This window comes from Nonomuraea aurantiaca, assembly GCF_020215705.1.
GTDB lineage: Bacteria > Actinomycetota > Actinomycetes > Streptosporangiales > Streptosporangiaceae > Nonomuraea > Nonomuraea aurantiaca.
The window spans coordinates 1-228,500 of sequence record NZ_JAIWNB010000016.1; the positions used below are offsets into that span (position 1 = coordinate 1).

The window sequence follows — 228,500 nt, forward strand, 5'->3', positions numbered from 1 at the left end:
GAGCCATCGTGAGCGTGTCCTTCCGGGAAGAATGAGCGCTTCCCTTCGACCGTCACACGATGGCTCACCTTCTGCCAGACCTCGGTGACTGATCGTCACGAACTACACCACTCGATGGGACGCCATCCATGCCCGAGGGTGCCGTAAGGGTGAAGCCGGCCAGGCTGGATGACCAGCAGCGGATAGATCGTGCTGTGGTGGCGGACTCGGCTGGAGGTGAACCAGTCCGGCTCCCGCCCGGCGGCCACCCGGTCACCGTCCAGCACCCGGTCAGCCAGGGCCTCCTGACAAGCGCGGCACCCGTCCATCACCGCGCCGACCAACTGCCCGACAGCGTCCATGCGCACCAACCCCGGCCGTCCGAACGCGCTGGCGTCGATCGGCGGCACGACAGGACCGCGATGCTGATGCAGCGTCCCGGCGGCAGCGCTGGCATGGCCACGTCCGGTGCGTTCCCGAGCCTTGCTGGCGCGCTGCTTGCGACCGTGATTCCTGACCATCGCGAACCCCCCGTTGTCACTGTCAACCCCCCCTTGCCGTGGGTGAAGTTTCGCTTTCGGCGCTGTACGCACGTCGGCGTCGCAGTGCTGCGGGTGCAGTGCCCGGCCGATCACCGGCCTGCTGCCCTGCGGACGCAGACCAGCCGGGGCCGCGCACATGAGCACGGTCATGCATCAGGTCGGCCGCGCCAGCGAACCGCGGTTGACCTGCGATTTTGCGGAAGCGGCGGGTGTGGTTCCCGCGCATTGTTAGAGGTTTGTCAAATCTTCAGGGGAAGTGATCTTCCCCAACCTAGGATCCCTCCCATGCTGATTCACCGAACCTTACGGACGATCACAGTCCTCGCCGCGACGTTCACCGTCGCGCTGTCCGGGGCGGTCACCGGCGGTGCGAGCGCGGCCACAGCCGACGAGACCCAGCCCAAGCCCGACCGTCAGCTGCTCTTCTACAACCACGCCTACAGCGTCGTCGACAAGGAGACCGCCGACGCGGTCGAGAACTCCGACTACCTCCGGAAGTTCGCCAACTTCGAGGTCCGCACCACGACCGGTGGCGGGCTGACCTGGAAAGGCCGCTACCTGAAGGGCCGCGAGACCTACCTGGAGCTGTTCTCGGTGGGCGACCTGCCCGGCCAGGACGCCGAGTTCGGCTCCGCCGGGCTCGGGACCTCGGTCGAGCGCGCCGGGGACCTCGCCACGGTGACCGAGCGCCTGAAGGCCGCGGGGATCGCCAATCCGTTCCCGTACCGCCAGACACGTGACTTCGGCGACGGCGTCAAGGTGCCGTGGTTCGACACCATCCGTACCACCGGCGACCAGTACGACGCCTTCGACCCGTGGGCGATGGAATACCTGCCGGAGTACTTCGCCGACCCGCGCAGCAAGACCGAGCCCGCGAGCTTCCCCGGCGACGTCGGCCGCGAGCGCTACCTGCCCGACGACTACCGCGACCACCTGATGCGTGACGTGACCTCCATCCGCATCGGGGTGCCCGCCCGCGACCTCGCCAACACGGTGCCGCTGCTGCGCGCCGGCGGCTTCACCATCCGGACGCTTCCCGGCGGTGGCGTCGTCGCCGAGGGCGGCGGCACCCGGATCCAGCTGGACTCCGTTCCGCGCGAGCAGGCCGGCCTCAAGCAGATCCAGATGTCGCTCAACAAGCCCCTGCTGTCCATGACCGAGGAGCGGATCGGCCGGTCCACTCTCGCCGTCGGCCCCGGCGCGCGCGCCGTGTGGACCTTCGACCCGCCGGCCGCCCAGTAGGCGTCGCTCCACCCGGATAAGCGTCGCTCCGCGTCTACCTGCGGGTACAGCGAAGCGGTTACCTGCGGATGCGGCGAAGCGGTGCCAGTGAGGAAACGCCTCGCCGGCACCGACGGCGGCGTGACGGTCCCTCAGGCCCGGTGTGGCGCGATGGATCCGGTCAGTGCGGAAGCTCGACCGACAGGTGCGGACTCAGCGCCCGGAGGAAGTCCGCCGCGTCGAACATCGCGCCCGCCGAGGCCAGGCCCGTTGTCCGGGTGTACCCGGCGAGGATCCGCTGGACGGCCTCCACCGCCAGAGGTGAGGTGATCGCGTAGATGTCCTGGCCACGGGCCGTGGCGCGGCGCTCGACACCGCCCGCGCGTACCAGGACGTCGACGACGAAAGTCTGGTTCGACCGTCCCAGGGCGTCGACCGGCTCCGGCGCCGGCGTGTCCTCCTGGGCCAGGTCCCTCGCGGCTTCGACGGTCATGTAGGTGCGGACTTCGGGCACGGCCAGGTGACTAGGAACGGTGACGACATCGGCCATGGTGAGCTCCGCGATCACCGCCCGCCGGCCCAGCGGCTCTGGAAAGAGCCAATCCTGCTCCACCGCCTTGTCGTCGTGGTACTGCAACGCGCCGTCCGTGAACCGCACCCGCCGGCCCGCGCGACGCTCATGGACACCTGTCCGGCCGCCCGCGTGCCCGCGGTGGGATGCCAGCTGCTCAGCCCGTACGCGACGTGCACCTCGTCCGCGGCGGTCCACTCTCCCATCGCCGCGGTCACCAACAGGTCGCCCAGTCCACCGTAGAAGGCCATCGCCGGCACCACGGGTCGGGCGGCCGCCGCATGGTCGGCGAACATCGCGGCGTTCGCCTCGATCTCGGCCGCGACGTCGACGTACGGGATCCCCGCGCGCAAGGCCGCCTCGACGACCGGGCCGCCCGTCACCGCGAACGGTCCCGCGCAGTTGATGACGGCCGCCGCGCCGGCGAGGGCTCGGTCCAGTGAGCTCGCGTCGTCCACAGTGGCCGGCCGCACGACGACGTCGGTCCACTCGGCCGCCAACGCCGCCAGCCGGGCCGCGTCACGGCCGGAGATGACCGTGGCGATGCCACGCCTTCGTAGCTCGGCGACGATGAAGCGGCCGGTGTGCCCTGTCGCCCCGTAGACCACCACTGCGGCCGTCGTGCTCATGCAATCCATGGCAGCAGCGGCGACAGCGGCATCGGCATCGTCGAGGCGCCGATGACGTCGGTGGCGTTCAGCCCGGACGGCAAGACGTTGGCCAGCGGCAGCTTCGACAAGACGATCGTGCTGACGGATGTCGCCACCACGCGCCCGCTCGACACACTGACCGGCCACAGCGGTCAGATCGCCGCCCTGGCCTTCAGCCCGGACGGCAGGTCCTTGGTGAGCGGCTCCTACGACGGTACGGCGCGCCTCTGGGATATCGCGACCCGTCGCTCCCTCGTCATGATGGCCGTCTCTCCCGCCCCGACCAGCTCCAGAAGCTGAACGCGAGTATTACGCCTTGGGCGCCTGCTGGATCCGCACCAGGTTGCCCGAGGGGTCGCGGAACGCGCTGTCGCGCGGCCCCCAGGGCTGCTCGATGGGCTCCTGCAGCACCTCGGCACCGCTTGCCCGGACCCGCTCGAAGGTCGCGTCGAGATCGTCGGTGCTGAAGATGATCATTGACAGGACGCCCTTGGTGAGCAGTTCCTGCAGGGCGTCGCCGTCGGCCTGGGAACGGCCGGCGTGGGGCTCGGAGAGCACGATCTCGAGGTCCGGCTGGGTCGCGCTGCCGAGCGTGACCCAGCGGAACCCGCCGGAGGCGACGTCGTTGCGTACCTCAAGGCCGAGCGCGTCGCGGTAAAACGTGAGCGACTCGTCCACGTCGTTGACGGTGATGTGGCAGTAGCGCAGTGCGATGGTCATGCCGCCAACGTTAGGCCGCGGCGGCGCGCTCCGCTTCTCCGATCCTGCTCGGCGGGTTTCGTGTCGGCCGCGTGCGCACCTTCGCCACGCAGGCGGGCATCGCCGCCTCGGCGCGGTGCTCCCGGCCGCGGTACGCGCTCGGCGTCTCCCCCACCACCTCGGTGAACCGCGAGCTGAACGAGCCGAGCGACGTACAGCCGACCGCCATGCACGCGTCGGTCACGCTCATCCCCTCGCGCAGCAGCGCCATCGCCCGCTCGATCCGGCGGGTCATGAGATAGGTGTACGGCGTCTCGCCATAGGCCGCCCGGAACCGGCGCGAGAAGTGCCCCGGCGACATGAGCGCGTGGCGGGCCATTGCCGGCACGTCGAGCGGCTGTGCGTACTCCCGGTCGATCAGATCGCGCGCTCGGCGCAGATGCGCGAGATTGGCGAGGTCTTCCGGACTCATGCGACGAAGATACCACCCCCAAATGGCCGCTTACCTGCACGAACGCGACTTATAGCTGGACAGGACGCGTGAGTGCGCTCAGCTCCGGCCGAGCATTTCAGCGGTGAGGATGTTCCCGCCGAGCCCCCAGCCGCCGTCGGGGACTTCGTCGATGAGGACCAGGGTGTTCGCCCGGGCCCGCTCGCCGTACACGGCCGCGTAGGCGTCGGTGACGGCGTCGATGAGCTTCTTCTTGGATTCGGGGGTCAGGGTGTCGGCGGGCACCTTGAGGTTGGCGAACGGCATGGTGAGTTCCCTTTCGTGTGGATGATTCAGAGGTGGGCCATCGGCGGACGTCAGATGATGCCGCCGTTCGCGCGCACGACCTGCCCGTTGACCCAGTGCCCCGCGGGTCCGGCCAGGAAGGCGACGACCCGGGCGATGTCCTCCGGGGTGCCGAGCCGCGCGAGCGGGGGCTGGTTGGCGAGCCGCTCGATCGTGGCCTCGTCCTTGCCCTCGAGGAACAGGTCGGTGGCGGTCGGCCCCGGCGCGACCGCGTTGACCGTTATGTCCCGTCCCCGCAGCTCGCGGGCCAGGATGAGCGTCATCGCCTCGACGGCACCCTTGCTGGCGGCGTACGCCCCATAGTTCGGGAGTTGCAGGCCGACCACAGAGGTGGACAGGGTGACGATCGCGCCTCCGGCGCGCACGCGGCGCGCGGCCTCCCGCGCCATGACGAAGGTGCCGCGGATGTTGGTGCGGTGCAGGGCGTCCAGGTCGGCGAGGTCGAGGTCGGCGATCGGGGACAGTGACAGCCGTCCCGCGGAGTTCACGACGACGTCGACCCCGCCGAAGACCTTCTCCGCCTCGTCGAACATCGCCGCGACCGCGGTCTCGTCCGCCACGTCGGCCTGCACCGGGATGGCTCGGCCGCCGGCCGCGGTGATCTCCTGGACCACCTCGGCCGCGGCCGCGGCCGATCCTTGATAGCCCACGACGACCGCGGAGCCCTGTGCCGCCAGAGTCGTCGCGATCGCCCGGCCGATCCCCCGGGAGCCGCCGCTGACCACGGCTATGCGTTGCTCGTTCATGGAAACCTCTATTCGTCGTATCGGCGATACGCATCAGCGATATCGCCGCTAAGGCATGACAGTAGCACGGCCTTCGTATCATCGCTAGCGCCAAGGCGTATCATTGGTCGCATGACAGGAACGGACTCCCTTCGCACGGCGATGATCGAAGCCGCAGAGCGTCAGCTGGCGACCTCCTCGGACAACGAGATCGCCACGCGGGCGGTCTGTGAGGCGGTCGGTGTGAGCCAGCCCGTGCTCTACCGGCTCTTCGGCGACAAAAGAGGGCTCCTCGACGCCATCGCCGACCATGGATATGAGAGGTATGCCACGCTCAAGGCCGCGCAGGAGCAGACGGCCGATCCGGTGGCCGATCTGCGCGCCGGCTGGGACGGCCACCTGGCGTTCGCGAGGGAGAATCCGGCCCTCTACCAGCTGATGTTCACTCCCCGACCGTGGTCTCACTCTACTGCTCGGGGTCGCGTGTTCGACTTGCTGGTGGCGACGCTCGTACGGTGCGCGGCGGCGGGCGCGTTGCACGTGGAGCCGCGGACCGCCGCCCAGCTGATCCTGTCGGCGAGCATCGGCAACGCCCTCCACCACATCTCCGGCCCGGCCCTGTTCGACGACCCCGCGCTGTCCCACCGCATGCGCGACGCCGTGTTCTCGCACGTGCTCACCGAGCCAACGGCTCAGGAGGACGCCGACCCGCTGCGTACCGCCGCGCTGCGCCTCCACGCGCAACTCGGCCTCGGGGGCACCGACGCCCTCGAACCGGCCGAGGTCGCCCTGCTACTGCGCTGGCTCGAACGCATCACGCGACCCTCCACGCCCTGACCATCCCGATCGGCTGTCAGCCATCGACCTCTTCATCGCTCATCTACTCCGATTTCCTGATGCGTCTACGCTGGCTTCCTGCCGTGCTCGTCGTCGTGCACCCACGTCACCCTGGAGAAGCCGTCATGACCATGCCCGCACACATCCCCACCTGGCGCCACGCTCGCTACGACATGCCTGTCAGTCAGCAGCTGGCGCGCTACGACGAGTTGGCCGCCAAGCACGCGTCGGCCCGCGCCAGGATCGAGCTGGTGACCCGGGGGATCTACGACCCCGTCCGGCACGGCGCCGATGACCGTCCTCCCCTTACCGTGGCCGAGCACATCGAGCTGCTGGCGCTGGCGGAGTGCATCGCGCGTACCGTGCGGCATCCCGCCAACGTCCACCACGCGTTGATGGCCGGAGTCACCTGGGCCGCCATCGCCCGCATCGTCGACTCCGACGAGCTCACCGTACGGCGGGACTACCAGCGATGGGCCGACGACCAGTACGACCTCAACCGGCAGGACCCGGGCCTCGGCATGACCGCCGACGAGCACGCCGCCGCGACCGCCAGAGCTTCGGAAGGGGTCTGAGACACCTTCCGGCACCGGCCTGCGTACAGAGTGTCGTCGCGCAGGATGCCGGGCGGGGGCACCCCTACGGAGCCGGCTTGACGTTCTTGAGCGTGAAGTGCGAGGTGATGCCCCGGACCCGCGGGATGGTCATGACGTACTGGCTCAGGAACGCCTCGTAGGCGGCCAGGTCGGCCACGGCCACCCGGACGAAGTAGTCGGGACTGCCGAACAACCGCCGCAGCTCGACGACCTCCTCGGCCCGCGCGAGGGTCTGCTCGAAATGCGCGACCGTCTCCGCGTCCTGGGCGTCGAGCGTCAGGTCGACCAGGACCTCGAAGGACCGGCCCACGGCCATCGCGTCGCCGACGCCGCGCCAGGCCGCAGCCGTCGGCAAAGGTAGCGGCTTGTCGGGCAAGAGCGGGTGGCGCGTCGCTCGCGAAGCTTCGTCCGTACTCAGGAGGAGACGGCGACCGCGGTCCGATGGGTGCGAGGGTCGTCGATCGCGGCCAGGGCGAAGGCGGCCAGATCGGCGCGGGAGGTCTGGGAGCCGACCTTGGCGGTGGCGCCGATGGAGACGCGGGGGTGGCCGGTGGGCGGCCGGTCGGTGAGCCTGGTGGGGCGTAGGGCGGTCCAGGTCAGACTGCTGGTGGAGAGCAGGTCCTCCATGCGGGCCATGTCCGTGTAGGTATGCCGCATGAGGTGGTGCAGGAGGCGGGCGGCCAGGCGGGTGCCGGGGCCGGCGCCGGTGGGGACGCCGAGCCCGGCGGAGGAGATCACGATCAGCCGGGCACCGGGCTTGAGCGCGGAAATGATCTCGGCGGTGCCGGTGGAGTAGACGGCGGTGGGTCCGCGGCCGGCGGCGCCGAGCGCGGAGATCACCGCGTCATGATCGTCCAGCAGCCCCTGAAGCGAGCCGGGGGCCAGGATGTCGGCGGTATGGATGGTGAGCCCTGGTCCGGCCGCGTGGAGGTCCTGGGACTGGCTGGTGGTCGCGGCTGCGCGGAGCGCCTGAGGGCGGCGGGCGATCGCGGTGACTCGGTGTCCGGCGGCCAGGGACCGCTCGACGATGAGCCGTCCGGTACGACCGGCCGCACCGATGACGGCGATGGAGCTCATGGCGGTGTTCCTCCCAAAGGACCGGCGGGTCAGACGGCGGCGGGCTTGGTGGCGGGCTGGAACTTGAAGGAGACGGCCTCCATGAGCCCCTTGTGCTTGGTCTTCTGGACGGCGGCGATGCGCCACTGGCCGTCGGCCTCGCGGACGAGGGTGTAGGTGGCGAGCTTGCCGAGCTTCTTGGGCGTGCCCTTGGCGACCTCGCCACGGGTGACCACGACGGCGGTGTCGGCGCCGTAGCGGCGGATCTCGAGGATCTCCATGACCAGTTGGGTGCCCTTGAGGAAGCTGTCGAACAGGGCCTGGTGGGCCCGGCCGATCTCGGCGGCGCCGTGGTAGACGGTGCCGACGAAGGTGACGTCGGTGGCGTCGTCACTGAAGCAGGCGCCGTAGGCCGCGCCGTCTCCACGGTTCCAGGCGTCCTGGCTGCGCTGGAGGACGGTACGGATGGCGGCGAGGTCGATCGTGGTGGTCATGGCGATACCCTCTCGTGATAGCTTCGAAGAAGAAGTTACTTCCTTGAAGATTTATCTTCTCTGAAGAAGAGAATATGAAGCGGAGGATCGCGTGTCAACCACACCGGGACGATCGGACGCCGGCCTGCTCTACCGCCGCTACCTCAGCGCGGTGATGCTGCACGGCCACGCCAGCGCCAAAGCGTGCGACCTGGGCGCCACGGATCTGTACGCGCTGAACATCCTGGAGCTGACCGGCCCGATGACCCCCGGCGAGCTGGGCACGCGCACGGGGCTGACCACCGGGCCGACCACCCGGCTCATCGATCGGCTGGAGCAGGCCGGTTACGTACGCCGCGTTCCGGCACCCGACGACCGCCGCAAGGTGATCGTCGAGCCCATCGGCAAACCGGCCGAGCTCGACCAGGTCATGGCCCCCGCCCGGCAGAAGGTCGGCGCGATCCTCGCCGGCTACTCGGCCGAGCAGCTCGACGTCCTCTTCGACTACTTCGACCGCGCCGCGCATGCCTACCAGGAGGCCGCCGAGCTCCTGCGCTCCGACTCCGGAGCCGTCTGCCCCTGATGACGTCCGTCGTGAGCTCGCCGGCCGGCAGGAGGCCCGCTTGTCAACGGGACGGGAACACCAGGCCCGCGTCGTAGGCCATGATGACCAGCTGTATTCGGTCGCGGGCGCCCAGCTTGGCAAGCAGGCTGGCCACGTGCGCCTTGGCGGTCCCAGGGCTGATGTGCAGCCGGGTGGCGATCTCGGCGTTGGACAGGCCGCCCCCGACCAGGGCCAGCACCTCGCGTTCCCGTTCGGTGACGCCCGGGAGCCGCCGCGCCTGGGGAGAGGGGGTGCGGGCCGGACCGCGGGTGAAGTCCTCGATGAGGCGGCGGGTGACGCCGGGAGCGATCAGGGCGTCTCCGGCGGCGACGACGTGGACGGCGGACAGGATGTCTTCCAGCGCCATGTCCTTGACCAGGAATCCGCTCGCTCCGGCGCGCAGGGAGGCGTAGACGTTGTCGTCGTCGTCGAACGTGGTCAGCATGATCACGCGGGTGGCCGGGGACTCGGCGAGGATGGTCTGGGTGGCCTCGATGCCGTCCATGCCCGGCATGCGGATGTCCATGACCACGACGTCGGGGTGCAGCCGGCGGACGAGCTGGACGGCCTGGGCTCCGGTTCCGGCCTCTCCGGCGACCTCGACATCGGGGGCGGCGTCGATGACCATGCGCAGGCCCGCGCGGATCAGCGGCTGGTCGTCGGCGAGGAGGACACGGATCGTCACTGGGCCTCCACCAGGGCGATGTCCGTTCCCTGACCGAGACCGCCCGGCGCGAGCGGCAGGCGTGCGGTGACGCGGAAGCCGCCCTCGGGCCGGGGGCCCGCGCTGAAGCCGCCGTTCAGCAGGGCGACCCGTTCGCGCATACCGACGATCCCGTGCCCGCCCCCCTCAGAGGCGGCGGCGCGCCCGTCGCCCTCACAGGCGATCCCGTGCCCGTCCCCCTCACAGAGGGTGGCGTGCCCGTCGCCCTCGCGGGCAGCGGCGTGTCCGTCGTCGATGACGTCGATGCGTAGTTCCTCGTTCCCGTAGTGGATCACGACCCGGCAGTGGTCCGTGCGCGCATGGCGGAGCACGTTGGTGACCGATTCCTGGATGATGCGGAAGGCGGACCGATCGACGGCGGCGGGCAGCGGGCGTGGCTCTCCGTGCCGGCGCACGTCTACGCGGACGCCGGCGGCCGTGGTCGTCTGGGCCAGCCGGTCGATGTCGGCCAGCCTCGCGGGAGCAGCCGGCTCAGCCGAACCGGGACGTCCGCGCTCAGCCCAGCCGGGACGCCCGCCCTCGGTCGTGCCAGGACGTCCGCGCTCAGCCGAGCCGGGACGCCCGCCCTCGGTCGTGCGGAGCACGCCGAGCAGGTGCCGAAGTCCCTTCAACGTCTGCCTGCTGGTGGCCTCGATCGCGCCCAGCGCCTGGCGCGCCTGCTCTGGCCGGCTGTCGATCACGCGGGCGCCCGCGCCGGCCTGGATGGCGATGACCCCGATGCTGTGCGCGACCATGTCGTGCAACTCTCGCGCGATGCGCAGCCGCTCGTCGGTGACCGCCCGAGCCTCGGCGTGCGCGCGCAGCGCCCGGTCGTACTCGCGCCGCTGCCGGAGGAACATCCCGGCCAGCCAGGCGACCAAGACGGCCAAGCCGAGCAGGAGCGACAGCGCGAGGAAGCCCGGCGCCGAGGCACGCAGGCCGTCGCGCAGCAGGTCGAGCTGCCAGGCCGGCTGCTGCACCAGCAACGCGGCGACCGCCGCCGCCAGGCCCGCGCGGCGCGACTGGGTGGCGGCGATTAGGCAGACCAGCACGTCGGCCGCCGGGAAGAGCGGCCAGGCTCCCTGGGCCGGGTAACCCAGGGCGGTCGCCGCGACGATCTCGGCCAGCAGCACCGCGAGCACCAGGGCCGGCCGCTGCCGCGCCCAGGCCAAGGGGACGGCCATGGCGACGGCGAATCCCGCATGCGCCGAGCCCACCGGGAGCAGGTCTTCGCCGTCGGTCAGCGTCATGGCGTACAGCAGTGGCATCAGGGCCGCAACGCCGCCCCAGACGAGCAGCGCCCGCACGCCAGGGGGCAACCGCGACCAAAGGGGTGGTCTGGGCGTTTTGTCGCGCACCCGGCCGATCGTAGTCACCCGCTTCCGGCCGGGCATCGGCCTGCGGGCGTATGCCCGCAGGCCACCCCCGCGCCGCGGAAACCGGCCCACGGCCAGATGCGGCGCCTCAGGCGGCTGCGACAGCGTTGACCGGGTGATCGAAGTCAACGGACTGACCAAGCGCTACGGCGCGGTGACGGCGGTGCAGGACCTCACGTTCGCCGTACGACCGGGGCACGTCACGGGGTTCCTCGGCCCGAACGGCGCCGGCAAGAGCACCACCTTGCGCATGATCCTCGGCCTGAACCGCCCCACCTCGGGCACCGCCACCATCGACGGCCGCCCCTCGCCCGCCATCACGCCGGGCTGCGTCATGTCGGCGCGCTGTTGGACGCGGGCGACGTCCATGGCGGCCGCACCGCCGCCGCTCACCTGCGCGCGCTGGCGGCCGGCAACGGACTGCCCCGCCGCCGGGTGGCCGAGGTGCTGGAGGAGGTGGGCCTGGCCGGAGCGGCGCGCCGCCGGATCGGCGGGTTCTCGCTCGGCATGCGCCAGCGGCTCGGCATCGCCGCCGCGCTGCTGGGCGACCCGCCCGTGCTGCTGTTCGACGAGCCGATCAACGGCCTGGACCCCGAAGGCGTGCGCTGGGTACGGGGCCTGTTCCGGCGCCTGGCCGCCGAGAAGCGCACCGTGCTGGTCTCCAGCCACCTGATGAGCGAGATGGAGAACACCGCCGACCACCTGGTCGTCATCGGGCGGGGCGAGTTGATCGCCGAGGAGAGCCTGGCCGAGTTCGCCGCCCGCGGCACCCGCGCGTCCATCGCCGTGCGTACTCCCGACCCTGCCGAGCTGGCGGCGGTCCTCACCCTGGAGGGCGCCGCCGTCCGGCCGGACGGCGGCGAGGCTCTGACCGTGACCGGGCTGAGCGCCGCCCGCGTCGGCGAGCTGGCCCATCAGCGGCGGATCATGCTGTACGAGCTCACCCCGCGTACCGCCTCGCTGGAGCAGGCGTTCATGGAGCTGACCGCCGACTGCGCCGACTACCGAGCCGGGGACCCGCGATGACCCACGGCCGATTCCGCGACCTCCTGGCCGCCGAGTGGATCAAACTCTGGTCCCTGCGCTCGACCTCCTGGCTGGTCGGCCTGGGCACGCTGGCCATCGTCGCGTTCGCTCTCCAGAACAGCCTGGACGCCTACAACGGCTGGCCCGGATTCACCGCGATGGAGAAGGCCAGGTTCAACCCCCTGACCGAGGCGTTCAGCGGCCTGTCCGCCTCCATGCTCATGATCGGCGCGGGCAGCCTGGGCGCCTTGACGATCGTCGGCGAGTACGCCACCGGCCTGATCCGCACCACCCTGGTCGCCGTCCCGGCCCGCCACCGCGTCGTGACCGCCAAGCTCACCGTCGTCGCCACGGTCACGCTCGTGACCGGCACGGTCGTGTCGCTGGGCACGTTCGGGGTCAGCCAGGCCATCCTGTCCGGCCATGGCGTCGCCGTCTCGCTCTGCGACCCCGCCGTCCTGCGCGTCGTGGCCGCCAACGCCCTGCTGGCACCGGTGTCGGCGCTGACCGGCCTGGGGATCGGCGCGCTGCTGCGGCACACCGCCGCCGCCGTCGTCACCGTCTGCGCCGCGCTGGTCATCGTGCCCACCTTCTTCCAGCCGAACGTCCACCAGTGGCTCAACGACCTGTACGCCCTGGTCCCCTTCTATGTCTGGCGCACCTGCCTGGGCCTCCCCCAGCTCCGTGACCCCGCTTTGCCGACGGTGGCCGGCTCGTGGGCCGCCTTCGCGCTCTGGCCGCTGGCCGCCGCCGTCGTGACCTTGATCGTCGTACGTCGTCGTGACGTATGAGCACCCTGAAGAGGAGAGATCGCATGACAGTGCAGTCGATTCGGGCCCGCACCGGCGCTCCCGCCAAGCACGGCCGGTATCCACTCGTCGTCCTCTCCCCCGGGCTCGGCCTCCCGCGCGCCGGCCTCACCTTCCTGGCCGAAGACCTGGCCAGCCGCGCCTACGTCCGCGCCTTCTTCGACCTGCACCTGAAGGGCAAGAAGCAACCGCTGCTCAACGGGCCGTCACTGGTCAGCCCCGAGGTCACGTTCCCCAATCCCTGACTCAGTCAGCGTCGGTCTCGGCGGCGCGGGGCCGGGCCTCAGCTCAGCAGGGCGTGCGCGATGCCGATGGCGGCGCCGCCGGCGATGAACCAGGCGTTGTTGAGCCGGGTCTTCCACAACAGCACGAGCGTGATTACGGCGATGCCCGCGGTGAGCGGGTCGATGATCGCGGTCCGGCCCAGTTCGTAGGAGACCCCGGCCATGAGGGCGAAGGCGGCGGCGTTGAGGCCGTCGAGCAGGGCGGAGGTCCACTCGCTGGAGCGGAGCCTGTCGGTGAGTTTGGTGAGCAGGCCGACGAAGAGGAACGAGGGCAGGAAGATGGCCACGGTGGCCAGGAAGGCGCCCAGCGGCCCGGCGATCATGTAGCCGACGAAGGTGGCGGTGGTGAACACCGGGCCGGGGGTGACCTGGCCGATCGACACGGCGTCGATGAGCTGCTGGTTGGTGATCCAGCCGAGCCGGTCGACGAAGTCGCCGCGCAGGAAGGCCAGCAGCACGTAGCCGCTGCCGTACAGCACCGAACCGATCTTCAGCATGGTGGCGAACAGCTGGAGCAGTTGGCCGCCGGTGGGGTCGGCGAACACCGGGAACGCGCCGAACACCGGGAACCGGCCGAACACCGGGAACCCGCCGAACACCGAAGACCCGCCGGCCATCGGGGGCCCGCCGAATGCCAGCAGTGGCGCGGCGAGCACCCCGTGGGCCGCGCCCCGGCCGGGCGGGCGGCGCAGGACTCGGGCCGCGGCGGCCAGCATCGCCCCGGCCGCCAGCACCAGCAGTTCGTTGACGCCCAGCAGGTAGGCGGCCAGCGCGGCGACCGCCAGCGCGCCCAGCCAGATGCTCTTGACCACGGTGCGCAGCAGGCCGAAAAGCGCGTGCGCGATGATCGCGATCACCGTCGGGACGATTCCGTACAGCAGGCCCTCGGCCGCCGGTGTGCTGCCGTAGGTGACGTACGCCCAGGCCAGGGCCGTGACCATGAGCGCGGCCGGGAGGATGAAGCACACCCCGGCGGCGATCAGGCCGCGCCACCGGGCCCGGTCGTAACCGAGGTGGATGGCCAGTTCGGTGGAGTTGGGGCCGGGGATGAGGTTGGTGGCGCCCATCAGGTCCACGAACCGCTGGTCGGTGACCCAACCGCGGCGGCGTACCAGCTCATCGCGCATCATCGCGGTGTGTGCGGCCGGGCCGCCGAAGGCGATGACGCCCAGCTTGAGGAACAGCAGCGTCACCTCACGCAGACGGCGCCGGTCCGCCACCGGGTCCGGCTCGTTCGCGTCGTCGTGCGCTCCGTGCTCGTCCTGGCTCACGTGGACCCGGCCGGATCTTCCGCGCCCGGCTGCCCGACGCCGAGACGATTGTCGACCAGCAGGCCGGCCGATCCGATCGCCCCGCAGATCACGGTGACGACGACCAGCGCGGGATCGGTACGTCCGGTGAGCGCGTCACCGAGAAGGACGACCGCGACCGTGCCGGGAGCCACACCGACGGCCGTGGCGATCAGGAAGGGCACGAGCCGGACCGACGACACGCCCGCGCAGTAGTTGACCAGCGGAAAGGGAACCGGCCCGATCAGCCGCAGCGACCCGACGGCGAGCCAGCCACGACGGGCGAGGCGCCGGTTGACCGCCGCGACCGCCGGGTGGGTCAACCGCGCGGCGACCGCGTCGCGACCGATCGCGCGGACGAGCAGAAAGGCCAGCGCCGCGCTCACCGTGGTCGCGGAGATCGCGATGGCGATGCCGGTGACCGGCTCGAACAGGAGTCCGGCGCCGAAGGTGAACGGGGACCGCGGGAAGGCGATGGTCACCAGTGCATGCGTGACGAAGAACATGAGGGGAAACCACGGACCGGCGGCCCGTGCCCAGTCGCGGATCTGTTCGGCGTCCGGATAGGGGACGAACAGCGCGATCGTCACAAACGCCGCGAGAAGCACGACGACCCCGATCAGCTTCGGGGTACGGAGCCATCGCGCACGGCGGCGTATCAGCATGGAAGGTGCTTTCAGTTCTACGCAGGACTCGCGGCGGGCTGGAACAGTTCGATGAGGTTACCAGCGGGGTCGGCGAGCAGGATCTGGCGTCCGCCGGGGCCGGAGACCGGCTCGCTTCGGAAGGTCACTCCAGCGGCGCGCAGCCGGTCGATCTCGGCGTCGAGGTCGTCGACGATGAGGTGGATGCGGTTGTGGCCGGCGGTGGCGGCGTCATCGGGCGTGGCGCGGGCGCCGGAGGTGGTCGGGCCGGACAGGAGCAGCCGCAGCGGGCCGCGTCTGACGTCGGCGAAGGCGGGCGCGGCGTCGAAGGCGACGCTGAAGCCGAGGTGGGTGGTGTAGAAGTCGACAGCCGCCCGGACGTCGTCGTTGAGGTAGCGGACGCTGGCCAGTTCCGCCGGTGAAGTCGGTGAGGTCGTCATGGTCGGATCTCCTTGTCGTGTTCACGGAAGGCATTGCGTTTCACGGAGGCAGGAAGCTGATCCGGGTATCGAGTTCCTTGGCGACACGCCGGAATTCCGGATAGGTCGCGCTGTCGGTGTCCGCGGTGTCGGACGGATTGGGCAGGCTCCAATGCGTCGTGGCGGCCGATCCATGGTCGCGAGGGACCTCGCGGATCTTGTCGCACAACGTGATCACGTAGTCGAAGCGCCGCCCCGCGACCGCGTCCAGCGACTGCGGCTGCCGGGGTTCGAGGTCGATGTCGTAGTCCTCACGCAGCACCCGCAAGGTGTTCGGATGGAGCCGCGGTGCGGGCTGGCTGCCCGCGCTCGTAACCTGGATGCCGTCGATGCGGCGCCGCAGCAGCGCCTCGGCCATCGGGGAACGCGCGCTGTTGCCGGTGCACAGGAACAGCACCGAGCTGCCCCGCGGCCACCCACGAGCCGCGGGGGCCAGCGCCGGATGCAGAGCGGTGGCGGCGTCGCCGAACGCGGTGACGCAGCCGGCCAGGTCGAGATGGTAGTAGCTGTCGCGGCCGTCGAAGCTGCTGCGGCGCGCGACGACCAGCCCCGCCGTGCGCAGCAGCCCGAGGTGGTAGGACACCAGGTTCTGCGGCTCGTCGACGGCGGCGACCAGCTCCCGTACGCGGCGGTCACTGGATGCCAGTTCGGTCATCAGCGCCCAGCGCAGTGGGTGCGCCGCCATCCGCATCAGCAGCGGAACCGGCACTCGATCGGACGTCGTCACGTACTCCAAAATACATCAAACTGGTTTGATGTTAATGCTCCAGGCGCTCGACCAGGGTCACGGTTCGCACCAGGTCGGGGGGCAGCGGGGCGCGTAGCGCCTGGTGCAGCTCCGCTCGTTCGATCATGGCGGGCATCCCGACCTCCTGCTGCGCCTGGGCCAGGTCGGTGACCAGCAGCGGCCGTCCTCGCCGGTCCCGCAATCCGCCGTGGGTCGCGTGCATGACGTGCCCGCGAACCTCTTCGGCCAGCCCCAGCGCGTCCAGCGCACGGAGCCCGTTGGGCATGACCCACCGCGCGGTGGAGAAGCAAGCGGACCTTCCCCCCGGGAACGGCGTCGAACTACTTCCGCAGCCGGGAAGCCCTGCTGGTGGCCGCCGCCGAACGCATCGTCGAACTGCATCACGCCGACACCGGCCAGGCCATCGACCGGGCCACCGAGCAGCCTGCGACGCTGGTCGACCTGTTGACGGAATCGCTGCTCACAGCCGCGACCACCCTGCGCAACCGCTATCTGGCGATCTTCGAACTGCAGATGGAGGCCGCACGCCGTCCGGTGCTCGCCTCAGTGCTCGCGAGCCTTCAGGACACGGCGTCGCCGGTCACCGCCGGGCACCACGACAAGCTCGGCCTCACCATCCCGCGCGAGAGGATCCCCGCCCTGATCGCGCTCTATGGGGGCGCGCTGTTCGTCCTGGCCACCGCGCCGCCGGGGAGCGTCAACAGGGAGGCCGTCCAGCACGTGGTCGAGGTCATAGTGCACGGTTGTGCCGTGCCCGAGGACCATCCCGTGCTCCGGCACGCTCAGCGTGGTGACGATCCGGTCGGCGGACGCCTCGGCGCCGACGGCCCAGCCGCCTGAAGAGGCTGCTGGGCGCGCCGGAACCGGCGATGAGGCGGTCACTCCCGCGGTCGCTCCCGCGGGAGTGAATGTGGCGGTCGCTCTCGCGGCCGGGTCGGTCAGTGGGGAGACGCGTCGATCTGTACGCGGTCGCTCTCGTTGTCGGAGAGGAACGCCGCCAGCGCCTGCCCCTGCTCGGCGACTTCGGCGCGGTCGGCTCGGGAGAAGCCGGCCAGCGGGGTGACGATCACGGTGCCCGCCTGGACGCTCCAGGTCGCGGCGACCCGGCCGTCGACCAGGACGACGCGGGCGCCGGCGACCGACAGGCCGCGGTGGGCGTCGTCGATGATCCGGCCGCGGTCGTGGTAGCCGAGGAGCGCGTTGTCGAACGCCGGCAGGAACCGTACCGGGGCGGGTGTGTCCGGGTCGGGGCGGGGCGCGTCCGGGAGGTCCAGCAGGACCCGGCCGCGCTCGTCGCGGAAGGTGACCAGCTCCTCTCGTATCGCGGCCACCGCCACCGGCAGTCCGGCCAGGCCGCACCAGGCGCGCAGGTCCGCCGAGGCGGCGGGGCCGAAGGCGGCCAGATAGCGCCGTACCAGCGCTTCACCGACCGGATCGGAGCCGTTCCGCTCGGAGCCGACCAGACCGGAACCAACCGGACCCGAGCCGTTCCGATCGGCCCCGTTCGAGGCCGCGGGGTCGAGCTCGTGCCCCAGCCAGGAGGAGAGCAGGACGTTGCGTACTCCCGCTCTCGTGCGCCACACCCCGCGCGGCGGCAGCTGCGCCATCGGGAGGAGCGCGGCGATGAGCATTTCGCCCAGCGCCCGCGGTCCCGCCGCCGGCCAGCGATCGGCCAGCGCCCCTGCGAGCTCGCTCATCGAGCGGGGCTCGCCGTCGGCCATCACCGCCCGACCCGCCGCGGCGAGCTCGTCGAGATCCACCCCGGCGAGCTCGTTGCGATAGGTCCCGAGTACGCGTTGGCGCAGCATCGCGTCGTGGCGGCCCCGCCAGGCCAGCACGTCGTCGGCGGTGACGAGGTGGACGGTGCGGCGCATGAGGTGGGTACGCACCACGCCCCGCCGGATGAGCAGGTCCGAGAGCGCCGCCGGGTCGAACCCGCGCAGCCGCGACCAGAGCCCGACGAACGGTTCCTGCGGCTCCTGCGCCTGCAGGCCGCACAGGTGCGCGACGGCGTCGAGGACCGGCAGGTCGGCGCGATCGAGCAGCAGTTGCCGGGCGAGCGTCGCGCGGTTGAGCGCCCGGGTGTCCAGAACGGTCATCGCCGCTCAGGTCGACTTCTGGCCGTCGAGCGTTTCACGCAGGATGTCGGCGTGCCCGGCGTGCTGGGATGTCTCGGCGATGACGTGCATCAGCACCGCGCGCGCACTGCGTACCGCTCCCGGCTGGTGCCAGGGCGCCTCCGGCAACGGGTGCGTCACCGACAGGTCGGGGACGGCGGCGACGATCTCCGCCGTGCGGGCGGCGACCTTCTCGTAACGCGCCAGGATCCCGGCCAGCGTGTCGCCGGGCAGCATCTGGAAGTCGTTCTGGTGGTCGATCATCCACTGCGGGAACTCACTTGCGGTGCCGGACGCGATGTCGGCCCAGGTGACGCCCTCGGGCAGGGCGTAGGTCATCGCCGACGGACCGTCGACCACGAAGCGCAGCCACGCGTCCTCCATGGAGGCGACGTGCTTGATCAGCCCGCCCAGGCACAGCGCGCTGACCGTCGGGCGCTCGCCGAGTTGCTCGTCGCTGAGCCCGCGGACGGTGTTGGTCAGGGCGGATCGCGCGCTCGCGAGCGCGGCGAGCAGGGCGTCCCGCTCGGCGTCGAGGGTTGCGGGGGGCGTGGTGGTGGTCACGGCGTTCGGACCCTTCGCGTCGTTGTCGTTGTCTGGCACACGACAACAGTCGCAGAGGAAGAGGACAGGGAGTGACCTCTTCTCGGGGCAAAATGAGGTCATGCCGAAGACTTCCGCGCGACTGCTGTCGTTGCTCTCGCTGCTTCAGACGCGCCGGGACTGGCCGGGGGCGCTGCTGGCCGAGCGGCTGGACATCAGCCCGCGCACCGTACGCCGCGACGTCGGCCGCCTGCGTGAGCTCGGCTATCCCATCCTGGCCTTCAAGGGGCCCGAGGGCGGCTACCGGCTCGACGCCGGCGCGGAGCTGCCCCCGTTGCTGTTCGACGACGAGCAGGCCGTCGCTCTGGCCATCGCGCTCCAGATCGCCGCCACCTCCAGCGGGGCGGGCATCCAGGAGGCCGCGGCGCGCGCGCTGAACACCGTCCGGCAGGTGATGCCCGCGCGGCTGCGCCACCGGATCGACACCCTCCAGGTCACCGCCGTCGAGCGGCCCACGAGCCGACCGGCCCCGCAGGTCGACAGCGGCGTCCTCATGGCACTCAGCGCCGCCGTCCACGCCCGGGAGATACTGCGTTTCGACTACCCACCCGGGGTGGACGCCGACGGCGTGCCGACCCCGCCGCGCCGGGCGCAGCCCCATCACCTCGTCACGTGGGGCGGGCGCTGGTACCTCGTCGCGTGGGACCTCGACCGCGAGGACTGGCGCACCTTCCGTGCCGATCGGATCACCCCGCGCACCCCTACCGGACCCCGCTTCACCCCGCGCGAGCTGCCAGGAGGCGACCTGGTCGCCTTCGTGACCAGCAAGTTCCGGGGCGTCGACGGCGCCGGCGACTGGCCCTGTCGCGGCGAGGTGATCCTCGACCTACCCGCCGCCGCCGTCTCCCGCTTCACCCGCGACGGAGTCGTCGAGGAGCTCGGCCCGAACCGCTGCCGGCTCGTGCTGGGCTCCTGGTCCTGGCCCGGCCTGGCCGCCACCCTCGGCCGGTTCGACACCGGCATCGAGGTCGTCGGCCCAGCCGAGCTCAAGGACGCCTTCGCGCGCCTGGCCCGCCGCTACGCCGCCGCGGCGGCCTCCTCGCCGGGTTCGGAGTGATCGAACAGGAGCCGTCCGCGAAGTGTTCACCTTCCCCTTGGCATTCTTTGCCTTGATTTGACCAGAGACGACCGGCGAACATGACCATGTCTGTTACCCCCCGAAGGAGGCCTCGTGCACACCCAGCCGCGCCCCCGCCCTCCCTGGCACGTACGACTGACCGTCGTCCTCGCCGCCCTCACCTCCCTCATCGGCCTGGTCGGCATCACCCCGGCCAACGCCACGGTCTACAACTCCTGCACCATCTCCCGCTGCGCCGACGCACGCTCGGCCGACTCGATCTGGGCCGCCAAGAACTACCCCACCAGCAGCGGCTGGTACGCCTGGACCGACGGCAGGTACAACTACACCGGCGGGCGCTTCTACAACCGGGAGGGCCAGCTCCCCAGCGGCGCCACCTACTATGAGTACGACGTGTACTCCCGGGCGCGGGGCGCCGCGCGTGACGCGTACCGGATCGTCGTCAACCGCAGCAGCGGTGTGACGTGGTTCTCCCCCAACCACTACACCGACTTCTACCGTCTCTAGGACCGCCATGACCGCCGCGCATCCGCTGCCGCACTGGCTGACAGTGTCCACCGACCCTGCGCCGGCGCTGGTGGATGGGCGGGCCTGCCGGACGCGTGCCGCCTTCTTCGAGGAGGTGGCACGCGCCCTGCGTCTCCCCGGCCACTTCGGCCGCAACTGGGACGCGCTCACCGACTCCTTGCGCGATGTCGGCGCCGTCACCCTGACCGTCGGGCACGCCGAGGAACTGCTCGGCGCCGAGCCTCCCGGGCAGCTCACGACCCTGCTGGCCGTCCTCGCCGACGCGGCCGGGACGGGGCTCACCGTGACCCTGTGCACCGACCCCGGCCAGGAGGCCCTGCTCCGGCAGCGAGTCGCCGCCGCGCTGGCCTGAAACCCCGGATCGGGTCAGCGTGCGCTGATGGCGCTGTTCGGCCTCGGGTCGTTCGCCGGCGTGACCATCGGCGGGCGCCTGTCCGACACGCGGCCGACGCCGGTCCTGATCGCGGGTGGGATCGCCCTGCTCGCCGGGTGGGCGCTGTTCGCCGCCACAGCCGGCGGCCCGGTCGCCACGCTCCTGCTCGTCTTCGTCCAGGGGACCCTGTCGTTCGCCGTCGGCTCGACCCTGATCGCCCAGGTTCTGTACGCGGCCACCCAGGCGCCCTCGCTCGGCGGCTCCTTCGCGACCGCGGCCCTCAACGTGGGCGCGGCGGCCGGTCCCGCCATCGGCGGCGCCACCATCGCCGCCGGGCTCGGCTACACCTCGCCCCTATGGGTCAGCGCCGCGCTGGTGGCGGCGGCGTTCGCCACGGCGGGCCTCGCCCAGGCCGTACGGCGCCGGCGGAGCGCGCCGCGCGAGGAACTGCCGGCCTCGCACAGGACCGGGTGACCGCACACCGAGCGGGCGCATCACGCTGTGGTGGCCGCACGGTAACCTAGGGCCACCTGGCACGCCCGCGCACGCGTGCTTTTGGTCGTTCCCTACAACTGTGGAGCCTTGGCGTGCTCCCTCTGCGACATTCCCCTACGAGCCGGCAGAGGCAAGGCTGTACAGGTGCGAGGGGGTGCCGCAGGGAAGGCGCGCACAGTCAACAGGAGGGCTCGGTCGGTGTTCAGTCGTGTCGCCATCGTCAACCGTGGTGAGGCCGCGATGCGGCTCATCCACGCAGTCCGGGAGCTGGCCGCGGAGACCGCGACACCGATCCAAACCGTCGCGCTGCACACCGACGTCGACCGCACCGCCACGTTCGTGCGCGAGGCCGACATCGCCTACGATCTCGGTCCGGCGTCCGCGCGCCCGTACCTCGACCTGAAGGCGCTGGAGCGCGCGCTGGTGGAGACCGGGGCCGACGCCGCGTGGGTCGGCTGGGGCTTCGTCGCCGAGGACCCGGCGTTCGCGGAGCTGTGCGAGAAGATCGGCGTCACCTTCGTCGGGCCGAGCGCGGAGGCCATGCGCCGGCTCGGCGACAAGATCGGCGCGAAGCTGCTCGCCGAGGAGGTCGGCGTGCCGGTCGCGCCGTGGAGCCGCGGCGCGGTCGAGACTCTGGACGCCGCCCTCGCGGCGGCGGCCGAGATCGGCTACCCGCTGATGCTGAAGGCGACCGCGGGTGGCGGCGGGCGCGGCATCCGGGTGGTCACGAACGAGGCCGAGCTCACCGACGCCTACGAGCGCACCAGTCAGGAGGCCGCGCGGGCGTTCGGCAGCGGCGTGGTGTTCCTGGAGCGCCTGGTCACCGGCGCCCGGCACGTCGAGGTCCAGGTGATCGCCGACGGCCAGGGCACCGCGTGGGCGCTCGGCGTCCGCGACTGCTCGGTGCAGCGGCGCAACCAGAAGGTCATCGAGGAGTCGGCGTCGCCGGTGCTCAGCCCCGCGCAGACGGCCGAGCTCAAGGCGTCGGCCGAGCGGCTGGCCGTCGCGGTCGACTACCGGGGCGCGGCGACCGTCGAGTTCCTCTACCACCCCGGCGACCAGCTGTTCGCCTTCCTGGAGGTCAACACCCGGCTGCAGGTCGAGCACCCGATCACCGAGTCCACCACCGGGTTCGACCTGGTCAAGGCGCAGCTGCGGGTGGCGTCCGGCGGCCGGCTCGTAGGCGCGCCGCCGGTCGAGCGCGGGCACGCCGTCGAGGCCCGGCTCAACGCCGAAGACCCCGACCGCGACTTCGCGCCCTCCCCCGGCCGCATCGCGCGGCTGGACCTGCCGGCCGGGCCGGGCATCCGCGTGGACACCGGCGTCAGCGAGGGCGACACCATCCCGGCCGACTTCGACTCGATGATCGCGAAGATCATCGCGTACGGCGTCGACCGCGACGAGGCGCTCGGCAGGCTGCGCCGGGCCATGGCGCAGACCACGGTGATCATCGAGGGCGGCGCGACGAACAAGAGCTTCGTCCTCGACCTGCTCGACCAACCCGAGGTGATCGACGCCAGCGCGGACACCGGCTGGATCGACCGCGTCCGCGGCCAGGGCAGGCTCATCTCCCACCGGCACTCCGCCGTCGCGCTGGCGGCCGCCGCCATCGAGGCGTACGAGGAGGAGGAACGCGCCGAGCGGCAGCGGTTGCTGTCCACGGCGTTCGGCGGCCGCCCGCAGGTGCAGCACGAGAGCGGCCGGCCGCTGGACCTCAAGCTGCGCGGCGCCGGCTACCGCGTGCGCGTCGCGCGGGTCGGCGCGCACCGCTTCCGCGTCGGCGTTCAGGCAGGTGACGACGTCCGCACCGCCGACGTCGAGCTCGAGCGCTTCGACCGGCACTCCGGGCGGATCATCGTCAACGGCACCCCCTACCGCCTGCTCACCGGCGCGCACGGGCCGATCCACCTGGTCGAGGTCGACGGCGTGACGCACCGGGTCAGCCGCGACGAGGGCGGCGTCGTCCGCTCGCCCGCGCCCGCGCTGGTCGTCGCCACGCCGCTGAAGGTCGGCGCCGAGGTCGAGGCGGGCGCTCCGGTGCTGGTGCTGGAGAGCATGAAGATGGAGACGGTCCTGCGGGCGCCGTTCAGGGCGCGGCTGAAGGAGTGCGTCGTCTCTGTGGGCAGCCAGGTCGAGACCGGTGCGCCGCTGCTGCGGCTGGAGCCGCTCGCCGACGACGCCGAAGCCGCGAGCACCTCGGCCGCCGAGTCCGTCGAGCTGGACCTGCCCGCCGCGCCGGGGCGGATCCCGGCGCGGGAGCGCGCCGCGCGCGGCCAGGAGGACCTGCGCAGCCTGCTGCTGGGCTTCGACGTCGACCCGCACGACGAAGGCGGGGTGCTCGAGGACTACCTCGCCGCCCGCCGGGCGGCCACCGAGGACGGCCATCGGCCGCTGGCCGAGGAGCTCGCCCTCGTGGAGGTGTTCGCCGACCTGGCCGAGCTGAGCCGCAACCGGCCGGCGGGCGAGGACTTCGGCGCCGGCCACGTCTACAGCGCTCGCGAGTACTTCCACACCTACCTGCAGAGCCTCGACGTCGAGCGGGCCGGGCTGCCGGCCGCCTTCCAGGCCAAGCTCGCCAAGGCGCTCGGCCACTACGGCGTCACCGACCTGGAGCGCTCTCCCGAGCTCGAGGCCGCGGTGTTCCGGATCTTCCTCGCCCAGCAGCGCGCGGCCGCCGACGCCGCAGTCGTCACGACGTTGCTGCGCGCCTGGCTGCGGGAGTCGCCGCCGGACGAGACGCTGCGCGAGCCCGCCGGTCTCACGCTGGAGCGGCTGCTGGCCGCGACCCAGGTCCGCTTCCCCGTGGTCTCCGACCTGGCGCGCGGTGTGGTGTTCGCCTGGTTCGGCCAGCCGCTGCTGCGCCGCAACCGCGCCCGCGTCTACGCCGACGTCCGCAAGCACCTGCGTCACCTGGACGCGCACCCGGACGCGCCGGACCGCGCCGAGCGCATCGCCGAGATGGTACGCACCACCGAGCCGCTGGTACGCCTGCTCGGCCAGCGGCTCACCCGCGACGACCTGGACAACGCGGTCATGCTGGAGGTGCTGACCCGGCGCTACTACGGCAACAAGGGTCTCACCGGCGTCCGCACCAGCCAGGCCGGAGGCTGCACGTTCGTGGTCGCCGAGCGCGCGGGTTCCCGCGTGGTCTCCTCCGCGGTCGCCTTCGAAGACCTGGGCGGCGCGCTGCGCGGGCTCGCGGAGCTGGTGAGCGGCGAGGACGCCATCGACGCCGACATCTATCTCGCCTGGGAGAACCAGCCGGAGGACTCCGAGGCGATGGCGGCCGCGCTGCACGAGGTCGTCAGCGCGCACCCGCTGCCGAGCCAGGTCCGCAGGGTCACCGCCACCGTCGCGGGCAGCGGCGGCACGGTGATGCACCACCACTTCACCTTCCGCCCGTCGGCCACCGGGATGACCGAGCAGCGGCTGATCCGCGGCCTGCACCCGTACATCGCGCAGCGGATGCAGCTGGAGCGGCTGAGCAAGTTCGACCTCACCCGGTTGCCGTCGTCGGATGAGGAGGTCTACCTCTTCCGGTGCGTGGCGCGGGAGAACCCCTCCGACGACCGCCTCGTCGCGTTCGCGCAGGTGCGCGACCTGACCGAGCTGCGTGAGCACGACGGCCGGCTGGTCGCGCTGCCGACGGCCGAGGACACCATCGCCACCTGCCTCGACTCGATCCGCCGCGCGCAGTCGCGGCGGCCGTCGGAGAAGCGCTTCAACACCAACCGGATCGTGGTCTACGTCTGGCCGCCGAGCGGCATCACCCGCGCCGAGATCGAGATGATCGCCGCGCGCGTGCGGCCGACGACCGCGGGCGCCGGTCTGGAGGAGATCCTGTTCATCGCGCGGCAGCGCGACCGGACGACCGGCGAGCTGACGAAGATGGCCGTGCGCATCACCTTCGACGCCACCGGCGGCACCGACCTGACCATCGGCGAGCCGTCGGACGAGCCGGTCGAGCCGCTCGACGACTACCGGCAGAAGGTGCTGCGGGCCAGCAGCCGCAACACGGTCTACCCGTACGAGCTGACCGGCCGGCTCGGCGACTTCGCCGAGTACGACCTCGACGACGACCACGCGCTGGTGCCGGTCGACCGGCCGAAGGGGCGCAACACCGCGGCGATCGTCGCGGGCGTGGTCACCACGCCGACCCGTCGGCACCCGCAGGGCGTCACCAGGGTCCTGCTGCTCGGCGACCCGACGAAGTCGCTGGGCGCGCTGTCGGAGGCGGAGTGCCGCCGTGTGATCGCCGCGCTCGACCTGGCCGAGCGGATGCGGGTGCCGCTGGAGTGGTACGCGCTGTCAGCCGGTGCCCGGATCTCCATGAAGTCCGGCACGGAGAACATGGACTGGGTGGCCGCGGCGCTCAAGCGGATCGTCGAGTTCACCCAGGACGGCGGCGAGATCAACATCGTGGTCGCGGGCATCAACGTCGGCGCGCAGCCCTACTGGAACGCCGAGGCGACGATGCTCATGCACACCAAGGGCATCCTGGTGATGACGCCGGACTCGGCGATGGTGCTGACCGGCAAGCAGTCGCTCGACTTCTCCGGTGGCGTGTCGGCCGAGGACAACTTCGGCATCGGCGGCTATGACCGCGTGATGGGCCCGAACGGGCAGGCACAGTACTGGGCGCCCAACCTGGCCGCCGCGCGGGACGTGCTGATGTCGTACTACGACCACACCTACGTCGCGCCCGGCGAACAGGGGCCGCGGCGGGCGACGACCACCGACCCCGTCGACCGCGACATCTCCGACTTCCCGCACTCCTTGCCGGACAGTGACTTCACCACCGTCGGCGAGATCTTCTCCGCCGAGGCCAACCCCGACCGCAAGAAGCCGTTCGACATCCGGACCGTGATGCGGGCGCTCTCCGACCAGGACCACCCGGTGCTGGAACGCTGGGCGGGCATGGCCGACGCGGAGACCGCGGCGGTGCAGGACGTCCATCTCGGCGGCATCCCGGTGTGCCTGCTCGGCATCGAGTCACGGGCGGTGCCGCGGCGCGGGTTCCCGCCCACCGACGGCCCGGACACCTACACCGCGGGCACGCTGTTCCCGCGGTCGTCGAAGAAGGCCGCGCGGGCGATCAACGCGGCCAGCGGCAACCGGCCGCTGGTGGTGCTGGCGAACCTGTCGGGCTTCGACGGCTCGCCGGAGTCGATGCGGAAGCTGCAGCTGGAGTACGGCGCCGAGATCGGCCGCGCGATCGTGAACTTCCGCGGGCCCATCGTGTTCTGCGTGATCTCGCGCTACCACGGCGGCGCGTTCGTGGTGTTCTCGAAAGCGCTGAACCCGAACATGACCGTGCTCGCGCTGGAGGGCTCGTTCGCCTCGGTGCTCGGTGGCGCCCCCGCCGCCGCGGTGGTGTTCTCCGGCGACGTCAACGTCCGCACCGCGGCCGACCCGCGCGTGCGGGAGCTGGAGGCGCGCACCGCGGCCGCCGCCGGCACCGAGCGCGCCGCGTTGACCGCGGAGCTCGACGAGCTCCGCGCGTCGGTCCGCGCGGAGAAGCTCGGCGAGGTGGCCACGGAGTTCGACCGGGTGCACAACATCCAGCGCGCGGTGGAGGTCGGGTCTGTGGACGCCGTCATCCGCGCCGCCGAACTCCGCCCGCGCATCATCGAGGCCATCGAGTCGCGTCTGCGTTAGCCCGCGTCAGACCAGGTTGACCCGCGCCGGTCCTCCGTAGCCGCGTCAGCCCAGCGTTGGCCCGCGTCACTCTGTGAGGGCCGCTTTCATGACGTCCCGCAGGGGCGTCGGCGGGTGGCCGATCAGGTCAGCCAGCGCCGGGTCGACCTGGGCGAACTCGCCCTGCCTGCTGGCGGCGAACATTCCGGCGAGCATCCGGGCCTGCGGCTCCGGCACGCCATGGGCGAGCAGGTTCGCCACGTACTGCTCGTCGGTGATGACGACGCGCCTGATCGGGCGCCCGGTGAGTTCGGCGGCGATCGCGGCGACGTCGGCGAGGTCGAGGGCCGCGGAGCCGGTCAGCGGCGGGGTCGGGCCGTCGAAGCGGCCCTCGTCGGCCAGGATGACCGCTGCGGCCTCGGCCAGGTCGGCGTGGGCCGTCCAGGAGACCGGTCCGTCCTGCGGCGCGACCAGTTCGCCGGTCCGCAGGGCGTCGCCCAACAGCATCAGTGTCGTCGCGGCGTAGAAGCCGTTGCGCAGTGAGGTGCGGGCGACGCCGGACTCCTCCAGAGCCGCCTCGGTGGCGGCGTGGTCGGGGATGGGCGCGAAGAGCGAGGACGGGTTCGCGCCCATGTGGCTGGTGTAGAGGATCCGGCGCGCGCCGGCCTCCTTGGCCGCCGTGATCGCGGTGCGGTGCCGGCTGACCGCCGTGTCGCCGATGGCGTCGGCGGAGACGATCAGGACCTGTGAGGCGTCCTCGAAGGCGTGGGCGAGGCTCGCGGGCTCGGCGTAGTCACCCCGGCGGACGCGGACGCCCCGTTCCCGCAGCCACTGGGCCTTCTCCGGGTCGCGGACGCTCACCGCGACCTTCTCGGCGGGGACGCGTTCGAGCAGTTCCTCCACGATCGCCCGGCCGAGCCGGCCGCCGGCTCCGGTGACGATGATCATTATGGCCTCCCTAGCCAAGCAATGCAATCAGTGCTAACGACATAGACAGTATCACTGATAAATAGTGATGCTAACGCGAATCTGTTATCGTTGCCACCATGGATGCCGATGACGTCGACGCCGGGGGCGGCCCCCGCGCACGCATCCTCGCCGCCACGGCCAAGCTGCTCGCCGAGGGCGGCCGGGAGGCCGTGTCGACGCGTGCGGTGGGCGTCGCGGCAGGAGTGCAGGCTCCGACCATCTACCGGCTCTTCGGCGACATGCGGGGCCTGCTCGACGCGGTCGCGGCCGAGGGCTTCGCCGCCTACCTGAGCAGCAAGACCGGCCGGGAGCACATCGCCGACCCGGTCGAGGACCTCCGCGCCGGCTGGGACCTGCATATCGGGTTCGGCCTGGCCAACCCGGCCCTGTACCTGCTCATGAACGAGCCGCGCCTCGGGGCCGCAGGTGCCCCGCCCGCCGCCGCCCCGCCCGCCGCCGTCGCCGGCGAGAAGGTCCTCACCGCGCACATCCGCCGGATCGCCGAGGCGGGCCGGCTGCGCGTCAGCGAGGAACGCGCCGCCCACCTCGTCCAGGCGGCCGGTCTCGGCACGACGGTCAGCCTGATCACCATGCCCGCGGACCGCCGCGATCCGGAGCTGTCCATCCTCGCCCGCGAGGCGGTCATCGCCGCGATCACCACCGACGCCCCGGCGGCCGCGGCCCCCGGGCCGGTGACCGCCGCGGTCACCCTGCGCGCCGTCCTCCCACAGACCACCGCCCTCACCGACCCGGAGCAGCGCCTCCTGGAAGAGTGGCTCGACCGCATCGCCGACCCGGCCGGCTGACGGCTCCCAGGGGGTTCGTCACACGACCGTCGCGGCCCCTGTGACGGTCCGTGGTGGCTGGCGTCCCTTGAGGGGATATCCCCTGCGGGGGAGGAAGACGATGGTCCGTCGTGGCCGGCGTCCCTCGGGAGGGACCCTGCGGGGGGAAGAAGACGGCTAGGCGCAGGTCTTCTTGGCCGGAGTGCAGAGGTCGACCTCCGGGTAGCGGGGCGAGGGTTCGTCCAGCAGGGGTTGCCGCTCGCCACGCAGGTGCAGGTCCAAGAAGGCTCGGACGTACGTACGGGTGATCTCCACGGAGCGGGCCGCGGACAGGTCGCCCGGCAGGCCGAGGCCGAGAGGGCCGGCCAGGAGCGGCACGTCGGTGAAGGACTGGTGATCGGCGCCGGGCAGCTGGAGCCAGCGTTTCCAGCCGGTGAGGAGCTTCCAGTCGCGGTCCCACGAATGGTCGCGGCCTCCGGGTGGGTGGCCGGACGAGCCCATGAACAGGAACGGCCGCGACAGCCCGCTCTTGGGGATCCGGGCGTAGGTGGTGCCGTCCATGTCGATCCCGGCGCGTACCCGGGAGTCCTTCAGCATGGCCGCCAGCGCGCCGGCGCCGCCGATCGACTGGCCGGCCATCGCGATCTTGGACGGGTCGATCAGCGAGGAACCCTTCCAAGTCGCGTCCGCCCCGGTCAGCCGGTCGAGCACGAAGGAGACGTCGGCCGCCCGAACCCCGGCCACCTTCGTGCCGAAGCCGACGTCCGAGTCGCTGTCGCAGGCGACGCATTCGGCGACCCGACCGTCCGGGAAGGTCGTCGCGTAGTTCTCATACGTGTGGTCGATGCCGGCCACCACGTACCCTCTGCTGGCCAGCTCCTCGCCCAGGGCCGTGAGCGTGGTCCGGGGCATGGTGAAGCCGGGCGAGAGCACCACCAGGGGCAGAGCGCGCTTGCGCCCCGCCGGTTGGGCGTCGCTGAAGGCGTTGGTGCGCGTCCTGCTCAGCAGGTCGTACGGCGCGCCGGTCACCTTCTTGCCCTTCAGGGTGAGCTCCGACTCCTTCGGCGTCATGTACGGCGCCCGCCGCCCCTCACGCGCCCGCGTCGGGTACCACAGGGTGACCATGAGCTCCCTGGCCTTCGCTTCGGGCACCCATGGGTCGGGGCGGGAGGTGTCCTTCAGATACAGGGCGGTGGTGCCGACCGGCTGCGTGCCGGTGGGCGCGGGCAGGACCGGGGGGCCGGTGGGTCTGGGGGAGGGGCCGGTGCCGGCGCCGGACCTGGGCGGGGTGGGCGCGGAGCAGGCCGCCGCGGCGAGGAGGACCAGCCCGGTGACGGCTGCCAGACCACCGCGCAGGAGGGGCTTCGGGGTGATGGCATGAGGCATGAAGAGGTCCGTCCTTTCGGCGGGACGACCTGGTGGGGGGGGTGGCAGGGTCGTCACTTGTGCAGCAGGGTCAGGGCCCTGGCCAGAGCGGGGTCGCGGCCGGCGGCGGCGTCCGTCGGGGTCAGCGGCACGTAGTCGTCGGGTGCCACGCCGACCCGGTCGATCACCTCGCGGCCGGGCGCCAGGTGGTGCTTGGACGGGAAGCCCAGCATGGTGTTGTTGCCGAGGAGGTACGGCTGCGCCGGGCCCGAGATGACGCCCGCGGTCCGCGTCCCGACCAGCCGGCCGAGACGCAGGTCCTTGACGGCGGAGCTGAAGTGCTCGCACGCCGAGGCGCAGGCGCGGTCGGTGAGCACCACCAGCGGCAGGTTGAGCAGCGCGACGCTGTCGTCGGTCCGCGTGGTCTCGCACGTGCCGTCCACGGCGCACTGGTAGGCGGTGACCTTGCCGTGGGCGAACCCGCTCAGCAGGCGGGTCGCCTCCACGGGGCTGCCGCCGCCGTTGCCGCGCAGGTCCAGCACGACGCCGGTGAGCGTCCTGCCGGTGCGCAGCCTGGCTATCGCCTTGAAGACCCGGTTCGCGGCGTCGGGCGCGAAGCCGCGCAGCCGTACGTAGGCGATGTCGTCGCGCGGCAGCTTGGCCGTCACCAGTTGCGTGGTCTCCGGATCAGGCTGGTACAGGCCGGGCTTCAGGGTCACGCTCCAGCGGCGGCCGGTGTCCTGCCGCAGCAGCCGGAGCCGGACCGCGGCGGCTTCCGGGTACTGCGGGTAGAGCCTGGCGATCGCGGCCGGGGTGACCTCTCCCTTGATGAAGGGCGCCGAATCGTTGATCGATTCGATGACGTCACCGGGGCGCAGCCCGGCCTTCTTCGCCGGTCCGCCGAGGACGGAGGTGACGAACAGCGGGGGCAGGGCGGCCCCGGGGTTGCCGGCCACCTGGGGGCCGATGTTGGCTCTGAGGCCCAGGCCGTACTGGTCGTCGTCGTAGGAGTCGGGCGGCCGCTGAACGCCGGACGTCCAGCGGGCGTGGTTGTCGCCCAGGGCGGCCACGATGGCGCGCAGGGTGGCGGCGGCCAGCTTCGCGCGGAGCCCGGCGTCCGGCGGCAGCCGGTCCGTGACCCGCCGGTAGGCCGCCTCGAACGCGGCCCAGTCGGCTTCGCGATCCCCGGCGAAGGCCGGCAAGGTGGCCTCGGCCAGGTCGCGCCCGCTGCGGTTGAGCTCCTGGGTGAAGGCGACGAATCCCGCGCTCAGCAGCGAGCGGGCGTCCAGCGTGGTGCCGCTGTAGTAGTTGGCGAGGATGCACCGGTAGGCCTGCTCGATGACGTCGATCGTGGCGGGTGTCTCCGCCGCGATACCGGGACCCCGCTGAGGCGGCGCGCACGCGGGCGTTCCGCCGGCCGCCGCCTTGCCGGGCTGGGTGCGCGGCGGTGTCTGCCCCGTGCAGGCCACCGCCAGGAGGAGGACGAGTCCGGCCGTCACGGTCTTGCCGATCATGACAGGCGCCTTCGGATCCACCAGAAGCACAAGCCTGTCAGGCCGAGGGTGAGAAGGGCGTAGATTCCGGTCTCGATCCACTGGAAGGGCCAGAAACGCTCGAAGGGCTGGTACGTCGCCTGTTGCCGGTAGCCCACCCGATTGATCTCACCGAGGCATCCGCTCTGGCCGCTTGGGTCCGGCTTCTGCTCCTCGGATGGTGAGCAGGGTCCCGATGTCGTGGAGACCTGGACGAGGCCGTCGGCGCCGACCGGGCGGCCGGCCGGATCGACGAGCCGGCTGGACAGGACCCAGGCGCCGGTGTGGCCGGGTATCGCCGAGTCCAGGATCACGCGCGGATTCGCGCCGCCGCGGGGCAGGCCGATGTTGTCCACGTTCTCGCTGCTGAGCGTGAAGGCCGAGCTGACCGGCGGGAGCAGGTGGGGCCGGACCAGCAGCGGCAGGGCGATCTGGAGGGCGGCGAAGACGACCAGGGTGACGGCCATGGCGGTCAGGGTGCGGCGCAGGAACATCCCCATGGCCACACCGAGGACGAAGGCGAAGGCCGCGTACCCCATGGGGGCGATCCCGCGCGCGCCGAACACCAGCGGATCCATCAGCGCGAAGCCCGGGGCGGCCGACTTGTCCAGGGGGCCGGACCACCAGGTCACCGCGAGGCCGCACAGACCGGCGGCGGCCATGGCGGCCAGAGCGGTGAAGGTGAGCTTGACGGCCAGCCAGCGGGTGCGGGTGATGCTCTGGTTCCACACCAGCAGGTGCGTGCCGGCCTCCAGCTCCCGGCTGATCAGCGGCGCCCCCCAGAAGAGCCCGACCAGGCCCGGCAGGATCAGCACGATGACGGTGACGATCAGGAAGGGGCCCTGATAGTCGTCGAAGAACCGGTCGAAGAAGCGCGCGCAGTCGCCGTTCCGTGCGCAGGCGGTGATCCCGCTGGAATAGGCGTCGGCCAGGGACGGGCCGGTCAGCGCCAGGGCGGCGGCGAGCACGACGAGGACCGCGGCCATCATCGCGGCGGCCCCGCGGAACTGACGCCAGGTCAGCCAGATCATCGCTGCACCTCCAGGGCGACGCGCCGGTCGGGGGCGGTCTTCTCCATGTAGGCCAGGACGAGGTCTTCCAGGTTGAGCCGGCTGACCGTCCAGGCGGGATCGAGGATGGGGGCGTCGGTACGGACGACGAAGGTGCTCTGCCGCTCGGTGTGCCGCGCGGAGACGACGTGCTGGTCGCCGGGGAGCCGGTCGGGGTCACGGCGCGGGCCGGTGAGCCGGTGATGTGTGGCCAGGAGCCCCTCGACCTCGCCCGCCACCTGGACGCGCGAGTCGGCCAGCACGATCAGGTAGTCACACGTCCGTTCCAGGTCGGCGACCAGATGGGAGGAGAGCACCACGCTGAGCTCGTGCTCGACCACGGCCTCCATCAGGCCCTGCAGGAACTCGCGGCGGGCGAGCGGGTCGAGCGCGGCGACCGGCTCGTCGAGGATCAGCAGCTCGGGCCGCTTGGCCAGGCCCAGGGTCAGGGCGAGCTGGGCCCGTTGGCCACCCGACAGCTTTCCCGCCCGGTGCGCGGGATCGAGCCCGAGTCGCCGGATGCGTTCGCCGGCCACAGTGGTGTCCCAGCCGGGATTGAGCCGGGCGCCCAACCGCAGATGGTCGGCGACGCTCAGCCCGGCGTAGACGGGGGTCTCCTGGGCGACGAATCCGATCTTGGCCAGCGACGCCGGGCTGCCGGCGGCATGGTCGCCGAGCACGGTGATGCCGCCCGCCGTCGGCGCCAGCTGGCCGGTGGCCAGCTTCAGCAGCGTGGTCTTGCCGGCTCCGTTGGGGCCCACCAGCCCGACGACGTGCCCGGCGGGGATGTCGAGGGTGCAGTCTCTCAGCGCCCATCGCCTGCCGTACTTCTTGCCCAGCCCCTGGGCGCGCAGGACAGCGGCGCTGCCCTGGCTCGGCTCGGTCATGCTATGTCCTCCTGAGAGGCGGTCCGAAAGGTGGTCATGAACAGGGCCTCGATGCTTTCGTCGTCGAGGCCGGCCAGGCGGGCCTTGGCCAGCCAGCGCCGCAGGTCCTGGCGCAGCCGGCCGTGCGCGGCCAGCGAGGCGTCGGTCAGCGTCTTCGTCACGAACGTCCCGACTCCCGGCCTGGCCGCCGCAAGGCCCTCGTGCTCGAGCTCCCGGTAGGCCTTGAGCACCGTGTTGGGGTTGATCGCCAGCCGCGCCACCACCTCCTTGACCGTCGGCAGCTGGTCCCCCTCTTGCAGCAGGCCCAGCCGCAGCGCGTGCCGTACCTGCTGCACCAGCTGCAGGTAGGGCGAGACGCCGGACCGGCCGTCCAGATGGAACTCGATCACGATCACTCCATTTATCTAGACTCCTAGTACTTTAGATTACTAGGTCTAAGGAGGCGGTAAGGAGCTGGTGCCCCCGGCGTGGTCCCTCAGGCCGGACTCTTGCCATGACCAGCGGGATAGGTGATGCTTACTGACCTCTTGTGTGAATCGGCCGAAAGCTCCCAGAGCGCATCACTCGTGCTGTTACCTCTGCACCGACGTGGCGACGGGAGCAAGCAGAGAGGTAGTTCGTCCCCGTGACCCATGGCCCGTGGCCCCAGCAGCCCGCGCAAACACCACCGTCGACATCCATAGAACCGCTGCTGACCAGGGAATACGACGCCGATCCCGGCCTCGTGCACGAACGCCTGCGCGCCACGTACGGACCGGTCGCCCCGGTCGACCTCCTCGGGGTGCCGGTCTGGTTCGTCCTGGGCTATGAGGAGGTGCTGCGCGTCCTGCAGAACACGGGCGGCATCTGGAGCAAGCACGTCGACAGGTGGCAGGCCAACATCGAGGGGCGGCTACCGGCGGACTGGCCGCTGCTGCCCGTCTTCCAGATCAACAACTCGGCGTTTCAGGAAGGTACGGCGCAGCGCGAGTTGCGGGGCGCGTGGACCAGCGCACTCATGCCGTTCCAGAACCCCGGCCACATCCAGGCGCAGCAATTGGAACGTTCGATCGTGCGCTACGCCGACGACCTTCTCGACGTGCTGGCGGAAGGCGGCTCCACGGGATGGGCGGACCTGGCGGCGCAGTACGCGCGGCCACTCCCCCTGATGGTCGCCAACCGCATGCTCGGCTTCACCGCCGCACGCGGCGAGGACGTCGTGATGGACATCTGGCGGATGGTCGACGCCGGGCCGGACGCGCCCGCGGCGTTCGAGCGGCTGTACGCCGCCATGACGGAGCTCGCGGCGAGCAAGCGCGACCATCCCGGGGACGACCTGCCCTCCTACCTGATCGAGGCGAAGCCGGACTTCACGCTGGACGAGCTGGCCCGCGAGCTCCTCATGCTGCCCGGCCTGCTGGACTTCACCGCCAGCCTCGTCTGCAACGTGGTCGTCGAGGTCATCTCCAATCCGGATGTCCGGGAGAGCCTGTCGGCGGGTTCGATCGACGAGACGGTCAATCGGGTCGCCCTGCTCAATCCGCCGATGGCCAACCTGACCTTCCGGTTTCCGATGACGGACGTGAAGCTGGGCAACTACACGATCACCGCCGGGGATCCGGTCATGCTCTCCGTCGCGGCCGCGCACGCCGACCCGCGCTTCGCCGGGGCGATCGACCGGCAGGCCATCCGCAGCACCCGCGCCCACCTCGCCTGGGGAGCGGGGCCGCACAGCTGCCTGGGCCAGCGGCTCGCGACCCAGATCGCCACGATCGCCGTACGCCGGCTCTTCAGCCGGTTCTCCAAGATGAAGCTGGCGCTCCCGGCCGACCAGCTGCCCTGGCGCCCCTCCCCCTTCATGCGAGCGCTGCGGTCCCTGCCCGTCCAGTACGAACTCGCCAGCCCCCACGTCCCCGTGACCGCCCCCGCTCCCGCTCCCGTGGACACGCAGCCGTCCCCCGAGGGCGAGGCCGCCACCGGGCAGGCATCACCCCGGTCCGCGCTGTGGAACTTCCTGCGCGGGCTGCGTCGCGGACGATAGGTCCCGGCCAACCGGATGGGGCGCTCCATTTACCGTGCTACGGTGGCCGGTAACTGGAGACTCCCCTCCAGTTACCGGGATGGAGGATCCGTGCCCTACAGAAAACGCCTTCCGAAGCGAGTGGTCAGCCGGGTCAACGCCTGCGCGAGCGCGCTGCGCGCCTCCCCTCGCTGGGGTCGGCTGGTGCGGAAACACCTCACGATCGTCACCTACACGGGCCGGCGCTCGGGACGTGTCTTCAGCACACCCGTCGCCTACCGGCGGGCGGGCGACGTCATCACCATCGGCGTGCAGATGCCGGACGCCAAGGAGTGGTGGCGCAACTTCCTGGACGAGGGCGGCCCGATATCGCTGGATCTGGACGGCGCCGACCGCACCGGGCACGCGGTCGCCCGACGTGACGAAGCGGGCCGCGTCACCGTCACCGTGCGCCTCGACGCCTGAGCTGAGCCGTCACCCTCCCACCGTGGAGGTCCTCAGCTGCGGGGCGGCGGCGATCTCGGCCTCGGTGAAGCGCTCGGTGACCCACTGGCCACGCGAGAACAGGACCGTCTGGTCGGTGTGGTGGGGCGAGGCGGGGTTGGCGGACAGGGAGTAGGTCAGGACGGTACGCGTACGCGGCCCGTCAGGGGTGAGCTCGACGGCCATCATGAAGCTGGAGCCGGTGTCCACCTCCGGGTAGCGCCCGTCGGCGCCGAGCAGGCCCCTCATGCGCACCCGGTCGAAGCAGCCCTCCCCCTCGGTGCAGCCGGGAAGCGGGATCGAGGCGTAGCGCTGCGCCTGGCCCGGAGTCAGCGTCAGGGGGACGCGGTTGGTTTGGAAGAACGACACGGCATCGGCCAGGGCCTGCCGCACCGTCGGATCCTCGCTCTTGAGCCCCCGAGGGGTGGTCAGCGGACGCGCGGGATCGAACGGCACCCGCCAAGGGCTGATCACGGGCTCGCCCGGCCTGGTGGGGCGCCCGAGCCGGGTGAAGAACTCCCGCCACAGGATGGCCCCCTGGCCGTCCAGGGTGGCGCGCCCGTCCCAGTCGCGCAGCGTCCGGCAGGCCGCGCGCACGCTCACCCGCTTGCCTTCGGAGGTGGTCGGCTCGGGGTCGGCACGGCACAGCCGGAGCAGGTCCGGGCGCATGAGCTCGAAGGTGTAGTTGCGCTTGCCGTACACGGTGGCCTGGAGGGTTTTCAGGGTGAAGCCGGGCGCGCCGAGGCCGTCGGCGCCGGACCGCCGCTGGGCGATCATGTCCAGGCTGACCCGGGGGCGCGGCTCCAGCTCGGTGCGCGCCTGGCCCCACGCGCGCGGGTAGCCGGTCAGCGGTGCCGACGGGTTCGTCAGCCAGAAGGTGTTGTTGGAGTTGGCCACGTAGTCGGCGCGGGTCAGCCTGGGCTGGTTGGCCGGTCCGAAGATGCCGGGCACCACGGCGTCGCCGTCCTTGCCCCACCGGCACGCGGAGGCCGAGCCGTCCAGGACGTACGCCTCCAGCCCCGGAATGGGCGAGGGCTTGGCGCAGCGGCGCGCCTTGGCGTCGGTGACGTGAGGAACCACCGAGGTGTCGGCGAAGTAGGCGGTCCCGCCGGCGTCGGTGGCCAGCGTGTGGACGAACGCCATGCCCTGGTAGGTGGTCTGGGCCGCGCGTAGCTCGGCGAGGTTCCGCGCCCGGCCCATCGCCAGCCACTCGTCGGTGGCGCGCAGGTTGGCGGCGCCGGCGTCGGCCAGCGCGTACGCGACCTTGTCGGTCTGCCCGACGGCGAGCACCGGGCCGTAGCGCGAGGTGTAGAGCGTGTGGCCGCTGGTGGTGCCGTCCTGCAGGGTGACCTCCACCTCCTGGCGGCCCACGGGCTCCGCGTGGCCGTCCACCAGGTAGCTGCTCCGGTCGCCCGCGAGCGTCAGCTGGTAGACGGTGAAGCGCTGGGCGTGGGAGACGGTGTGGGTCCAGGCCACGCTCGCGTTGTGGCCGATCTGGACGACCGGCGTGCCGTACAGGCTGCCGCCGGAGACGTCGAGCACCCCGGGAATGGTGAGCTGCACCTGGTAGAAGCGGCGGATCCCGTTCCACGGGAAGTGCGGGTCGGCCAGCAGCATGCCGTGGCCGTCGCGCGTCGCCTGCCGGCCCAGCGCCCAGGCGTTGCTGCCCGCGGCCGGTCTCCTGTCCGGGCCGTCGGCCTCGGGCCCGCGCACTCCGGTGATGGCGTCCTTGAGCCCGGAGTTGCCCACCATCCGGTTGAGGTCGAGCAGGTTGTTCCAGATGTCCGTGGCGGTGATGGGGCCGACCCAGGCCTTGCCCCGGCAGGTGGGATCGGGCAGCTTGGCCACCCCGGTGTCGGCCAGGTAGCGGTTGTACCCCGCGACGTAGCCGTCGACCAGGCGGCGCACCTCGTCGCCCGGCCCCACCGGCGCGGGCCGGGCCAGCAGCCGTCCCACGACGCCGGAGCCCGCGACGCTCTTGTAGTAGACGTCGCTGGACAGGTTGGTGACCGGGCGGACCGGGTCGTCGGACATGGCCGTGGCGCCGAAGTAGCGGGAGCGCTCGCCCCGCATGGTCACCACCCACGAGGCCAGCACGCACAGGTTGTCCTGCGCGAAGGCGTAGCCGTACCCGAACCCGAGGCCGCCGTAGTCCTGGGCGGAGATGTGCGGGATGCCGTACTCGGTGCGCCGGATCGTGGCGGAGTAGCGCTCGTCGGCGGCAGCGGCGACGGACGGCGCGGTGGCGCGCACCACCACCACGGAGGCGAGCACGACCAGCGCGAACAGCGCGGCCAGTCGCGGTATGAGCTTCATGTGGCTCCTATTCGAAACGGGCGTCGTCGGGCGCGGTCAGGCGCCTGAGCAGCGGCAGGCCGGCCAGAATCACCAGCAGGGAGGCGGTCAGGCCGCCGCCGACGGTCGCGAAGTAGACGGGGCCGGGCAGCGCCAGAGCGGTCTTCTTCATGGCGAGCTGGTCGATGAGCGGCTCGGCCACGCCGAAACCGGCGCCGGCGGCGAGCACGGCGGCCAGGACGAGCGGCAGCGCGGACTCCAGCAGCACCACCCCGGCCAGGGTGCGGGTGGGGGTGCCGGCCAGCCGCAGCAGGGTGAACGGCTGCCTGCGTTCGACCAGCCCGCCGCCGACCGCCACCACGAGGCTGCAGCCGCCGACGATGAGGGTCAGGGCGACGACGGCCAGCGCGATGTTCTGGCCCTGGGTGTACAGGGTCGCTCTGACCTGGGCGACCTCGGCGAAGGTCATCGGGGCCTCGACGGTGTGCTCGGCCAGCAGCGTGCGGATCCGCTCCACCGCCGCCGGGTCGGCCGTGGAGATCAGGATCGCCTCCATGGCGAGGCCGGTGGTGGTGGAGACGGACCGGCTGCCGGGTCCCGCGACGGGAAGGATCTTGTCGATGGTGAGCGGGTTGTCGGCCCCGGCCACGCGGTTGAAGACTCCCGCCACGGCGTACGCGGCCGCCGGGCACCGCCCGAGCACGGGGAAGCGGGCCAGGCGCGCGCATTCGACGACGGTCCTCGGGGGCGGTGGGCCGTCCGTGGGCATGGGGGCGCTCGGCTGCTCCGCCATGGCGTAGATCGGCAGTACGTCCACGCCCGGGAAGTCGCGCAGCCGGGCGAGCAGGTCCTTCTGCGCCTGCTGGGCCAGCCCCGCGGTGCCGGGCCGGTCGAACTGGGCGCGCAGTACGTGGTTCAGCGCTCCCCCGGCCACGGCCTGCTGGCCGGACAGCACCGCGGGGACGACGCCGGCGATCGCCGTGCCGACGAACACCGCCAGCACGAGCCCGCTCACCGCGCGGAAGGCGGCCTTGGGGTCGGCGGCCATCCGCTGCGCGGCCAGCAGCGTCGCCGCGCTCCGGGTCCGCCGGGCGGCCAGGCGGGCGGCCCGCATCGTCAGCCAGGGGCCGGCCAGGATCAACCCGACCATGATCAGGGCGAGCCCCGCCACGGCCAGCACGGCATCCGGGTCGTTACCGCCGCGGAACACCGGTCCCGCGAACAGCCCCAGCCCGGCCAGCACCGGGATCACCCGCCACGCCCTCGGCGGGGGCGCCGCGCCCTTCCTGGCCACGCCGAGGGGTGAGATCCGCACCCGGCGTAGCGACCACAGGGCGGCGCCCGCCGCGGCGACCGGCACGCAGGCGAGCACGGCCGCGTACTGCCAGGGACGGGGGGCGATCAGCTCGGGGAAGAAGCGGGCACCCGTGATCCGCACCCCGGCCAGGGCGGGCCGTACCACCTGGAAGAGCGCCAGACCGGCCAGCGCGCCGAGCAGCGCGCCCAATGCGGCGTCCACCGCGGCCAGCACGTTGATCTGCCGGGAGGTGGCGCCTACCAGCCGGATCGCCGCCAGGCGGCTCTCACGGCGGGCGGCCGCCAGCCGGGTGGCGGTGCCCACGAGCGCCAGCAGCGGGACGACCAGCGCGATGGCGCCGACGCCGAAGCCGAAGCGGTAGATGTCGGCGTTGCCGTCGGTCGCGGGCTCGGTGGCGACCGTGTCGACCTGCGTGGCGCCGGGCATGGCGGCGACCTGCCCCGGCGTCCGTCCCACCACGATGGCCAGCTCGTCGGGCCCGGACAGTCCGGCCTGGCCGATCAGCCCGGCACGGGTGCCGGGGAAGCGATCGGCGAGTCGCTCGCGCGGCGCCGAGTCCAGCAGCGTGGCCAGCGCGGGCGAGGCGTAGTACTGGCCGGGAGCGGGCATGCGGGACAGGCCGGGGATGACCGGCGCCCGGGCGCCGAGGGCGGCGGCGTCCAGCCTCGTGATCGTCCGGCCGGCGTAGTAGTCCTCGTGGAGGTTCCACAGCGCGCCGTCGGCGGTGGCGTCCAGGGCCCAGCCGTTGGGGGCGGTGCCGCGCGTGCACTCCCAGCACCGGCGGTCGTTGGTGGCCTGGTAGGCGTTGAAGAGCGACAGCGTGCCCAGCAGCACCGCGACGCCGGCCGCCACCCCGGCGACGATCAGCGCCAGCCGGGCCGCCGCCTCCCTGCCGCTGCTCAGCGACAGCCGCAGGCCCAGCCGGATCATCGGACGATCCCGCCGGCGTACGGGTCGGTGACCCGGCCGTCGCGGACGACGACCTCCCGGTCGGCACAGGCGGCCACCCGGGCGTCGTGGGTCACCACGATCACGGTGGTGCCCTCCTGGCGGGCCAGGCCCACCAGCAGCTCCATCACGTGCTCGCCGGTGAGCGAGTCGAGCGCGCCGGTCGGCTCGTCGGCGAAGACGACCCGCGGGCCGGTCACCAGCGCTCTGGCGATGGCCACCCGCTGCGTCTGCCCGCCGGACAGCTCCCCCGTACGCCGGCCGCCCAGCTCGGCCAGCTCCAGCCGCTCCAGCCAGGCGGCGGCCCGCGCGTAGGCACGACGGCGCCGGGTACGGCCGAGCAGCAGCGGCAGCGCCACGTTGTCGGCCACGGTCAGCTCCGGCACGAGCTGGCCGAACTGGAAGACGAAGCCGAAGGCGGTGCGCCGTAACTCGCTGCGGCGGCCGTCGTTCAGCGTGTCCAGGCGCCGTCCGTCGAACCACACCTCGCCGCTGTCCGGGGTGAAGATCCCGGCCAGGCAGTGCAGCAGCGTCGACTTGCCGGAACCGCTGGGTCCCATGACGGCCAGGACCTCGCCCGCGCTCACCGACAGGCCGGCCTCGCGCAGCGCGGGCGTGTTGCCGAAGGAGCGGCTGATCCCCTCCGCCCGCAGTACGGGGTTGACGATCATCGCTCGCGCACCGCCGCCGTCAGCGCGTCCAGCCGGGCCTGGGTGACGTCGATCCACCGCAGGTCGGCCTCGAGGCGGAACAGCCCGTGATCGGCCAGCAGCGCGTCGACGAGATTGCCGCCGCGCTTGACCTCGGTCAGCTCACGCATGCGCCGCAGATGCGTCGCACGCTGGGCGTCGAGGTAACCCGCCGCGTCACGGCCCAGCATCAGGGCCAGCACGACCTTGGTGAACAGCACGGTCTGCAGGTACGGCTCGGCCGCCACCGGCTCGGCCAGCCACTCCTCGACCTCGCCCGTGCCCACCGGGGTGATGGCGTAGCGCTTACGGTCGGGCCCGTCGCCCGGCTCGCTCGGCCCGGCGGTGATCTTGCCGTCTCTGGCCAGCCGGCCGAGCGTGGAATAGACCTGGCCGAAGGGCAGGGGCTTACCGCGGCCGAAGAAGGTGTCGTAGTCGCGTTTCAGGTCGTAGCCGTGACTCGGCTCCCGTTCCAGCAGGCCGAGCAAGGCGAGGGGGACGCTCATGAGGCGCCACTATACCCCGAGGGTATATACGCCGGTGATAAGCCACGGCGATCTCCCGGCCCGGACCGTCGCGCCATGAGATCCAGTGTCAGGCGAGAGGGGGATTGCCCGCGATCCCGGACCGGGCCTCAAGGTGAGAGAGACTGAGCCCATGACGAGGGAAACCCGCGGACACGGACCCGCCATCGACGGAGAGGACGCTGAGTCTGCCGGGACAGACGGCTTCACCGTCGGCCGCGCGGCCGCGCTCGTCGGAATCAGCGTACGAACGCTGCACCACTGGGACGACGTCGGCCTCGTCCGCCCGAGCGGCCGCACCTGGGCCGGATACCGGGTGTACTCGACCGAGGACGTCACCAGGATCCACCGGGTGCTCGTCTACAAGGAGCTCGGATTCTCGCTCGCCGAAATCGGCCGGGTGCTCGACGACCCGGCCACCGACGCGCGCGAGCACCTACGCCGGCAGCGGTCACTTCTGGTCGAGCGCATCACCCGCCTCCAGGCGATGGTCCGCGCGGTCGATCGCGTGACGGAGGCCGCCGACTCAGGCATGCGGCTGACCCCGGAAGAGCAGGTCGAGATCTTCGGCAGCCACTGGAAGCCCACTTGGACCGAGGAGGCGGCGAACCGCTGGGGCGAGAGCGCGCAGTGGGCCCAGTACCTCGAGCGAGCCGCCGACAGGACACCGCAGGACTGGAAGCGGATGGCGGCAGAGGCGGACGCGCTGAACACCGACCTCGCCGCCGCCAAGCGCACCGGGGTCGCGCCCGGCACCGACGAGGCGAACACGCTCGCCGAGCGGCACCGCGCGTCGATCTCACAGCACTTCGACTGTACGCGGGCGATGCAGGTGTGCATCCTGCGGATGCACGCCGGGGACCCGCGCTTCGCGGAGTACTACGACACCCTTGAGCCGGGACTGGCCGTCTGGCTGCGCGACGTGATCTTCGCGAGCGCGGCCGCCCACGGCGTGGACCCGGACTCCGCGACCTGGGAGTGATCGCGCCCCGGTGCGGAGACGGTTACCCTGATCATGTGACGGACGCGATCCAGGTCGAGCGCATGCCGGCCACCATGCGAGCCGCCAGGTTCGTCATGACCCTCGAGGTGGCCTTCAGCCTCGTGGGGCTCGCCATCATGATCGGCACGATCGCTTTCGCCTTCAGTGGGCCGTTCCTCCTGCTGCTGCTCTACACCGCGGTGATCACCGCGTTCATGTGCTGGCTGCTCTCCCGCTGGTCTTCGCGACGTAAACGCGTGCGCTGGGGTGCCATCGCCGTCGAAGTGGTCTCGGTCGGTGGTTTCCTCCTCATGAACGCGATCGACGGCGGTTTCGGCTGGGTCAGGCTGGTCTCGCCCGGCACGCTCATACCGCTGGCGCTAGTCATCATGCTGCTCACGCCATCGGCGGCTCGCTGGTTCGACCGCTGATGACATAGCGACCGCACAGGCCCTCTCCAGCACGCTCAGCGGACGCCCGCTTGGCGATTGGGCGCCCAGAGCTGGTCGGCGTCATGGCCGCGTGTTGGCAAGCTGTGACCCCCGGCACGGTACGAAGCGATCGCTCCGGGCAGAGGAGGCCCCGTGCCGGAACCCTCTGATCACTCCACCGCGCAGGCCCCGGGCGAGGCCCGGACCGTTCGAGAGGAACACCCGTCGCTGCCGTTCGGCCGCCCCGGCCGTCCCTTCGGCAGCAACCCCTTCCTCTTCGGCTTCACCGCCGCCCTCGGCGTGCTGGCCGCCTGGCTGCTGGTCCAGGCGATGACGGCCGCCGTCTCGATACTGATCTTGATCGTGACGTCGCTGTTCCTCGCCGTGGGGCTCAACCCCATGGTGGAATGGCTGGAAGAGCGGCACCTGCCGCGCTGGCTGGCGATCACCCTGGTGTTCGTCGCGGTGATCGCGTTTTTCGCGGTCTTCGTCATCGCGGTCGTGCCCGCCGTCTCCCAGCAGAGCGGCCAGTTCGTCGAGCAGTTACCCACCTACATCAGCCAGTTGCAGAACAACCCGCAGGTGCGCGAGCTCGATCAGCGCTTCGGCCTGCTGGAGCAGGCTCAGGCCTACCTCACCGGCGGCCAGGTCGGACAGCAGTTGTTCGGCGGGCTGCTCGGTGCGGCCAGCGTCGTGGTCAGCGCGGTCTTCTCCGCCATCACGGGACTGATCCTGACGCTGTACTTCCTCGCCGCGCTGCCCTCCATCATCCGGGTCGGCTACCGGCTGGTCCCCAGGAGCCGGCGGCCGCGCGTACAGATGCTGGGCGATCAGATCTTCAAGAGTGTCGGCGGGTACGTGGCCGGGAACCTGCTCATCTCCCTGATCGCCGGGGTGACCTCGTTCATGTTCCTGTCGATCGCCGGCGTGCCCTACGCGCTGGCGTTGTCCATCATCGTGGCGGTCACCGACCTGATACCGCTGATCGGCGCCGGGATCGGGGCGACCATGGCCATTTTGGTGGCCCTGTTCGTGTCGTTTCCGGTGGCCATCGCCACGCTGGTGTTCTTCATCATCTACCAGCAGATCGAGAACTACCTGATCGCGCCGCGGGTGATGAAGTCCTCCGTCGACGTACCCCCTGCCACCACCATCGTTGCCGCGCTGATCGGCGGTGCGCTGCTCGGCGTGGTGGGCGCGCTGCTGGCCATCCCGGCCGCCGCCGCCCTCCAGCTGATCACGGCCGAGGTGGTGCTGCCGCGCCAGGAACGCCACTGACCCTGGCGGCCGTGGTTCTCAGTGAGGGCCTTGGGCGGGCGCGACCATGGTCGGGTCGTGTCCGTCGGCCAGGAGGATCATGATGCGGTGGGCGTCGGTGAGCAGGCTGCCGCTGACGGCCCACCCCTGGGGGTGGTCGACCTGACCGGTCTGGATCTCGGCGCTCATCTCCTCGTGGATCCCCGTGGCCTGGGCGTGCGCGCGGGCCAGCTGGTCCCGGATGGGGGCGGGGTCGTCGGCGTGCCGGACCTGAAGAGTCATGATGTCGGCGAGCTGGTCCAGCAGGTCGGCGTAGTCGCGGGCGAACGCGTCGCTGACGTCGGTCGCGCTGGACGGCGGGGTGTGGCGGTGGTCGAGGTGGGCCAGCGCCTGGATGATGGCGCTGGTGTGGGTGCTGACCGCGGCCATGGTCCGCAGTTGCGGGGTGTGGTCGCGGCCGGGTGGCACGGTAAGGCGGCGCAGGTTGTAGCGACGGCTCTCGGCGTCGGCCGCCACGGCGGCCTCGGCGGCGGCCAGGCGCTCCGTCAACCGGGTGGCCTGGGCCTGCCACTCGGCCAGGCCGGACAGGTCCCAGCCTTTGCGCAGCCCCTCGGCCACGTCGCCGAGCAGCTCAGCGCCCTGCTCGGCCAGGCGCCGGACGGCCGCGTCGGGGCGGCGGTGATACAGCGGCGGCCACAGCAAGGTGTTGATGGCGGCCCCGCACACCGCGCCCATGGCGGTGGCGATGGTGTAGGCCAGCAGGTAGCGCTCCTGAGAGGTGGCGCCAAAGGAGAGCATGAGGACGGCGGTGGTGGCCACGTCGGTGCCGTGCCTGCCCATCCGGCGCCAGCGCGCGGCCAGCAGCGCGGGCGGGATGACCAGCACGAGGCTGAGCGCGGTCAGCCCGATCAGGGAGCCGATGCTGCCGGCCAGGATGACGCCGGTGGCCACCGCGGCGACCCGGCGTAACCCGTTGGTCAGGGTCTGGTACACCGTGGCGTGCACCATGATCACGGCCGTGGCGGGCGCGATCCAGATGCTCTCGTGCGGCAGCAGCCGGCTGGCCAGGAACCAGGCCAGCACGGCGGCCAGGGTGGCTTTGCCGATCTGGCGGACCTGCAGCCGTTGGTGGGAGCCCTTGGTGGCCAGCCCCCGCAGGCTGGTGCGGATGTAGGCGAGCTCACCTCGCACCGTACGCGCTAGTCGGCCACGCCAGGAACGGATCACGACATGTCATGATATGTCCCGCGAGGACGGCGACCTGCACCGATGGTTCACAGGCCGTGGCGGCTGTCGCCCATCGCCAGTTCGCACAGACGCGCTTCCGCCTCGGCCGAGAACGGGTCCCGGTAGGCGGCCACCGCCTCTCGGGTCTCCTCGGCGATCAGGTCGGCGTTGATCTGGGCCCCCGCGGTGGCGCCCGCCGCCGCGGCGGTGCCCACCTGGGCGACCAGATCGCTGACATTGCCCGCGGCCCAGACCCCCGGCACGCCTGTACGGCCGGTCGCGTCGGCGGGGATGTACTCGCCGGCTCCCGTGGCATGTTCGACCGGCCGCAGCCCGAGCGCCGCCAGGAAACCGGCGCGCGCCACCATACGCGCGGAGACCGCCATCACCTCGCGCCGGACCAGCGTGCCGTCGCCCAGCCGTACTCCCACGATGCGGTCCTCGACGATCTCCAGGGACGCCACCTCGCCGTCCACCACGGGGATGCCGCGAGCGGCCAGCCGCTCGGCCTCCTCGCCGTCCGGCGGCGGCATGGTGTGGGAGAAGAGCGTGACGTCGGCGCTCCATTGACGCAGCAGCAGCGCCTGGTGCACCGCCGTCGGCCCACTGGCCAGCACGCCGATGGCCCGGTCTCGAACCTCCCAGCCGTGGCAGTACGGACAATGGATCACATCCCTCCCCCACCGAGCCCGCAGCCCCGGCACGTCCGGCAGTTCGTCGACCAGCCCGGCGGCCACCAGGAGCCGGCGCGCCCGGACGGACCTGCCGTCGGCCAGCGCCACGGTGAACCCCTTGGCGTCCCGGACCGCCGTGGCGACCTCCCCGGCCACCACGTGACCGCCGTAGCCGCGGACCTCGGCCCGGCCACGCTCCAGCAACTCGACCGGGCGGATTCCTTCCCGGCCCAGCAGCCCGTGTACGCCCTCCGCCGGGGCGTTGCGCGGGGCCCCCGCGTCGATCACCGCCACCGACCGCCGCGCCCGAGCGAGCATCAGCGCCCCGCTCAACCCCGCGGCGCCACCGCCGACCACCACCACGTCATAGCCGTCCCTCAGCTGATCGGTCACCTTGACCACCTCCGCGACGAACTATGCGACCCCAGCGACCGCTTGCGCAAACATTGTTGCTGATACAGCAAAGCGTGGCCGGATCCGTGGCGACTTCCCTCCGGCACCGCCGGGCACCGCGACGCCCCCCCGGACATCCCCACGTCCGGCGTCACCGCCGTGGACTGCCTGCGGATGTACACCAGGCCACAGTCAGATGATGCATGCATCCGAATGTTCTTAGTATCCTGTGACCATGTTGGGGACGAAGAGGTGGCGATGGTCAGGCTGACCCGGGCGCAGCAGCAGGAACGCACCAGAGCGGCCGTCCTGGCCGCCGCGCGGGAGGAGTTCGGCGAGCGCGGATACGCCGACGCCAAGGTCGACCGGATCGCGGAGCGAGCGGAGCTCACCCGGGGCGCGGTCTACTCGAACTTCCCGAGCAAGCGCGCGCTCTACCTGGCGGTCCTGGTCGACTCGATCGAGGGCTCGGACCTCCCTGAGGCGCCGTCGCCGCCCGGGCTGGGTGGCGCGTTGGGCGCGTTCGCCCGTAGCTGGCTCGACCGCCTGCCGCTGACCGGCGACACGCCCGCCGACGGAAGCCTGCGACTGCGCTCGCTGGCCGGGGTGTTCGACGACGGGCCGGGCCGCACCGCGCTGGCGCAGGTCACCAGGCTGGAGGCGCTGCTGCTCGCGCTCGCTCTGGAGTCACGCCCGCCGCGCCACCCGCGCCGCGTACGGCTGGCCGAACTGGTCCTCACGCTGCTGAACGGGGCCGGCCACCTGGCCGATACGGCGCCCGGAGTCGCCGACCCCTTCGACGTGGCACGGGCCTGCGAGCACCTGGCCGGCCTCGACCTCGCCGACACGTGGGACCCGCCGCATCTGCCCTTCGTCGCCCCCGCCCAGTCTGTCCAGGACCCCTGGGAGCCGCCCGCCGAGATGCCGGATCAGATCACCGGCCGGCGGGTCGGGTTCGACGCCGACGGCGTGATCGCGGTCCTCGGCGCCGGCCGGTTGGAGGCGGCGGAGGAAGCCGTCCGCGCCGCCCGGCCGGGCGACCGGATCACCGTGGCCGTGGTGGCGGGCGATCCCGCCGAGATCGGACGTCTCGTGCGGCTCAGGGTCGGCGACATCAGCGGGTGCCTGCGGCGGGTGTTCGCACCGGAGGCCCGGCCGGGCCTCCGGCTCGTCCTCGACGACCACGCCACCATCGCCTCCGCCGTCGGCCTCGCGGACCCCGGCGACGCCACCGAGGCCGCGGTACGCGTACAGGCGGGCAGGATCGTCGCCCGAGCCCGCGGACGCGGCGCGGCCCACGCCGTCGCGACCGCGGGAAGATGACGCCGCGCGGCTCATGAGAAGATCCCCTCACTGTTTGGGCTGGTTTCGACCGTTGAGGTGGTCTATGTACGCGATCCCCCTGGGTGACGACGGCGCGGAGCTGCGCCCGCTTGAGCCGTGGCGGGCCGCGGAGTTCCTCGCCCACATGGACCGGGGGCGGGAGTTCATCGGGCAGCACATCGCGCTGCCGGACGTCGTGACGGACCTGGAGTCGAGCCGCTCGTACCTGCGGGCGTACGCCGAGAAGGCCGCGGCCGACGTGGGCCGGATCTACGGCATCTGGACGGACGGCGAACTGGTCGGCGGGGTGCTCTTCCGGACGATGGACGTCGAGCAGGGCAACGCCGAGGTGGGCTGCTGGCTGGAGCCCGCCGCGGCGGGCAAGGGCCTGGTGACCAGGGCCGCGCGGGTGATCATCGATTGGGCCGTCGAGGAGCGGGGCGTCCACCGCGTGGAGTGGGTGGTCTCGGCGGAGAACGCGGCCAGCATCGCGGTGGCCCAGCGCCTCGGGATGACGAAGGACGGCGTGCTGCGCGAGAGCTACTCCTATCGGGGGAAGCGGCTCGACATGGAGGTCTGGTCGGTGCTCGCGCCGGAGTGGCGGGCGGGCGGGCAGGCGCATTAGAGCGATGCGCGCCGCTCCCCCGCCCGGCCGCTGATCTCACTGGACTCCCACGAGCACCGGCCATCCGCCCTGTGGTGTGAAGGTGGCGGCGGACGGCATGCGCAGTTCGAGCCGCTCGCGGCGCGCCCTGGCCAGCAGGCGGAAGTCGCCGAGGAGGCGATCGCCCACCGTCACCGAGCGGTCGACCCGCAACGACTCCAGCACCCACATGTGGGCGTCGAAGATCTGCTGGACGGTGAACTCCGCCTCCCGCCCGTTCGGTATCAGCTCGGTGAGCAGGCGGGTCTTGAGGGTGTGCACATAGGCGATGGTCTTTCCCGGCATCTTCGCCGCCACCGCCGGGTTCTTGGGGATCACCATGGCCATGCCCTCGCCCTTCTCGTCGAACGCCGTGCTCACCCGCGGATCGTTGCGCCAGAAACGCTGCTCGAGAATGTGGTCGACCTCGTACAGGTCGCCGCGCCCGCGGTTGAGCTTGGCCAGCGAGCGGAAGTCCTCCACCCGTCCGGCGAGCCTGTCGTAGTGCTCGATGTCGGCGGTGCTGAGCTGCCTGAGGCGGCTGTCGGTCCGCTTGGCGTTCTTGAGCACCTCGGCCCAATCCTTGCCCAGCTCGCTCTCCAGCTCCTGGATGAAGCGGGACCTGCCGCGCTGGCTCAGCGCCCACGAGATCGGGTCGAGCGAGCGGGCGATCCCCCGGGTCAGCTTCTTGGCGGAGAAGGCGTTGAACCCGGCCGCCAGGCGGGGGTTGCGGAAGGTCTTGAAGTTGGCCGTCAGGAGCCGCTCCACGACGCGCCGGTCCAGCTCCCGTAGGTAGGCGTTGCCCACGAGGTCGTGGAAGCGCCTGAGCACCTGGTCCATCGACAGCCTGCCCGTGGCGAAGCGGGTCAGCATCCGGGCCAGGTCGGTCGCGCCCTTGACGTCCATGCTGCCCACGGCCTCGAGGAACTCCCGCTCCGCGACGCGGCCCACCTCGCTGATCACGTCCTCTTCGAGGACCCGCGCCAGCTTGGTCGTCTTCAGCTCGGTCCGTACGGACTGCAGGACCGAGCGCGGCAGCGCCTTGGCGAACGGCAGCACCGACGTGATCCCGTAGACCAGGATCTGCCCCCCGCTCACCTCGTTGCCCCAGAAGTCGCGTCCCGTGGCCAGCTCGAAGGTCAGCTGCGAGAGGTCGTAGAGAACGTTGACGTACGGCACGAACTGGATCGCGAGCTCGAAAAGGAAGATCAGCGTCGGATGCTCGGGCGCGAAGTGGACCTCGACCTCCTGCGGCTGGAAGGTCGTGTTGTCGAGCACGGTCCCCTGCGGCGGGAAAGACGGAATGAACGAATCATCCAGCCGCAGGGTCTGCACATCGATGAATCCAGCCATGTCCTGCGACGCGGTGGCGCGCACGGTCACGTTGTGAGTGTGCACGACGCGTACCGTGACGTGGTCGCCGAAGATGTTGCCCTCGTCCTCGCGCGAATCGACGACGATGTCGTAGACGAAGGCCGCCGGTCTCCCGTCCTTCCTGTTGTCGATGTCGATGGTGACCGCGTAGCCGTTGAGCACGTTCCGGATGACCACGCCGAGCGGCTTCGTCGTGACGTTGACCGTGGCGGCCTGGGAGAAGAAGTCGTCGCGGCGCCCGCGCTCGTCGTCGGTGAAGGGCCCGACCGTGAAGGGTTGGGGCAGCAACCGCCACATCTCGATGACCGACGCGTCGGGCTGCGGGATCAGGTCGTCGTCCTGAGGACGGACGATTTCGATCAAGGGGTTGCGCGGGCCGAGCGCCAGGAGATCGGCCCCGCTCCGCCGGCCCGTGCGCCGGGTGGTCACCATGACCTGCCGGCCGACCGCGAGCCAGATCTTGGGGAAGGCCCGTTCCGCCGTGGGCGGCAGGTACCTCCAGGTGAAGGGCTGGTGGCCGGTCGTGTTCCAGGGGGGCGCCGTGAGCGTGATCTCCATAGTGGCCCCGAGGACCGGGTCGGCGATGTCGGAGAAGAAGGTCAGCACCCCCCGTCCCACCCCCGGTTCGACGTACCCGGTCAGCAGCGGGCCGGTCGCGATGGCCGGCACGACTGGATCTGCCATGTCCGCAATCCTCCATTCATGTGAGCGGACGATCAGGCCGAGGACCGGCGGCGACAGGCCGCCGCCGGTCCATGGGGGGCCGCTAGACCTCCACCCACTCCCCGTCGGCGTCCTGCTCCCAGTGGGGCAGCCGGTCGTCGTCACGCAGCTTCACCAGCGACGTGGGCACGCGCACGATCCACGGGTCGCCCTGCGGCACCTCCGTGCCGGGCCGGTCCAGCCGCTCGGCGATCTCGTCGGCGATGGGCAGGTACAGGGGGTTGGAGATGGTCGGCAGCGGGCCACCGTTCCAGATCTCGCCGAAGGTGAGGAAGTGGTCGATCGCGCCCTCGAATCCCGGCCGGGCGGGCACCGAGACCCGGCAGAACCCGGCCCGGAGGAAGTCGGCGAACGCCGGATCCGGGTCGTCGAAGCCGAGCCGCTCCTCCCACTGGTTCTTGCGCCCCCAGAAGTAGGGGTACGTCACGAAGGTCACGTGCTCCCACTCGAAGGCCTGCTCGAAGAAGCGCACGTACGGGCCCTCACCGGCGGCCTCGAACACGTTGATCTCCGGCAGCCCGTTGGCCGGGGAGGTCTCGATGGAGTCGAACAGGTCATAGTGCTGGTCGGTCAGGATGCTGACGCAGTTCTTCTTCAGCTCCGTCTGCATGAGGGCGAGATTGGCGGCCGGGTTGCGGCCCTGGATGTCCACCCCGGCCCGTAACTGCAGCGCCGCCAGTTTCTCCTCGTAGTCGGCCACCGCCGCCTTGTGCGCCGTCTCCAGCTTGGCGTGCGTCTCCAGCCGCCACTTGTCCATCGCCCGGTCCGTACGCTGGACCTTGACCTCCACGGCCACCGCGACCTGCGCGACGTGGAAGGTGTCGATGGCCACGGCCACCGTGTCGCGCTCGTCGTCCAGCGTCGTGGTCCACAGCCGGTCGCCGCCGGGCATCCGCTGCGTACGCCGTCCGACCACCACCTCCACCGTGTTGTCGCCCTCCCAGATGTTGCGCACCACGCCCACCGAGGCGTAGACGGCCCGGTAGCCCTCCTCGATGCTGATCTGGGCCGAGTGGTTGTAGTTGGTGTCGCTGTCGCCGCCACCGGCCTTGAAGTCCAGGGACTTCGTCTTGAACAGCTCGGGCGGCGGCTGGACGTCGGTCGCGCCGGTCTGCTTGACCCAGTACGCGAAGTTGATCTCGTTGATCTGGGCCGGGTTGAGGGGGAAGTCCGGAGGCTTGATCAGGTTCCGGGCGGCGGCGCTGGTCTGCTGCATGGAGGCGATGAGGAAGGCGGCCGGCTCGGGCACCATGAAGTCGAACATCGCCCGCAGCCCGTAGTTGAACAACTGGGCCTGGTACACCTTGTTGACCCACTGGTAGACGCCCGAGATGTTCTCGTTGCCGTGGGTGTTGTCGAGCTCGTGGGTGTTCTTCTCGATCGTCTCGGTCGTGGTCGTCAGCTGGGTGCGGGTCAGCACCCGTTCGGCGATCTTGCGTGAGGTCCGCTCGGTGACGTCCTGCGAGAACCTGGCGGCCGACTTGGTGGCCTCCTGCTTGCTGCGCGCGAAGGAGCCCTCGGCGCTGGCGGCGAACTCCACGACCGGGCCGTACCTGCCCGAGACGTTCAGCCCGGCCTTCAGCGCGACGTCCTCCTTGACCGTCTGCTCGGTCTCCCGGGTCATCTCGAACCGGTCGGTGGTCTGCAGGTCGCGGTCCTCGCTGGTGTTGGTCTCCTGCTCGTTGATCGTGATCAGCTCGGTGGTGTCGCGGCGGCTGTGGTCGCGTAGCTTGCGCTCGCCACGCAGCACGTTCTCGATGTGCGCGACGTCGGCCGACTCGTATCCGGTCAGCTGCTGCTTGACCACAAGCAGGTCGGCGATGCCGGCCGGGGCCACCTCGCCCTTGGTGTGCGGGACGCGCCCGTCCAGCGGGAGCGTCGGCAGGGGTACGGAGCCGCCGGTCCCGAGCGTTCCCCAGCCGGTGGTCACGGGCGTCTGGACCGTCACGAGGGCGTCGCCGACCCGCAGGAGCGACTGGCGTACCGGGTGTCCCGCCACCGCCTCCAGCCGGGCCGCCGTCGCCGCCAGGTCGGTCTCCAGCCGGTGGGTGAGCCGGTCGAGCGGCACCGCGGTCAGGTCGAGGCCACGGTCGGTGAGCAGCGTGCGGGTGGCCGCGGACAGCTGCTCGTTGGCCGTCGGCAGCAGGACGAAGCCGACCTCGGTCAGCGGCGTCGGCTGGAAGTCCGTACGGCCGCGCAGCACCGGGGCGGCCGTCTGCAGCAGCGCCTGGGCCACCGGCGCGTTGATCTCATCGGTGGCCTCGGCGGCCGTGGAGGTGGTCTCGGTGGCCGGAGAGGTCGCGTCGGTTGCCGGGGAGGCCGCGTCGGGTTCCTCCGCACCTGCGATGGGGATGACCGAGGTCGGGGCGACCCGCTCGCGCAGGTTGCCGTGGAAGGCGCTCAGGGCCGTGGCCACGTTCGTCAGCCGCAGCTGCTCCGGCGGTTGCACCGACCCGCTGCCCGACTGGGAGGTCACGTGGAAGTGCTCGGAGTTCAGGCCGCCCAGCTCCTCCAGCCCGGCCCGCAGGTTCGCGTGCTGGGCCAGCAGCCCGTCGACCTCCTCCTGGCGCGCGGCCACCGCCGCCGCGTACTGCTGCCGCTGCGCCTGCTCCGCCTCCCGGGTCGACAGCCTGGAGGTCAGGCCGAGGTCGAAGGGCAGGCGGAGCGAACGCCGCAGCCACCGCCGCAGCTCGTCCAGGTCCTTGGGAAACTTGTCGTCGGCCGCGTGGCGGGCGATCACCTCGGCGGTACGCAGCAGCCGGGCGAGCTGCTCGATGGGCCGCGAGTGCTCCTCCTGGAGCACCTTGATCGCCACCAGGCTGTCCCGCAGCCTCCTGACCGCGTTCTTGAAGTCCGCCAGCTCGATCACGTCGTTCGGGTCCGTCCCGAACACGTCGACGATGGCCTCGCGCACCATTTCCGGTGAGGCGCTCCCGTCGACGGTCTCCATCTCGTCCAGCCGCCCGGCCAGTTCGTCGAGCTCGGCGCCCAGCGGGGTGTCCGCCGGGTCGCCGATGAACTCCGGTCCCGCCACGAACGCCGTGGCGGCCTCCTCTATGGCAGTACGTCGCTGGGGTGCCTCGACGGCCTCCCGCAGCGACTGTTGAAACGGCGTGTCCTGGCTCAGCGGGATGCTGGGATTATCCGGATCCTGCGCCACGGCCGGCCGTGTGAGCATCAATCGAAAAAGACTCTCCATGGGGTTTTTCCTCCGCCCCGTCCTGAACGTGCCGCCCCCTTGCGACACCTCTCTGTGCTCTTTGGGGCGTTCCACCACGTTCCATCTGGCGTGCGGGCGGGTGTTGCTCAAGCGTCGATCAGGCGTCGCGCAGCCGTAGCGACAGCCCGCCGCCCAGGAGGGCCGCGGCGGACCAGAGGGCCAGGACGCCGAGTCCCGCCCATGGGCTGAGGGGCAGGGTGGACAGATGGGTGGTGGCCTGGATGGCGAGCCCGGCGTTCATCGGGGAGAGCTGCCAGAGGAGTTTCTGCCAGCCCGGGTCGGCGATCATGAAGGGCAGGATCGAGAGGACGTAGAGCAGGCCGAGCACGACCCCGATGGCCGTGGCCGAGTCCCGTACGGCGGCGGCGATGCCGAGGCTGAGCAGGGCGATCAGCGCGAGGTACAGGACCGAGCCGAACGCCGCGCGCAGCATCGGCCCCTCGAACAGGGACAGCATCAGGGTGCCGGGACCGCGGGTGAAGCCGTTCTCGAGCAGGATGCGCCGCCCGACCAGCAGGGACGCGAGCACCGCGACGGTCCCGGCGGCCAGCGTCAGCCCGGTGACGACGGCCGCCTTGGCGGCCAGCACGGTGGCCCGGCGCGGCATCGCCACCAGGGTGGTGCGGATCATGCCGGTGCTGTACTCGCCGCTGATCGCCAGCACGGCCAGGATGGCGGCCATCGCCTGGCCTACCTGGACCCCGAACAGGCTGATCTTGGCCGGGTCGTAGGCGCAGCCCGCCGACGTGCAGGACACGGCGGCGGCCGCCACGACGCTCACGGCGACGGTCAGCGCGACGAGCCCGAGCAGCAGCCAGCCCGTGCCGGCCACGGTACGGAGCTTCGTCCACTCCGCCTGCAGGTGTCGTCTCATGCGTCCCTCCGACGTAGCTGGAAGACGGCCAGGCCGAGCGCGAGCACGGCGTACCCGCAGAGCACGGCGAGCCCGGCCCAGGGTGCCAGCGGGTAGTAGCCACCCGATGGGGTGTAGTTGCCGAGCACGTGCGCGTACGCCGGAATGCTCTGCTGGATCGCGAAGCCGGCGGCCGGGGTGAGCCGCATCAGCCACTGCGCCGCGCCGGCGGGCAGGACCGAGGCGGTCGCGAGGATGTAGGGGACGACGATCAGCACGATGGCGGTGATGACCGCCGCGACGCTGCGCCGGAACAACGTGCCCACGGCGAGGGCGAGGACCGCGGCGGCGGCGAGCAGCGCCGCCGTGCCGGCGATGACGCGCAGTTCGGTGAACGGCGCCACCGGCAGGACGTAGTTGCCGTTGGCGACCAGGATCCCCTTGCCGAGCGTGACCGCCGCCGTGGCCGCGGCCAGTCCGGTGACGAAGGTGACCGCGCCGATGGCCAGGGCCTTGGCCACGAGCGTCCGGCCGCGCCGCGGGCCGGCGAGCAGGGTGGTGCGGATCAGGCCGCGCCGGTATTCGGTGGTGATGAACATGACCGCCACCACGATCACCACGATCAGTCCGGTCAGCAGGCCGGTGAGGGTGTTCTCGATCTGCGGGCCGTCCGAGAGCGGCGCGATGTCGCCGACGCCGGCCACCGTGTACGTGTCGCCGGACTCCTTGAAGCCGCCCGGATGATGGGCCGACCCGTCGGGGTCCAGGGTGACGCCCACGTCGTCGGGGCGCCACACGCCGTCGGCGACCGAGCCCTCCAGGCTGACCTGGTCGAACACGGCGGTGGCCTCGGCGAATCGAGAGGCCGCGCTGGACCCGCCGAAATCGCCCGGCGTCACCGTCAGGTCCCCTGGCGAGGCGGCGAAGAGCCCGACCTGCACCGCGTCCGGCAGTCCGGCCAGGTGCGCGGTGCCGACGCGGGTCCACTGCCTGCCGTCGGTGGACTCGTAGCCGGTGAGGTCCTCGCCGGAGCGGGTCAGCCGCAGCCAGCGTGGGGACCGCTGGGAGACGCCGCCGGGCCGGCCGGCCACGTCCTGGGTGAAGTCGTGCTGCATCCGCACGCCGTGCGCGCCGGTGACCATCACCGCCGCGTACGTGGAGCCCTGCTTCATGCTCTCCTTGATCATGACTCCGGCCTTCGCCCAGGGCACGAGACCGGAGACGACGCGCCGGGTGCCCGGGGTGGGGGTGGGGGTGAGGTCGGGCAGGCGGATCTGGCCGGTCATCGAGGTCACCCGGACGGTGATGCTGCCGTCTCCGTTCAGCGGCCGGTGGACGAAGTAGAACTTGTCCTCCACCGCCTCGCCGCCCGGACCCACCGGTACGGCGGGACAGGCGCCGCCGCACGACGTGTGGCTGCCGGAGGCGGACAGCAGCCCCAGCAGCACGGTGACCAGCGCCGCGGCCGCCATGGCGAGCACCCAGCCGCGGACTGTACGGAACTTGGTCCATTCGGCGCGCAGCAACCGCGCGAAGCCGGAGCGGTGGGCGACAGTGGTGCTCAGTCCGGGCGCGTCGCCCCGACGCCGATCGCTCATCGCGCCGCCTCCTGCCCTGCGGCACGGAACTCGACGGCGTCGCGGGTCAGCTCCATGTACGCCTCCTCCAGCGTCGCGCGATGCGCCGACACCTCCGAGAACGGCACCGCGGACCGGTTGAGTACCGCCACGACGTGCTCGGCCGCCAGCCCGGTCACCGTGAGGGTGTCGCGGCCGGTGGCGGCCACGGCGGCGCCGGCGTGGGCCAGCGCCGCCATCGCCTCCGCCGGCGCCGTGGTGCGCAACGCGACCCGGCCGGTGGAGGCGGCGGCGATCAGGCCGGCCACGCTGGTGTCGGCGACGACCCGGCCGCGCCCCACCACCACGAGATGGTCGGCGGTGTCCTCCAGCTCGCTCATCAGGTGGCTGGAGACCAGCACGGCCCGGCCCTGGGCGGCCAGCGCCCGCAGGAAGCCGCGCATCCACACGATGCCCTCGGGGTCGAGGCCGTTGGACGGTTCGTCGAGCATGAGCACGGGCGGGTCGCCGAGCAGCGCGGCGGCGATGCCGAGCCGCTGCCGCATGCCCAGGGAGAAGCCGCCCGCCCGGCGCCCGGCCGCCGGCCCGAGCCCCACCCGCTCGATCACCTCATCGACCCGCCGGGCGCCCAATCCCTGGGAGTGGGCCAGCCACAGCAGGTGGTTGCGGCCGGTGCGGCTCGGCTGCAGGGCCGCGGCGTCCAGCAGCGCGCCGACGTGACGCAGCGGGTCGCGCAGGCCCGTGTACGGCCGCCCGCCCACCAGCGCGGTGCCCTCGTCGGCCGCGTCCAGGCCGAGGATCACCCGCATCGTGGTGGACTTACCCGCTCCGTTGGGGCCGACGAAGCCCGTGACCTGCCCCGGCTCCACGGTGAAGGACATCCCGTCCAACGCCATGGTCTGGCCGAACCGCTTACGCAGCCCGGCGACCTCGATGGTTGCTCGCATGGGTTCGGTTCTACGCACCACGCCATAACGTGGGCCGAACGGAGGCTGTCACGTCGTTGTTAGGTCCCGGACGGCATCCTGGAACTCATGAGGAAGCCACGGAACCGCACCGTACGGCTGCGCTTCACCGCCCTGTACGGCGCCCTGTTCCTGCTGTCCGGCGTCGGGCTGCTGGCCATCACCAACCTGGTGAGCCTGGGGACGCGGGTCTCCTCCCCCATGGAGACACCGCCGGCCGAGCAGCTCACGCCCGGCGCCGCCCAGGAGCTCATCGGCCGGCTCCAGAGCCGGCTGGCGGAGATCCAGGCGCTCCAATCACGCCAGCTCCTCATCGGCTCGGCGGTCGCGCTGGCCGTCATGGCCGTGGTGTCGCTCGTGCTGGGCCGGGTGGTCGCGGGCCGGGTGCTGCGCCCGTTGCGGACGATCACCGCGGCCACCCGGCGGATCTCCGCCGACAACCTGCACGAGCGGCTGGCCGTGCCGGGCCCGGCCGACGAGGTGAAGGACCTCGCCGACACCATCGACGGGCTGCTGGAACGCTTGGAGGGCTCCTTCGACGCGCAGCGCCGGTTCGTCGCCAACGCCTCCCACGAGCTGCGCACCCCGCTGGCGACCATGCGGGCCTCCCTGGACGTGGCCCTGGCCAAGCCGGAACCCGTACCCGCGCAGACGGTCGCGCTGGCCGACCGGCTGCGCACCGAGCTCGACCGGGTCGACCGGCTTCTGGAAGGCTTCCTCATGCTCGCCCGCACCCAGCACGGCGCCCTGGCCGACCGGGCGGAGATCTCACTCGGCCGTACGGTGTCCGCGGCCCTGGCCGACCGAGCCGCCGACATCACCGCCAAGAACCTCACCGTCCACGACGGCGACGTCCACGACAGCGCGTGGACGCGGGGCAGCCGGACGCTCCTGTCCCGCCTGGCCGAGAACGTGATCGACAACGCGATCACCCACAACCACGACGGCGGCTGGATCCGCCTCGCCGCCACGGCCGACGGCGCGACCGCGCTGCTCGTCGTGGAGACGGGCGGGCCGGTCCTCGATCAGGAGCAGGTCGCGCGGCTGGCCCAGCCGTTCGAGCGGCTCGGCACCGACCGGACCGGCTCCGGCGACGGTGCCGGGCTCGGCCTGTCGATCGTCGCCGCCATCGCGACCGCGCACGGCGGCGGCCTGGAGCTGCGGGCGCGGCCGGAGGGCGGCCTGCGGGTCACCGTCTCGCTGCCGTCGACGTCCGCGCGGGTGGAGGCCCCGGCGTGAAAGTGCAGGTGGCCGGGGGCGGAGGCCCCCGTGTGAAGGGTTGGTGGTCGGGGCGGAGGTCCCGGCGTGAGGCTCAAGAGCCCGCACTGGCCCGGACGCGGCGCGGCGGGCCGCTTCCCTGGATCTACTTTCTGGATCCGAGGAGGCGGCCCGCCCGCCCATTGGTCGGGCGGTTCGGTCAGGGGGTAATGATGGCCAGCTGCGAGATGTTGTCCTCGGTGACCCAGAGATTGTCGTCGGGCCCGGCGGCGATGTCGATCGGTCCGGAGGAGACGGTCGGTAGCTCGTATTCGTTGATCGTCCCGGAAGTGGTGACACTGGCGACCTGGTTGACCTCTTGTTCGGTGAACCACAGATTGTTGTCCGACCCGACGGTGATGCCCCACGGGAAGCTGTTGGAGTCGGAGAGCGTGTACTCGGTGAAGGTGCCCGTGGTGGTGGTCTTGCCGACCTTGCCGTTGGCGTCGGTGTACCACAGGTTGCCGTCCGGCCCCGTGGTGATTCCGATGGGCATCGCACCGGAGGACGGTGCGGCGAACTCGGTGATCGTGCCGCCGGTGGTGATCTGCCCGACGCTTCCGATGAGCGGTTCGCTGAACCAGAGGTTGTCGTCCGGACCCGCGGTGATGCGCATCGGGTAGGTTTCGCCGGACGGCAGCTCGTACTCGGTGATCGTCCCGGAGGTGGTGATCTGGCCGATCTTGTTGCCCATCGTCTCGACGAACCACAGAGCGCCGTCCGACCCCGCGGTTATGCCCCACGGGTAGGCGTCGCTGGTCGGCAGCTCATATTCGGTGATCGTCCCGGAGGTGGTGATCCGGCCGATCTTGTTGCCGATCGCCTCGGTGAACCACACCGCGCCGTCCGGCCCGGTGGTGATGTGCGCCGGCTCGGCGTTCTCGGTGGGAAGGGAGTACTCGGTGAACAGGCCCTCTGGCGTTACTTTCCCGATCTTGTTGGCGTAGTTCTCGGTGAACCACACGTTGCCGTCAGGGCCGGCTGTGATCCCGACGGGAGTGGCGGGGTAGGTCGGTATCGACAGCTCGCTGATCGACGGCGTCCGCCTGCCGGCTTCCGCCGCGAGCCTGGCAGCCCGAGGGCTGCGGGGTGCGGGCGGGAAGTGGCACTTGATCCGCCGATGCTGCGGCATCTGTCTGAGCTTGAGGCAGAGCTTCACCCAGGGGCGGGGCGGGTGGGGCGGGCGGGGCGGGGAACCGGACGCGGATACGGCCATGGGCGCGCTTGCCGCCATGGCCAGGGCCATGACCACGAGCGGATACCCCAGGCGTCGAGCCAAGTGAGACATGACATCCCTTCCAGAAGACGAAAAAGGACCGCGAGCCGGGCGCCATTCGGTGAATCGAGGCTCGCGGTGGCGGGCCGCCGTCAGCGGGATCCGCGGCATCGGCGCAAATACCCGTGGGCCGAGCCGGACAATGGCGTTCGATGTCCGCTTCGGCGCTCTCAATATCTCCCGCGGTCGTGGCTCGCCTTCGGCCATCCGCGTTCGTGGCTGGTCACGGAAGTGCCAACTCATCGGCAGCCACCGCTGCGGGCCGTCGAGCCGTGTCGGCAGGCTGGCCCTTCAGGCACGCGCGCCGTGTCGGCAGGCGCGCCGTTCAGACAGGCTCGCGCAACGGAGTTACCCGCACGGCTCGTCCGCATTCCCGCATCCAACGCCGTTCTGGACCAGAGTGAAGTGGCACATCGGCATAATCACCGTTATTCCTCACACATGGCTCCCCGCGGTGAATCGCCAATTTCTGATAGTCGTCATCTGATCACCAAAAGTGTTCCAGGTACCCTCTGGAATGGTTCCCACAATCTGATCACTGAGGAGAATGTGCTGAGAACGGCCCAGAGAGGGCGGGAAATGCTATGAAGGAGACAGCAGTGTTCAAAAGCCGCTTGGGCCTTCCCCTGATAGGCATCGCCGGCATGATGGCGGGCGTGGCTGTGGCCCCGCCCGCACAGGCCGGCACCTGTGCCGCGTCCACCACCTGTTCAACCACGGTGACCTTCACCGTGACCGCCGAGGGCGGGCTGCAGATCACCGTACCCGACACGGCGAGCCTCGGTAGCGGCGCCTCGGGCGGCCAGATCAGCGCGCAGCTCGGCCCGGTCACGGTGTCCGACCAGCGTGCCGCGCTCACCGCCACCTGGGTGGCGTCCGTGGTCGCCGCGGCGGGGGCCTTCACCACGGGCGGCGGCACCGCCGCCGAGACCGTTCCCAACACGGCCGTCCTGTACTGGTCCGGCCCGGCGACCGCCACCACAGGGACCGGCACCTTCGTTCCCGGTCAGGTGGACGCAGCCGCCGCGCAGTCGCTGAGCACTTCACGCACTGCCTTCAGCAAGACGACCGGCTCCGGCGACAACTCCGCCACCTGGAACCCGACCATCGTGGTCAACGTCCCCGACGAAGCGGTGGCGGGCGTCTACACCGGTACGGTGAACCACTCCGTCGCCTAGCCCACATGTCCATTTCACTGTTGCCCCGGCTCGTCTCCGTGACGCTGCTCGCGTACGCGATGCTCAGCGCACCGGCGATCGCAGACTCGAGCCGGGGCGCGGCGCGCCCCTCCGGCGAGGACAGCATCGGCATCCGGTTGCTGGAGATCCCCGCCAACCGGATGGACGACCCCCGCGCGCACGCCTTCATCGTCGACCACGTCAATCCCGCCACCACGTTCACCCGGCGCTTCGAGGTGTACAACATCTCGGACAAGCCCCAGCACGTGCAGCTGTACACCGCAGGTGCCGGTATCAGCCACGGCCGCTTCACCTTCGAGCCCGAGCGCACGTCGAACGAACTGAGCTCCTGGATCAAGCTCAACCAGGCCGCCACCGACCTGCCGCCGCATGGCCGGACGTCGGTGAAGGCCACCGTCGGCATTCCCGCATGGGCTCCCAAAGGCGAGCGATACGCCGTCATCTGGGCACAGATCTCCTCGCCCGGCGCGGGGCGGCAGAAGGGCATCACCCTCGTCAACCGCGTAGGGCTCCGCGCCTACCTCGACGTCGGTCCGGGCGGTGAACCACCCTCGGACTTCACGATCGCCGAGATCCTGCCCCAGCGGACCGAGGATGGGCAGCCGAAGATCGTGGCCACCATCGCCAACACCGGCGAACGCGCCATCGACCTCGAAGGGCAGCTGTCGCTCACGGACGGGCCGAGCTCTCTGAGCGCGGGCCCCTTCCCGATCGATCGGGGCACGACCCTGGCCCCCGGCCAGCAGGGGGAAGTCTCCGTACATCTGGGAGAGGATCTTCCCGACGGGCCGTGGAAGTTCAGCCTCACGCTCAGGAGCGGTCGGGTCGACCGGACGGAGACCGGAACGCTCACCTTTCCGCGCAAGGCGGGGTCGTGGGGCCTGGCCGCCGTGTCGGACTCCCCGCTGATGCTGATCCTCATCCTCCCATGCCTCGCGGCCCTCGCCGCCGGGACAGTCCTGATCATCACTTTTCGCCGTTTGCGCGCACGCCGTAAGAGCGCCACCGGAGCCGATGCGAGCCGCTGAGCGGCGATCGGCTCCGCTGCGGCCGTCGGCGTCTGGTCACCGGATCAGGCGACCGAGTGGCTGATAGTGCCGGTATAGGTACCGGCCACCGCCTGGTCGGGGACATCGATCACGATGGTCGGGTTCCAGCTGGCGGAGTTGTTGCCGGCACCGTTGATCTTGCTGAAGGCCGTGTACACCTCTTCGAGCACCTCCGCGTCGCCGGCGGTGGGCTGGCCGGGTACGAAGGTCCCGGCGCCGGTGGTGGCCGTCGCGGGCCCCGACCAGTAGCTGAGCGCGCTCAGCGGCACGGTCTCGGCGCTCGTGCCGCCGCCGGTCGTGAGGGGAGTGCCGTACACGTTCGCCGTCCAGGTGGCGTTCAGCGCGGCCCGCTGGTCCATGACCGTGACGACGTGGAGCTGGCCGCTGACCTGGCTGCCGGGCTGACCGCTGCCGAGGCTGACCGGCCCGTCGGGCACGCTGATCTCCAGGCCCTCGCCCGCGTTGACGGTGAACGTCACCGTCGTGGAGCAGGTGGTCGACGCCGGGCACGTGTCCGCCTGGACGGATGCCGCCCAGGCCAGCGCCGTGGCGACCATCGCAGCGGCTGTACCCGCCCGTAGCGCATCAAATCGGCTCATTCCCATGGCCGGCCCCCATCGAATTCGCCCCGCCCCCAGGGCGCCAACATGTCGATCACATCCTTCTCTGCACGAAACGTCCGGAAACACGTCCTACGCGCAACTGGTTACACCTTTGTCATGATCTATTGGCGCTTGGTGGTTACGCTCTACTTACTCGATAAACAGAATCCGGCAGCCTGCCCTCCATCCGCGAAATGTCGCTATCAGCACGTCCTTAGCGATATGCCTCTTATCGACATGTCTTTATAGTTATGCCTTTTATCGGCGCTCGGATGCAGACCCTGGAGAACGGTCGCCGGGCCGCTCTGGGCAGCCGTCGCCTGGCAGGCAGTCCAGCCAAGCGACCAGGCGGGCGCCTTGCCGCGTCATGACGTCGGGCTCGCGCAGGGCGTTGGCCAGCAGCGACATGCCCTGATAGGCGCCCACCAGGGTGAGGGCGAGCCCTTCGGGATCAGGCAGCCCGAGCTCGCGGAACTGGCGTTCGACCCAGTCCAGCAGCAGCCGGATGGCCTTGCCCGCCTCCACGTCCAGGCCGCCCTCGTCACGTTTGTCCAGCTCGACGGCCAGCGTTCCGGTCGGGCAGCCGTAGCGGGCCGCGAGCTCGCGCTGGCTGACCCACGCCTCCACCAGGCCCTTGAGCCGCTCCAGCGGGCCGCCGAGACTCTCCAGGTGTTCGGTGAGCATCCCCAACTGCCGGACGTGCTCGCTGAGCGCGGCCGAGACCAGCTCGTCCTTGGTCTTGAAGTAGTAGTACACGTTGCCCACGGGCACGTCGGCGGCGCGGGCGATGTCGGCGATGGTGGTACGTTCCGCGCCCTGCTGGTGGACGACCCGGGCGGCGGCGATCATCAGCCGCTGCCGCTTGGCGGTCGCCGTCTTCACCCGGGAGCCTTTCGAGTCAGTCACCTAACTAACTATATGCGCCCGGTCAACCGCCTGGCGAGACGGTGTCACTGATCTGTCCTTGGGGCGGCGTAGTGCCACTGTCTGCGCCTGGGGCGGCGTAGCGCCATTCGTGGCCACCGCACTTGATGCTCGTCGCCGTCCGATCCGAGTGGAGGTCGGTGCCAGCGGCGTGGATCCCTTCGGCGGCCCGGCTCTGGCTGGTCGTTCAGCGGGTGAGCAGGTCTCGGAGGGTCTTGGCGATGTCGGCAGGCGCTTCCTCGGCCATGAAGTGGCCGCAGGTGACGGTTTCATGCCGCAGGTCCGGCGCCCAAGCGCGCCACAGGGCGGCCGCGTCGAAGCCGAGGGCGGCGCCCCAGTCCTGCTGGAGGACCGTGACCGGCATCCGCAGCCGGTTGCCGGCGTCCCGGTCGGCTTGGTCATGGACGACGTCGATACCGGCCGAGGCGCGGTAGTCCGCGACGATCGAGGGCACCGCGCCACGGCAGGCGTCCAGGTAGGCGGTGCGGACATCGGCGGGGATCGCCTGCGGATCGTTGGTCCAGATGTCGAGGAAGTGGCCGAAGAAGGCGTCCGGGCTCGCGGCGATCATCTGCTCGGGCAGTCCCGGCGGCTGGGCCATCAGGTAGAGGTGGAAACCGACGGCAGCGCTGGTGCCGCGCATCACCTGCCACATGTCCAGGGTCGGCAGTACGTCCAGGACGGCCAGGTGGCTGATCGTCTCAGGGTGATCGAGTGCGGCGCGGAAGGCGACCAGGGCACCGCGGTCATGCCCGGCCAGCGCGAAGCGCTCGTGACCCAGCGCGCGGGCCAGGGCGACGATGTCGGCGGCCATGGTGCGCTTGGCGTACACGGCGTGGTCGGTCCCGTTAGGAGCGGTTCCGGCGTGGTCGGTCCCGGTGTGGTCGGTCCCGGCGTGGTCGGTCCCGGTGTGATCGGTCCCGGCGTGGTCGGTCCCGGTGTGATCGGTCCCGGTGTGGTCGCTGCCGATCCGGTCGGTCCCGGCATGGCCGTTTTCGGTGGGCTTGTCGCTGGCGCCGTAGCCGCGCAGGTCGGGGCAGATCACGGTGTGGTCGGCCGCGAGGTCGGCGGCGACGTGCCGCCACATCAGGTGGGTCTGCGGGAAGCCGTGCAGCAGCACGATGGGTGTGCCTGAGCCCGCGACGGCCGCGTTCAGGGACACGCCGTCGGCGACGGGCACGCGCTGGTAATCGAAGCCGGCGATGGCAGGCGTCATGGTTCGGTCCTTTCCGATGGGGTGCCTCCAGCCTGCCGGGCGCGGATGAGCATCGGATGAGCGCGCTATAGCGTGAGGCCCAGGGCGACGATGACGCGGAAGAGTGGGGTAGTGGCGCGGAAGACGTTCGGGGTGCCGGGGCCGGTGGCACAAAGGATGTTCGGGGTGCTGGGGCCGGTGGCGGCCTGGGACGCTGACGGGGGCGCGGTCGCTCTGAAGGGGCCGCGGCACCGCGCCGTGCTGGCCCGGCTGATCGTCGCCCGCCGCCGTGTCGTCCCAGTTTCCCGCCTGGTCGAGGACCTCTGGATCGATCCCCCTGCAGGCGCGGTGGGCGCCGTACGTACCTTCGTGGCCGCCCTGCGCCGCGCGCTGGAGCCCGAGCGCCCGCCCCGCGCCGCGGCCCGGCTGCTGGTCACCGAGGGGCCGGGGTACGCGCTGCGCGCGGAGCCGGACGCGGTGGACGCCTGGCGTTTCGAGCAGGCGGTGGCCGCGACGCTGCCACCCGAGGGGGTACTCACGCGACTGGAGGAGGCGCTGAATTGGTGGCGCGGGCCCGCCTACGCCGAGTTCGCGGACGAGGACTGGGCCCGTGCGGAGCGCTCCCGCCTGGCGGAGCTGCGGCTTCATGCGGTGGAACGTCGGGCCGAGGCACGCCTGACCCTGGGCCTCGCGGCCGAGGCCGTACCGGATCTGGACGCGCACGTGGCCGAGCATCCCTGGCGCGAGGACGCGTGGCGGCTGCTGGCCCTGGCGCTGTATCGGACCGGCCGTCAGGGCGACGCGCTCGCGGTGCTGCGCCGGGCGCGTACGCTCCTGGTCGAGCAGCTGGGAGTCGATCCGGGTCCGGGATTGCGCCGCCTGGAGACGGACATCCTCCACCAAGCCGGCCACCTCGACACGGCTGAGACCACGGGCCGGGTAGAGGCAAAGACGGCCAAGGCCACGGGCCAGGGGTGGGCGGAGACGGCCGAGGCTGCGGGCCGGGTAAGGGCGGAGACGGCCGAGGCTGCGGGCCGAGTGTGGACGGAGACGGCCGCCGCGTATGACCGTACCGTGGCGTCCGGCGCGCGGGCGCGGCTGGAGTCGACGGTGGGCCTGCTGCGCAACCTGGCGGTGACCGGGGGCGGCGGCCTGGAGGAGGCCCGCCGTTACCGTGGGGCGGCCGTCGCGGCGGCGGAGGAGCTGGGCGACGCGGAGCTGACCGCCCGCGTGATCGGTACGTACGACGTACCAGCGATCTGGACCCGCTCGGACGATCCGGCACAGGCGGCCCAGATCGTGGCGGCAGCCGAACGCACCCTGACCGCTCTCCCACCCGGCACACACGAGGCGGCGCGGGCGCGGCTCCTGGCCACGATCGCCCTGGAGTCGCGCGGCACCCGCGCGGCGCGCGGACCCCAGGCCGCCCGGCAGGCCGAGGAGATCGCCCGCCGGCTGGACGATCCCGCGTTGCTGGCGTTCGCCCTCAACGGCGTGTTCATGCAGACCTTCCACCGGGCGGGTCTGGCGCCGCGCCGTGACGAGATCGGCGCCGAGCTGGTCGCCCTGTCCGCCCGGCACGGCCTGGTCACCTACGAGGTGCTCGGGCACCTCATCCGCCTCCAGGCCCGCAGCGCGCTCGCGGACTTCCCCGGCGCCGACGGGCACGCGACCGCCGCCGAGCTGCTGGCCCGGCGGCATGAATTGCCGTTGGTGGGGGTGTTCGTCCAGTGGTACCGGACGCTACGGCTCGCCGCCACCGGGCAGCCATTCGCCGCGGCCGGACAAGGGTCCTGGGCGGAGGCGGCCTCTGCGCCGGCATCCTTGGTGGAGGCGGCTTATCGGGATGCCGCCGCGCGGCTGGATGGCGCTGGTATGCCCGGACTGCGGTCCGGCCTACTGCCGCTCGCGCTGCTGTGCCTGCGCCTGCAGTACGCGCTGCCCGGCGAGCACTGGCCGCTGGACCTGGCCGACGAGCACGCCGACTGGGGACCCTACGAGCCATGGGCGCGCCCCTGTGTGCTGCTGGCCCAGGACCGTCGCCACGCGGCCGCGGCTGCGCTGCGTCTGATCCCGGACCCGCCTCGCGACCTGCTGTACGAGGCCCTGTGGTGCCTGGCCGCGCGGGCGGCCATCGCCGTCGGTGACCGGGAGACGATGGAACGCGCCCACACCGAGCTCACTCCGGCGGCGGCGGAGCTGGCCGGAGCGGGCAGTGGGCTGCTCACCCTGGGCCCGGTCGCCACGCACCTCGACGACCTCGCCATCGCCCTGCGACGTCCTCACTGACCTCGTACCGCACGATTGACGGACGAGCAGCCGCCGCCGTCAAGGCCGCGAGGCGCGTCACAGCTCGGCGAGGCGACGGCTGAGGAAACGACGCTCGGCCTCGGTGGTGGCGAGGTCGAGTGCTCCGAGGTACGCCGCCCGCGCCGCCGCCGTGTCGCCGAGACGCCGCAGGAGTTCGGCCCGAGTGGAGTGGAAGTAGCGGTAGTCGTCGAGGTGGAGCGCGTCGACGATCGCCAGAGCCGCCCGCGGCCCTTCGACCTCGGCGATCGCCACGGCCCGGTTGAGCTCGACGACCGCCGAGCCCGTCAGTTGCCGCAGGCGGTCATAGAGCGCGGCGACGGCCGGCCAGTCGATGCGCTCCTCGGTCTGCAGCTCGGCGATGGCGGCCTGCACCGTATAGGTGCCGGAAGCACCCGACCTGACGGCGCGGTCGAGCAGCGCCCGTCCTTCCTCGAGCTGGGCGGTGTTCCACAGGCGGCGATCCTGATCCTGGAGCAGGATCATCTCGCCGTCGCAGACACGGGCCGCGCGCCGCGAGTCGTGCAGCAGCATCAGGGCCAGCAGCGCCGCCGCCTCGGGCTCATCGGGCATGAGGTCGAGGAGTGTCCGGCCCAGCCGGATCGCCTCCGCCGCGAGGTCGGCCCGGCTATCGCCGTACCCCTGGTTGAAGACCAGGTAGAGCACCGCGAGGACGGCGCTCAGGCGGGAGGGCAGCAGGTGCTCGTCCGGAATCGCGAAGGGGATCGCCGCCGCCCGGATCTTGTTGCGCGCGCGGGAGAGCCGGCGCTTCATCGTCTCGTCGTTCACCAGGAACGCGCGGGCGATCTCCGGAGTCGACAGGCCGCCCAGCGCGCGCAGCGTGAGCGCGACCTGCGCCTCGGTCGCCAGGGCGGGGTGACAGCACATGAAGAAGAGTTCGAGGCGCTCGTCGGGGATCGTCGTCTCGTCCATCGTGATCTCTTCAGGCAGGGGGCGGTCCAGCAGCCGGGTCTTCTCCGCCCGTGTACGGTCGCGGCGCAGGCGGTCGATCGCCCGGTTGCGGCCGGTCACCACGAGCCAGGCCCCCGGATTGTCCGGGAGCCCGTCGCGGGCCCAGCGCTCTGCGGCGATGACGAACGCCTCCTGTGCCGCTTCCTCGGCGAGGCCGACGTCGCCGAGGAAGCTCACCAGGGCCGCGAACACGCGTCCCCACTGGTCGCGGAAGACCTCCTCGAGCACGGCCTACAGCTCCACCAGCGGCCGCACTTCGACCGAGCCGCCGAAGCGGGCGGCCGGGATCCGGGCGGCGAGCTCCAGCGCGGAGTCGAGATCGCTCGCCTCGACGATGTAGAAACCGCCGAAGATCTCCTTGGTGTCGGCGAACGGCCCGTCGGTCAGCAGCGGCTCGCCGTTCTGGACGCGGACGGTGGTCGCGGTGTCGGCCGGCTGCAGCCGCTCGCCGCCGAGCATGCGCTCGTCCTTCATGAGCGCAATGTACTCGGCGCTGATGGCGGCGCGCTGGTCCTCGCTGAGGCCCTCATACGCCCCGGGACGCTCGTTGATCAGCAGGGCGTATCTCACTGGTGATCTCCTTTGGCGGACGTGCGGTCGTAGACGAGGCGGACGGCTTGGCCGACCTTTTCTGCGGACGTGAGGTCCAAGCCGAGGGGCTGGTCGAACAGGCGCCGGCCCGCGCCGAGCACCGTCGGGAAGACCAGCAGGCGGTATTGGTCGATCAGGTCGTGGGTCCGCAGCGCATCGACGATGCTAGCGCTGCCGGCGACCACGACATCCTGGCTCTGCCTGCGCTCGGCCACCTCCTCGGCCAGGTCCCCCCGCAGAAGGGTGGAGTTGCGCCACCCGTCGACGCTCTCCAGCGAGCGTGAGGCGACGAGCTTGGGGATGGCGTTCATCTTCTGGGAGAACTCGTCCTCCCTGGGGGCCCAGATGCCCGAGAACAGCTGCCAGGTGACCCGGCCCAGCAGCATGACTCCGGTGTCCAGAACCTCCCCCAGGTCGAACTTGTCGCCGGCCACGCTTTCGGGTCCGTAGCGGAACGCCCACCCTCCCTGCGCCGAACCGGCCGACCCGTCCGGGTCCTCCATGACCCCGTCAAGGGAGACGAACTCGATGACGATCACCTGACTCATGACCTTGAACCTCCTCGTAACCGGTTTGTCGGGCACAGGACGAACAGGCCCCGCTTCAGGGGACAGTTGAAAAATGTGATGCCGGTCACAGTCGTGCACTGGGGGCTCAGGGCTGAGCGGGCGTCAGGTCTCTGCCGGGCCGGTGGCCCGGGGACGGGCGGGCCCGGCGCCGAAGGCGTCCGCGCACAATTGGGCGAACCACCCCACGCCCGGCAGCAGGAGCACCCAGCCGAGGAGCGCCCAGCCGAGATGGAGGTGCTGGGCCGCGTGGGCGAAGGCCGCCACGCCCTGGGTGCGCAGCCCGTCGGCACGTTCGTAGGTCATCCGGCGCAAGCCCCCCGGATGTCTCTCCGCGGGCTGGATCCGCAGCGAGACGGGCCGCCGACGGACGAACCAGCGGCCGACCGCGTCGCACCGCTCGCAGGTCGCCGCCACGTGGAGGTCGGCAGGCGGCAGGCCGGGGTAGGGGCGGATGCGGGGTAGCCAGGCGCGTACCTGGTCACGGTAGTCCGTCCACTCCCGGCCGTACCGCGACAGGAGCTGGGTCCCCTCGTGCCAGGCGGCCAGCCCAGCGCCGTAGGCGACGCAGCTCGCCGCGGCGGCGGCGAACCGGAAGTCGAGCTGGGTCGCACCCCGCGCGCGGCTGCTCACCATGCGCCTGCCCGGCCGCCGTGGCACCGACAAGCCCAAAAAATAGCTCACGTCGAGATGGGCAGGGTGAGCCCTCCCTCAGAGGTCTCCTCCGGTACGAGGGCGGCCGCCCATGGCCTCGGCCGGCCCTCGGGAGAGCGCGAGGCCGAGCACGCCGGCCCGCAGGCGGCTGTCGGGTCAGTCGGGGAGTCTCATCTCCAGCCCGTAGCGCAGCCCGACCTGCGTCACGGCCTTCAGGCTGGGCAACGGATGGTCCGCCGGCGGGGCCTGCCGGGTCGGCGCCAGCTCTCCTATCTCGGTGAAGAATCCTTCGATCCCGCCGGGCGAATAGACCACGAGAATGCGCGCGTCCGTGAGGGGCTCGAAGCGCTCCCACGTCCGCTCGGGGATGTAGAAGAACGAACCCGGGCCGCCTTCCACCACCTCGTCGTCAATGTGCAGGCGGACCGTCCCCTCCAGGATGTAGAGCATCTCCGTTCCCGGATGCGTGTGCGGCGGGGGACCCATTCCGGCCGGGACGGTCATCTCGATGACCGTGACGCCGCCGCCCGTCTCGTCGCTCGCGGCCTTGACCTCGTAGAGACCGCCGAGCACCCAGAACGCGTCGCCTTCCCCAGGCTTGCGCGCGATCACGTTGTCCGCCATGTCGCCCCCCTCCGCTCCGTAATCACCACCTGACCAGGAGTGATCCAGACAGGTCAATCGAAGCCAGGACAAGAGTCTCCAGAAGCAGGTAAACAAGACCGGCCGTCTCCCACCCCTCAACGATCATGTTTGCGCCTCTCCATCGGGGTAGCGCGTGCCATGGCGCCGAAGGAAAGGAGTGATGAGATGACGAAGTTCGGCTATTTCCTGGGGTGCGAGGAACACGATCCCAAGGAACTCGTACGGCAGGCGGTGCTGGCCGAGCGGGCCGGCTTCGAGAGCCTGTGGATCTCCGATCATTACCATCCGTGGCTGGACGAGCAGGGACAGAGCGCGTTCGTCTGGTCGGTGATCGGCGCGATCAGCCAGGCCGTGTCGCTGCCGATCACCACGGCGGTCACCTGCCCGCTCGTCCGGATCCATCCCGCCGTCGTCGCCCAGGCCGCCGCCACCAGCGCGGTGCTGACCGGCGGCCGTTTCCAGCTCGGCGTGGGCACCGGCGAAGCGCTGAACGAGCACATCATCGACTCGCGCTGGCCGCCGGCCGACGAACGCCTGGAGATGCTGAAGGAGGCGGTCGAGCTGATGCGCGAGCTGTGGAGCGGCAAGCTGGTCACCCACCGCGGCACGCATTACCGGCTCGACACCGCCCGTCTCTATACGCTTCCCGACACCCCGCCGCCCGTTTACGTCTCCGGGTTCGGCGAGAAGTCGGTCACCCTGGCCGGCCGGATCGGCGACGGCTACATCTCCACCGGGCCCACGGCCGAGTTGGTGGACCTCTTCCGCAAGTCCGGCGGTGCGGGCAAACCCGCTCAGGGCGGCCTGAAGGTCTGCCATGCCGCCGACGAGGCGAGCGCCCGCCGTACCGTGCACCGGCTCTGGCCGACGCAGGGCATCCAGGGTGAGGCGTCGCAGTTGCTACCGCTCCCCCGGCACTTCGAAGAGCTCGCCGGCATGGTGAGCGAGGAGGAGGCCACCGCCTCGACCCCGTGCGGCCCCAATCCGGAGACGCACCTGAAGTCGATCCGTGAGTACGTCGACGCCGGGTTCGACGAGATCTACATCAACCAGATCGGCCCCCAGCAGGACGCCTTCTTCGAGTTCTACGCCCGAGATGTCCTGCCCCGGCTGCGATAGAACGGCGGTGGTGCGGATCAGCGCGTCTCCTGGGGGACGAACCTCTTGAGCGCCTCCTTGCCGAACCGCACCGCCGCGTTTCCGCGGTCGAGCAGGTCGTTCTGGTACTCCTCCAGCGCCGAGGTCAGGTCCCGCTCGCCTCGGTGGACCTCGGCCAGCCGGGCGCTCAGCCGTACGGCGTCCTGCATGGCGGTGCTCGCGCCGTTCCCGCCGCTGGCCAGGGTCAGGTGCGCGGAGTCACCGAGCAACGTGACCCGGCCCACCGGCCAGGGCGGCATCGGCCGGTCATAGACCTTGGCCCGGCCCACGGCGCTCATGTAGGCGGAGGCCACCAGATCCCGCAGGTCGGGATGCCAGCCCTCGATGAGCTCCAGCACCAGCTCGCGCGCGTCCTCCCCGGCGGAGCCCGGATTGGTGGCCGCCGGGTGCTCCGGCGGCACCAGCAGCACCCACCGTACGTAGCCGTCCCGGTACGGCATGTCCAGCCCGGGGGCGAGCTCGGCGGCGGCCGCGGACGGCTCCCTGTCGAACTGCATCCGCCCCAGCATCAGCGTGATCCCGGGCCCCTTCACCATCGTGCCGCGTCCCGGCACCAGCCGCAGGAAGCGGTCGGTGATCGTGGTGAGCCCCATGGCGCCGCACAGGTCCGAGTCGACCAGCTCGATCTCGGGCACCAGGTGCCGCCGCACCACGGAGTTGCTGCCGTCGGCGCCGACCAGCACCGCGCCCGTGGCCTCCGTGCCGTCGGCGAAGCGCGCGGTCACGGTCCCGCCGAGCCCCTCCGCCACCCCCTTCAGCCGCTTGCCGTACGCGACCCGGTCGCCCAGATCGCCGAGCAGGATCCGCCGCAATACCTGCCGGTCCATCGCCCTGCTCCCCTCCGACGGCCCGTCCAGATGGCGGCTGAGGACCGTTAACTGCTCGTCGAACAGCAGCCCCGGCCCGGTCAGGTCCCCGCTGGTGGCCTCGACCAGCTCGTAGAGCCGCGGCGGCAGGCTCGCCCGCAGCGCGGCCAGCCCCGGCTCCGCCAGCCCGATCCGGTAACCCTGGAAACGATCGCCGCTGCCGTCATCCGCCTCGTACACGCGCACGTCGAGGCCCGCTCGGACGAGCGCGTGGGCGAGAGTCAGCCCGCCGAGCCCCGCCCCGATCACCAGCACCCGTCCCACGCCCTGCTCGGTCATGACACCCTCCGTCTCTTGACGCCGTTCCGACGTGAACAACGTTCACGTGTACATTGTTCACGTACGAGGGGCCGCATTGTCAACCACGAGTTGGAGGATTGGATGAGTCAGCGACGCGCCCAGGTGCTTCAGGCGGCGATCGAGCTGCTCGACGAGGTCGGCCTGGACGGTCTCACCATGCGGCTCCTGGCGAGCCGGCTCGGCGTGCGAGCAGGCGCCCTGTACCGGCATTACCCGAGCAAGCAGGCCCTGCTGGACGCCATGGTCGCGCACCTGGTCGTCCCTCCGGGCGAGGCCGTGCCGCCACCGCTCGACGGCCCCTGGGACGAGCGGCTGCGCGGCCTCGCGATCGGCACGCGGGAGCTCATGCTGGCCCACCGCGACGGCGCGCGCCTGATGTCCACCTTCCAGAACCCGGGCAGCGAGGCCGTCGCCTTCTACCACGACCTCATCGCCACCCTGGCCGCCGCGGGCGTCCCTGCGGACACGGCCGCCGCGGCCGTGGACACCGTCATGGCCTACGTCAATGGCTACACGACCGAGGAACAGGCCCGCTCGGTCGCCACCCAGCCCAGAGAGTTCCGCGACCGCGCCTTCCGCGCCGGCCTCGAACTGATCATCGCCGGAGTCCGGGCATCTCTGCCCTGAGCTGCCTCTGGAACTGCCCCTGAGCTGCGACGACATGTTCGCTCCACAATCAGCGAAAAATATCGCTCCGCCGTGTCGATTCGCCGTAGACGTGTTCGACGCGTCAGTGACAGGACAGCACGGGACTGACCGTTCCGGACTCCCGCAATCGGAGGAGCGCACCATGCAGAAGATCACCACGTACCTGTGGTTCGACAACCAGGCCGAAGAGGCGGCCGAGTTCTACACCTCGCTGTTCGAGGACTCGCGGATCCTCGAGGTGCACCGCTACGGCGACGCCGGCCCGGGTCCGGCGGGTACGGCCATGATGGTGACGTTCGAGCTGGCGGGCCAGCGGTTCCTCGCGTTGAACGGCGGCCCGCAGTTCACCTTCACCGAGGCGATCTCGCTGTACGTCGACTGCGCCTCGCAGGAGGAGGTGGACGAGCTGTGGGCCAAGCTCACCGAGGGCGGCCAGGAATCGCAGTGCGGCTGGTTGAAGGACAGGTGGGGCCTGTCCTGGCAGATCGTCCCCAAGGCGCTGCCCGAGCTGCTGGGCAACCCCGACCCGACCAAGGCGCAGCAGGTCATGAAGGCCATGCTGGGCATGCGGAAGATCGACATCAAGGCCCTGGAAGAGGCCGCCCGCCGCTGAGCTGGTCCAGGCCGAGCGGGGTGGCCGGCGGCAGGGGGTCGGCGCCTTCGGCGCGGAACGCCTGGAGCAGCAGGGCCACCAGCCGCCGGGACGCGGCCAGCGCCGCCTCGGGCGAGTCGGTCACGATGCCGCTGTTGGCCATGAGGAGGAGCGTGAGGTCGTCCTGGACGAAGTCGGCCCGCAGCCGCCCGGCCTCCTTGGCCCGCCGCGCCAGCTCGGCGAAACCCCGCTCGGCACATTCGCGTTCGCGCTCTAAGTCGATCGCGTCCGGGAACGCCGAGAGGAACGCCGCGGTGAATCCCCGGTCGACGGCCTGCATGGCGCACACCTTCTCGATGACGGTGCGGAAGCCGCGCCACGGGTCGGGGTCGGCGAGCGCGTCGTCGACGACCTTCGCGCACGCGTGGAGGTCGTCGGCGAACACCTCGACGACCAGCGACTCCTTCGTGGGAAAGCGGCGGTAGAGGGTCGCGATCCCGACGCCGGAGCGCCGGGCGATCTCGACCATCGGCACGTCGAGGCCGAGCGTGGCGAAGCTCTCGCGGGCGGCCTCGAGGATGCGGTTGCGGTTGTGCCGCGCATCGGCTCGCAACCCAGGTGCTTCGGCGCGCAGGCCAGGCTTTTCGACGGGCAGCCCAGGTGCTTCGGCGGGCGCCCCGGACGTTGCGGCGGGCGGCCCAGGCGCTTCGGCGGGCGCGCACGGCATCTGAGACGGCTCGGAGGACATGCCTCTCACTTTAGCCCAACCGGAGACCCCTTTCCGGTTAGTCGCACGTGCCGCCAGCGGCGCGTCGCGGCGAGTCGGGCACGATAGTGCTGTGACCGAAAGTGTGGGAACCCGCAGCAGCGCGCTCGACTCGCTGATCGCGTTGATGGCCAGAGGCGGCGTGGTGGTGCTCAGCGGGGCAGGACTGTCCACCGAATCGGGCATCCCGGACTACCGGGGACCCACAGGCCGCGCCCGGAAGGCCGAGCCCATGACGTACCAGCGCTTCGTCGGCAGCGCCGAGGCGCGGCAGCGATACTGGGCGCGCAGCCACGCCGGCTGGCGGCAGATCGGCCTGGCCAGACCCAACGCCGGGCATCGCGCCGTGGCCGAGCTGGAACGGCGCGGGCTGATCGAGACCATCGTCACGCAGAACGTGGACGGCCTGCACCAGGCGGCCGGAGCGCGGCGGGTGATCGAACTGCACGGCGGGCTCGACCGGGTCGTGTGCCTGTCCTGCCGCGAGCGCACCCGCCGCACCGAGCTGGAGACCCGCCTGCGATCGGCCAATCCCGGCTGGGCGGCCAGCGGGCAGATCAACCCCGACGGCGACACCGTACTCACCGACGACCAGGTCGAAGGGTTTCAGGTGGTGGACTGCGCGGCCTGCGGCGGGCTTCTCAAGCCCGACGTGGTGTTCTTCGGGGAGAACGTACCCAAAACCCGGGTGGATGAGTGCTTCGCGCTCGTCGCGGCGGCGCGGGCTCTCCTGGTCCTCGGATCGTCGCTGACCGTACGGTCCGGCCTGCGATTCGTCAGCAAGGCAGCCGCGCTCGGCATCCCGATCGCCATCGTGAACCAGGGGCCGACCGGCGGAGACGCCCAGGCCGCACTCACCCTGGACGCACCCCTCGGCGCGACCCTGACCCACCTCACCACCCGACTGTCAACTTGACCCGGCCCTGAAGGGCCGGGCTTGGAGGTAGGGCGCCGCCGCAGTCAGTGTCGCTGTCCCTGCCGCCCGCCCGCTGCGCGATCAACACCATCGTCGGCGAGATCGGCCGCCGGCGCCACGGAGGCGGCGGCCTTGAGCTCGTGGAAGGTCTCAATCCGATCCACGACGTGCTTCACGGTACGTGCCGGCCTTCATGGGGTGAGGGTGTGCCTCCCCCAGCGTCGCGCCTCGTCGTTCCGGGTGCGGCAGGGGTGCCCTTGGCCGGGTCGGCGCGGGCTGCGTTCGGGGAGGGGCCGCCGGTGGCGGTCGGCGAGGTGCCGAACAGGATGCGCAGCGCGGTCTTCCTGCTACTGGTGACGTGCTCGACGGCGAAGGCGGCGGCTGCCGCCGAATCGCCGGACGCGATCGCCTCGTACAGCCGGGTGTGTTCGGTGCACAGCCGTTCGGGGTCGTCGACCTGACGGAACAGCCAGTTCAGCCGACCGTGCAGGGGCTCCAGGATGGTGCCGAGGAGGTGGTTGCCGGCGATGGCCGTGATCTCGTCATGGAAGGCCACGTTGGCGTCACCGAAGTCGTCGACGTTGCTCGCCGCCGCGGCCCGGCTTGCCTTGTCGAGATGCCGCTTGAGTCGCCGCATGTCGGCCTTGCTCGCTTGCTCAGCGGCACGGCGGGCGGTGAACGCCTCAAGCGCTTCGCGTACGTCGAAGAGTTCTTGAACGTCGGTCTGCGACAAATGCTTGACGACGACTCCCCGTCGCGGCACGACGTGGACGAAGCCCTCGGACTCGAGCATGCGCAGGGCCTCGCGCACGGGAACTCGGGATACGCCCAGTTCATCTGCGAGCTCGCGTTCGACCATCTTGCTGCCAGGCGGAAGCTGCCCCTTCACGATCCGGTTCCGGATCTCCAGCCGGACCTGATCACGCAGCGACGTATGCGCGAGACCCAGCGGCGTCTTGGTCTGACGTGACATGACCACCCCCTTCCCTCTGGTATGCCACATCCCAGACAAACATCAATCTACCTCGGACTTCAGGCGAATACTTGACGTTCAGGAAGCTTGGCCGATAGGCATACGGTATACCACCAAGAGCAGCGCCCCCTGCCGGAAATAGAGGCGTCATGAAAGACCGAACAATGAGAACCGGCGCGCTTAACTCGGGCTCGCGGCAGACGCGACGTCCCTGCTGCTCCTCAGCCCCTACGCGCTCGTGCTGGGCGATCGGTCCCTTCGCAGGAAAGCTTCGCCGTGCGGCCTGGTCATCACCGTCGCCGCGCTCGCCACCTCGTACCTCATCCCGCGGCCCACCGCCGCCGAGATCCCCCGTCACCGATCCGCCGGCGACGGCCTGCACACCACCACCATGGAAGGGAAGGCGTACTCATGAGCCGGAAGATCATCCTCGACGTCGACACCGGGACCGACGACGCAGTAGCGATCATGTTCGCGGCGTTGCATCCGGAACTCGACCTGATCGGCGTCACCACCGTCAACGGCAACGTGCCGCTGGAGAACACCACGGACAACACGCTGCGCGTACTCGACTGGATCGGCAGGTCGCAGATCCCGGTCTTCGCCGGACTCAGCCGTCCCATCGCAAGGCTCGGCTTCCCCTCCACCAAGCACTTCGAGCGGGACTCCGACAACGACCCACACGGCAGCGCCCTGTCGATCCCGCCACCGCGCAGCACGCGCCAGGACACCGGGGCCGTCGAGTTCCTGGTCGAGACGCTTCGGGCGACAACCGAACAGATCACTCTGGTACCGGTCGGACCGCTGAGCAACATCGCCACCGTCCTCGCCATCGATCCATCCCTGACAGAAGTGGTCGACGAACTGGTAGTCATGGGTGGCGGCCATGCGGTGACCAACGTGACCGCATCGGCCGAGTTCAACATCTGGGCCGACCCCGAGGCCGCGAGCATGGTCCTTTCCGCAGGATTCGCCCGCATCACCCTGGTGCCGCTCGACGCCACCCACCAGGCGCTGGTCACGAGAAGCACCTGCCTCAAGCTGGAGAAGGCGGGGACGCCCGCCGGAATCGCCGCCTCCCGGTTCATCTCGCGGCGGATCTCCGCTTACCACGGCGTCGTGTTCGCCGAGGACGCCGCACCGGTGCACGACGTGGTCTGCACCGCCTACCTCGTCCAGCCCCAGGTCATCACCACACGGAGCGTGCACGTCGCCGTCGAGACCACCGATTGCCTTACCGTCGGCCGGACCGTGATGGACACCCGGCTCGGCGCGGCCCAGAAGCCCAACGCCGACGTCGCCTTTGGAGCAGACGCCAAACTCCTGGCGGAGCTACTGCTCGAGGTCTTCACCCATCATGGCAGCGACGCACCCGCCTGAGCGACTCTCGCTTCCCCCTCATCGCACGGCCCCCTCGGAGAGCCAAAACGTCCCCGCTTTCGCGCGTTGTCGCAACCGCGGCACCCGCGGGTGCGGTGGCCGGTCATGGGGGGACGGACGATAGCGGAGTGAGCACCGCGAGCGAACAACACGGTTCCCGGCAGACGAGTGGCACGCGTTTCTCAAGGGCGCCAAGAGCGGCCAGTTCGACCTGATAAGGGTGGGGGGTGAACGCCGCCGTGCCGAGCCACGCCATGTCACCGGTCAGAACGGTGTGGCACGGTCGGTCAGTGTTGTGAGACCTGCGGTGACATCTAACTCGTCTTTGCCGCTTGCTGATCATCGCGGACAGTTGGGAGGACATTTCACGCTATGGAGGCCTCTCAATGACGATCTCTCCGCTGCGGCTCCCGGTTCCCGGTGAGCGGGCGTCCAGCACGATCCACCGCTTTCGGGATGAGCATGGGCCGGTGGTCCCCATCGAGCTCCCGGGCAAGGTCAAAGCGTGGATCGTGACCTCGTACGACATGGTGAACGAGGTCCTCGCCAACGACGACACGCTCTTCAGCAAGAACGCCCGGAACTGCCCCGCGCTGCACGACGGCACCATCCCGCCTGACTGGCCGCTGCGGCAGGTCATCGAGGGCGATCACCTGCTGACCAAGGACGGGGCGGACCACCGGCGGCTGCGGGGCCTCATCAACCGGGCCTTCACCCCGGCACGCGTGCAGGGTCTCGCCGCGCGCATCCAGGAGATGACGGACGAACTCCTCGACCGGTTGACCGACGAGGGCGAGGTGGTGGACCTCGTCCGCCATTTCACCGAGCCGTTGCCGATCAATGTGATCTGCGAGCTGTTCGGTGTGCCCGAGGAGGAGCGCTACCAGATCCGCGAGTGGACGAACGTGCTCCTGTCCCACACCGCCACCCCGGAGGAAGCCGGCACGGCCGGGTCCGGCCTGCTCGCTTACCTGGGCGGCTTCATCGACCGCAAGCGCGGCGACACGGCTGACGATCTCACCGCCGGGCTCATCCGGGCGCAGGAGGACGACGGGGACCGGCTGACCGACAGCGAGATGGTGGGCATCCTGTGGCTGGTGCTGATCGCCGGTCACGAGACCACCGTGCACCTGCTCGCCAACGCGGTCATCGCCTTGTGCGCGGACCGGGACCAGCTCACCCTGGCAGGTACGCGGGACGCCTGGGCGCAGGTGGTCGAGGAGGCGTTACGCAGCCGGAACTCGGTGATCAACGTCATGTTCCGCTACCCGCTGAAGGACGTGCGCCTCGGCGGCGTGACGATCCCCGCCGGGGAGCCGATCGTGGTCGGGATCGGCGGCGCGGGGACGGATCCGGCCAGGTTCGGCGGGGACGCCGGACGCTTCGACATCGCGCGCGGTCAGGAGACGCATCTGGGGTTCGGCCGCGGGCCGCACTTCTGCCTGGGCGCGCCGCTGGCCAGGCTCGAGGCCCGCATCGCGCTGTCCTCGCTGTTCGGCAGGTTCCCCGAGCTGCGCCTGGCGGTCGAGCAGGACCAGATCGTCTACACCGCGTCGTTCATCACCGAAGGACCGACGACACTGCCGGTGGTGCTCGGGCCCGCCAAGCCTGCGTGAGCTACTCGATGACGAGGGTGACGGGGATGTTGCCGCGGGTGGCGTTGGAGTAGGGGCACACCTGGTGCGTGGCCTCCACCAGGGCACGGCCGGTCTCATCCTGCAGGTGGTCGGGGAGCTCGACGCGGAGCGCGACCTCCAGGGTGAAGCCGCCGTCGCCGTTGGGGGCCAGGCCCACTTCGGCGGTGACCGACGCCTGCTCGGCCTCCACCTTCATGCGCTTGGCCACCAGGGCGAGGGCGCTGGCGAAGCAGGCGGCGTAGCCCGCGGCGAAGAGCTGCTCGGGGTTGGTGCCGGCGCCGGCGCCGCCCAGCTCCTTCGGCGGGGAGAGCGTGACGTCCAGGAGGCCGTCGGAGGAGACGGCGCGGCCCTCGCGGCCCGTCGCGGTGGCAATGGCGGTGTAGAGAGTGCTCATGATCGCTCCTAATCGATTGTGTACAACTTGATTGTGCACAATTTAATTGCTTGCCGTCAACCCCGGGTATGCTGGCGTCATGAACGCGTTGCTGCTGGAGAACCAGGTGTGCTTCGCCGTGCACGCCGCGTCCCGCGCGCTCGACGGCTTCTACCGGCGCGAGCTGGCGGGGCTGGGGCTGACCTATCCGCAATATCTGGTGATGCTGGTGCTGTGGGAGCGGGAGCCGGTGACGGTCAAGGAGCTGGGCGTGGCGTTGCGGCTCGACTCCGGCACCCTGTCACCGCTGCTCAAGCGGCTGGAGGCGGCCGGGCTCGTCCAGCGGGAGCGCAGTGCCAGCGACGAGCGCTCCGTGGTGGTGCGGCTGACCGGGGCGGGCGCGGAGCTGCGGCAGTCGGCCTCGCGGGTGCCCGAGCACGTGCTCGGCGCCACCGGGCTGCGGATGAGCGAGCTGGCCGACCTGCAGCGCACGCTCGGCCGGATGACCCAGGCCCTGACCGAAGCCACCTGAGGTTCACCTCTCCGGACGAATCGTCGAACAGCCCCGAGCACTACCGGCTGGTCTGTATGAAGAATGCGGAACGCCCGCACCGCCGGAGGTCGCCTTGGGAAGTACGTACACGCTCGACGTCAGGAAGACCGCAACCCTCACCGTCGGCCTGCTCATGGGAGTCTGGGTCGTCGACTACATCGACCGGGTGATGATGGCGGTCGCGCTGCCGTTCATCGGGGCGGAGTTCGCGCTCTCCAAGACCGAGCAGGGCGCGCTGATCACCGTGTTCGCCCTGGCCTACCTGCTGTGCCAGATCCCCGGCGGGCTGCTGGCCGACCGGTTCGGGGCGCGAAGGCTGCTCGTCGTCTCGCTCACGCTGTGGTCGGCGTTCACCGCGCTGACCGGCCTGGCGTGGGGGCTGGTCGCGTTGCTGGTGATCCGGGCGCTGTTCGGTGTGGGGCAGGGGATCTTCCCCGGCGCCTCCTTCAAGGCGCTGTCCGAGCGGACCACGCCCGCCCGGCGGGCCACGGCGGCGGGCACGATGCTGGCCGCCACCCAGCTGGGCGCGGGCCTGGCGCCGCTGGTCGTGGCGCCGCTGCTGCTGGCGTTCGGGTGGCGGCTCACGTTCTGGGTCACGGCGGCGGCGGGCGTGGCGATCGGGCTGCTGCTGTGGGCGCTGCTCCCCCCGCCCCTGCCTGCCGAGCTGAACTGCGCCGGCGACCTGTCCCGTCCCGCTCCCCCGCCGGCGTCCGTGCTGCGGGCGCCGGCGGTGTGGAAGTTCGCGGCGCTGTTCTGCGCGACCAACATGCTCGGGTACGGGATGATCACCTGGGTGCCCAGCTACCTGCTGGAGGCGCGCGGCGTCTCGCTGCTGAACACGGGCCTGTACGCGGCCATCCCCGGGCTGGTGATGACCGTGACGATCATCCTCGGCGGCTGGCTGTTCGACCGCTATTTCCATGACCGGGGCCGGCTCTACGTCATCCCGCTGCTGCTGTGCACCGCCGTGCTGCTGGTGCTGATGCTGCGCGCGGAGACCGCGGCGGGGTTCACGCTGTTCCAGACGCTGGCCATGGCGGTGGCCGGGCTGTCGATGATGGGGATCCTCGGCATGCCGGTACGCGCGCTGCCACCGGCGGTGATCGGCTCGGGAATGGGGGTGGTCAACGTCGGCGGGCAGGTGGCGGGGGTTCTCGCGCCGGTGCTGATGGGCTGGCTGGTCGACCATTACTCCTATACCGCCGCGTTCGGGCTGCTGATCGGCACCACGGTGCTGGGCGCGCTGATCGCGCTGGCCGTACCTCAGCGGGCCGACCAGTTCCAGCTGGTGGCCGCGTGACCGGAACGTTCCATCCGGCGGCCGCGCGACCAGGGCACGGACACGGAGACGCCCCGCCGCGCCTGTGCAGGCGGGGCGGGGCGTCCTTGGGGGCTACTTGATCTTGTAGGCCCTGGTGATGGTCTCGGCGAAGCCGTTGCCGCCGGTGTCGACGGCCTTGACCCGCAGCGAGGCGAACCTGCCGCGCGCGCTGATCGGATGCCAGGTCTCGGCGGCCCACGTGCCCTGGCCCGCCGGGTGCACCAGCGTGGGCAGCCAGGTGCGGCCGTCGTCGTAGGAGATCTCCACGGTGAGCGTCCGCAGACTCAGATCGGGCGAGCCGGCCTGACGCTGGACGCGCAGCGGGATGCGCGCGAGCCCGGCCGCGGCCCGGTTGCGATCGTCCAGCTCCGGATTGAGCTTGAGGGTCAGCAGCGGCAGCACCTGCCGCTTGCCCGGCTGGGGGGTCTTCGACCGGAATTTCCACTCGGCGCTGACCCGCGTGGACACCTGGGTCTGGGCCGGCACCCGGTCGGCCGTCATGGTCAGCCGATACTCGCTCTCCTTCGTCTCCGCGGGCGCGTCGATCGTGCCGGGCAGGTAGTCGGCGGCGTAGATCTCCTTGCCGTCGCGGTAGAGCCGGGCCTGCGGGGCGGCGTACTCGCCGTAGGAGATGCGGTCGGACGTGCCGTCCTCGAACAGGCCGGCCGCGAACTGCAGCGTGTTCGCCTCCCGCCAGGTGTAGTCGCCGCCGGGGTTGAGCGCGGCGGCGAAGACGCCGGTGTTCCACTGGTCGTCGGTCTTCTTGCCGGCGCGGTAGACGGTGGTCTTTCCGAAGAAGAACTGGTCGACGTCGTTCCAGCCGTCCGGCGGCGTGCGGTACTGGATGAAGGAGGGGTACCAGCCGGTGTCGCCGGGCGTGTAGTACTCGGTCCGGTGGAACGGGAGCGCGAACCGGGACACCTGGCCGTACGGCGTCCAGGCCAGCTCGGTCCCGTACAGCACGGGCAGGGCGAAGTGCTCGCCGAACTTGATGTCGTTCTGCGTGGCATAGGTGGAGTCGACCTGGGCGAGGTCGCGGCGGCGCGGGCGGTAGCCGGGGTCGGCGGGGATCCGCGGCTCGGCCTTCATCAGGTGGTAGAAGTACGGGCTGTCGTCGTAGCCCCCGTCGCCCTTCGGCTTTGCCCACTGGGTCCAGCGGTAGTACGCGAACTTCTTGCTCACCGTACGCGTCGTCGGGATGGCCTTGATGCCCTCGACGCGGTCCGCGCCCCACATGCCGGCCAGATCGACGTCCACGCCGAGGGGCTGGCCGTCGACGAGCTGCAGCATGCCGAGCATGCCGATGGCCAGCCGCGCGGTCGGCTCCTCCGTCCGCACGTCCACCGGCTTGGCCTTGCGGGCGTCGGCGGCGACCGTACGGTTGGCGTCGAGGGTGAACTCCGGATCGGCGGACATCACCAGGGTGCCGTCGTTGTCGAACATGAGGCCGACCACGGTGTAGCGGTGGCCCCGGTCCAGCCGGAGGTCCAGCGTGCCGCCGGAGATGTCGTAGTTGCGCTGCTCCTCGGTGTCGAGGTCGATCAGCCCGGCGAAGGCGTTCTGGACGGGCTGTCCGTCCGTGCCGGTGTAGCGCAGCTTGAGCGCGCGCTTCTCCGGGGCGACCCGCATGCCGATGCCGGTGCGTACGGAGACGTCGGCGTTCGCGGCGATGACCGTACCGCTGAACAGGCCGGTCGGGCCCGCCGTGGCGGTCACCTTGACCTGGGCGGTGCCGTGAGCGGGCACCTCCAGCGTGGTGGCGCCGAGCTTGAACGGCGTCACCGCCGCGCCCTTCTCGTCCTTGGCGAGCACGCTCAGGTTCAGCCGGACGGCGGCGTCGCCGTCGTTGCGGTAGGTGAGCGTCTTCTCCTTGGGCGCGGAGCTGGGCAGCTCGATGTCTCCCATGCTCAGCGCGGCGGGCTCGGCGGTGACCTGCTGGGTGACGGCGCGGGCGACGTCGACGCGGCCGGAGCCCTGGACGTAGGCGCCCAGCTCGTCGCCGGGCGCGGTGGAGGCCATCAGCGCGGCCTTGATCTGGGCGGCCTTCCAGCCGGGGTGCTGCCCGGCGACGATCGCGGCCGCTCCGGCCACGTGCGGCGTCGCCATGGACGTACCGCTCAGCGCCGTGTAGGAGTCGTCGACCGGGAAGCCGGCGGAGGTGCCCGCGGCCCGCGCGGCGACGATGTCCACGCCCGGCGCGATCAGGTCGGGCTTCACCGCGCCGTCGCTGGTGCGCGGGCCCGTGCTGCTGAACTGCGCCACCGTGTCGTCGTCGCGGTAGGAGGCGCCGACCGACAGCGCGCTGTCCGCGGTGCTCGGCGAGCCGACCGTCTGGGGACCGTCGTTGCCCGAGGCGATGACGAACAGCGTGCCGTACTTGTCCGACAGGCTGTTGACGGCCTGCTCCACCGGGTCGTCGCCGGGAGTGTCGGGCTCACCGAGGCTGAGGTTGGCGACGCGGGCGCCGTTCTCCGCCGCCCAGGTCATGGCCTCGATGATGGCCGAGTCCGGGCAGTCCCCGCTCTGCACGCAGACCTTGCCGATCAGCAGCTTGGCGCCGGGGGCGACGCCCTTGTACCGGCCGTCCGACGCGGCGCCGGATCCGGCGATCGTGGACGCGACGTGGGTGCCGTGGCCGTTGAGGTCGCGGACGTCGGGCTCGGAGGTGAAGTTCTCGGCCTTGGCGACCAGCCCTTGGAGGTCGGGATGGCCGGGGTCGTAGCCGGTGTCGATCACCGCGACCGTGACGTCCTTACCGGTGTGACCGGCCGCCCACGCCTTGGGCGCGCCGATGTGCGGGACGCTGACGTCGAGGGACAGCTTGGCCTTGCCGTCCAGCCAGACCTTCGCGGGCGCGGCCGCCGCCCTGGCCTGCGCGGTCAGGGACTTCCAGAGCGTGCCGGCCGCGGCGCGGGGCTCGCTCTGGGCGATCCCGTTGATCGCGGGCAGCGGGCGCCCGCCCGCGGCGCGCAGCGTGGCGGCGGCGGTCTGGTCCGGGTACGTCACGATGAGCGGCAGCGCCGAGCTGGTGGCGTCGTCGTAGCCGAGGGCGGCGAGCCGGGTGACGTTGAACAGCCGGGGATCCAGCCGGCCCGCGGCCAGCAGCGGCATCGCGTCGACGGGGACGATGCTGAGCCCGTCCTTGGCCCGGCGGTGGACGAAGGTGATCTTCTCCCGGCCGGGGCCGGACTTGACGTCCAGCTGGGTCTGCTTGTCGGGGAGCGTACGGAGGGTGACCTTGTCGCCGGTGATGAGGGTGATGGTCTGGGGCGGACCGGCCTTCGCGGCGGGCTGTCTCGCCTGCTGCTCGGCCGGGGCGGCCTGTTCTGCCGGGGCGCCGGACCGGGCCGCGGTCGGGGTGGCCGATGGAGCAGCGGTCGGGGTGGCCGACGGAGCGGGCGTCGGTGCGGCCTGGGCCGGAGCGGCGGCCGCTATCAGGGCCGTGATCACGACGCCCAGGAGCGCGGTTCTCTGAAGCACCTCCGCTTTCTAGTTCCTTGTGACTTTTGGTGACAAGGTGATTTGAGTGGCCTATTGCGGCAACTGCCGGAAGTGGCCAAGATCATGGGCATGTTGGAGGACAGCCGGGCGCTGGAGGTCGTGGGAATCAGCGCGTTCGACGAGCGGATCTACCGCGGCGTGCTGGCCTGCCCCGGCATCACGGTGCAGGAGCTGGTCATGCGGAGCGGGGAGAGCGCGGGACGCATCCAGGCGTCACTGAGCAGGCTCCGCGCCAAGGGCCTGGTCAGCCGTCTGTGGGGGCGCTCGCCTCGGTGGACGGTGACGAACCCGGGGACCGCGATCCGCTCGCTGGTGCGCGGCCTGCAGAGCGAGCTGGACCAGCTCACCGACACGGCCGACGAACTGGAGGCGGCCTTCCGCACCGTCGGCCAGGACCCGGAGGAGGGCGGCCAGTTCGAGGTGCTGGCGGGTCCCGAGGAGCAGGCCCGCTGGTACGTCCGGCTGCAGCAGGAGGCCAAGGAGGAGGTGCTGACCTTCGACTGCCCCCCGTACGTCCTGGACTATCACAACCCGCTGCAGACCGACCTGCTGCGCAGCGGCGTCCGCTACCGGACCATCTACGTGCCGGAGGCGTTCGACCACGCGGGGGCGCTCGACGAGGTGGGCAGCCTGATCAAGGCGGGCGAGGAGGCGCGGGTCCTGCCCCGGCTGCCGTTCAAGATGGCGATCGTCGACCGGTGGCGGGCGGTCATGCCGATGCACATGGACCCGCCGCTGACGCGCGGCGTGCTGATCAGCGGCTCCACGATGGTGGTGGCCCTGGTGGAGCTGTTCGAGCGCCTGTGGCGGGAGGCGCTGCCGGTACGCCCCGAGCTGTGGCGGGACGCGCCCGCGACACCGGCACCCGCCGACGAGACGGGAACGCCCGTCGACGGGGGGCCGGAGGCGGCGGAGCTCGGCCCCGAGGATCGCCGGCTCCTGGCGCTGCTCGCGGCCGGGCTCAAGGACGACGCCATCGCCCGCCAGCTCGGCACCAGCCCGCGCAGCCTGCGCCGACGCCTGCGTCACCTCCTGGACCAGCTGAACGCCGAGACCCGCTTCCAGGCCGGCGCCCAGGCCAGCCGCCGCGACCTCGTGTGACCCGCGTTCGAGGGTCAGACCCGTTCGACGGCGCGGACCCCACCGCTCGTCCGGTCACGGAACCACGCGTAGCAGCTCACGACGATCCCGGCCACGGTGACGGCGGCGCCGACGAGATACAGCGACCGCAGCCCGAACCCGCCGTCGATGACCCGGCCGCCGAGCCAGGCGGCGAAGGCCGCGGCCAGTTGGTAGGCGGACGCGTTCACCGCCATGGCCAGGGTCGGCGCGGCGGACGCGGTGGTCAGGACCCGGGTCTGCATGCCGGGAATGACGGAGAAGCCCAGCGCGCCGATCACGAAGACCAGCATCGCGGTGATCGCCGTACCGCCGCTGACCGCCCACATCAGCACCAGCGTCGCCGCGAGGACGGCGAGCAGGCTGAGCTGTGACGACATCAGCGCCCGGTCGGACAGCCAGCCGCCGCCGAAGTTGCCCACCGCGGCGCCGACGCCGTACACGAGCAGCAGCACGGCGATGGCGTCGGGGGCGAATCCGGTGACGCCGGTGAGCAGCGGCGCGAAATAGGTGAACACGATGAGCAGCCCCGCGTTGCCCACCGCCGTGACCGCGATGGCGCGCCGCACCTCACCGCCGCGCAACACCCGGAGCTCGGCCAGCGCGGAGGTGCCGGGCGTGGCGTTCCTGACATCCCGTACGAAGCGCAACACCAGCAGCAACCCGAGCACGCAGCACACGGCGATGGCGACGAAGGTGGACCGCCACCCGAAACCATTGCCGATGAACGTGCCGATGGGCGCGCCGAGAATCATCGACAGGTTCATCCCGAAAACAAGCTTGGACACGGTGGACGCCTGCTTGCCCGGCGGGGCGGTCGACGCCGCGATGACGATCGCGTTGGCGAAGAACGTGGAGGTCACCAGCGCGGTGATGATCCGGGCCGCGAAGAGCACGGGATACGTCGGTGCGAGCGCCGAGGCGAGGTTCCCGACGATCACCACCGCGAGGAGCACGAGGATGAGCGGTCTGCGGTCGAAACGCGCGGTGAGCGCCGTCAGCACCGGACCGCCGATGATCATCCCGATGGCATAGGCCGTCACCAGCAGTCCGGCCGCCGGAATCGACACGGCCAGGTCATCGGCGATGTCCGGCAAGATCCCCGCGATCACGAACTCGCCGGTCGTGATGCCGAAGACGCACAGCATGAGGGAGAGGACAGGCACGCAGTTCACCTCTAATAGTTGACTGATCAGTACAAAAAATGGGCAGCAGAACAGAGCCCGCCGACCGAGGGGGGTTACAGAGCCGCGAGCGCCCCTTCCACGACGTCCAGCAGGGCGCTCCTGTCGTCGGTCACCTTCGCGAGCACGCGCAGGCCGTAGTACGCGCTCTGGAACGTCCGCGCCACCTGGAGCGGCGGCCGGTCGGCGGACAGCTCGCCCGTGCGCTGGCCGACCGTCACCAGGTGGCAGAGCTCCTGTTCCAGGTCGGTGAACTGCCGCCGCACGAGCGCCGCGACGTCGCCGGTGCGCCCGCTCGGCTCGGTGGCGGCGTTCAGGGCCAGGCAGCCACGCCGGCCGGGGTCGGCCAGGTCGGCGTCGATGACGCCCAGCATCATCTCCCGCAGCCGCTCCCGCACCGACCCGGGTTCGGCCAGCATCGCCAACTGGGCGGCGCCCTTGGTTTGTGCGTATCGGCGGACCGCCTCCTCATACAGGCGGTGCTTGCTGCCGAACGCGTTGTACAGGCTGCCGCGGCCGAGCCCGGTGCGCGCGCACAGGTCCTGGGTGGTGGCCGCCTCGTAGCCCTTCTCCCAGAACACCTCCATCGCGGCGTCCACCACGGCGTGATCGCTGAACTCCCGGGGTCTGCCCATGGGCCGAAGCTAGCGGCTTCTGTACAGATCAGTCAAGAACCCCCAGCCCCCGGGCAAGCCGAATGAGGACATCAATCGTGGGCGCCGGTCCGGCTTTCGACCCTGACCAGCACCCTGGGTTCGGCACTCCACCCGGACCTCGTTGTCCTCGCCGAACCGCAGAAACCGGTCGGCGTCGATGAAGAACCGCGAGTATCCGTACGGGCGCTGCCCGGCGTAGTTTCCGTTGATGAACACAGTGGCGTCCCGGTAGACGCCCTCGAACTCCATCGTGATCCGCTTACCCCGGTGCTCCTCGGGCGCGAGAAACGTCTTGCGGTACTCGTACGCCCCACCGGGGAAATAGGCGGTCGCTGCGCCGTCGATGGTGGCCTCGCGGTCGCGGGTGATCATCGCGTCGTGCGGCACCGTCACCGGCTCGAACGGGACCGCGGTTCCGGCCAGTTCGGCAAAGGGATTGACCTTCGGACGGAACTGCCAGTTGTCGTTGAACGATGCGCGGATCACGTAACTCCTCGGAGTGAGAGTTTCCCGGAAGATCAGGAGGGAGACGCGGTGGAACGCCGGACGACCAGGCGGGGAATGACCGAGAAGTGCGCCGCCGACGTGCGGCCCTCGATGCGCTCCAGCAGCAGTCGCCCGGCCGTCCGGCCCATGACGTCTCCGTCCTGGTTGACGGTTGTCAACGCGATGTGGGGATGGGCGGCCAGCCGGGTGTTGTCGTAGCCGGCCACGGACATATCGCCCGGGACGGACAGGCCATCCTCGTGTAACGCGGCCAGGACGCCTAGAGCCGCCTCGTCGGAACCGGCGAAGATCGCGGTGGGGCGCGGAGAGCGGCTCAGCAACTCGCGGGCGCCGCGGTAGCCGCCTTCCTCGGAGTAGGAGGTCGCGGCGACGGCGATCTCGTCGGCGAGGCCGTGATCACGCATCACGCGCTCGTAGGTCTCGGCTCTGATGCGCGGCATCTGGTCGGCCGGTCGGCCGTGCTCCTGCCGGAAGGTGATGTGCCCGATACGACGGTGGCCGCGCGCGATCAGGTGCTCCATGACGAGCTCGGAGCCGGTCCGGTCGTCGTCGACGATCGAGTCGTAGGCCGGCGAGCGGTCGTGCCTGCCGAGCACCAGGGTGGGGATCTCGCGTGCCACCTGCTCCAGCTGGGTGCGGCCGACCAGTGGAGCGATCATGAGGATGCCGTCCACCTGCCGGTCTATCAGGGCGTCCAGGGCACGTTTCTCGGTCTTGTCGTGGGTGCCGCCCTGAATCATGATCGCCTGGTAGCCGGGCTCGGTGAGCTGCTCCACCAGGCCGGTCATGATCTCGGCGTAGAACGGGATCCCGATGTGCCGCATGAGCACGCCGATGGTGTAAGACCGCCCGCGCAACGCTCGCGCGGCGGCCTGAGGGCGATAGCCCAGTTCGTCGATGGCCCGCTTGACGCGGTCGCGCATGGCCTCGCTGACTCCGTAGCCGTTGCGGATGACCTTGGAGACCGCCGCCTTGGAGACCCCGGCGTGTTTCGCCACGTCGGAAATGGTCACTCTTCGTCGTCGCTCAGGCGCGACCATGGACATCCTTTCTCGAACCGAGCCCCGGCTGATGCCACGGTGCCGAGATCGTCGCGCACGTAGACCGGTCTACGCAAGCTAACGGAAGATCGAATGTTTGGCCGTTTGGCTATTGGCAATGCCGTAGACCGGTACACATTTTTCCTTGACCTGCTCACGACGTTACGGCTACGTTGACTCGCATTCGGGGCCGGCCCCGATGGCCCTCGCCGTACCGACACATGATCGAGAGACGCATGCACACCTTCCCCGACGGCTTCCTCTGGGGCGCGGCGACCGCACCGCACCAGGTCGAGGGCGACAACGTCAACAGCGACTTCTGGGCGCAGGAGGAGCGCATGCCAGGAGCGGATCGCAGCGGCGATGCCCTCGACAGCTACCACCGATACTCCGAGGACATCCGGCTCGTCGCGGAATCGGGCCTGAGCACCTACCGCTTCGGCATCGAGTGGGCGCGCATCGAGCCGGTCCCCGGGCGGGTGTCCCGCGCGGCGCTCGCGCACTACCGGCGCATGATCGACGAATGTCTCGCCTCGAGCGTCACCCGTTCGTGACGATCCACCACTTCACCTCGCCGAGGTGGTTCGCCGAGGAGGGCGGCTGGCGCGGCGAACGGGCCGTGGACCGCTTCCGCGCCTACGTCGAGACAGCCACCTCGATCCTCGACGGCGTCGAGTGGGTCTGCACCATCAACGAGCCCAACATGCTCGCGATCATGGTGCGCGAGGCGGAGGCGGCGCTCGACCCTGACTCGGGTCTGGAATGGCTGAGCCCCACACTGGAGGCGGACACTCCCCGGCCGGTGAAGCCGGCTCCGCCGGTGGAGATCGGACGCCGTCTCATCGAGGCACACCACGCGGCCCTGGAGGTGCTGCGGGAGCGCACGGACGCCCGGGTGGGATGGACGGTCGCGAGCCGCGCGTTCGAAACCCGCCCCGGCGCGGAGGAAGTGCGCCGGCGTCTGGAGTACGTCTGGGAGGACCTCTACCTCGAGGCGGCGCGTGGCGACGACTTCATCGGGGTGCAGGCCTACTCGGCCCAGTGGGTGGGGCTGGACGGCATCGAACCGCACCCCGTGCACCCGGACAACACCCTCGTGCGTACGGCGTACCGCCCCGACGCCCTTGGCATCGCCGTCCGGCACACCGCCGACGTGCTGCCCGATGTCCCGATCGTCGTCACCGAGAACGGCATCGCGACAGACGACGACTCCCGGCGCGTCGCCTACACGACCGCCGCGCTCGCCGCGCTCGCCGGGGCGATGGAAGACGGCGTGGATGTGCGGGGATACATCCACTGGAGCCTGCTCGACAACTACGAATGGGGTCACTGGGACCCGACGTTCGGCCTCGTCGCCGTCGAACGGGAGACGTTCGAGCGCCGTCCCAAGCCGAGCCTCGCGTGGCTGGGCGGTGTCGCCAAGGCCAACGCGCTCCAAGACGGCGGGACCTGACGATGCCCGAGGCAATCGACCGGCGCCGGCTCGTGCGACGGCACAACCCCGTGCTGACGTCCGCGCACCCCGCTGACGTCCTCACGATCGGCAACGGTGACATCGCGCTCACGGTCGACATCTCCGGACTGCAGACGTTCCCGTCCTTTCACGAACTCGTCCCCGACCCGCACCGCGTCGTTCGCGATGGTCTGTCCGGTCTGCCGGAGCAGTACCCGCGCGTATTCGACGCCGACGACTTCCAGATCCCGCTGCGCACGCAGTCGACCTGGGGCTGGTACGCGACGCGCACCGACCGGGAGCTCCGGCTCGAGGACGCGACCACCCTGTACGAGACATCCCGCGGCCCGGTGCCCTACCTCGACCGGATGGGTCTCCAACGTGCCGGCGACCCCATCGCCGACGAGTGCGTCGCGGGCGCTTGGCACCACTTCAATCCCCGCCGCGCCCACCTCGGCCGCCTCGCCCTGGTCCGTCCCGACGGGACGGGGCTCGACGATCCGGCCATGCTGACCGACGTCCGCGCCGAGCTCGACCTGTGGACGGGATCGGTCCAGGCCGAGTACGTCCTCGACGGCGAGCGCGTCCGCGTCACCACCGTCGCCGGCTCACGGAAGCACTGCTTCGCGGTGCGGGTCGAGTCCGGCCTGCTGCCGCGCGGATGGGGCGTCGCCTGGGTGTTCGACGAGCAGCCGGACGACCTCGCCGCCTTCGAACTCCCGCTCGCGCAAGAGACGGTCTGGGACCGGCGGACGGAGTGCCACTGGAACGCACGGCGCACGGTGGAGGCGCTGACCTACGGCGTGAGCGTCCGCACCACGGGCAGCCTGCGGGAGGAAGCGGAGTCGGTCGTCGCGCGCACAGACGCCACTGTTCTCGAGGTCGTTGTGACGCTGTCGCCGGATCATCATCGGCAGCGGGACGACAACGGTTTCTCCGCCGTCAGCCGATCCGCGGAGACATGGTGGGCGGAGCACTGGAGCACCGGTGCCGCGGTCAGCCTCGCCGGGAGCACGGACGCGCGCGCTTCGGAGCTGGAACGCCGCATCGTTCTCTCGCAGTACCTCATGACCGTCAACAGCGCCGGCGTCACGCCTCCCGCGGAGTCCGGTCTGACGTACAACACCTGGTCGGGGAAGTTCCACCTCGAGATGCACTGGTGGCATGCCGCGCATTTCCCGATGTGGGGCCGAGGGCAGCTGCTGGAGCGCAGCATGGGTTGGTATCACGGCGCCTTGGCGGCGGCGAAAGCGACCGCCCGGCGGCAGGGGTACCGCGGGGCCCGCTGGCCGAAGCAGACCGATCCGTCCGCGCGCGAGTCGCCGAGCAACATCGGCGTCTTCCTCCTGTGGCAGCAGCCGCACGTGATCTACCTGCTGGAGTTGCTGCGTGGCGAGGGGCGCGACGAGTCGTTCCTGCGTGGCCACTACCCGCTCGTCGAGGCGACCGCCGACTTCATGGCCGACTTCGCCGAGGAGCGCGACGGATCGTTCGGGCTGCCGCCCCCGCTCATCCCCGCGCAGGAGAGCTACCTCGCCGACCGGGCGACGACCGCCGATCCGACGTTCGAGCTGGCGTACTGGTCGTGGGCGCTCGGCGTGGCGAACGAGTGGCGGACTCGGCTCGGTCTCGAACCGAGCGAGGAGTGGGACCGGGTGGCGCGGAACATGCGCCGGCCCGCATCACTACCCGACGGCACGTACGCCGCGATCGCGACTCCCCCGCTGCTCATCCGGAAGGATCACCCGTCCATGCTCATGGCGTTGGGGTGGCTACCGGATACCGGCCTCGTGGACCCGGCCACGATGTCCGCGACGCTCGACTCCGTCTGGGAGCACTGGGATCTGCAGTCCAGCTGGGGTTGGGACTACCCCGTCATGGCGATGACCGCGGCCCGCCTCGGCGACGTCGGCCGGGCGATCGACGCCCTCCTGCTGCCGTCGCCCAAGAACGTGTTCCTGCCCAACGGACACAATCCGCAAATGCCGGGATTTCTCACGATTTATCTGCCGGCGAACGGCGGACTGCTGGCCGCGATGGCGCACATCGCCACGGCGGTGGACCAGGGAGCAGAGCTTCCCGACGGTTGGCTGATCACGTCAGAAGGACTGAGTGCGCTCCCCCGCCCGAGCGCCATGTCCACACCTGAGTAGCTCTTCATGTAAACGAAAGAGGCGAGGACCATGGGTACAAACTCCACAACACACGGCGCCCGTCGCCGCACCATCATCGCGGCCGGAGCATTGGCGATTGTTGGGGCGCTTGCTCTGGCCGGCTGTTCGTCGTCCGGAAAATCCGCCACCGGGGACGTCGGACTGACTTTCATGAACCAGTCGCGCGGGCAAGAGGCCGCGCTCACCCAACTCGCGAAGCAGTACACCACGAAGACCGGTGTCAAGATCACCATTGACACGCCCGGGCCGGTCGACTACCTGCCCAAACTCCAGGCGAAGGCGCAGTCCAGATCCATGCCCGACATCTATTCGTCGTTCGACGCGACTCAGATGGCGCCGTTCTACAAGGCCGGCTGGGCGATGGACCTCTCTGCCCAGCTGAATGCCGGTTGGAGTAAGAACTTCAGCCCTGCCGTGATCAGGATGTCGACGTTCAAGGAGGGCAACAACCTCGGGGTCAAGCCCGGTGTCTACGCGGTGCACTGGGAGACGCAGACGTACGGCTTCCTCATCAACCCCGCGCTGACCGGAATGTCGCTGAAAAACCCGCCCGCGACGACGGCCGCGTTCATCGACAAGCTCGCTGCTTCGGACGGAGCAGATTTCTCCGTCGCGGCCTCGCAGACGCCGTACTTCATCCAGGCCCTCGCCTCGAACTGGCTGACGGACGCCGAAATCGAAGCAACACTCAACGGGAAAGCGAGTTGGAAACAGGACGGCTGGCGCAAGGCCTTCCAGTTCCTGGTCGACCTGAAGAAGAGCGGCGTCATCGCGAACGGCGCGCTTCCCGGCGGTCAGGACGACAACCCGAACGTGGAGTCGTCCTTCTTCACCAAGAAGATGGGCGCGATCTTCGACGCCTCTCCCGGCGTCTCAGTGGGCCTGAGGACGAACCCAGAGTTCGCGGACTATTTCTCCACCGGGCTGCCCACGGCTCCCGGAAACGTCCATGAGCCGCGCTCGCCGGGCAACCCCGGGAAGGGCGCGGTGATCAACCCGAGGGGCGACCATCCTGAGCAGGCGCTCGCGTTCGTGAAGTGGCTGACCGAGCCCGCGCAGCAGGCGGTGTTCGCCAAGGTCGGCCGCATCCTCCCCACCAACCCGGAGCTCCTCGGCAGCGCCGACATCCCCGACCAGCTCGCGGGCTTCGCCGCCGGCGTGAAGGACATGCAGGTCATGTCGGCGACCTTCACGCCTGACGTGAACACCGCGATCAAGACGGAGGCCCAGCGCCTGGTGCTGGGTGAGGCGACGGTGGACGAAGTGCTCGCCAAGATCCAGGCGACGCAGGATCGCACGTCATGACGACGCCGCAACTCGCGGTTCCCATGCGGCGGCGAAGGCCGCCGTACGGGAGGCGTGCCCTCCGGCGCAACCTGATCGGCTGGTTGTTCCTGGCTCCGGCCATCGCGCTCATCGGGATCTTCACGATCACGCCGTTCGCGCAGGCGATCCTGCTGAGCTTCCAGTCCTGGGACGGCGTCAGCCCCGACACCCCATGGGTGGGGCTGGCCAACTACGACTTCGTCGCCTCCGACCCGATCTTCTGGGCGTCCATGCGCAACGTCGTCTTCTTCGGTGTCGTCGGCTTCTTCCTCGGCAACGGCATCGCCTTGGTCATGGCGCTGGCCGTCAACAGCGTCGCGCGCGGCAAGACGTTCTTCCGCACCGTCTTCTACTTGCCGGGCGTGTTGTCGGTGGTCGTCGTCGGCCTGCTGTTCTCCTTCATCCTGGCCCCTGGCTCCGGCATCCTCAATCGGCTCCTGGGCCTGGTGGGTCTGGGCGCGCTCCAGCAGAACTGGCTCGGTGAACCGGCCGTCGCGCTGCCCGTCGTGGCGGCGGTGTTCGTCTGGTTCCACTGGGGGTTCGGCTTCCTGCTCTTCCTCGCGGGGCTGCAGGACGTGCCGAAGGAGCTGTACGAGGCCGCCGAACTCGACGGCGCGAACCGCTGGTCGAAGTTCCGGTACATCACCTGGCCGCAACTGGCTCCGGTCACCTCGATCGTGAGCCTGCTCACCCTGCTCGCCGCGCTGCAGATCTTCGGGACCGTGCAGGTGCTGACCAACGGCGGACCGGGCCAGCACACGATGGTGCCGACCCTCGCGATCTACAACGAGGCGTTCGTCAACTGGCGTTACGGCAGTGCGGCGGCCATGTCGGTCATCTTCGGCGGCGCCCTCGTACTGCTGTCCGTGGTCCAGCTCGCGATCACCAGGCGGAGGTCCCGCGCATGAGCAGCCGGACGACAGGAAGGGTCGACGAGATGTCCATCGCTTCAGAACCTCGTCGGGGGGTGCGCCTCGACAAGGTCGGCCTGTACGGACTGCTGGGCGTCGCCGCACTGATCGCGCTGTTCCCCCTGCTGTGGATGCTGTCCGGATCTCTGCAGAGCCTCACGGAGCTGCTCTCGAACGACAGCTTCCTGCCCGCCGACCCGCAGTGGGGCAACTACGTGACCGCGTGGGTCCAGGGCGAGCTCGGCGTCTACCTGCGCAACAGCGTGATCTACACGGGATCCGCCGTCATCGGCATTCTGCTGGTGTCCAGCCTCGCCGGGTACGCCCTCGCGCGACTCGACTTCGCGAGCAAGGGCGTGTTCACGTTCGTCATCCTCGCCGTGATGATCATCCCTGCGCCCGCCATGTTCCTCGCTCAGTACAAACTGCTCATCTCGCTCGGCTTGACGAACAATCCCGTGGGCTACGTGCTGATCCTGATCACCTCGGGCATCCCGATGTCGACGCTCATCATGCGCAGCTTCTTCGTCAGCCAGCCCCGTGCCCTGGAGGAGGCGGCCGCGCTGGACGGTGCCGGTCCGCTGCGCATCTTCTGGCATGTGATCCTCCCGCTGGCACGGCCCGGCCTCGCGGCCGTGGCGGTCATCCAGGGGCTGGGCGCGTGGAACGAGTACCTCATGGCGCTCGTCCTGTTCGACGACAACTCCCTCATGCCCATCCAGCGCGGCCTGACCGCCTTCACCTCCGCCGATACGCCACAGCAGCAGATCCTCCTGGCCGCCACGACCATCTCGATCGTGCCGGTGGTGATCTTCTATCTCATGGCGCAGCGGCACATCGTGAAGGGCATCGGCGCGGGCGCGATCAAGTAAGCCCGGCCGGCCGGGGTCGGTGCCCCAGTCGGTCGACCAGCTCAGCGCGCCTGTGCTCCTCCATGAACCCCGTACGCACACTGTCCTCAACGCGGGAACTTTGCCGGTCGGCCGGGCATCTAACACGCCGTGGAAGCGCTGATCGCGGGAGATCCGGAGCACATCGGGGAGTACTGGCTCGCGGGCCGGCTCGGCTCCGGAGGCCAAGGTGTGGTGTACGACGCCTACGACCGTGACGGGCGCAGGGTCGCGCTCAAGGTGCTCCACTCGGCCGGCGACCAGGGCCGCGACCGGTTCGCCAAGGAGGCGGCTGCCGCCAGCCGGGTGGCCTCGTTCTGCACGGCCAGGGTGCTGGCCGCCGACTTGTCGGGCAGCAAGCCGTACATCGTCAGCGAGTACGTGCCGGGGCCGAGCCTGCGCCAGGCGGTCGGCCAGGGACGTAGGTTCACCGGGGACGACCTGCACAGGCTGGCCACCGCGATCGCCACCGCACTGACCACGGTGCACGACGCGGGCGTGATACACCGAGACCTCAAGCCGGACAACGTGCTGCTCAGCCCCGACGGTCCACGGGTGATCGACTTCGGCATCGCGCGGACCTTGGACATGTCGCTGACCAAGACCGGCGAGGTGTCCGGCACGCCCACCTACATGGCGCCCGAGGTGTTCACCGGGCAGCGGGCGGGCACACCCGCCGACGTTTTCGCCTGGGGTGCGATCATGGTGTTCGCCGCCACGGGCGAGGACCCGTTCAGAGCCGACAATCTGGGCGGGGTCATGCACCGGGTGCTGTCGGCGCGGCCCGACCTGAGTGGGCTGCCGCCGCGACTGACCTCGCTGGTGGCCGCCGCGCTGGAGAAGGACCCTTCGGCCCGGCCCTCGGCACGCGACCTGCTCCTCGCGCTGGTCAGCGGCGACGACTCGGACACGCGCGGGCTGCTGACCGCGGGCAGCCGTGCGGCCAGTGGCGTGCACGTGCCCGGCACCGCCGATCCGGCGCTCGGCACGATCGCCGAGGACGCCTACGGCGCGCTCGCGCCTGAGGTACGGCAGCTGGCCGCCGAGGTCTTCCTCCGTATGGTGGCCGTCACCGACGACGGGCACGAGAGCGTCCGCTGGGTGCTGAAGGACGAACTGTTCGCCGGCCGCTCGGAGCGGGAGGTCCAGGACATCGAGCGGATTCTGCGGGCCTTCTCCTACCTGGTGACGCAGAAGGACGACGCGGTCACGCTGTCGCATCCCGCCCTGCTGCGTGCCTGGCCGCGGTTGCGGACGTGGGTGGACGGTGACCGTGACGGCCTTGCCGTACTGGGTCAGATCAGTAACGCGGCGCGCGAGTGGGCCGAGAACGGGCGCAAGGACGGCGACCTGCTGCGGGGCAGCAGCCTGGACCACGCACTGACGTGGGCGGCCACCGGGCGCAGGAACGTCACGCTGACCCCGCGGGAGCGCGATTTCCTTGCCGCGGGCACGGAGCTGACCAGGAAGAACATCCGCCGCAGGCGGCTGACCACGGTGGCGCTGGGCGTACTGCTGGCGGTGGCGGTGGCCGCGGGAAGTGTCGCGGTGGTGCAGGGCAGGCAGGTCGCCGAGCAGAGTCGCGTGGTCGCCCGGCAGCGCGATCAGGCCATAGGACGGCAGGTCGCGACCGAGGCCGACAAGCTGCGCACCACCGACCCGGCCAAGGCGATGCTGCTCAGCGTGGCCGGCTGGCGACTGGCCTCAGGCTCCGACACCAGGCAGAGCCTGACGACCTCGCTGACGATGCCGGAGAGCATGGCCTTCCGCGACCCGGGCGCCAAGGGGGTCTCCGCGGCCGCGGCGGCGGCCGGCGGGCGCACGCGGGTCATCGCCGGCGAGGACGGGGTACGGGTCTACGACGTCCCTTCGCGACGGCAGACGACCTTTTGGAAGTGGCCGAGCGGATTCGCCGCGCTGCCGTCGGCGGCCGCCCTCAGCCCGAGCGGCAGGACACTGGTGATCGTCAGCCGGGACACGGCGTACTCCTGGGACACCATGACGGGCAAGAAGCTGCACGAGCACCGCGTGGCGGCGGGCACCCCCGGTGTGGACGTCGTCTTCGACGCGCATGAGAGCCTGGTCGCGGTGATGCGCGAGAACACGATGGAGTTCCTGTGGGACACCCGGACGGGCAGGTCCTACGCTCCAGCTCCGGAGCTGGAGGCCGAGTCCGGCCCGGCCATCGCGCCCTCCGGCGCCTACATCGCGGGGATCGGCATCAACCAGGGCGGACTGAAGGTGATCCACCTGCCCGACCTCACCGTGGACACCCGGATGCCCAAGAAGTGTGGCACCGCGGCGACGTTCACGGCGGACAGCCGGCGGCTGCTGTGCGCCCACGGCGACATCGAGGCCTGGGATCTGCGCACCGCCAGGAAACTGTCCGACGAGGATCGGCCCTTCTGGCAGGAGTCGGCCTCGGACGACTTCTCGGCCACGTCTCTGCGGATCAGCCCGGACGGCAGGAGGCTGCTGGGTGTCGAGGGCAGGACGATCCACCTGTGGGACGCCGAGAAAGGCGATGAGCTCTACACTTACATGGCGGAGGGCGAGCCGGACGAGGCCTGGCTGGACCCTGACGGCAAGACCATCCGATACCTGCTCGAAAGCTCGATCATCACCCTCGACATCGGCTCCCGCGTCTCTCGCAGCAGGCTGCCGAGCGGATACGAGGTCGGCGGGTTCAGCCAGGACGGCCGGTTGATCGCCGCCGAGAAGGACGACGCGCCCACACGCGTCTGGGACACGCGCCGCCTGGGCGTGCCGTTGGCCGGCAGCGAGGGCACCACCGGTTCGCTGTTCGATCCGGCGGGCACGAGGCTGGCCGCCACCGGCGAGGGCTCGGGGGTCTCCGTCTGGGACGTGGCCACGGGCAGGCGGCTCTGGCACCATCCCGTTCCCAAGGAGCGGTTCGTCAGTTCGACGGCGTTCACTCCCGATGGCGGCAAGCTGGTGCTGTCGCTCGCGGAGATGAGCGAGCGGGACGCCGGAAACGAGCTGATCGTCCTGGCCGCCGACAGCGGCCGCGTGCTCACCCGGCACAAGCTCGACACCGCCACGGGGATCGTCGCCTCGACCCGCGACGGTAAGGCCATGGTGACCACCACCGGCAGGGTGCTCGACCTGGACACCGGCAAGCCCGTCGGCACCGGGTTCAACCGGGCGGGCAACACCATCGCGGTCAGCCCCACAGCGCCGCTCCTGGCCCTCGGCACAGGCACGATCGAGCTGTGGGACAGCGTGAAGGGCGGCGAGGTGCCGCCCGCCATGCGCGTGGCGAGCGAGGCCGAGGTCGAAGCAGTGCTGTTCAGCCATGACGGCACGCTGCTGGCAGCGATCAGCAGATCCATCGGTGAGACCTTCGATGACGTGTACACCGCCCAGATCTGGGACGTCGCCTCACGGCAGCGCCTCGGCTCGTTCCCCATCGACATCTTCGACCGGCTGGCGTTCAGCGCCGACGACGGCATGTTGTACGTCTCGGGCAACCAATCGGGGACCATCGCCCAGATACCGGTCGCCGGGGACCGCGTCGCCGAGCTCGTATGCAGACGGGCGGGTCGCACGCTTAGCCGCCAAGAGTGGAACCAGTATCTGACAGGTGCGCCCTATCGCGACATCTGCCCGCTGCTGACGTCCAAGGGCTCGGCGTATTGATCATTTCTGGCTTTTCGTGATCTCCGTGCCGGTCGTGGCCGTGGTCTCAGCCGGCAGCTCACGCGCGTCCACGTTCGTACGCAGGGTGATCGGCTTGAGCATTAGCGCGGCGACGACGCCGACAACGGCGACGGCGGCGGCGGAGATGAGGAAGACGTGTCCGGTGGCGTCACCGTAGGCGGTGGCCGGTGGCACGCCGCCGGCCGTGCCGGCGGCGACCTGGCGGGCCAGGACCGCGCCGAGCACGGCGACGCCGACGGTGCCGCCGAGGGAGCGGAAGAACACGACGGTGGCGCTGGCGGCGCCGATGTCGGTCAGCGCGACGGCGTTCTGCACGACGAGGACGAAGTTCTGCAGGGTCAGGCCGACGCCGACCAGCACCATCGCGAACCCGATGAGCAGCATGGGCGTGTGCTGGTCGAGCAGGCCGAGGATCACGAATCCGGCGGTAAGACCGGCGGGGGTGTGGCCGCGGCTGATCTGGAAGTACTGGGTGAGGAAGACGGTCGCGCCGTACATGGCGGTGCCGGCGGCAAGGCTGCCGAGGATCGTGAGGGCGGTGGCGCGTTGCCGGATGATGTGCAGCGGCACGATGGGCTCGGCAACCCGGGATTCGACCCAGAGCGCGACGCCGAGCAGCAGTATCGAGCCACCGACCATGGCGGCGGTCTGCCAGGAGGCCCAGGCGAAGGCGTCGTCGACGAAGGAGACCCAGATCAGCAGGAGGCTGACGCCCGCGGTGACGAGCGTGGCGCCCCAATAGTCGATCTTCGCGTTGTCGCGGCGGTAGATCGGCAGCCGCAAGGTCAGCTGCAGGATGATCAGTGCACCGAGCATGCGCGGCAGCGCGGTGGAGACCACGGTGCTGGCCAGCGTCGAGACGAACAGGGCGAGGAGGAGTCCGCTGAGCGCTTCGAGGATCTGCCGGTGGGTTCTGTCGGGGGTGGAGCTCATGGTGTGGTCTCTTGGGGGTTCATGCGCAGAACACTGCCGTCGCCGTTCGCAGCGATGATCAGGGAGCCGTCCGCCGTGGCCGCGATTCCGGCGAACGGTCGCGGTATTCCGGGCAGGCCTGGCGGGATGAACAGGTCGGGTTCGGGGCGGGTCAGGCCGGCCGGGGACGCGACCGGAAGAGAGTCGGCTTCGATCTCGACGTCGCCGGTGGCGAGGTCGAGGGCGAGCAGACGGCGGTGGGTGGTTTCGACGACGTACAAGGTGCCGTCGTTGACGGTGATGCCTTGAGGGGTGCCGAGCCCGTCGGCGAGCAGTCCGGGGACGCCGTCCTCGACGCGGTACACCGCGCCGAGCTGCTCGTCGCTGATGTAGCAGCGCTGGTCGGCGTCGATGGCTACGTCGACCGGGCGGCCGAGACCCTCGGCCAGCACGCTGACCTGGTCGTCGTGGTCGATGGCGACGACGCGGCCGGCGCCGGATTCGGCGACCACCAGGGTGCCGTCGGTGCGCACGGCGATGCCCAGCGGACGGTTCAGGCCATGGGCCCGGGTGCGCACCGTGCCGGAGCGCCGGTCGTAGGTGCGTACGTGCCCGTACTGGGAGGTGCCGTGGAGCAGGTCGCCGTCGGCGGCGACGCCGTGCACGAAGTTCAGCAGTTGGGTGGTGGTGACGTCTTCGCCCGGTCGGTCGGCGGGCTGGATGAGGCGGTAGTGGTCGGCCACGTGGATGCCGCCGCCGAGATCGATGGTCACCCCGAAGGGGCCGCCGAGGCCACGGGGCACGATCTGGCGGGTACGTCCGTCGGCCGCGAGCTCGGCGACGCCGCCGTGGGCGTAGCTGGAGACGAACATCCGGTTGTCGGCGTCGAAGGCGGCGTTGTCCAGGGCGTTGAGTTCGCTGACGATGGCTGACCGGTCACCTGTGCCGGTCAGGTCGACGCGCGTGACGATCCCGGTCGCGCCGCGGGAGAGGATCAGCAGGGCGCCACCGCGATCGAAGCGCACGGCGACCGGATCCGGGACGTCCGCGGCCACCAGTTCCGGCTCGCCACCGTCGAGCGGGATGCGGAACACCTCACCGGTGAGCATGTGGGGGTAGTAGAGCCGACCGTCCGGGCCGAGTTGCATGGCGTTGCCCATGGCGAGGCCAGCCGTGAGCACCGTGGGTTCGTCGCCTGCCGGGGACAGCTCCAGCAGGCGTCCACCCGGGATCATCTCGTTGGCGAACACCCGGGTGCCGACGCAGGCGATGCCGTTGGGCGCGGTGATCTCGTCCGTGACGAGCACGAAGTCTCCGGCTGGGTCACGTCGCCACACCCGGCCCGGGACCAGGTCGGTCACGTACATCGCGCCGTCGGTGTCGAAGGCGAGGTCGTCGGGGGCATGCAGTGGCCCGTCCGATGGCACGACCACCTCGATGTCGCCGGTGGCCAGGTCGACGGCGCTGATCTGCCTGGCGAGGAACTGGGCCACGTACAGGCGTCCGTCGGGTCCGAAGGCCATGCCGTTCGATCCCCACAGCGGGCGCGCCTGGATCAGCAGCTCGACCTTCCGGCGGTTCATCGCTTGCCCGCCAGCACTTCGTCCATGCCGCCCTCGGCGCGCCAGCGGCGCAGCAGGTCGTGGAAGGCGACGGGGCCGGGCCCGTACGTCTGGCTGACCGGGCGCGGCTTGCCTTCGTTGTTGTAGTAGCCAGGCGTGCATTCGGCCTGGAACCGGCTGTTGTCCGGTGCCAGCTCCCGGATCGTGGTGACCCAGGCGTCCTCGGCGTCTCTGGTCGGCTCCACCAGAGCGACGCCACGCCGGCGGGCCTCGGCGACCACGGCACCGATATGGATGGCCTGCTCCTGCAGGATGTGCACGAAGTTGACCGCGGAGGCGTTCTGCAGCGGGCCGAGGTGGAACAGGTTCGGGAACCCGTGGCCGTAGAAGCCGTGCAGCGTGCGAGGGCCCTGTCTCCAGGTGTCGAGCAAGGCCGCACCGCCCCGGCCGTACACCGGCAGGGCGCCGGAGACGATGCCGGAGACGCCGACCTCGAAACCGGTGGCGAAGATGACGCAGTCGACCTCGTACTCCTGCTCGCCGACCACGACCGCCGACTCTGTCATCTCGGTGATCCCGCCGTGGTCGGCGGTGTCGACCAGGGTGACATTGGGCCGGTTGAACGTCTGCAGATAGTGGTCGCTGAAGGTGGGCCGCTTGCACATGTAGCGGTACCAGGGCTTGAGCAGTTCCGCGGTGGCCGGGTCGCCGACGATCTCGTCGACGCGGGCGCGGATCTGGTTCATCTTCTGGAAGTCGGCGATCTCGTCGAGGTACTCGCGTCGCTCGGGTGACAGGTCGGTGTCGACGGTACCGGCCAGCAGGTGACGTTGCAGCCGTGCGGTACTGGTCCAGCCGTCGTTGATCAGGTCCTGTTCGGCGGGCCCGCCGGTGACGACCGTGAGGAAGTTCTTCATCCGTTCCCGCTGCCAGCCGGGTTTGAGCGAAGCGGCCCAGGCCGGATCGGTGGGGCGGTTGTCGCGCACGTCGACCGACGAGGGGGTGCGCTGGAAGACGTACAGGTGCTGCGAGTCGCGCCCCAGGTGCGGGATGACCTGGATACCGGTGGCGCCGGTGCCCACGACCGCGACGCGCTTGTCGGCGAGCTTGTGCAGGCCGCCGTTCTGGTCGCCGCCGGTGTAGCCGTAATCCCAGCGGCTGGTGTGGAAGGTGTGCCCGCGGAACGTCTCGATGCCGGGGATGCCGGGCAGCTTCGGCTGGGTGAGGGTGCCGGCGGACATCACGACGTAGCGGGCCCGGAAGTCGTCGCCGCGGTCGGTGCGCACCTGCCATTCGGCCGCAGCGTCGTCCCAGCGCAGCTGCGTGACGCGGGTGTGGAACAGCGTGTCGCGGTACAGGTCGTGGAGTTTGGCGATCGCGACGGCGTGCTGGCGGATCTCCTCGCCGGGTGCGTATCGCATGGTGGGCAGGTAGCCGGCCTTTTCGAGCAGCGGCAGGTAGACCGATGCTTCGATGTCGCAGTGGATGCCCGGATAGCGGTTCCAGTACCAGGTGCCGCCGAAGTCGCCGGCCTCGTCGAGCATCCGGATGTCGTCCACGCCGGCCTCACGGAGTTCGGCCCCGGTGAGCAGCCCGCCGAAGCCGCCCCCCACCACCAGAGCCTCGACTCGGTCGCGGACCGGTTCCCGCTCGGCGCGTTCGGTGTACGGGTCGGCGGCGTAGTAGCCGAACTGGCCGCGGGCGCCCTGGTACTGGGCGTTGCCGTCGGGCCGCAGCCGGCGATCGCGTTCGTGGCGGTACGTGGCGCGCAGCACGTCCGGGTCGAAGCCCAGTTCCGCGGCTGTGAAGTGTGCGGGCGGCGTCGAAGAGTGGTCCATGGATGCCCTTCCGATTCGGGAGCCGCTGGGTCATTGCCGCGCCCGGGGAAATGGCACGCGAAATCGTCCGGCGCACAGACGATCGGACGGGGCGGCGGACACGTTCGCAGCGGCGGATGATCGCCCCGTCTGAGAGAAGCTAACCGAATGCGGAAAATTAAGTCAAACGACTGCCTTAACGCTCAGTTGCGGGGGCTAGATACAGCCCCTCGATGGCATCGATCAGCTCGGCGGCCGTATCCGCCCATGCCGCCCTGGCCGCGTCCGCGTCGGCCGGCAGCGTGCGCTCGCGATGGGCGCAGATGTGCACGAGCAGTGTGCGTGCCATGTCGTCACGTCGGCGGCGCAGCTCGGGCGAAAGCGCCGGCAGACAGCGGTGCAGGCCGCCGACGACCGTGTAGAAGTTGGGCGCGTCGTGCAGTCCTGCGGCCGCCAGCTCGCGTAGCTGCGGTTCGGTCATGATCTGAGCGGCGAGCCTGGCATACCAGGTCGGGGTCTCCAGGCTGCTCAGATGCTCGGTGAACGGCAGCACGACGCAGGCGACCCAGTCGCGCAGATCCGTGCTGTCCCCCCTGGCCCGCAGCAATTGTTCCCGGATCCGCTCCATCAGCTTGGTGTGGTGCTCGACGATCGCGCGCAGCAGGTCGGCCTTGGTGCCGAAGTGGTAGCCGACCGCGGCGTTGTTGCTCTGACCCGCGGCCTCGCTGATCTGCCGGTTGGAGACCGCGAACACCCCGTGCTCGGCGAACAGACGTTCGGCGGTCAGCAGGATCCGGCTCCGGGTCTGACCCGCCTTCGGCGTGGTTTTGTCGGTGGCGGTATCCGTGCCCGCCGCCGGCGCCGCGCAGATGGCCGCTGTACCCGCCGCGGCCAGCGCGAACATCTGGTCGAGGATCTCGAACAGCTGTGCCGGGCCGCCCTCGGAGTCCCACGCCATGACGCTTTCCCGGACGCAGGAGAGCGCCATGCTGCTCATCGTCCTGGCACTCAGGCCGATGACGCCGCGGCTGCCGAGCCAGTCGAGAATGGGCTCCTCGAGACAAGTGTTGGTAACCAGGAGGAAGCGGCTCAGCTCGGGCTGCCCGGCCAGGATGCGCCGCCGCGCGGACACCGTCCGGAACTCCGCGGTCAGGAATACCTTGAGAGCCCTGGTCAGGGCAACCCACGGGTCTGCGTCGATCTCCCGTACGAGCAGATCCGCGACCTGGGCCGCTTCGCCCGGGGCCGGGTCGAACAGGGCGCCCGCCTTGGTGTCGAAGTGGTTGAAGAAGGTGCGCCGGGACACGCCGGCGGCCGCCGCTATGTCGTCAATCGACACGGCGGCGAATCCGCGCTGCTCGAACAAGGTCAGAGCGGCCTGACGCAGCCGGCGCCGGCGTTCGGTCTTGTCCGAGCCGCGCGTGGTCCGGACGCCCGGCGACATGGAGGTCACTCCTAGACAGTAGGACCTCGGCGGTGTCAGGCGCGTCTGCACTAAGTGCAATCAGCTCTCTGGAGTTTGGCGTGGCCAGCCGAGAACAGTCGCGAGGGCCGGTTCGGCCGGTTGTGCGGCCGACCCGGGCCGGGCCGCCGAGCGGTGGTGTCGGCATCGCCTGCCCCATGTCCACGCGGCTAGGCTCTGGCCGATGAACGAGGCACGCAGGGCGACGGCGGCGGATGCCGTGGAACTGGTCCGCTTGCGCGGAGTGTTGATGACCCAGCTGGCAGGGCACCGGTCGGCCGACGGCAGCTGGAAGGAGAGCGCGGAGGCGATGCTCCGCGAGCGGCTGGCCGAACCGGACCCCACGCTGGTCGCCTTCGTCGTGGACCGACCGGACCTGGTGGACCGGGCGGGGCAGCCGGACCGGGCGGGCCTGCTGGCCGCGTGCGCGGTCGGCACCGTCGAGTACCGGCTCCCGGGGCCGGGCAACCCCAGCGGCGAGGTCGGATACGTTTTCAACGTCGTGACCGACCCGGCCCACCGGCGACGCGGCTACTCACGCAGCTGCATGGCCGCGCTGCTCGACTGGTATCGCGACCGTGGCATCCGGACGATCGACCTGCGCGCCTCCTCCGAGGGCGAGCCGCTCTACCGGTCCCTGGGCTTCGCCCTTTCGCGCGACCCCGCCATGCGGCTCCGCCTCCAGCCGCCGGAGTAGCCCCTTCTCGCCACCAGAGCAGTCCCCTTCTTGAGGAGGAGGCCGGAGGTCTCGATCGGCGGATGTGCCGGCGCCGCCGCCACCATGACGATGCGGGCATGACTTTCGCCGTACACGCCAGAGGGCTGACCAAGACCTTTGGCTCAGACACCGTCCGCGTCCTCGCCCTCGACAACGTCGACGTGGAGTTCGCCCGCGAACGGTTCACCGCGATCATGGGCCCGTCCGGCTCCGGCAAATCCACCCTGATGCACTGTGTCGCGGGACTCGACCAGCCGACCGAGGGCCAGGTCTGGGTCGGGGACACCGAGCTTTCCGCGCTGTCCGACGACCGGCTGACCGACCTGCGCCGGGACCGGATCGGGTTCGTCTTCCAGGCGTTCAACCTGCTGCCGACACTGACCGCGCTGGAGAACATCCTCCTGCCCCTCGACCTCGCCGGGCGCCGGCCCGACCGGGCGGCGCTGGAGGCGATCATCGACGCCGTGGGGCTGCGCGACCGGCTGGACCACCGGCCGAGCCAACTGTCCGGCGGTCAGCAGCAGCGGGTGGCCTGCGCCCGCGCGCTCGTCACGAAGCCGGACGTCGTGTTCGCCGACGAACCCACCGGAGCCCTAGATTCCGCCTCGTCCGCCGATCTGCTGTCGTTCCTGCGCCGCAGCGTGGACGAGCTGGGCCAGACCGTCGTCATGGTGACCCACGATCCGGCGGCCGCCGCCTACGCGGATCGCGTCCTGTTCCTGGCCGACGGCCGGATCGTGGGGGAAATGGGCGATCCGACGGCCGAGGGCGTACTCGACCGGATGAAGTCGCTCGAGACGGCGGCCCGCTGATGCTGCGAGCGATGCTGCGCGACCTGCTCGCGCACAAGGCCCGGGTCGGGATGACGCTGGTCGCGGTGGCGCTGGGCGTCGCCGTGGTCGTCGCGAGTTTCGGCGTGGCGGAGATGGTGACGCTCGCGCTGGCGGGCGACGGCGCGACGCGTACGGACGTGGGCGTCTCGGTGGAGGGTCCCCCGTCGCCAGGCGACGCTGAGGGTCCTCCATCGCCAGGCGACGCTGAGGGAACCATCGGGCCACCGGACATGGATCGGCTCGTGGCGCTGCCTGGCGTCACCGGCGCGGTCGGCGTGCTGCGCGGGCGCGCCGGGCTGGTCGGCGATGGCGGCAAGGTCGTCCCCGGCGACCTCGGCACGGCGGGCACCGGCTGGGACGCGAGCGGGCGGTTCAGGCTGCTCGCCGGGCGGCCCCCCGCGCGGCCGGGCGAGGTCGCGCTCGCGGACACGACCGGCCGTCCGGTCGGCGGGCGGGCACGCGTCCTGCTCGCCGGCGGGCGGATCGACGCCGCCGTGGTCGTCGGCGTGTTCGCCTACCGGCCGCTCGGCGGCGAGGACGCGGCGCCGGCCGTGGCCTACGACCCGGTGACCGCGGCCAAGGTGCTCGGCGACCGTTTCGCCCGGGTAGAGCTGGCAACCCACTCCCCCGGCACGGTCAAACGGCTCGCCGTGTCGTACGGCTACCGCGCCTCGACCGGCGCGGAGCTGGCCGCGCGGGCCAGGCGCGCGGCGGAGGACGACGCCCAAGACCTGCGCGAGACTCTGCTGCCCTTCGGCGCGGTGGCCCTGCTGGTCGGCACGTTCGTCATCGCCAACACCTTCACGATGCTCCTCACGCAGCGGACCCGCCAGCTCGCGCTGCTGCGCGCCGTGGGCGCCCGTCGCCGCCAGGTCCGGTGGACCGTCCTCGCCGAGGCCACGGTGCTCGGGCTGGTGGGCGGGACGCTCGGTGTGCTGCTCGGCCTCGGGCTGGCGCCGCTGCTGATCGCCGTCCTGCGCCCTGGGGACGAGGTCGCCTTCGCCGTCTCCGCTACCGGGGTTCTGTCCGGGTACGCCGTCGCCGTGCTGGTCACGGTCCTGGCGGCGTACGGATCGGCGCGCCGGGCGGCGGCCATCTCACCGATGGCGGCCCTGCGGACGGACGCGGTGGCGCCCGAGGCGGCGCGCCGCACCCGCTCCCCGCTCGGTCTGGCCGCCCTGGTCACGGGTGCGGCCGGGGTCGCCGCTACCGCCGATCCCGACGGCGGCACCCTCTCACGGGTCGTCGCGCTGGCGTCGGCGGCCGTGAGCGCCGTCGGCGTGGTGCTCCTCGCCCCGGTCATCGTCGGTGTGCTGCTGCGTCCGCTGGACCGGCTCGCCGCCCGGCACGGCGGTCCCGCGCTGCGGCTGGGCGTACGCAACGCGGCCCGCGATCCACGCCGTACGGCCGCGACGGCGAGCGCGCTGATGATCGGGCTCGCGCTCGTCTGCGCCTTCGCCACGGTCAGCGAGTCGTTCGCCGGCCTGATCGGCTCGACGGTCCGGGCGACCGTCCCGACCACGACGACGGTCCTGCGACCGGCCGCCGGGGGTGGGGCGAGGCTGGCACCGGCCGACCTGGCCACGGTACGGGCGACGCCCGGCGTGACCACGGCCGCCGCGAGCCGCGACCTGCTCGCGGAACTCCGCTATGCGGGCGGCACCGCAAAGCGGATCATCTCGGCGATCGAACCCGCGGCCATGGGCACCGTGCTGCGTCCCGACGTGGTCGCGGGCTCTGCCGACCTGCGCCGCGGCGTGCTCGTCGCGCGCAACCAGGCCGCCATGCTCGGGCTGGGCCTTGGCGACCGGGTCACGCTGGTGATCGACACGGAGACGTCCGTGGACGTCGTGGTGGGCGGGCTGTACGAGGCGAGCGAGTTCTCGGCCAGCGTCTACTTCGACGCCGCGCTCGCCCCCGCGCGGATGGACGGCGAGATCACCACGATCTACGCGACCGGCGCCGACCCCGGCGGTGTGCGGCGTGCCCTGGACGACGCCTTTCGCGCCCGTCCCGACATCACCCTGACCGGCCGCGACGGGCTCGTGGCCGACGCGGTCCGCGCGCAGGAGCTCGGCTTCCTGGTGATGTACGCCATGTTCGGCATCGCGGTCGTCGTCGCGCTGTTCGGCGTCGTCAACACGCTGGCGCTCTCGGTCATGGAACGTACGCGGGAGATCGGCGTGGTCCGCGCGATCGGCGCGAGCCGTGGCCTGATCAGGCGGTCCATCCGGCTGGAGAGCCTGGTCATCGCGCTCTGCGGGGCGCTGCTCGGCATCGTGGTCGGGGTGACGGCCGGGGCGGTGATGCAGCACGCGATGCTCGGGCAGGAGCTCCTCGGTTTCGCGGTGCCTTACGGGGTCGTCGGGCAGGCGTTCGCGGGCATGATCGTCATCGGCGTACTGGCCGCCGCCTGGCCGGCCCGCCGCGCGGCCCGCACCGACCCGCTGTCGGCCATCGCGACCGGCTGATCAGGCGCGCCGGTGAGTGGTCGTCCTCCCAGCGATTCGATCGATCGGACCCACCGGGGGCAGAGAACCGCTCGAGCCCTGTGCGGCGACCGAGCCACGGCACGGCCGGCGTCTGAGCGTGGTGCCGAACCGTCGCGTCAGCGGATGCCCGCCAGGGCGTTGTGGGCGATCTCGGCCCGTTCGGCGGCCGCCGCTTCGGCGGCCTGCTCCTCGGCCCGCACGCGGGCGTCGTAGGCGGTGCGGGCGGCGGCGATCTCGTTCTGGTGCGTCTCCGTCCAGGTGACCAGCGCGCGGATGGTGGAGTGCAGGGTCACGCCCAGCGAGGTGAGCTCGTAGTCGACACGTGGCGGGACGGTCGGGTGCACGGTCCTGCTGACCAGCCCGTCGCGCTCCAGATGCCGCAGCGTCCGCGTGAGCATGCGCTGGCTCACCCCGTCGATCATGCGGCGTAGCTCGGTGAAGCGCAGGCTGCGCCGGTCGAGCAGGGCGATGACCAGCAGCGACCACTTGTCCGCCACGCGGTCGAGAATCTGCCGGACCTCGCAGTCCTCCCGCGTGTCCCACTGAAGGACGTCGTAATCGCCGTCGGTATCCCCGCAGTAACCGAGGGACTTGAGAGTGCCGTCTTCCATGACATCGCATGATGCACGACGATTTGGCCGGTTACAAGAAGGAACCGGCAAGCGGTTGAGGAACCATGGCCGGTCCTGTGCTTTTCGAGAGGAGTGGATCATGTCCATATCGATGCCCGCATCGAACAACCGCATGAACGCCCGCGCCTGGGGAGTGCTCTTCGTGCTCGCCGGAGCCGTCTTCCTGGAAGGGATCGACGTGGCGATGCTGAATGTGGCACTGCCGTCGATCCGGACCGATCTCGGCCTGTCCACCGGCCTGCTCAGCGGAGTGGTCAGCGGAGTGGTCAGCGCCTACGTGCTCGGCTACGGGGGATTCATGCTGCTGGGCGGCAGGGCGGCCGACCTGCTGGGCCGCCGGCGGATGTTCCTGCTCTGGCTGACGGTCTTCCTGGTCTTCTCTGGCCTGGGAGGCTTCGCGACCGAAGGGTGGATGTTGCTGGTCGCCCGCTTCGTAACCGGGGTCGCGGCCGCATTCATGGCGCCCGCCGGGCTTTCGCTGATCACCGGCAACTTCCCCGAAGGGCCGCAACGTATCAAGGCGCTCGGGGTCTACGCCGGCACGGCCGCGGGCGGCTTCTCGCTCGGCCTGGTCGCCGGCGGGCTGCTGACCTCGATCGGATGGCGATGGGTGTTCTTCGCGCCGGTGCTCATGGCGGCGGTGATCCTCGTCGCGGCGGTGATCCTGCTCAAGGAGAGCGCGGTGCACGAACGCCCGTCGGGCGGCTTCGACCTGGCCGGCGCGTTCAGCATCACCGGCGCGATGCTGCTGCTGGTGTACGGCGTGGTCCGCCTGGAGCACCCCGGCAACGGCCTGGTGGGCACACTCGGCGTGTTCGGCGCCGGCCTCGCCCTGCTGGCGATCTTCGTGCTGATCGAACGGCGGACGGCCAACCCCCTGGTACGGCTGGGCATCCTGCGCTCCCGCGCGCTCGTCCGGGCCAACCTGGGAGCGCTGCTGTTCCTCGCCTCTTTCGCCGGATTTCAGTTCGCGGCCACCCTCTACCTGCAGGAGGTACGCGGCTGGAGCAGTCTGCAGACCGGTCTGTCCATGCTGGTGATCGGCATGGACACGATCCTCGCGCCGACGCTCACCCCGCAGCTGGTGAACCGGTTCGGCAACGCCCGCGTGCTGTTCGGTGGGCTGGTGGTCGCCGCCCTGGGGTACGCGCTCTTCCTGCCGATCGGGATGGACTGGACCTACGCCGCCATGCTGCCGAGCATGCTCCTGCTCGGCCTGGCCTTCTCCCTGGCGTACGGCCCGCTGACCATGGCCGCCACCGACGGGATCGAGGAGCACGAACACGGCCTGGCCAGTGGCCTGCTCTACACCTCCTTCCAGTTCGGCACCGCGCTCGGGCTGTCGGCGGTGACCGCGGTGAGCGTGGCGGCGCTCGGTGACGCCACCACACCTGAAGCGATGCTCGACTCCCTCCGGTTCGCCCTCGTCGTCCCGGTCGCGGCCGCGGTCGCCGGTGCCCTGGTCACCGCCTTCGGGATCTCCCGCCGCACCGCCTGTCCCGAAGCGCCGCAGAACACCCCTGTGTCCGCCCCGACCTCGGTGTGAGGACCTCATGACCATCAAGGTGACCTCGTTCGGCGAGATCGAGGATCAGTTCGCCGCCTACATCGGCGACATCGTGTACGCCACCATGACCACCGTGGACGCCAAAGGACGCTCACCCGCCGGGCCTGGAACCTCTACCGCAAGGGCAGCCCGCCCGGCGCCGGGTACGAGCTGGGCAATTTCTGGACAAGCCCCGCCGACCCTCAGCTGCACATCCTGCGGCTGACCCCGTGGCGCGTCCAGGTCATCCGCGGCGCCGACCTGCGCGACGTCGTGCGTCCCTAGGGACTCCAACCCGGCCCCGCTGATCAGACGTCAAGCTCGGCATCGTGGACCAGAATGGCGGCCTGCACCCGGTTGGCCAGGCCGAGCTTGGCCAGGGATCGGCTGACGTGGGCCTTCACCGTCGCCTCGCTCATCGACAGCTCTCCGGCGATCTCCGCGTTGGACAGCCCGCGAGCCACGGCGCGCACCACCAGGCTCTCGCGCGGGGTGAGGGCGGCCAGCCGCTCCCGGGCCGCGTTGGCCCGGGAGCTCTTCCGCTCGGCGAACATGCTGATCAACCGCCGGGTGACGGTGGGCGCGAGCATCGCGCTGCCGGACGCCACGGTACGGATGGCGTCGGCGAGGTCGTCCGGCTCGGAGTCCTTCAGCAGGAAGCCCACCGCCCCGGCACGCAGGGCGTTGTGAACGTATTCGTCCAGGTCGAACGTCGTCAGCATGATGACCTTCGGGGCGTCCGCCAGGCGGCCGATCTCCGCGGCGGCGGCGATGCCATCCATTCCGGGCATGCGTACGTCCATGAGCACGACGTGCGGCCGGTAACGGACCACCGCGTTGACGGCGTCGCGACCGTCACGGGCTTCGGCGACGACCGCGATGCCTTCGGCCGGTCGCAGGATCAGCGTCAGGCTCGTCCGTACGAGCGCCTCGTCGTCGACGATCAGGACCCGGATCACGCGGCGTCTCCTTCGTGGGCGGAGATGCGCGTGATCAGGAGGATCCGGATCACGCGGCGTCCCCGTCAGGGGCGGGAATGCGCGCGGTCAAGGCGAACCCGCCGTCGGGCGCCCTGCTCGCGCTCAGCTCGCCCCCGAGGAGCTCGACCCGCTCGCGCAGGCCCACCAACCCGAGACCGCTGCCGGGTGACGGCGCGACGAGGCGGGCCGGCGGCGCGTTGGTCACGGTCACGAGGAGCTCGGCGGGCGTGTAGTCCAGCCGTACCTCCGCCGAGGTCCGGTCCGTGTGCTTGTGGATGTTGGTCAGTCCTTCCTGTACGACCCGGTAGGCGGCGCGTTCCACCACCGCCGGGAGCGGGCGCGGCTCCCCTTCGTCGCGCCGTACGATCGGCAGGCCCGCGATGCGCGACTGGTCGAGCAGCCCGTCGAGGTCCCGCAGCACCGGCTGGGGAGCCAGCCCCGCACCTTCAGCTTCAGGGGAACGCAACACGCCGATCACCCCCCTGAGCTGCGACAGCGCCTCCCGGCCCGTCGCCCGGATCTGGCCGGCGCTCGTCGCGACGCTCTCGTCGGAGGCGTTCACCTGGAGGGCTCCGGCCTGCAGCACGATGAGCGAGACCTGGTGCGCGACCACGTCGTGCATCTCACGGGCGATCCTGGCCCGTTCCTGCGCGCGGGCCTGCTCGGCGCGGGCGGTCTGCTCGCGTTCGAGATGCTCCGCCCTTTCGCGCAGCATCTCGCGGCGCGCGTTGACCCACAGCCCGGCGACGAGCGGCAGGGCCACGAACAGCGCGAACGCGCCCATGGAAGGCCAGAATTCGGACGGGCCGAAGGCGTGCAGCGGAATTCCCACCGCGGCCACGGCCAGCAGATAGGCCGCCAGATGGGCGCGCCGCCGGAACGTGGTGGCCGCCACGTAGGAGGCGGCGCAGAGCGCGTACCACGTCCCGAACGCGACCAGGACCGCGAAGGCGACGGCGAACAGCGGCCACCTCCGCCGCGGGGCCATCCAGACCGCACCCGCCGACGCCAGCGCGACGGCCAGGACCAGCGCGAACTCCGGCACCGAGCCGAGCGTTAGCGGCCGCCCGACGACGAGCTCGGCCGGACGGCCCACGGCCGAGAGAAACGTCGCCAGGAACACCCCCACGCCCAGGGCTCTGGGCATGGCGCGATCGGCCAGCCGCCAGAGGGACGGCCCGATGACCAGGGGTTCACGTTCGGCCATGGATCCGATCGTATGGCGAGCTCAGCGGCGGCCCCTTCTCCTTTCGTCTAGCCCGGGCCCCACCTTGAGGAGGATCTCTGGCCTACCGGGCCGGACGGCAGTGCCGCCCGGATCGCCCGAGCTTCGGCCAGAGATCATCTGAAGGACGGCGGACCGCAGGTCAGGCGAGGGTCGAGAGCGCCTCATTGAAGGTCGCCGACGGACGCATGACCGCGGCGGCCTTCGCCGGGTCGGGCTGGTAGTAGCCGCCGATGTCGGCCGGCTTGCCCTGGACGGAGATCAGCTCGTCGACGATCTTCTGCTCGTTGGCGGCGAGCGTCTCGGCGAGCGGGGCGAACGCCTTGGCGAGGTCGGCGTCGTCGGTCTGGCCGGCCAGCTCCTGCGCCCAGTACAGGGCCAGGTAGAAGTGGCTGCCTCGGTTGTCGATACCGCCGACGCGACGGGTCGGGGACTTGTCCTCGTTGAGGAAGGTCGCCGTGGCGCGGTCGAGGGTGTCGGCGAGGACCTGGGCACGCTGGTTACCGGTCGTCTTCACGTACTGCTCGAAGGCCGGCACCAGCGCGAAGAACTCGCCGAGGGAGTCCCAGCGCAGGTAGTTCTCCTTGACCAGCTGCTGGACGTGCTTCGGGGCGGAGCCGCCGGCGCCCGTCTCGAACAGGCCGCCGCCCGCCATCAGCGGGACGCTCGACAGCATCTTGGCGCTGGTGCCCAGCTCCAGGATCGGGAACAGGTCCGTCAGGTAGTCGCGCAGGACGTTGCCGGTGACGGAGATGGTGTTCTCGCCGCGGCGGATGCGCTCCACGGACAGCTTGGTCGCCTCGACCGGGGACAGGATGCGGATGTCCAGGCCCTCGGTGTCGTGCTCCGTCAGATACTGCTTGACCTTCTCGATGAGCACGGCGTCGTGGGAGCGGTCCTCGTCCAGCCAGAACACGGCCGGGTCGCCGGTGGCGCGGGCGCGGGTGACGGCGAGCTGCACCCAGTCCTTGATCGGGGCGTCCTTGGTCTGGCAGGCGCGGAAGACGTCGCCGGCGGAGACCGTCTGCTCGATCACGACGTTGCCGGCCTGATCGACGAGGCGGACCGTACCCGTGGTGGGGATCTCGAAGGTCTTGTCGTGGCTGCCGTACTCCTCGGCCTTCTGTGCCATCAGGCCGACGTTCGGGACGGAGCCCATCGTGGCGGGGTCGTAGGCGCCGTTGGCGCGGCAGTCGTCGATCACGGCCTGGTAGACGCCGGAGTAGCTGGAGTCCGGGAGCACCGCGAGCGTGTCGTGCTCCTGGCCGTCCGGGCCCCACATGTGGCCGGAGGTACGGATCATGGCCGGCATGGAGGCGTCGACGATGATGTCGGACGGCACGTGCAGGTTGGTGATGCCCTTGTCGGAGTCGACCATGGCCAGTTTCGGGCCCTCGGCGAGCTCGGCGTCGAAGGAGGCCTTGATCTCGGCGCCCTCGGGCAGGTTCTCCAGGCCCTTGTAGATGCCGCCCAGACCGTCGTTCGGGGTCAGACCGGCCGCGGCGAACGTCCCGCCGTACTTCGCGAACGTCTTCGGGAAGAAGGCGCGCACCACGTGACCGAAGATGATCGGGTCGGAGACCTTCATCATCGTGGTCTTCAGGTGTACGGAGAACAGGACGCCCTCCTCCTTGGCACGGGCGACCTGCGCGGTGAGGAACTCGCGCAGGGCGGCGACGCGCATCACCGAGGCGTCGACGACCTCGCCCTCGAGGACCGGCACGGACTCGCGCAGCACGATGGTGGAGCCGTCGTCACCCTTCAGCTCGATGCGCAGTGAACCGGCCTCGGAGATCACCGCGGACTTCTCGGTGGAGCGGAAGTCGTCCACGCCCATGGTCGCCACGTTGGTCTTGGACTCGGAGGTCCAGGCGCCCATGCGGTGCGGGTGGGTCTTGGCGTAGTTCTTGACCGAGGCGAGAGCGCGGCGGTCGGAGTTGCCCTCGCGCAGCACCGGGTTCACGGCCGAGCCCTTGACCTTGTCGTAACGAGCGCGGATCTCCCGCTCCTCGTCGGTCTTCGGCTCGTCCGGGTAGTCCGGCAGCGCGTAGCCCTTGGCCTGCAGCTCTGCGACGGCCGCCTTCAGCTGCGGGACGGAGGCCGAGATGTTGGGCAGCTTGACGATGTTGGCCGCGGGGGTCTTGGCCAGCTCCCCCAGCTCCGCGAGGTCGTCGTTGATCCGCTGGTCCTCCTTCAGGTACTCGGGGAAGACCGCGAGGATGCGCCCGGCCAGCGAGATGTCACGGGACTCCACCGCGACGCCCGCCTGCGAGGCGTACGCACGGACCACTGGCAGGAAGGAATACGTCGCCAGGGCCGGGGCCTCGTCAGTGTGCGTGTAAATGATGGTCGAGTCAGTCACCGGGTGCTCCGCTCCACGTCTGCGAACATGTCGTCAAAAACCTTTCTTATATGGGGAAGGGTAGAGGGCTGATCGCTGCCCTCGTGCACCGGCCACAGCCTGCGGGGGTGAGGCCGCGGCGGGCAGAGGCCGTGGTAGCGGGGGGCCACGGCCGTTCGAGGGCGGTCAGACAACGGTACGGCCACATCGATGGCGATTGTCACGCCGGTGACGAAGCGCGATCGGGGGCCGCCGAGGAAGAGAACGGCCTGGGCGATCTCCGTCGTGGCGCCGATGCGCTTGTCCGGGGCGGCTGCTTGAACACTGCCTCACGCCCATGAGCACGACGTGCGATGGCGGACCACGGCGTCGCGGCGGTCACGGGCCGCTACGACGATCGCGCTGCCCGCGGCCGGTTGAAGGATCATGGTCAGGCTGGTCCGTACGAGCGCCTGGTCGTCGACGATCATGTAGCGGGATCCGTCTGCCAGGAGGCTTGGATCATGGCTCGTTCCGTGGCGACGAGGTGGGTGGCCGCGGCCAGCCACGCCCATGCGTACCGGTCGGGGCCGGAGTCCGCCAACCGGCCGAACACGTCGCGCGACCTGCGGTCGGCCTCGGCGGTGAGCGTGGTGGCCAGGTCGGCGGCGGCACGGAACCCGGCCCGGTGCAGCGGGGCGTGGGAGTCACCGTTACGCGCCGATTCGGCCACCGCGCGCCGCCCGCCGGAGACGCCCAGCTCGACCAGCCGTCGAACCCGCCACAGCGGTGCGCTCGCCACCGGGTCCACCTCGGGCCCGGCGCCCGGCTGCCCCGGCAGGCACGCGTCCTGCGGTGGGAGGTGGGAGCCCTGCAGGCGGTCGTACCCGAGGTCGGCCCTGTCTTGCCATTCGGCCGGAAGGCGGAGCGTCGCCTCGGCGCCCGGCACCGGACCCACCGCGAGCGGGCGCAGGGTGGCCGCCCGGTCGGGATCCACCCTGCCCACCACCCGCACCAGCAGACCGGGGCGGGACGCGAGCCGCTGGAGGTTGGCGACATGGGCCAGGTCTGGGTGACTGGTGGCCGGGACGAGCCGGATCAGGGGGCCGTGCGCGCGTACCGGGTTCCAGGGATCGGCTGATGGTACGCCGCCGGGTCTCGCTCCGGGGGCCTTCAGGGGGTCACTCGCGGGTCCCGGTGCAGCTAGGTGGTCGCTCGCGGGTCCCGAGGCAGTCAGGTGGTCACTCGCGGGTAGTAGCTCGCGGGCGAGTACGTGGTCGCCCGCCGCACCGACGATCACCAGGTCGCATCCGACTGGTTCGCGAGCCTTGTCCTCCGTGTCTGACTCGCTCCAGGCGTGCCCGGAGAGCCGGGGGCCGACCGCCTCCGCCAGCGGGCGGGCGAACAGGGCCGCCATCGGCCCCTCCGTCCACGGCATCCCCTTCACCGGAGTGGCCCGGACGCCGCCGCCCGCCCCCAGACGCCCGTCCGGCGAGATCGTGGCTCCGGTGATCAGCAGCCCCGCCTTGGCCAGCTGGGCGTGGTTCAGCATGGCGGGCCCGATCGAGACGGGCGCGGTGGCGGCCCCACGGGCACGGGCCGGACCGCCCGGTTTGACGTCTGCCACCGAGAACCATCGGCCATCCTCCGTGACGAGGTGGGTGACCACACCGCCGTAGCCGGTGGCACTGATCACCGGCTCCCGGAAGACGCCGTACACCCTTAGGCTCCCGCCCGGCTGATAGCTCCGGCGCACGCTGCCGACCAGAGCGGGGTCGGGGTCGGCCCCGGCCAGCCGGCCCGCGGTGAGCAGGAGTTCGCGCAGCGCGGACACCAGGTCGGCCAGGCGGTGGCCCTCGTGTCGGGCCCTGGCGGCCCGCAGCCCGCGTACGACCCGCAGAGCGGCGGCCTCGGCCTTGGGCAACCCGGCCAGCCTGGCCGAGTGTGCGGCCCTGAGCAGCTCGGCCTGCGGCACCGCGCCGGCCGCGGGCACCCCGGCCGACAGGATGGCCGCGGCGGCGGCCCACAGACTTGACGCGGCCGTCACCTGCGCGGCAACCGGCGCTTGCCCGACACCTGGTCCCGCTGCTCCCGGAGCGACACCTGGCCCCAAAGTGCCCTGAGTGGCGTTCCTCCCTGCGGCCTGGGCAGCGCCTGGCGCTGTGGTGCTTGCCTGCGCGGCGCTTGGCCCCGCGATCGCCGCGTGCGCGGGCTCTGTGGCCGAGTCTGTAGGCGTCCCATCGGGCGCGGACCCCGCGACCATATCGGTGCCGAGCGGGTCGACGTCTGCGAGGGAGCCCCCGGAGATGCCCACCTCCATCGACTCCGGGTCCGCCACCGGGCAGGCACTCAGTACGGCAGCGCGGTGCAGACACCGTGGCGCCAGGAGGCAGCTGCACCTCGCCTGGTCGTCGTCGACGATCGCACCGGACGGCCCCGGCGTGAGCGTGACCACCGCGTCCTCACCACAGGTGATCCGGATGCCCTCGGCGTCGGCGACGACGGGTACGGCGGCGTACTGCTCGATCGCCGCGTCCAGCTTCTTGCGCAGCCGGGACGTGAGGCTCTCGACCGCGGCGGCGACCACCTGCGGCGCCACCGGCGGTAGCGAAGTGGGGGCATTCATCGGTTCTCTCCCCGGAGGCGGTCGCCCACCCATCGGGCGAGGGCGAGCGGGCTGAGGGCGGCGACGGGCATGCCGGCCGCCACGAGCTGCTGGGCGACGGGAATCGAATAACGGGGTACGCCACTGTCGTCCAAGGCCGCGCACCCCAGCAGGTGGACACCGGACCCGGCCAGCGCCCGCACCTCACCGAGCAGGCCCCCGATCGGGTAGCCCTCCTCGAAGTCGCTGACGACCACGACGAGCGTACGGCTCGGCACCGTGACCAGCGACCGGGCCTGGGCGAGTCCCGCCGCGATGTGCGTACCCCCGCCGACCCGCACTTCGAGCAGCAGGGACAGCGGATCGGCCACCCGGTCCGTCAAGTCGATCACCTGCGTGGAGAACGACAGGAAGTGGGTGGACAGCGTGGGCACGCCCGCCAGCACCGCGGCCGTGAGAGCGGACCACACCACCGACGCCTCCATCGACCCGGACACGTCGACCACGAGGATCAGCCGCCAGTCGGCCTCCTGCCGGGAACGGGTGCTGAACACCGGGCGTTCCGGGACGACCACGAGCCGGCCGTCGTCGAGGCGGCGCGTGTGCGACAGATTGGCTCGAAGGGTGCGCGGCAGGTCGAGCCGCCCACCCGGACGGCGGGTCGGGCGCGGGGTCGCCAGGCCGGTCATGGCGGGCCGCATCCGCGTCGCGAGCTCCTTGGTGAGTTCTTCCACCAGGCGGCGTACGAGCGGCCGCAGCTTGGCGACCTGTTGCTCCGGCAGGCCGCCCGCCAGGGACAGTACGGAGGTCAGCAGCTCGACGGACGGCCGTACCGAGGCGGGGTCGAGCTCGCCGAGCACGTCGATGCGTCCGGCATCGGCGGCCTTGGCCAGCACCTCCTCCCGTACCTCGGTACCGAAGAGGGCCTCCAGCTCCTCCCCCCACTCACGGGCGGTGGGGAACGGGTGCTCCCTGCCGCCGGCGTCGCCGCCCGGCCCGAAGTCGTTGGCGCCTTCCCCGCGCCCTGAGCCGTACAGCTCGTCCAGGGCGCGCGCGTACGCACGGGCACCGGCCGGCAGCCGCTCGGACTCCCGCCCGAGCAGCAACCGCCACCGGTCGGCCGGCAGCAGCCTTTGCTCAGCGCGCCTGTCCTCGTCGACCGGGGGCGGGGGCTCGGGCAGAGCCACGTCCGCGTCGCCGCCCAGCGATGACGGTGGATCGGCAAGGACCGCCTCCACCTCACCGCCCAGCGACGACCCCACCTCGGCAAGGACAGTGTTCGCCTCCTCGCGGTGTACTGTCTCCGCCTCCTCGCGGTGAACCGGCTTCGCCTCCTCGCGGTGAACCGCGTCCGCCTGCCGCCCAGCCGATACGGTCCGCCCGTCCGGCTTGTCGGATGGCGCGCCCGCCACGGCAGGCATAGGGAGCCGGAGTGCGTTCAAGGCGGTCAGGCCGGCGGCGTCGGCGGCGGTCCAGAGGGCGAGGAGTGCGGGCGGCGCGTCCAGCGCCAGGTCGAGCCGGTCGCCGAGCCGCTCGGACACCGCCCCCAGCAACCGGGTACGGCCGGCCGGGCTGAGCGTGTCGAACCCGCCGCGCAACGCCGGCAGCCGGGCGAGGAACTCCTTGTCCGGCAAGCCGTCCACGCGGTCCATGAGCGGGTCGAGCGCCGCCGGCGCCGACTGGAGCAGCGGCCCCGCAGCCGTGAGCACGCCGGTCAGCAGGCGGTTCAGGCGCAGGCGCCCGTCCGGGCCGGTGGCGGTGTCGACCCAGCCGGCGGCCCGGTCGCCGAGCGCGTCGGCGCCGTCCAGGTCGAGCAGCACCCGGGCGGCCAGGGCCGCGCCCTGCATGAGCGGGGACGCGGTACGGGCCAGCACCGCCAGGGCGTCGTCGATCCGCAGCCCGAGCCGCTCTTCGCCGACCCGCGAAGCGAGGGCGACCAGGGCGACCGCGTCCTCCGGCTGGTCGCTGCCCGCCAGGCCGGGCAGGGCGCGGACCGCGGCCTCCAGCAGGGTGCCGACCAGTTCGGTGGCGTGCTGGCGGGCTTCCGGCGTGGTGCCGGGGAGGTGTTGTCGGCGCAGCGCCTCCAGCAGGTCGAGGGCATCGAGCAGCTCGCTGAGCGTGGCGGTGGCGGGCAGGGCGACGGCGGCGTCGGCCAGGCGGTCCGCGACCAGGTCGGGCAGGTCGCAGCCGGCCGCGGCACGGAGCCCGTCGAGGATGAGGGCGCAGGTGGACCCCCCTTCCGCGGATTCGCGGCGGAACGTCTCCCGCAACGTGCCGGCCGCCGCCTGGGCCAGGGTCACGCCACGTACACCCGCCAGGTCGAGCAGGGCCGGGACCGCCGGCGTCCAGGCCATCCGCCATCTGGTGGTGAGCGCGGTGGAATCGCCCGTGCCCACCACCTCGATCGGCTCGCCGTAGCCGACGCCGCAGACCAGCAGGCGCCGCAGGAGAACCTCCCGGCGCGCGTCCAGGTCGGAGCGGAGCGGATCGAGGCGTAGCTCACGGCGTTCGGGATCATCCGGGCACGGGAGCCTGAGCGCGGCGAGATCCGCCTCGACGGCCGGGCCGAGCCCCGAACGTGGCGTGCCAGGCGCGGTCCGGCCGCGTTCGGTGCCGACGAACACGGTGTCGAGCGCCTTGGCCAGAGCCCGCCCCCGGCCCAGGGGCTCGCCCTGGCCGAGTACGGTCGTCACGGCCTCCAGCAGCTCGCCCCGGCCGGGGGCGGGCAGGCCGCGCAGCCGGGCCAGGTCGCAGGCGAGCCGCAGCGTCTCGACGGCCTCCCCGGTGCCCGCGGTGTGCCCGGCGGCGCGGAGCTCCCGGCACAGGTCGGTGATGGCGCGGGCGGCGCCGTCCCTGACCCGCTCGGGATCGCCACCCGCCGCGAACACCGCCTGTTGCCAGCGCGGGTCCCGGATCCCCGCCGGGTAGCCGGACCGGGAATCGAGCAGGTCGAAGGCGTACGGCACGAGCGAGGTGACCGACGAGAAGCCGTCGCCTGCGGACGAACCGGTGATGCCACCGCCCGCGGAGGGACCAGCGCTGCCACCGCCCGAAGACGAGCCGACGCTGCTGTCACCTGCGGACGGGCCGGTGGCGCCGTCTCCGTCTGGCCAGGTCAGCGCGGGTGCGTGGAAGGCGCCGACCACTGCCACGACGCGCCGCCCGCCGGCTGCGGCGCCCGCGATGACGCGGCGCATGTGCGCCTCGCGGGCCAGGTCCATGGCGGGGATGCCGCCTGCCTCCGCCGCGTCCCGGCGCAACGCCCACCCGACGCCGAGGGCGGCGCGGCGGACCGCTTCGGGCTCGCAGCCGGGGGCGAGGACCTCCACGGCCCGGTCCCACATGTCGTCCCCATCGCGGCCGGTCCCCGCGGCGGCCAGCGCCTCGGCGAAGGACATCCCTCGCGAGCCCACCTCACCCGCCGACGGCCCCGGCTGAGTGCCGGGATCCTCCGCCATGCCGGACTGATCCACCACATCCGACGCCGTACCGGGGTCCTCGGCCGTACCCAGCGGCGTCTCCTGCGACGTGCCGGAGCCCTCGGCCAGGCCCGGTAGCGGGGACTGGCCGGTGGCGTGCCAGCCGGGGTCGGACAGCGGGAGGTCGCAGCAGAGCACCTCGGCACCGCGCTTCCAGGCCCATCGGATGGCCGCCAGCTCCGGCGAGAAGTCGGCGAACGGGTAGAAACCCAGCCCCCCGTCACCCCGTGACCCCGCGAGGGCGACCGGTGCGACGGTTCCGGGGTCGGCCAGGTGGGTCAGCCACGGCTGGAAGTCCCCCGGCAGTTCGACGCAGACCACCTCGGCGTCGGCGGCGTCCAGCAGTGCGGGCAGGGCCACCGCCAGCGCGGGGCTGTGATGCCGCACCCCAAGCAGGAAGGGCCGGGCGGAGGCAGCCAGCGCGTCGACCACCCGCCTGGGATCATCGCCCCAGTCGTGGTCGGCCACCCGATCGGACCATGCGGTCTGTACGGATCGCGCCGTCTGTCCGGACCGCGCGGAGTCGGCGACCTGGGCGGACCGGACGGCCACCACAGGCTCGCCCGTCTCCACAGCCCCCACGGACTGGCCGGATTGGGGGGACAGAGCAGACTCCACGGACTGACCCGGCTGGTCGGCACCCGCGGACTTGGCGGGCGGATCGATGTCCTGGGTGGTCAACGGAGGTTCTCCCGCAGGTCCCAGAGGCGGCGCCACATCGCGGAGCCGTCCTCGGCCCGCCGTCGCACCGGCCCGTCCCAATAGCCGAGGAGCCGCCCGTGATCAGCGGGATCGTCCTTGCGTACGACACCCAGCAGATGCCCCGGCACCAGGTCGAGGACGTCCCCACTGGGCAGGTACGCCGCCGCGACCCCCAGCGAGGCCGCGACCTGCACGGCCTCGGCGGTGGACATGACCGTGCCGGGGCGCTCCACGTCCCAGCCCTCGGCCGAGCGCCCGGAGCGCAGGTCGCGGAAGACGGTGACCAGCGCGTCGAGCACGGCGTCGTCCACGCCGAAGGCGGCGCCCGCCCGCTGGACCACGGCGGTCGCCTGGCGGCGTACGAGGGTGGTCTCCGCCTCGGCGTCGGAGATGGGGTCGACGGTCTCGAAGTTGAACCGGCGCTTCAGGGCGGCCGACATCTCCGAGACGCCGCGGTCGCGCAGGTTGGCCGTGGCGATCACGGTGAACCCGGGCGAGGCCGCCACCTGGGCGTCCTCGGTGCCGGCGAGTTCGGGTACGCTGACCCGCCGGTCGGACAGGATCGACACCAGGGCGTCCTGCACCTCGGGCAGGCAGCGGGTGATCTCCTCCACCCGGGCGACGCGGCCGGAGCGCATGGCCGTGAGCACCGGGGAGTCGACCAGCGCGGCGGGGCTGGGGCCTTGGGCGAGGAGGAGGGCGTAGTTCCAGCCGTAGCGGAAGGCGTCCTCGGTGGTGCCCGCGGTGCCCTGCACGGTGAGCGCGCTGGTGCCGCACACGGCGGCGGCCAGCAGCTCCGACAGCATCGACTTGGCGGTGCCGGGCTCGCCGACCAGCAGCAGGCCGCGTTCGCCGGCGAGGGTCACCACGCAGCGTTCGACGAGGGCGCGTTCGCCGACGAACTTGGTGGCCACCTTCATGCGGGACGTGGGCCCCTGCAGGGTCTCCCCGTTGCTGCCGCAGATGAAGGTCACCACCGCGCGCGGGGTCAGCGCCCAGCCGGGCGGGCGGGGGCCGTCGTCGTAGGAGGCGAGGAAGGCGAGCTCGTCGGCGTATCGCTCTTCGGCGGAGAGCACCTGCCGGGCCGGAGCCCGGTCTTCGGTCAGGGTCATGAGGTGAAGTCCTTAAGAGAGTCGGGGAGGAAGCGGGCTCAGCGTCGCCGTCCGCGCTTGACCTTGAGCTCCTCGAAACGGGGCCCGTCGCCGTCGAGCACCCGCTGCCACGCCTTGGCGTAGAGGTCGGCGACGGGCTCGATCGGGATGCCGTCATAGGCGGTCAGGTCGAACAGGGCCAGCTTCCACTGCTCCACCGGAAGCAGCGGCGCGCTCTGCTCCGCCCACCCGCCGGGCAGGAACAGCGTGCGCGCCGCCCGGCTCCGGCTCGCCTCGACGACGAGGTCGGTCGCGGCCAGCTCGGCGCGGGCCGCCTTGAGCCGGGCGGGCTTCCAGCCCGTCCACCGGGCGACGTTGCGGTCGGTGGGATCGGGCAGGGCCAGCAGCATCAGGTAGTGGGCCGCGGCGTCCTCGCCGAGCCCGTACTCCTTCGCCACCTCGATGACCAGATCGGGTACGGACCGGGTGGGATCCTGCGGCCACCACGTCCCGTCCGCGTCCCGCTCCCCCTGCACCGGGTCGCCGGGATCGGCGAGCAGCGCCGCGAACCGCGGGTCGCGGGCGGTCCGCAACGCGATCTCGGCGGGAAACGGCTCCTCGGTGCCGAGCAGGGCGCGCAGGTACGGATCCGCACCTGCCGCGTCCAGCGACGCTACCCGGATGGCGGGGGCGGGTCTGTCGTCATGGGTGGCCATGACGACGGCGCCGTATCTCTCGTAGCCCTGGCCGGTCTCGGTCGGGGCTCCGGCGGCCTTCCTGAACGCGGGCAGGTCGACGTATCGGCCCAGGTCGAGCAGCAGGCCCGGGTTGGCCAGCCGCTCGTGGACCGCGGCCAGCGCCTTCGGCAGCGCGGCCCGGATCGGATCTCCGGCGGGCAGCCGGTACGCCAGCCACCGCGCGGTGGTGACGGCCATGATCAGCGAGCTGGCGGTTAACCCGGTGGCATTGTCGTCGACGGGCCTGACCCGGTCGCCGCGTACGGTCCAGGCCAGGTCGTGGCTCAGCTCCGGCGAGGCGGCCGGGTCGAGCAGGGCTCGCAGCGCCCGGCTCGTGTCCCAGCCGGCCCGCACCGCGCGAGCCGCCTCTCCGAGCAGCCATTCGGGAATCGCCGCCTGCGGCCCGACCTTGTCGTTCCACAGCGCCGCCGCGGCGGCCACGTCCGGGCCGTCGCTCCAGAGCCGGGCCGGGTCGCTGGGCAGGAGCGCCGCGACGACCGCCCGCCGGATGCCGGCGTCCGTCTTGCGCAGTTCGTCCCTGGCGACGGTGGCATCGGCCAGCTTCACGCCGATCGTGGTACGGAGTTCCTTGGTGAGGAAGTTGCGCTCGTGCGTGTCCACGGACGGCAGACCCGCCACGATGAGCCGGGCCGTCGTCTCGGAGACGCCGGTGAGCCGGGCGAACTCCTCGGCCGCCTCGGGCCGCCAGGGCGCCGGTCCCCGCGCGGCCAGCTCGGTGAAGAGCGCCTCCAGCCAGCCCGCCTCCCGCGCCACCCCGACCGGGGCCGAGGACCGGACCGTGTAGGGGTGGGGGACGTCGAACCGCCCGGCCGGGTCGTGGAACAGCGCCGACCACACGCAGCCGGAGTCGTTCGGGGATCCCGAGCTCACGAAGGCGAGGAACGCGCCATCGTCCAGTGGCAGGGTCCCGAGCCAGTTGCCGTCGCGCCAGTTGCCGTCGGGCTTGATCAGGAGGCGCTTGTCGAGGTGCAGGTCCATCCGTCGCCAGCGGGACGGATCGGCCGTGGTGGGCAGCCCGGCCTCGCCCAGTGCGCGGATCAGGTCGTGCAGCGTGGCGCGGTGTTCCTCCTCGACCGTCTCCGTCGCGACGCGGAAGGCCAGGGCGGCGGTGTGGTCGAGCAAGGGGTCCCATCGCAGGCCGGCTTCCGGCAGTTCCGGCAGGTCGAGGTGGGTGCGGCCCAACCTCGACGGAGCCGACACCGACGGGGCCGACGCCGACGCCAGCCGCCGCCGCCCGATCGTCCGGATCTGCTGGAAGGCGCTGTCGGCCCCCAGGCGCCAGGAGTATTCGACGAAGTCGCCGAGCCCCCGGAGCGCCTGGTCGAGCAGGGAGTCCGTGGGACCGGCGGGCGCCTGCTCTTGGTGCCCGCCGGCGAGCGCTTCGGCGAGCCTGGCCGCGACGGTGTGCAGCGAGCTCTGCTGGGTCCCGGCGAAACGGACGACTCCGGCGATGCCGGCCACGAGCGCGTCATGGCTGACCTGCGGAAGCAGGGTACGGACCCGCGCCTCCAGGTCTTCTTCCCCGGCGACCTCAAGCAGGGCCTCCGCGGTGTCCAGGTCGAGGGCGCGCAGGGCCGCGGAGCCCTCCGGATCCCTCGGGCGCAGGTAGCACCAGTAGCGCACCGGCGGCAGGATGAGGCTGCCCATGGCGAAGTGGCCGGGGGCGTCGTCCGTGCGGGCCACGGCCGTGACCACCCCGTCCGGATCGACCAGGTTGAGCCGGTAGCCCCCCTTGACGATGGTCCGTGGCCGGTCGTCCCCGGGGAACATCAGGGCACGCGCCGGCGTCCCGGCGTCGGGCGGCAGGGTGAACGTACGGCCGGAGACGTCCTCACCGCGCATCGACCCGTCGGGCAGCCGCACCACGCGCCAGCCGAACAGCCCGCCCACGGGCGTGCCCACGGGGGTGGCCTCGTCGGAGGGCGCGGGAAGCAGCCATCCCGCATGGAACTCGCTGCCGGCCGGGGCGTCGCGGAGCGCGTCGGCGAGGAAGGCGGGCATGGCCTTCCTGCCCACCTGTCCGCCGGCCGGGTCGTACTCGTACCAGTCGGCGGTGCGGTAATCGGAGCCGTCCCAGGTCCACACCCAGTAGGAGGTGCCGTCGGTGATCACCGACGACTCCGCGGGGAGGGCCGTGTCGCCCGGGTGCACAACCCCCTGACCGGTGGTCCGCCCGCCGCCGGGCAGGGGCAGGGTGACCGCGTCGTCGCCGCGGTACCAGTCCATGCGCGTTCCGCGGGTGCCGGTGGCGCCCTCTATCGGGTGCAGACGGTCGGGGGCGGTGTGCCAGTAGCCGCGCAGCCGATACTCGAGGTGGCGGGACTGCCAGTAGACGAGCAGCTCGCCGTCCACATAGTGCAGGCCGATGTCGTTCCAGGAGTCTCCGGCCGGGATGCGCAGGTCGTGGGTGAGCACGGTGCCCTCAGGACCGAGCACCCGGGCCTGCGCGGCGCCCGCCGTGAGCAGGTACGGCCAGGCGTCGGCGACCACGATGTCGTCGACGTCCTTCTTCGGTACGAGCGACGCGGCCGCCTCCTCCCAGGCCGGCCAGCCCAGCTCGTCGAACAGCCCTGCGCGCAGGGTGCGGGCGAGCACCGGCGCGATCCGCGCCGCCGCCGCCCGGCGTACGTCCTCCTCGGCCAGGACCAGTGCCTCGCCCGGCAGCCAGGCCAGCCGTCGCAGGGCGTCCGGCAGGTCCGGCAGCCCGGCGGCCGTGGACCGCAGCGCCACCTTGCGGGTCCATTCGGCCAGCATCGGCCGGCCGCCGGGGGACTTGGCCAGCAGGCGGATGGCCCGCCGGCCGTCCTCGTCGTCGCTGAAGCCGTCAGCCGCGCGCTCGAAGGCGGACCGGAACCGGCCGTCGGCGGCCAGGGCGACCAGGGCGCGCTGCCCCTCCCCCTTCGCCCAGGGCTCCAGCCGCAGCGAGCTGTTGTCCTCGGGATCGCGCACCGGAAGGCCGAGGGCGAGCAGCAGATCGAGCAGGTCGACGTCATACGAGACCGTCAGCGCCCGCTTCTGCTCGGCCAGCTCGGCGCGCAGCCGGCCGGCCGCCCGCTCCACCAGCGCGTAGAGGTCGGGCAGGCGGGACGGCACGCGCCAGCCGTGGTCGCGTGCCTTCAGGAACCGTTCGAGCCAGCCGACGGTGCCGTCGCCGGGCCGCTCCGGCACCTCGCCGGAGACTAGGCCGGCGGTGGCGCCGGACGCCTCGAGGATCTCCAGCCACAGGCCCGCCAGCTCCTCGTCCCGGGACTCCGGCATGATGTTCAGCAGCGTCACCCGCACCTCGGGCTCCCGCGACGCCAGGGCCGCGATCCCCGTACGGTGGGCCTTCCACCAGCCCGTCGCGGCCCGATGGGCGGCCGGCAGGGCGAGCAGCTCGGCCAGGTAGGCCTGCTCCGCCGCGTCCACGTCCACCCTGGCGGCCTTGGCCAGGCGGCGCAGGTCCGTCGTCATCTGCGCCGACGGCGGCAGCCCGCCCGCCGTGCGCCGCACGCACAGCCGCGTGAAGCGGCGCAGCGCCTCGTCGGCGGGCACCCGGGCGGCCAGCTCCTTGGCGTAGCCGGACAGCACCTTGACCGGCAGCGCCCCCGCCAGCGCGAACTCCAGGAACACCTCGTCGAGCCGGTCCTCGTCGATCGCGAGCCCGTGCTGCGCCTCGGCCCGGCGCGCGCTGGCGAACATCTGCGCGGCGTAGGCGGCGTTCTCGACGCCCAGGAACACCCGGCCGCACTGCTCATAGAACGTGGGCAGGAAGTGGGGCACGGACGCGGCCAGCTGAGCGGCCAGCTGCTGGTAGGCGTCGAGCGCGGCCTTCGGCTTGGACTTCGCCTGCCGGGCCGCGCGCTCCAGCTCCGGCACGACGGCGAGCGCGTGATGCCCGTCTTCGGGGTGGTGCACCAGCACCCATTCGGGGAAGCCGAGCGAGCGCCGCAGGCCCAGCCCGACCTCGGCGGGCTCCCCGTCGGGCGCCAGGCCCAGGAAGCTCGCGGCCAGGTCCTCGGCCGAGCCGAGCTCCCCGGCGACCAGCCGCACGACCACCCGGTCGTCCAGGCCGGGATGGCGGTAGGTACGGGCGGTCATCGGCACCGCCCGCTCGCCGGCCCCCTCGGTGCCGAGCGGCAGCACGGCCCCGGCCTTCAGCAGCTCCGCGGCCTGAGACGCCTGCCGCGGTTCCGCACCCTGAGACGCCGGTTCTGTAGCCTGAGACATCGTCACGCGTCCTTCCCCTCTTCGACCCGCCGCCCGGCGTAGAGCGCCGCGGCCATCCGCATCCCCTCCGACCAGGCCACCGGCCCGACCTCGCGCAGCGGCAGTGTCCTGCCGTCGAGGTCCTGCCAGCTCAGGTCGCCCGTCGTCATCTCGCCGTCCCAGTAGGGCTCGCCGATCCAGACGGCCGCCTCCGAGAGGCTGCCGCCGTCGCGGACCCGGCAGGTGGCGTAGCCGCCGGAGACCCGGTAGCCGAGCGCGGTGGCCCGCGCGGCCAGGCCGAACCTGGAGTCGTAGGTGCCGCCGGAGAACTCCGACACGGCCGTCTCCGTCGCCTTGAGGTCGGCAGGCTTGCGCCAGGTGGCCCGGTGGATCTGCTCGACCTTCTGGACCACGCCCAGCTCCGCGGCGAACTCCCGCAGGTCGTCGAGGTCGGGCAGCAGCACGGGATGGGGCAGGGTCACCGTGCGCGGCGACAGGCGTACGGTCTCGCCGTCGAGGTTGACCACCCGCAGCTCGCCGGTGTCGGTGGCGTCCCGCAGGAAGCCGACCTCGTCGGGGTCGTCGCCGACCACGGCCAGGTCCCGCAGGGCCGACTGCCACGCCTCGTCGGGCCACACGCGGGCCAGCAGCCCGGTCGGCACCGGCAGGGACGAGACCATCCAGAGGTCCACCTGCGCCACGCACGCGGCGGCGTGCCGGTCGAGCCACTCCGCGAAGCGACGCAGCCGGTCCACCTCGGGATGATCGCGCAACGCCTTCGGCAGCGACTTCAGCTGCCGTCCCGCCGCCCGGCCGGAGGTGGCTCGCGCCGCCACCCGGCCCTCTATGAGGGCGACCTCATACCCGTCGCCCGCTGCCAGCCAACCCAACGGTCCCCGCCTTTCACCGTGCACGAACGTCGAATGAGCAGGGGTTTTCCAGCCCCTGCTGTGCAACTGCGCCGAACGTTAGCGACCTCGACCGACAAACCCGTTCGCGGTCGTCCAGAGGCTCCGACGGCGCGCACAGGGGTGGGGTGGCGAGCCATTCGCGGGCTGCTTTGTCGGCCTGCGAAATGCGGTGATCCGTCAGAGATGGCTGGTACGGTACCGGCTTTCAACCAAATGACGGGAGTTTTCCGTCGAGGGCCACCTGTTGCACAAGAAACTTTCCTAACAGATACTCCGGTTGAGTGTTCACCCCCCAACCCTGGAGTCGCTGTGCTTCGTCGTGTCCTCACTCTGACCTCGGTCGTCGCCGCCACCCTGCTCGCCGCCGCCCTGCCCGCCCAGGCGGCCGAAATGGACGTCACCTTCGGGCCGACGTCGATCGGCGACTACTGCCACGCGAAGGTCAGCTCGGCCTCGTGGATCGGCTTCTACGAGGCGGGCGGCCTCAGGTGCTACGCGAGCGGCACCGGCGGCCCGCCGCAGTACGCCGGATCCGGGGACCCCTACCTGGCGTGCAAGTTCCTCACCACGGAGGTCGTCATGAGCGCCAGGCGGGGCACGTCCGACGCCCTGGTGTGCAGGGTGATCGTCTGACGCCCCTTTGGTGATGGTTTTCGGCTTCCTTACACGTTCCGGATACAAAATGGTCATTTTGGGTGTCGAAATTATCCAGGCGTCGCGGTTACAGTGACCCCGCAAGCCAGATGATCTTCATCTGGCTTCTTCGTCACCGCGATCAGGAGGCTGAGAACTCAGTTGCGCGCCTGGAACTTATCGACCCGAAACTTGACGTCGTACGCGGCGGGTGTGGCGGCCCTCGCGTTAGCGTTCGCGGGGGCCGTCGCGGCCCCCGCCTCCGCGGATGACATCGACACCTACTACCTCGACAGCGTCCACGGCAACGACTCGGCCGCCGGCGACTCCCCGGCCACGGCGTGGAAGACGCTGGCCAAAGCTTCCACGGCGGACCTGGAGCCGGGCGAAAAGCTCATGCTCAGCCGCGGCAGCACGTGGTCCGGGCAGCTGGCCATCACCAAGTCGGGCGAGGCGGACAACCCGATCGTCGTCGACGCCTACGGCACGGGCGCCCGTCCGGTGCTCAAGGACGACATCGAGGCCTGCCTGTACCTCGGAGGCGACCACATCGAGGTCTACAACCTGCAGATCGGCGTGGACCAGGACCAGGGCCGCTGCTCGTGGGCAGGGATCAAGGTGGGCGGCAGCAACAACGTCATCGAGCAGAACTACATCACCGGCGCGGCGGCGGGCGTCTACATCGAGACGAGTGCCCGGTACACCTCGGTGACCAGCAACGAGTTCGTCAACAACAACTTCATGAGCAAGCTCACGCCGCAGGAGGAGAACGACAACGACGACTCCGGCGCGTTCGCGATGCTGGTGCAGGGCGACGACTCCAACATCGGCTGGAACACCATCACCGGATCGGTGGCCTTCAGCTACGACTACGAGTTCGACGGCGCGGCCGTGGAGATCTTCATGGGCTCCCGCAACTACGTCCACCACAACCTCGCGCTTGACAATGACACCTTCACCGAGCTGGGCACCAGCCGCAACGACGACGGATCGACGAACGACCCCGACGGGACCTCCGGCAACGTCTTCGAGTACAACGGCATCTACGGAGACAGGACCCGCTCCGGCATCGTCACCCGCGGCCCGGTGAAGGACGACGGCGAGATCGAGACGAACGGCCCGGTGTTCGGCACCGTGTTCCGCAACAACTCGATGAACCTGCCCAACCCCGACGCCGAGGGCGTCGTCTGCTACGCGAGCTGCACGAACGCGCACTTCAAGCTGTCGCAGAACATCGTCGTGGCCGCGAAGAAGAGCGCCTACGCCGACTCCACCTTCACCGCCAACGACCACAACGTCTTCTACGGCGGCCAGTACCAGATGACGGCGGGCACCGCCAACGTGCGCAGGGACCCGAAGTTCGACCCGAGCAGGCCCCTGCGGCTGCTGAGCGGGAGTCCGGCGATCGGTCTCGGCGTCAAGAAGTTCAACCCCGTCGACCTGGGCGGAGCCACGGTGGGCGGGAACGGCACGATCGAGGCCGGGGCCTACGAGTACTAATCTGTAGTCCATGCGTGTAGTGGTGATCGGCGCGAGCGGCCATATCGGCACCTACCTGGTTCCCCGTCTCGTCGACGCGGGGCACGACGTGGTCGCTGTGAGCCGGGGCCGGCGGGGCCCGTACACCCCGCACGGTGCCTGGCAGTGGGTCACCACGGTCACCGCCGACCGCGAGGCCGAGGAGGCCGCGGACACCTTCGGCAAGCGGATCGCCGCGCTGGAGCCGGACGTCGTCATCGACCTGATCTGCTTCGAGGAGTCCAGCGCGCGCAGCCTGGCGGCCGCGCTGGCCGGCCGCGTACGCCACTTCCTGCACTGCGGCACGATCTGGGTGCACGGTCCGAGCACCCGGGTGCCCACGACCGAGGATCGGCCACGGCGGCCGATCGCGCACTACGGCCGTCAGAAGGCCGCCATCGAGGCGCACCTGCTCGACCGCGCCCACCGTGACGGCTTCCCGGCCACCGTCGTCCATCCCGGCCACATCACCGGCCCGGGATGGATGCCGGTCAACCCGGCGGGCAACCTCGACCCGGCCGTGTTCCAGGCCCTGGCCGACGGCACGGAGGTGACGCTGCCCAACCTGGGCATGGAGACCGTCCAGCACGTGCACGCCGACGACGTGGCCCGCCTGTTCATGGACGCGCTGGCCAACCCGTCCGGTTCCGTGGGCGAGAGCTTCCACTCCGTCGCCACCACCGCCCTGACGCTGCGCGGCTACGCCGAGGCGGTGGCGGGCTGGTTCGGGCGGGAGGCCCGGCTCGCCTACCTGCCGTGGGAGCAGTGGCGGGACACGGTGTCCGAGGAGCAGGCCCGCATCACCTACGACCACATCGCGCACAGCCCCCACTGCTCCATGGAGAAGGCCGAGCGTCTGCTGGGCCACCGCCCGCGTCACACCTCGCTGGAGGCCATCGCCGAGGCGGTCGACCGGCTCGTCAAGGCGGGGACCATCACTGCACAACCGGCTCCTTGACCGCGAGCACCGGGCAGCCGGCTTCGAGCAGGATCCGCTGGGCGCTGCTGCCCATGATCAGTTTGCCGACCGGGGAGCGCCTGCGCAGCCCGATGACGATCAGGCTCGCCGAGGCCGCCTGCGCCGCCGCGAGCACGGCCTCGGCGACGTCGTCCTCGGCCACCTGCTCGAAGTCGTAGGACACCGACTCCGGGACCAGGCGCCTGACCTCCGCCTCGTCCGCGGTCGAGGCGTCGACGTAGGCGCCGGGCCGCGAGACGTTGAGGATCTTCAGCGGCGCCCCTCGGAGCGCGGCTTCCGCGATCGCGTGCTCGAGCGCGACCCGGCCCAGCGGGTTGGGCACATATCCCACGATGACCGTCATGCTGCGACCTTTCTACGTTGCTTGCGAAGGGACCGGCTCAGCGGCGGGACGACGATGATGAGCAGGATCGCCACCAGCAGCGTCGCCGCGATCGGCTGGCCGAAGAAGCCGGTCAACTGGCCGTCGAACAGGCGCATCGAGCGCCGGAAGGACGACTCCAGCAGGCTGCCGAGCACGAAGGCCAGCACCAGCGGCCCCGGCTCGAAGCCGACCTTCTTCATCAGGTAGCCCACGATCCCGAGACCGACCATCAGGAACATGTCGAAGACGTTCATGCGGACGGTGTAGACGCCGATCATGGTGATGAGGATCGTCAGCGGCGCCAGGATGGCGGCCCGGATGCGGAGGATCTTCACGAAGATCCCGATCAGCGGCAGGCTCATGGCCAGCAGCAGGATGTTGCCGACGTACATCGAGTTGACGACGCCCCAGAACAGGTCCGGCTTCTCCTGCACCAGCAGCGGCCCCGGCGTGATGCCCTGGAGCAGCAGCGCGCCGAACATGATGGCCATGGTCGCGTTCGCCGGGATGCCCAGGGTGAGCAGCGGGATGAAGGAGGAGGTGGCGGCGGCGTTGTTGGCGGTCTCGGGTCCGGCGACGCCCTGGATGGCGCCCTTGCCGAACCGTTCGGGGTGCTTGGCGGCCTTCTTCTCCACCGCGTACGCCACCATCGACGACATGGTCGCCCCGCCGCCGGGCAAGATGCCGAGGATGAAGCCCACCAGCGAGCCGCGGGTGATGGCCCCCTTGGACTCGCCGAGGTCCTGGCGCGAGGGGTAGACGGAGCCGACGCTGGGCGCGGGGGCGCTCTTGCCGCGCAGCGACTCCAGGCTGTAGAGGATCTCGCCGACGCCGAACAGGCCCATCGCGACGATCACGAAGTCGATGCCGTCGAGCAGCTGGTCGCTGCCGAACGTCAGGCGCGAGGTGCCGGCCAGCGGGTCCTGGCCGATGGTGGCCAGGAGCAGGCCGACGGTGGCCATCAGGATGCTCTTGGTCGTGGAGCCGGTGCCGAGCGTCGAGACCAGCAGGATGCCCAGCAGCGCCAGCGCCGTGTACTCGGCGGGGCCGAAGTCCAGCGCGAACCCGGCCACCAGCGGGGCGACGAAGGTGAGCGCGATGACCGCGACCGTACCGCCGATGAAGGAGCCGATCGCCGCGATGCCGAGCGCGGAGCCGGCCCGGCCCTGTCTGGCCATCTCGTGACCGTCGATCGCGGTCACCACGCTGGACGCCTCGCCCGGCAGCCGCAGCAGCACCGAGGTGATCGTGCCGCCGTACTGGGCGCCGTAGAAGATGCCCGCGAGCATGATGATCGCGGCCGTCGGCTCGATGTTGTACGTGACCGGCAGCAGGATGGCGATCGTGGCGGCGGGCCCGAGGCCGGGCAGGACGCCCACGAGCATGCCCAGCGTGACGCCGAGCAGGCAGTAGAACAGGTTCTCCGGTTGGAAGACGACCCCGAACCCGGCGATCACCGGGGAGAAGAAATCCATGGTCAGCCGATCTGGTTCAGAAGGGCAGGATGTGCGGGAGTGACACGCCCAGCCCGGTGACGAACAGCAGGTAGAGGACGGCGGTGGTGCCGAGCGAGATGATCACGGTCATCCGCCAGCCTTCCCGCCCGAGCCCCTTCAGCCACAGGACGAGCAGCGCCACGGTGGGGATCTCGAAGCCGATCCGCTCGAACAGCAGCGCGTAGCCCACGAGGGAGACGGCCGCGACGACGACGATCAGCGCCTCGCGGGTGAAGGTCTCCTCCTCGCCGGTCGGCCCGGACCGCAGCACGAGCACCGCCGCGGTCACCACCATGGCGACGCTGACGGCCAGCGGCCACAGGCCGGGGCCCGGGTTGGACAGCGTGCCGACCCCCAGGCTCCACGACATGATCCCGGTGATCACACCGATGGCGAGCGGGATGAGCGCCGCGACGATGTTCTGCCGGCGGGCGTAGGCCGGAGTCGGCGGGACGGGCAGCCCGTCCTCCTCCTCCGGCACGCCTTCCTCGGGTACGACGCTGGTCATTGCTGGCCCGTGAGGTCGATCCCGAGCTTCTTCGTCAGCGCGGCGAACTCGCCCTGGGCCTTGGTGAGCTGCGTCTTGACCTCGTCGCCGCCGACCTCCCAGCGGCCGATGTAGTTGGACTTCAGCAGCTCGCCGTACTCGGGCGTGGCGATGGCCTTGTCGATGGCGCCGGCCAGCTTGTCGCGTACGTCGGCCGGCAGCCCGGCGGGCGCGGCCACGAACCTGCGCTGGTCCACCACGACGTCATAGCCCGACTCGGTGGCCGTCGGCACGTCGGGCAGCGCCTCGACGCGCTTGGTGCCGAACACGGCCAGCGCCCGGAGCTTGCCGGACTGGACGTGCTTGGCGGCCTCGGCGATCTGGACGGACGCCGCGTCGACCTTGCCGCCCAGGACCGCGGTGATCGTGGGGGCGCCGCCGTCGAACGGCACGGGCGTCGCCTTGACCTTCGCCACCCCGAACAGCAGGGCCTGGGACAGCTGGCTGCCCGTCCCCGCGCCGGTGGTGCCGTACTTGAGGTTGTCGGCCGCGAGCAGGTCCTTGAGCGACTTGTACGGCGAGGCGGCCGGCACGACCAGGGCGTAGTCCTCGACGGCCAGCCCCTTGACGAAGGTCATGTCGTCGAGCTTGATGGCGTCGGGGTCCTGGACCATGAGCGGCCCGATGGCGAACAGCGACTGCGGCATCACGGCCACCCGGTAGCCGTCGGGCTTGCTGCTGAAGACGTCCTTGCCGGCGATCTTGCCGTTGGCGCCCGGCTTGTTGACCACCACGGCGGGCTTGCCGAGCGGCTTCTCGATGCTCTTGGCCAGGGCTCGGGTGACCAGGTCGGTGCTGCCGCCCGGCTCCGTCGGGACGGTGAACTCCACGGCCTTGCTCGGGTAGGCGGCGCCGTCACCGGCACCGCCGCCCTTGACCGAGCAGGCGGACAGCGCGACCACTGCCAGCAGGGCGCCGCCGATGCGCAGGCCGATCGTGGATGACATTCTCATCAGAGTGTTCTCTCTTTCACCAGCGTGGAAGCGGGGGCTGGACCCACGTGGGGTCGGCCACGCGCATGGCGGCCACATCGTCCCTGTCGCGGAAACCGCTGAGCTCGGTCCAGCGTTCGTGCAGGGTGGCCAGGGCGTCGCGGTCGAGTTCGACCCCGAGGCCAGGGGCGTCGGACACCTCGAGGGCGCCGCCGACGAAGCGGTGGGGCTCGGTGATGACGTCCTCGGTCTGCCAGGGCCGGTGGCTGTCGCAGGCGTACTCCAGGTCCGGAATGACGCTGGCGACGTGGGTCATCGCGGCGAGGCTGATGCCGAGGTGGGTGTTGGAGTGCATCGAGAGCGCGACCCCGTAGGTGCGGCACAGCGCCGCGAGCTCGCGCGTGGCGTGCAGGCCGCCCCAGTAGTGGTGGTCGGACAGCACCACCTGGACGGCGTCCTTGGCGAACGCCTCGGGGATCTCGCCGAACGTGGTGACGCACATGTTGGTGGCCAGCAGCGCGCCGGTCCTGGCGCGCACCTGCGCCATGCCGTCGATGCCGGTGGTCGGGTCTTCCAGGTACTCCAGCAGGCCGTCGAGCTCCTCGGCGACGCGCACGCTCGACTCCAGCGACCAGCCGCCGTTGGGGTCCAGGCGCAGCGGGTGGTCGGGGAAGGCCTCGGCCAGCGCCTTGATGGCGGCGATCTCCTCCTCTGGCGGGAAGACGCCGCCCTTGAGCTTGAAGGAGCGGAATCCGTAGGTGTCGGTGAAGCGCCGCGCCTGCCGTACGACGCCTTCGGGGTCGAGGGCGGCGCCCCAGTCGTCGCGCGGCGCGTCCTCCACGGGGTGCTCGGCCCAGCGGTAGAACAGGTAGCCGCTGTAGTCGACCCGGTCGCGCACCTTGCCGCCGAGCAGCGCGTGCACGGGCAGGCCGAGCGTCCGGCCGAGCGTGTCCAGGCTGGCCACCTCGAACGCCGAGACCACGCTGCGGACGATCTTCTCGTTGGTACGGCTGCCGCGCAGCCCGGCCGGGTCGAACTCGTTGATCGTGCCGGGCGTCAGCCCCGCCGAGTCGTAGGCCAGGTCGTGCAGCCCGTTCAGCGAGGTGAGCGGCTGGCCGACGACGGCCTTGGCGAGGTTCCGCGCCGCCTCCAGGTATTCGGTGTCGCCGTAGGTCTCGCCGACGCCGGTGGCGCCGGTGTCGGTCTCGAGCTCGACGATGGTGCGGGGGGTGTACGGCTGGTGGACGCCGAGGACGTTGAGCAGCGGCGGGTCGCTGATCAGGATCGGGGTGACGGTCGCCCTGACGATCCGAGGGATGGGTTGCGACATATGGGGGTTCCTTCCTTACCGGACGAGGTCGAGGCCGGTGTCCAGCAGGGCGCGGAGTTGTTCGAGGTGCTCGGGCGGGGGGTCGGCGAGGGGGGCGCGTACGGAGCCCACGGGCACTCCCCGCAGCTTAGCCGCGGCCTTGACCAGCGAGACTCCATAGCCGATGCCCTTGTCGCGCAGCTCGACCAGGGGGACGTAGAAGCGGCTCAGCAGCAGGTCGACCCGCTCGTGGTCGTCGGCGTGGAAGGCCTGGAAGAAGTCCTTGGCGATCTCGGGGGCGAAGGCGTGGACGGCGGAGGAGTAGGCGGGCACGCCGATGCTCCGGTAGGCGCGGGCCTGCATCTCGGCCGTCGCGGCGCCGTTGAAGAACAGCCACTCCGGCGGCGCGGCCAGCTTGAGCCGCTGCAACTGGTCGAGGTCGCAGTGACCGTCCTTGAGGCCGATCACGTTCGGTATCGCGGCCAGCCCGGCGATGCTGCCCACCGCCACCTTCATCTGGGCGCGCTGGTAGACGATGACGGGCAGCGAGGTGCTGTCGGCGACCCGCCGTACGTGCTCGACCAGGCCCTCCTGGGGCGCCTCCACCAGATAGGGCGGCATCAGCAGCAGCGCGTCGGCCCCGGCCCGCTCGGCGATGGCGGCGAAACGGGCGGCCTGGGCCCAGCCGTAGCCGGCTCCCACGACCACCGGCAGCGCCCCGGCCGCCTCCTCGACCGCGGCCGTGACGACTCTTTCGTACTCGTCCTCGGCCAGGGAGAAGAACTCGCCCGTCCCGCAGCACGGGAACATCGCGCCGGGACCGGCCGCGATCTGGTCGCGGAGGTAGGCGCGGAAGGCGCCGAGGTCCACGGCCCCGTCGGCGTCGAACGGCGTCAGCGGGAACGACAGTACGCCGATCTCCATACCCCGCCGAAGCCTGGCGCGTACGTCGTCACTTGTATACGTAGCGGTCATCCTGTCTCCATATGTAGATGCCTGTTACGTGGCGAGCAGTCTCGCTCCAAAATTGGTAATGTGTCAACAGGCCGTCCCCCGACAGATGAGGTGCGATGACACTCCCCCTAGACGAGGCCGAGGGCACGGCGCAGAGCGGCGTGCGGGGCGTGAAGTCCGCCGCCCGCACGGTCGAACTCCTTGAGCTCCTTGCCTCGCGACAGAACCGGCCGGCCCGCCTGCGCGAGCTCAGCGACGCGCTCGGCGCGCCCCGCAGCAGCATCTACGCGCTGATCCGCACGCTGGTCGAGCACGGCTGGGTGCGCACCGACGCGAGCGGGACGCTGTACAGCATCGGCATCCGCGCCCTGCTGGCGGGCACCACCTATCTCGACACCGACCCCTACCTGCGCATCGTCCAGCCGCACATCAACGACCTCAGCGCGCTGCTCGACGAGACCATCCACTTCGGCCGCCTGGACCGGGGCGACATCGTCTACCTGGCCACCAAGGAGTCGAGCCAGTATCTGCGCCCCTTCAGCCGGGTCGGGCGGCGGCTGCCGGCCTTCAGCACGGCCATGGGCAAGTCGCTGCTGGCCGAGCGGCTCGGCACCGGCCTGGAGGTGCCGATCCCCCCGCAGCTCACTCCGCTGACGCCCAAGACGCTGGTGGACCGCGACGCCCTGACCCGGGATCTGGAGCTGACGCGCCGGCGCGGCTACGCCATCGACGACGAGGAGAACTACGCCGGCGTCATGTGCTTCGGCTTCGCGCTGCGCTACACCAGCCCGCCGACCGACGCCATCAGCTGCTCGGTGCCCATCGCCAACCTCACCGAGGAACGGACGAAGGAGATCACCGAGGCGATGGAGCGCACCAGGCTGGCCATCGAGCGCATGGCCCCCATGGACCTGTCAGGGACCGCGGAGTTCTGATAGTTGTATGATGACATGGCGAGTTGTACGATGACCGCCATGACTTCCTCCGACCGCATCTCCTGGATCCGGCTCTCCTCGGTCTATCTGCCGCTCGCCACCCCGATCAGTGACGCGAAAGTGCTCACCGGGCGGCAGCGGCCGATGACCGAGATCGCCTTCCTGTTCGCCGAGATCGGCGCCGAGAGCGGCCATCGGGGCTTCGGCTTCAGCTACTCCAAGCGCGCCGGCGGCCCCGGCCAGTACGCGCACGCCAGGGAGATCGCCCCCGACCTGCTCGGCGAGGACCCCAGCGACATCGCCCGCCTGTGGGAGAAGCTGGTCTGGGCGGGCGCGTCGGTCGGGCGCAGCGGGCTGTCCACGCAGGCGATCGCGGCCCTCGACGTCGCGCTGTGGGACCTGAAGGCCAAGCGCGCCGGACTGCCCCTGGCCAAGCTGCTGGGCGCCCACCGCGACTCCGTACGCTGCTACAACACCTCCGGCGGCTTCCTGCACACCCCGATCGAGCAGGTCATCGAGAACGCGAGCGCCGCGCTCGAACGGGGCATCGGCGGCATCAAGCTCAAGGTCGGCCACCCCGACTCCCGGATCGACCTGGCCAGGGCCGCCGCGGTGCGCGAGCACCTGGGCGACGGTGTGCCCCTCATGGTGGACGCCAACCAGCAGTGGGACCGGCCGGCCGCCCAGCGCATGGGCCGGGCCCTGGAGGAGTTCGGGCTGGTCTGGATCGAGGAGCCGCTGGACGCCTACGACAGCGCCGGCCACGCCGCGCTCGCGGCCTCGCTCGACACGCCGATCGCGACCGGCGAGATGCTCACCAGCGTCGCCGAGCACGCCGAGCTCATCCGCCTGGGATCGGCCGACGTCATCCAGCCCGACGCACCGCGCATCGGCGGCATCACGCCGTTCCTGCGCCTGGCGGCGCTGGCCGAGCACAACCGCCTGCAGCTGGCCCCGCACTTCGCGATGGAGATCCACCTGCACCTGGCCGCCGCCTACGGGCTGGAGCCCTGGGTCGAGCACTTCGAGTGGCTGGAGCCGCTGTTCGACGAACGCCTGGAGATCCGCGATGGCAGGATGATCGTGCCCGACCGTCCCGGCCTCGGGCTGACCCCGAGCGAGCAGGCCGCCAAGTGGACCGCGGACGAGTGCGAGTTCGGCACCAGAAAGGACTGACGCCGCGATGGCGAGCCTGACCCAGACCCTCGTCGACGACCTGACGGCGCGCATCCAGGAAGGCGTCATCCACCCCGGCGACAAGCTGCCGACCGAGAGCAGCCTGGTGGAGACGTACGGCGTGAGCAGGACGGTCGTACGCGAGGCCATCTCGCGGCTGCAGGCCGCCGGGCTCGTCGAGACCCAGCACGGCCGCGGCAGCTTCGTCCTGGCACGGCCGGGCTCGGCCAGGTTCGAGTTCGGCCAGAGCGGCGAGCTGACCGTCGACGACGTGGTCGACCTGCTCGACTTCCGCATGGCCTTCGAGGTCGAGGCCGCCGCGCTGGCCGCCCGCCGCGGCGGGGGGCCGCGCCTGGAGGACCTGCGGGCGGCGCTCGACCAGTTCGCCGGGAGCGCCGACAACCCGAGCACGGCGGTGAACGCCGACTTCCAGTTCCACCTCCGCATCGCGCTGGCGACCGGCAACCGCTACTTCGCCGACCTGATCACCTCGTTCGGCCCCTCCATGATCATCGTGCCGCGCGACCGGCTGTCGCCCGCCGGGCAGGGGCACTTCGAGCAGATCGTGATCGAGCACGAGAACATCTACGCGGCCATCGAGCGCCAGGACGGCGACGGCGCGCGCGCCGCGACCCGCGTCCACCTGAGCAACAGCCGCGCCCGCCTGCTGGCCGCCCACCCTTAGCAGCACGGGCCTGGGGGGCGTATGCGACCATGATCCGGAGGTGTCGGCGGGCCGGGGAGGGACAGCGTGCAGATGAAGGACGTCATCGAGCTCATCGGCACGGTGCTGGACATCGCGGGCGTGGCCGTGATCGCGGCCGGCCTGGTCATCGCCACCATCACCTACGGCGTGAGCCTGGCGCGGTCCCGCCAGGTGGCCGGTCTCTACCAGGCCTACCGGCGGGGCGTGGGCCGCTCGATCCTGCTGGGGCTGGAGTTCCTGGTCGGGGCCGACATCATCAAGACCGTGGCGGTCTCCCCCACCTTCCAGAGCGTCGGGGTGCTGGCCATCATCGTCGCGGTCCGCACCTTCCTGAGCGTCTCGCTCCAGGTCGAGCTGGACGGCCGCTGGCCCTGGCAGCCGCCCCATGCCGCCGGGGAGCCCGGCGGCACGGGGCGGGCACCGGCCTCAGCCGAGTGACAGCCGGTCCAGGTCGGGCGCGGCCGCCGTGTCGTTGTGGATCTTGATGGTGTTGGCGCCCGCCCGCAGGGTGACGGGCACGGACGCCGTGTACGGGGTGTTGTTGCCGACGCCGCTCACCTTCACCTCGATCGGCGCGGCGTCGTTGACGGTGACGAAGTACGAGCGGTCGCCGTTGACCGTGAAGTCGATGAACAACGTGTACTCGCGGGCCGTGTCGACGGTGACGTCCTCGAACAGCACGTACGCGTCCGCCGCTCCGCCCAGGTTGCGCACCTTCTGCCCACCCGAGCAGGGCGAGCAGTTGGTGATGCCCGCGCTGCCGAGCCGGTTGCGCGAGTCCTCGGCCTCCCGCACGAACACCCGGTCGGCCGGGCGCAGCCGTACCCTCAGCTGCCTGGTGACCTGGTTGGGCCGGCCCAGCACCTGGAAGGAGGCGGTGATGGGAATGTCCGCCGCGGTGACGTCCTGGCCGGGCGGCGAGGTGAGGGTCCAGGTGCCCTCCAGCGTCTGACCCAGCCGCAACGTGGCGGCCGTCGCGGCGGCGCCCGTCACCGTCCAGCCGGCCGGCACCACCGGGGCCAGGTTGACCTGGTCGAGCGCGTCGTCGACGTCGAGCCGCAGCTTCGCCGACACCTTCATGGACTGCTGCCCGGGACCGACCCACTGCAGGCCGGACGGGTCCACGGTCATCGTCGTCTTCGGGACCTCCGAGGCCGGCGGCATCGGCGCTACGGCGATCCGGTCGAGCCCGGGGCCCTGCCGGGCCGTACTGGACAGCGTGATCGTGTTGGCGCCCGCGTTCAGCGGCACCGCCAGCGCCGTGGCGGCGGGAACGTCGGCGTTGTCGCCGCTCACCGGCACCTCCACCGCCGCGGCGCCGTTGACGCTCACCGACAATGAGGTGGCCGCGGCGGCGGTGTGATCGAGTTCGAGCCGGTACGTCCCGGCCGCCAGCACCGTGACATCGCGGTAGGTGACCGCGTTGCGCGGGCCGCCGCCGAGTCCCACCACCCTGGCCAGGCCGGAGCACGCCCGGCACAGGTCCGGCCGGGCCGACCCGCTCCTGGCCTGCCGCTCCGCCTCCAGCGGCACCGCCGCCCCGAGGCCCACCGGGTAGGCCGACGCCACCTTGATCTCGTCGATCTGAAGCTCCTGGTAGAAGCGCGGCGCCTGCGGGCCGCCCCAGGTGTTGAGGACTTCCAGCTTGAGGTAGCGGGCGCGGGTGTCGCCGAGGTCGACGAACTGCACGCCGCGCGCGCTGCGCATCGCCGCGGAACGTACGGGCTTGCCCCAGTGCCTGCCGTCCTCGCTCGCGTAGACCCGGTAGTCCTTGATCCGGGCCGAGTCCTCGGGACGGCCGAACGTCTCGCGGGCGTACGTCGGCGACCACTCGCGCTGGTTGATCGCCAGGTAGGCGGCCTCGCGCCGCTTGCCGAGGTCCAGGGTGAGCGAGACGGGCAGCTTGGCGTCGGCGTCCCAGTAGTTCTGGAAGCTGCCGTCGACCAGGGCGCTCGCCGGGTGACCCGCGCGGGTGGACGTCGCGGTCGCCTTGAGCGCGCTCTGGGGGTAGAAGTGCTCCTGGCCGCGGGTCTCGACCTTGAACACGGTGTCGTGGTCGTCCCACTTGGTGATGCCGAGGATCGTCAGGTAGCCGCCGGACTGGGCGAACCGCATGCGCTCGCCCGTACGCAGATCGCTCACCGCGGACACGCGGTAGCCGTTGTCGCGCAGCCGTACCTGATCGGTCCTGGGCCTGGTGACCACGTGCACGTACTGGACCTTCGCGCCGCGCGCGACGGTGACGACGCCGTGCGCGCCGTCGTTCCAGAAGCCCGGCTGCATACCGCCGTACATGTAGCCGCCGCCCTCGGTCCCCTGCAGCGACGACCGGATCGGCGGCACCCACCCGGCCATGAAGTCGTTGAACTCCTCCTGCTGCGGCGGGAACCTGCCGTTGACCATCGGGGTCTCGGCCATCAGCGACTTCATCGAGGAGCCGGCGTTGGTGACGTAGCGGCCGGTGCTGAGGCGGAAGTCGACGGGGTGGCTGCCGCCGTCGTACCACCAGTCACCGGTGGTCGGGAGCTTGTAGTCGGCCTCGGTCAGGCGCGGCATCGGGGTGAAGGCGGCCTGCGGGTAGTCGTAGGCCGGCGTCATGCCGGTCTTCTGCTCGTTGCTGACCGTGTCCATGATCGGGGTGTCCTCGTTGTTGTTGCTCAGCAACCAGGACGGGCGCTTCTGCCGGATCTGCTCGTAGAGCTGGTTCTGCTCCCAGTACTCGTTGTCGTTGTCGATCCAGAACCCGGCCAGGTCCGGATAGTTCTCCATGACCTCGAAGAACAGGTCGTAGCTGAACTGGCCGAACCCGTTCCTGGTGGTCAGGTCGACCGAGCGGCCCTTATAGGCGGAGTAGGCGGCGGAGTCGAGCGTCTCGACGCCCTGCTCGTTGTGCCACTGCGGGTCGTCGGTCATGTAGAGGATGACCCGTACGCCCTTGGCCTGGCCCGCCTTCACCAGCTCGCCCAGCAGGTCGCGCTGGGTGGCGCAGCTGCCGGGGATCTTCGACGGCCACGGCCGGGCGTAGCCGAGCCTGCTGTGGAAGGTGGCCAGCACGATGTAGGAGGCGCCCAGCTTGCGGGCCTCGTCGACCCAGTAGTCAGGGCTCCAGCCGCCACCGGTGACGTCCCGCTCCCAGGCGGCGCAGTCGAGATGGCGGGGCGCGGTGAACATGCCCCAGTGCAGGAAGAGTCCCGCGGTCGAGTCACGCAGCCACTGCTGCCGCGGGTGCTCGACCTCCGCGTCGGCGGCCGGAGCGCCGACGATGTAGGCGGTCAGGGCGAGAAGGAGGGCGGCGCAGGCGGACAGGACTCTGGAGGAGGTGCGGCGGCGCTGCATGGCGATCGCTCTCTCGTTGGGCTGACGGGGGTAACGCCAACAAGGCTGATCTCTCAGACATCCGACGAATACACGAGACAGAGCCCATAGTCAAGGAACACCGCCCCCTGTGCGGTCAACTCATCCGATGACTTCAGTCCTCGGCGAGGATAATCACCAGGTCGCGCGGGCCGAACGTGACAGCTGCTGATTTACCGGGATTTAATACGACACCATAGGCGGGTGGCGAGGCGGCCTCGGCCAGCACGCGGTAGCCGATCGCGGTCTCGCCGCGCGTCCGCGCGGAGTAGATCACGGTGGCGAAGCTGACCGGCACGCCGGGCTGGACGTAGTCCGTCGCCGGCTTGAGGTAGATCTCCGACCCGGCGGAGTCGAACAGGAAGCGGAACACCTGTCCCAGGTGCGGGTTCTCCGACAGCTGGGTCATCAGCAGGCTGATCAGCTTGTCGCTGACGACGAAGTCGTCGGCCTTGGTGACCTGGGCCAGCCGGCGGTTGCGGTCGTCGTTCATCTCGCTGACGATCGCGTACCGCTGCCCGGACTTCGAGGCCATGTCGCGCAGGTGCAGCAGCGTCACCAGCGTGCGCGAGTCGGCGTGCTGCGGCTCCAGGTTGCTGTCGGCCAGCACGATGATGTGGTCGAAGGTGCCCACGTCCAGCGCTTCCAGGGTGACCCGGTCGGTGGTGTCGCACTCCTTGACGTTCACCACCAGGTTGCGCAGGGCCACCTTCGCCCGGTCCAGGCTGTCGCTCTCCTCGACGGCGGTGGCCGCCACGTGCAGGGACGATCCGGGCGAGACGTAGTGGTCCAGCTCCTGCACGATCTTCGGGGCGCGGTTGTTCCAGCCCAGCATCAGCGTCCGCTCCGGGGGCGTCGGCCGGCGGACCGGGCGGGTGATCGCGCCCTCGACGATCGGCGGGAAGCTGCGGACGAGCCGGATGGAGGAGTCGTCCTCGGCGACCACGATCATCTGGTCGTCCTGCGTGATCTCGGTGTTCATCGGCGGGTTGAGCACCACGGACCCGTCGCCGTGCCGGATGCCGATGAGCGAGGCGGTCTCGTAGGCGAACAGCGCCTCGCCATAGGGGAAGCCGGTCAGTTTCGGCTCGGACCGCAGGTAGATCTCGTCGCCTCCGAAGTCCAGCAGGTCCGTGCAGACCACCGACAGGCCCGACTGGCGGCAGGACTGGACGATGAGCCGGGAGGCGATGTCGTCGGTGTCGACCACCTGCGCGTGGCCGCCCCCGGCCAGCTCGGCGGCCACCAGGTTGGTCGTGTCCACGACGGAGGCGATGATCGGCGGGCGGCGCCGGCGCCAGTTGCGGTTCGTCAGCGCCAGCAGCGTCTTGACGACGTGCGCGTCGGGGTCGTCACCGGCCGGGGACAGCACGATGGCCGCCCGCGCCGTGTCGAGGCTCATCAGGTCGAGGTCGGTCGGCTCGGTCGGGCTGCCGGAGCGGACGACGACCCTGGTCCTGCCGGTGGTGCCCAGCCGCGAGCGCAGCTCCTCCTCCATCTCCAGCTTGTCGCGGTCCCCCAGGATCGCCACGCATGACTTCGACTCGCTCTCGTTGGCCTCCACCAGCTCGGGGATGATCGTGAAGATCTGGTCCGACCAGCCGATCAGCGCCGTGTGCCCGGCCTCCACGATCTTGGAGCGGCCCTTGCGCAGCTCCGTCAGCTTGTTGTCCAGACCGGTGGTGAGCACGCCGACGAGGCTGCTGACGATGAGCAGGCCACCGATCGTGATCGTGAACCCCAGGACGGTGAAGAGCGGGCTGCCCTCGTTGTCGCCCGCCACGGTGCCGGCGTCCATCGCCCGCATGAGCATGCCCCAGAGCGCCTCGCTCCAGGACTTGTGCGGCACGTCGTCTTCGGCGAGCAGCATGACGAGCACGCCGAAACCCACGACCATGACCACGGTCACCAGCGCGAGCCAGCCGATCAGGGCCGGGGTGCCCTTCGACATCGTGTTGTCGAACCAATAGCGAAGACGCTCGCGCCGCGTGGCCATGACAAATCCCGTCCTTCATGGATCGCTGCCATGGGACGAGCGACCCGGTCCCTGTCCCCGTTCGACGGGCGGGACGCCGTACAGCGCGCCTGTCCCCGTGACTGTCCCATCCGCCTGCCCCTCGGGCCCTGCCTCGGTGACCGTGGTCACCAGAGGCGCCGGAGGTGACACTGAGGCGCGCGTCACAACAATAGCGACATCTCCCCCTTTGCCCCCACCGATCCGCCGAAAGCATCCCGGCCGCTCCCGGTCAGACCCGCCGCATGACGTGCAGCAGGTACTCCTTGCGGTCCAGCGGGTTGTGGTCCGTGCGCGGCCGGGCCGGGACCGCGCCGGAGACGGGCTGGTAGCGGTCGAAGGCCGACTCCAGCACGCCCTCGCCGCGGGTCAGCCCTGGCAACTGCTGCTGCAACTCGTGTACGCGGGCCGCCGGGATGTCCCCCTCGACCAGGCAGGACGCGCCCCGCATGGCCGGCGTGCGGGGGACGGCCCGCAGGCGGGCCAGCTCCGGCAGCACGCCGCCGATCGTGTCGGCCGGGACTTCCAGGGTGAAGCGGTGCATCGGCTCGTGCACCCTGGTCCCGGCCTGGCGCAGCGCGTTCATCAGCACCAGCGGCGTCAGATGGCGGAAGTCCGCGCCGGTGCTCGACATGTTCTTGTCGAAGATGGCGTGGGAGTGACTCTGGCGGGGCGAATAGCCGGAATGCGTCATGGTGACCGTGCAGTCGGTGACCTGCCATCCGTACAGGCCCTGGTTCAGGGTCTCCCGTACGGTGTCCTCGACCGCCTTGTGGAAGGCGAGCGGCAGCGCGCCGGGTGAGACCGCCAGCCGGTAGCGCACACCGGTCCCGGCCGGGGCGGGCTCGACGCGCAGCCCGACGGTGGCCAGGAACGGGTTGGGCGCCTTGCCGTTGAACTCGACGGCCGCGCCGGCGCCGATCGGCCGTTCGACGCAGATCGTGGTCGTCTCGCGGAAGCCGACCTCCAGGCCGAAGTCGTCGGCCAAGGTCGCCTGGATGACCTCCTTCTGCACCTCGCCGTAGAGCGAGACGTAGATCTCCTGCCGGATGTCGTCCTGGCGCAGGTCGATCAGCGGATCCTGCTCGGCGAGCTGGGCGAGGGCCACGCGCAGGGCGCCCAGCGCGCCGGGGCTCGCCGGGACGACGACCGTCTCCAGGGTGGGCGGGGCGAAGTGGTGGCGGCCGGAGTCCTTGCGCGGTTCGCCGATCGTGTCGCCGAGCTGGATGTCGGCCAGGCCCCACAGCTTGCCGATCTGGCCCGCCGTGACCGAGGGGCGCGGCACGTCGGTGCCGCGGTCGAACACGCTCAGCGCGGTGACCTTCTGATCGTCGCGGGGCTCGCCCTGGCCGTCGTGGAACCGCAGCCGGTCCCGTACGCGTACCGTTCCGCCGAACATCCGGGCATAAGCGATCTTCTCCCCCGCCGGGCCGCGTTCGACCTTGAAGACCGTGCCCGCGACGGGGTCGCCGGGCTCACCTTGGGCGGCGGGCAGCAGCTCCGCGATGCCGGCGCTCAGCGCGTCCACGCCGGCGCCGGTGATCGCCGAACCGAAGAACACCGGGTGCGCCAGCGCCTGCCCGGTCTGCGCCGCGAGCTCGCGGCGCAGCCGCCGGTAGGAGACGGCCTTCTCGTCATGGACGTACGCGGCCAGGAAGGCGTCGTCGTGGTCGGCCAGCAGCTCGGTCAGCCGCGCGGTGAAGGCGGCGTCGCCGGCTCCGTACGGAAGGAAGGCCGCGTCAGGGGTGCCCGTGTCCCGCGCCGAGCCCATCGCCACGATCGCGGGCGTCAGCTTCTCGGCGAGGGCCCGCAGCAGTTCCTCGCCCTGGGCGCCACGGCGGTCGATCTTGTTGACGAACAGCAGGGTGGGGATCCGCAGCCGCCGCAGCGTGCGCATCAGCACGCGGGTCTGGGCCTGCACACCCTCGACGGCGGAGACGACCAGCACCGCGCCGTCGAGCACGCTCAGCACACGTTCGACCTCGGCGATGAAGTCGGGGTGGCCGGGCGTGTCGATCAGGTTGACCGTGACGTCGCCGATGACGAAGGAGACGACGGCGGACTTGATCGTGATGCCGCGCTGCCGCTCCAGGGCCAGCGAGTCGGTCTGGGTGCTGCCGTCATCGACGCTGCCGATCTCGTCGATGACACCGGCGGCGTAGAGCAGCCGCTCGGTCAGGCTGGTCTTACCGGCGTCTACATGCGCCAAGATCCCCAAGTTCAACGTGCGCTTCAAGCGTTCTGTCCTCTAGATAGGTGGCTGTTGCCGTCGCGGTGGACACGAACGCTGGCCTCATCGGTGTGCTCCTTGGGTGGGGTGGACTGGTTGCCGGGAGGGAGTACAACAGACGGCCGCGGGGCCGGGCAACCGATTTTGCGCCTGCCGGGGAGTTTGCCGAACAGCCATCATCAAGATACCTTCACCATTCGTATGATGAGAACATCCGAATGTGGAGGACACACATGACCGGCGACGTTCCGCACATCGACCTCACCGACCCCGACGTGCACCGCGACCCCTTCACCGCCTACGGCCGCGCCCGCGAGATCTCCCCCATCGCCCGCGTAGGCGCCCCCGGCTTCGGCCCCATGTGGGTCGTGACCCGCCACGCCGACATCAGGACCATGCTCGGCGACCCCCGATTCGAGATCAGCAGCGACAGCTTCATGCGGCCCGACGTCCCCGAGGACTACTGCCCCTACATGCGCACCATGTCGGAGATGAACGGCACCGAGCACCTGCGGCTACGCAGGCTGGCCGCCCCCGCCTTCACCGCCCGCCGCGCCGCCGACTTCGCCCCGCGCATCGCGCCCATCGTCGAGGCCCTCCTCGACGACCTGCCCGGCCACGGCCCCGTCGATCTGATGACCCATTTCGCCCGGCCGCTGCCCATGGACGTGATCTGCGAGCTCGTCGGCATCCCCGCGCCCGACCGCCCTCGCTGGCGCGAGTACGGCGCCACCGTCGTCACCGCCGCCGGCCCCGCCTTCGCCGCCGCCATACCCGCGATCATCGACGGCGCCAAGGCGGCCGTCGCCCGCCGCAGGGCAGAGCCCGCCGACGACCTGATCTCCGACCTCATCGAGGCCCAGGCGGAAGACGGCGACCGGCTCAGCGACACCGAGCTCGTCACCCTCATCTGGCATCTCGTCCTCGCCGGCCAGACTCCCACCAACCTCATCGCCAACGCCGTCGAGGCCCTGCTCACCCACCCCGAGCAGCTCGCCGCGCTCCGCGCCGACCCCGGCCTCATGCCCGGCGCCGTCGAAGAGCTCATCCGCTGGTGCGGCCCCACCCTGCTGACGATCCCCCGCCACGCCCGCGAAGACGCCGTACTGTGCGGCATCCCCATCGCCAAGGGAGACGCGGTCACCGCCTCCATCGCCGCCGCCCACCGCGACCCCCGCGCCTACGCCGGCCCGGACCGCCTCGACATCACCCGGCCCGCCGGACAACCCGGGCATCTCGGCTTCGCCCATGGCCCGCACTTCTGCGTCGGCGCCGCCCTCGCCCGCGTACAGACCGAAGTCGCCCTCGCCACCCTGCTGCGCCGCCACCCCGGCCTCGCGCTCGCCGAGCCCGCGCAGCGCGCCCCCGACCCCGGCACCTGGCGCCTGGCCGCCCTCACCGTGACCCTCTGATCTCACCCTCGACGAAAGCCAGCGCCTGCTGCAGGTTGTGTTCGGCGATTCCCCGCATGAACTCGCGCCCCGGGAAATCACCCTCGATCAACCGCAACGGCCCCGCCACCAGCGACAGCCGCATCGCCAGCGTGTAGAACGACAACCGCCGCTCATCCAGCCCGTCCCAGCGCAGCGGCTGGTAATGCTCGTGGAAGCGCAGGCGCAGGAACGCGTGCTCCCACTCGACGTCGAAGTACATCAGCCCCTCGATGTCGATCAGCATCGGGCGCCCGGCGCCGTCCACCAGCACGTGGTCCGGCCCCAGCTCCCCATGGACCAGCGCGTGCGCCGACCGCGGCCGCACGCCCGCCGCCAGCTCCCGGACCACGCCCTCCAGCCGATCGCGAGCCGCCGCGAGCCGCCCGTCCCGCGCGGCCCCCTCCTCGAGGTCGACGAGCGCCCGCTCGAAGACCAGCTGCTCACACGACCGGCCCGCGGCAACCCCGCCACGGTCGACCCAGGCCACCTTGCCGAAGCCCGGCCCCACCTGGCCTCGCATCACCTCGAGCGCCTCGGCCAGCCGCGCGAGGACCGGAGCCGCCGCCTCCGGGTCACGCTGGAGAAGCGTCTCCAACGTCCCGCCCGGCACGTCCTCGACCACCGCGATGTCGGCCGGATAGAGCTCCCTGCTCCGGTCGGCCAGATAGACCCGCGGCACCCGCACCCCGGCGCCGTCCAGCCGCCGATGAGCGGCCTCGAACAACTCCAGACCCGAAGCGGGCGAGAACGGATCCGCGTGATCGTCGACCTGAAGGCCGGGCCAGTAGTTCTCGGCCGCGTCCCAGATATAGGCGATGGCGGTGAAACCGTCGTCGAGGAGGAGCCGGTACACGCCCTTCTTACTGCCACCTCGAAGGCGCGTGACGTCGGCCAGCCGGCGCTCGGCCCCCAGGGCCGCCCGCACCACACCCGTCAGCTGCTCGCGCACGGCGAACCTGCGTTCCATGGCTCCCCCAAGGCTCGATCGGCGACTGTCAGGGGTGGGACGATAACACGGCGTTGATCCCGCTCGGCCTGCTTCACCCCACCAGACGATCGCCACCGTCCACACGCAGGATTGATACGGTTTGACCAAGTAATCGAAATCTTGACCGGATGGGGTAGCGGTGGAGATCGAGCAGACGGCGTTGCCAGGGATCGGGCTGCGGCACGAGTTCACCACGCGGTCCGGGCGGCGGATCGGCATCGTCTCGCACCGCACCGGCCGCCGGGACCTGGTGATCTACGATCCGGCCGACCCCGATCGCGCGTGCGAGACCGTCAAGCTGAACGACGAGGAAGCCGACGCGCTGGCCGAGCTGCTGGGCGCGCCGCGCGTGATCCAGCGCCTCAACGACCTGCACCGCGAGGTCGAGGGACTGGTCAGCGAGAAGCTGCCGATCGGCGAGGACTCGCCGTACGCGGGCCGGCCGATGGGAGACGCGCGGGTGCGCACCCGTACGGGCGCCTCCATCGTGGCGGCGGTACGCGCCGGCCAGGTCCTGGTCAGCCCGGGCCCGGACTTCGTCCTGGCGGCGGGCGACATCGTCGTCGTGGTGGGCAGCGCTGACAGCACCGCCGCGGTGGCCGACATCATCACCAACGGGTAGGGCCGCGAGTGCATCACACGGCGATTCTGTTTCTGGAGTTCGGTGCGGTTCTGCTGGGGCTGGGCATCTTGGGAGCGCTGGCCCTGCGCGTCGGCATCTCCCCGATCCCTCTCTATCTGATCGCCGGACTGGCGTTCGGCACCGGCGGCATCCTGCCGCTGGCCACCAGTGAGGAGTTCATCTCGGTCGGCGCCGAGCTCGGCGTCATCCTGTTGCTGCTCACCCTCGGCCTGGAGTACAACGCCGACGAGCTGGTGACCAGCTTGAAGGGCAACGCCCGGGCCGGGCTCGTGGATCTGGTGCTCAACGCGGCACCGGGTGCGATCTGCGCCTTACTTCTGGGCTGGGGCCCGGTGGCGGCGGTGGCGATGGCCGGGGTCACCTATGCCACCTCCTCCGGCATCACCGCGAAGGTGCTGTCGGACCTGGGCTGGATCGGCAACCGCGAGACGCCGGTGGTGCTGTCGCTCCTGGTCTTCGAGGACCTCACGATGGCCGTCTACCTGCCCGTGCTGACCGCCCTGCTGGCCGGGTTGAGCCTGGTGGGCGGCGCGGTCACCGTGGCCATCGCGCTGGGCACGGTCAGCGTGGTGCTCCTGGTCGCGCTGCGCTACGGCCGCTTCATCGAGGCGTTCGTGCGCAGCCCCAACTCCGAGGTGCTGCTGCTGAAGGTGGTCGGTCTGGCGTTGCTGGTGGCCGGCGTGGCCCAGCAGCTCCAGGTGTCGGCCGCGGTCGGCGCGTTCCTGGTCGGCATCGCGCTGTCCGGGGAGCTGGCGGAGGACGCCCAGGCGCTGCTGGCCCCGCTGCGGGACCTGTTCGCGGCCGTCTTCTTCGTCTTCTTCGGCCTGCAGACCGACCCGACGAAGATCGGCCCGGTGGCCGGGCTGGCCGTGTTGCTGGCCGTGGTCAGCATGGTCACCAAGTTGCTCACCGGCTTCTACGCCGCCCGCCGGGCCGGTATCGGCAAGGCCGGACGGGCCCGAGCGGGGATCGCGCTGATCCCTCGCGGTGAGTTCAACATCGTGATCGCCGGGCTGGCGGTGACCGCCGGCGCCCACCCCGATCTCGGGCCGCTGGCCGCGGCATATGTGCTGATCCTTGCCGCGTTCGGGCCGCTGGCGGCGCGGCTGGTGCAGCCGTGGATCACCGCCATTGCCAAGCGTGCGTGAGCTGAGGACCAGGCGCGCCGCCGCCTTTACAAAGTAGACTCCTACCCGCGCGCCCCCGCAGGCGCCGCCGGATCGGAATAGACGGCCGATGTGCGACTGTTGGTATCCCGGTGGCGCAAAAGCCACAAAGGCGGCGGACGCAGCGTGTGCCCTTCAGAGCCCCTTCAGGGGCAGCAGGATGCGGCAGGGTCGGCTCCGCCCGACTTGAGGAGCAGTATTTGCGCCCATACGCAGCCGATCTCCTACATATCGAGCATATCGAAGACATTAACCGTTTCGAGCCGTTAAGAATTGCTTCACGGGCCGTTTATCCCGCGGGCCCGCTGGCGTCGGCACCCCGTACCCTGCTCGACATCCTCGACGAGACCGCGCGCCTCCACCCGGACGAACCCGCGCTCGACGACGGGACCACCCGATTCGGCTACCGGCGGCTGCGCGCCGAGGTGGCGCGGGTGGCGGATGCGCTCACGGCGGCCGGGGTCGGCCGCGGCGACCGGGTGGGCGTGCGCGTGCCGTCCGGCACCGTCGAGCTGTACGTCACGATCCTCGCCGTGCTCGCGGCCGGCGCCGCGTACGTCCCCGTCGACGCCGACGACCCCGAGGAGCGCGCCGAGCTGGTCTTCACCGAGGCCGCCGTCTCCGCGATCGTGACCGGCCGAGCGAGCGACGACCCGGCCGACGAGCTGATCGGCGGAACGGGTGACGGCCCGGCCGACGACGCGGCGGACGAGCTGACCGGCAGACTGGTCATCCGGACCATGACGCCCGAGTCGCCGGCCGCCCACGACGGCCACGCGCCGCGGCAGCCCGAGCCGGACGACGACGCCTGGATCATCTTCACCTCCGGCTCCACCGGCAAGCCCAAGGGCGTCGCCGTGACGCACCGCTCCGCCGCCGCGTTCGTCGACGCCGAGGCCAGCCTGTTCCTCCAGGACCGCCCGCTGGGCCCCGGCGACCGGGTCCTCGCGGGCCTGTCGGTCGCCTTCGACGCCTCCTGCGAGGAGATGTGGCTGGCCTGGCGGAACGGCGCCTGCCTGGTGCCCGCCCCCCGGTCGCTGGTGCGTACCGGCATGGATCTGGGACCCTGGCTCGCCGCGCAGGGCATCACGGCCGTCTCGACGGTGCCGACCCTGGCCGCGCTCTGGCCGGTCGAGTCGCTCGACGGCATCCGGCTGCTGATCTTCGGTGGCGAGGCGTGCCCGCCCGAGCTGGTGGAGCGGCTGGCCGTACCGGAACGAGAGGTCTGGAACACCTACGGCCCCACCGAGGCGACGGTCGTGGCGTGCGCGGCGCGGCTCACCGGCGCGGAGGCCGTACGCATCGGGCTGCCCCTCGACGGCTGGGATCTGGCCGTGGTCGGCGAGTCCGGCGACCCGGTGGCCATGGGCGAGACCGGAGAGCTGATCATCGGCGGCGTGGGCCTGGCCCGCTACCTGGATCCGGTGAAGGACGCCGAGAAGTACACGCCGCTGCCGTCACTCGGCTGGGAACGCGCCTACCGCAGCGGCGACCTCGTACGCGCCGAGCCGGAAGGGCTCTACTTCCTCGGCCGGGCCGATGACCAGGTGAAGCTGGGCGGCCGGCGGATCGAGCTCGGCGAGGTGGACGCCGCGCTGCAGGCGCTGCCGGGCGTCACGGGCGCGGCCGCCGCGGTGCGGACCGCCGGTGGCGGCCACCAGCTGCTGGTCGGCTACCTCGTGGCGGGCGACGGGTTCGACCTCGCGGAGGCCCGCGAGCTGCTGGCCGAATCGCTGCCCGCCGCCCTGGTCCCCCGCCTGGCGATGGTCGACGCGCTCCCCACGCGTACCTCGGGCAAGATCGACCGCGACGCGCTGCCCTGGCCGCTGACCGAGCCGGGCACCTCGGCCGCCGCACCCGGCGAGCTGAGCCCGGTCGAGTCCTGGCTGGCCGAGCGGTGGAGCGACGTCCTCGGCGTCGCGCCGGGCGGGCCGGAGGCCGACTTCTTCACCGACGGCGGCACCAGCCTGGCCGCGGCCCGGCTGGTGTCGGTCCTGCGGGCCGACTACCCCGACGTGGCCGTGGGCGACGTCTACGCGCACCCGACGCTGGCCGGGCTGGCCGAGCTGCTGTCCACGCGTGGCCCGGCCAAGTCGGCGCGCCGGGCGGTGGCCCCGATGCCCGTACGGGCCTCGGCGGCGCAGGCCGCGCTGATGGTGCCGCTGCTCACGGCGGGCGCCATGCGCTGGATCGTGCTGCTGGCGACACTCGGCAACCTGCTCGCGCCGCCCTGGGCTCCTGCCCTGTCCTGGTGGTGGGTGGCGCTGGGCTGGCTGGTGTTCGTCACGCCGCCGGGACGGATGGGCCTGGCCGCGGGGTCGGCCCGGCTGCTGCTGCGCCGCGTACGGCCCGGCCGCCATCCGCGCGGCGGCGGCGTGCACCTGCGGCTGTGGTTCGCCGAACAGCTGGCCGCCAGGCTCGGTGTCCCCGACCTGGCCAGCGCGCCCTGGATGGGCCTGTACGCCCGGATGCTCGGCGCCCAGGTGGGCCCCGACGCCGACCTGCACTCCGCTCCCCCGGTGACCGGGCTGCTCCGGCTCGGCGGCGGCGCCTCCGTCGAGCCGGAGGTCGATCTCAGCGGCTACTGGTACGACGGCGACGTGCTGCGCGTCGGCGAGATCCGGATCGGCGCGGGCGCCACGGTCGGCTCCCGCTCGACGCTGCTGCCCGGCACCAAGGTCGGAAAGAACGCCCAGATCGCCCCGGGCTCGGCGGTCGCGGGCAGCGTACCGGCCGGGCAGCGCTGGGCCGGTGCCCCGGCTTCCCGGCAGGGCAAGTCGCGCAGGTCGCGGCCGGCCGACCGGGCCGCCCGCTCCCGGCGCTGGGTGCTGGTCTACGGCCTGTCGGCCGTCGTGCTCAGCCTGTTCCCCGCGGTCGCCGTCGTGTCCGGCCTGGCGGTCCTGGCCCGCTACGCCGGGGACGCACGCACCCTCGGCGCGGCGCTCACCGGCGCGCTGATCGGCGTGCCCCTCGCGACGGTCGTCGGCATGGCGGTGTTCGCGCTGGTCACGCTGGTGAGCGTGCGGCTGCTCGGCATCCGCCTGCGCCCCGGCCACCATCCGGTGCACAGCCGCCAGGCGTGGCAGGCGTGGGCGACGGGCCGGCTGATGTCCGCGGCCCGGGTCTGGCTGTTCCCGCTGTACGCGAGCGTGCTGACGCCGGCCTGGCTGCGCGCGCTCGGCATGAAGGTGGGCCGTGGCGTGGAGCTGTCGACCGTGCTCGCGCTGCCCACCATGACCTCCGTCGGCGACGGCGCCTTCCTGGCCGACGACACGATGGTGGCCCCGTACGAGCTCGACGGCGGCTGGATGCACATCGCGACGGCGCGCATCGGCAAGCGGGCCTTCCTCGGCAACTCGGGGATGACCGCGCCGGGCCGCAAGGTGCCCAAGGACGGCCTGGTGGGCGTGCTGTCGGCGACGCCGAAGAAGGCCAAGTCCGGCTCGTCGTACCTGGGCATGCCGCCCGTCGAGCTGCGCCGTACCACCGAGGAGGGCGACCGGAGCCGCACCTACGACCCGCCCGCGCGGCTGAAGGTGGCCCGCGCGCTGGTCGAGCTCTGCCGCGTGGTGCCCGCGATGGGCACGGTGGCGCTGGCCGTACTGACCGCCGGGGCGGTGGAGTGGCTCGCGGCGTCGTACGGCTTCGCGGTGGCCGCGCTGCTCGGCGGCGTGCTGTTCCTCGCGGCCGGGGTGGTCGCGGCGGCCGTGGCGACCGCCGCCAAGTGGGCGCTGGTGGGCAGGATCGCGGCGGGCAACCGGCCGCTGTGGAGCTCGTTCGTCTGGCGCAACGAGCTGGCGGACAACTTCGTGGAGGTGCTGGCGGCGCCCTGGTTCGCCGAACCGTGGCTGGGAACCGCACCCCTGAACGTGTGGCTGCGCTCACTCGGGGCAAGCATCGGGCATGGGGTCACCCTTCACACCTACTGGCTGCCCGAGGCGGACCTGGTGAGCGTCGGCGACGGCGCCAGCGTCAACCGTGGCTGCGTGCTGCAGACGCACCTGTTCCACGACCGGGTCATGAGCATGGACACCGTCACGCTGGACGGGGGCGCGACGCTCGGCCCGCACGGCGTGATCCTGCCCGCCGCGCGGGTGGGCGCCGACGCCACGATCGGCCCCGCCTCGCTGGTCATGCGCGGCGAGGGCGTTCCCGACGGCTCCCGATGGTTCGGCAATCCCATCGCGGCCTGGCGATGACGTCGTACTTTCCCTCGCACGGCGATCTCAGGTACGGGGTCGCGCACTACGAACTGGCGCTGAAGTACCGCGTGTCGACCAACTGGCTGGACGGCACGGCCCGGCTGTCGGTGGTCGCGCACGAGCCGCTCGACGGCCTGGAGCTGGACTTCGGCCAGTTCCGCGTGGTCGGCGTCACCGTCGGCGGCGTCAGCGCCCGCTACACGCATCGCGACGGCAAGCTGCGCGTCGGCCTGCCGTCAACGCTGCTCGCCGAGGACACCGCCATGGTGGAGGTCCGTTACACGGGCAGTCCCCGGCCGGTACGGAGCCCGTGGGGCGGCCTGGGCTGGGAGGAGCTGAGCGACGGCGCGCTGGTGGCCAGTCAGCCCATCGGCGCGCCCTCCTGGTTCCCGTGCAACGACCGGCCCGACGACAAGGCGTCCTACCGGATCACGGTCACCACCGCCTCGCCGTACCAGGTGGTCGCCAACGGCGTGCTCGCCGGCAAGTCCCGGTCGGCGGGCACCACGACCTGGGTGTACGAGCAGGCCGAGCCCATGGCGAGCTACCTGGCCAGCGTGCAGGTCGGGCGCTACCAGTTCACGGACGTGGGCCGCACGCGCCTGGCCCACCCGCCCCGGCTCGGCACGCGCGCCCGCCACGACTTCGGCCGTCAGGACCAGATGATGGCGCTGTTCACCGACCGGTTCGGCCCGTACCCGTTCGCCACCTGCACCGTCGTGGTGGCTGACGACGACCTCGACATCCCGGTCGAGGCCCAGGGCATGGCGATCTTCGGGCGCAACCACGTCGACGGCCGGCGCGGGCACGAGCGGCTGGTCGCGCACGAACTGGCGCACCAGTGGTTCGGCAACAGCCTGACCGTGGCCTGCTGGAACGACATCTGGCTGCAGGAAGGCTTCGCCACCTACGCCGAGTGGCTGTGGTCGGAGGCGTCCGGCGGGCAGCCGGCCGAGGAGCTGGCCGCCCGCTGGCGGCGCCGCCTGGAGGTGCTCCCCCAGGACTTCGTGCTGGCCGACCCGGGACCGGCGCTGCTGTTCGACGACCGCGTCTACAAGCGCGGGGCCCTCACCCTGCACGCGCTGCGGCGGACGCTGGGCGACCAGGCGTTCTTCTGGCACCTGCGGGACTGGACCACCGCTCACCGGCACGGGAACGTCAGCACCGAGGCGTTCATCGCGCACATGCGGCGGCACACCGCCCTGCCTGTCGGGCCGCTGTTGTCGTCGTGGCTGTACGACAAACAGCTGCCGTGACGCCCGTCACGTGCGCTGATACCGTCACGTGCGCTGATACCAGAGGGCCGGTACGACGGCGAGGGCGGTGAACGCCAACGCCCAGGCGAACGTGTGGCCGAACGCGTCCCCCATATGGTCGGCGAGCCGGCGTTGCAGGATGACGGCGAGCACGGCGGTGCCGAACGAGCCGCCGAGAGGACGACCGGCCGGGGGCCGATGCGGTCGGTGACGCCGCCCAGCCCCCTGGCGAGGAGGCTGCCCGGCCCCTGCGGCACCAATGACAGCCCCGCGGCCACCACGCTCGCGCCGCGCTCCTGCTGGTAGTACAGAGGGAGCAGCAGCATCGACCCGAACATCGCCAGCCCCGACAGGAACAGCAGCGCCGAGGACACGGCGAACGCCCGCGTGCGGAACAGCCGCAGGTCGATGAGCGGGTCCGCGGTGCGCGTCGCGCGGTAGGCGAAGCCGGTCAGCAGCAGCGCCCCGGCCGCCAGCGGGCCGAGCACCGCCGGGTGGCCGAACCCGCCTTCGGCGCCCACCCGCGTCAGTCCGTACATGAGGGCGGCCAGCGCGGGCGAGAGCAGGAGCAGGCCGGTCACGTCGAGGCGGTGGCCGCCGCGCGGAGAGTCGGCGGGCAGCCCGCGCCAGGCCAGCAGCGCCGAGCTCCTGGTCCACGCCGCAGCGCGCCACCGCCGTCAGGCGGCGTCGCGCCGACGTCGCCGCTTCTCAGCCCTGTGGTCGCAGTCGCGCGGCCGCGTCGTCGTCGAAGGTGTCGAGGAAGGCGGCGAGGGTGTCGGCCACGTGCGTCAGGGAGCGGGCGCCGAACAGCACGGGCTGGTATCCGGAGATCTCGTAGGGGGTGGCCAGCACGTCGAGCGGGTTCAGGTCGCGGATCCGGCTCTGGCCGATCCGTTCGATCTCGCCGTACGACGACAGGAGCGCCGCCCCGTACGCCTTCGGCCTCCCGCCCTCCTCCAGAACCCCATATTCCAGGGTGAACCAGTACAGATCACTGATGATCTGGAGCGCTTTCTCCGTCTCCACCCGCGTCGCGGCGTTGCCGATCAGCCGGTAGATCGCGGCGAACTCCGGCGCGGCCAGATGGATGCCGTGGCCGAACATGTCGTGGATGATGTCCGGCTCCGGCGAGTACAGCGGCACGGCCGGGTGGCGGACGAACTGCACGGCGTGGAAGTAGCCCAGGGCCATCGACCCGAGGAACCGCTTGTTCGCCACCACTCCCCCGGCCAGCGTGAGCTCGAACCCCGTCAGCCGCCGCAGCCGGGCGCCCACCACCGCGTGCGGGGGAATGCGGTCGGCCGGGACGCGGACCTCCTCCCGCGCCTCCAGCGCGGCCCGGCACGCGTGCGCCCGGTGCGCGCCGTCGAGCGCGCGATGGACCCGGCGCCAGGTGGCGTGCTCGCTCTCGGTGTAGTCCACCGGCGGCGCCGGGTCCCCCACCCGGTGGCCGCGGGCCAGCTCGGCGAACGCGCGGCGCCGGGCGAGGTAGCGCGGGTCGCGCCGCCCGGGGTGCTCGGCGGCGGCGCCGATCGCGCCGTCGGCGCTGATCGGGGTCCGGCGCCACACATCGCTCATGGACTGATTCATTACCGGACGGTCGCCCGCCTGACGCCTCCGGCCATAGGCTTTACCGAAGCTTGGCGGGTCCGCGTGGATCATGGGACGCTGGGACGTACGATCGGCAGATGACCGAAAAGACCGAAACTGTGCCCGGCTGGCTCGCTCCGGAGGAGCTGGAGTCGGTGCGGGGGCGGATGCCGATCCTCTATATCGACGCCGTGCCCGTGCGAGTCGACGAAACCGGCGTGGTGACCCGCGTCGGCCTGCTGCTGCGCATCGCCTCGGACGGGACGGTCAGCCGGGCGCTGGTCTCTGGACGTGTGCTGCACCACGAGCGGGTCCGCGACGCGCTCCTGCGGCATCTGGAGAAGGACCTCGGCCACACGGCGCTGCCCCAGGTCCCGGCGTCGCCGCAGCCGTTCACGATAGCCGAGTATTTCCCGACACCGGGTGTCACGCCCTACCACGACCCGCGCCAGCACGCGGTGTCGCTCGCCTACATCGTCCCGGTCGCCGGTGACTGCCGGCCCCGCCAGGACGCCCTCGACTTTGTCTGGTTCACGCCGGAGGAGGCCGCGTCCCCGCTGGTCCAGCAGGAGATGACCGGCGGCCAGGGGGTGCTGCTGAAGCAGGCGCTCGCCCAGGTCGGCCGGCTGCCGTAACCCGGTCGGGGCAGGCGCTCACCCAGGTCGAGCGCCTGCCCCGGCCGGGCTCAGGCGGCCGGTGGGGACGGGAAGGCGTCGGGGTTGATCAGGCCGGTGCTCTCCAGCAGCCGCTGATGGTTCAGCACCGCCGCGTTGGCCTTCTCGGAGAAGGGCCGGACCAGGGTGTTCTGCGTGCTGCCGCGCACGGCGCCGATCAGGGCGAAGATCTGGCCGTGCGCGAGGCGCAGCCACTTCACGTACGTCGAGTCGTACTCCTTGCCCGACCGGCTGGAGATGTCATCCATCCATTCCTTTTGCAGGTCGGTCGGCTTGATCGGCAGCTGCACCTTGAGCTTGGCCGCGAGAGCGAGGACCTGCTCGTCGAGAACACTGTGCTGGGCGGCGATCTCCTTGCTGACCTGCCGGACCCGCGCGGTACTGGCCCGCGTCTGGGCCTGCTGCGCCATGGTCATCTCCCACAGGGTGGCGAGCCGGACCTTGATGATCAGCTCCCGGTCGGCCGCCGACAACGGGCCCCACTTGGTCGCCCACGTACTGTCGTCCTTCACCGTCCCGGCCGCGGCGGGCGGCGCGCTGCCGACGGTCGGCACGACCGTCGCGCTGGGAATCTGGACGCTGGGAATCTGGACGCTGGGCAGGCCGGCGCACGCGCCGAGAGCCAGGAGCGCGGCGGCGCCGCCGATGGCGAGAACGGGACGGCGATGTCGCAGTCGCACGCCGTCACCCCCTTCGGGTCTGGACTGTTCAGAAGGAGGTACGGGGGCGCGGGCGGCACCGTTCATAGCAGAATGCAATTTTTGCCCTAGGCAAAGGTTTTTCTCTCAGACGTCCGGCCAGCCGAGCGGGTGCAGGGCGCTCTCCGGCGGCTCACCGCCCGCCTCGGTGAAGGCCGTCATCGCCCCGAGCAGCGCCCGGCGCTGCTCGGCCGGCATGCGCGCGATGATCGCGGTGATCTCCTCGCCGCGCCGGGCGGTGACCTGGTCCACGATGTGCTGTCCCTCGTCGGTCAGGCGCATGAGGCTCTCCCTGCGGTCGCGCGGGTTGACCTCGCGCACGATCAGCCGGGCGGCGGCGAGCCGGTCGGCCATCCGCATGGCCGTGGAGGGGTTGACGTTGAGCAGCTCGGCCATGGCGACGAGCTTGGTCGCCCCGTGCCCGGCCAGCACCACGAGCATGCGGAACTGCGGCAGCGTGACCTTGTCCCCGACCGCGCCGAGCGAGCGGACCGCGATGGCGACGAGCAGGCGCGAGCCGGTGAGGACCGCCGCGACGACGGCGGACAGGTCCTCCCGGTTCTCCCCATTCCCCTCTGGCAAAGGCCCCTCTGACATAGGCACTGTTGTACACGCCCTTGCTGAGGGCGGCGCCCGTCAGATCGGTTCGCGTCAGCCGGCCTGGGCGCCCGCCCCGCTCCAGCGGTCCAGGTGGAGGACGTCGTCGAGCGGCAGGCGCGAGGCGGGCTTGAAGGTGTCCCCGGTGTAGTAGGCGGTGGGGATGAGCGCGCCCTGCCGGATATCGTCGGGGAGGCCGAGCAGCTCGGCCACCTCGCGCTCGTAGGCCAGGTGCAGGGTGGTCCACGCCGTGCCCAGCCCGCGCGCCCGCGCCGCGAGCATGTAGCTCCAGGCCGCCGGCAGCAGCGACCCCCACAGACCGGCCTGGTTCCCCTCGGGGAGCCGAGATGCCTGGATGCACGGGATCACCAGCACCGGCACCTCCCCCATGTGCTCGGCGAGGTGGACGGCGCTCGCCGCGACGCGCTGCTGCACCTCGGCGCGGGCCGGATCGTCCTGGGACATGCTCGCGGTCACGCTCCCGGAGGAGAAGTACGCCTGCGCCGAGCGCACGTAGTATTCCCCGATCCGCCCGCGCAGCTCGGGGTCGGTGACCACGATCCAGTGCCAGCCCTGGCGGTTGCCGCCGCTGGGCGCCTGCAGCGCGATCTCCAGGCACTCCCGCACCAGTTCGATGGGGACGGAGCGGTCGAGGTCGAGGCGCTTTCGCACGCTTCGGGTGGTGGTGAGCAGTTCGTCGACACTGAGCGATGGGGTCGTCATGAGCTCATCGTGCCACCGGCGAGTTTCCGCCGGTCCACCTTCCCCGTCTGGTTGCGGGGCAGGGTCGTCACGAACTCGATGTCGCGCGGCACCTTGAACCCGGCCAGCTCGTACTTGACCGCCTGCTTGAGCTCGTCGGCCGACAGCCGCGCGCCCGGCATCCGGACCACGTAGGCGGCCAGGCGCTGGCCGTACTCCTCATCCGGTACGCCCAGGACGGCCACGTCGGCGACGCCCGGCTGCCGGCCCAGGAGGTTCTCCACCTCCTGGGGGAACACGTTCTCGCCGCCCGAGACGATCATGTCGTCCTCGCGGCCGTCGATGAACAGCAGCCCCCGCCCCTCCCGATGCCCGAGGTCGCCGGTGCTCAGCAAGCCGCCGGCCTCCCCTGCGGCACCTCCAGCACCGGTCTCGCCGCCCGAGTAGCCGCTGAAGGTCAGTCCGCCGCCCACGAGCACGCGGCCCACCTCGTACGGGGGCAGCTCGCGGCCGTCCGGGCCGGCGATCAGGACCGTGGTCCCGCGCACGGGACGCCCGATGGTGTCCGGGGCGGCACGCAGGTCTGCGGGGGTGGCGAGGGTGACCCAGCCGACCTCGGTGGAGCCGTAGAGGTTGTAGAGCACGTCACCGTAGGCGTCCATGAACGCGGTGGCCAGATCCGGCGGCAGCGCCGACCCCCCGGAGACCACCACGCGCAGGTCCGGCAGCGACGGGACACCTCCGCGGGCGAGCAGCCGTTTCAGCATGACGGGCACGGCCGCCATCGCCGTGGCCCGATGACGCCTGAGGACGCGCGGGACCGTCTCGGGATCGAAGCGCCGCCTCAGCACCACCGGGCAGCCGAGCACCAGCGCCACGCCGTACCAGAGCAGGCCGAGACCGTGGAACAGCGGCGGCGCGATGAAGATCGGCTCGCCGCTGCGCAGCGGCACGGTGGCCAGCATCGAGGTGAACGGCTCGGCCAGCGCGGTCAGCGACAGCCGGCGTGGCGCGCCCTTGGGCGCGCCGGTCGTCCCGGACGTGAGCAGCACCAGCCGTCCCGGCCGGCGCGGCGCCGGGGGCTCGGGTCCGGCGGCGGTCGCGACCAGCTCGTCCAGGTCGCTGACGCGGGTCCCGGCGAAGTCCACCGTCGGCAGCTCCGGCGCGGCGATCAGGGTGCGCACGTCCTCGCGTTCCAGTACCTCGCGCAGGCGCGGGCCGGCCAGGCCGGTGTTGAGCAGCAGCAGGTCCGCGCCCAGCCGGGAGACGGCCGCCAGCGCCTCGACGAAGCCGCGGTGGTTGGGCCACATGATCGCCACGGTCTGGCCCGGCCGTACGCCGAACCGGTGGTACAGGGCCGAGGCCAGCGCCGCCACCCGCGCGTCCAGCTCGGCGCACGTCAGGGAGCCGTCCTCGTCGTGGATGGCGGGGCGATCGGGCCAGCGCGCGGCGGCCATGGCCACGCCCGTGGCGGGGGTGACGCGGAAGTGCCGGAACGCCTCGATCATGCGCGCCAGGTTCGCGGGCGGCACGGGGCGCAGCAGGCCGTTGCGGGCGAACGTCTCCGCGGCCTCGACACCGAGACCGCAGAGCCGGGTCAAGCTGGTGATCATCCGGGCACCTCTTCTCCGGGTTCGCCGGGGTGAGAAAGCCCTACCCCCGGATCGGGGTGTCAAGTGCGGTCCTATGACGGTCCGTGGTGGCCGGCGTCCCTTGGGGAGGGATACCCCCTTCGGGGGAGCGGAAGAAGACGGCCCGTCGTGGCAGAGGTCCCCAGGAGCGACACCCCCTCCGGGGAGCGGAAGAAGAAGGTCCGGCACCAGCCGGTGCGGGCCCGCCCCTGGGTGGGGTGGGCCCGCACCGGAACGGGCGCGGATTTCGGTTATCCGGCGAGCAGCTTCTCCGCCGGGATGATCTGGCGGGGCAGGGTGGAGCTCTCCCATCGCAGCTCGGCGATGGCGTCATAGCCGCTGTCGTAGAACTCCATCTTGATGTCGTGCGCCCCCGCCGTCAGGGCGATCTGGCCGGTGTCGTCGCGTTTGGAGTGGTCGGTCCAGTTGTCGATGAGCGGCTTGCCGTCCACCCATAGCCGTACGCCGTCGTCGCTGGTGGTGACGAAGGTGTAGGTCTCCGCCTTGTCGGCCACGACCTTCCCCGTCCAGCGCACGCTGAAGGTGTCGGCGCCGATGGCGGGGGCCGGGGCGGCCGAGCCCCAGTCGAAGTTCACGGTGGGGTCGATCCTGGTGACCGTGGCGCCGGTGAGGTCGGCGTTGTCGAAGTACGTCGCGGACAGCCCCTGCTGGTCGATCACCAGCGTCGTCGCCGAGCCGGCCGGGAGCGTCACCGTGGCCTTGCCGCCGGAGATGGTGGCGGTTCCGGTCCGGTGCGGAGTCCAGGCGTCCGACGTGCTCTGCCAGATCGCCGCGGTCCCCGCCGTAAGCCCGGTCAGCGCGAGAGCGGCGTCGATCGGGTCCGCGCCGACGTTGACCAGGACCACGTTCTTGCTCTGGTCCGAGGCGAAGACGTGCAGCTTGTCGTTGTTCGCGCTCGCCTTGACGATGGTCTTGCCGAAGGGCCGGAACAGTCCCTCACCGGTGTACATGCCGATGCCGTGGTAGATGGGCAGGGGCTCGTTGCGCGGAATGCTGCCCTCACCCTTCTCGCTGGTCAGGCCGAGCTGCCCGTTCTTGTCGCCGTACTGGTAGGCGCTGGCGCCCGCGTGCAGGATCTGCCCGAGCGCCGCCGCGCCCCACACCGTGTTGAAGTGGGTGAGCGTACGGTGGCCGTCGTCGTCCTTGTGGTCGGAGTTGAACTCGCCGATCTGAATGTCGATCTTCCGGCCCAGTATGGACTCCGCGAGCGCGCTCACCTCCTTGATGTCGGTCTCGTACGTGCGGATCACGCTGCCGAGGAGCTGTTCGTCGGTGATCTGATCGTCGCCGGCGCCGTAGTCGTGGTAGTCGACGAAGTCGACGCGGCTGCCGGAGCCTTCGAGGAACGTCTTGATGTAGGAGCGGTCGTCCCACGCCGTAGCCGGCCCGCCCACCTTGACCGCGGGGTTCTCGGCCCGCAGGGCGTCGGTGATCAGGTTGAAGCGGCTGCTGTACTCCGCCGCCGTCATCTCCGGCTTGTCGGGCGTGCACGTGCAGTTGAGCTCGTTGCCGAGAATGAACCGCTGGACCGGCTTGCCGGTCGCCGCGAAGTGCTTGTAGAGGGCCACCGCGTCACCGCGGTTCACCTCCGCGCTCTGCCGTCCGTCCACCTGGAGGATGACGACGGGTTCGGCGCCGAGGTCGCGGATGGCGGTGATCCAGGCGTCCCCCGAAACCTCCGTGGCGCATTTGTAGCCGCCGCAGACGATCGGGCTGTCATGGTTGCCGGGCTCCTGGTAGTGCAGCTCGATCCGCATCCGGCCGGCGCCGAGAGCGCGCAGCCGGTCGCGGTGCTTGGTGTCGTTGGTGATGTACGAGCCTTCGCCGTACCCGGTGATCCCGATGCCGAAGTCGGTGGGGGCGATCGTCCGGATCGGTTGGGTGAAGTCCACCGAGACGGCGGCGGCGACGGCCGCCTCCGCCGGTGCGCCCGCCGTCCAGACCACCGCGGCGGCCAGGCCGCCCGCGAGAACGGCGTGCAGCGTACGACGTGCCAGTGCGATCATCCTTCTCCTGTCACAAGGTCCACAAGATCCCGTGGATCATGACATATACGGGTTAAGCGGATGTGACTTCCCGAGTGGGTGTGGCGCGCGACACTCCTCGTCTCGCGGCGCCGAGGGCGCATGGGCACACAACCCCGTGATCCGGCACAATCGGCTCTATGCAGATGCACGAGAGGGCCTGATGCGACCTCTCCGCTCGACCGATCCCCGGGCGGTCGCCGGATACGCCTTGAAGGGACGGCTCGGCCAGGGCGGGCAGGGCACGGTGTTCCTGGGCACGTCCGCCAGCGGGCAGCAGGCGGCCGTCAAGCTCCTGCACGCCCCCTTCGGCCACGACCTCGACGCCCGGCGGCACTTCCACCGGGAGCTGGCGTCCCTGCAGCGGGTGGCGCCGTTCTGCACGGCCCGCGTCCTGGCGGCCGATCCCGACGCCGACCCTCCGTACGTCATCAGCGAGTACATCGAAGGCCCGTCGCTGCAGGACGCGGTGCGCGACAACGGGGTTCTGGGCGGCGCGGACCTGGACCGGCTGGCCATCGCGACCGCCACGGCGCTGGGCGCCATCCACGCGGCGGGGGTGGTGCACCGCGACTTCAAGCCCGCGAACGTGCTCCTGGCCGCCGACGGTCCCCGGGTCATCGACTTCGGGATCGCCCGCCCGATCGACGCCACCGCCGCCACGGTCAGCGGGGTCGTGGGCACCCCGGCGTACATGTCGCCCGAGCAGTTGTCCGGCCACCCCGCCGGTCCGCCGCTGGACATGTTCGCGTGGGGGTGCACCATCGCGTTCGCGGCCAACGGCCGGCCGCCGTTCGGGCACGAACCGCTGCCCGCCGTGATCAACCGCATCCTGAACGCCGAGCCCGATCTGGGCCTGCTGACCGGGAGCTTACGCGGCTTCGTTGCCGCCTGCTTGCACAAGGATCCCTCGTGGCGGCCGACCGCCCGGCAGGTGCTGCTCGGCCTGATGAACAAGCAGCCGGGTCCCCCTTCGTACGGGACAACGCCTCCCGCTTCTCCTGCTTCGCACGGGACGTCACCGCCTCTGGGCGCATCACCACCCCTGGGGACCCCGCCGCCTTTGGGGACCCCGTCGGCCCCCCGGCAGGGTCCTTGGCCGGTCACGCCGCAGCCCGCCACGCCCGCTCCGACACAGCCGGGCCGTGCGCGCGGCGGCGTGATCGCCGGCGCGGCGCTCGCGGGGGCCCTCGTGATCGCCCTCACGGTGACCGCGGCCGTCGCCCTCACCCGGGACCGGACATCGCAGACCCTCTCCAGCCCATCGCCCTCGGCAACGTCTCCGACGGCCACGCCCACGCCTACACCTACACCCACGCCCGCGGCGCAGGTGGCCCGCTCACCGCGCCTGGGGCTGGAGTTCTGGCAGGACAACGCGGCCGGCCCGATGGCCATCACCGACCTCGACCGGCCCATCACCACCGTCACCATGAAGCGCCGCCCGTTCGAGCTGCGCTTCCCCACCCTCCCCAAGGACACGGCGGCCCAGGTCTGCGCGTGGACGGACGACTCGGTCTTCTCCGTGGACGACGGCGGCAAGGTGGCCGACCATCCGTGTTTCAGACCGGGGACCGGCATCGCCGACTACGAGCACGGCTCGGGGACCCTGTACCTGAACAACCGCGGCCACAACTACCTGATCGGCGACCGGGTCGGACACAGCTCCGCCTCCCAGGACTCAGTCCTGTTCTCCACGGTCTTCAAGGACGGCGCCTCGACGCTCCTGGCCGACCAGAAGAAGGATCTGTATCTGACCGTCTTCATCGACCTGGACGGAGACGGGACCTTCAAACGAGCGGCGCCGGGCGAGTACGAGTACGTCATCCTGAACTTCTCCGGCTGAGCGCGGTCCCGGCCTCTTCAGCCACCGGGGCGCCGATCGACAGCGACAGGACGCTCTTGAATTGCGGTCATGCACGCGAGGATGATCGCCCCTATGCGAGTTGTCGTTCTCGTCTGGGAAGGTCTGCTCGGACTCGCCACGATCGGGATGATCGTGGTGGCGCTGCTGAGCGCGCCGAGCGTGCATCTGGTCAACGTGCTGGCACAGGCCGGGCCCTTGGGGCTGGTGGCCACGGGGCTGGCTCTCTCGTTCCGCGCCGGGACGCCCAACATGGCCGTCGGGTCGATCTCCGCCCTGACCGGCATGGTCACCGCGTCGCTGGCGACGCAGGGACTTGGCTGGGCCGCGGCGATCATCGCGATCGTGCTCGCCACGGTCGGCGGGCTCGTGCTGGGCCTGTTCGTCGCCGCGCTCTCGGCTCCGGCATGGGCCGTGACCCTCGGCGCGGCCGTGGCCTGCGAGGCAATGGTCGTCGCCATAGCGGACGGCCAGACCGTTAGCTTCCAGCTCGGCGGTGATTTTCCGGGCTATCTGTGGTTCGTGCTGTTCGTCATCGTGTCCTTGGGCGGCGCGCTGGCCTGGAGCGCCCTGCGCCTGAAGTCGGTGTGGCTCGGCGCCCTCGTCGGACTGGGCGGGTCGAGCCTGCTCGCCGCCCTGGGCGGAGTGGCGCTGCTGACCCGCCTCCACGCGGCGAGCCCCATTTCGAGCTGGACCACCACCTTCACGGCCCTGGCCGCGGTGCTGCTGGGCGGGATCAGCGTGCACGGCAAGCGGGGCGGCGTGGCGGGCACCGTGCTCGCGGTGCTCTTCCTGTCGCTGGTCCAGGGGCAGCTGGCGCTCTGGGGCACACCGTTCTGGGTGTTCATACTCGTCACCGGAGCGGTGATCCTGGCCGCGCTGCTGGCCGGGCGGCTGGCCGACCTCGCGGCCCCGGAAGCGCCCCGGCCCGTGACGCCGGAGTCGCGCATGCCCGTGTGACACGGCCCTTCTCTCGATCACAACCCTTCCGCCGGGAAGATCGCATCATGTATGTTCGAACCCGTCATCGAAGGAAAGTTTCACGTGAAGAGGGGCAATGGGCAAGAAGCTTCAGATGCTCGCGCTACCGATCGCAGCCGCCGCGCTGGCCATCCTGCCGACCATTCCCGCCCAGGCCGCCACGGGCTACGACCGGTGCCATGACGGCAACTACTGCATGTTCTCCGGCCTCGACGGCACGGGCGACATCATCGAGATCCAGAGCGACACGCCGGATCTCGCCGCCTTGAACATGGCCGACCGGGGCAAGTCCGACTGGAACCGGACGAGCTCCTACATCCACCTCTACTCCGAAGCCAACTACGGCGGCTGCTCGGCGGTGACGACTCCGGGCGGCAAGGGCAACTTCTTCTCCAGCTACCGCGACTTCTTCGACTCCGTCCGCATCGGCGGACAGAACGGCCCGTCCTGCGGCATCGAGGACACCTTCCGGGTCAAGTCCCACTCCTGACGGCAGCTCAAGGCCTGACAGCCGTACGGGGCTGACAGCAGCACGAGCGCCCCGGCATCGCACCCGCGATGCCGGGGCGCATTCATGTCCGCTCGGTTGCCCACTGAACGCCCCGGGGTCCGCGCGCGTATCTCCTCATGGGTCGGCGCACCACACCCCTATCGCCGTTAGTACGGAACCACTCAGGCCGCCTCTGCGCCGAACAGGCCATCACTTCTCTACGGTTCCGGCCAACGGTGGACTGTTACGAGGAGGCATCGTAGTGGCCGTGCCGACAAGGCTTGGGCGGATGGCGATGGCCGCGGCGCTGGCGTCGCTCGCATGGGCCGCCGCCCCGGGGAGCGCCGTGGCCGAGCCGGCGCCCACCCCGCAGGCCAAGGCCAAGGCCAGGGCCAAGCTGGTCAAGCTGAACGAGCAGGCCGACAAGGTGGTCGAGCAGTACAACCAGGCCACCGAGAGCTACCAGAAGGCCAAGAAGAAGTACGACGTCCTCAACGCCGATGTCGGCCGCAAGGGCGTACAGGCCGACGCCCTGCGCAGAGACCTCGCCGCGGCGGCGGTGAGCGACTACCAGTCCGGCGAGTTCGCTGGCTGGCAGCGCTTCGTCGTCGAGGGCACCCCCGAGGCGACCCTGAGCGGCATGGCCGCCCTCGACCAGATAGCGCAGGACAGGGCGGCGAAACTGCGCGCCTTCGAGGCGACCACCAAGGACCTGCGCGATCGCCGCAACGACGCCAAGACCGTCCTGGCCGAGGCCGACTCCGCGCGCGACAAGGTACGCGGGCAGAAGACGGAGGTCGAGAAGCTCATCGCCGAGCAGACCAAGATCCTGCGGAAGCTGGGCACCTTCCAGGCCGGCGACCCCAAGAGCACCGGCCTCAAGTACACCGGCCCGGCCTCCGGCAACGCCCGCGCCGCGCTGCAGTTCGCCTTCGCTCAGGTCGGCAAGCCGTACCAGTACGGCGCCACGGGCCCGAACTCCTACGACTGCTCCGGCTTCACCCAGGCCGCCTGGCGCGCCGCGGGCGTCGGCATCCCCCGCACGACGTACACCCAGTGGGCCTGGGGCGCGAGCCGCCGCGTGTCACTCGAGAAGCTGCTCCCCGGCGACCTGCTCTTCAGCAGAGGACTGGGCCACATGGGGATGTACGTGGGCAACGGCCGGATGGTCCACGCGCCGCAGACCGGGGACGTCGTCAAGGTGGTCAACCTCGACGACTACTGGCGTGCCCGCCTCCTCGGCGCCATCCGCCCCTGATCACGACGGGCAGCCGCAGGTTGTTGGAGCTCACCTCTGGCGATCATCGTCACTTAAAGCGATCATAAATGTGCTTTAGGTGACGACGAAGGAGTGTGACGCCCTGGAAGAGAACCCGTCGACAGCGCTCGGTTCGGCCATGCCCGCGGAGATGGTGGCCGCCGGAGCGCCCCGACCGAGTCACGACCTCAGAGTGCCCGCGGACCTGGTCGCGGCGGCCGAGCACGGACTGGCCGCCGGTGGCCGGCCGCACAAACGCGTACTGATCATCGGTGGCGGAATGGCCGGTCTGGTCGCCGCCTACGAGCTGATGCGACAGGGGCACGAGCCCGTCGTCCTGGAGGCCCAGCAGCGGGTCGGCGGGCGCGTGCTCACCCTGCGCGGATTCGCGCCCGGCCTCTACGCCGAGGCGGGCGCGATGCGGATCCCGCGCGTGCACGACCTCACCCTCGCCTACTGCGAGAGGTTCGGGCTGACCTTGCGGCCGTTCGTCATGGGCAACCCCCGTGCCCTGGCCTACATCCAGGGCGTCAGGACCACGATCAAGGAGCTCAACAACAACCCCGACATCATCGACTTCGGCCTGGCCGAGCACGAGCACGGGCGCACCTACGAGGACCTGTGGCGCACCGCCACCCAGGAGATCCACGACCTCTACGCGCAGGAGGGCGAGAACGCGCTCGACCGCATCTGCGCCGAATATGACCGCTACTCCATCCGCAGCTTCCTTCGCGAACGCGGATTCTCCGAGGGGGCCATCGAGCTCTACGGCGTCATGAGCTTCCGGGAGGCCAACCTCAACGCGGCGGTCATCGAGCAGTTCCGCGAGATCATCGGGCGCGCGTTCGAGGACATGCAGGAGATCGAGGGCGGCGCCGACCGGTTGCCGACCGCCTTCTACCACGAGCTCAGGAACCACATCCGGTTCGGTCACGAGGTCTCCGCCATCGAGCAGGACGACCACTCGGTCACCCTGCACGTCAGGACCGGATCGGGCCGGACGACGCTCACCGGCGACTACGCCATCTGCACGATCCCGTTCTCGGTGCTGCGTGACGTCGAGACCCGGCCCGCCTTCTCCCGCCGCAAACAGCGGGCCATCCGCGAGCTCAACTACAACGCCTCCACCAAGATCCTCTTTCAGGTACGGCGGCCGTTCTGGGAGCAGACCGACGGCATCGTCGGTGGCACCACGGTCACCGACCTGCCGATCCGGCGCATCTGCTATCCCTCGCATCCCAGCCCCGACGAACGCTCGATCCTGCTGGCCAGCTACACCTGGGGCCAGGACGCGCTGCGGTGGGGGGCGATGTCATCGCAGAAGCGGATCGATCAAGCCCTCGAGGACGTCGCCAAGATCCATCCCCACATCTACGACCACTTCGAATTCGGCGTCACCCACGCCTGGTACAACGACCCCTACGCGGCCGGCGCCTTCGCCCTGTTCGAGCCGCACCAGCAGAGCAGTCTGCATGACGCGATCATGGCGCCGGAAGGCCGCGTGCACTTCGCCGGCGAGCACTGCTCACTGTGGCACGCATGGATCGAGGGTGCCCTGGAGTCAGGGCTGAGCGCGGCTCGAGCCATACACGAGGCGGGCTGAGCACGGTCCGCGCCGTGCGCGAGGCGGACTGAACACAGTCCGCGCCAGGCACGAGGCGAGCTGGGCACGGTCCGCGCCAGTACGAGGCGGAGTCGGCGGGCGGGCGCGTCAGCGGCGCGTCCGCTCGGCGCAGTGGCGCAGGTGCGCCGCCGCCGTGGTCAGGTCGGCGGCGGCGGCCGCGCAGGCGGCGAGGTGGGCGTTGATCGCCTCGCGCAGCCATGGCGGCGTCCCGCCGGCCGCCAGCCGGGCCTCGATCTCGCGCAGGCGTACGGCGCAGTCGGTCAGCGCGCGGATGTCGGCCTGCAGAAGCGCGGCGTGGGCGGCGATCGCCGCGGGATCGGCTGGCATCGGTCCTCCGGTCGGGGCGTCGGCCGCTCAAGCTCGTCGGCCGCTCAGGGAGTCGGTAGCGGGACGGCGGCGTCGCGGAGCGTCTGGCGGGCGGTGGCCGACAGGCACAGCAGCGGGCGGGCGCCGTCGAGACCCAGCTCGCGAAGCCGGCGGGCCAGCGGGTGAACCGACCGCGGCTCGACGGCCAGCCGGAGCCGTGGCACGGGATGCAGGCGGCCAAGCCCGCGGGTCCGTACGCAGGCACGCAGTGCGGTCCCCGCCGCCCCCCGCGCGTAGCCGACCAGGTCGCGCTCGCTCACGGGCAGCCAGGGACCGAGGACCCCGCTCAGCGTGAACAGCCGGTCGTCGGCCCCGCCGACGGCGATGCGCGCGTAGCCGGTGGTCAGCTCGAACTCCAGCGGCACCAGGTACGGCTCGCCGCCCCACAGCCGCGGTGCGACGACGCCGAGGGCGGCGGCGTCGATCACGGAGCCGGCCAGGAAGCTGCCCGAGCGCCGCCGGTCGGCCCCGCGCAGCAGATCGGCCCAGACGCGCGGCGACCTCGGCCGCCACGGACCGGGTACGACGATCCCGAGGTGGAGATCGCGGTAGCCGCCCGCGCTGGTACGCCGGTCCCAGGAGGCGTGCACGGCGACCAGGGCTCGCCCGGCGACCCGTACGGCGGGCCCGAACCCGGTCCCCTCCAGCAGGGCCGCCGCCCCGGCCGGGTCCGCGGCGAAGTAGGCCGTGAGGCCGCTGCCGTTGTGGCACCTGATCGGCAGCTCGACCCCGTCCATGGCGTACGTGGGCACCGTGAGGAAGGGCGACCCGGCGGGGCGGGGGGCGCGGTCGGACAGCCGGTACGCCTGCGAGCGGACGACCGGCCCCCGGAACGGCCCGAGCCGCCCGTCGATCCGGCGACGGGCCTCGGGCAGGTCGTCGGCGATGTTGGCGATGTAGTGCTCGATGCTGTGGCAGAGCGGGAACAGGTGGGTGGCGTCGAAGTAGTCCACGACGTACCAGTCGGGATGCAGGTCGAAGCAGGTGCCCGCGCCCTGCCCGTCGAGGGTGGGGACGATGTCGTGCTGGTTGGTGACGCTGGCGACCCAGGTGCGCGGGTCGGCGGGCCGCTTGAAGTCGACGGGCGAGCCGACCGCGACCGCGTGCGTGACGGTGTAGCGGGCGCAGAACTCCGGGTCCTGGGCCAGGTTCATGATGGCCGCGCCACCCGCGCTGTGCCCGATGAGAGCCAGCTCGGCGCCCTGGGGCAGACCGTAGTCGTCGATGGCCTTGGCCAGCGCGCGGCTGTAGGGGCTGCTGTCCAGCACGGCGCTGCTGAAGGCGCCGAGCAGGTCCTGGGGCGAGTCGCCGTCGAGCCGTCCCGCCCGTATGCCGGGCGCCTGGACGACGTGACGCACCACTCCGTCGAGGCCCGCCACGCTCTGGATGAGCATCCGTCCCGTCGTACCGACCACGCTGATGTTGCGCAGGAAGCCGAGCAGCGAACCCTCCGTGCTGAGCCGGGCGGATTCGGCCGCGGACAGCTCGACCCGGCGCGCCGCCCCCTCCCCCGTGTCGAGGACGGCGACCATCTTGTTGCTCATGCCGGTGATCGGGTCGGCGGTGGCGTAGCCCTTGCCCGTCGCGATCAGCCAGGCGGTGTCGTCGTTGAGCGGGTTCTCGTCGAGCAGCGCCCGCAGGGCGAGGACCTCGCCGAAGACCGGGGCGAGGGCGCTGAGCGCGCGTACGGCGCCGCGGTCCTTGAGCAGGGCGCGCAGCGCGCGGACGGCCTCCAGGTCGCGGTCGGCGGCGGCGGCCTCGACCAGCCGGCCGAGCATGGGGTCGGCGCTCAGCTCGGGGTGGTCGAGGGCGACGGCGGCGATCCGCAGCCGCAGCGAGGTGGCCAGCACGCGTACGGCCAGGCTCTCCGCGCCCGCCATGCCGCCGAGCTTGGCCGCCAGGGTGCCCAGCGGGCCGCCGGTGAGCGCGTAGCCCAGGCCCGCGCCGTTGGTGATCGCGCGCAGCAGCGCACGGTGGGCCAGGTAGCCCGCCGAGGGGGCCTGCGGCAGGGCGCGGAGCAGGGCGCCGTCGGTGAGCGCGGCCGTGGCGTGGCCCGCCGCCTCCCGGATCGTGACCCCGATGTCGACCAGCTCACGGGCCGCGGCGCGCAGCGGCCCGGCGGCCGGGTCGCTTCCCGGACCATGCGCCGCGCCGCTCATCGGGCCGTCCGTCGCGTCATGCTGACGAAGCGGGGGCTCGGATCCTCCGGGACGTTGCGGTGCAGGACGTCCGACAGCGTCCGGGTGCTCGCGATGATCCGCATGCCGTGCGGGGAGAAGGTCGCGGCGTTGGACACCCGCGGGGCCAGCAGCGGATTGGTCAGCGCCTGGGAGAAGGCGTCGATGGCGATGATCTTCGTGAGCAGCGGCGGCAGGATGGCGTCGGGGCTGCCGGGCTCCTCGCCGAACAGGCCGACGTACAGGTCGAGGTCGTCGACGCTGCGGTAGAGCTCCCGCAGCGCGCCGCTGACCCGCTCGTCGCCGGAGATCTGGTCGAACCCGCGCACCCGGGGGAACCTGCAGTGCTCGCGGTAGCTGTTGTAGGGGGCCAGGCCCAGGGTGCGCGAGTCGGCGATGCTGGCCACGTCCACCTGCCTCAGGAGGGGGTCGGTGTTGAACAGCCCGACGCGGCCGGCGCGCTGGCGGGAGGCGTCCTCGAAGAGCCGGCCGAGGCCGTGCTCCGGGATCAGCGCGCCGCCGAGGAACGTCCGCGCCATCGGCAGGTCGTGGCCGCCCACCGACAGCTGGGAGGGGATCAGGCTGTGCCAGCGGTAGACGAGGTTGAACTCCACCGAGGCCCAGTTCTCGCGGTGCCAGGGCACGTGGGCCAGCATCGCCGACAGCCGCGAGTCGAGGGTGAAGCGGAAGTGGTAGGGCGTGATGTGGTTGATGTACTCCTCGACGACCAGCTTGATCAGCAGCACGATGAGGATGTTGCGCGCCGTCTGGAACAGGCGCTCGTCGTCCCAGCGCGGGCAGAGCTGGCCGAGCAGGCGGGCCACCCTGTTGTGCTCGCGCAGGAACAGCACCGTCAGCATGGTGAAGCCGAGCTGGATGTTGCCCCGGTCGCTCCCGGTCGCGAACAGGGTGTCGCGCTGCTGGTCGGTGAGCTCGGCGAAGCGGATGACGCTCAGCGCGGCGAACTCCGGTTTGACCTTGCCGTTCTCGCACAGGTAGGGCGGGAACTCCCCGCCGTTGATGAACTGGCTCTTGAGCAGCCCACCATGGAAGGTACGGAGGGCGGCCGTCGCCGTCTCGTGCAGGCCGTAGACCTGGTTGAGGTCGATGTGGTGGTTGGAGCTGTTCTTGCGGGGGTCGCGCGGGACGTGGACGTCGCCGCGCAGGAAGCCGTCGGTGAACCACTGGGCGAAGTAGGCGAACAGCACCGTGGAGCGCGGGCACGGGATCATGCTCTCGCCCCTGGTGAACAGGTCGGCGGCCTGCTCGGGGGTGGGCCGGGCGCTCTCGGGCACGGCGAGCGGGGGTACGTGCCTGCCGCTGTAGGTACGGTCGGTCAGCGAGGCCCATGAGGTGTAGTCGGCCATCGTGCTCAACGGCTCCGGCCGTGGCGGCATCTCGCGGACCGCGTGGTCGATCAGCAGGGCGTTGAGCCGACGCCGTACGGGCCGGATGGACTGGAGGAGATCCCAGAACGGCCGGCCGTTGGTCAGCGCCAAGAACCTGAGCCGGTTGACCGCCCCATCGGTGGCGATGCTCCGTGCCGTCGTCCTGCGTTTCGCCATCGTCATCCTTCCTGGCCTTCGGCGCCGAGCCCGAGGGCGAACCGGTCGGGGAAGATCCCGCCGGCCCGGACGACCCGCCCTTCCGGCGGCGGGAGCAGGCGCACCCCGGGCCGCAGCAGCAGGCGGCGTACGGCTTCGCAGATGACGGCCCTGGCCGGATGCACGCCCAGGCAGGCGTGCTGGCCGAAACCGAAGAACAGCTGATGGTGACCCGGCCGGTCGAGGCGGAACTCCTCGGGCTCGGCCACCACGTCCGCGTCGAACATGGCCGAGGCCGGCGCCGCGAGCACGAGCGTGCCCGCGGGGATCATCGTGGCGCGGGGGGTGCCGGCGGCCAGGACGTAGTCGCGCTCGCACAGCCGGGGCAGCAGCTTGAAGAACGGGTTGAACCGCAGCGCCTCCCAGACATGGAGGTCGAAGCGGGCGGGATCGGGGTCGCCGGCGGCTTCGATGGCCTGGGCCAGCACCTCCGGGCGCAGCAGCAGCTGCTCGACCGCCTCGACCATGGCTCCGGGCGCGCTCTCCACGAACCCCAGCGGCAGGCCGGCCATGTTGATCAGGATGCGTTCGTCGTCCACGCCGATCTCGGCGGGCAGGAGGGTGCCGGCGAGCCGGGTGAAGACGTCGTCGGGCAGGCGTTGTCCCGTCCGCAGCGCGGCTCGGCGTTCGGTGAGCCGCTCGCGCAGGTAGGCGATCATCTCCGCGCCCGCGCGGACCGAGGCGGCCTGGATCTTCGGATCGCCCAGGAAGTTGGCGAAGCCGTCGGTGACGATGGCCCGCGTCCACCGCGACAGGGTCTGCGCGTCGGGGCCGGGGAAGCCGAAGTAGGTCGCGCACACGCCCAGGGCGACGGGGCGGAACAGCCCGTGGACCGCTTCGACGCCGCCGGACGGCCAGGCGATGTCGAGCCGCTCGTCGGCCAGGCGCCCGGCCAGTTCCCGGACCCCCGCCACGTCGCGCGGGTCGAGCATGACCTGCATCAACCCTTTGTCGCGCCAGTTCATCGGGGTGGCGTCCCGGCCCAGCATGAAGGGGCCGCCCAGCGCCGCGTCGAGACGGGGGCCGAAGGCGCGTACTGAGAAGACCGTCTCGCGGGAGAGCACCTCGGTGACGTCTGCGAAGCGGGTCACGACCGTGAAGGCGGGCGTGACGAAGATGGGGCGCCGCTCGCGGAGCTCGGCGAACAGGGCCCGCCAGTCGGTGCGCAACCACTCCCGGACCAGGACGAACGCGGAGATCGGATCGCGCGCCAGCGCCTCGTCGTATCTCTCCAGATGGCCGCCCGTGGTTGTCTGATCGACAGCACCCATGCCGTATGGCCCTTCTGTCCGACGCCGGAGCGAACAAAGATCATTACGGTCTGTAGCCGCAACTAGGCATGCGATACCCATTTCTTGGTGACTACCGTATGGAGTGTTTTGATTCCTCTGAGTGATGTGGTCGTCACTTCCAGGTCATTGCCGGGCGCCGGGGACACGGCCGTTGAATGAGGAGCCCTATCGTCCTCTCCGATCATGGGAGGTAGCGTGAGCTCGTCATCCATCCCGCAGCCGGATTCGGGCAGAACGGATCCGGGCCGGGCGGATTCGGGCCCGGCGGAGACGGTGACGGCCACCACCGGCCGCCGGACCGTCTACCTGATCGTCCTGGTGGTGCTGCCCGTTCTCCTCCCGGTCCTGGCCGTGCCCGCCGCCTGGGGATGGGGCATCGGCCCGCGCGACGTGGTGATCGCGGTCGTGATGTACCTGGTCAGCATCTTCGGGATCGCCATCGGCTACCACCGGCTCTTCACCCACCGCGCCTTCAAGTGCCGCCGGCCGCTGCGCATCGCGCTCATGCTGGCCGGCGGCATGGCGGTCGAGGGCCCGGTCACCCTGTGGACGGCCGAGCACCGGCGCCACCACAAGTACGCCGACCGCGAGGGCGACCCGCACTCGCCGTGGCATTACGGTGACAGCGGCCTGGCCCTGCTGCGCGGCATGGCACACGCCCACATCGGCTGGTTCTACACCGCACGCGACCGCTCCAGCCGCCGGCACTGGGTGCCCGACCTGCTGGCCGACCCGGACGTGCGGCGGTTCGACGCCGCCTACCCGGCCGTGGCGGCGCTGTCGTTCGCGCTGCCGGCCGCGGTGGGCGGGCTGTGGTCGATGTCGTGGGCGGGCGCGTGGACGGCCTTGTTCTGGGGCGGGCTGGTCCGCTACGCCGTGGTGCACCACGTCACATGGTCCGTGAACTCCATCGCGCACACCTTCGGCGAGCGGCCGTTCCGTACCCGGGACCGCTCGTCGAACGTACGGTGGGTGGCGTTGCTGACGCTCGGCGAGGGCTGGCACAACTGGCACCACGTGGAGCCGACCTGCGCGCGGCACGGGGTGCTCAGCGGCCAGCTCGACCCCAGCGCCCGGCTGATCCGCTGGTTCGAGCTGGCGGGCTGGGCCTACGGCGTGCACTGGCCGGACCCCGACCGCCTGAGCGCCCGCCGCGAACCACGCCCCTGACCGCGCGCCGACCGCGTCGACCCGCGCGATCCGCGTCCCTGACCCGCGCGCCGACCGCATCGGCGCGCGCGATCCGCGCCTCTGACGGCGCTGCCCCCGGCGGCCGCATGGGCGCCCTCGGCTGGACATCAAGCGTTCAACTGTCCGCCTCGCACATACCGCGTTACTGGGCGATTTTTGGGCAAGTCCGTTGTCATGGAGCGGGTTTCTCTGCTGGACTCCACCCCCGGACTGCTGGTGGACGACAGCGACGACGACGATCCGGTGCTGCTGCGTCCGGACGGCAGCCGGGTCGACACCTGGCGTGAGCACTATCCCTATTCCGAGCGGCTGCCGCGGGAGGACTACGACCACGACAAGCGGCTGTTGCAGATCGAGCTGCTGAAGCTGCAGTACTGGGTCAAGGCCAACGGGCAGCGCCTGGTGATCCTGTTCGAGGGGCGTGACGCGGCGGGCAAGGGCGGCACGATCAAGCGGTTCATGGAGCATCTCAACCCGCGCGGGGCCACCGTGGTGGCGCTGGAGAAGCCGTCAGAGCGCGAGCGTACCCAGTGGTATCTGCAGCGCTACATCGCCCATCTGCCCGCGGCCGGGGAGATCGTGCTGTTCGACCGATCCTGGTACAACCGCGCCGGGGTCGAGCGGGTGATGGGGTTCTGCACCGAGGCCGAGTGCCGGGAGTTCATGGTGCAGGTGCCGCAGTTCGAGCGGGCCCTGGTGCGCGACGGCATCCACCTGGTCAAGCTCTGGTTCTCGGTGACGCGCTCGGAGCAGCGCACCCGGTTCATCATCCGGCAGGTCGATCCCGTACGGCAGTGGAAGCTGTCGCCGATGGACCTGGCCTCGCTGGACCGCTGGGACGACTACACCAGCGCCAAGGAGGAGATGTTCCTCAACACCGACATCCGCGAGGCCCCGTGGACGGTCATCAAGAGCAACGACAAGAAGCGGGGGCGTCTGGAGGCGATGCGCCACGTGCTGAGCCGCTTCGACTACGACAACAAGGACAACGAGGTGGTCGGCACGCCGGACCCGCTCATCGTCAGGTCGGCGTCCGACATCTACGACGAGGACCACACCGCGGGGTCACCGAACTGAAGGCTCACTCCCTGATCCGTGGAAGGTGACGGTCAGCTCGCCCTTGTCGACATCCACCGTGACGGTCGAGCCCTCGGGGACGTCGCCGCTGAGCAGCGCGCGGCCGATCCTGGTCTCGACCTCGCGGGCGATGAACCGGCGCAGCGGCCGGGCCCCGTAGACCGGGTCGTACCCCTGGTTGGCGATCAGCCGCCGCGCCGCCTCCGTGACCTCCAAGGTGAGCCGCCGGTCCGCCAGCCGCTCCCTGATGTCGTTGAACATCAGGTCGACGATCCGCTCGATCTCGCCCTCGGTCAGCGGCTTGAACAGCACGATGTCGTCGACCCTGTTGAGGAACTCGGGCCGGAAGTGGCGGCGCAGCTCCCCCATCACCCGGTCGCGCGCCTCGGGCTTGATCTCGCCCTCGGAGGTGACCCCGTCGAGCAGGTACTGGGAGCCGATGTTGGAGGTCATGACGACCACGGTGTTGCGGAAGTCGACCGTGCGGCCCTGGGCGTCGGTCAGCCGCCCGTCGTCGAGGACCTGCAGCAGCGTGTTGAAGACGTCCGCGTGGGCCTTCTCGATCTCGTCGAACAGCACCACCGAGTACGGCTTGCGCCGCACCGCCTCCGTCAGCTGGCCGCCCTCCTCGTACCCGATGTAGCCCGGAGGGGCGCCGACGAGCCGGCTGACCGTGTGGCGCTCCTGGTACTCGCTCATGTCGATGCGGATCATGTTGTCCTCGGTGTCGAACAGCGCCGCCGCGAGCGATTTGGCGAGCTCGGTCTTGCCGACACCGGTCGGCCCGAGGAAGAGGAACGATCCGATGGGGCGTCTGGGGTCCTTGATGCCGGAGCGGGCCCGGATGACGGCGTCGGCCACCAGCCGTACGGCCTCCTCCTGGCCGATGACCCGCTCGTGCAGGATCTCGTCCAGCCGCAGCAGCTTCTCGCGCTCCGCCTCCTTCAGCCGGCTCACCGGGATGCCGGTCCAGCGCGAGACGATCGAGGCGATCTCCTCCTCCGTCACGACCTCGCGCAGCAGCCGGTGCCCGTGCTGCCGGGAGTCCAGCAGCTCCTCCTCGGCACGCAGCCGCCGTTCCAGCTCGGGGAGCTTGCCGTGGCGCAGCTCGGCGGCGCGGTTGAGGTCGTAGTCACGTTCGGCCAGCTCCGCCTCCCGCCGTACGGCCTCGATCTCCTGCCTCAAGGACTGGACCTTGCGCAGGGCCGAGCGCTCGGCCTCCCACTGCGCCCGCATCGCGTCGGCTTCGGCGCGCAGGTCGGCCAGCTCCTTGCGCAGATCGGCGAGGCGGGTCCGGCTCGCCGCGTCGTCCTCCTTGGCCAGCGCGGCCTCCTCGATCTCCAGCCGCATCACCCGCCTGGTCAGCTCGTCGAGCTCGGCGGGCATGGAGTCGATCTCGGTACGGAGCATCGCGCACGCCTCGTCGACCAGGTCGATCGCCTTGTCCGGCAGGAACCGGTCGGCGATGTAGCGGTGGCTCAACGTCACCGCGGCCACGAGCGCGCTGTCCTGGATCTTCACGCCGTGGAAGACCTCCAGCCGCTCGCGCAGGCCGCGCAGGATGGAGATGGCGTCCTCGACGGAGGGCTCCTCGACCAGCACCGGCTGGAAGCGCCGCTCCAAGGCCGCGTCCTTCTCGATGTGCCGCCGGTACTCCTGGACCGTGGTCGCGCCGATCATGTGCAGCTCGCCGCGGGCGAGCATCGGCTTGAGCATGTTGCCGGCGTCCATGGCGCCCTCGGTCGCCCCGGCGCCGACCACCGTGTGGAGCTCGTCGACGAACAGCAGGATCCGGCCCTCGGCCGCCTTGACCTCGTTCAGCACGGCCTTGAGGCGTTCCTCGAACTCGCCGCGGTACTTGGCGCCGGCCACGAGCGAGCCCATGTCCAGACTGAAGATCGTCTTGTCGCGCAGTCCCTCAGGGACGTCACCGCGCACGATCCGCTGGGCGAGCCCTTCGGCGATGGCCGTCTTGCCGACACCGGGGTCACCGATCAGGACGGGGTTGTTCTTGGTCTTGCGGGAGAGGATCTGGATCACGCGGCGGATCTCGGAGTCGCGGCCGATGACCGGGTCGAGCTTGTCCGCGCGGGCTTCGGCGACCAGGTCGCGCCCGTACTTCTCCAGCGCCTCGTAGGCCACTTCGGGCATGGCCGAGGTGACCCGCTGGTTGCCCCGGACGGCGGTGAGCGATTCCAGGAAGCGGTCGCGGGTCAGTCCCTGGCCGTGCAGCAGCCGTCCTGACGCGCCCGAGGCCCCCTCCTCGATCATGGCCAGCAGCAGGTGCTCGACGGAGACATAGTCGTCCTTGAGCCGCTTCGCCTCCCGCTCGGCGGTGTCGAGCAGCCGTGACAGCCGCTGGGTGACGAAGACCTGGCCGGGTGTCGTCCCCGGCCCGCTGACCTTGGGCCGGCGCGCGAGCTCCGCCTCCAGGTCGGCGATCAAGCTGCCCGTGTCCGCCCCCGTCGCCGCCAGCAGCCGGGGCGCCAGCCCGTCCGGTTGTTCGAGCAAGGCCAGCAGGAGGTGCTCGGCGTCGACCTCGGTGTGCCCGTGGCGCACGGCCTTGGTCTGGGCGTCGTGCACGGCCTCCTGCGATTTCTGCGTCATCCGGTTCGGGTCCACTCCACTCCCCCTAGTGTCGTTCCGACAAGCGCCGCAGGGTCGTCTCCAGCTCTTCGATCCGGTCGAGCAGGTCGATCACCAGGCCGATGGCGGCGTAGTTGATCGACAGGCCGTGGTGCAGCCGCTGGATCCTGGCGGCCACCGCCACCTGGGCGGGCGGGAAGTAGAGCTCCCCTCTGGCGTCCCTGACCGGTTCGAGCAGGCCGAGCGCCACGAGCCGGCGGACGGCCTCCGGGTGCAGGCCGGTGGCGCGCGCGTAGGAGTTCAGGTTCAGGCGCGCCGGCCGTACGAGTGCGTAGGTCATGAACGCCCCCTCGGGTCGAAGGACGAGACGGCGGCGAGCTGCTCGAACAGGCGCCGCTCCTCCTCGGTCAGCCGGGGCGGCACCATGACGCGGACCTCGGCGAAGAAGTCCCCGGCGCCGCCGCCGCGCGGGTCGGGCATGCCGCGCCCGCGCAGCCGCAGGCGGCGGCCCGACGAGGTGCCCGGCGGCACCTTCAGCTTCGCCTCGCCGCCCGGCGTGTCGATGGCGACCGTGGCGCCCAGCGCGGCCTCCCAGGGCGCCAGCGGCAGGACGGCATGGATGTCGCGTCCCTCGACGCGGTAACGGGGATGGTCGGCGATCCGGACGATGAGGTAGAGATCGCCCCGCGGCGCGTCGCCGCTCCCGTGGCCGCCCTCACCGGCGAGCCTGATGCGGCGGCCGTTCGTGACCCCCGGGGGGATCGTGACGTCCAGCCGCCGGCCGCCCGGCAGCGTGATGGTACGGCGCCCGCCCTTGTAGGCCTCCTCGACCGTGAGCGTCAGCTCGGCCTCCTGGTCGGCACCGGGCACGGGCCCCCAGCCGCGCCCGCCCCGGCCGCCGAACATGCCGCCGAGCAGGTCCTCGATGTCGATGCCGCCCTCGAAGCCCGTTCCCCCGGTCGAACGCCGCCGGCCCCCGCCGCGTGCGCGGGCGTACTGCTCGGGGTCCACGTCGGGGGGCACCTGGCGGAAATCCGGCCCGAACGCGTCGTACCTGCGGCGCGTCTGGGGATCGGACAGTACGGAGTACGCCTCCGAGATCTCCTTGAACCGGTCCTCCGCCCCGGGATCCTTGTTGACGTCGGGATGGTTGGCGCGCACAAGCTTGCGATAGGCCCGCTGGATCTCGTCCTGGTCGGCCTTCCGGTCGACGCCCAGCACTTCGTAGAAGTCCCGCCGGACGACCATCACTCCGCCTTCTTCGACACGACCACCACCGCGGGCCGCAGCTGCCGCTGCCCGTCGCCGTAGCCGGGACGCACCACCTGGACGACGGTGCCGGGCGCGACGTCGTCCCGTTCGACGGTGGCCACCGCCTCGTGGTGGACCGGGTCGAAGGGCACATCGCTCTCGTCGTGGCGGGCGTAGCCGAGGCGGGACAGCACCGCCAGGGCCTGGTCCCGTACGGCGCGCACGCCCTCGGCGATGGTGCGCGCGTCGGCTTCCCGAACGGCCGCGTGGCCAAGCGCGAGCTCCAGGTTGTCCAGGATGGGCAGCCACTCGGCCGCCACCCTGTCCCGCTCCTCGGCCCGCAGGCGTTCGGCGTCGCGGGCGATGCGTTTGCGCACGTTGTCCAGCTCGGCGACCGAACGCAGCCAGCGGTCCTCCAGTTCGGCGAGCTTCGCGTTGGTCTCCGCGGCCGCGTCTGTCTCTACGGACGCCCCAACTGACGCGTTGGGGGGCGTGGGCGTGTCCGCCTTCGCAGGCGCGCCCGGTGCCTGCCGAGCCGGTGCTTCGGCCGGGTCCGTCCTGTCTTCGTGGCCGTTCATGTCACTCCGAGTCGGATGTGGTGAACTCGGCGTCGATCACGTCCTCGTCGCGCCCGGCCGCGGTCTCCGCCCTGCCCTGCGGCGGTACACCGGCCTGCCCCTCCGGCCGGCCGCTGACCGCGAGCCCGTGGTACACCTGCTGGAGTTCGCCGCTGAGGCTGCGCAACCGGTCGAGCGGCGCCTCTTCCTTGACCGCCTGCCGCGCGTCCTGGACGAGTTGCTCCGCACGCGCCTTCTCGTGGACGGGCACGCCGTCGCCGAGCTCCTGCAGGCGGCGTTCCACCTGGTAGGCGACCGAGTCCAGCTCGTTGCGGGCGTCGATCGCCTCCCGGAGCCGGGCGTCCTCGGTGCGGTGCTGCTCAGCTTCGGCCACCATCCGCTCGATGTCCTGCTTGTCCAGGTTGGAGCTCTCGGTGATGGTGATCCGCTGCTCGGCACCGGTGTCCTTGTCACGGGCGGTGACGTTGAGTATGCCGTTGGCGTCGATGTCGAAGGTGACCTCGATCTGCGGTTCTCCGCGCGGCGCGGGCCGGATGTTCTCCAGCCGGAAGCGCCCGAGCACCCGGTTGTCGGCCGCGCGCTCCCGCTCCCCCTGGAGGATCACGATGTCGACGGCGCTCTGGTTGTCGTCGGCCGTGCTGAAGGTCTCGGTCCGGCGGGCCGGGATCGTGGTGTTGCGTTCGATGACCTTGGTCATGACGCCGCCGAGCGTCTCGACGCCCAGCGAGAGAGGCGTGACGTCGAGCAGGACGACGTCCTCGACCTCGCCCTTGAGGATCCCGGCCTGGATCGCCGCGCCGATGGCCACGACCTCGTCCGGGTTCACCGTCATGTTGGGGTCCTTGCCGCCGGTGAGCCTGCGCACGAGGTTCTGCACGGCGGGGATCCTGGTCGAGCCGCCGACGAGGATCACCTCGTCGATGTCCGAGGGCCTGAGCTTGGCGTCCTCCATCGCCTGCTCCACGGGATGGACGCAGCGCTCCACCAGGTCGGCGGTGATCTGCTCGAACGTGGAGCGCATGAGCGTGGTGTTGAGGTGCTTCGGCCCCGCGGCGTCTGCCGTGATGAACGGCAGGCTGATCGTGGTCTGGGTCACCGCCGACAGCTCGACCTTGGCCTTCTCCGCCGCTTCGAACAGCCGCTGCAGGGCCTGCGGGTCGCGGCGCAGGTCGATGCCCTGGTCCTTCTGGAACTCGTCGGCCAGGTAGTCGACGATCCGCCGGTCGAAGTCGTCGCCGCCGAGGTGTCCGTCGCCGGAGGTCGAACGTACCTCGACAACCCCCTCACCGATGTCCAGGATGCTGACGTCGAAGGTGCCGCCGCCCAGGTCGAAGACCAGCACGGTCTCGTTGGCCTTCTTGTCCAGCCCGTAGGCCAGCGCGGCGGCGGTCGGCTCGTTGATGATCCGCAGGACTTCCAGCCCCGCGATGCGGCCCGCGTCCTTGGTCGCCTGGCGCTGGGCGTCGTTGAAGTAGGCCGGGACCGTGATGACCGCCTCGGTCACCTTCTCGCCGAGATACTTCGCCGCGTCGGCGACGAGCTTCCTCAGCACCAGGGCCGAGACCTCCTCCGGCGCGTACTGCTTGTCGCCGACCTGGAAGCGTACCGACCCGTCCGGCCCCTCCACCACGTCGAAGGAGACCGCGTTGAGTTCGTTCGCGACCTCGTTGTAGCGGCGGCCGATGAACCGCTTGGCGGAGTAGATCGTCCCCTTGGGGTTGAGTATGGCCTGCCGGCGGGCCAGCTGGCCGACCAGCCGCTCGCCCTGGTCGGTGAACGCCACCACCGACGGTGTCGTCCGTGACCCCTCCGCGTTGGGAATGACCGTGGGCTGACCGTCCTCTGTGGCGGCGATCACCGAGTTGGTCGTGCCGAGATCGATACCGACTGCTTTCGCCATGGCGAGCTCCCCCTAGCCGCTTGTCTTGCCGAGCAGTTCCTGGGCCCGGGTCGCGTGTTCGGATTCGACGAGGACGTCGTACTTGTCGGCTACCAGCCCGCTCTCCGAGACGAAGTCCCGGCGGCCGCCGTGTACCGAGTGCGAGATCAGGCCGTAGATCGCTCCGGCGACCAGCCCCCACAGCAGGCCCCACAGCAGCAGGCCGACCATGGCCGAGGGCCTGGGCGCGAAGAAGATCCCCAGGAACAGGCCGATGAGCACACCGAACCAGGCTCCGGACGCGGCGCCCAACCCGGCGGCGCGCAGGTACGTCATGCGCGAGACCACCCGCTCCACCGAGCGCAGTCCCACTCCCACGATGAGCGTTCCCTGTACCGGGAACCCGTGGTCGGACAGGAAGTCCACGGCCTTCTCGGCCTCGGCGTACGTCGAATAACTGGCGACCGGGACCCGGTTCGCGGTGATCGGGCCCGGTGATGCTAGAGACACGGCTCCTCCTCGCGTTCAGGCGGAATACCTCTGCTTACGTTTTCGCGTGCGTACGCTTTCGAGGCTTCTCCGGGCATCCGTCCGCCACATCCCCTAGGTGTGTAGTCATCACCATCTACGTAGTGATCACCGTCTGTGCGGGCGTTACCGTGTGTGCCGTGATTAAGGCGTGGGCCGTGATTACGGCCTGTGCGGTCGTTACGGCCTGTGTGGTCATCTGTGTGGTCACGGCCCGCCCCCGCCCTGCTCAGGCTCCCGCCACGCCGGACGGGCCGGGCTCCACCCTTCCCTGCGACACCACGAGACGGACGAGCTCGATGCGGGAGTTGATCTGCAGCTTGCGGTAGACGTGCCGCAGGTGGAAGGCCACCGTGTGCACGCTGATGAACGTCTGCTCGGCGATCCGCCGGTTGGTCCATCCGTCGGCGACGAGCAGCGAGATGTTCCGCTCGGTCTCGGTGAGGCTGTCCCAGCCGGAGACCGGCCGCTCGGCGTAGCTCCAGTGGCGGTGGCGGACTCCCATGCCGCGCAGCCTCTGGCGGACGCGCGCCGAGTCCCTGACGGAACCGATGTCCTGGTAGATCGCGAGGGCGCGATCCAGGTCGCCGGCCGCTTCCTCGGGCCGCCCGGCAGCGAGGAGCGCCACTCCGAGGTCCTCCACGGCCGAGGCCCGCGCCCACCCGTCGTCCGTCCGCCCGGCGGCCTGGGCGAGGGCGTCACAGTCGCCATCGAGCAGGCCGCGGGCGTGCGCGGCCGAGGCGACCAGCGCGGCGAACCCCGGGTTGGCCTCGCTCAGCGCCTCCGCAGTGGCCACGACGGCCTCGGCCGCCGGGCGGTCATCGGCGGCGAGGGCAACGCGAACCATCCACGCGCTCGCGATGGGGTCCACGGCGAGCATCGAGCGCAGCCGCCCGCGTTGTGCGGGAGAGTCCGCGAGCCCGAGCGCGGCGGAAATGCCTGCCTCCCCGTCTGGGGCAGGAGGATCCGCGAGCCCGTGTGGGGCGGGAAGGTCCGCCTGTCCGCGTGGAACGGGAGGGTCTGGCTGCCCGCGCGGAGCAGCAGAGTTCGCGAGCCCGCGCGGAGCGAGAGAGTCCGCGAGCCCGCTTGGAGCGGAAAGATCCGGCTGCCTGCGTGAGGCGGAAAGATCCGACTGCCCGCTTGGGGCGGAAAGGTCCGCGAGCAGCGTCATCGCGCTCAGCGGTCCGTCGCGTATCTCGGCGACCTGTGCCGTCAGCAGGGCATGCCGTGGATGGCCGTCGAGTGGGCTACCGGCGCCGTCCGCGACGTACCGCGATGCCGCGCGCAGGTCGCCGCGGCGCAGCGCGACGGTGGCGAGGACGGCGTTGGCCACCATGGCGGGCAGCGGGGTGCCCAAGGCGGTGGCCAGGTCCAGGGCTCTCTCCGCCTCGGTGACGGCGTCGGCGAAACGGCCCGCGGCGAGCTCGGCCCGGGCCTCCAGAGCGGAGGCGTCCGCGGTCCAGGTCAGATGTCCGTCGGCGGACATGTCCGCACGAGCCTCCCGGAGGATCGCGCGGGCCTCGTCGAGCCGGTGGATGTCCATGAGCAGCGCGGCGGAGACGAGCAGGGAGTCGTAGGGATGCATGGGTGGCTCGTCCGTCCCGGCCGGCCGCTCGTCCGTGACGGCCAGCCGCCGGGCATCCTCGGCGAACGCCAGCGCCTCGGAGAGCCGCCCCGCTTCCCACTCGGTGACCGTGAGCGCCACCAGGGCCGCGATCTGGGCCGCCGGACCGTGCCGGGCGCCGCCTTCCAGGACCTCGTACGCGTACTCCCGGGCGGCCGTGCCCGAATCCCGCAGGCGCGTCAGGGCGTACAGCCGGACCAGGACCGCCCGATCTCGCACGTGGCCTGGCAGGTCGGGTACGGCCAGCACCGTCTCGGCCTGCCGCAGGGCCTCGTCGATCCGGCCGGTCAGATACAGGATGTCCGCCAGGAGGCAACGCAGTTCGGCCACGTTGGCCGCCGGGTCGCGATCGGCCAAACCCCCGTTGACCAGCCGCTCGGCCTCCTGCAACCGCCCCCCGACGATCGCCGCGTCGATGAGGCCAGCCAGGTGACCGTTGCCGAGACCGAGACTGGGGCCCAGATCGGGGCCGAGGCCGGGGGTGTGGCCGGGGCTGGAGCTGGGGCCGCCGGGGAAGTGGCCGGGACCGGAACTGGGACCGGAACTGGAACTGGGACCGGGACCGGGACCGGAGCCAGAGCTGGGGCCGGAGCTGGAGACGCCCGGTGATCGGCTCGCCGGTTCGGTGTAGGCATCCGGTGACCGGTCCGCCGCCCCGGAGTAGACATCCGGCAGCTGGCCCGCCGGTTCGGCGTAGACGTCCCCTGGCCGGTTCGCCGGTTCGGCCTGGGTGCGGGCGCCGAGTTGGTCCAGCAGCGCGTGCCGTACCGGCTGCGGGACCCGCGTGGCGACCACGAGCCTGACCAGTTCGTGGCGGAAGGCGAGGCCCTGCGGGGTGGCGGCCAGGATGCCCGCCGCCATGCACTCCTCGACCAGGGGAAGCAGGGCGGCCGGTGTGGTGCCCAGCAGTGACGCGGCCTGTTCCGGCGAGAGGGACCGGCCGAGCACGGCGACGGTCTCCACCAGGTTTCTGGCGCCTGCGCTGAGGGCGTCGATCCAGTGGCGTACGACCATCCGCAGCCGGTGGGGAACGTACGCGTGCGGCAGGCCGCCTCCCTCGGCCCCGGCTCCCAGCCGCCCTTCGTCCCGGAGACCGGCGAGCAGCTCGCTGATCAGCAGCGGATTGCCGCCGGCGCCGCCCGCCAGGGCCAGCAGGGCCGGCTCGGGTGGCGCCCCGAGCGTCTCCGTCATCAGCCCGACGACCGCCTCCGGCGAGAGGGGCGCGAGCTCGACCCTGGCGGCTCCTTCTCGCTCCAGGAGGTCGAACAGGAAAGCGGCCTGGCCCTGTTCCACGGCGGTGGATCGGCTCAGCAGCCAGCCGATGGGCCGGGCCGCGAGTACGTGGTGCAGGGCGCGCAGCACCATCAGCGTCATCGGGTCCGCCCAGTGCAGGTCGTCGAGCACGACCAGCACCGGTCCCGTGGCCCGTTCCTCGAGGCCGGATCTCAGGCGTTCGAGGGTACGCGCCCGCGAGTCGCCGGGATCGCCGCCGGCGGCCGGCTCAAAGCGCAGATCGAGAGCCTGGTACAGCATTCCGCAGGGGATCAGCTCGCCCAGCTCCCCCGGGCCGCCTTGGAGCACGCGGATGTGGCGCTCACCCGCGGCGCGGGCGGCTTCGGTGAGCAGGCGGGTCCGGCCTGCCCCCGGTTCGCCGTCCACCAGCAGTGTCCCGGCCGCGCCCCCCTCTATCGTGCGCAGCAGGGTGTCGACGCAGTGCCATTCCCGATCGCGTTCCCACATTCGCATCCCCCAATTCCTGCTTTCCGTGCAGAGAGCGGCGAACCTCATGCAGGGGGAGATTTTTCGCATTTCCCCTGATAGATGACTGCATGTGTCGGGGATGTGGGGCGACGCCGGCCGCGTCGTAGGTGAGGCTGTGGGCGCCGCCGTGCGCGTGCGCGCGCAGCGGGATGGTGCCCAGGCCGCGGATGATGCCCGATAGCGGACCGCCAGACGAGACACCCCCTTGACCCAGACTTACACAAGAACCCATGATAAGTGGCCATGCGACGTCGAGCCATCCCCTTACTCTGCGCCACCCTGCTGCTCGCGCCATTCGCACCATTCGTTCCAGCCGCCATGGCTGGTACGAACGCTGCACAGCTATGGGTCGAGAGTCCGCAGAAGACCGTCTACCGCACGACGACGGTCCCCCAGAGTCCGAGCACCTCCATCAACCTCGTAGCCGCCCGCGGTGAGTACGAGAGCGCGCAGATCGCCGTGCGCGCGAAAGAACGGCTGCGCATCGAGCGCGTACGGTTCGGCAACCTGACCGCAGGCGGCAACCGGCGGATCGCCGGAGCCAACCTGAGCTACCATTTCGTCGCCTACAAGGACGACAGCAAGGTCGCGGCGAACCCGTTCTTCCCCGACCGTGAGGGCAACCTGCTCTATCCCGAGTCGGCCATGCCGGACCCGCTGTCCAACGACCGGGCGACCTGGGTCGAGGCCGGCCAGACTCAGCCCATCTTCGTGACCGGCTTCGTGCCACGCGGCACAGCGCCCGGCACCTATCGCGGCACGGCGACGGTCGAGACGAGTCGTGGCACCTACCCGGTCCCGATCCAGTTCAGTGTGCACAGCGTGGAGGTCCCCACGATCGACAAGTCACCGTTCACCAACTACCACTGGACGATGACGAACGGCTTCACCTGGGACGGCTTCAGCTGGAACGGTGCGGCCGGCCAGGCCTACGACGTCGGCAAGTATTACTACGGCGTCGACACCTACAGCGACGCGTGGTTCCGCCTCATGGACGAGTTCGCCCGCAAGCTCGCCGACTATCGCACCAACATGGTCTGGATCCGTACCGACCTGTTCCTGCAGTCCACCGGCACGGAGCTGTCGGACTTCGTCAAGGGAATCCCGAGCGACATCGACTGGACGAACTTCGACCGCTACGTCGAGACATTCAAGCGGCACGGGATCACCAACTTCGCCAACCAGCATCTCGTTCACGCGCTGAACAAGATGCCGGACAACGAGAAGCCCGACGACAGCTGGAACACCAAGCTGCCGGACAGCCTGCCGGTCACCGACGCCTTCCTGACGAACTATCTGACCGCGCTGTACAAGCACCTGAAGAGCAAGGGCTATACGAACGGCCTGACGTGGTATCAGCACATCAGTGACGAGCCCATCACCGCCGACCAGCGCAACCTCTGGACCTATGTCGCGCGCAAGATCAAGCAGATCAATGCCGACCTCGGCGCCGGTTTCCGCACCATGGACGCCGATCCCGACGGCATCCTGCTCGACGACAGGACCAAGCCCTACGTCGACACGTGGGTTCCGCTGACACCGGCATTCGAGCGTAAGAAGGCCGACTACAGGGCACAACAGGCCGCGGGCCAGGACCTGTGGGTCTACACGTGTGAGGTCAACACCCCCCCGTGGCTCAACCGCTTCTGGACGCAGCCGACGATGACCGGCCGCATGCTGTTCTGGGACCTCGAGCGGGAGGGCGTGCAGGGTCATCTGCACTGGGCGTGGAACGCCTGGTACGTGGGTCCCTGGAAGGGCGACTCCTACATCGTCTATCCCGACAAGGCCAACTTGACGGTGAAGAGCAGCCTGCGTCTCGAGGCACAGCGCGATGGTCTCGAAGACTACGAGCTCCTCTACATCCTGAAGAAGCGCAACCCGGCCCTGGCGAAGCAGATCGTCGACAGCGCGATCAGCCCCGAGGACCCGCGGCGCTACACACTCGACCCGGCCTATCTCGACGCTCTGCACGGCTACCTCGTGCGGGCGGCCGCGGGCGAGGCCGTCGGCGCGATTCCCGACCCGACCAGCCCCTATGAGGGGCAGGATGTGCCGGGTACATTCCTGCTCGACAGCACCGACGACGCCATCGGCTACTCCGCCGGCTGGGCGCCGCGGCAGCGCCAGTCCGCCTACCTCGGCAGCGTCCACATCAGCAAGACCGCCGGCGACAAGGCGACCTACGAGTTCAACGGCACCGGCATCGACGCGTTCTTCGAGAAGAACACGACGACCGGAAAGGTGTCCGTGTCGGTCGACGGCGGGCCGGCGACGGTGATCGATCTCTACGAGGCGGTCCAGTACGACCGCTTCACCGCCTATCGAAAGACCGGGTTGACACCTGGCAAGCACCGGGTACAGATCACCAATCTCGAGAACAAAGAGGTGCGGTTCGACGGATTCCGCGTGCGTCTCGCACCCGGCCAGCAGCACTTCGACGCGACCTTGACGGATTTGAAGCTCACCGACGTCTCGGAATTCACCTTCGAGGGCCATCGCGGCGACTATGCGCTGCTCGTCGACCAGGGAGCGAGCAGCGTCGGCCTGACCCCCACGCTGACCGACGCCGGCGGCACGATCACCGTCGACGGCAGACCCGTCGCCAACGGCGCGACCGTCGACGTCAACGTGGCGAACGGCAAGAACAAGGTCGAGATCCGCACGCTGGCAAGCGATGGCCAGACCACGAAGACCTACGGGCTCACGCTCGTGAAGGGCGCGGTGAACACGGCGGAGGCCAACATCGCCCGCAGTCATTCGGCGGTGTCGGCTTCGGCGGCCCGTGACGGCGATGGCGGCGTGCAGTACGGCCCGCAGAAGATGGTCGACGGCGAATACGGCACGATGTTCGCCGCCAAGCAGGGCTACACCGACGCGAATCCGTTCCCGCACGAGATCGTGCTGGACTGGAACGAGCCGAAGGCGTTCAACACGCTCGTGGTCGCGACCCGTGGTGGCATTCCACAGGGCCTGACCGATGTCGACGTCGAGGTCTCGGCCAACGGCACCGACTGGTCGACCGCCGCGCGGGGCGTCACGTTCCGGTGGACGCACGATGACGACGACGGAGTCATGGAGTATTCGGTCGCCGCTCTTCCCGACCTGCAAGGCGTCAGGAAGCTGCGCCTGAAGATCAACGATGCGAACTACACCCGCTGGAGCATGTACGCCGTCTATGAGCTGGAGCTCTACAACCTGCCGGCTCTGCGCGCGGCGACGAGCGGCCAGACCAGGTAACCCCCCGCGCCCGTCGCCTTGGTCAGGCGACGGGCGCCGGCCGCGGTAGCGCGAGAGCGGTGATCGTCAAGCGGATGGCTTGGGGAGGGGGGCGTCGAAGTCGTAGAGGCGGGCGTCGACGTGATCGAGCGCGCGCCGTACCGCGCCCAGGACCACTGCCTGCTCCCCCAGGTCGGAGATCACCACCACCGGTGGTTCGAGGCAGAACGGGTCCAGGTGCCGGCGCACCGGCGCGAGCAGCACGTTGCCCGAGCGTGAGACGCCACCGCCGATCACCACCAGCTCGGGATCCACGGTCAGCACCAGCGCGGCGATGCCTTCGGCCAGGTCGCGCGCGTACTGGTCGACCGCCCACTGCGCGGCCGGGTCGCCGGATCTGGCCGCGGCGAAGACCTGGGCGGCGGCGTCCTGTGGCGCCGTGCCGGACGGCAGGCCCTGAAAACCGGTCAGATGGACGGGCGCGCGGTGCCAGCCGACCAGCGGCAGCGCGCCGATCTCGCCCGCGCCGCCCCTGGCTCCTTTGAGCAGCTTGCCGTCCACCACGATGCCCGCGCCCGTGCGCACGCCGGACAGCACGAACACCAGGTCGTCGATGTCACGGGCCTGGCCGCGCCAGCGCTCGGCGAGCGCGGCCAGGTTGCAGTCGTTCTCCACCAGCACGGGGCAGTCGAAGCTCGCCCGCAGCTCACCCGCCAGGTCGAGGCCGGTCCACTCGGGAAGGCCGACCGACAGCTTCACCACGCCCTCGGAGGTCACCACGCCGGTGGTGCCCACGCAGACAGCGGCGATGCGGTCGGCGGTCAGCCCGGCGGCCTCCAGGGCGCCCGCGATCGCCCTCCTGAGGCCGGCCAGTCGCTCGACGCGGCCGGCGGTGGCGGCGGTCTGCTCGTCGTGCGCGGCCAGGACCGTGCCCTCCAGATCGGCGACGGCGGCCCGCAGGGTGTAGGAGCCTATGTCGATTCCGAGCACGTAACCTCCCGCCGCGTGGAAGGTGAACAACCTGGCCGGCCGCCCCATCTGGCCGCTCTCCGGCGGCAGTTCCCTGAGCCAGCCCGCCGCCAGCAGCTCCTCGACCAGGCCCTCCACGGTCGGCCTGGACAGCGCGGCCGCCTTGGCGAGGTCGGTCAGGCCGAGCGGGCCCTGCGACCGGACCGTGCGGAGCGTCGTCACGAGATTGATCCGGCGAAGCCGCGAGGTGTCGCCGCCGCGAATGGTCACGCATGCCCCCTTGACAGATGCTATGGCGGAGAAATAAAAACAACCTTCATTAGTAATGTACAGCCCTTGGGGGATGCGGATGCTCACTCTTGCCGTGATCGGAGCGGGCCTGCGCGGCACCGGTTATGCCCGGCTGGCACGCGAAGGCGGACTGGCCGAGGTCGTGGCCGTCGCCGAGCCCGACCAGGACAGGCGGGCGACCTTCGCGGCCGAGCACGGCATCCCGGCCGAGCGCGTTTTCGCCGACTGGAGGGACCTGCTGGCCGGCGAGCGGCTGGCCGACGCGGTGATCGTGGCCACGCAGGACCGCCTGCACCTCCAACCGACCGTACGCGCGGCCGAGTTGGGCTACCACATCCTGCTGGAAAAGCCGATGGCGCCGACGGAGGAGGACGCCGCGGCCATCGCCGCGGCCGCCGACCGCAGTGGCGTGATCCTGGCGGTCTGCCATGTGATGCGCTACGCGCCCTACACCACCAGGCTCAAGGCGCTCCTCGACGAGGGCAGGATCGGCCAGATCATGAACATCCAGCACCTGGAGCAGGTCGGCTGGTGGCACCAGGCACACTCCTTCGTCAGGGGGAACTGGCGGAACGAGGCCGAGTCGGCCCCGATGCTCCTCGCCAAAGCGTGCCATGATCTTGACTGGATCGTGCACATCAAGGGCGAGGTGCCCGAGCGCGTCTCCTCCTTCGGCAAGCTCGTCCACTTCACCAAGGAGAGCAGGCCCGCCGGTGCCGCCGATCGGTGCCTGGACTGCTCGATAGAACCCACCTGCCCCTACTCGGCCAGACGGTTGTACATGGAGTGCCTCGCCGAGCCGGCCCGGCACTACTGGCCACTCGGCGCCGTCACCCGCGACTTCACCGAGGACGGCGTGCTCACAGCCCTGCGCGAGGGCCCGTACGGCAGGTGCGTCTACGCCTGCGACAACGACGTGGTGGACAGCCAGGTGGTGATCATGGAGTTCGCCGACGGCACGAGCGCCACCTGCACCGTGACCGCGTTCGGCGCGCTCGAGCACAGGAAGACCAGGGTCTTCGGCACGCACGGCTCGATCGAGGGCGACGGCGAGACGCTCCGCGTCCACGACTTCCTCACCAACGAGGTATCGGTGATCGACACCCTCGCCACCGGGGGCGCCTCAGCCGCCTCGGGGCACGGAGGGGGTGACGGGGCACTGCTGGAAGCGTTCGTCGCCGCCGTACGCGACAACAACCCGGCCCTGATCCCGACCGACGCGCAGGCCAGCCTCGCCACTCACAGGGTGGTCTGGGCCGCCGAACAGGCCAGACACACCCGAACCGTCGTTTCGATAGGAAAGGCCCCCCACCATGCGTAAATTAACGGCTGTCCTGCTGATCGGTGCCCTCGGCCTGGCCGCCTGCGGCAAGAAGAACAGCGGCGAACCCGCCCAGCAGTCACTGTCCTACCGCTCGTCCTGGGGCGCGGCGGAACCCCAGTCGAAGATCATTAAGACGATCTTCGACGATTTCGCCAAGGAGACCGGCACCAAGGTCGACGTGAAGTTCGTCGGCCGCACCGGCAACGAGAACCTCAACGCCGAGATGGCCTCCGGCCAGGGCCCCGACCTGTTCGACACCACCACCGGCGACATCGACACGCTGACCGCCCAGCAGATCGTCGGCCCGATGGACGACGTGGAGAACGCGCGGGTCCCCGGCGAGGGCAAGACGGTCAAGGAGGTGCTCCCCGAGCCGGTACGGCGGGCCTCCTCCGGCAAGAACGGCCTGGCCTTCCTCCCGCACACGATCATCTCCACCGCCGTCTGGTACAACGCGGCCAAGCACCCCGGGCTGAACCCGCAGACCTGGGAGGAGTTCATCGCCTTCCTCGACGAGTCCAAGAAGGCCGGCCGTACCCCGATCGGTCAGGACGGCACCATCGCCTTCTACAACGTGTACTGGTTCTACAGCCTGCTGGTGGGTGCCAACGGCGCGGGGAGCCTCGCCGAGCTGGCCAAGGACCCGGCCAACTGGGACAAGCCCCAGGTGCTCGACGCGGCGAAGAAGGTCGAGCAGCTCGCCAAGGGCGGCTACTTCCAGCGGGACTTCATGGCGACCAAGTTCCCCGCCGCACAGAACGCCTGGGCGCAGGACAAGTACGACCTGAACCTCAACGGCACCTGGCTGGCCAGCGAGGTCCAGCCCCAGCTGGCTCCCGGCTTCAAGGTCGCCTCGTTCCAGATCCCCACCGGCGGTAAGAAGTCCATCGAGGTGGGAACCCTCGGCTGGGGCGTGAACGCCAAGGGCAAGAACGTCGCCACGGCCAAGAAGTTCCTGGCTTTCGCGCTGCAGAAGAAGTACATGGAGCAGTTCTCCACCGTGGCGCTGAACATCTCCTCGCGCGGCGACGTGCCCGCGCCCCCGCACATGGCGGACGTGCAGAAGGCGGTGCTGGAGGCCAAAGAGACGCACCTGAGCTACGACTACGCGGGCGCCGACAAGACCTGGTGGGGCGATATGTTCCTGCCCCTGAGCGACAAGCTCCTGTCCGGCAAGATCGACGCGGCCACGTTCGTCCGCGAGGGCAAGAAGCGCACGGCCGAGCACCTGGCGACCGGATGAAAACCTATGAACGGGCCTTCTGGCCCTTTCTGCTGCCCGCGCTCCTGGTCTACACCCTGCTGTTCGTCGCGCCGTCACTGTTCGGGATCTGGGTCGGCTTCACCAAATGGTCGGGACCCGGCTCGGAGATGACCTGGCGTGGGCTGGACAACTACGTGGCGCTGCTGCACAACGAGGTCTTCACCACGGCCTTCACCAACACCTTCGTGATGGCGACCGTCGGCGGGATCCTGATCTTCGGCTCTACCTTCCTGGCCATGGTCGTGCTCAGGCAACTCAAGGGGCGGGCCTTCATCCGGGCCGTCGTCTTCCTGCCGATGGTGATCTCGATCATCGCGATCGGCGCGGCGGTGGGCTTCCTGCTCAACCCCGAGGGCGCGGTCAACACCGTGCTCGAGTGGATCGGCCTGGACCCGCAGCCCTGGCTCGGCCCCGACATGGTGTTCCGCTGCATCGTGGGCGGCCTGGTCTGGTCGAGCACCGGCTTCTACGTCGCGCTGATGATGTCGGCGGCCGACGCCATCCCGACCCACGTGTATGAGGACGCCCAGCTCATCGGGGCCACCAAATGGGAGCAGTTCCGGCACATCACGCTGCCGTTGACCTGGGACGTCTTCGCTGTCGCCGCCGTACTCTGGGTGGTCGGCAGCCTGAAGATCTTCGACATCGTGCTGGCCTTCACCACCGCGGGAACCGCTGCCGCACCGCCGATCCCCGCCCGCACGATCGCGGTGCAGCAGTACATCGTGGTGAAGGGCGCCGGCCTGCCGGACCTCGGAAGCGCGGCCGCCATGGGCGTGATGACACTCCTTGTAACGGCCGTACTGATCGTGCTGACCCGGCGCATCACCAGACGTGACCGAGTGGAGCTGTCATGAGACGTCTGATCGGGGACATCCTGCTGCCCCGGGCCACGGCCATCGCCTTGTGGGCCTGGGTGGCTTTTAACCTCGCCCTGGTCGGGTGGGTGGGCATCCAGTCGCTGAAGGATTCGGGAGAGGTATGGCTGGACCCGTTCGGCCTGCCGAAGACCCTGCGCTGGGACAATTTCAGCTCGGCGTGGCAGGCGGCGGAGTTCTCCGCCGCGGCCATGAACAGCGTGGTGCTGACCCTGTTCGGATCCGCGATGATCGTGGCCGTGTCCGCCCCGGCCGCCTATGTGCTGGCCCGCTCGAGCCGACGCGTCGCCGGCCACGCGATCAACTACTTCGCGATAGGGCTGAGCATCCCGATCCAGACGATCCTGGTGCCGATCGTGGTGATCAAACTGTCGGTCTACAGCTTCATGGAGGACTGGGTCACCGGCTGGTGGGACAACCGCATCACCTTGCTGGTCTTCCAGGTGGCGCTGTCGGTGCCCTTCGCGGTGTTCGTGCTCACCGGGTACATGCGCTCGCTGCCGCACGAGATCGAGGAGGCGGCCGAGATCGACGGCGCGGGCCCGCTCCGCGCGTTCATCCAGGTCATCGTGCCCGTCGCCAGGCCGGGCCTGACCACCGTGCTGGTGCTCAACGTCATGGGCCTGTGGAACGAGACTCTGCTCGCCCTGCTGATCGCGCCTCTCCCCGAGGAGCGCAACCTGCCCGCCGCGCTCCTCGGTCTGTACAGCAGCATGCAGTACAGCTCCGACTGGGGCGGCATGTTTGCAGGCATCGTGATCCTGGTCTACCCCATGATCGTGCTCTACATCTGGCTGGGCCGCCGCATCGTCGACGGCATGACCGCCGGAATCAGCAGGTGATCGGCGAGATGCGTGCCTTCTCCGTCGATGGCGGCTCATTCCGGCTGGACGGCGCGGAGTTCAGGGTGCTGTCATCTTCCGCACCACGTGGAGGTGGCCGAGCCCGGTGACGCGTTCCTGGCGCTGCCCGGCTGGGGCAAGGGATATGTCTGGATCAACGGCTTCCTGCTGGGCCGCTACTGGAAGCAAGGACCTCAGCAGACCCTGTACGTCCCGGCACCCCTGCTCGAAACGGGCACTAACGAGATCATCCACCTGGAATTGGACCACGTGGGCTCCCTCCTGCAGATCCGCGACCGGCCCGCGCACGACGGTCCGACGTCGCACGCCCGGTAGCCGCGAACTCGCATCGCAACCCACGCGACGACAGAACCCCTGCCCTTGATCGCGGCGCCGGACCTGCTTGAGGAACGAGAGGTCCTGTGGTGGCTGGGGTCTTTCTGGAGGGATGCCCCCTCAGGGGAGCATAAGAAGACGGCCCGACGTGGCAGAGGACCCTTAGGACGCCCGCCCCTCGGGGGAGCGGAAGAACGGATATCCGGCAAGCGGTCGTGGGCACCGCGCTAGACGCGGCTCCTCGGCCCCACGGGGAGGTCGCCGCGCAGGGTGATGCGGTGCATGACGCGGTGGGCGGTGCCGTAGTCGCGGTTGGCGTAGTGAGCGGTGCTGCGGTTGTCCCACATGGCGATGTCGCCGGCGCTCCAGCGGTGGCGGATGATGTGCTCGGGCTTGGTGAGGTGGGCGTAGAGCAGGTCCAGGATGCCGCGGCTCTCGGCCTCCGAGACGCCGACGATGTGCGAGGTGAAGCCCGGGTTGACGAAGATGCCCTTGCGGCCGGTCTCCGGGTGGACGCGGACGACGGGGTGCTCCACCGGATCCAGCCGGGTGACGACGTCGCCGTCCCAGACGCTGCCCTTGCCGCCGCGGCGCTGGGCCAGGTAGTAGCCGAACTCTCGGTTGCCGTCGTGCACCGCGGTGAGCTGGTCGGCCAGGTCGCGGACGGGGGCGGACAGGGAGTCGTAGGCGAGCTGGCTGTCGGCCCAGCTCGTGTCGCCGCCGGTCGGCGGCAGGATGACGGCGCGCAGGATGGAGCCGAGCGGCGGGCGGGGCATGAAGGTGACGTCGGTGTGCCAGATGTCGGCGAAGCCGTTGTCGGTGCTGTCGAGCGCGTAGATCTCCGGGTGCGCCTCGTCCACGCCGCCGACGACGGGGTGGGAGGCGGTCAGCTCACCGAGCCGCCGGCCGAGGGCCACCTGGCCGTCGTCGTCGAGACGCTGCCCGCTGAAGAAGAGCACCTTCCTCTCGGTGAGCGCGGCTCGCACGGCGACCAGGTCGTCGTCGCCGGCGTCGGCCAGGTCCAGCCCTTCGACTTGGGCGCCGAAGTGGGGTCCGAGGGGGTTCAGGGTGAGCCTTGTGGCGGTTCGGGGGGACATGTGGATCGCTCTCCTCTGGGGTGTCAGGCGACGGCTCTGGGGTGTCACGGGGCTCTGAAGTGTCAGGCGGCGGCAGTGCGTACGGCCTGGCTGACCGTGGCCCGCAAAGCGGCGTATTCGGGCAGGGCGCGCAGCTCGTCGGGCTCCAGGCCGGTGCGCGGCAAGGGGATGTCCAGGTCGAGGGCGATCCGGCCGGGTCTCCTGGTGAGCACCACGACGCGGCTGCCCAGGAACACCGCCTCCTCGACGCTGTGCGTGACGAACACCGACGTGCGGCCGGTCTGGGCGCTCACCCGGCGCAGGTCCTCTTGGAGCCGCTCGCGGGTGAGCGCGTCCAGCGCGGCGAACGGCTCGTCGAGCAGCAGGAGCGGGTTGTCGCTCGCCATCGCCCGGGCGATGGCGACGCGTTGCCGCTGGCCGCCGGACAGCTGCCAGATCCGGCGGTGCGCGACGTTGTCCAGGCCCACGCGTCGCAGGAGTTCGGGGACGTGGCGGGCGCGCTCCTCACGGGGCACGCCCGCGTACCGCAGGGCCAGCTCGACGTTGCCGCCCACGCTCTTCCAGGGGAACAACCGGGGTTGCTGGAAGACGATGCCGGCGCCCCTGCCGGGCACGGGCCGCTCGCCACCGGTCCGTACGGTGCCGGAGGTGGGCTGCTCGAAGCCGGCGATCAGCCGCAGCAGGGTGCTCTTGCCGCAGCCGGACGCACCGACGATCACGAGGAACGAGCCCTGCGGGACTTCGAGCGAGATGGGCCCCAGGGCGGTCACGGCGTCGGCGCCCGTGCCGTACACGTGCTCGACCTCATGCGCGTGGACGGCGGCCGCACCGTTCGCACCATTCGCAGTGTTCGCCCGCACGGCGGCCGCGCTGATGGCGTCAGGGGGCGAGGACATCGGGCAGCCCCTTGGTGTAGATGGCCTGCTGCACGGTCGCGAGGTCGGGTACGGCGTCGATCTTCTGCTGGTCCTTGAGGAACCGCGCGGCGGCGACCAGGTTCTGTGCCAGCCCGCCGACCTTGCTCGGCGTGCCCAGCCATTCGGCGGCCGCCAGGTCGGCGGGTTTGAGGAAGACTCCCTGGCTGAGCTGGTCCTTGGCATCGTCCTTGGCCAGGTTCAGCTCGGCGGCCACGGACTGGGCCGCCGCGTCGGGATCGTCGGCGATCAGCTGCAGCGCCTTGGCCTCGACCTTGCGCCAGGCATCGACCGCGTCCGGGTGCGCCTGGACGAAGGCGGTGGAGACCACGCCGAGGTCCAGCGTGGGCTTGCCCGCCGTGGCCAGCCGGCGGCTGCTGATCAGGGTCTTGCCGCTCTTCTTCAGCTCCTTCAGGCTCGGCAGCCAGGTGTAGGCGGCGTCGATGTCACCGCGCGTCCAGGAGGCCAGGATGTCCTGTGGTTCGAGGTCGATGAGGTTCACCTCCGACTCGGCCACGCCCGCCTGGCTCAGCGCCGACAGCAGGCTGTAGTGGGCGGTGGAGGCGAAGGGGGTGGCGACCTTCTTGCCGCGCAGGTCCTTGACCGCCGAGACGCCGCTCCCGTTCCGGGCGACCAGGGCCTCGTTGTCACCGGCCACGTCCAGCACGAACGCCACCTGGTACGGGATGTTCAACGGAGCCGACAGCCCACGCGCGACCGGGCTCGAGCCGATGGCGGCGATGTCGACGCTCTTGGCCACGAAGGCGGTGTTGATGCTGGCGCCGGAGTCGAACTTGGTCCATTGGATGCTGTAGCCGGGAAGTGCCTGCTCCAGCCATTTCTTGTTCTTCACGATGAGGTCGCCGCTGGGAAAGGCCTGGTAGGCGATGCGGATGGTCTTGGCCTTCTTCCCGCCGCCGCCTCCCGCGGACGCGGTCCCGTTGCCGCAGCCGGCCAGGGCTGCGATCAGTACGACGGAGAGCAGGGCTGTGAGACGCGGTCGTGACATGGCACGCTTCCTTACGGGGCTGTGGCGGATGATCAAGAACGTCCCCTCCAGGGGATGAGCCGTTTCTCGGCGGCACGCAGGAGGCCGTCGATGAGCAGGCCCGAGACGCCGATGGCGACCAGCCCCAGAACCACAACGTCGGTCTGCAGGTAGCGCTGGGCGTCCCTGACCATGCCGCCGATGCCCGGCACCCCGTTGACGGTCTCCGCGGCGACCACGGAGGAGTACGCGATGCCGACGGCCAGCCGGACACCGGTGAAGATCTCCGGCAGCGCGTTGGGCAGCACCACGTCCTGGATGACATGCCATCGCGAGGCGCCCAGCGCCTTGGCCGCTTCGACCAGGTCCGTCGGCGCGCCGTGCACGGCCGCGGCGGTGGCCACCGCGACCGGCGGCAGCGCCGCGATGGCCAGCAGCCACAGCTTGGGCGTCTCGTCGATGCCGAACCAGATGATGAGCAGGCTGAAGTACGCCAGCGGCGGCAGCGCCCGTACGAACGTGACCGCCGGCTCTGCCACGACGCGGATCCAGGGCACCGTACCGAGGACGACCCCCAGGACGAGCCCGCCCGCCACGCCGATCGCGGAGCCGATGAGGATGCGGCGCAGGCTCACCCCGAGGTGCTCGATGAGCAGGCTGCCGCTGTAGCCGCGGATGCCGTCGTGCGTCGTGGACAGCAGCAGGAGCCGGTCCCACACCTCTTTCGGCGCCGGGATGAAGGAGGGGTTGTCGGCTGCAACGGCGACCACCTGCCACAGACCGAGCAGCGCGAGGACGGCGAGGGCCCGCACCGCGAACCGCCGGCCCGCCCGACGGCGCGGCACCGGCTTGTCCGGGGGTCTCTCACCCGGCGGGACGGCGTGGCCGTCCACGAGGGTGGCGGCAGGAGAGGGAGCGGTCATGACGATCGCTCCGCGCGGCGGCTATTCACATGTATTTCCTACCAATTTAGAAGGTTTTTTGCAAGCGGGCCGTCCACGTAAGCCGTCATAGGGGGATGGCCGAGCCCGTCAGCCGAGGGTGACCGTCAGCTGACGGTCACCCTGATCTCCGCGAACTCGTTCGCGGAGCTGGAGATCTTCACCCCCCACGTGCCGCTGCTCGCCGCCTTGGCCTTGATCACGTACTTGCCCTTGCCCTTGGTGACATTCTTGTGGTTGGTGCTGGATCCGTTGAAGAACAGCTGGGCCGTCTCGTTGTTGAGCGTGCTCCAGGGGTCGTTGACGCTGTCGCGCTTCTTCACCGTGCCGGTGTGCCGGACGGTCGCGTTCTTCCGGACCGACTGGCCACTGACCGTGTGGGACACCTGGTAAAGGCCGTTCTTCTCCACCTCCGAGTGCTGCTGGGCGCTGCGCGAGCCGCGCAGCGCCTCGGCATCGGCGAACCGCCCTCTCCCCGTGCCGGGCGGCCCGGAACCCGGCGTCCCGGAATCGTGCGAGCCGGAGCCGGGTGTCCCGGAGCCGGGGAACTCCGCTCGCCAGAAGCCGGAGTTCTGGGCGATGGCGACCGCGGTGAACTCCCCGTCCTCCCCCGTCTCCGTACGGGTGATCACGGTCCACGCGAACTCGTCGTCGGCGCGGAACTCCAGCAGGATCGGCCGGCCACCGACTCCCGCGGCGTCCGCTCGCAGGACACCGGTGAAGGTCAGCTCGTCGCCCTCGGGCACCGGATCGGGAGCGAGGCGGAAGCCGTCGATCCGCGTCACCGCGCCCGCCTCCGCCTCGGTCGCCACCGTGAAAGTGTCCTCCACGGCGTCACCGCGCGCGCTGACCCGCGCCCGCCAGATCCCCACGGCCATCACCACGGCCTCCGCCCGCCACAGGTCGCCGGCCTCGCCGCTCTCGACGTGTTCGAACGCGAGCCTTTCCCGCTCCCCGCCGGGGCCGTGCAGGAAACCGTCGAGGCGGCGTACGCCGGCGGTCGCGACCTCGACGACCAGCGGCGCTCCGGAGATCACCGGGACCGGCGTGATGTCGGCCGACTCGATGATCCCGTCGTCGCGCAGCAGCTTCCAAAGGATCGTGCGCGGGGTGGTCCTCAGGGTCGCCATGGTCAGCACACCTCTCTGAAGGGGATCTCGGGGATGAACCTGTCCCACTCGGCCGGGGTCAGGTCGGCGCCCGCGCGGGCGCAGATCCGGGCCACGGCCAGGGCGGGGTCGACAGGGATGGCGTGGATGGTGCCGTCCGTCGCGATGCTGCGCAGTTGCCGGCCGTCGGCGGAGAATCCCAGGGCCAGCACGCCGCCGGCGTGCGCCTTGAACGGGTCGCCCAGAGATGTACGGGCCGCCACGTCCCACAGCTGGACGCGGCCGCTGCTCCCGCCGGTGGCCAGGATGGCGCCGCCCGGCTGGAAGGCGATCGCCATGACCGTGTCGAACTCGCCGCGCCCCGGCGCCAGCCGCCCCAGCTGACGGCGGCCGAGCCCGTCCCACAGGTCGACGCCGAGTTGGCGGAAGCCGACCGCGATCGTCGCGCCGTCCGGGGCGTAGGCCAGCGATCTGGCCCCGTCGACGCTGCCGCCGAACGGCCGGTCGCGGATGACGTTCCCGGCGGGGAGGTCGATGAGGGCGGCGTCGCTGCCGCCGATCGCCAGGGTCTTCCCGTCGGGCCGGAAGGCCATCGCGTCGAACCCGTCCCTCGGCAGGGCCGCGAGCCGCCGGGGGCTGCGGACGTCCCACAGTTCGGCCCTGCCCTCTGCGGGGGACACAGCCAGGGTGCGTCCGTCGGGGCTGAAGGCCAGGCCGTCGATGTACTGGCGGCCGCCCACCGGCAGGCGGGCGACCTCGGTCCGGCTCGCCACATCCCACAAGGTCACCGTGGTCGTCCCGGCCGATCCGGCCGCCAGCGTCCGGCCGTCGGGGCTGAACGCGAGGGCGTACGCGCCGCCGGCGTCCTCCGCGGTGTCAGCGTCTTCCGCGGTGTCGGGGTCGGCGGCGGAGGGATTGCGGTGGCCGAGCGTACCCAGTGACCGGCCGGCCGGGACGTCCCACAGCACCAGGCCGCCGCGCGTCTGCAGCGCGGCGACCCGTCCCGCGGGGTCGAACGCCGCGGCGGCCGCCGCGCCGGCCATATGGACGCCCGAGGTGAGGTCGAGCACCGCCACCGCGCCCCTGCCCAGCAGGTAGCTGAGCCGCGTGTGCCCGGTGTCGAGCCGGGCCGAGGGCATGCCGGAGGTGTCGGTCAGCGGGTAGTGCAGGATCGGATCGCCGGTCGCGACGTCCCAGATGGCGAGGGCCGTGCGGTCGTACGAGATGAGCAGCCGCCCGTCCGTGCTGAAGGACAGCCAGGCCGCCGTGATGCCGTCGACGAGCGAGTCCGGACGGAACCGCCGTCTGGTCAGGTCCCACAGCCGGATCTCGCCGCCTGTGGCGATCGCGGCCGTTCCGGGACCGAAGGCGACCGCGCCGCCCGTTCCCCTGACCCGGCGGCCCGAGCCCAGCTCCCACAGCTCATAGCGGGCGTCGGTGAAGGTGGCGGCGGCGTAGCGGCCGTCGTCGGAGAGGGTGATCCGGTCGATCCGCTCGTCCCGCGTGCCCATGACCAGCTTGCCGGTACGGGCGTCCCTGACCTCGCCCCTGCCCTCGGCCGTCGCCAGGCCGAGCAGCCGGCCGTCGCGACTGAGCACCGCGCCGAGCGCCGTCCCGGCGATGCGCGGGCCCGCGCGGCCTGTGGCGACGTCCCAGACCCGGACGTCATCGGGGCCGCACACCGCGACCTTCGCCTGGTCGCCGCTCAGGGCGATCAAGCGGACGCCCGTACCCACGCCGTCGACCGTGCGGATCGTCCGGCCGGCCTCGCGCAGGGTCACCCGGCCCGCGTCGGCGACCGCCAGCACGCGGCCGCCGGCGCTGAGGTCGAACCGCGCGTCCGCCCCGGCGGCGGGGGGCGGCAGCACGGTCAGCTCGCGCTGCGCCAGCGCGCTGTACAGCACGGCCCGCGCCTCCTGAACCGGCGCGATCCGCCAGGCCGCCACGCTCAGCAGCATGGCCTTGACGGGGTCGGAGGTCTGGAGCGTCTCGGCGAGCATCGCGGTCTTGCGGGCCACCGCGATGTCCCGCTCCCGTACGGCCGCCGCCCGTTGCCCGGCGGCCACGCCCGTGGCGGCCAACGCGACGACCAGCATGGCGGCCAACGCGGCCATGACCTGCCGCCGGCGACGGGCCCGGACCCGGCTGTAGGCCAGGCCCGCCTCCAGGAAGGCGTTCTCGACGAGGTTCAGCGTCACGTGCTGACGGCCCGTCGCGGCCCAGCTCAGCGCGGCCTCCAGGGAGCCGCCCTGGTAGAGGTCGCCGGTACGGCGGCCGTGCGCGTCCCACCGCTGGGCGGCCTCGCCGAGCCTGCGATGGATGCGCAGCCCCGCCCGGTCGGCGTCGATCCACCCGCGCATCCGCGGCCAGGCGCGCAGCAGGGCCGCGTTGGCCAGCGACACCGTGTCGCCGTCGCGTACCACCAGCTCGGCCCGGGTGAACCCGAACAGCACCCGGTCCAGCATGGGCGAATCGACGACCCCGTCGTCGAGCTCGCCGGCCGGCACCTTGCGCAGCATGTCCTCGGCGCCCTCGCCGGGCGTGACCAGGCGCAGCATGATCTGCGGCACGACCGCCTGGTCGGTGCCGCGCAGCCGCCGGTAGATCTGCTCGGCCACCAGCTCCAAGGGCGGCTGCGCGAGCAGGGCGGGCGGCCGGATCACGTCGGCCGCCCGGCTGCCCTCGGCCAGCAGCGCCCGCGTCCCGCCGCCGTCACGCGGAACGACATCCTCGCCACCGTCACGCGGGACCACATCCCGGCCGCCGTCACTCCGGACGACATCCCGGCCGCTGTCGCGTGAGACGACGTCCCGGCCGCCGACCAGGGCCAGCAGCAGGCTCCGGGAGCTGGGCCGCTCGCCCGGCTCCTTGGCGAGGGCCGCCGTGACCAGGGCGCGCAGCGGCTCGGCCAGCCCGGACACGTCGGGGGCGGCGGCGAGGATCTGGTGCAGCAGCCCCGCCAGGTTCTCGCCGGTGAACGGGTCCCGGCCGGTCGCCGCGTACAGGACGACGGCGCCCCACGCCCACACGTCGACGGCCGGGCCCGCGCGCTGGCCGATGACGCTCTCCGGAGCCATGAACGCCGGCGTCCCGGCGACCTGGCCTGTCGGGGTGAGCGACATCTCCGACGTCCTGGCGATCCCGAAGTCGATCACCCGCGGGCCGTCGGGGCCGATCAGGACGTTGTCGGGCTTCAGGTCGCGGTGGATCACCCCGGCCTCGTGGATCGCGGTCAGCGCGGTGGCGATGCCGGTGGCCAGCCGGTGCAGGTCGTCCGGCCGGTACGGCCCGGCGGTCGCGACCGCCCGGCGCAGGCTGGGGCCGCCGACGTACTCGCTGACGATGTACGGGCGGGGGTCGTCTAGCTCGACCGACAGCACCCGGGCCGTACAGAACGCCGACACCTGCCGGGTCGCCGCGGCCTCCTTGGCGAACCGGTCCCGCAGCTCGGCCCCGGCACCGGGGTGCAGCACCTTGATCGCCACCCGCTGCCCGGCCGGGTCGTACGCCTCGTAGACCACACCCTGGCCGCCCTCCCCCAGCCGGCCCGCGAGCCAGTATTCACCGAGCTGGCGCGGGTCGCCGGGAACAAGGGCGGGCATGTTCTCGATGGTGCAACGGCATCACTCCATCGAGAAGGGGTCCCGTACGGCTCTCCTAGGTCACCTCTCCTGACCGCGCGGCCAGGGAGGTGTAGACGGTCACCTCGTCAGGACGGACGAGGCCGTCCTGGATGGCGCAGATGAGCAGCTTCTCCTTGGTGGGCGCGGGCCGCCCCGCCGCCGCGTACTTGACGCGGGCCCGGTCGATGTACTGGCGTACGGTCCGCTCCTTGATCCCCATCCGCGCCGCCACCGACGCCTTGGACATCGACTGGAACCAGAACAGCAGCGCGGCCCGCTCCTTGTCCGACAGCTGCGGCCGGTGCGGGCCCTCGTCGGTCGCGATCGCCTGCGCCATCGGCGGCGTCATGCTCGGTTTGTCGGCGGCCACCTCCAGGATGGTCTCCAGGCAGGACTCCCGCGTGGCCCGTCCCTTGCCGATGAACGCCGAGGCTCCGGCGTCCAGCACGGCGCGCACGATCTCCGGCTCCTCGTGCTCGGAGAAGACGATGACCCGCTGCCCGCCCCCGCACAGCTCGGCGACCCGGTCGACGACCAGGGTGCCGTTGAGGTTGAGATCGAGCATCAGCACGTCGGCGGCCACGCCGCGGACGGACTCGATCGTCGACCCCTGGGCGACCAGGCACACCGGGCCCGGCGGGCTGAACCATGACCTGACGCCGTCCACCACGACCTGGTGATCCTCCACCAGGGCGACGGTCACGGGCCCTGCCAGATGCTGTTGACCCATAACTCCCCTCCCTGCCGCTGATAGGTGACGACGACGCCGCTCGGCTCGTGTACCGGGGTGGTGCTGATGGGCAGGTCGTCATTGTCGGCCACGACGGCCACGCTCATCATGGTGGACATCGCGGATACGGTGACCCTGGCCCGCGACCTGGCGCCGTCCAGTGCCCGGAGCGGCGCTCTGAGCAGGTCCTCGCGTACGCCTTCCGGCAGGTCGGGCAGGTTCTCGCCGAACGGCGGCGCCGTCACCAGCACCTGGCGCCGCTCGGCCGCGTCGATGCGCTCGCGCAGCGCCGAGACCAACGCGTCGGGCACGTCCTCCCGCTCGGTGATGAGGCGGCGCAGCCGCATGGCGCCGGCGGTGCAGTCCGCGCGGACGCGGGGATCGCCGGGATCGGCGCCGTCGGCCAGCTGCTTCAGCAACGACTCGGCCACGTCGCGGATGGCGTCGTACCTGCGCAGCCGGTCGGCGTGGATGCGCCGGGCGGACATCCGCCAGGCGTCGTCGGCGGCGAGCCGGCGGGCCAGCAGCACCGCGTCCTCGGCGCGCACGCGCAGCGTGTGACAGCCGGCCAGGTAACCGAGCTGGAGGGTGATGCTGCCCACCTCGACCATCAGGTACTTGGCGATGGAGACACGGTCGAGCGTCCCGGTCACGGCCATCGCCGCCAGCATGATGCCGGCGTTGGCGGCGAGGAAGACGAACAGCTCGCCCCGCCCGCGCGGCCGGTTCCACAGCAGCATGACGCCGAGCCAGCCCACCGAGCCCCAGCCCCAGTTGATGGGGCCGATCAGGTCCTTGGGGTAGCAGGCCACGATCACCGCGATGTCCAGGGCCAGCACGGGCACGGCGAGCTCGCGTCCCCGGGCCGGGCCGCTGGAGGTGCGCAGCAGGGCCACCGCGGCCAGCACGGCGATCGCGGTGTAGAGGAGCCAGGCCGCCGCCGCGACCGCCGGATAGCGGAAGTCGTACCAGCCGGTGATCGTGACCGTGAGGTCGTAGCCGGTGTGCCAGAGCATGGCGATCATGACGGCGCCGATCGCGGTGTAGCGGGCGTACCGCTGCGCGACCTGCTCGATCTCTTCGGTCACGGCCGCCACCACAGGCTCACCCGGGTCCCCTGGCCGCCGGAGGAGATCTCGGCGCCGCCGTTCGGCAGGGACCGCATCGTGTCGAGGATCGAGCCGCGCACCCCGAACCGGTCGGGCGGCAGCCGGTCCTGGTCGAACCCCCGGCCCTCGTCGGCGACCTCCACGCGGATCTCGCCGTCGCGCCTGCTGGAGAGCAGCTCCGCTTCGTGTACGCCGGAATGCCGGGCGACGTTGGCCAGCGCCTCGGTGACGGCGCGGGCGAAGCTCTCCGCGACCTCCCCCGGCACCGTCTCCGGCGTCAGGCTCCGGTGGACCTCCAGGCCCGTGACCCGCTCGGCCACCTCGTCCAGCAGGGCGTCCAGGGCGATGGAACCGGCGGCGGCGCGCGGCGTGTCCCGCAGTTTCTCCAGCGCCGACAGGTCGCTCGCCGCCTGGCCGCGCAGGGTGGGCGAGGGCTCGTCGTAGGTGCCCAGGCCGACCATCGTCAGCGTGTGCAGTGACGTCTCGTGGATGCTGCCGACCTGCCGCAGCTCGTCCTCGCGCCGCAGCCGCTCCACCATGAGCGTGATCTCCCTGCGCGCGCTCTCCCTCAGGAAGGCGTCCGCCGAGGCGGCCGAGCGGCGCAGCAGCATCATCAGCACCACGATCGAGAGGATCTGTACGACGTGCGTCCCCAGAGTGATGCTCACGTCCTGGGGAGGGGAGGCGAGCCGGGCCCCGGCCAGGTACGCCCCCGACACGGCCAGGCCGATGGGGACGGCCACCTTGGGCGGCCAGACGACCCCGGCGACGACGATGGTCATCGTGACCAGCCCCGCGATCCAGCTCGCTCCGTCCTCGAGCGCCTCCCTGGCCACGAGGTGGCGCTGTGAGAGGCACAACGCGATGGTGATGGCCACGTCACCGGCGGCCAGCCAGGTGGGCAGCAGTTCCCTGCGCCACACCAGCCGGGCGAACAGCGCCGTCCACACGAGGTCCACCGCCAGCATCGGCACCAGCCACGCGACGGAGACCGGCGGCACGGCCCCGAGCGCCGCGGCGACGACCGCCACCAGGCCCACGGCGACCCGGGCGGCCGCACCTGTCCGAGCGATGGCCTGCTCCAACTGCCTGGCCGCCGAGTCGTACCTCGTGGAACCGGGGTGAGCCATGCGCCGTCCGCTCGCGATGGGAGCACAAAACGGGTCTCACGATAACGCACCGAAAGTGAACGGAACGGCTTTCTCCGGTCGTGGCGGCGGTTGGGGTCAAGGGTCGGCATTGCTGTTTCCTCGGGCCGGCTTCTCTGCGGGATGCACGCGTCCTTAGCACCCTGAACCACCGGCCGCCGCGCCGCATGACGGCCGATCGGCCGTCAGCCGTATCACCGCGCGCGAGCGTGTACTGGGGCGCGTGTCGCGACGACCGCGACTGCTGGGGCGTGTGTCGCGACGACCGCCGGGGGGCGTGTCGCGATGACCGCGACGAGAGGGGACCTCATGACCTTCATCGTGATCGCCATCCTGATCTCCTGCCTGTCCGTGATGGCGATCCGTGGTCAGCGAGGGACCTGGCCGCCCGGGATGCCGGTGGCACGGCCACGGCTGTCGGCGGTACGTACGAGGGCTCGCGCGGCCGGCCGTCCGACGCGTACGTCATCCAGGAGCGCCTGATCGCGACGGCCAGCGGCGGCGGGCGACGCGGCGACACCTCCGCCGCCGTGGCCCTGGGCGCCGTGGTGGCGGCCCGGCCTCGGTACGGCGGGGCGCGGAAGGTGGACATGGACGGCTGGGCCCAGGCCGTGCACCACTCCGTGCGCACCGCCGCCCAGCGTGACCCCGCCATGTCCGCCCTGGTCAGCACGCTGGACCTGATCATCCTTGACGCGGCGGACGGCCCGTGCCTGCGCTTCGCCCATGTCGGGGACGGCGCGATCTGGCACTGCCCGAAGAGCGAGCGGCCACAGCCGCTCACGACGTCGTACTCCTTGGAGGACGGCTCGTCGCACTCCTCCGGAGACGGCTCGCACTCCCACGAAGACGGCTCGCACTCTTCCGGGGACGGCTCGCCGCAGTGCGGGCTGGGCCTGGCGTCCGCCCTGTCTCCGCAGGTCGGCACCGTCTCCCTCCGTCCCGGTGACCGCGTCGTCATCATCACAAACGGCGCGATCCGGGCGCTCGGGGTCTCCCGGATGGCGGAGCTCTTCGCCGGTGGCCCCTCGCCCGCCGCCTGCCTGGACAGGGTGTTCGACGAGATGGCCGCCGTGGAGCCGAAGGACGACGCGACCGTGGTCATAGCGGACTTCGTCACCACCTGAGGCGTCTCGCGGCGGCCGCAAGTGACGCCGCCGAACCGCCAGCCCCCTGCCGGCCCGCCCGCGCGTCCGTCCATCCGACCATCCGGTCGGCCGACCGACCGACCCTCCCCCGTCCGCGCGTCTGCCGGTTGTCCGGGAGGAGGTGGCAGGATCTCCTCATGGACTTCCGGGATCGAGTTCGAGGCTGCCTGCTCGGTGGGGCGATCGGTGACGCGCTGGGGGCGCCGATCGAGTTCCAGTCGCTCAGGGAGATCCGCAAGCAACACGGCAACGACGGCATTTCCGGATATGTCACCGATTGGCGTGGCAAAAGTGGGCTGATCACCGATGACACGCAGATGACGCTCTTCACGGTGGAGGGCCTCACCCGCGCCGAGACGCCGGTTGACGCCGTGGAGTCGGTACGCCAGGCGTACCAGCGCTGGCTCGACACCCAGGACCATCCCGCGCCTCCCCCGCCGGACGGTCCGCACCGTACGAGCCGGTTGCGCGAGGAGGGGTGGCTGTACTCCCGGCGGGCACCCGGCAACGCCTGCCTGTCGGGACTGCACCGGCACTTCCCCGGCCCGGCGCCGCTCGGCGAGCCAGGCCCGGTGAACCCCGATTCCAAAGGGTGCGGAACGGTCATGCGCTCGGCCCCGTTCGGCCTGGCGGTCAGAGACCCTCGGGCCGCCTTCGAGCTGTCCGCCGCCTGCGCGCAGATCACCCACGGGCATCCGACCGGGTACCTGGCCGCCGGGGCGTTCGCGGCGATCATCGCGCTCCTGGCGGCGGGGCGGCCGCTGGCGCAGGCCGTACAGGATGCCCTGGATCTGACGTCCGCTTACCCGCGGCACGAGGAGACGACCGGCGCGCTCCGCGCCGCGGTCGCACTGGCCCGCAGCGGCGAGCACACGCCCGAGGCGGTCGAGTCGCTCGGCGGGGCCTGGGTGGCCGAGGAGGCGCTGGCCATCGGGGTCTACTGCGCGCTGGTGGAGCCGTCGGTGGAGCGGGCGATGCTGCTGTCGGTCAACCACTCGGGAGACAGCGACTCCACGGGCTCGGTCTGCGGCAACCTCCTGGGCGCCGTGCACGGCCCCACGGCGTTCCCGGCCGCGTGGTCACGACCGCTGGAGGGCCGGGAGACGATCGAGAGGCTCGCCGACGAACTGTCGGCCACGTTCAGCTGATCCGTCGGCCGTACGCCGGTCCCCTCCCAGACTCCGTCAGCCGTGCGGCGGTCCGCCCCGGGTTCCCTCCACCGTGCGGCGGTCCTCCCCCAAGGCGTGTATCGAAAGCGCCGGTCACAGTCACCCGTTGCTCTGAGGCAGGGGTAAACCGCTACTTCAGCGGTGGATGCGGCGGGTACGGTGTGGCTGCGGCCGGTCATCGCGTGCAGCGGCGGCTTACAGAGACAGACGCGCGGACACGAAGGAGCGAATGGTGCCAGGCGCTGTACTGCGAGGGGTGACTTTGGACTGTGCCTACCCGCAGGTGCTGGCGGGCTTCTACAGTGCACTGACCGGGATGCGCGAGCTCTTCAGTACGGACGAGTTCGTCGCTCTGACGGACGACTCCGGCTGTGATCTGGGATTCCAGAGGGTTGACGGATACCGGGCTCCGCAGTGGCCGGGTCAGGACGTGCCACAACAGTTCCACCTGGATTTCCGCGCTGACGACCTCGATGCGATGGAAGAGCTGGCGCTGGAACTCGGCGCGGCCAAACCGGCCCATCAGCCCGGCGACGGACGCTGGCGGGTACTCCTGGATCCGGCTGGCCACCCCTTCTGCCTGACGTCTTCCTGACATCCCCGGCGTTGACAGGTATCCCCCGTCAGACGCCGTAGCGCTCAAGCGTGGTCGGGCGGTTCATCAGCTGCTGGCCGCCTCGGAGAGGGCATGGCATCGGCTGTGCTGGTCACAGCCGCTCGTTCATGGCCGCGACGAGGACGGTCGCCTCGGCTCATCCGGTGCGACACCGACACCGACGAACTGGTCTTCTACCGGTGCTGGCTCCGACCCCGACATCCCTCGCCGCACTGATCAAGGTCGCCGGGAGGAGGTGGAGCATCGAGGACTCGTTCCCATCCGGAAAGGGGCTGACAGGGCTCGATGAACACCAGGTCCGCCGCTACCCGTCGTGGGCGCGGTGGGCCGTGCTGGTCATGCTCGCCCACGCCGTGCTTGCCGTCGCCGCGGCCGAGCAGCCCGACCTGCCCGAAGACACCGGCCTCCTCCCACTGACCCGCAACGAGATCGCGCACCTGGCCGCCATCGCCCCGCTCGCGAGGCTCTACCCGCCAGGACACCACCACCGCTGGTCGATCTGGCGACGACGCCACCAGCACCGCGCCCAAACAATGCCACTACCGGCGATGGGTGTCCGCTAGGTCGTAGGTCCCAGCGTTATTGCCCCACTACGAACACCGGCTCGACGTTCAGCTCGCTGATCAGCCAACCGTCGGGCGTTCGGACGGCCTTGATGCGGGACAGCCCGTAGCGCCGGGAGGCCGGCACGAGACTGTCGGCGTGGCCGGACAGGGCGGTGATGTAGGCGCGGATCGTCGCGGTGTCGCCGTCGACCTCGATCTGCACGCTGCTGAACCGGTGGAGCAGGCGGGCGTAGTCCTTGTTGCCGGCCTCGATCTGTGCGATCAGGACGTCGCGGCCGGACCCGGTCCCGTTGCGGGTCGCGCCGGTGGCGTCCTGCGTCAGAACGGTGTTCAGGTCGTCGAAGCGGTGCTCGTCCAGGGCCCGGCCCAAATGCGACAGCAGGTCGTACAGCTCGGCCCGGTCGGCCAGGGTTCGCAGGTCGTAGTTCATGAGGTGTCCTTTCGCGACTGGTGGATGAAAGGAACCTTGCGGGGCGCAGCGGGGTGCGCGCATCACTCCTGGCCCGTTCTTGCGCAAAGTCGCAACGGTGTCCGCCCCGCGTTGCCGCCGCTCGGTTTTCTGGGGCAGGATGCGGATTCACGGGGTGGGACGTCAGGGGGTGGCCGGCGATGTCTGATGTGGCGTGGCTGCAGTCGCTGCGGGCCGGGCGCGGGGTGTGCCCGCTGTTCGGGGCCGATGCCGTGGTGGCCCGGTTCGCCGAGATCGTCTCCGTCGACCGCAGCGAGCGGCTGGTCATGGTTCCCGCGTCGTCCCAGCGCCCGCTGCTGGGGATGCTCCCGATGCCGCCGGATGTGCGTACGCGCTGGCTGGGGTCGGCGCCGTCGAGCCATGACGCGCGCCTGATCGCCGCTGGCGCCGAACATCGGATCCTGTCCACCCTGCCGGCCAAGATGGTCATCATCGACCGGGCGGTCGTCATGACGCCCATCGACCCGGGGGATCCGCTGAAGGGGGTCTGGCAGATCACCGCCAAGCCGCTGGTGCGCGCCCTGGTCGAGATGTACCAGCGGCTGTGGGGGCAGGCGGCCAAGCCGGTGCGGTGGCCGGCGGGGCTGTCGGCCAGGGAGCGCGCCGTAGTGACGCTGCTCGCCGAGGGCTGCACCGACCAGATGGTGGCCGAGCAGTTGGGCCTGAGCCGGCGCACCATCACCTACACGGTCGCGGACCTGATGGAGAAGTACGGGGCGCGCAGCCGGTTCCAACTGGCGCTGCTGCTGGGCGGAGTCGCTGACGGGAGCCATCAGAGGGCGTAGTTACGCAGGACGGCGAGTGCCTGGGCGCCGTACGGGCCCGTCGCCTTAAGCATTGAGTCGGCGGGGGCAAGGCGGTGGGCGCCGACGCGGCAGAAGTCGGCGGCGGGGCCCGTGACAGTGGAGGCGGCGGCGGGGTCGCCGAAGCGCCAGAGCTCGCCGTCGGGTGAGGTCAGCTCGCAGTAGACGGGCCCACCCTCCACGCCCGCGACGTCGAAGGCGTACGGCAGGGTGCGGTGGCCGAGCCAGGCGATGTGGCGCAGACGCGAGGTGTCGGGGTAGGGGATGCCGAGGGGTGCCGTGATGTCGTTGGCATGGGCCCAGTGTTCGGCCAGCCGGGTGGTGGCCAGGGTCGCCGGGGACAGCGGGGTGGCCACCCAGGACAGACGGGTGCCCTTGGGCTGGGCGCGCAGGGCGGCGGGGATGGCGAAGGCGGCCCGGCGCCAGCGGGCCAGGAGATCGGCGGGGGCGATGCCCCGCTGAGCGGCCACCCTGGCGTCCGCCGCCGCATCCACCCCTCTACCGGGCTCCCGATCGGAGGCACCTCTGGCGGGCTCCCGACCGGACGCGTCGCCTCCGGACTCCTGGCCGGGCGCGCCGTCGGCGGCGGGCTCGCGCCTGATCGTGACGTCGTTGCCCGCGAGTGAGGCGGCGGCGAGTTCCTCGGTCTGGGCGAGGTGGAGTACCACGTCGGAGACGGTCCAGCCCTCGGCGGCCGACGGGTGGGACCACTCGGCGGGGGTGAGACCGGCGAGGACGACGTCCAACTGCTCGTACTCGGCCTTGAGGTCGTCGAATATGTCCGTCATAGACAACAACACTACCGAACAATGTTCTGCCATGGGCGAAAGGCGCCGGGCGGCCTCGCCCGGTCGCGTACCAGGTGGATGACCGTTCGTGGCGGGAGCGCCCCGGATGGCGATCGTCGCCCTGGCCCGCTCGGAACGGCTCGACAGGCCGGTTCGGGCAGGGCGTTGAGGCGGGTTGCCGCTCCCGGGAAGGCGAGCGATCTCAGAAGCAGGTGGGAGGACGGATAAGGAGGCCGGAGAGTCGTGAGGCGTTGCCGGCTTCGCCGAGGAGTTCGGCGCCGTGGGCGCGCAGGCGGGCGGCTCACCGCTGGAGGAGATCCAAGGCGCAGACCCGGCCAAGGCTTTGACCGCACCGCCCAGTTCAGGCCGTGACCTGGGTACGACCACCAGGGTGTGAGCGGCACGAAAGGATCCGCGCAATGATGACTGGCACGTCCTATGAGATCAGCCGGACCGGCGTCCTTCTGGTAGATCCCTACAACGACTTCTTGTCCGAGGGCGGCAAGACCTGGCCACGGCTGAAGGAGGTCGCCGAGAGCGTGGGGCTCCTCGACCATCTCCACGCGGTGGTCACGGCGGCCCGGGACGCGGGGATCCGGGTGTTCATCGTCCCGCACAGGCGGTGGGAGCCCGGCGACTACGAGGACTGGAAGCACCCGAACCACACCCAGCGCGGGATCCAGGAACGCCATACCTTCGCAAAGGGCACCTGGGGTGGCGAGTTCCACCCCGATTTCGTCCCGCAGGACAACGACATCGTCGCCAAAGAGCATTGGGCGCAGAGCGGCTTCGCCAACACCGACCTCGACCTGCTGCTCCGCCAGCACGGCATCACCCATGTCATCCTCATCGGCCTGATCGCCAACACCTGCCTCGAATCGACCGGCAGGTTCGCCATGGAGCTCGGATACCACGTGACCTTGGTCCGGGACGCGACCGCGGCCTTCTCGGCGGAGATGCTGCACGCGGCTCACGAGCTGAACGGGCCCACCTACGCCCACTCCATCGTGACGACGGACGACCTCCTCACAGCCATCCACTCCGCTCGATGAAGCCCCGGGTCGTGCTCGCGACCGTCTCGTGCTGGTCTACCTCCGCAAAGACGAGACGTTCGCCGAGATCAGCGCGGGTTTCGGAGTGTCGGCGACCACTGCGTGGCGGTATGTGGAGGAGACCGTGATGCTGCTGTCGGCCCGCTCGCCCAAGCTGAAGCAGGCCTTACACAAGGCCGTCCAAGACGGGCCGACCCACGTGATCCTCGACGGGACGCTCATCAACACCGACCGAGTGAAGGCCGACCGGCCTATCTTGACCACGGTGATCGTATTCCGAGGTCGGCGCCGGGGTATTCCTCCTGCCGCCGGGGCCTGCCACCGAACATGGCGCGCTCCGCGACATCGGCACACTTCGGAGGCTCAGCATGCCTGGCGACTTCATCCAAGAGGTACGAATCTACCAGTGCGGCACCACCTCGAACGGAGGTGCGATCATGTGCTCGGAAATAGGATGGGCCAAGGTTCCTTTCACGATCATGTCCGCGGAATCAGACAATGGGGCGAACCTGGGGTGGCAGGAGGTCGGCCACACCGATATTCACATTCCGCTGAAGAGACTCGTCTCGGTCATGAAACAACACGGCATAGACGTGCGCTATGACGAAGAGGAATTGGCGCGCCGCATCGGCTCGCCACCCGAAGCAGTTGACTATTAGCACCTCACTCATCTTTGCGCCAGCGGGCGCGCAGGTGGAAGGCGGCCGTCTTGGGACGGCGGTCGCGGGTGAAGACCCCCTTCTTGTTGCCGTCGACGCGAAAGATGCCCGGTGAGGTGGCGAAGTCGGCGAAGTTCCACACCTGTTCGCCCACCACCGCGTCGACCCGGTCGAAGACCCGGTGATACACGTCGAGCAGCTCCGCCTGATACTCCTCGGTCCACGGGCTGGGCACGATGCCGCGCAGGCCGGGGTAGGTGTCGGCGCCGTACTCGGTGATGACGATGGGCTTGCCATGCAGTGCCGCCCACTGCCGTAGCTCGGTCTCCAGCGCGGTCTCGGCCGCTTCCAGATCGCCGGGACCGAAGTACCAGCCGTAGTAACGGTTGAGCAGGACCACGTCGAACAGGTCGGTGACCACGCACTGATCCGGCGGCGCGAGCAGCGCGTTGACGTAGGCCACGGGCCGGGTCGGGTCGAGGCGACGGGTTTCCGCGGCGAGTGGGGCGAAGTAGTCGCGCGCCTCTGGTTGGACGTGGTCGGGTTCGTTGGCCACGGACCACAGCACGACGCTGGGACGGTTCTTGTCGCGCGCCACCAGCTCCTGGAGCGCCCGCAGGTGGACGCGCTGGGTCTCTTCGCTGACCGCGTCCGGGGAGAAGGTGAGCACCCGTTCGCCGGAGCTGAAGACGCCGCCGCCGATGTTGCGGTTGAGCCCGACGGCGGCCGTCTCATTGATGACGACGATGCCGTGCCGGTCGGCGTAGTCGAGAACCTCCTCCGCGTACGGGTAGTGCGAGGTGCGGAAGGAGTTCGCGCCGATCCACTCCATCAGGGCGAAGTCATGCACCATCAGCACGTCGTCGTGCCCCTTGCCGCGCACCGCCGCGTCCTCGTGCTTGCCGAAGCCCTTGAAGTAGAAGGGAGTTCCGTTGATCAGGAACTGCTTCCCGCGGACCTCCACCGTGCGTACGCCTACCGGCTGCCGGTAGCTGTCGGTGACCTCCCCGGATGTGCCGAGCAGCGCGGCCTCGAGTTCATAGAGGTAGCCGTCGCCGGGCGCCCACGGATGTACGTCGGGCACCCGCAGCGTGCCGACCGCACCTGTGGCGGCGGCCACCTCGGCACCGGAGGCATCGCGCAGCGACACGCGGACCGAGTCCGTCTCCCCGGTGCTGTCCGCCCGGTAGCTGATCACGCCGGTGGTGTCGTCGAAGGCCGTGGTGACCGTGATGTCGCTGATGTGCGCCAGGGGTGTGGTGTAGAGCCAGACCGGCCGGTGCAGGCCCGCGTAGTTGAAGAAGTCGTGGAAGTAGCGCTGCACCCGGCGGCCGTCGGGACGTTCCTCGATGATGCCCGGCGGGATCGTCGCCCAGCTCAGCTCGTTGTTGATCACAACGGTGACGCGGTTCTCGGCTCCCGGTCGTACGTGCGCGGTCACGTCCGCTTCGAACGGGGTGTAGCCGCCTTCGTGGGTGACGACCTCGGTGTCATTGACCCAGGCGGTCGCGCGGTGGGTCGCGGCGTCGAACCGCAGGACGATGCGCTGCCCTGTCCACTGGGCGGGCACCCACACGTTCGTCTGGTACCAGGCGTCGCCGACATGGTCCCGGACTGTTACGTCGGGGTAGATGTCGTTGTAGCTGGCCGGTACTGGGATGTCCACGGCTCCCGCGAGGGGCGAGCGCCACCAGCCTTCGGCGCGGCCTGCTCCCTCTGCGTCCAGCCGGAACCTCCACAAGCCGGCCAGGGAGCGGCGGTCGCGGGTGGGGCCGTCCTGCGGGCGAAGCATGGTCGGTGCTCCTTTACTCCGCGCGGTGATACACGCGGTGGTCGAGTGGTAGACGGCGTCGATCGAGGGGACAGACGCCTATTTGATGCCGGTGCTGGCGATGCCCTGGACGAACTGTCTTTGGAGGAAGAGAAACAGCAGCAGGATCGGGGTGACGACGGTGACCGCACCGGCGAGCAGCAGACCGTAGTTGGTGCCATTGGCGCCCACCGAGAACAGGGCGAGCGCGACCGGCAGCGTGTAATGATCTTCGGTCTGCGCGATCACCAGCGGCCACAGGAAGTTGTTCCACTGGGCGAGGAAGGTCAGGATCGCCAGTGTCGCCAGAGGGGGACGGCAGAGCGGGACGATCACCCTGAGAAAGATGCGTGTTTCACCGGCACCGTCGAGGCGGGCCGCTTCGACAAGAGAATCCGGAATGTCGTGGATGAACTGGCGCATGAGAAACACGCCGAGCGGCGTCACGAGGAAGGGCAGAATCAACCCCAGATAGGAATTGCTCAGCCCCATGTTGCTGACGAGGACGAAGAGTGGCACGAAAGTGGTGGCTCCGGGAATGATCAGCATCGTGAGGACGAGGCCGAACAGGAGGCGCTTTCCGGCGAACTCCATCTTCGCGAAGGCGTACCCGGCCATGGAGCAGAAAAGCAGATTGCCCATGACACACGTCACGGCGACCAGCGTGCTGTTGAAGAAGTACAGGCCGAAATTCTGTTTCGCCAGCAACAGCTCGAAGTTGTCCAGCGTCGGCGAACGGGGCAGCCAGGAGCTCGGATACGCGACGATTTCCCCGGTCGGCTTGACCGATCCCAGGAACATCCACGCGAACGGTGCCAGCGTCGCGATCAGGCCGACGACGAGGGCGCCGTAGAGCATGATGCGGGCAGGTCGGATGCGTCGGAGTACGCCGATGCCGGACGTGGCCGCACCGGTGCTCGCGCTCATGGTGGTCATATCACGCCTTCGCTCGGAAGATACGGAACTGCACGAGGCTGAGCAGCGCGATCGCGGCCACCAGCACGTACGAGGCGGCGGAGGCCGTGCCGTAGTTGCCGAAGCCGAATTGCTCGTAGGCGTAGTAACTGATCGAGGTGGTGCTGTCCAGCGGCCCACCACTCGTCATCACGAACGGCTCCTCGAAGAACTGCAGGTAACCGATGCTCAGCAGCACGGCGACCACCAGCGTGACCGGCCTGAGCAACGGCAGGGTGACACTGCGGAAAGTGCGCCAGCGGGTAGCGCCGTCGATGCGGGCCGCCTCGCGCAGTTCCTCGGGAATGGACTGCAGTCCGGCCAGGAAGATCACCATGGGGATGCCGAAGTGGCGCCAGACCGCCATGAGGATGAGCGCGGGCATGGACCAGTTCGGATCGTTCAACCAGTCCGGGCCGTGGATTCCCACGACGGCGAGGGCGGAGTTGATCATTCCGTCCTCCTCGTAGAGATACCTCCACACCACCGCTATCGCCACGATGCTGGTCACCACGGGCGCGAAATACGCGACCCTGAAGAGCCCCTTCGCCCGCTGGATCCCGGAATTGAGTGCGACGGCGAGCCCCAAGGCGATGATCATCGTCAGGGGGATTCCCGCGACGACGAAATAGAGCGTGTTGAGGGCCGCCCGGAGAAAGGTCGGATCCCCGAACAGGGTGGTGTAGTTCTCCAGGCCGACGAAGTCGACGCTGAAGGGTGCCCGTACGTCCCGGCTCGTGATGTCCGTGACGCTCATCGACAACGAGGAGAGCACCGGCCATAGGCCGAAGGTGGCGAAGAGTGCGATGAAGGGCGCGCAGAAGGCCCACGCGACCAGTGTGCGCCGGGAGTGTGCTGACATGGCCTGCGGCGGCCCGGTCCGCCGCGGCCCGGCAGCCCGGCCCGACGAGGATTTCACGGTGGCAACAGAGGTCATCTCTACACCCCGGTTCCGATCGCCGACGTCTTCTTCTGGATCTCCTGCAGGGCCGCCTGGGGCGAGGAGACGCCCTTGGCCACCTTTTCGAACTCGGCGTCCAATACCGCGGTGACCTGGCGCCATGTCGTGGTGTTGGGTCCGGGCTGGGCCGTCTTCAGCTGGGTGCGGAACACCGCCAAAGTCGCGTCGGTCGCGAGCTTCCCCTCGTTCCAGGCCGACTCGACGGCAGGCAGGTCTCCGGACAGGTCGTACCAGGCCTTCTGGGCGTCAGGACCGCCCATCCACCGGATGAACTTCCAGGCACCCTCCCGGTTCTTGGCGTCCTTGAACACCGCCCACTGCCCGCCGCCGATGTAGCTGGCGTTGGACTTCGGGCCGGTGGGGAGCGGCGTGATGCCGACCTTGTCGTCGACGAAGGGCGCGCCTCCGGCGGACTTCAGCAGGTTCTCTTCCCAGGGGCCGGCGATGAGCGCGGCAGTGGACCCGGCGACGAACTGTGGCTCGATCTCTCCCAGGCTCACCGGGCCGTTCGGGCTGGTGATCTTCGAGGTGATGAACGACCGGTAGAACTCGAGCCCCTTGAGCGCCTCCGGGGTGTCGAAGGTGAACTTGGTGCCGTCCTCGTTCATGATCTGGGCGCCGGCCTGCCACATGAACGGCACCACGCTCTGCCAGGTCGCCGTGGCACCGGTGGGCAGGGACAGCCCCCACTTGGCACCTTGCTTCTGCAGGGCCTGGAGGAACGGACCGTACTCCTCCCAGGTCTTGGGTGCGGAGACCCCGGCGGCCTTGGCCATGTCCTTTCGGTAGAACAGGGAGCGCGTTTCCACGTACCAGGGGACGCCGTACTCGGCTCCCTCGAAAAGGGTGCTCTGAACAGCGCCGCGATAGAAGGAGCCGTAGTCGACGAGCTTGGACGGGACCTTTTCCAGTCCGCCCGTGGACGCGAACGCCGCGAGGTCCACCGCCCCCACCATGGTGGCGTCCGGAGCGTCTCCTGAAGCGATCGCGGTCTGTACCTTCTTGGCGTAGTCCTGCCAGGGAACCGCAGTCACCTGCACTTTCGCACCGGGGTTCGCCTGGCTGAACTGGGCGGCGAGCTTGGGCAGCAGTTCACCCTCGGTGCCCATCGCCCATACGGTGATGGTGCCGTCGGCGGGTTCGGCGTCGATCGGGGCGCCCGCGGCGGGCTGCGCCTGGCGGGCGTCGGACCGACCGCAGCCGGTCAGGAGCAGGGCGACGGCCAGGCCGCCGACGAGTGACTTCGCAATGGTTGAGCTGAGCATTGTGGTCCCGGTCCTCTTCACCCGAGGGAAGCTCCACCGCTTCCTCCGCAAGTCGTGGTGTGGGTGAGCGAGACGTTATCCCAAAAACCGAACAGTTGCCATAATTTCGTTGGGCGAATTCCCCCTGCAACGGGCGCGGGGCCCCTAGGGTTGATCCCATGACCCAAGAGATGGCGAGCCGACCCGGCACGCGGCGGGGCCCCTATGCCAAGAGCGCGCGCCGCCAGGCCGAGATCGTCGCCTCCGCGACGTCCGTCTTCTCGGCCCGCGGCTACCGAGGGGGGTCGCTGCGGGAGATCGCGAAGCAGCTGGACCTCAGCCTGACCAGCATCGTGCATCACTTCCCCAGCAAGAGCGCGCTTCTCGTGGCCGTACTCGAGAACGCCGACTCCGCGCACGCCGACTCCTTCACGGCGGACTGCCAGGAGCAGGGGGTGGCGTACGCCGTGCTGCAATACGTTCACCGCAACCTCGAACGCCCCGAGATGCTGAGACTGCTCGCCCTCATGGCCGCGGAGTCGTCGGCTTCGGACCATCCGGCGCACGACTGGTTCCGCGACAGGTACGAGAGATTGATCGAGTCGCTGGCGATCGCCATCCGCCGTGACCAGGACATGGGCCGCGTCTCCAACAGCAGGACCCCCGAGGGCCTCGCCGAGTCCCTGGTGGCCCTGTGGGACGGACTTCAACTCCAGTGGCTCATCAACCCGCAGCGCGACCTGGTCGCGGCGATGACGACCTCGATGGCGGATCTCCTGGAATCCCGGCCGTAGAGCGCCAGCAGAACTGAAAGTTTCACTCCCAGCAAACCGCCTTGTCATGCTCTGGCCAGCCATGACGCCTTCTTATCGGACACCGGAGATCGCGTCTGCGTTGACGACCGGAAAGCGCTTTCCTACATTGACGGTCATTCACTCACCTGTCTTTCGTTCACATACGCGTACGGCAGGCGAAGGCATCCGCAGGGAGGCAACCGTGAGAAAGACGATCCGGGCCCGGATAGTGGCGATGGTGGCCGCCGCGCTGGCCTTGGCCGGCGGCATCGCGAGCGGGCCGCCGGCATCCGGCGCGGCCTGGCCGACGCCGAGCGGCCAGCAGGCGGTCGGCGCGACGATCAACGTATCCGGCACGGTCGACGGCAAGATGATCCGCTACTACGGCACCGGGGACCTGGGCAGCGGCGGGCAGGAAGAGGACCAGAGCCCGATCTTCAAGCTCGCCAACGGCGCGGTGCTGAAGAACGTCATCCTCGGCGCTCCCGCCGCCGACGGCATTCACTGCACGGGCACCTGCACCCTCCAGAACGTCTGGTGGGAGGACGTCGGCGAGGATGCCGCCACCTTCAAGGGAACCTCGTCGTCCCAGACGATGACGATCGACGGCGGCGGCGCCAAGGCGGCCAGCGACAAGGTCTTCCAGCACAACGGCCCCGGCACCATGTACATCAGGAACTTCCAGGTGACGAACTTCGGCAAGCTCTACCGCTCCTGCGGAAACTGCTCCAAGCAGTACGCGCGCCACGTCGTGATCTCCAACGTCACCGCCACGTACCCGGGCAAGACGCTCGCCGGCATCAACACCAACTACGGCGACACCGCCAGGCTCTCCGGCATCACGATCGTCGGCGACTCCAGCAAGAAGATCGTGATCTGCGAGAAGTACAAGGGCGTGACCAGCGGCGAACCCACGAAGATCGGCAGCGGCGCCGACGGCGTCAACTGCGTCTACGGCAGCTCGGACATCACCTACCGGTAAGCACAGGACGCCAAGGCCTGGTTCAGCAACTTCGGACCCTGCGTCGACCTCAACGCACCAGGGGTGGGCATCCCGTCCGTCCCTCTGGCCGGGATTTACCCGAGCGTTCTGAGCGGCACGTCGATGGCGGCTCCCACGGTGGCGGGGGTGGCCGCCCTCGTCAAGGACCGGTACGGCGATATGTCGTCCAGCGTCGTCAACGCCTTGATCATCAAGTGGGCCCCTTAGCTCGCGATCAACGGCAACCCGCTCTCCACGCCGAACCGCCTGCTGTTCAAGCCCTGACCCGCCCCTCGTCCTCGCCGGCCTGATAGTCGAACCAGTCGAAGCTCGCGCTGCCGTCGGTGACGTACATGCCGATGACCCGCCCCGTGAAGCCGGTCGCCACCTCCGTGGACAGGTAGCGGCCGTCCAGCTCGGCCAGGAGCACTCCGCCGGCGGAGAAGGCGATGGTGTCCGGACCACGAGCGCCGACGCCGACCGGCTCGCCAACCGCTGCGGTGACGGATGGCGGCAGGAGGTCGCGCGTACGGAAACCGATGGCGAGGGTGACCGGCCCCGGCGGCACGGGCTGGTCGGCCACACACTGGCGCACCGGGCCGATCCGCGCGATCAGGCGCGCCCGCCCCTCGTGTACTTCCAGGTCGTAGTGGTGGGCCTCGTCCAGGCGCACGGACAGCCCGGCCGTGGCCGATCCCGGCTCCAGAAGAGCGGCGACGCGGCAGTCGTGATGCTGCTGGCGGCGACCGACGAAGGTGCATCCCGGGCGGTCCAGCGTGGCGCCGGTGGCGTGCAGGGTGAGACTGCCGGGGCGCTCGGCCAGCGACCAGGAGCCGTCCGGGCGGCTGCGCGGTGAGATCCAGTACGGCGCCAGCGCGGCGGCGTCGAAGTCGTCGCGCGGCGACGCCTCAGGGAGGGGATGCCAGGCGGCGGGTGCCGGATGGCGTTCGAGGACCGGGCCGACGACGGGCCAGCCGTCCACCCAGTCCACCGGGGTGAGGAACGTCTCCCGCCCGAGGACCTGGAACTCCGGTGTGTAACCGCGCGGGCGGGTGCCGAGCAGGACCATCCACCAGGTGCCGTCGGCCGCCTCCACCAGATCGGCATGGCCGGTGCTCTGGATCGGCCGATCGGTGCCGCTGTGCGACAGGATCGGGTTGGCCGGGCCCGCCTCGAACGGGCCGCGCGGCGAGCGGGCGCGGGCGATCGAGACGCTGTGGCCGCGCTCGGTGCCGCCCTCGGACATCAGCAGGTACCACCAGTCGCCCACGTGGTAGAGGTGCGGGCCTTCCGGATATTTCATGCCGACGCCTGACCAGGCGTCATACGGGCCCTCCAGGACCTTGCCCGCCGCCGGGTCGATGCGCGCGATCCGCGTACCCGAGAAGGCGCACCAGCAGGAGCCGTCCTCGTCCCAGGCCAGGTCGGGGTCGATGCCCGGCAGGTCGATCCAGACCGGGTCCGACCACGGGCCTTCGGGGCGGTCGGCGGTGACGATGAAGTTGCCCCGGCCGCTCACGTTCGTCGTGATCAGGTAGAACCGGCCGTCGTGGTGGCGGATCGTCGGCGCGTAGATCCCGCCCGAGGCGGGCACCTCAGGGGGCAGCTCCAGCTGTGACGGCCGGTCGAGCACGTTGCCCACCTGCCGCCAGTGCACCAGGTCGCGGCTGTGGAAGATCGGGACGCCGGGGACGTACTCGAAACTGGAGCAGACGAGGTAGTAGTCCTCGCCGACCCGGCACACACTGGGATCCGGGTGGAACCCGCCGATCACCGGGTTGTCGTACATCCGCACGTTGAGCGGTTCCTTTCAGCGAGAAGGTCAGCCCTTGAAGGCGCCGTCCATGATCCCGGCCACCATGCGCCGGCCCACGAAGACGAACAGCACCAGCAGCGGGAGGGTGGCCAGGAACGAGCCCGACATGGCGAGGCCCAGGTCGATGGAGTAACTGTTCTGCAGCGCCTTGATGGCGATCTGCGCGGTG

196 protein-coding genes and 3 pseudogenes (1 of these 199 running past the window's edge) are annotated in these 228,500 nt (G+C 70.8%); 85 read left to right on the top strand and 114 right to left on the bottom strand.

Annotation, left to right across the window (positions count from 1 at the left end):
- Nucleotides 1-95 precede the first annotated feature (95 nt).
- Complete coding sequence (locus LDL49_RS32150; RefSeq protein ID WP_225296574.1) at nucleotides 96-671, bottom strand: hypothetical protein; 576 nt, start codon at nucleotides 669-671, stop codon at nucleotides 96-98.
- 135 nt (nucleotides 672-806) lie between these two features.
- Here LDL49_RS32150 and LDL49_RS32155 point away from each other — a divergent pair, with 135 nt between their 5' ends.
- The gene (locus tag LDL49_RS32155) at nucleotides 807-1,763 is read left to right on the top strand and encodes a DUF5829 family protein (RefSeq protein ID WP_225296576.1); all 957 of its coding nucleotides are present in this window, start codon (nucleotides 807-809) and stop codon (nucleotides 1,761-1,763) included.
- A gap of 160 nt (nucleotides 1,764-1,923) precedes the next feature.
- Here the strand turns inward: LDL49_RS32155 and LDL49_RS58565 are convergent, their stop codons facing one another.
- On the bottom strand, nucleotides 1,924-2,379 hold the full coding sequence (locus LDL49_RS58565; RefSeq protein ID WP_308016228.1) for a hypothetical protein: 456 nt from the start codon (nucleotides 2,377-2,379) through the stop codon (nucleotides 1,924-1,926).
- Nucleotides 2,307-2,942, bottom strand: coding sequence for a saccharopine dehydrogenase NADP-binding domain-containing protein (locus LDL49_RS58570; RefSeq protein ID WP_308016221.1), 636 nt, complete (start codon nucleotides 2,940-2,942; stop codon nucleotides 2,307-2,309). Before LDL49_RS58570 ends, LDL49_RS58565 begins: the two co-directional genes overlap by 73 nt.
- A 51-nt stretch (nucleotides 2,943-2,993) precedes the next feature.
- Here LDL49_RS58570 and LDL49_RS32165 point away from each other — a divergent pair, with 51 nt between their 5' ends.
- On the top strand, nucleotides 2,994-3,263 hold the full coding sequence (locus tag LDL49_RS32165) for a WD40 repeat domain-containing protein (RefSeq protein WP_225296579.1): 270 nt from the start codon (nucleotides 2,994-2,996) through the stop codon (nucleotides 3,261-3,263).
- Nucleotides 3,264-3,272: 9 nt separating this feature from the next.
- Here the strand turns inward: LDL49_RS32165 and LDL49_RS32170 are convergent, their stop codons facing one another.
- From LDL49_RS32170 to LDL49_RS32185, 4 genes are all read right to left on the bottom strand, one after another.
- Nucleotides 3,273-3,683: a VOC family protein gene (locus tag LDL49_RS32170; RefSeq protein WP_225296581.1), complete on the bottom strand. Its 411-nt coding sequence runs from the start codon at nucleotides 3,681-3,683 to the stop codon at nucleotides 3,273-3,275.
- A 10-nt stretch (nucleotides 3,684-3,693) separates the two neighbouring features.
- Nucleotides 3,694-4,134 (bottom strand): helix-turn-helix transcriptional regulator, encoded by a 441-nt coding sequence (locus LDL49_RS32175; protein ID WP_225296583.1) that lies wholly within the window; start codon nucleotides 4,132-4,134, stop codon nucleotides 3,694-3,696.
- A gap of 78 nt (nucleotides 4,135-4,212) precedes the next feature.
- Nucleotides 4,213-4,419: a 4-oxalocrotonate tautomerase family protein gene (locus LDL49_RS32180; RefSeq protein WP_225296585.1), complete on the bottom strand. Its 207-nt coding sequence runs from the start codon at nucleotides 4,417-4,419 to the stop codon at nucleotides 4,213-4,215.
- A gap of 50 nt (nucleotides 4,420-4,469) precedes the next feature.
- Entirely contained in the window at nucleotides 4,470-5,204 is a 735-nt protein-coding gene (locus tag LDL49_RS32185) for an SDR family oxidoreductase (protein ID WP_225296587.1), read from the bottom strand.
- 111 nt (nucleotides 5,205-5,315) lie between these two features.
- On the opposite strand from LDL49_RS32185, the gene LDL49_RS32190 reads away from it, so the two are divergent.
- Nucleotides 5,316-6,020 (top strand): TetR/AcrR family transcriptional regulator, encoded by a 705-nt coding sequence (locus LDL49_RS32190; RefSeq protein WP_225296589.1) that lies wholly within the window; start codon nucleotides 5,316-5,318, stop codon nucleotides 6,018-6,020.
- 125 nt (nucleotides 6,021-6,145) lie between these two features.
- Nucleotides 6,146-6,595: a hypothetical protein gene (locus tag LDL49_RS32195; protein WP_225296591.1), complete on the top strand. Its 450-nt coding sequence runs from the start codon at nucleotides 6,146-6,148 to the stop codon at nucleotides 6,593-6,595.
- Nucleotides 6,596-6,659: 64 nt separating this feature from the next.
- Here the strand turns inward: LDL49_RS32195 and LDL49_RS32200 are convergent, their stop codons facing one another.
- From LDL49_RS32200 to LDL49_RS32210, 3 genes are read right to left on the bottom strand one after another with little or no spacing between them, the layout of a single operon-like run.
- Nucleotides 6,660-6,971 (bottom strand): Lrp/AsnC ligand binding domain-containing protein, encoded by a 312-nt coding sequence (locus LDL49_RS32200; RefSeq protein ID WP_225296593.1) that lies wholly within the window; start codon nucleotides 6,969-6,971, stop codon nucleotides 6,660-6,662.
- Nucleotides 6,972-7,030: 59 nt separating this feature from the next.
- A complete protein-coding gene (locus tag LDL49_RS32205) occupies nucleotides 7,031-7,693 on the bottom strand; it encodes an NAD(P)-dependent oxidoreductase (RefSeq protein WP_225296595.1) in 663 nt (220 codons plus the stop codon).
- 29 nt (nucleotides 7,694-7,722) lie between these two features.
- Nucleotides 7,723-8,166, bottom strand: coding sequence for a YybH family protein (locus tag LDL49_RS32210; RefSeq protein ID WP_225296597.1), 444 nt, complete (start codon nucleotides 8,164-8,166; stop codon nucleotides 7,723-7,725).
- A gap of 91 nt (nucleotides 8,167-8,257) precedes the next feature.
- On the opposite strand from LDL49_RS32210, the gene LDL49_RS32215 reads away from it, so the two are divergent.
- Nucleotides 8,258-8,728 carry a MarR family winged helix-turn-helix transcriptional regulator gene (locus tag LDL49_RS32215; RefSeq protein WP_225296598.1) on the top strand — a complete coding sequence of 157 codons (471 nt, stop codon included), beginning with the start codon at nucleotides 8,258-8,260 and terminating at the stop codon, nucleotides 8,726-8,728.
- A gap of 43 nt (nucleotides 8,729-8,771) precedes the next feature.
- Here the strand turns inward: LDL49_RS32215 and LDL49_RS32220 are convergent, their stop codons facing one another.
- Entirely contained in the window at nucleotides 8,772-9,434 is a 663-nt protein-coding gene (locus tag LDL49_RS32220) for a response regulator (protein ID WP_225296600.1), read from the bottom strand.
- A complete protein-coding gene (locus tag LDL49_RS58575; RefSeq protein ID WP_225296602.1) occupies nucleotides 9,431-10,810 on the bottom strand; it encodes a sensor histidine kinase in 1,380 nt (459 codons plus the stop codon). Before LDL49_RS58575 ends, LDL49_RS32220 begins: the two co-directional genes overlap by 4 nt.
- Nucleotides 10,811-10,943: 133 nt before the next feature.
- Between LDL49_RS58575 and LDL49_RS32230 the strand changes: the two are divergent.
- From LDL49_RS32230 to LDL49_RS32240, 3 genes and pseudogenes are all read left to right on the top strand, one after another.
- A pseudogene (locus LDL49_RS32230) lies at nucleotides 10,944-11,854 on the top strand (ABC transporter ATP-binding protein).
- Nucleotides 11,851-12,645, top strand: coding sequence for a hypothetical protein (locus LDL49_RS32235; RefSeq protein WP_225296605.1), 795 nt, complete (start codon nucleotides 11,851-11,853; stop codon nucleotides 12,643-12,645). Before LDL49_RS32230 ends, LDL49_RS32235 begins: the two are co-directional and overlap by 4 nt.
- Before the next feature lie 23 nt (nucleotides 12,646-12,668).
- On the top strand, nucleotides 12,669-12,908 hold the full coding sequence (locus tag LDL49_RS32240; RefSeq protein WP_225296607.1) for a hypothetical protein: 240 nt from the start codon (nucleotides 12,669-12,671) through the stop codon (nucleotides 12,906-12,908).
- A gap of 38 nt (nucleotides 12,909-12,946) precedes the next feature.
- Here the strand turns inward: LDL49_RS32240 and chrA are convergent, their stop codons facing one another.
- From chrA to LDL49_RS32270, 5 genes are read right to left on the bottom strand one after another with little or no spacing between them, the layout of a single operon-like run.
- The gene (chrA, locus tag LDL49_RS32245) at nucleotides 12,947-14,218 is read right to left on the bottom strand and encodes a chromate efflux transporter (RefSeq protein WP_225296609.1); all 1,272 of its coding nucleotides are present in this window, start codon (nucleotides 14,216-14,218) and stop codon (nucleotides 12,947-12,949) included.
- On the bottom strand, nucleotides 14,215-14,901 hold the full coding sequence (locus tag LDL49_RS32250) for a TVP38/TMEM64 family protein (protein ID WP_225296611.1): 687 nt from the start codon (nucleotides 14,899-14,901) through the stop codon (nucleotides 14,215-14,217). The genes chrA and LDL49_RS32250 overlap by 4 nt, the downstream gene beginning before the upstream one ends.
- A gap of 17 nt (nucleotides 14,902-14,918) precedes the next feature.
- A complete protein-coding gene (locus LDL49_RS32255) occupies nucleotides 14,919-15,320 on the bottom strand; it encodes a VOC family protein (RefSeq protein WP_225296613.1) in 402 nt (133 codons plus the stop codon).
- A gap of 40 nt (nucleotides 15,321-15,360) precedes the next feature.
- Complete coding sequence (locus LDL49_RS58580) at nucleotides 15,361-16,086, bottom strand: arsenate reductase/protein-tyrosine-phosphatase family protein (RefSeq protein WP_308016222.1); 726 nt, start codon at nucleotides 16,084-16,086, stop codon at nucleotides 15,361-15,363.
- Nucleotides 16,087-16,117: 31 nt separating this feature from the next.
- Nucleotides 16,118-16,372, bottom strand: coding sequence for a hypothetical protein (locus LDL49_RS32270; RefSeq protein WP_225296615.1), 255 nt, complete (start codon nucleotides 16,370-16,372; stop codon nucleotides 16,118-16,120).
- A gap of 83 nt (nucleotides 16,373-16,455) precedes the next feature.
- Between LDL49_RS32270 and LDL49_RS32275 the strand changes: the two genes are divergently transcribed.
- Nucleotides 16,456-16,947 (top strand): hypothetical protein, encoded by a 492-nt coding sequence (locus tag LDL49_RS32275; protein WP_225296617.1) that lies wholly within the window; start codon nucleotides 16,456-16,458, stop codon nucleotides 16,945-16,947.
- A gap of 98 nt (nucleotides 16,948-17,045) precedes the next feature.
- Here LDL49_RS32275 and LDL49_RS32280 read toward each other — a convergent pair whose 3' ends face one another.
- Together LDL49_RS32280 and LDL49_RS32285 are read right to left on the bottom strand one after the other, a co-directional pair.
- Complete coding sequence (locus LDL49_RS32280) at nucleotides 17,046-18,206, bottom strand: winged helix DNA-binding domain-containing protein (RefSeq protein WP_225296618.1); 1,161 nt, start codon at nucleotides 18,204-18,206, stop codon at nucleotides 17,046-17,048.
- Between the two features lie 6 nt (nucleotides 18,207-18,212).
- Nucleotides 18,213-18,827 carry a DinB family protein gene (locus LDL49_RS32285; protein WP_225296619.1) on the bottom strand — a complete coding sequence of 205 codons (615 nt, stop codon included), beginning with the start codon at nucleotides 18,825-18,827 and terminating at the stop codon, nucleotides 18,213-18,215.
- A 61-nt stretch (nucleotides 18,828-18,888) separates the two neighbouring features.
- Here LDL49_RS32285 and LDL49_RS32290 point away from each other — a divergent pair, with 61 nt between their 5' ends.
- From LDL49_RS32290 to LDL49_RS32310, 5 genes are all read left to right on the top strand, one after another.
- Nucleotides 18,889-19,884: a helix-turn-helix transcriptional regulator gene (locus tag LDL49_RS32290; protein WP_225296620.1), complete on the top strand. Its 996-nt coding sequence runs from the start codon at nucleotides 18,889-18,891 to the stop codon at nucleotides 19,882-19,884.
- 114 nt (nucleotides 19,885-19,998) lie between these two features.
- Nucleotides 19,999-20,412 (top strand): ribonuclease domain-containing protein, encoded by a 414-nt coding sequence (locus LDL49_RS32295; protein ID WP_225296621.1) that lies wholly within the window; start codon nucleotides 19,999-20,001, stop codon nucleotides 20,410-20,412.
- A gap of 7 nt (nucleotides 20,413-20,419) precedes the next feature.
- On the top strand, nucleotides 20,420-20,785 hold the full coding sequence (locus tag LDL49_RS32300; RefSeq protein WP_225296622.1) for a barstar family protein: 366 nt from the start codon (nucleotides 20,420-20,422) through the stop codon (nucleotides 20,783-20,785).
- A gap of 27 nt (nucleotides 20,786-20,812) precedes the next feature.
- The gene (locus LDL49_RS32305; RefSeq protein ID WP_225296623.1) at nucleotides 20,813-21,280 is read left to right on the top strand and encodes an MFS transporter; all 468 of its coding nucleotides are present in this window, start codon (nucleotides 20,813-20,815) and stop codon (nucleotides 21,278-21,280) included.
- 219 nt (nucleotides 21,281-21,499) lie between these two features.
- The gene (locus tag LDL49_RS32310; RefSeq protein ID WP_225296625.1) at nucleotides 21,500-26,959 is read left to right on the top strand and encodes an ATP-binding protein; all 5,460 of its coding nucleotides are present in this window, start codon (nucleotides 21,500-21,502) and stop codon (nucleotides 26,957-26,959) included.
- Between the two features lie 66 nt (nucleotides 26,960-27,025).
- Here LDL49_RS32310 and LDL49_RS32315 read toward each other — a convergent pair whose 3' ends face one another.
- A complete protein-coding gene (locus tag LDL49_RS32315) occupies nucleotides 27,026-27,886 on the bottom strand; it encodes an NmrA family NAD(P)-binding protein (RefSeq protein ID WP_225296627.1) in 861 nt (286 codons plus the stop codon).
- 98 nt (nucleotides 27,887-27,984) lie between these two features.
- On the opposite strand from LDL49_RS32315, the gene LDL49_RS32320 reads away from it, so the two are divergent.
- Nucleotides 27,985-28,713, top strand: a complete 729-nt coding sequence (locus tag LDL49_RS32320; protein ID WP_225296628.1) for a TetR/AcrR family transcriptional regulator — start codon at nucleotides 27,985-27,987, stop codon at nucleotides 28,711-28,713.
- A gap of 156 nt (nucleotides 28,714-28,869) precedes the next feature.
- Here LDL49_RS32320 and LDL49_RS32325 read toward each other — a convergent pair whose 3' ends face one another.
- From LDL49_RS32325 to LDL49_RS32345, 5 genes are read right to left on the bottom strand one after another with little or no spacing between them, the layout of a single operon-like run.
- A complete protein-coding gene (locus LDL49_RS32325; RefSeq protein WP_225296630.1) occupies nucleotides 28,870-30,078 on the bottom strand; it encodes an alpha/beta hydrolase family protein in 1,209 nt (402 codons plus the stop codon).
- A 53-nt stretch (nucleotides 30,079-30,131) separates the two neighbouring features.
- Nucleotides 30,132-31,571, bottom strand: coding sequence for a S41 family peptidase (locus LDL49_RS32330; protein WP_225296632.1), 1,440 nt, complete (start codon nucleotides 31,569-31,571; stop codon nucleotides 30,132-30,134).
- Nucleotides 31,568-32,620 (bottom strand): ABC-2 membrane transporter-related protein, encoded by a 1,053-nt coding sequence (locus tag LDL49_RS32335; protein ID WP_225296634.1) that lies wholly within the window; start codon nucleotides 32,618-32,620, stop codon nucleotides 31,568-31,570. Before LDL49_RS32335 ends, LDL49_RS32330 begins: the two co-directional genes overlap by 4 nt.
- Nucleotides 32,617-33,525, bottom strand: coding sequence for an ABC transporter ATP-binding protein (locus LDL49_RS32340; RefSeq protein ID WP_225296635.1), 909 nt, complete (start codon nucleotides 33,523-33,525; stop codon nucleotides 32,617-32,619). The genes LDL49_RS32335 and LDL49_RS32340 overlap by 4 nt, the downstream gene beginning before the upstream one ends.
- Nucleotides 33,522-33,914 (bottom strand): GntR family transcriptional regulator, encoded by a 393-nt coding sequence (locus LDL49_RS32345; protein WP_225296637.1) that lies wholly within the window; start codon nucleotides 33,912-33,914, stop codon nucleotides 33,522-33,524. The genes LDL49_RS32340 and LDL49_RS32345 overlap by 4 nt, the downstream gene beginning before the upstream one ends.
- 236 nt (nucleotides 33,915-34,150) lie before the next feature.
- Here LDL49_RS32345 and LDL49_RS58585 point away from each other — a divergent pair, with 236 nt between their 5' ends.
- A complete protein-coding gene (locus tag LDL49_RS58585; protein ID WP_225296638.1) occupies nucleotides 34,151-35,545 on the top strand; it encodes a cytochrome P450 in 1,395 nt (464 codons plus the stop codon).
- Between the two features lie 90 nt (nucleotides 35,546-35,635).
- Entirely contained in the window at nucleotides 35,636-35,989 is a 354-nt protein-coding gene (locus LDL49_RS32355; RefSeq protein WP_225296640.1) for a hypothetical protein, read from the top strand.
- Between the two features lie 9 nt (nucleotides 35,990-35,998).
- Here LDL49_RS32355 and LDL49_RS32360 read toward each other — a convergent pair whose 3' ends face one another.
- From LDL49_RS32360 to LDL49_RS32375, 4 genes are read right to left on the bottom strand one after another with little or no spacing between them, the layout of a single operon-like run.
- Nucleotides 35,999-38,323, bottom strand: coding sequence for a penicillin acylase family protein (locus tag LDL49_RS32360; protein WP_225296642.1), 2,325 nt, complete (start codon nucleotides 38,321-38,323; stop codon nucleotides 35,999-36,001).
- Between the two features lie 7 nt (nucleotides 38,324-38,330).
- Nucleotides 38,331-40,550 (bottom strand): FtsX-like permease family protein, encoded by a 2,220-nt coding sequence (locus tag LDL49_RS32365; protein WP_225296643.1) that lies wholly within the window; start codon nucleotides 40,548-40,550, stop codon nucleotides 38,331-38,333.
- Nucleotides 40,547-41,239 (bottom strand): ABC transporter ATP-binding protein, encoded by a 693-nt coding sequence (locus LDL49_RS32370; RefSeq protein ID WP_225296645.1) that lies wholly within the window; start codon nucleotides 41,237-41,239, stop codon nucleotides 40,547-40,549. Before LDL49_RS32370 ends, LDL49_RS32365 begins: the two co-directional genes overlap by 4 nt.
- Nucleotides 41,236-41,763, bottom strand: coding sequence for a PadR family transcriptional regulator (locus tag LDL49_RS32375; protein WP_225296647.1), 528 nt, complete (start codon nucleotides 41,761-41,763; stop codon nucleotides 41,236-41,238). The genes LDL49_RS32370 and LDL49_RS32375 overlap by 4 nt, the downstream gene beginning before the upstream one ends.
- A gap of 151 nt (nucleotides 41,764-41,914) precedes the next feature.
- On the opposite strand from LDL49_RS32375, the gene LDL49_RS32380 reads away from it, so the two are divergent.
- The 3 genes from LDL49_RS32380 (at nucleotide 41,915) to LDL49_RS32390 (ending at nucleotide 44,472) form a co-directional block, all read left to right on the top strand.
- Nucleotides 41,915-42,763, top strand: coding sequence for a MerR family transcriptional regulator (locus LDL49_RS32380; RefSeq protein WP_225296649.1), 849 nt, complete (start codon nucleotides 41,915-41,917; stop codon nucleotides 42,761-42,763).
- A 35-nt stretch (nucleotides 42,764-42,798) separates the two neighbouring features.
- The gene (locus tag LDL49_RS32385) at nucleotides 42,799-43,194 is read left to right on the top strand and encodes a hypothetical protein (protein ID WP_225296651.1); all 396 of its coding nucleotides are present in this window, start codon (nucleotides 42,799-42,801) and stop codon (nucleotides 43,192-43,194) included.
- Nucleotides 43,195-43,347: 153 nt separating this feature from the next.
- Entirely contained in the window at nucleotides 43,348-44,472 is a 1,125-nt protein-coding gene (locus LDL49_RS32390) for an AI-2E family transporter (RefSeq protein WP_225296653.1), read from the top strand.
- Nucleotides 44,473-44,490: 18 nt separating this feature from the next.
- Here LDL49_RS32390 and LDL49_RS32395 read toward each other — a convergent pair whose 3' ends face one another.
- Nucleotides 44,491-45,678: an FUSC family protein gene (locus tag LDL49_RS32395; protein ID WP_225296655.1), complete on the bottom strand. Its 1,188-nt coding sequence runs from the start codon at nucleotides 45,676-45,678 to the stop codon at nucleotides 44,491-44,493.
- Between the two features lie 47 nt (nucleotides 45,679-45,725).
- Complete coding sequence (locus tag LDL49_RS32400; RefSeq protein ID WP_225296657.1) at nucleotides 45,726-46,745, bottom strand: NAD(P)/FAD-dependent oxidoreductase; 1,020 nt, start codon at nucleotides 46,743-46,745, stop codon at nucleotides 45,726-45,728.
- 258 nt (nucleotides 46,746-47,003) lie between these two features.
- Between LDL49_RS32400 and LDL49_RS32405 the strand changes: the two genes are divergently transcribed.
- Both LDL49_RS32405 and LDL49_RS32410 read left to right on the top strand, forming a co-directional pair.
- On the top strand, nucleotides 47,004-48,068 hold the full coding sequence (locus LDL49_RS32405; protein WP_225296659.1) for a TetR/AcrR family transcriptional regulator: 1,065 nt from the start codon (nucleotides 47,004-47,006) through the stop codon (nucleotides 48,066-48,068).
- 64 nt (nucleotides 48,069-48,132) lie between these two features.
- Nucleotides 48,133-48,693, top strand: coding sequence for a GNAT family N-acetyltransferase (locus tag LDL49_RS32410; protein WP_225296660.1), 561 nt, complete (start codon nucleotides 48,133-48,135; stop codon nucleotides 48,691-48,693).
- Nucleotides 48,694-48,729: 36 nt separating this feature from the next.
- Here LDL49_RS32410 and LDL49_RS32415 read toward each other — a convergent pair whose 3' ends face one another.
- The 5 genes from LDL49_RS32415 to LDL49_RS32435 form a co-directional block, all read right to left on the bottom strand.
- Nucleotides 48,730-50,769 carry a hypothetical protein gene (locus tag LDL49_RS32415; protein WP_225296661.1) on the bottom strand — a complete coding sequence of 680 codons (2,040 nt, stop codon included), beginning with the start codon at nucleotides 50,767-50,769 and terminating at the stop codon, nucleotides 48,730-48,732.
- A gap of 82 nt (nucleotides 50,770-50,851) precedes the next feature.
- Nucleotides 50,852-53,986 (bottom strand): hypothetical protein, encoded by a 3,135-nt coding sequence (locus LDL49_RS32420; protein ID WP_225296662.1) that lies wholly within the window; start codon nucleotides 53,984-53,986, stop codon nucleotides 50,852-50,854.
- Between the two features lie 139 nt (nucleotides 53,987-54,125).
- Complete coding sequence (locus LDL49_RS32425; protein ID WP_225296663.1) at nucleotides 54,126-54,902, bottom strand: ABC transporter permease; 777 nt, start codon at nucleotides 54,900-54,902, stop codon at nucleotides 54,126-54,128.
- Nucleotides 54,899-56,479, bottom strand: a complete 1,581-nt coding sequence (locus LDL49_RS32430; RefSeq protein WP_225296664.1) for an ABC transporter permease subunit — start codon at nucleotides 56,477-56,479, stop codon at nucleotides 54,899-54,901. The genes LDL49_RS32425 and LDL49_RS32430 overlap by 4 nt, the downstream gene beginning before the upstream one ends.
- Nucleotides 56,476-57,405: an ATP-binding cassette domain-containing protein gene (locus tag LDL49_RS32435; RefSeq protein ID WP_225296665.1), complete on the bottom strand. Its 930-nt coding sequence runs from the start codon at nucleotides 57,403-57,405 to the stop codon at nucleotides 56,476-56,478. The genes LDL49_RS32430 and LDL49_RS32435 overlap by 4 nt, the downstream gene beginning before the upstream one ends.
- A gap of 87 nt (nucleotides 57,406-57,492) precedes the next feature.
- Between LDL49_RS32435 and LDL49_RS32440 the strand changes: the two genes are divergently transcribed.
- Nucleotides 57,493-58,662 (top strand): HAMP domain-containing sensor histidine kinase, encoded by a 1,170-nt coding sequence (locus tag LDL49_RS32440; RefSeq protein WP_225296666.1) that lies wholly within the window; start codon nucleotides 57,493-57,495, stop codon nucleotides 58,660-58,662.
- A 178-nt stretch (nucleotides 58,663-58,840) separates the two neighbouring features.
- Here LDL49_RS32440 and LDL49_RS32445 read toward each other — a convergent pair whose 3' ends face one another.
- Nucleotides 58,841-59,959 (bottom strand): Vgb family protein, encoded by a 1,119-nt coding sequence (locus tag LDL49_RS32445; RefSeq protein WP_225296667.1) that lies wholly within the window; start codon nucleotides 59,957-59,959, stop codon nucleotides 58,841-58,843.
- Between the two features lie 644 nt (nucleotides 59,960-60,603).
- On the opposite strand from LDL49_RS32445, the gene LDL49_RS32450 reads away from it, so the two are divergent.
- Entirely contained in the window at nucleotides 60,604-61,134 is a 531-nt protein-coding gene (locus LDL49_RS32450; RefSeq protein ID WP_225297003.1) for a hypothetical protein, read from the top strand.
- Between the two features lie 5 nt (nucleotides 61,135-61,139).
- Complete coding sequence (locus LDL49_RS32455; protein WP_225296668.1) at nucleotides 61,140-62,183, top strand: hypothetical protein; 1,044 nt, start codon at nucleotides 61,140-61,142, stop codon at nucleotides 62,181-62,183.
- 44 nt (nucleotides 62,184-62,227) lie between these two features.
- On the opposite strand, the gene LDL49_RS32460 is transcribed toward LDL49_RS32455, so the two are convergent.
- The 3 genes from LDL49_RS32460 to LDL49_RS32470 all read right to left on the bottom strand — a co-directional run bounded on the left by LDL49_RS32460 (nucleotide 62,228) and on the right by LDL49_RS32470 (nucleotide 64,946).
- On the bottom strand, nucleotides 62,228-62,761 hold the full coding sequence (locus LDL49_RS32460) for a hypothetical protein (RefSeq protein ID WP_225296669.1): 534 nt from the start codon (nucleotides 62,759-62,761) through the stop codon (nucleotides 62,228-62,230).
- A gap of 303 nt (nucleotides 62,762-63,064) precedes the next feature.
- Nucleotides 63,065-63,712: a TetR/AcrR family transcriptional regulator gene (locus tag LDL49_RS32465; protein WP_225296670.1), complete on the bottom strand. Its 648-nt coding sequence runs from the start codon at nucleotides 63,710-63,712 to the stop codon at nucleotides 63,065-63,067.
- Nucleotides 63,713-63,917: 205 nt separating this feature from the next.
- On the bottom strand, nucleotides 63,918-64,946 hold the full coding sequence (locus tag LDL49_RS32470) for an alpha/beta fold hydrolase (protein ID WP_225296671.1): 1,029 nt from the start codon (nucleotides 64,944-64,946) through the stop codon (nucleotides 63,918-63,920).
- Between the two features lie 156 nt (nucleotides 64,947-65,102).
- Between LDL49_RS32470 and LDL49_RS32475 the strand changes: the two genes are divergently transcribed.
- Entirely contained in the window at nucleotides 65,103-67,214 is a 2,112-nt protein-coding gene (locus LDL49_RS32475) for an AfsR/SARP family transcriptional regulator (protein ID WP_225297005.1), read from the top strand.
- 57 nt (nucleotides 67,215-67,271) lie between these two features.
- Here LDL49_RS32475 and LDL49_RS32480 read toward each other — a convergent pair whose 3' ends face one another.
- From LDL49_RS32480 to LDL49_RS32500, 5 genes are all read right to left on the bottom strand, one after another.
- Nucleotides 67,272-68,432, bottom strand: coding sequence for an RNA polymerase sigma factor (locus tag LDL49_RS32480; protein ID WP_225296672.1), 1,161 nt, complete (start codon nucleotides 68,430-68,432; stop codon nucleotides 67,272-67,274).
- Nucleotides 68,433-68,435: 3 nt separating this feature from the next.
- Nucleotides 68,436-68,774 carry a YciI family protein gene (locus LDL49_RS32485; RefSeq protein ID WP_225296674.1) on the bottom strand — a complete coding sequence of 113 codons (339 nt, stop codon included), beginning with the start codon at nucleotides 68,772-68,774 and terminating at the stop codon, nucleotides 68,436-68,438.
- Nucleotides 68,771-69,343: a dihydrofolate reductase family protein gene (locus tag LDL49_RS32490; RefSeq protein WP_225296676.1), complete on the bottom strand. Its 573-nt coding sequence runs from the start codon at nucleotides 69,341-69,343 to the stop codon at nucleotides 68,771-68,773. Before LDL49_RS32490 ends, LDL49_RS32485 begins: the two co-directional genes overlap by 4 nt.
- A gap of 123 nt (nucleotides 69,344-69,466) precedes the next feature.
- Nucleotides 69,467-70,027, bottom strand: a complete 561-nt coding sequence (locus LDL49_RS32495) for a hypothetical protein (protein ID WP_225296678.1) — start codon at nucleotides 70,025-70,027, stop codon at nucleotides 69,467-69,469.
- Nucleotides 70,028-70,171: 144 nt separating this feature from the next.
- Nucleotides 70,172-70,639: a cupin domain-containing protein gene (locus tag LDL49_RS32500; RefSeq protein ID WP_225296680.1), complete on the bottom strand. Its 468-nt coding sequence runs from the start codon at nucleotides 70,637-70,639 to the stop codon at nucleotides 70,172-70,174.
- Nucleotides 70,640-70,825: 186 nt separating this feature from the next.
- Between LDL49_RS32500 and LDL49_RS32505 the strand changes: the two genes are divergently transcribed.
- Entirely contained in the window at nucleotides 70,826-71,779 is a 954-nt protein-coding gene (locus tag LDL49_RS32505) for an LLM class F420-dependent oxidoreductase (protein ID WP_225296683.1), read from the top strand.
- Nucleotides 71,780-71,796: 17 nt separating this feature from the next.
- Here LDL49_RS32505 and LDL49_RS32510 read toward each other — a convergent pair whose 3' ends face one another.
- Complete coding sequence (locus tag LDL49_RS32510) at nucleotides 71,797-72,963, bottom strand: FAD-dependent oxidoreductase (protein ID WP_225296684.1); 1,167 nt, start codon at nucleotides 72,961-72,963, stop codon at nucleotides 71,797-71,799.
- 102 nt (nucleotides 72,964-73,065) lie between these two features.
- On the opposite strand from LDL49_RS32510, the gene LDL49_RS32515 reads away from it, so the two are divergent.
- Entirely contained in the window at nucleotides 73,066-73,611 is a 546-nt protein-coding gene (locus tag LDL49_RS32515) for a TetR/AcrR family transcriptional regulator C-terminal domain-containing protein (RefSeq protein WP_225296686.1), read from the top strand.
- A gap of 163 nt (nucleotides 73,612-73,774) precedes the next feature.
- Complete coding sequence (locus LDL49_RS32520; RefSeq protein ID WP_225296689.1) at nucleotides 73,775-74,245, top strand: VOC family protein; 471 nt, start codon at nucleotides 73,775-73,777, stop codon at nucleotides 74,243-74,245.
- Here LDL49_RS32520 and LDL49_RS32525 read toward each other — a convergent pair.
- Entirely contained in the window at nucleotides 74,214-74,837 is a 624-nt protein-coding gene (locus LDL49_RS32525) for a TetR/AcrR family transcriptional regulator (protein ID WP_225296691.1), read from the bottom strand. The two genes, LDL49_RS32520 and LDL49_RS32525, sit on opposite strands and share 32 nt — an antisense overlap.
- Nucleotides 74,838-75,063: 226 nt before the next feature.
- On the opposite strand from LDL49_RS32525, the gene LDL49_RS32530 reads away from it, so the two are divergent.
- Nucleotides 75,064-75,906, top strand: a complete 843-nt coding sequence (locus tag LDL49_RS32530; RefSeq protein ID WP_225296694.1) for an NAD-dependent protein deacetylase — start codon at nucleotides 75,064-75,066, stop codon at nucleotides 75,904-75,906.
- Between the two features lie 172 nt (nucleotides 75,907-76,078).
- Here the strand turns inward: LDL49_RS32530 and LDL49_RS32535 are convergent, their stop codons facing one another.
- Entirely contained in the window at nucleotides 76,079-76,879 is an 801-nt protein-coding gene (locus LDL49_RS32535) for a GntR family transcriptional regulator (protein WP_225296696.1), read from the bottom strand.
- A gap of 238 nt (nucleotides 76,880-77,117) precedes the next feature.
- Here LDL49_RS32535 and LDL49_RS32540 point away from each other — a divergent pair, with 238 nt between their 5' ends.
- The 3 genes from LDL49_RS32540 (at nucleotide 77,118) to LDL49_RS32550 (ending at nucleotide 79,875) form a co-directional block, all read left to right on the top strand.
- Nucleotides 77,118-77,294, top strand: coding sequence for a hypothetical protein (locus LDL49_RS32540; RefSeq protein ID WP_225296698.1), 177 nt, complete (start codon nucleotides 77,118-77,120; stop codon nucleotides 77,292-77,294).
- Entirely contained in the window at nucleotides 77,291-78,259 is a 969-nt protein-coding gene (locus tag LDL49_RS32545; protein ID WP_225296700.1) for a nucleoside hydrolase, read from the top strand. The genes LDL49_RS32540 and LDL49_RS32545 overlap by 4 nt, the downstream gene beginning before the upstream one ends.
- Nucleotides 78,260-78,645: 386 nt before the next feature.
- The gene (locus tag LDL49_RS32550; protein ID WP_225296702.1) at nucleotides 78,646-79,875 is read left to right on the top strand and encodes a cytochrome P450 family protein; all 1,230 of its coding nucleotides are present in this window, start codon (nucleotides 78,646-78,648) and stop codon (nucleotides 79,873-79,875) included.
- A gap of 1 nt (nucleotide 79,876) precedes the next feature.
- Here LDL49_RS32550 and LDL49_RS32555 read toward each other — a convergent pair whose 3' ends face one another.
- A complete protein-coding gene (locus tag LDL49_RS32555) occupies nucleotides 79,877-80,290 on the bottom strand; it encodes an organic hydroperoxide resistance protein (protein ID WP_225296704.1) in 414 nt (137 codons plus the stop codon).
- A 79-nt stretch (nucleotides 80,291-80,369) separates the two neighbouring features.
- Between LDL49_RS32555 and LDL49_RS32560 the strand changes: the two genes are divergently transcribed.
- Together LDL49_RS32560 and LDL49_RS32565 are read left to right on the top strand one after the other, a co-directional pair.
- On the top strand, nucleotides 80,370-80,801 hold the full coding sequence (locus tag LDL49_RS32560) for a MarR family winged helix-turn-helix transcriptional regulator (protein WP_225296706.1): 432 nt from the start codon (nucleotides 80,370-80,372) through the stop codon (nucleotides 80,799-80,801).
- A 94-nt stretch (nucleotides 80,802-80,895) separates the two neighbouring features.
- Nucleotides 80,896-82,122 (top strand): MFS transporter, encoded by a 1,227-nt coding sequence (locus tag LDL49_RS32565; protein WP_225296707.1) that lies wholly within the window; start codon nucleotides 80,896-80,898, stop codon nucleotides 82,120-82,122.
- 93 nt (nucleotides 82,123-82,215) lie between these two features.
- Here LDL49_RS32565 and LDL49_RS32570 read toward each other — a convergent pair whose 3' ends face one another.
- On the bottom strand, nucleotides 82,216-85,623 hold the full coding sequence (locus LDL49_RS32570; protein ID WP_225296709.1) for a S8 family serine peptidase: 3,408 nt from the start codon (nucleotides 85,621-85,623) through the stop codon (nucleotides 82,216-82,218).
- 42 nt (nucleotides 85,624-85,665) lie between these two features.
- Between LDL49_RS32570 and LDL49_RS32575 the strand changes: the two genes are divergently transcribed.
- Nucleotides 85,666-86,745, top strand: coding sequence for a TrmB family transcriptional regulator (locus LDL49_RS32575; RefSeq protein ID WP_225296711.1), 1,080 nt, complete (start codon nucleotides 85,666-85,668; stop codon nucleotides 86,743-86,745).
- A 14-nt stretch (nucleotides 86,746-86,759) separates the two neighbouring features.
- Here the strand turns inward: LDL49_RS32575 and LDL49_RS32580 are convergent, their stop codons facing one another.
- The 4 genes from LDL49_RS32580 to LDL49_RS32595 all read right to left on the bottom strand — a co-directional run bounded on the left by LDL49_RS32580 (nucleotide 86,760) and on the right by LDL49_RS32595 (nucleotide 90,108).
- On the bottom strand, nucleotides 86,760-87,929 hold the full coding sequence (locus tag LDL49_RS32580; RefSeq protein ID WP_225296713.1) for an MFS transporter: 1,170 nt from the start codon (nucleotides 87,927-87,929) through the stop codon (nucleotides 86,760-86,762).
- Nucleotides 87,930-88,003: 74 nt separating this feature from the next.
- Nucleotides 88,004-88,582 (bottom strand): TetR/AcrR family transcriptional regulator, encoded by a 579-nt coding sequence (locus tag LDL49_RS32585; RefSeq protein ID WP_225296715.1) that lies wholly within the window; start codon nucleotides 88,580-88,582, stop codon nucleotides 88,004-88,006.
- A gap of 9 nt (nucleotides 88,583-88,591) precedes the next feature.
- Nucleotides 88,592-89,089 carry a glycosyl hydrolase 2 galactose-binding domain-containing protein gene (locus LDL49_RS32590; RefSeq protein WP_225296717.1) on the bottom strand — a complete coding sequence of 166 codons (498 nt, stop codon included), beginning with the start codon at nucleotides 89,087-89,089 and terminating at the stop codon, nucleotides 88,592-88,594.
- A 32-nt stretch (nucleotides 89,090-89,121) separates the two neighbouring features.
- Nucleotides 89,122-90,108: a LacI family DNA-binding transcriptional regulator gene (locus tag LDL49_RS32595; protein ID WP_308016223.1), complete on the bottom strand. Its 987-nt coding sequence runs from the start codon at nucleotides 90,106-90,108 to the stop codon at nucleotides 89,122-89,124.
- A 278-nt stretch (nucleotides 90,109-90,386) separates the two neighbouring features.
- Between LDL49_RS32595 and LDL49_RS32600 the strand changes: the two are divergent.
- The 7 genes and pseudogenes from LDL49_RS32600 to LDL49_RS32630 all read left to right on the top strand — a co-directional run.
- Nucleotides 90,387-90,808 (top strand): annotated as a pseudogene (locus tag LDL49_RS32600) (family 1 glycosylhydrolase); the annotation flags it as partial.
- Nucleotides 90,809-90,865: 57 nt separating this feature from the next.
- Nucleotides 90,866-91,603: a family 1 glycosylhydrolase gene (locus LDL49_RS57325; RefSeq protein WP_263655805.1), complete on the top strand. Its 738-nt coding sequence runs from the start codon at nucleotides 90,866-90,868 to the stop codon at nucleotides 91,601-91,603.
- A gap of 2 nt (nucleotides 91,604-91,605) precedes the next feature.
- The gene (locus LDL49_RS32610; protein ID WP_225296720.1) at nucleotides 91,606-93,756 is read left to right on the top strand and encodes a hypothetical protein; all 2,151 of its coding nucleotides are present in this window, start codon (nucleotides 91,606-91,608) and stop codon (nucleotides 93,754-93,756) included.
- Between the two features lie 171 nt (nucleotides 93,757-93,927).
- The gene (locus tag LDL49_RS32615) at nucleotides 93,928-95,082 is read left to right on the top strand and encodes an ABC transporter substrate-binding protein (protein ID WP_225296722.1); all 1,155 of its coding nucleotides are present in this window, start codon (nucleotides 93,928-93,930) and stop codon (nucleotides 95,080-95,082) included.
- The gene (locus LDL49_RS32620) at nucleotides 95,079-96,011 is read left to right on the top strand and encodes a carbohydrate ABC transporter permease (RefSeq protein ID WP_225296724.1); all 933 of its coding nucleotides are present in this window, start codon (nucleotides 95,079-95,081) and stop codon (nucleotides 96,009-96,011) included. Before LDL49_RS32615 ends, LDL49_RS32620 begins: the two co-directional genes overlap by 4 nt.
- Before the next feature lie 59 nt (nucleotides 96,012-96,070).
- Entirely contained in the window at nucleotides 96,071-96,886 is an 816-nt protein-coding gene (locus LDL49_RS32625) for a carbohydrate ABC transporter permease (protein ID WP_225296726.1), read from the top strand.
- A gap of 129 nt (nucleotides 96,887-97,015) precedes the next feature.
- A complete protein-coding gene (locus LDL49_RS32630) occupies nucleotides 97,016-100,564 on the top strand; it encodes a serine/threonine-protein kinase (RefSeq protein ID WP_225296728.1) in 3,549 nt (1,182 codons plus the stop codon).
- On the opposite strand, the gene LDL49_RS32635 is transcribed toward LDL49_RS32630, so the two are convergent.
- From LDL49_RS32635 to LDL49_RS32650, 4 genes are all read right to left on the bottom strand, one after another.
- Nucleotides 100,565-101,518, bottom strand: a complete 954-nt coding sequence (locus LDL49_RS32635) for an MFS transporter (RefSeq protein WP_225296731.1) — start codon at nucleotides 101,516-101,518, stop codon at nucleotides 100,565-100,567.
- Complete coding sequence (locus LDL49_RS32640) at nucleotides 101,515-103,080, bottom strand: SMP-30/gluconolactonase/LRE family protein (protein WP_225296733.1); 1,566 nt, start codon at nucleotides 103,078-103,080, stop codon at nucleotides 101,515-101,517. The genes LDL49_RS32635 and LDL49_RS32640 overlap by 4 nt, the downstream gene beginning before the upstream one ends.
- Nucleotides 103,077-104,897, bottom strand: coding sequence for a flavin-containing monooxygenase (locus LDL49_RS32645; RefSeq protein WP_225296735.1), 1,821 nt, complete (start codon nucleotides 104,895-104,897; stop codon nucleotides 103,077-103,079). The genes LDL49_RS32640 and LDL49_RS32645 overlap by 4 nt, the downstream gene beginning before the upstream one ends.
- Nucleotides 104,898-105,072: 175 nt before the next feature.
- The gene (locus LDL49_RS32650; RefSeq protein WP_225296737.1) at nucleotides 105,073-106,320 is read right to left on the bottom strand and encodes a TetR/AcrR family transcriptional regulator; all 1,248 of its coding nucleotides are present in this window, start codon (nucleotides 106,318-106,320) and stop codon (nucleotides 105,073-105,075) included.
- A 202-nt stretch (nucleotides 106,321-106,522) separates the two neighbouring features.
- Here LDL49_RS32650 and LDL49_RS32655 point away from each other — a divergent pair, with 202 nt between their 5' ends.
- The 3 genes from LDL49_RS32655 (at nucleotide 106,523) to LDL49_RS32665 (ending at nucleotide 110,360) form a co-directional block, all read left to right on the top strand.
- The gene (locus LDL49_RS32655) at nucleotides 106,523-107,035 is read left to right on the top strand and encodes a GNAT family N-acetyltransferase (RefSeq protein ID WP_225296739.1); all 513 of its coding nucleotides are present in this window, start codon (nucleotides 106,523-106,525) and stop codon (nucleotides 107,033-107,035) included.
- A gap of 98 nt (nucleotides 107,036-107,133) precedes the next feature.
- Nucleotides 107,134-107,868: an ABC transporter ATP-binding protein gene (locus LDL49_RS32660; RefSeq protein ID WP_225296741.1), complete on the top strand. Its 735-nt coding sequence runs from the start codon at nucleotides 107,134-107,136 to the stop codon at nucleotides 107,866-107,868.
- Complete coding sequence (locus LDL49_RS32665; RefSeq protein ID WP_225296743.1) at nucleotides 107,868-110,360, top strand: ABC transporter permease; 2,493 nt, start codon at nucleotides 107,868-107,870, stop codon at nucleotides 110,358-110,360. Before LDL49_RS32660 ends, LDL49_RS32665 begins: the two co-directional genes overlap by 1 nt.
- Before the next feature lie 137 nt (nucleotides 110,361-110,497).
- Here LDL49_RS32665 and LDL49_RS32670 read toward each other — a convergent pair whose 3' ends face one another.
- Nucleotides 110,498-110,992 carry a winged helix-turn-helix transcriptional regulator gene (locus LDL49_RS32670; protein ID WP_225296745.1) on the bottom strand — a complete coding sequence of 165 codons (495 nt, stop codon included), beginning with the start codon at nucleotides 110,990-110,992 and terminating at the stop codon, nucleotides 110,498-110,500.
- A gap of 100 nt (nucleotides 110,993-111,092) precedes the next feature.
- Between LDL49_RS32670 and LDL49_RS32675 the strand changes: the two genes are divergently transcribed.
- Both LDL49_RS32675 and LDL49_RS32680 read left to right on the top strand, forming a co-directional pair.
- On the top strand, nucleotides 111,093-112,559 hold the full coding sequence (locus LDL49_RS32675; protein ID WP_225296747.1) for an MFS transporter: 1,467 nt from the start codon (nucleotides 111,093-111,095) through the stop codon (nucleotides 112,557-112,559).
- A 7-nt stretch (nucleotides 112,560-112,566) separates the two neighbouring features.
- Nucleotides 112,567-112,785: a hypothetical protein gene (locus tag LDL49_RS32680; RefSeq protein ID WP_225296749.1), complete on the top strand. Its 219-nt coding sequence runs from the start codon at nucleotides 112,567-112,569 to the stop codon at nucleotides 112,783-112,785.
- An 82-nt stretch (nucleotides 112,786-112,867) separates the two neighbouring features.
- Here the strand turns inward: LDL49_RS32680 and LDL49_RS32685 are convergent, their stop codons facing one another.
- The 9 genes from LDL49_RS32685 to LDL49_RS32725 form a co-directional block, all read right to left on the bottom strand.
- Nucleotides 112,868-113,518 (bottom strand): response regulator, encoded by a 651-nt coding sequence (locus LDL49_RS32685; protein ID WP_225296751.1) that lies wholly within the window; start codon nucleotides 113,516-113,518, stop codon nucleotides 112,868-112,870.
- A 49-nt stretch (nucleotides 113,519-113,567) separates the two neighbouring features.
- Nucleotides 113,568-114,746 carry a sensor histidine kinase gene (locus tag LDL49_RS32690; RefSeq protein ID WP_225296753.1) on the bottom strand — a complete coding sequence of 393 codons (1,179 nt, stop codon included), beginning with the start codon at nucleotides 114,744-114,746 and terminating at the stop codon, nucleotides 113,568-113,570.
- Between the two features lie 160 nt (nucleotides 114,747-114,906).
- Nucleotides 114,907-117,126, bottom strand: a complete 2,220-nt coding sequence (locus LDL49_RS32695; RefSeq protein WP_225296755.1) for an NADP-dependent isocitrate dehydrogenase — start codon at nucleotides 117,124-117,126, stop codon at nucleotides 114,907-114,909.
- A 308-nt stretch (nucleotides 117,127-117,434) separates the two neighbouring features.
- Entirely contained in the window at nucleotides 117,435-117,575 is a 141-nt protein-coding gene (locus tag LDL49_RS32700; protein ID WP_225296757.1) for a response regulator, read from the bottom strand.
- Nucleotides 117,572-119,710 (bottom strand): SWIM zinc finger family protein, encoded by a 2,139-nt coding sequence (locus tag LDL49_RS32705; protein ID WP_225296759.1) that lies wholly within the window; start codon nucleotides 119,708-119,710, stop codon nucleotides 117,572-117,574. The genes LDL49_RS32700 and LDL49_RS32705 overlap by 4 nt, the downstream gene beginning before the upstream one ends.
- Nucleotides 119,707-123,849 (bottom strand): vWA domain-containing protein, encoded by a 4,143-nt coding sequence (locus LDL49_RS32710; RefSeq protein ID WP_225296761.1) that lies wholly within the window; start codon nucleotides 123,847-123,849, stop codon nucleotides 119,707-119,709. Before LDL49_RS32710 ends, LDL49_RS32705 begins: the two co-directional genes overlap by 4 nt.
- Nucleotides 123,846-124,982 (bottom strand): ATP-binding protein, encoded by a 1,137-nt coding sequence (locus tag LDL49_RS32715; RefSeq protein WP_225296763.1) that lies wholly within the window; start codon nucleotides 124,980-124,982, stop codon nucleotides 123,846-123,848. Before LDL49_RS32715 ends, LDL49_RS32710 begins: the two co-directional genes overlap by 4 nt.
- A 38-nt stretch (nucleotides 124,983-125,020) precedes the next feature.
- Nucleotides 125,021-129,928: a DNA-binding protein gene (locus tag LDL49_RS32720; protein ID WP_225296765.1), complete on the bottom strand. Its 4,908-nt coding sequence runs from the start codon at nucleotides 129,926-129,928 to the stop codon at nucleotides 125,021-125,023.
- A 2-nt stretch (nucleotides 129,929-129,930) separates the two neighbouring features.
- Nucleotides 129,931-130,797 (bottom strand): DUF4132 domain-containing protein, encoded by an 867-nt coding sequence (locus tag LDL49_RS32725; RefSeq protein ID WP_225296767.1) that lies wholly within the window; start codon nucleotides 130,795-130,797, stop codon nucleotides 129,931-129,933.
- A 330-nt stretch (nucleotides 130,798-131,127) separates the two neighbouring features.
- Here LDL49_RS32725 and LDL49_RS32730 point away from each other — a divergent pair, with 330 nt between their 5' ends.
- The 3 genes from LDL49_RS32730 to LDL49_RS32740 all read left to right on the top strand — a co-directional run bounded on the left by LDL49_RS32730 (nucleotide 131,128) and on the right by LDL49_RS32740 (nucleotide 133,927).
- Nucleotides 131,128-131,451: a hypothetical protein gene (locus LDL49_RS32730; RefSeq protein ID WP_225296769.1), complete on the top strand. Its 324-nt coding sequence runs from the start codon at nucleotides 131,128-131,130 to the stop codon at nucleotides 131,449-131,451.
- Nucleotides 131,452-131,643: 192 nt separating this feature from the next.
- Nucleotides 131,644-132,951, top strand: coding sequence for a hypothetical protein (locus LDL49_RS32735; RefSeq protein WP_225296771.1), 1,308 nt, complete (start codon nucleotides 131,644-131,646; stop codon nucleotides 132,949-132,951).
- A 10-nt stretch (nucleotides 132,952-132,961) separates the two neighbouring features.
- On the top strand, nucleotides 132,962-133,927 hold the full coding sequence (locus LDL49_RS32740) for an NAD-dependent epimerase/dehydratase family protein (RefSeq protein WP_225296773.1): 966 nt from the start codon (nucleotides 132,962-132,964) through the stop codon (nucleotides 133,925-133,927).
- On the opposite strand, the gene LDL49_RS32745 is transcribed toward LDL49_RS32740, so the two are convergent.
- The 6 genes from LDL49_RS32745 to LDL49_RS32770 are packed head-to-tail and all read right to left on the bottom strand — an operon-like array spanning nucleotide 133,905 to nucleotide 139,571.
- Nucleotides 133,905-134,291, bottom strand: a complete 387-nt coding sequence (locus tag LDL49_RS32745; RefSeq protein WP_225296775.1) for a universal stress protein — start codon at nucleotides 134,289-134,291, stop codon at nucleotides 133,905-133,907. The genes LDL49_RS32740 and LDL49_RS32745 overlap by 23 nt on opposite strands.
- The gene (locus LDL49_RS32750) at nucleotides 134,288-135,787 is read right to left on the bottom strand and encodes a tripartite tricarboxylate transporter permease (protein ID WP_225296777.1); all 1,500 of its coding nucleotides are present in this window, start codon (nucleotides 135,785-135,787) and stop codon (nucleotides 134,288-134,290) included. The genes LDL49_RS32745 and LDL49_RS32750 overlap by 4 nt, the downstream gene beginning before the upstream one ends.
- 16 nt (nucleotides 135,788-135,803) lie before the next feature.
- A complete protein-coding gene (locus LDL49_RS32755) occupies nucleotides 135,804-136,316 on the bottom strand; it encodes a tripartite tricarboxylate transporter TctB family protein (protein ID WP_225296779.1) in 513 nt (170 codons plus the stop codon).
- Nucleotides 136,313-137,302: a Bug family tripartite tricarboxylate transporter substrate binding protein gene (locus LDL49_RS32760; protein ID WP_225296781.1), complete on the bottom strand. Its 990-nt coding sequence runs from the start codon at nucleotides 137,300-137,302 to the stop codon at nucleotides 136,313-136,315. Before LDL49_RS32760 ends, LDL49_RS32755 begins: the two co-directional genes overlap by 4 nt.
- 22 nt (nucleotides 137,303-137,324) lie before the next feature.
- Entirely contained in the window at nucleotides 137,325-138,617 is a 1,293-nt protein-coding gene (locus LDL49_RS32765; protein WP_225296783.1) for a glucarate dehydratase family protein, read from the bottom strand.
- Between the two features lie 15 nt (nucleotides 138,618-138,632).
- A complete protein-coding gene (locus tag LDL49_RS32770) occupies nucleotides 138,633-139,571 on the bottom strand; it encodes a 5-dehydro-4-deoxyglucarate dehydratase (protein ID WP_225296785.1) in 939 nt (312 codons plus the stop codon).
- Nucleotides 139,572-139,666: 95 nt separating this feature from the next.
- On the opposite strand from LDL49_RS32770, the gene LDL49_RS32775 reads away from it, so the two are divergent.
- The 4 genes from LDL49_RS32775 to LDL49_RS32790 all read left to right on the top strand — a co-directional run bounded on the left by LDL49_RS32775 (nucleotide 139,667) and on the right by LDL49_RS32790 (nucleotide 142,805).
- Nucleotides 139,667-140,485 carry an IclR family transcriptional regulator gene (locus LDL49_RS32775; RefSeq protein WP_225296787.1) on the top strand — a complete coding sequence of 273 codons (819 nt, stop codon included), beginning with the start codon at nucleotides 139,667-139,669 and terminating at the stop codon, nucleotides 140,483-140,485.
- Between the two features lie 39 nt (nucleotides 140,486-140,524).
- On the top strand, nucleotides 140,525-141,661 hold the full coding sequence (locus LDL49_RS32780) for an L-talarate/galactarate dehydratase (protein ID WP_308016224.1): 1,137 nt from the start codon (nucleotides 140,525-140,527) through the stop codon (nucleotides 141,659-141,661).
- Between the two features lie 7 nt (nucleotides 141,662-141,668).
- Nucleotides 141,669-142,346, top strand: a complete 678-nt coding sequence (locus tag LDL49_RS32785; protein WP_225296791.1) for a FadR/GntR family transcriptional regulator — start codon at nucleotides 141,669-141,671, stop codon at nucleotides 142,344-142,346.
- 72 nt (nucleotides 142,347-142,418) lie between these two features.
- On the top strand, nucleotides 142,419-142,805 hold the full coding sequence (locus LDL49_RS32790) for a DUF1622 domain-containing protein (protein ID WP_263655809.1): 387 nt from the start codon (nucleotides 142,419-142,421) through the stop codon (nucleotides 142,803-142,805).
- Here the strand turns inward: LDL49_RS32790 and LDL49_RS32795 are convergent.
- The 3 genes from LDL49_RS32795 to LDL49_RS32805 form a co-directional block, all read right to left on the bottom strand.
- On the bottom strand, nucleotides 142,794-145,703 hold the full coding sequence (locus LDL49_RS32795) for an alpha-L-fucosidase (RefSeq protein WP_225296795.1): 2,910 nt from the start codon (nucleotides 145,701-145,703) through the stop codon (nucleotides 142,794-142,796). The genes LDL49_RS32790 and LDL49_RS32795 overlap by 12 nt on opposite strands.
- Before the next feature lie 133 nt (nucleotides 145,704-145,836).
- On the bottom strand, nucleotides 145,837-147,717 hold the full coding sequence (locus tag LDL49_RS32800; RefSeq protein WP_225296796.1) for a CASTOR/POLLUX-related putative ion channel: 1,881 nt from the start codon (nucleotides 147,715-147,717) through the stop codon (nucleotides 145,837-145,839).
- Between the two features lie 250 nt (nucleotides 147,718-147,967).
- Nucleotides 147,968-149,971 carry a GTP-binding protein gene (locus tag LDL49_RS32805; RefSeq protein ID WP_225296798.1) on the bottom strand — a complete coding sequence of 668 codons (2,004 nt, stop codon included), beginning with the start codon at nucleotides 149,969-149,971 and terminating at the stop codon, nucleotides 147,968-147,970.
- Nucleotides 149,972-150,198: 227 nt separating this feature from the next.
- On the opposite strand from LDL49_RS32805, the gene LDL49_RS32810 reads away from it, so the two are divergent.
- A complete protein-coding gene (locus LDL49_RS32810) occupies nucleotides 150,199-151,377 on the top strand; it encodes a cytochrome P450 family protein (RefSeq protein WP_225296800.1) in 1,179 nt (392 codons plus the stop codon).
- On the opposite strand, the gene LDL49_RS32815 is transcribed toward LDL49_RS32810, so the two are convergent.
- The gene (locus LDL49_RS32815; protein ID WP_225296801.1) at nucleotides 151,361-152,365 is read right to left on the bottom strand and encodes a phosphotransferase family protein; all 1,005 of its coding nucleotides are present in this window, start codon (nucleotides 152,363-152,365) and stop codon (nucleotides 151,361-151,363) included. The two genes, LDL49_RS32810 and LDL49_RS32815, sit on opposite strands and share 17 nt — an antisense overlap.
- Before the next feature lie 160 nt (nucleotides 152,366-152,525).
- Here LDL49_RS32815 and LDL49_RS32820 point away from each other — a divergent pair, with 160 nt between their 5' ends.
- The 4 genes from LDL49_RS32820 (at nucleotide 152,526) to LDL49_RS32835 (ending at nucleotide 159,653) form a co-directional block, all read left to right on the top strand.
- Nucleotides 152,526-153,008: a cation:proton antiporter regulatory subunit gene (locus tag LDL49_RS32820; protein ID WP_225296803.1), complete on the top strand. Its 483-nt coding sequence runs from the start codon at nucleotides 152,526-152,528 to the stop codon at nucleotides 153,006-153,008.
- Nucleotides 153,009-153,016: 8 nt separating this feature from the next.
- Complete coding sequence (locus tag LDL49_RS32825) at nucleotides 153,017-154,177, top strand: cation:proton antiporter (protein WP_225296805.1); 1,161 nt, start codon at nucleotides 153,017-153,019, stop codon at nucleotides 154,175-154,177.
- Between the two features lie 218 nt (nucleotides 154,178-154,395).
- Entirely contained in the window at nucleotides 154,396-158,394 is a 3,999-nt protein-coding gene (locus LDL49_RS32830; RefSeq protein WP_225296807.1) for a Pls/PosA family non-ribosomal peptide synthetase, read from the top strand.
- Nucleotides 158,391-159,653 (top strand): M1 family metallopeptidase, encoded by a 1,263-nt coding sequence (locus tag LDL49_RS32835; RefSeq protein ID WP_225296809.1) that lies wholly within the window; start codon nucleotides 158,391-158,393, stop codon nucleotides 159,651-159,653. Before LDL49_RS32830 ends, LDL49_RS32835 begins: the two co-directional genes overlap by 4 nt.
- Here LDL49_RS32835 and LDL49_RS32840 read toward each other — a convergent pair.
- Together LDL49_RS32840 and LDL49_RS32845 are read right to left on the bottom strand one after the other, a co-directional pair.
- Nucleotides 159,539-160,234, bottom strand: coding sequence for an efflux MFS transporter permease (locus LDL49_RS32840; RefSeq protein WP_225296811.1), 696 nt, complete (start codon nucleotides 160,232-160,234; stop codon nucleotides 159,539-159,541). The two genes, LDL49_RS32835 and LDL49_RS32840, sit on opposite strands and share 115 nt — an antisense overlap.
- Before the next feature lie 127 nt (nucleotides 160,235-160,361).
- Nucleotides 160,362-161,231 (bottom strand): phenylalanine 4-monooxygenase, encoded by an 870-nt coding sequence (locus LDL49_RS32845; RefSeq protein WP_225296813.1) that lies wholly within the window; start codon nucleotides 161,229-161,231, stop codon nucleotides 160,362-160,364.
- Nucleotides 161,232-161,341: 110 nt separating this feature from the next.
- Here LDL49_RS32845 and LDL49_RS32850 point away from each other — a divergent pair, with 110 nt between their 5' ends.
- Entirely contained in the window at nucleotides 161,342-161,878 is a 537-nt protein-coding gene (locus LDL49_RS32850) for an NUDIX hydrolase family protein (protein WP_225296815.1), read from the top strand.
- Nucleotides 161,879-161,928: 50 nt separating this feature from the next.
- Here the strand turns inward: LDL49_RS32850 and LDL49_RS32855 are convergent, their stop codons facing one another.
- The 5 genes from LDL49_RS32855 to LDL49_RS32875 form a co-directional block, all read right to left on the bottom strand.
- Complete coding sequence (locus tag LDL49_RS32855) at nucleotides 161,929-162,597, bottom strand: DUF4142 domain-containing protein (RefSeq protein ID WP_225296817.1); 669 nt, start codon at nucleotides 162,595-162,597, stop codon at nucleotides 161,929-161,931.
- 105 nt (nucleotides 162,598-162,702) lie between these two features.
- The gene (locus tag LDL49_RS32860) at nucleotides 162,703-163,212 is read right to left on the bottom strand and encodes a MarR family winged helix-turn-helix transcriptional regulator (protein WP_225296819.1); all 510 of its coding nucleotides are present in this window, start codon (nucleotides 163,210-163,212) and stop codon (nucleotides 162,703-162,705) included.
- 54 nt (nucleotides 163,213-163,266) lie between these two features.
- A complete protein-coding gene (locus tag LDL49_RS32865) occupies nucleotides 163,267-163,935 on the bottom strand; it encodes a nitroreductase family protein (protein ID WP_225296822.1) in 669 nt (222 codons plus the stop codon).
- The gene (locus tag LDL49_RS32870; RefSeq protein ID WP_225296824.1) at nucleotides 163,932-165,527 is read right to left on the bottom strand and encodes an AMP-binding protein; all 1,596 of its coding nucleotides are present in this window, start codon (nucleotides 165,525-165,527) and stop codon (nucleotides 163,932-163,934) included. The genes LDL49_RS32865 and LDL49_RS32870 overlap by 4 nt, the downstream gene beginning before the upstream one ends.
- 269 nt (nucleotides 165,528-165,796) lie before the next feature.
- A complete protein-coding gene (locus LDL49_RS32875; protein ID WP_225296826.1) occupies nucleotides 165,797-167,572 on the bottom strand; it encodes a PA14 domain-containing protein in 1,776 nt (591 codons plus the stop codon).
- Between the two features lie 181 nt (nucleotides 167,573-167,753).
- Between LDL49_RS32875 and LDL49_RS32880 the strand changes: the two genes are divergently transcribed.
- From LDL49_RS32880 to LDL49_RS32900, 5 genes are all read left to right on the top strand, one after another.
- Complete coding sequence (locus tag LDL49_RS32880; protein ID WP_225296828.1) at nucleotides 167,754-169,433, top strand: serine/threonine protein kinase; 1,680 nt, start codon at nucleotides 167,754-167,756, stop codon at nucleotides 169,431-169,433.
- A gap of 93 nt (nucleotides 169,434-169,526) precedes the next feature.
- Entirely contained in the window at nucleotides 169,527-170,411 is an 885-nt protein-coding gene (locus LDL49_RS32885; protein WP_225296830.1) for a hypothetical protein, read from the top strand.
- 97 nt (nucleotides 170,412-170,508) lie between these two features.
- Complete coding sequence (locus LDL49_RS32890; RefSeq protein ID WP_225296833.1) at nucleotides 170,509-170,922, top strand: peptidase inhibitor family I36 protein; 414 nt, start codon at nucleotides 170,509-170,511, stop codon at nucleotides 170,920-170,922.
- 268 nt (nucleotides 170,923-171,190) lie between these two features.
- Nucleotides 171,191-172,180: a C40 family peptidase gene (locus tag LDL49_RS32895; protein ID WP_225296835.1), complete on the top strand. Its 990-nt coding sequence runs from the start codon at nucleotides 171,191-171,193 to the stop codon at nucleotides 172,178-172,180.
- A 79-nt stretch (nucleotides 172,181-172,259) separates the two neighbouring features.
- Nucleotides 172,260-173,783 carry a flavin monoamine oxidase family protein gene (locus tag LDL49_RS32900; protein ID WP_225296837.1) on the top strand — a complete coding sequence of 508 codons (1,524 nt, stop codon included), beginning with the start codon at nucleotides 172,260-172,262 and terminating at the stop codon, nucleotides 173,781-173,783.
- A gap of 108 nt (nucleotides 173,784-173,891) precedes the next feature.
- On the opposite strand, the gene LDL49_RS32905 is transcribed toward LDL49_RS32900, so the two are convergent.
- Genes LDL49_RS32905 through LDL49_RS32920 form a run of 4 tightly spaced genes read right to left on the bottom strand, consistent with a single transcriptional unit; the run spans nucleotide 173,892 to nucleotide 179,222 of the window.
- The gene (locus tag LDL49_RS32905) at nucleotides 173,892-174,131 is read right to left on the bottom strand and encodes a hypothetical protein (protein WP_225296839.1); all 240 of its coding nucleotides are present in this window, start codon (nucleotides 174,129-174,131) and stop codon (nucleotides 173,892-173,894) included.
- A 44-nt stretch (nucleotides 174,132-174,175) separates the two neighbouring features.
- Entirely contained in the window at nucleotides 174,176-176,329 is a 2,154-nt protein-coding gene (locus tag LDL49_RS32910; protein ID WP_225296841.1) for a hypothetical protein, read from the bottom strand.
- Nucleotides 176,326-177,912: a peroxidase family protein gene (locus LDL49_RS32915; RefSeq protein WP_225296843.1), complete on the bottom strand. Its 1,587-nt coding sequence runs from the start codon at nucleotides 177,910-177,912 to the stop codon at nucleotides 176,326-176,328. Before LDL49_RS32915 ends, LDL49_RS32910 begins: the two co-directional genes overlap by 4 nt.
- 2 nt (nucleotides 177,913-177,914) lie before the next feature.
- On the bottom strand, nucleotides 177,915-179,222 hold the full coding sequence (locus tag LDL49_RS32920) for a cytochrome P450 (RefSeq protein ID WP_225296845.1): 1,308 nt from the start codon (nucleotides 179,220-179,222) through the stop codon (nucleotides 177,915-177,917).
- 216 nt (nucleotides 179,223-179,438) lie between these two features.
- On the opposite strand from LDL49_RS32920, the gene LDL49_RS32925 reads away from it, so the two are divergent.
- Both LDL49_RS32925 and ppk2 read left to right on the top strand, forming a co-directional pair.
- Entirely contained in the window at nucleotides 179,439-180,413 is a 975-nt protein-coding gene (locus LDL49_RS32925; RefSeq protein WP_225296847.1) for an acyl-CoA desaturase, read from the top strand.
- A 195-nt stretch (nucleotides 180,414-180,608) separates the two neighbouring features.
- Nucleotides 180,609-181,511, top strand: a complete 903-nt coding sequence (ppk2, locus tag LDL49_RS32930; RefSeq protein ID WP_225296849.1) for a polyphosphate kinase 2 — start codon at nucleotides 180,609-180,611, stop codon at nucleotides 181,509-181,511.
- Here ppk2 and clpB read toward each other — a convergent pair.
- From clpB to LDL49_RS32965, 7 genes are all read right to left on the bottom strand, one after another.
- A complete protein-coding gene (gene clpB / locus LDL49_RS32935) occupies nucleotides 181,500-184,118 on the bottom strand; it encodes an ATP-dependent chaperone ClpB (protein ID WP_225296851.1) in 2,619 nt (872 codons plus the stop codon). The genes ppk2 and clpB overlap by 12 nt on opposite strands.
- Nucleotides 184,119-184,143: 25 nt before the next feature.
- Nucleotides 184,144-184,437 carry a chaperone modulator CbpM gene (locus LDL49_RS32940; protein WP_225296852.1) on the bottom strand — a complete coding sequence of 98 codons (294 nt, stop codon included), beginning with the start codon at nucleotides 184,435-184,437 and terminating at the stop codon, nucleotides 184,144-184,146.
- On the bottom strand, nucleotides 184,434-185,345 hold the full coding sequence (locus LDL49_RS32945; protein ID WP_225296854.1) for a DnaJ C-terminal domain-containing protein: 912 nt from the start codon (nucleotides 185,343-185,345) through the stop codon (nucleotides 184,434-184,436). The genes LDL49_RS32940 and LDL49_RS32945 overlap by 4 nt, the downstream gene beginning before the upstream one ends.
- Nucleotides 185,345-185,926, bottom strand: coding sequence for a nucleotide exchange factor GrpE (locus LDL49_RS32950; protein ID WP_225296857.1), 582 nt, complete (start codon nucleotides 185,924-185,926; stop codon nucleotides 185,345-185,347). The genes LDL49_RS32945 and LDL49_RS32950 overlap by 1 nt, the downstream gene beginning before the upstream one ends.
- A gap of 1 nt (nucleotide 185,927) precedes the next feature.
- The gene (dnaK, locus tag LDL49_RS32955; RefSeq protein ID WP_225296859.1) at nucleotides 185,928-187,826 is read right to left on the bottom strand and encodes a molecular chaperone DnaK; all 1,899 of its coding nucleotides are present in this window, start codon (nucleotides 187,824-187,826) and stop codon (nucleotides 185,928-185,930) included.
- A gap of 12 nt (nucleotides 187,827-187,838) precedes the next feature.
- A complete protein-coding gene (locus LDL49_RS32960; RefSeq protein ID WP_225296861.1) occupies nucleotides 187,839-188,315 on the bottom strand; it encodes a YflT domain-containing protein in 477 nt (158 codons plus the stop codon).
- A 247-nt stretch (nucleotides 188,316-188,562) separates the two neighbouring features.
- Nucleotides 188,563-191,703 (bottom strand): helix-turn-helix transcriptional regulator, encoded by a 3,141-nt coding sequence (locus tag LDL49_RS32965; protein ID WP_225296863.1) that lies wholly within the window; start codon nucleotides 191,701-191,703, stop codon nucleotides 188,563-188,565.
- A gap of 333 nt (nucleotides 191,704-192,036) precedes the next feature.
- On the opposite strand from LDL49_RS32965, the gene LDL49_RS32970 reads away from it, so the two are divergent.
- Nucleotides 192,037-194,958: a glycoside hydrolase domain-containing protein gene (locus tag LDL49_RS32970; RefSeq protein WP_225296864.1), complete on the top strand. Its 2,922-nt coding sequence runs from the start codon at nucleotides 192,037-192,039 to the stop codon at nucleotides 194,956-194,958.
- Nucleotides 194,959-195,024: 66 nt separating this feature from the next.
- Here LDL49_RS32970 and LDL49_RS32975 read toward each other — a convergent pair whose 3' ends face one another.
- Nucleotides 195,025-196,176, bottom strand: a complete 1,152-nt coding sequence (locus LDL49_RS32975; RefSeq protein WP_225296866.1) for an ROK family transcriptional regulator — start codon at nucleotides 196,174-196,176, stop codon at nucleotides 195,025-195,027.
- Between the two features lie 79 nt (nucleotides 196,177-196,255).
- On the opposite strand from LDL49_RS32975, the gene LDL49_RS32980 reads away from it, so the two are divergent.
- The 5 genes from LDL49_RS32980 (at nucleotide 196,256) to LDL49_RS33000 (ending at nucleotide 200,841) form a co-directional block, all read left to right on the top strand.
- Nucleotides 196,256-197,518, top strand: a complete 1,263-nt coding sequence (locus LDL49_RS32980) for a Gfo/Idh/MocA family protein (protein WP_308016225.1) — start codon at nucleotides 196,256-196,258, stop codon at nucleotides 197,516-197,518.
- Complete coding sequence (locus tag LDL49_RS32985) at nucleotides 197,511-198,764, top strand: ABC transporter substrate-binding protein (RefSeq protein WP_225296869.1); 1,254 nt, start codon at nucleotides 197,511-197,513, stop codon at nucleotides 198,762-198,764. The genes LDL49_RS32980 and LDL49_RS32985 overlap by 8 nt, the downstream gene beginning before the upstream one ends.
- Complete coding sequence (locus tag LDL49_RS32990) at nucleotides 198,761-199,642, top strand: carbohydrate ABC transporter permease (protein WP_225296871.1); 882 nt, start codon at nucleotides 198,761-198,763, stop codon at nucleotides 199,640-199,642. Before LDL49_RS32985 ends, LDL49_RS32990 begins: the two co-directional genes overlap by 4 nt.
- The gene (locus LDL49_RS32995) at nucleotides 199,639-200,505 is read left to right on the top strand and encodes a carbohydrate ABC transporter permease (protein WP_225296872.1); all 867 of its coding nucleotides are present in this window, start codon (nucleotides 199,639-199,641) and stop codon (nucleotides 200,503-200,505) included. Before LDL49_RS32990 ends, LDL49_RS32995 begins: the two co-directional genes overlap by 4 nt.
- Nucleotides 200,506-200,598: 93 nt before the next feature.
- Nucleotides 200,599-200,841 (top strand): hypothetical protein, encoded by a 243-nt coding sequence (locus tag LDL49_RS33000; protein WP_225296874.1) that lies wholly within the window; start codon nucleotides 200,599-200,601, stop codon nucleotides 200,839-200,841.
- A 227-nt stretch (nucleotides 200,842-201,068) separates the two neighbouring features.
- Here the strand turns inward: LDL49_RS33000 and LDL49_RS33005 are convergent, their stop codons facing one another.
- From LDL49_RS33005 to LDL49_RS33045, 9 genes are all read right to left on the bottom strand, one after another.
- Nucleotides 201,069-201,938, bottom strand: a complete 870-nt coding sequence (locus LDL49_RS33005; protein ID WP_225296876.1) for a TauD/TfdA dioxygenase family protein — start codon at nucleotides 201,936-201,938, stop codon at nucleotides 201,069-201,071.
- Nucleotides 201,939-202,000: 62 nt separating this feature from the next.
- Nucleotides 202,001-202,834: an ABC transporter ATP-binding protein gene (locus LDL49_RS33010; RefSeq protein WP_225296878.1), complete on the bottom strand. Its 834-nt coding sequence runs from the start codon at nucleotides 202,832-202,834 to the stop codon at nucleotides 202,001-202,003.
- Entirely contained in the window at nucleotides 202,818-203,861 is a 1,044-nt protein-coding gene (locus tag LDL49_RS33015; RefSeq protein ID WP_225296880.1) for a taurine ABC transporter substrate-binding protein, read from the bottom strand. Before LDL49_RS33015 ends, LDL49_RS33010 begins: the two co-directional genes overlap by 17 nt.
- 32 nt (nucleotides 203,862-203,893) lie before the next feature.
- Nucleotides 203,894-204,763: an ABC transporter permease gene (locus LDL49_RS33020; protein ID WP_225296882.1), complete on the bottom strand. Its 870-nt coding sequence runs from the start codon at nucleotides 204,761-204,763 to the stop codon at nucleotides 203,894-203,896.
- A gap of 125 nt (nucleotides 204,764-204,888) precedes the next feature.
- On the bottom strand, nucleotides 204,889-205,911 hold the full coding sequence (locus LDL49_RS33025; protein WP_225296884.1) for a hypothetical protein: 1,023 nt from the start codon (nucleotides 205,909-205,911) through the stop codon (nucleotides 204,889-204,891).
- 2 nt (nucleotides 205,912-205,913) lie between these two features.
- Nucleotides 205,914-209,492: a serine/threonine-protein kinase gene (locus LDL49_RS33030; RefSeq protein ID WP_225296886.1), complete on the bottom strand. Its 3,579-nt coding sequence runs from the start codon at nucleotides 209,490-209,492 to the stop codon at nucleotides 205,914-205,916.
- Nucleotides 209,493-209,547: 55 nt separating this feature from the next.
- Nucleotides 209,548-210,243, bottom strand: coding sequence for a DNA-binding response regulator (locus LDL49_RS33035; RefSeq protein WP_225296888.1), 696 nt, complete (start codon nucleotides 210,241-210,243; stop codon nucleotides 209,548-209,550).
- Nucleotides 210,213-211,331, bottom strand: coding sequence for a hypothetical protein (locus tag LDL49_RS33040; protein ID WP_225296890.1), 1,119 nt, complete (start codon nucleotides 211,329-211,331; stop codon nucleotides 210,213-210,215). Before LDL49_RS33040 ends, LDL49_RS33035 begins: the two co-directional genes overlap by 31 nt.
- Nucleotides 211,328-212,482: a sensor histidine kinase gene (locus LDL49_RS33045; protein ID WP_225296892.1), complete on the bottom strand. Its 1,155-nt coding sequence runs from the start codon at nucleotides 212,480-212,482 to the stop codon at nucleotides 211,328-211,330. Before LDL49_RS33045 ends, LDL49_RS33040 begins: the two co-directional genes overlap by 4 nt.
- A 269-nt stretch (nucleotides 212,483-212,751) precedes the next feature.
- On the opposite strand from LDL49_RS33045, the gene LDL49_RS58590 reads away from it, so the two are divergent.
- From LDL49_RS58590 to LDL49_RS33065, 4 genes are all read left to right on the top strand, one after another.
- Nucleotides 212,752-213,627, top strand: coding sequence for a SpoIIE family protein phosphatase (locus tag LDL49_RS58590; protein WP_225296894.1), 876 nt, complete (start codon nucleotides 212,752-212,754; stop codon nucleotides 213,625-213,627).
- Nucleotides 213,628-213,785: 158 nt separating this feature from the next.
- The gene (locus LDL49_RS33055; protein ID WP_225296896.1) at nucleotides 213,786-214,796 is read left to right on the top strand and encodes an ADP-ribosylglycohydrolase family protein; all 1,011 of its coding nucleotides are present in this window, start codon (nucleotides 213,786-213,788) and stop codon (nucleotides 214,794-214,796) included.
- A gap of 277 nt (nucleotides 214,797-215,073) precedes the next feature.
- Nucleotides 215,074-215,412: a VOC family protein gene (locus LDL49_RS33060; protein WP_308016226.1), complete on the top strand. Its 339-nt coding sequence runs from the start codon at nucleotides 215,074-215,076 to the stop codon at nucleotides 215,410-215,412.
- A 200-nt stretch (nucleotides 215,413-215,612) separates the two neighbouring features.
- A complete protein-coding gene (locus tag LDL49_RS33065; protein WP_225296900.1) occupies nucleotides 215,613-215,996 on the top strand; it encodes a hypothetical protein in 384 nt (127 codons plus the stop codon).
- A gap of 16 nt (nucleotides 215,997-216,012) precedes the next feature.
- Here the strand turns inward: LDL49_RS33065 and LDL49_RS33070 are convergent, their stop codons facing one another.
- Entirely contained in the window at nucleotides 216,013-216,429 is a 417-nt protein-coding gene (locus tag LDL49_RS33070; RefSeq protein WP_225296902.1) for a nuclear transport factor 2 family protein, read from the bottom strand.
- 179 nt (nucleotides 216,430-216,608) lie between these two features.
- On the opposite strand from LDL49_RS33070, the gene LDL49_RS33075 reads away from it, so the two are divergent.
- Complete coding sequence (locus LDL49_RS33075; RefSeq protein ID WP_225296904.1) at nucleotides 216,609-217,253, top strand: helix-turn-helix transcriptional regulator; 645 nt, start codon at nucleotides 216,609-216,611, stop codon at nucleotides 217,251-217,253.
- Here LDL49_RS33075 and LDL49_RS33080 read toward each other — a convergent pair.
- The gene (locus LDL49_RS33080; RefSeq protein ID WP_225296906.1) at nucleotides 217,241-218,059 is read right to left on the bottom strand and encodes a maleylpyruvate isomerase family mycothiol-dependent enzyme; all 819 of its coding nucleotides are present in this window, start codon (nucleotides 218,057-218,059) and stop codon (nucleotides 217,241-217,243) included. The genes LDL49_RS33075 and LDL49_RS33080 overlap by 13 nt on opposite strands.
- Nucleotides 218,060-218,478: 419 nt before the next feature.
- On the opposite strand from LDL49_RS33080, the gene LDL49_RS33085 reads away from it, so the two are divergent.
- The 3 genes and pseudogenes from LDL49_RS33085 (at nucleotide 218,479) to LDL49_RS33095 (ending at nucleotide 219,770) form a co-directional block, all read left to right on the top strand.
- Complete coding sequence (locus LDL49_RS33085) at nucleotides 218,479-219,111, top strand: cysteine hydrolase family protein (protein WP_225296908.1); 633 nt, start codon at nucleotides 218,479-218,481, stop codon at nucleotides 219,109-219,111.
- Nucleotides 219,112-219,136: 25 nt separating this feature from the next.
- A pseudogene (locus tag LDL49_RS33090) lies at nucleotides 219,137-219,364 on the top strand (helix-turn-helix domain-containing protein); the annotation flags it as partial.
- 115 nt (nucleotides 219,365-219,479) lie between these two features.
- Complete coding sequence (locus tag LDL49_RS33095) at nucleotides 219,480-219,770, top strand: hypothetical protein (RefSeq protein WP_225296910.1); 291 nt, start codon at nucleotides 219,480-219,482, stop codon at nucleotides 219,768-219,770.
- 4 nt (nucleotides 219,771-219,774) lie between these two features.
- Here LDL49_RS33095 and uidA read toward each other — a convergent pair whose 3' ends face one another.
- The 4 genes from uidA to LDL49_RS33115 form a co-directional block, all read right to left on the bottom strand.
- Nucleotides 219,775-221,562, bottom strand: a complete 1,788-nt coding sequence (gene uidA / locus LDL49_RS33100) for a beta-glucuronidase (RefSeq protein ID WP_225296912.1) — start codon at nucleotides 221,560-221,562, stop codon at nucleotides 219,775-219,777.
- 78 nt (nucleotides 221,563-221,640) lie between these two features.
- The gene (locus tag LDL49_RS33105; protein WP_225296914.1) at nucleotides 221,641-222,516 is read right to left on the bottom strand and encodes a carbohydrate ABC transporter permease; all 876 of its coding nucleotides are present in this window, start codon (nucleotides 222,514-222,516) and stop codon (nucleotides 221,641-221,643) included.
- A gap of 1 nt (nucleotide 222,517) precedes the next feature.
- A complete protein-coding gene (locus LDL49_RS33110) occupies nucleotides 222,518-223,471 on the bottom strand; it encodes a carbohydrate ABC transporter permease (protein ID WP_225296916.1) in 954 nt (317 codons plus the stop codon).
- Between the two features lie 2 nt (nucleotides 223,472-223,473).
- On the bottom strand, nucleotides 223,474-224,760 hold the full coding sequence (locus LDL49_RS33115; RefSeq protein ID WP_225296918.1) for a sugar ABC transporter substrate-binding protein: 1,287 nt from the start codon (nucleotides 224,758-224,760) through the stop codon (nucleotides 223,474-223,476).
- A 158-nt stretch (nucleotides 224,761-224,918) separates the two neighbouring features.
- On the opposite strand from LDL49_RS33115, the gene LDL49_RS33120 reads away from it, so the two are divergent.
- From LDL49_RS33120 to LDL49_RS33130, 3 genes are all read left to right on the top strand, one after another.
- Nucleotides 224,919-225,533, top strand: coding sequence for a TetR/AcrR family transcriptional regulator (locus LDL49_RS33120; protein WP_225296920.1), 615 nt, complete (start codon nucleotides 224,919-224,921; stop codon nucleotides 225,531-225,533).
- A gap of 202 nt (nucleotides 225,534-225,735) precedes the next feature.
- Nucleotides 225,736-226,515, top strand: a complete 780-nt coding sequence (locus tag LDL49_RS33125; RefSeq protein ID WP_225296922.1) for a pectate lyase — start codon at nucleotides 225,736-225,738, stop codon at nucleotides 226,513-226,515.
- Between the two features lie 63 nt (nucleotides 226,516-226,578).
- The gene (locus LDL49_RS33130; protein WP_225296923.1) at nucleotides 226,579-226,743 is read left to right on the top strand and encodes a S8 family serine peptidase; all 165 of its coding nucleotides are present in this window, start codon (nucleotides 226,579-226,581) and stop codon (nucleotides 226,741-226,743) included.
- A 46-nt stretch (nucleotides 226,744-226,789) separates the two neighbouring features.
- On the opposite strand, the gene LDL49_RS33135 is transcribed toward LDL49_RS33130, so the two are convergent.
- Nucleotides 226,790-228,304, bottom strand: coding sequence for a glycoside hydrolase family 43 protein (locus LDL49_RS33135; protein WP_225297011.1), 1,515 nt, complete (start codon nucleotides 228,302-228,304; stop codon nucleotides 226,790-226,792).
- A gap of 33 nt (nucleotides 228,305-228,337) precedes the next feature.
- A protein-coding gene (locus tag LDL49_RS33140; protein WP_225296925.1) for a carbohydrate ABC transporter permease crosses the window boundary here: on the bottom strand, nucleotides 228,338-228,500 show its 3' portion. 680 nt of this gene lie beyond the right edge of the window; 163 of the gene's 843 nt are visible here — the last part of the coding sequence; its start codon lies off the right edge, out of view — the gene reads right to left on this strand; the stop codon is at nucleotides 228,338-228,340.

Bases quoted from the DNA above. Each gene is read 5' to 3' on its own strand.
- LDL49_RS58570 (WP_308016221.1), bottom strand. From the start codon at position 2,942: ATGAGCACGACGGCCGCAGTGGTGGTCTACGGGGCGACAGGGCACACC.
- LDL49_RS32195 (WP_225296591.1), top strand. From the start codon at position 6,146: ATGACCATGCCCGCACACATCCCCACCTGGCGCCACGCTCGCTACGAC.
- LDL49_RS32440 (WP_225296666.1), top strand. From the start codon at position 57,493: ATGAGGAAGCCACGGAACCGCACCGTACGGCTGCGCTTCACCGCCCTG.
- LDL49_RS32965 (WP_225296863.1), bottom strand. From the start codon at position 191,703: ATGCGAATGTGGGAACGCGATCGGGAATGGCACTGCGTCGACACCCTG.
- LDL49_RS32780 (WP_308016224.1), top strand. From the start codon at position 140,525: ATGACTTCCTCCGACCGCATCTCCTGGATCCGGCTCTCCTCGGTCTAT.
- LDL49_RS32330 (WP_225296632.1), bottom strand. From the start codon at position 31,571: ATGATCGGCAAGACCGTGACGGCCGGACTCGTCCTCCTCCTGGCGGTG.
- clpB (WP_225296851.1), bottom strand. From the start codon at position 184,118: ATGACGCAGAAATCGCAGGAGGCCGTGCACGACGCCCAGACCAAGGCC.
- LDL49_RS32340 (WP_225296635.1), bottom strand. From the start codon at position 33,525: ATGACCGAGCCGAGCCAGGGCAGCGCCGCTGTCCTGCGCGCCCAGGGG.
- LDL49_RS33080 (WP_225296906.1), bottom strand. From the start codon at position 218,059: ATGACGGACATATTCGACGACCTCAAGGCCGAGTACGAGCAGTTGGAC.
- LDL49_RS57325 (WP_263655805.1), top strand. From the start codon at position 90,866: ATGGTGCGCGAGGCGGAGGCGGCGCTCGACCCTGACTCGGGTCTGGAA.
- LDL49_RS32785 (WP_225296791.1), top strand. From the start codon at position 141,669: ATGGCGAGCCTGACCCAGACCCTCGTCGACGACCTGACGGCGCGCATC.
- LDL49_RS32620 (WP_225296724.1), top strand. From the start codon at position 95,079: ATGACGACGCCGCAACTCGCGGTTCCCATGCGGCGGCGAAGGCCGCCG.
- LDL49_RS32360 (WP_225296642.1), bottom strand. From the start codon at position 38,323: ATGAAGCTCATACCGCGACTGGCCGCGCTGTTCGCGCTGGTCGTGCTC.
- LDL49_RS32235 (WP_225296605.1), top strand. From the start codon at position 11,851: ATGACCCACGGCCGATTCCGCGACCTCCTGGCCGCCGAGTGGATCAAA.
- LDL49_RS32865 (WP_225296822.1), bottom strand. From the start codon at position 163,935: ATGACGACCCCATCGCTCAGTGTCGACGAACTGCTCACCACCACCCGA.
- LDL49_RS32290 (WP_225296620.1), top strand. From the start codon at position 18,889: ATGCCGAAGACTTCCGCGCGACTGCTGTCGTTGCTCTCGCTGCTTCAG.
- LDL49_RS32880 (WP_225296828.1), top strand. From the start codon at position 167,754: ATGCGACCTCTCCGCTCGACCGATCCCCGGGCGGTCGCCGGATACGCC.
- LDL49_RS33010 (WP_225296878.1), bottom strand. From the start codon at position 202,834: ATGTCCTCGCCCCCTGACGCCATCAGCGCGGCCGCCGTGCGGGCGAAC.
- LDL49_RS32940 (WP_225296852.1), bottom strand. From the start codon at position 184,437: ATGACCTACGCACTCGTACGGCCGGCGCGCCTGAACCTGAACTCCTAC.
- LDL49_RS32175 (WP_225296583.1), bottom strand. From the start codon at position 4,134: ATGAGTCCGGAAGACCTCGCCAATCTCGCGCATCTGCGCCGAGCGCGC.
- LDL49_RS32335 (WP_225296634.1), bottom strand. From the start codon at position 32,620: ATGATCTGGCTGACCTGGCGTCAGTTCCGCGGGGCCGCCGCGATGATG.
- LDL49_RS32645 (WP_225296735.1), bottom strand. From the start codon at position 104,897: ATGGACCACTCTTCGACGCCGCCCGCACACTTCACAGCCGCGGAACTG.
- LDL49_RS32550 (WP_225296702.1), top strand. From the start codon at position 78,646: ATGACGATCTCTCCGCTGCGGCTCCCGGTTCCCGGTGAGCGGGCGTCC.
- LDL49_RS32515 (WP_225296686.1), top strand. From the start codon at position 73,066: ATGAGTCAGCGACGCGCCCAGGTGCTTCAGGCGGCGATCGAGCTGCTC.
- LDL49_RS32470 (WP_225296671.1), bottom strand. From the start codon at position 64,946: ATGACGCCTGCCATCGCCGGCTTCGATTACCAGCGCGTGCCCGTCGCC.
- LDL49_RS33035 (WP_225296888.1), bottom strand. From the start codon at position 210,243: ATGGGTCAACAGCATCTGGCAGGGCCCGTGACCGTCGCCCTGGTGGAG.
- LDL49_RS32995 (WP_225296872.1), top strand. From the start codon at position 199,639: ATGAGACGTCTGATCGGGGACATCCTGCTGCCCCGGGCCACGGCCATC.
- LDL49_RS32745 (WP_225296775.1), bottom strand. From the start codon at position 134,291: ATGACGGTCATCGTGGGATATGTGCCCAACCCGCTGGGCCGGGTCGCG.
- LDL49_RS32270 (WP_225296615.1), bottom strand. From the start codon at position 16,372: ATGCCCAACGGGCTCCGTGCGCTGGACGCGCTGGGGCTGGCCGAAGAG.
- LDL49_RS32665 (WP_225296743.1), top strand. From the start codon at position 107,868: ATGCTGCGAGCGATGCTGCGCGACCTGCTCGCGCACAAGGCCCGGGTC.
- LDL49_RS32370 (WP_225296645.1), bottom strand. From the start codon at position 41,239: ATGATCGTCAACCCCGTACTGCGGGCGGAGGGGATCAGCCGCTCCTTC.
- LDL49_RS32415 (WP_225296661.1), bottom strand. From the start codon at position 50,769: ATGGCAGATCCAGTCGTGCCGGCCATCGCGACCGGCCCGCTGCTGACC.
- LDL49_RS33055 (WP_225296896.1), top strand. From the start codon at position 213,786: ATGGACTTCCGGGATCGAGTTCGAGGCTGCCTGCTCGGTGGGGCGATC.
- LDL49_RS33070 (WP_225296902.1), bottom strand. From the start codon at position 216,429: ATGAACTACGACCTGCGAACCCTGGCCGACCGGGCCGAGCTGTACGAC.
- LDL49_RS32845 (WP_225296813.1), bottom strand. From the start codon at position 161,231: ATGAGCGATGTGTGGCGCCGGACCCCGATCAGCGCCGACGGCGCGATC.
- LDL49_RS32700 (WP_225296757.1), bottom strand. From the start codon at position 117,575: ATGATCGTCGACGACCAGGCGCTCGTACGGACCAGCCTGACCATGATC.
- LDL49_RS32150 (WP_225296574.1), bottom strand. From the start codon at position 671: ATGACCGTGCTCATGTGCGCGGCCCCGGCTGGTCTGCGTCCGCAGGGC.
- LDL49_RS32430 (WP_225296664.1), bottom strand. From the start codon at position 56,479: ATGAGCGATCGGCGTCGGGGCGACGCGCCCGGACTGAGCACCACTGTC.
- LDL49_RS32765 (WP_225296783.1), bottom strand. From the start codon at position 138,617: ATGTCGCAACCCATCCCTCGGATCGTCAGGGCGACCGTCACCCCGATC.
- LDL49_RS32800 (WP_225296796.1), bottom strand. From the start codon at position 147,717: ATGGCCACGCGGCGCGAGCGTCTTCGCTATTGGTTCGACAACACGATG.
- LDL49_RS32500 (WP_225296680.1), bottom strand. From the start codon at position 70,639: ATGGCGGACAACGTGATCGCGCGCAAGCCTGGGGAAGGCGACGCGTTC.
- LDL49_RS33020 (WP_225296882.1), bottom strand. From the start codon at position 204,763: ATGACCGCTCCCTCTCCTGCCGCCACCCTCGTGGACGGCCACGCCGTC.
- LDL49_RS32910 (WP_225296841.1), bottom strand. From the start codon at position 176,329: ATGAGCGGCGCGGCGCATGGTCCGGGAAGCGACCCGGCCGCCGGGCCG.
- LDL49_RS32185 (WP_225296587.1), bottom strand. From the start codon at position 5,204: ATGAACGAGCAACGCATAGCCGTGGTCAGCGGCGGCTCCCGGGGGATC.
- LDL49_RS32690 (WP_225296753.1), bottom strand. From the start codon at position 114,746: ATGGCCGAACGTGAACCCCTGGTCATCGGGCCGTCCCTCTGGCGGCTG.
- LDL49_RS32915 (WP_225296843.1), bottom strand. From the start codon at position 177,912: ATGGCGAAACGCAGGACGACGGCACGGAGCATCGCCACCGATGGGGCG.
- LDL49_RS32680 (WP_225296749.1), top strand. From the start codon at position 112,567: ATGACCATCAAGGTGACCTCGTTCGGCGAGATCGAGGATCAGTTCGCC.
- LDL49_RS33045 (WP_225296892.1), bottom strand. From the start codon at position 212,482: ATGGCTCACCCCGGTTCCACGAGGTACGACTCGGCGGCCAGGCAGTTG.
- LDL49_RS32985 (WP_225296869.1), top strand. From the start codon at position 197,511: ATGCGTAAATTAACGGCTGTCCTGCTGATCGGTGCCCTCGGCCTGGCC.
- LDL49_RS32650 (WP_225296737.1), bottom strand. From the start codon at position 106,320: ATGTCGCCGGGCGTCCGGACCACGCGCGGCTCGGACAAGACCGAACGC.
- LDL49_RS32815 (WP_225296801.1), bottom strand. From the start codon at position 152,365: ATGGAACGCAGGTTCGCCGTGCGCGAGCAGCTGACGGGTGTGGTGCGG.
- LDL49_RS32850 (WP_225296815.1), top strand. From the start codon at position 161,342: ATGACCGAAAAGACCGAAACTGTGCCCGGCTGGCTCGCTCCGGAGGAG.
- LDL49_RS33015 (WP_225296880.1), bottom strand. From the start codon at position 203,861: ATGTCACGACCGCGTCTCACAGCCCTGCTCTCCGTCGTACTGATCGCA.
- LDL49_RS32325 (WP_225296630.1), bottom strand. From the start codon at position 30,078: ATGCCTCATGCCATCACCCCGAAGCCCCTCCTGCGCGGTGGTCTGGCA.
- LDL49_RS33120 (WP_225296920.1), top strand. From the start codon at position 224,919: ATGACCCAAGAGATGGCGAGCCGACCCGGCACGCGGCGGGGCCCCTAT.
- LDL49_RS32990 (WP_225296871.1), top strand. From the start codon at position 198,761: ATGAAAACCTATGAACGGGCCTTCTGGCCCTTTCTGCTGCCCGCGCTC.
- LDL49_RS33085 (WP_225296908.1), top strand. From the start codon at position 218,479: ATGATGACTGGCACGTCCTATGAGATCAGCCGGACCGGCGTCCTTCTG.
- LDL49_RS32560 (WP_225296706.1), top strand. From the start codon at position 80,370: ATGAACGCGTTGCTGCTGGAGAACCAGGTGTGCTTCGCCGTGCACGCC.
- LDL49_RS32890 (WP_225296833.1), top strand. From the start codon at position 170,509: ATGGGCAAGAAGCTTCAGATGCTCGCGCTACCGATCGCAGCCGCCGCG.
- LDL49_RS32860 (WP_225296819.1), bottom strand. From the start codon at position 163,212: ATGTCAGAGGGGCCTTTGCCAGAGGGGAATGGGGAGAACCGGGAGGAC.
- LDL49_RS32475 (WP_225297005.1), top strand. From the start codon at position 65,103: ATGTTCGGGGTGCTGGGGCCGGTGGCGGCCTGGGACGCTGACGGGGGC.
- LDL49_RS33105 (WP_225296914.1), bottom strand. From the start codon at position 222,516: ATGACCACCATGAGCGCGAGCACCGGTGCGGCCACGTCCGGCATCGGC.
- LDL49_RS32655 (WP_225296739.1), top strand. From the start codon at position 106,523: ATGAACGAGGCACGCAGGGCGACGGCGGCGGATGCCGTGGAACTGGTC.
- LDL49_RS32875 (WP_225296826.1), bottom strand. From the start codon at position 167,572: ATGATCGCACTGGCACGTCGTACGCTGCACGCCGTTCTCGCGGGCGGC.
- LDL49_RS32250 (WP_225296611.1), bottom strand. From the start codon at position 14,901: ATGCTGATACGCCGCCGTGCGCGATGGCTCCGTACCCCGAAGCTGATC.
- LDL49_RS32675 (WP_225296747.1), top strand. From the start codon at position 111,093: ATGTCCATATCGATGCCCGCATCGAACAACCGCATGAACGCCCGCGCC.
- LDL49_RS32315 (WP_225296627.1), bottom strand. From the start codon at position 27,886: ATGATCATCGTCACCGGAGCCGGCGGCCGGCTCGGCCGGGCGATCGTG.
- LDL49_RS32375 (WP_225296647.1), bottom strand. From the start codon at position 41,763: ATGAGCGTCCCCCTCGCCTTGCTCGGCCTGCTGGAACGGGAGCCGAGT.
- LDL49_RS32510 (WP_225296684.1), bottom strand. From the start codon at position 72,963: ATGACCGAGCAGGGCGTGGGACGGGTGCTGGTGATCGGGGCGGGGCTC.
- LDL49_RS33025 (WP_225296884.1), bottom strand. From the start codon at position 205,911: ATGGCGACCCTGAGGACCACCCCGCGCACGATCCTTTGGAAGCTGCTG.
- LDL49_RS32425 (WP_225296663.1), bottom strand. From the start codon at position 54,902: ATGAGACGACACCTGCAGGCGGAGTGGACGAAGCTCCGTACCGTGGCC.
- LDL49_RS32950 (WP_225296857.1), bottom strand. From the start codon at position 185,926: ATGAACGGCCACGAAGACAGGACGGACCCGGCCGAAGCACCGGCTCGG.
- LDL49_RS32640 (WP_225296733.1), bottom strand. From the start codon at position 103,080: ATGAACCGCCGGAAGGTCGAGCTGCTGATCCAGGCGCGCCCGCTGTGG.
- LDL49_RS32740 (WP_225296773.1), top strand. From the start codon at position 132,962: ATGCGTGTAGTGGTGATCGGCGCGAGCGGCCATATCGGCACCTACCTG.
- LDL49_RS32490 (WP_225296676.1), bottom strand. From the start codon at position 69,343: ATGAGTCAGGTGATCGTCATCGAGTTCGTCTCCCTTGACGGGGTCATG.
- LDL49_RS32660 (WP_225296741.1), top strand. From the start codon at position 107,134: ATGACTTTCGCCGTACACGCCAGAGGGCTGACCAAGACCTTTGGCTCA.
- LDL49_RS32970 (WP_225296864.1), top strand. From the start codon at position 192,037: ATGGCTGGTACGAACGCTGCACAGCTATGGGTCGAGAGTCCGCAGAAG.
- LDL49_RS32585 (WP_225296715.1), bottom strand. From the start codon at position 88,582: ATGGGCAGACCCCGGGAGTTCAGCGATCACGCCGTGGTGGACGCCGCG.
- LDL49_RS33005 (WP_225296876.1), bottom strand. From the start codon at position 201,938: ATGTCCCCCCGAACCGCCACAAGGCTCACCCTGAACCCCCTCGGACCC.
- LDL49_RS32180 (WP_225296585.1), bottom strand. From the start codon at position 4,419: ATGCCGTTCGCCAACCTCAAGGTGCCCGCCGACACCCTGACCCCCGAA.
- LDL49_RS32505 (WP_225296683.1), top strand. From the start codon at position 70,826: ATGACGAAGTTCGGCTATTTCCTGGGGTGCGAGGAACACGATCCCAAG.
- LDL49_RS32520 (WP_225296689.1), top strand. From the start codon at position 73,775: ATGCAGAAGATCACCACGTACCTGTGGTTCGACAACCAGGCCGAAGAG.
- LDL49_RS32615 (WP_225296722.1), top strand. From the start codon at position 93,928: ATGAACCAGTCGCGCGGGCAAGAGGCCGCGCTCACCCAACTCGCGAAG.
- LDL49_RS32410 (WP_225296660.1), top strand. From the start codon at position 48,133: ATGTACGCGATCCCCCTGGGTGACGACGGCGCGGAGCTGCGCCCGCTT.
- LDL49_RS32320 (WP_225296628.1), top strand. From the start codon at position 27,985: ATGGATGCCGATGACGTCGACGCCGGGGGCGGCCCCCGCGCACGCATC.
- LDL49_RS32300 (WP_225296622.1), top strand. From the start codon at position 20,420: ATGACCGCCGCGCATCCGCTGCCGCACTGGCTGACAGTGTCCACCGAC.
- LDL49_RS32885 (WP_225296830.1), top strand. From the start codon at position 169,527: ATGCGAGTTGTCGTTCTCGTCTGGGAAGGTCTGCTCGGACTCGCCACG.
- LDL49_RS32190 (WP_225296589.1), top strand. From the start codon at position 5,316: ATGACAGGAACGGACTCCCTTCGCACGGCGATGATCGAAGCCGCAGAG.
- LDL49_RS32305 (WP_225296623.1), top strand. From the start codon at position 20,813: ATGGCGCTGTTCGGCCTCGGGTCGTTCGCCGGCGTGACCATCGGCGGG.
- LDL49_RS32450 (WP_225297003.1), top strand. From the start codon at position 60,604: ATGGCGGGCGTGGCTGTGGCCCCGCCCGCACAGGCCGGCACCTGTGCC.
- LDL49_RS32790 (WP_263655809.1), top strand. From the start codon at position 142,419: ATGAAGGACGTCATCGAGCTCATCGGCACGGTGCTGGACATCGCGGGC.
- LDL49_RS32170 (WP_225296581.1), bottom strand. From the start codon at position 3,683: ATGACCATCGCACTGCGCTACTGCCACATCACCGTCAACGACGTGGAC.
- LDL49_RS32555 (WP_225296704.1), bottom strand. From the start codon at position 80,290: ATGAGCACTCTCTACACCGCCATTGCCACCGCGACGGGCCGCGAGGGC.
- LDL49_RS32775 (WP_225296787.1), top strand. From the start codon at position 139,667: ATGACACTCCCCCTAGACGAGGCCGAGGGCACGGCGCAGAGCGGCGTG.
- LDL49_RS32210 (WP_225296597.1), bottom strand. From the start codon at position 8,166: ATGACCACCACGATCGACCTCGCCGCCATCCGTACCGTCCTCCAGCGC.
- LDL49_RS32670 (WP_225296745.1), bottom strand. From the start codon at position 110,992: ATGGAAGACGGCACTCTCAAGTCCCTCGGTTACTGCGGGGATACCGAC.
- LDL49_RS32610 (WP_225296720.1), top strand. From the start codon at position 91,606: ATGCCCGAGGCAATCGACCGGCGCCGGCTCGTGCGACGGCACAACCCC.
- LDL49_RS32945 (WP_225296854.1), bottom strand. From the start codon at position 185,345: ATGGTCGTCCGGCGGGACTTCTACGAAGTGCTGGGCGTCGACCGGAAG.
- LDL49_RS32365 (WP_225296643.1), bottom strand. From the start codon at position 40,550: ATGATCCGGCTGGGCCTGCGGCTGTCGCTGAGCAGCGGCAGGGAGGCG.
- LDL49_RS33030 (WP_225296886.1), bottom strand. From the start codon at position 209,492: ATGCCCGCCCTTGTTCCCGGCGACCCGCGCCAGCTCGGTGAATACTGG.
- LDL49_RS32770 (WP_225296785.1), bottom strand. From the start codon at position 139,571: ATGACCGCTACGTATACAAGTGACGACGTACGCGCCAGGCTTCGGCGG.
- LDL49_RS32460 (WP_225296669.1), bottom strand. From the start codon at position 62,761: ATGGTCGCCACGGCGCTGGCCTGGGCGGCATCCGTCCAGGCGGACACG.
- LDL49_RS32435 (WP_225296665.1), bottom strand. From the start codon at position 57,405: ATGCGAGCAACCATCGAGGTCGCCGGGCTGCGTAAGCGGTTCGGCCAG.
- LDL49_RS33075 (WP_225296904.1), top strand. From the start codon at position 216,609: ATGTCTGATGTGGCGTGGCTGCAGTCGCTGCGGGCCGGGCGCGGGGTG.
- LDL49_RS32980 (WP_308016225.1), top strand. From the start codon at position 196,256: ATGCTCACTCTTGCCGTGATCGGAGCGGGCCTGCGCGGCACCGGTTAT.
- LDL49_RS33095 (WP_225296910.1), top strand. From the start codon at position 219,480: ATGCCTGGCGACTTCATCCAAGAGGTACGAATCTACCAGTGCGGCACC.
- LDL49_RS32835 (WP_225296809.1), top strand. From the start codon at position 158,391: ATGACGTCGTACTTTCCCTCGCACGGCGATCTCAGGTACGGGGTCGCG.
- LDL49_RS32280 (WP_225296618.1), bottom strand. From the start codon at position 18,206: ATGACCGTTCTGGACACCCGGGCGCTCAACCGCGCGACGCTCGCCCGG.
- LDL49_RS32205 (WP_225296595.1), bottom strand. From the start codon at position 7,693: ATGAGCTCCATCGCCGTCATCGGTGCGGCCGGTCGTACCGGACGGCTC.
- ppk2 (WP_225296849.1), top strand. From the start codon at position 180,609: ATGGAGCGGGTTTCTCTGCTGGACTCCACCCCCGGACTGCTGGTGGAC.
- LDL49_RS32810 (WP_225296800.1), top strand. From the start codon at position 150,199: ATGACCGGCGACGTTCCGCACATCGACCTCACCGACCCCGACGTGCAC.
- LDL49_RS32155 (WP_225296576.1), top strand. From the start codon at position 807: ATGCTGATTCACCGAACCTTACGGACGATCACAGTCCTCGCCGCGACG.
- LDL49_RS32165 (WP_225296579.1), top strand. From the start codon at position 2,994: ATGACGTCGGTGGCGTTCAGCCCGGACGGCAAGACGTTGGCCAGCGGC.
- LDL49_RS32870 (WP_225296824.1), bottom strand. From the start codon at position 165,527: ATGATCACCAGCTTGACCCGGCTCTGCGGTCTCGGTGTCGAGGCCGCG.
- LDL49_RS32535 (WP_225296696.1), bottom strand. From the start codon at position 76,879: ATGTCACGTCAGACCAAGACGCCGCTGGGTCTCGCGCATACGTCGCTG.
- LDL49_RS32405 (WP_225296659.1), top strand. From the start codon at position 47,004: ATGGTCAGGCTGACCCGGGCGCAGCAGCAGGAACGCACCAGAGCGGCC.
- LDL49_RS32720 (WP_225296765.1), bottom strand. From the start codon at position 129,928: ATGTCTCAGGCTACAGAACCGGCGTCTCAGGGTGCGGAACCGCGGCAG.
- LDL49_RS32795 (WP_225296795.1), bottom strand. From the start codon at position 145,703: ATGCAGCGCCGCCGCACCTCCTCCAGAGTCCTGTCCGCCTGCGCCGCC.
- LDL49_RS32750 (WP_225296777.1), bottom strand. From the start codon at position 135,787: ATGGATTTCTTCTCCCCGGTGATCGCCGGGTTCGGGGTCGTCTTCCAA.
- LDL49_RS32255 (WP_225296613.1), bottom strand. From the start codon at position 15,320: ATGACGACCTCACCGACTTCACCGGCGGAACTGGCCAGCGTCCGCTAC.
- LDL49_RS32420 (WP_225296662.1), bottom strand. From the start codon at position 53,986: ATGCTCACACGGCCGGCCGTGGCGCAGGATCCGGATAATCCCAGCATC.
- LDL49_RS32705 (WP_225296759.1), bottom strand. From the start codon at position 119,710: ATGAATGCCCCCACTTCGCTACCGCCGGTGGCGCCGCAGGTGGTCGCC.
- LDL49_RS32455 (WP_225296668.1), top strand. From the start codon at position 61,140: ATGTCCATTTCACTGTTGCCCCGGCTCGTCTCCGTGACGCTGCTCGCG.
- LDL49_RS33135 (WP_225297011.1), bottom strand. From the start codon at position 228,304: ATGTACGACAACCCGGTGATCGGCGGGTTCCACCCGGATCCCAGTGTG.
- LDL49_RS32715 (WP_225296763.1), bottom strand. From the start codon at position 124,982: ATGACCCTGACCGAAGACCGGGCTCCGGCCCGGCAGGTGCTCTCCGCC.
- LDL49_RS33110 (WP_225296916.1), bottom strand. From the start codon at position 223,471: ATGACCTCTGTTGCCACCGTGAAATCCTCGTCGGGCCGGGCTGCCGGG.
- LDL49_RS32240 (WP_225296607.1), top strand. From the start codon at position 12,669: ATGACAGTGCAGTCGATTCGGGCCCGCACCGGCGCTCCCGCCAAGCAC.
- LDL49_RS32920 (WP_225296845.1), bottom strand. From the start codon at position 179,222: ATGGGTGCTGTCGATCAGACAACCACGGGCGGCCATCTGGAGAGATAC.
- LDL49_RS32545 (WP_225296700.1), top strand. From the start codon at position 77,291: ATGAGCCGGAAGATCATCCTCGACGTCGACACCGGGACCGACGACGCA.
- LDL49_RS33115 (WP_225296918.1), bottom strand. From the start codon at position 224,760: ATGCTCAGCTCAACCATTGCGAAGTCACTCGTCGGCGGCCTGGCCGTC.
- dnaK (WP_225296859.1), bottom strand. From the start codon at position 187,826: ATGGCGAAAGCAGTCGGTATCGATCTCGGCACGACCAACTCGGTGATC.
- LDL49_RS32760 (WP_225296781.1), bottom strand. From the start codon at position 137,302: ATGTCATCCACGATCGGCCTGCGCATCGGCGGCGCCCTGCTGGCAGTG.
- LDL49_RS32635 (WP_225296731.1), bottom strand. From the start codon at position 101,518: ATGAGCTCCACCCCCGACAGAACCCACCGGCAGATCCTCGAAGCGCTC.
- uidA (WP_225296912.1), bottom strand. From the start codon at position 221,562: ATGCTTCGCCCGCAGGACGGCCCCACCCGCGACCGCCGCTCCCTGGCC.
- LDL49_RS32905 (WP_225296839.1), bottom strand. From the start codon at position 174,131: ATGCCAGCCGATCCCGCGGCGATCGCCGCCCACGCCGCGCTTCTGCAG.
- LDL49_RS32755 (WP_225296779.1), bottom strand. From the start codon at position 136,316: ATGACCAGCGTCGTACCCGAGGAAGGCGTGCCGGAGGAGGAGGACGGG.
- LDL49_RS32380 (WP_225296649.1), top strand. From the start codon at position 41,915: ATGACGAGGGAAACCCGCGGACACGGACCCGCCATCGACGGAGAGGAC.